At 43.2% G+C, this 171,652-nt stretch carries 168 protein-coding genes and 1 tRNA gene; 135 read left to right on the top strand and 34 right to left on the bottom strand.

Going from position 1 to position 171,652, the window contains the following annotated elements; translation table 11 throughout:
• The 8 genes from ACQRCC_RS06110 to ACQRCC_RS06075 form a co-directional block, all read left to right on the top strand.
• A partial coding sequence (locus tag ACQRCC_RS06110; protein WP_427849924.1) for an IS110 family transposase occupies positions 1 to 620 on the top strand: 620 nt, incomplete at its 5' end.
• 11 nt (positions 621 to 631) lie between these two features.
• Complete coding sequence (locus tag ACQRCC_RS06105) at positions 632 to 1,114, top strand: hypothetical protein (protein WP_427849923.1); 483 nt, start codon at positions 632 to 634, stop codon at positions 1,112 to 1,114.
• Positions 1,092 to 1,220, top strand: coding sequence for a transposase (locus ACQRCC_RS06100; RefSeq protein ID WP_427849922.1), 129 nt, complete (start codon positions 1,092 to 1,094; stop codon positions 1,218 to 1,220). Before ACQRCC_RS06105 ends, ACQRCC_RS06100 begins: the two co-directional genes overlap by 23 nt.
• 375 nt (positions 1,221 to 1,595) lie before the next feature.
• On the top strand, positions 1,596 to 2,768 hold the full coding sequence (clpX, locus tag ACQRCC_RS06095; RefSeq protein ID WP_427849921.1) for an ATP-dependent Clp protease ATP-binding subunit ClpX: 1,173 nt from the start codon (positions 1,596 to 1,598) through the stop codon (positions 2,766 to 2,768).
• 135 nt (positions 2,769 to 2,903) lie between these two features.
• Positions 2,904 to 3,110, top strand: a complete 207-nt coding sequence (locus ACQRCC_RS06090) for an excisionase (protein ID WP_427849920.1) — start codon at positions 2,904 to 2,906, stop codon at positions 3,108 to 3,110.
• 96 nt (positions 3,111 to 3,206) lie between these two features.
• Positions 3,207 to 4,406 (top strand): tyrosine-type recombinase/integrase, encoded by a 1,200-nt coding sequence (locus ACQRCC_RS06085; protein ID WP_427849919.1) that lies wholly within the window; start codon positions 3,207 to 3,209, stop codon positions 4,404 to 4,406.
• A 247-nt stretch (positions 4,407 to 4,653) separates the two neighbouring features.
• Complete coding sequence (locus ACQRCC_RS06080) at positions 4,654 to 5,112, top strand: low molecular weight protein-tyrosine-phosphatase (RefSeq protein WP_427849918.1); 459 nt, start codon at positions 4,654 to 4,656, stop codon at positions 5,110 to 5,112.
• Positions 5,113 to 5,193: 81 nt separating this feature from the next.
• Positions 5,194 to 6,225, top strand: a complete 1,032-nt coding sequence (locus ACQRCC_RS06075) for a 3-deoxy-7-phosphoheptulonate synthase (RefSeq protein WP_427849917.1) — start codon at positions 5,194 to 5,196, stop codon at positions 6,223 to 6,225.
• A 122-nt stretch (positions 6,226 to 6,347) separates the two neighbouring features.
• Here the strand turns inward: ACQRCC_RS06075 and ACQRCC_RS06070 are convergent, their stop codons facing one another.
• The 4 genes from ACQRCC_RS06070 to ACQRCC_RS06055 form a co-directional block, all read right to left on the bottom strand.
• Positions 6,348 to 6,536, bottom strand: coding sequence for a hypothetical protein (locus ACQRCC_RS06070; RefSeq protein WP_427849916.1), 189 nt, complete (start codon positions 6,534 to 6,536; stop codon positions 6,348 to 6,350).
• A gap of 62 nt (positions 6,537 to 6,598) precedes the next feature.
• Positions 6,599 to 7,432, bottom strand: a complete 834-nt coding sequence (locus ACQRCC_RS06065; RefSeq protein WP_427849915.1) for an anti-sigma-I factor RsgI family protein — start codon at positions 7,430 to 7,432, stop codon at positions 6,599 to 6,601.
• On the bottom strand, positions 7,425 to 7,907 hold the full coding sequence (locus tag ACQRCC_RS06060; protein ID WP_427849914.1) for an RNA polymerase sigma factor: 483 nt from the start codon (positions 7,905 to 7,907) through the stop codon (positions 7,425 to 7,427). Before ACQRCC_RS06060 ends, ACQRCC_RS06065 begins: the two co-directional genes overlap by 8 nt.
• 15 nt (positions 7,908 to 7,922) lie before the next feature.
• A complete protein-coding gene (locus ACQRCC_RS06055; protein ID WP_427849913.1) occupies positions 7,923 to 8,327 on the bottom strand; it encodes a hypothetical protein in 405 nt (134 codons plus the stop codon).
• Positions 8,328 to 8,989: 662 nt separating this feature from the next.
• Here ACQRCC_RS06055 and ACQRCC_RS06050 point away from each other — a divergent pair.
• On the top strand, positions 8,990 to 10,330 hold the full coding sequence (locus ACQRCC_RS06050; RefSeq protein ID WP_427849912.1) for a MurT ligase domain-containing protein: 1,341 nt from the start codon (positions 8,990 to 8,992) through the stop codon (positions 10,328 to 10,330).
• Entirely contained in the window at positions 10,330 to 11,058 is a 729-nt protein-coding gene (locus ACQRCC_RS06045) for a type 1 glutamine amidotransferase (protein WP_427849911.1), read from the top strand. The genes ACQRCC_RS06050 and ACQRCC_RS06045 overlap by 1 nt, the downstream gene beginning before the upstream one ends.
• 31 nt (positions 11,059 to 11,089) lie before the next feature.
• Here ACQRCC_RS06045 and ACQRCC_RS06040 read toward each other — a convergent pair whose 3' ends face one another.
• The gene (locus ACQRCC_RS06040) at positions 11,090 to 11,455 is read right to left on the bottom strand and encodes a helix-turn-helix transcriptional regulator (RefSeq protein ID WP_427849910.1); all 366 of its coding nucleotides are present in this window, start codon (positions 11,453 to 11,455) and stop codon (positions 11,090 to 11,092) included.
• 391 nt (positions 11,456 to 11,846) lie between these two features.
• On the opposite strand from ACQRCC_RS06040, the gene ACQRCC_RS06035 reads away from it, so the two are divergent.
• The 5 genes from ACQRCC_RS06035 (at position 11,847) to ACQRCC_RS06015 (ending at position 21,101) form a co-directional block, all read left to right on the top strand.
• Entirely contained in the window at positions 11,847 to 12,308 is a 462-nt protein-coding gene (locus tag ACQRCC_RS06035) for a hypothetical protein (protein ID WP_427849909.1), read from the top strand.
• Positions 12,309 to 12,484: 176 nt separating this feature from the next.
• Positions 12,485 to 13,540 carry a flavodoxin-dependent (E)-4-hydroxy-3-methylbut-2-enyl-diphosphate synthase gene (gene ispG / locus ACQRCC_RS06030; RefSeq protein WP_427849908.1) on the top strand — a complete coding sequence of 352 codons (1,056 nt, stop codon included), beginning with the start codon at positions 12,485 to 12,487 and terminating at the stop codon, positions 13,538 to 13,540.
• Positions 13,533 to 18,104: a PolC-type DNA polymerase III gene (locus ACQRCC_RS06025; RefSeq protein WP_427849907.1), complete on the top strand. Its 4,572-nt coding sequence runs from the start codon at positions 13,533 to 13,535 to the stop codon at positions 18,102 to 18,104. The genes ispG and ACQRCC_RS06025 overlap by 8 nt, the downstream gene beginning before the upstream one ends.
• A gap of 53 nt (positions 18,105 to 18,157) precedes the next feature.
• Entirely contained in the window at positions 18,158 to 19,042 is an 885-nt protein-coding gene (locus ACQRCC_RS06020; RefSeq protein WP_427849906.1) for a DMT family transporter, read from the top strand.
• A 28-nt stretch (positions 19,043 to 19,070) separates the two neighbouring features.
• Entirely contained in the window at positions 19,071 to 21,101 is a 2,031-nt protein-coding gene (locus ACQRCC_RS06015; RefSeq protein WP_427849905.1) for a HelD family protein, read from the top strand.
• 68 nt (positions 21,102 to 21,169) lie between these two features.
• Here ACQRCC_RS06015 and ACQRCC_RS06010 read toward each other — a convergent pair whose 3' ends face one another.
• The gene (locus ACQRCC_RS06010; RefSeq protein WP_427849904.1) at positions 21,170 to 21,844 is read right to left on the bottom strand and encodes a J domain-containing protein; all 675 of its coding nucleotides are present in this window, start codon (positions 21,842 to 21,844) and stop codon (positions 21,170 to 21,172) included.
• A gap of 230 nt (positions 21,845 to 22,074) precedes the next feature.
• Between ACQRCC_RS06010 and ACQRCC_RS06005 the strand changes: the two genes are divergently transcribed.
• From ACQRCC_RS06005 to ACQRCC_RS05975, 7 genes are all read left to right on the top strand, one after another.
• Complete coding sequence (locus ACQRCC_RS06005) at positions 22,075 to 22,656, top strand: Uma2 family endonuclease (RefSeq protein ID WP_427849903.1); 582 nt, start codon at positions 22,075 to 22,077, stop codon at positions 22,654 to 22,656.
• On the top strand, positions 22,656 to 23,219 hold the full coding sequence (locus tag ACQRCC_RS06000; RefSeq protein ID WP_427849930.1) for a tRNA (mnm(5)s(2)U34)-methyltransferase: 564 nt from the start codon (positions 22,656 to 22,658) through the stop codon (positions 23,217 to 23,219). The genes ACQRCC_RS06005 and ACQRCC_RS06000 overlap by 1 nt, the downstream gene beginning before the upstream one ends.
• Before the next feature lie 23 nt (positions 23,220 to 23,242).
• Positions 23,243 to 23,719, top strand: coding sequence for a pyridoxamine 5'-phosphate oxidase family protein (locus tag ACQRCC_RS05995; RefSeq protein WP_427849902.1), 477 nt, complete (start codon positions 23,243 to 23,245; stop codon positions 23,717 to 23,719).
• 170 nt (positions 23,720 to 23,889) lie between these two features.
• Entirely contained in the window at positions 23,890 to 25,638 is a 1,749-nt protein-coding gene (gene iorA / locus ACQRCC_RS05990; protein ID WP_427849901.1) for an indolepyruvate ferredoxin oxidoreductase subunit alpha, read from the top strand.
• Complete coding sequence (locus tag ACQRCC_RS05985) at positions 25,638 to 26,216, top strand: indolepyruvate oxidoreductase subunit beta (RefSeq protein ID WP_427849900.1); 579 nt, start codon at positions 25,638 to 25,640, stop codon at positions 26,214 to 26,216. Before iorA ends, ACQRCC_RS05985 begins: the two co-directional genes overlap by 1 nt.
• Before the next feature lie 38 nt (positions 26,217 to 26,254).
• Positions 26,255 to 27,586 (top strand): phenylacetate--CoA ligase family protein, encoded by a 1,332-nt coding sequence (locus ACQRCC_RS05980; protein ID WP_427849899.1) that lies wholly within the window; start codon positions 26,255 to 26,257, stop codon positions 27,584 to 27,586.
• 12 nt (positions 27,587 to 27,598) lie between these two features.
• Complete coding sequence (locus tag ACQRCC_RS05975; protein ID WP_427849898.1) at positions 27,599 to 28,042, top strand: amino acid-binding protein; 444 nt, start codon at positions 27,599 to 27,601, stop codon at positions 28,040 to 28,042.
• 148 nt (positions 28,043 to 28,190) lie between these two features.
• On the opposite strand, the gene ACQRCC_RS05970 is transcribed toward ACQRCC_RS05975, so the two are convergent.
• Complete coding sequence (locus tag ACQRCC_RS05970; protein WP_427849897.1) at positions 28,191 to 28,391, bottom strand: cold-shock protein; 201 nt, start codon at positions 28,389 to 28,391, stop codon at positions 28,191 to 28,193.
• A 311-nt stretch (positions 28,392 to 28,702) separates the two neighbouring features.
• On the opposite strand from ACQRCC_RS05970, the gene ptsP reads away from it, so the two are divergent.
• From ptsP to ACQRCC_RS05930, 8 genes are all read left to right on the top strand, one after another.
• On the top strand, positions 28,703 to 30,328 hold the full coding sequence (ptsP, locus tag ACQRCC_RS05965) for a phosphoenolpyruvate--protein phosphotransferase (RefSeq protein WP_427849896.1): 1,626 nt from the start codon (positions 28,703 to 28,705) through the stop codon (positions 30,326 to 30,328).
• 71 nt (positions 30,329 to 30,399) lie between these two features.
• Positions 30,400 to 31,716, top strand: a complete 1,317-nt coding sequence (gene dsdA / locus ACQRCC_RS05960; RefSeq protein ID WP_427849895.1) for a D-serine ammonia-lyase — start codon at positions 30,400 to 30,402, stop codon at positions 31,714 to 31,716.
• 19 nt (positions 31,717 to 31,735) lie between these two features.
• On the top strand, positions 31,736 to 32,938 hold the full coding sequence (locus ACQRCC_RS05955; RefSeq protein WP_427849894.1) for a phosphopentomutase: 1,203 nt from the start codon (positions 31,736 to 31,738) through the stop codon (positions 32,936 to 32,938).
• Between the two features lie 46 nt (positions 32,939 to 32,984).
• Entirely contained in the window at positions 32,985 to 33,146 is a 162-nt protein-coding gene (locus tag ACQRCC_RS05950) for a hypothetical protein (protein ID WP_427849893.1), read from the top strand.
• 71 nt (positions 33,147 to 33,217) lie between these two features.
• Positions 33,218 to 33,478, top strand: coding sequence for a DUF1294 domain-containing protein (locus tag ACQRCC_RS05945; RefSeq protein ID WP_427849892.1), 261 nt, complete (start codon positions 33,218 to 33,220; stop codon positions 33,476 to 33,478).
• Positions 33,479 to 34,111 (top strand): 5-formyltetrahydrofolate cyclo-ligase, encoded by a 633-nt coding sequence (locus tag ACQRCC_RS05940; protein ID WP_427849891.1) that lies wholly within the window; start codon positions 33,479 to 33,481, stop codon positions 34,109 to 34,111.
• A gap of 63 nt (positions 34,112 to 34,174) precedes the next feature.
• A complete protein-coding gene (locus tag ACQRCC_RS05935) occupies positions 34,175 to 34,582 on the top strand; it encodes a CidA/LrgA family protein (RefSeq protein ID WP_427849890.1) in 408 nt (135 codons plus the stop codon).
• Complete coding sequence (locus ACQRCC_RS05930) at positions 34,536 to 35,228, top strand: LrgB family protein (RefSeq protein WP_427849889.1); 693 nt, start codon at positions 34,536 to 34,538, stop codon at positions 35,226 to 35,228. Before ACQRCC_RS05935 ends, ACQRCC_RS05930 begins: the two co-directional genes overlap by 47 nt.
• A gap of 112 nt (positions 35,229 to 35,340) precedes the next feature.
• Here ACQRCC_RS05930 and ACQRCC_RS05925 read toward each other — a convergent pair whose 3' ends face one another.
• Positions 35,341 to 35,490, bottom strand: coding sequence for a hypothetical protein (locus ACQRCC_RS05925; RefSeq protein WP_427849888.1), 150 nt, complete (start codon positions 35,488 to 35,490; stop codon positions 35,341 to 35,343).
• 196 nt (positions 35,491 to 35,686) lie between these two features.
• Between ACQRCC_RS05925 and ACQRCC_RS05920 the strand changes: the two genes are divergently transcribed.
• Complete coding sequence (locus ACQRCC_RS05920; RefSeq protein WP_427849887.1) at positions 35,687 to 36,490, top strand: Cof-type HAD-IIB family hydrolase; 804 nt, start codon at positions 35,687 to 35,689, stop codon at positions 36,488 to 36,490.
• Between the two features lie 71 nt (positions 36,491 to 36,561).
• On the opposite strand, the gene ACQRCC_RS05915 is transcribed toward ACQRCC_RS05920, so the two are convergent.
• Positions 36,562 to 38,067 carry a hypothetical protein gene (locus tag ACQRCC_RS05915; RefSeq protein WP_427849886.1) on the bottom strand — a complete coding sequence of 502 codons (1,506 nt, stop codon included), beginning with the start codon at positions 38,065 to 38,067 and terminating at the stop codon, positions 36,562 to 36,564.
• Positions 38,068 to 38,210: 143 nt separating this feature from the next.
• Positions 38,211 to 39,266, bottom strand: coding sequence for an ABC transporter substrate-binding protein (locus ACQRCC_RS05910; RefSeq protein WP_427849885.1), 1,056 nt, complete (start codon positions 39,264 to 39,266; stop codon positions 38,211 to 38,213).
• 187 nt (positions 39,267 to 39,453) lie between these two features.
• Here ACQRCC_RS05910 and ACQRCC_RS05905 point away from each other — a divergent pair, with 187 nt between their 5' ends.
• From ACQRCC_RS05905 to cysK, 3 genes are all read left to right on the top strand, one after another.
• Positions 39,454 to 41,088 (top strand): class I adenylate-forming enzyme family protein, encoded by a 1,635-nt coding sequence (locus ACQRCC_RS05905; RefSeq protein WP_427849884.1) that lies wholly within the window; start codon positions 39,454 to 39,456, stop codon positions 41,086 to 41,088.
• Between the two features lie 4 nt (positions 41,089 to 41,092).
• Positions 41,093 to 43,699 carry an EAL domain-containing protein gene (locus tag ACQRCC_RS05900; RefSeq protein ID WP_427849883.1) on the top strand — a complete coding sequence of 869 codons (2,607 nt, stop codon included), beginning with the start codon at positions 41,093 to 41,095 and terminating at the stop codon, positions 43,697 to 43,699.
• Between the two features lie 67 nt (positions 43,700 to 43,766).
• Positions 43,767 to 44,693 (top strand): cysteine synthase A, encoded by a 927-nt coding sequence (cysK, locus tag ACQRCC_RS05895; RefSeq protein WP_427849882.1) that lies wholly within the window; start codon positions 43,767 to 43,769, stop codon positions 44,691 to 44,693.
• Positions 44,694 to 44,735: 42 nt separating this feature from the next.
• Here the strand turns inward: cysK and ACQRCC_RS05890 are convergent, their stop codons facing one another.
• Both ACQRCC_RS05890 and ACQRCC_RS05885 read right to left on the bottom strand, forming a co-directional pair.
• Positions 44,736 to 45,212 (bottom strand): hypothetical protein, encoded by a 477-nt coding sequence (locus ACQRCC_RS05890; protein WP_427849881.1) that lies wholly within the window; start codon positions 45,210 to 45,212, stop codon positions 44,736 to 44,738.
• Positions 45,213 to 45,269: 57 nt separating this feature from the next.
• A complete protein-coding gene (locus ACQRCC_RS05885) occupies positions 45,270 to 45,485 on the bottom strand; it encodes a hypothetical protein (RefSeq protein ID WP_427849880.1) in 216 nt (71 codons plus the stop codon).
• 149 nt (positions 45,486 to 45,634) lie between these two features.
• Here ACQRCC_RS05885 and ACQRCC_RS05880 point away from each other — a divergent pair, with 149 nt between their 5' ends.
• Together ACQRCC_RS05880 and ACQRCC_RS05875 are read left to right on the top strand one after the other, a co-directional pair.
• On the top strand, positions 45,635 to 46,354 hold the full coding sequence (locus ACQRCC_RS05880) for a phosphatase (protein ID WP_427849929.1): 720 nt from the start codon (positions 45,635 to 45,637) through the stop codon (positions 46,352 to 46,354).
• A gap of 91 nt (positions 46,355 to 46,445) precedes the next feature.
• A complete protein-coding gene (locus ACQRCC_RS05875; RefSeq protein WP_427849879.1) occupies positions 46,446 to 46,736 on the top strand; it encodes a YerC/YecD family TrpR-related protein in 291 nt (96 codons plus the stop codon).
• 23 nt (positions 46,737 to 46,759) lie between these two features.
• Here the strand turns inward: ACQRCC_RS05875 and ACQRCC_RS05870 are convergent, their stop codons facing one another.
• On the bottom strand, positions 46,760 to 47,365 hold the full coding sequence (locus ACQRCC_RS05870; RefSeq protein WP_427849878.1) for a DUF1836 domain-containing protein: 606 nt from the start codon (positions 47,363 to 47,365) through the stop codon (positions 46,760 to 46,762).
• Positions 47,366 to 47,554: 189 nt separating this feature from the next.
• Here ACQRCC_RS05870 and ACQRCC_RS05865 point away from each other — a divergent pair, with 189 nt between their 5' ends.
• Positions 47,555 to 48,211 (top strand): DUF1847 domain-containing protein, encoded by a 657-nt coding sequence (locus ACQRCC_RS05865; RefSeq protein ID WP_427849877.1) that lies wholly within the window; start codon positions 47,555 to 47,557, stop codon positions 48,209 to 48,211.
• Between the two features lie 21 nt (positions 48,212 to 48,232).
• Here ACQRCC_RS05865 and aroB read toward each other — a convergent pair whose 3' ends face one another.
• Genes aroB through ACQRCC_RS05850 form a run of 3 tightly spaced genes read right to left on the bottom strand, consistent with a single transcriptional unit; the run spans position 48,233 to position 51,064 of the window.
• Positions 48,233 to 49,285, bottom strand: coding sequence for a 3-dehydroquinate synthase (gene aroB / locus ACQRCC_RS05860; protein ID WP_427849876.1), 1,053 nt, complete (start codon positions 49,283 to 49,285; stop codon positions 48,233 to 48,235).
• Positions 49,279 to 50,280, bottom strand: a complete 1,002-nt coding sequence (aroF, locus tag ACQRCC_RS05855; protein ID WP_427849875.1) for a 3-deoxy-7-phosphoheptulonate synthase — start codon at positions 50,278 to 50,280, stop codon at positions 49,279 to 49,281. Before aroF ends, aroB begins: the two co-directional genes overlap by 7 nt.
• A 40-nt stretch (positions 50,281 to 50,320) precedes the next feature.
• Positions 50,321 to 51,064: an SDR family NAD(P)-dependent oxidoreductase gene (locus ACQRCC_RS05850; RefSeq protein WP_427849874.1), complete on the bottom strand. Its 744-nt coding sequence runs from the start codon at positions 51,062 to 51,064 to the stop codon at positions 50,321 to 50,323.
• 264 nt (positions 51,065 to 51,328) lie between these two features.
• On the opposite strand from ACQRCC_RS05850, the gene pcrA reads away from it, so the two are divergent.
• From pcrA to ACQRCC_RS05805, 9 genes are all read left to right on the top strand, one after another.
• Complete coding sequence (pcrA, locus tag ACQRCC_RS05845; protein ID WP_427849873.1) at positions 51,329 to 53,563, top strand: DNA helicase PcrA; 2,235 nt, start codon at positions 51,329 to 51,331, stop codon at positions 53,561 to 53,563.
• A gap of 110 nt (positions 53,564 to 53,673) precedes the next feature.
• Positions 53,674 to 53,919, top strand: coding sequence for a DUF4366 domain-containing protein (locus ACQRCC_RS05840; protein ID WP_427849872.1), 246 nt, complete (start codon positions 53,674 to 53,676; stop codon positions 53,917 to 53,919).
• A gap of 171 nt (positions 53,920 to 54,090) precedes the next feature.
• Positions 54,091 to 55,521, top strand: coding sequence for a 23S rRNA (uracil(1939)-C(5))-methyltransferase RlmD (gene rlmD / locus ACQRCC_RS05835; protein ID WP_427849871.1), 1,431 nt, complete (start codon positions 54,091 to 54,093; stop codon positions 55,519 to 55,521).
• Positions 55,522 to 55,956: 435 nt separating this feature from the next.
• Entirely contained in the window at positions 55,957 to 56,595 is a 639-nt protein-coding gene (locus tag ACQRCC_RS05830; RefSeq protein ID WP_427849870.1) for a PBECR4 domain-containing protein, read from the top strand.
• Between the two features lie 77 nt (positions 56,596 to 56,672).
• Positions 56,673 to 56,807, top strand: coding sequence for a hypothetical protein (locus ACQRCC_RS05825; RefSeq protein ID WP_427849869.1), 135 nt, complete (start codon positions 56,673 to 56,675; stop codon positions 56,805 to 56,807).
• 8 nt (positions 56,808 to 56,815) lie between these two features.
• On the top strand, positions 56,816 to 57,481 hold the full coding sequence (locus ACQRCC_RS05820; protein WP_427849868.1) for a KilA-N domain-containing protein: 666 nt from the start codon (positions 56,816 to 56,818) through the stop codon (positions 57,479 to 57,481).
• A 182-nt stretch (positions 57,482 to 57,663) separates the two neighbouring features.
• Positions 57,664 to 57,984 carry a hypothetical protein gene (locus ACQRCC_RS05815; protein WP_427849867.1) on the top strand — a complete coding sequence of 107 codons (321 nt, stop codon included), beginning with the start codon at positions 57,664 to 57,666 and terminating at the stop codon, positions 57,982 to 57,984.
• Between the two features lie 31 nt (positions 57,985 to 58,015).
• Positions 58,016 to 58,177 carry a hypothetical protein gene (locus ACQRCC_RS05810; protein WP_427849866.1) on the top strand — a complete coding sequence of 54 codons (162 nt, stop codon included), beginning with the start codon at positions 58,016 to 58,018 and terminating at the stop codon, positions 58,175 to 58,177.
• 88 nt (positions 58,178 to 58,265) lie between these two features.
• Positions 58,266 to 58,784 carry a DapH/DapD/GlmU-related protein gene (locus ACQRCC_RS05805; protein WP_427849865.1) on the top strand — a complete coding sequence of 173 codons (519 nt, stop codon included), beginning with the start codon at positions 58,266 to 58,268 and terminating at the stop codon, positions 58,782 to 58,784.
• 71 nt (positions 58,785 to 58,855) lie between these two features.
• On the opposite strand, the gene ACQRCC_RS05800 is transcribed toward ACQRCC_RS05805, so the two are convergent.
• Positions 58,856 to 60,982 (bottom strand): CocE/NonD family hydrolase, encoded by a 2,127-nt coding sequence (locus ACQRCC_RS05800; protein WP_427849864.1) that lies wholly within the window; start codon positions 60,980 to 60,982, stop codon positions 58,856 to 58,858.
• 200 nt (positions 60,983 to 61,182) lie between these two features.
• On the opposite strand from ACQRCC_RS05800, the gene ACQRCC_RS05795 reads away from it, so the two are divergent.
• From ACQRCC_RS05795 to ACQRCC_RS05740, 12 genes are all read left to right on the top strand, one after another.
• On the top strand, positions 61,183 to 61,620 hold the full coding sequence (locus ACQRCC_RS05795) for a zinc ribbon domain-containing protein (RefSeq protein ID WP_427849863.1): 438 nt from the start codon (positions 61,183 to 61,185) through the stop codon (positions 61,618 to 61,620).
• Positions 61,621 to 61,739: 119 nt separating this feature from the next.
• A complete protein-coding gene (locus tag ACQRCC_RS05790; RefSeq protein WP_427849862.1) occupies positions 61,740 to 62,093 on the top strand; it encodes a dihydropteridine reductase in 354 nt (117 codons plus the stop codon).
• A 3-nt stretch (positions 62,094 to 62,096) separates the two neighbouring features.
• Entirely contained in the window at positions 62,097 to 62,990 is an 894-nt protein-coding gene (locus ACQRCC_RS05785; protein WP_427849861.1) for a hypothetical protein, read from the top strand.
• Complete coding sequence (locus ACQRCC_RS05780; protein WP_427849860.1) at positions 62,983 to 63,624, top strand: TetR/AcrR family transcriptional regulator; 642 nt, start codon at positions 62,983 to 62,985, stop codon at positions 63,622 to 63,624. The genes ACQRCC_RS05785 and ACQRCC_RS05780 overlap by 8 nt, the downstream gene beginning before the upstream one ends.
• Positions 63,621 to 64,658 carry a zinc-dependent alcohol dehydrogenase gene (locus ACQRCC_RS05775; protein WP_427849859.1) on the top strand — a complete coding sequence of 346 codons (1,038 nt, stop codon included), beginning with the start codon at positions 63,621 to 63,623 and terminating at the stop codon, positions 64,656 to 64,658. The genes ACQRCC_RS05780 and ACQRCC_RS05775 overlap by 4 nt, the downstream gene beginning before the upstream one ends.
• A gap of 90 nt (positions 64,659 to 64,748) precedes the next feature.
• Positions 64,749 to 65,117 carry a YkvA family protein gene (locus tag ACQRCC_RS05770; protein WP_427849858.1) on the top strand — a complete coding sequence of 123 codons (369 nt, stop codon included), beginning with the start codon at positions 64,749 to 64,751 and terminating at the stop codon, positions 65,115 to 65,117.
• 40 nt (positions 65,118 to 65,157) lie between these two features.
• Complete coding sequence (locus ACQRCC_RS05765) at positions 65,158 to 66,027, top strand: methylenetetrahydrofolate reductase (RefSeq protein ID WP_427849857.1); 870 nt, start codon at positions 65,158 to 65,160, stop codon at positions 66,025 to 66,027.
• A 42-nt stretch (positions 66,028 to 66,069) separates the two neighbouring features.
• Positions 66,070 to 68,016, top strand: coding sequence for a thioredoxin domain-containing protein (locus tag ACQRCC_RS05760; RefSeq protein WP_427849856.1), 1,947 nt, complete (start codon positions 66,070 to 66,072; stop codon positions 68,014 to 68,016).
• A gap of 48 nt (positions 68,017 to 68,064) precedes the next feature.
• Positions 68,065 to 69,195: an SLC13 family permease gene (locus ACQRCC_RS05755; protein ID WP_427849855.1), complete on the top strand. Its 1,131-nt coding sequence runs from the start codon at positions 68,065 to 68,067 to the stop codon at positions 69,193 to 69,195.
• 11 nt (positions 69,196 to 69,206) lie between these two features.
• Positions 69,207 to 70,214, top strand: coding sequence for a LacI family DNA-binding transcriptional regulator (locus ACQRCC_RS05750; RefSeq protein ID WP_427849854.1), 1,008 nt, complete (start codon positions 69,207 to 69,209; stop codon positions 70,212 to 70,214).
• A gap of 169 nt (positions 70,215 to 70,383) precedes the next feature.
• A complete protein-coding gene (locus tag ACQRCC_RS05745) occupies positions 70,384 to 71,724 on the top strand; it encodes an MATE family efflux transporter (RefSeq protein ID WP_427849853.1) in 1,341 nt (446 codons plus the stop codon).
• A 96-nt stretch (positions 71,725 to 71,820) separates the two neighbouring features.
• A complete protein-coding gene (locus ACQRCC_RS05740) occupies positions 71,821 to 72,768 on the top strand; it encodes a purine-nucleoside phosphorylase (protein ID WP_427849852.1) in 948 nt (315 codons plus the stop codon).
• A gap of 19 nt (positions 72,769 to 72,787) precedes the next feature.
• Here ACQRCC_RS05740 and ACQRCC_RS05735 read toward each other — a convergent pair whose 3' ends face one another.
• Together ACQRCC_RS05735 and ACQRCC_RS05730 are read right to left on the bottom strand one after the other, a co-directional pair.
• Complete coding sequence (locus tag ACQRCC_RS05735; RefSeq protein WP_427849851.1) at positions 72,788 to 74,053, bottom strand: sensor histidine kinase; 1,266 nt, start codon at positions 74,051 to 74,053, stop codon at positions 72,788 to 72,790.
• A 10-nt stretch (positions 74,054 to 74,063) separates the two neighbouring features.
• Positions 74,064 to 74,861, bottom strand: coding sequence for a LytR/AlgR family response regulator transcription factor (locus ACQRCC_RS05730; protein WP_427849850.1), 798 nt, complete (start codon positions 74,859 to 74,861; stop codon positions 74,064 to 74,066).
• Between the two features lie 182 nt (positions 74,862 to 75,043).
• Here ACQRCC_RS05730 and ACQRCC_RS05725 point away from each other — a divergent pair, with 182 nt between their 5' ends.
• The 10 genes from ACQRCC_RS05725 (at position 75,044) to thiI (ending at position 84,063) form a co-directional block, all read left to right on the top strand.
• Positions 75,044 to 75,604, top strand: a complete 561-nt coding sequence (locus ACQRCC_RS05725) for an HD domain-containing protein (RefSeq protein ID WP_427849849.1) — start codon at positions 75,044 to 75,046, stop codon at positions 75,602 to 75,604.
• Positions 75,605 to 75,648: 44 nt separating this feature from the next.
• Entirely contained in the window at positions 75,649 to 76,632 is a 984-nt protein-coding gene (add, locus tag ACQRCC_RS05720; RefSeq protein WP_427849928.1) for an adenosine deaminase, read from the top strand.
• The gene (locus ACQRCC_RS05715; RefSeq protein WP_427849848.1) at positions 76,626 to 77,465 is read left to right on the top strand and encodes a deoxyribonuclease IV; all 840 of its coding nucleotides are present in this window, start codon (positions 76,626 to 76,628) and stop codon (positions 77,463 to 77,465) included. The genes add and ACQRCC_RS05715 overlap by 7 nt, the downstream gene beginning before the upstream one ends.
• Entirely contained in the window at positions 77,462 to 78,187 is a 726-nt protein-coding gene (gene tsaA, locus ACQRCC_RS05710; protein ID WP_427849847.1) for a tRNA (N6-threonylcarbamoyladenosine(37)-N6)-methyltransferase TrmO, read from the top strand. The genes ACQRCC_RS05715 and tsaA overlap by 4 nt, the downstream gene beginning before the upstream one ends.
• Positions 78,171 to 79,085, top strand: a complete 915-nt coding sequence (locus ACQRCC_RS05705; RefSeq protein ID WP_427849846.1) for a glycoside hydrolase family 25 protein — start codon at positions 78,171 to 78,173, stop codon at positions 79,083 to 79,085. Before tsaA ends, ACQRCC_RS05705 begins: the two co-directional genes overlap by 17 nt.
• 208 nt (positions 79,086 to 79,293) lie before the next feature.
• Positions 79,294 to 79,857: a manganese efflux pump MntP family protein gene (locus tag ACQRCC_RS05700; RefSeq protein ID WP_427849845.1), complete on the top strand. Its 564-nt coding sequence runs from the start codon at positions 79,294 to 79,296 to the stop codon at positions 79,855 to 79,857.
• Between the two features lie 42 nt (positions 79,858 to 79,899).
• The gene (prmA, locus tag ACQRCC_RS05695) at positions 79,900 to 80,853 is read left to right on the top strand and encodes a 50S ribosomal protein L11 methyltransferase (RefSeq protein WP_427849844.1); all 954 of its coding nucleotides are present in this window, start codon (positions 79,900 to 79,902) and stop codon (positions 80,851 to 80,853) included.
• Positions 80,854 to 80,877: 24 nt separating this feature from the next.
• On the top strand, positions 80,878 to 81,624 hold the full coding sequence (locus ACQRCC_RS05690; RefSeq protein WP_427849843.1) for a 16S rRNA (uracil(1498)-N(3))-methyltransferase: 747 nt from the start codon (positions 80,878 to 80,880) through the stop codon (positions 81,622 to 81,624).
• A gap of 33 nt (positions 81,625 to 81,657) precedes the next feature.
• On the top strand, positions 81,658 to 82,815 hold the full coding sequence (locus ACQRCC_RS05685; protein WP_427849842.1) for a cysteine desulfurase family protein: 1,158 nt from the start codon (positions 81,658 to 81,660) through the stop codon (positions 82,813 to 82,815).
• Positions 82,816 to 82,881: 66 nt separating this feature from the next.
• Positions 82,882 to 84,063 carry a tRNA uracil 4-sulfurtransferase ThiI gene (gene thiI / locus ACQRCC_RS05680; RefSeq protein WP_427849841.1) on the top strand — a complete coding sequence of 394 codons (1,182 nt, stop codon included), beginning with the start codon at positions 82,882 to 82,884 and terminating at the stop codon, positions 84,061 to 84,063.
• Positions 84,064 to 84,139: 76 nt separating this feature from the next.
• Here the strand turns inward: thiI and ACQRCC_RS05675 are convergent, their stop codons facing one another.
• Positions 84,140 to 84,370: an HPr family phosphocarrier protein gene (locus ACQRCC_RS05675; RefSeq protein ID WP_427849840.1), complete on the bottom strand. Its 231-nt coding sequence runs from the start codon at positions 84,368 to 84,370 to the stop codon at positions 84,140 to 84,142.
• Between the two features lie 162 nt (positions 84,371 to 84,532).
• Here ACQRCC_RS05675 and mtaB point away from each other — a divergent pair, with 162 nt between their 5' ends.
• The 9 genes from mtaB to ACQRCC_RS05630 all read left to right on the top strand — a co-directional run bounded on the left by mtaB (position 84,533) and on the right by ACQRCC_RS05630 (position 92,446).
• Entirely contained in the window at positions 84,533 to 85,813 is a 1,281-nt protein-coding gene (gene mtaB / locus ACQRCC_RS05670) for a tRNA (N(6)-L-threonylcarbamoyladenosine(37)-C(2))-methylthiotransferase MtaB (protein ID WP_427849839.1), read from the top strand.
• 58 nt (positions 85,814 to 85,871) lie between these two features.
• On the top strand, positions 85,872 to 86,135 hold the full coding sequence (locus ACQRCC_RS05665; RefSeq protein ID WP_427849838.1) for an IreB family regulatory phosphoprotein: 264 nt from the start codon (positions 85,872 to 85,874) through the stop codon (positions 86,133 to 86,135).
• Between the two features lie 6 nt (positions 86,136 to 86,141).
• On the top strand, positions 86,142 to 86,585 hold the full coding sequence (ruvX, locus tag ACQRCC_RS05660; RefSeq protein WP_427849837.1) for a Holliday junction resolvase RuvX: 444 nt from the start codon (positions 86,142 to 86,144) through the stop codon (positions 86,583 to 86,585).
• 45 nt (positions 86,586 to 86,630) lie between these two features.
• Positions 86,631 to 86,891 carry a DUF1292 domain-containing protein gene (locus ACQRCC_RS05655; RefSeq protein WP_427849836.1) on the top strand — a complete coding sequence of 87 codons (261 nt, stop codon included), beginning with the start codon at positions 86,631 to 86,633 and terminating at the stop codon, positions 86,889 to 86,891.
• 5 nt (positions 86,892 to 86,896) lie between these two features.
• Complete coding sequence (locus ACQRCC_RS05650; RefSeq protein ID WP_427849835.1) at positions 86,897 to 87,361, top strand: Fur family transcriptional regulator; 465 nt, start codon at positions 86,897 to 86,899, stop codon at positions 87,359 to 87,361.
• A gap of 17 nt (positions 87,362 to 87,378) precedes the next feature.
• Entirely contained in the window at positions 87,379 to 89,046 is a 1,668-nt protein-coding gene (locus tag ACQRCC_RS05645) for a ribonuclease J (protein WP_427849834.1), read from the top strand.
• A 102-nt stretch (positions 89,047 to 89,148) separates the two neighbouring features.
• Entirely contained in the window at positions 89,149 to 89,805 is a 657-nt protein-coding gene (locus ACQRCC_RS05640; RefSeq protein ID WP_427849927.1) for an O-methyltransferase, read from the top strand.
• A 77-nt stretch (positions 89,806 to 89,882) separates the two neighbouring features.
• Complete coding sequence (locus ACQRCC_RS05635) at positions 89,883 to 91,106, top strand: peptidase U32 family protein (protein ID WP_427849833.1); 1,224 nt, start codon at positions 89,883 to 89,885, stop codon at positions 91,104 to 91,106.
• Positions 91,107 to 91,171: 65 nt separating this feature from the next.
• Complete coding sequence (locus tag ACQRCC_RS05630) at positions 91,172 to 92,446, top strand: hypothetical protein (RefSeq protein ID WP_427849832.1); 1,275 nt, start codon at positions 91,172 to 91,174, stop codon at positions 92,444 to 92,446.
• A 111-nt stretch (positions 92,447 to 92,557) separates the two neighbouring features.
• Here the strand turns inward: ACQRCC_RS05630 and ACQRCC_RS05625 are convergent, their stop codons facing one another.
• The 4 genes from ACQRCC_RS05625 to sigK all read right to left on the bottom strand — a co-directional run bounded on the left by ACQRCC_RS05625 (position 92,558) and on the right by sigK (position 96,649).
• Positions 92,558 to 93,598 (bottom strand): PTS sugar transporter subunit IIC, encoded by a 1,041-nt coding sequence (locus ACQRCC_RS05625; protein WP_427849926.1) that lies wholly within the window; start codon positions 93,596 to 93,598, stop codon positions 92,558 to 92,560.
• 196 nt (positions 93,599 to 93,794) lie between these two features.
• The gene (locus ACQRCC_RS05620; RefSeq protein WP_427849831.1) at positions 93,795 to 94,643 is read right to left on the bottom strand and encodes a response regulator; all 849 of its coding nucleotides are present in this window, start codon (positions 94,641 to 94,643) and stop codon (positions 93,795 to 93,797) included.
• Positions 94,640 to 95,929 (bottom strand): sensor histidine kinase, encoded by a 1,290-nt coding sequence (locus ACQRCC_RS05615; RefSeq protein WP_427849830.1) that lies wholly within the window; start codon positions 95,927 to 95,929, stop codon positions 94,640 to 94,642. The genes ACQRCC_RS05620 and ACQRCC_RS05615 overlap by 4 nt, the downstream gene beginning before the upstream one ends.
• Positions 95,930 to 96,031: 102 nt before the next feature.
• A complete protein-coding gene (sigK, locus tag ACQRCC_RS05610) occupies positions 96,032 to 96,649 on the bottom strand; it encodes an RNA polymerase sporulation sigma factor SigK (RefSeq protein ID WP_427849829.1) in 618 nt (205 codons plus the stop codon).
• 167 nt (positions 96,650 to 96,816) lie between these two features.
• Here sigK and ACQRCC_RS05605 point away from each other — a divergent pair, with 167 nt between their 5' ends.
• The 11 genes from ACQRCC_RS05605 (at position 96,817) to ACQRCC_RS05555 (ending at position 112,632) form a co-directional block, all read left to right on the top strand.
• On the top strand, positions 96,817 to 101,109 hold the full coding sequence (locus ACQRCC_RS05605; protein WP_427849828.1) for a hybrid sensor histidine kinase/response regulator: 4,293 nt from the start codon (positions 96,817 to 96,819) through the stop codon (positions 101,107 to 101,109).
• Between the two features lie 130 nt (positions 101,110 to 101,239).
• A complete protein-coding gene (locus ACQRCC_RS05600; RefSeq protein ID WP_427849827.1) occupies positions 101,240 to 102,802 on the top strand; it encodes a YifB family Mg chelatase-like AAA ATPase in 1,563 nt (520 codons plus the stop codon).
• A 13-nt stretch (positions 102,803 to 102,815) separates the two neighbouring features.
• Positions 102,816 to 103,916, top strand: coding sequence for a DNA-processing protein DprA (gene dprA / locus ACQRCC_RS05595; RefSeq protein ID WP_427849826.1), 1,101 nt, complete (start codon positions 102,816 to 102,818; stop codon positions 103,914 to 103,916).
• Between the two features lie 31 nt (positions 103,917 to 103,947).
• The gene (topA, locus tag ACQRCC_RS05590; RefSeq protein WP_427849825.1) at positions 103,948 to 106,020 is read left to right on the top strand and encodes a type I DNA topoisomerase; all 2,073 of its coding nucleotides are present in this window, start codon (positions 103,948 to 103,950) and stop codon (positions 106,018 to 106,020) included.
• Positions 106,021 to 106,114: 94 nt separating this feature from the next.
• Positions 106,115 to 106,894 carry a GTP-sensing pleiotropic transcriptional regulator CodY gene (codY, locus tag ACQRCC_RS05585; protein WP_427849824.1) on the top strand — a complete coding sequence of 260 codons (780 nt, stop codon included), beginning with the start codon at positions 106,115 to 106,117 and terminating at the stop codon, positions 106,892 to 106,894.
• A 69-nt stretch (positions 106,895 to 106,963) separates the two neighbouring features.
• A complete protein-coding gene (locus ACQRCC_RS05580) occupies positions 106,964 to 107,269 on the top strand; it encodes a hypothetical protein (RefSeq protein ID WP_427849823.1) in 306 nt (101 codons plus the stop codon).
• 114 nt (positions 107,270 to 107,383) lie between these two features.
• On the top strand, positions 107,384 to 107,668 hold the full coding sequence (locus ACQRCC_RS05575; protein ID WP_427849822.1) for a co-chaperone GroES: 285 nt from the start codon (positions 107,384 to 107,386) through the stop codon (positions 107,666 to 107,668).
• 23 nt (positions 107,669 to 107,691) lie between these two features.
• On the top strand, positions 107,692 to 109,314 hold the full coding sequence (groL, locus tag ACQRCC_RS05570; protein WP_427849821.1) for a chaperonin GroEL: 1,623 nt from the start codon (positions 107,692 to 107,694) through the stop codon (positions 109,312 to 109,314).
• A 138-nt stretch (positions 109,315 to 109,452) separates the two neighbouring features.
• Complete coding sequence (locus ACQRCC_RS05565; RefSeq protein ID WP_427849820.1) at positions 109,453 to 109,947, top strand: DUF6106 family protein; 495 nt, start codon at positions 109,453 to 109,455, stop codon at positions 109,945 to 109,947.
• Positions 109,948 to 110,049: 102 nt separating this feature from the next.
• On the top strand, positions 110,050 to 111,504 hold the full coding sequence (guaB, locus tag ACQRCC_RS05560; RefSeq protein ID WP_427849819.1) for an IMP dehydrogenase: 1,455 nt from the start codon (positions 110,050 to 110,052) through the stop codon (positions 111,502 to 111,504).
• Positions 111,505 to 111,606: 102 nt separating this feature from the next.
• Positions 111,607 to 112,632 carry an aldose epimerase family protein gene (locus ACQRCC_RS05555; RefSeq protein WP_427849818.1) on the top strand — a complete coding sequence of 342 codons (1,026 nt, stop codon included), beginning with the start codon at positions 111,607 to 111,609 and terminating at the stop codon, positions 112,630 to 112,632.
• A gap of 35 nt (positions 112,633 to 112,667) precedes the next feature.
• Here ACQRCC_RS05555 and ACQRCC_RS05550 read toward each other — a convergent pair whose 3' ends face one another.
• Entirely contained in the window at positions 112,668 to 113,360 is a 693-nt protein-coding gene (locus ACQRCC_RS05550; RefSeq protein ID WP_427849817.1) for a peptidoglycan recognition protein family protein, read from the bottom strand.
• Positions 113,361 to 113,868: 508 nt separating this feature from the next.
• Between ACQRCC_RS05550 and thrS the strand changes: the two genes are divergently transcribed.
• The 5 genes from thrS (at position 113,869) to ACQRCC_RS05525 (ending at position 118,801) form a co-directional block, all read left to right on the top strand.
• Positions 113,869 to 115,620: a threonine--tRNA ligase gene (gene thrS, locus ACQRCC_RS05545; RefSeq protein WP_427849816.1), complete on the top strand. Its 1,752-nt coding sequence runs from the start codon at positions 113,869 to 113,871 to the stop codon at positions 115,618 to 115,620.
• Positions 115,621 to 115,754: 134 nt separating this feature from the next.
• A complete protein-coding gene (locus ACQRCC_RS05540; protein ID WP_427849815.1) occupies positions 115,755 to 116,540 on the top strand; it encodes a shikimate kinase in 786 nt (261 codons plus the stop codon).
• Positions 116,540 to 117,073 (top strand): YqeG family HAD IIIA-type phosphatase, encoded by a 534-nt coding sequence (locus ACQRCC_RS05535; RefSeq protein ID WP_427849814.1) that lies wholly within the window; start codon positions 116,540 to 116,542, stop codon positions 117,071 to 117,073. Before ACQRCC_RS05540 ends, ACQRCC_RS05535 begins: the two co-directional genes overlap by 1 nt.
• Before the next feature lie 62 nt (positions 117,074 to 117,135).
• Entirely contained in the window at positions 117,136 to 117,699 is a 564-nt protein-coding gene (gene efp, locus ACQRCC_RS05530; RefSeq protein ID WP_427849813.1) for an elongation factor P, read from the top strand.
• Positions 117,700 to 117,910: 211 nt separating this feature from the next.
• Positions 117,911 to 118,801, top strand: a complete 891-nt coding sequence (locus tag ACQRCC_RS05525; protein WP_427849812.1) for a DUF5688 family protein — start codon at positions 117,911 to 117,913, stop codon at positions 118,799 to 118,801.
• A 105-nt stretch (positions 118,802 to 118,906) separates the two neighbouring features.
• Here ACQRCC_RS05525 and ACQRCC_RS05520 read toward each other — a convergent pair.
• Positions 118,907 to 118,978: transfer RNA gene (locus tag ACQRCC_RS05520), tRNA-Arg, on the bottom strand.
• Between the two features lie 122 nt (positions 118,979 to 119,100).
• On the opposite strand from ACQRCC_RS05520, the gene ACQRCC_RS05515 reads away from it, so the two are divergent.
• The 3 genes from ACQRCC_RS05515 to ACQRCC_RS05505 are packed head-to-tail and all read left to right on the top strand — an operon-like array spanning position 119,101 to position 120,856.
• Entirely contained in the window at positions 119,101 to 119,772 is a 672-nt protein-coding gene (locus ACQRCC_RS05515) for a hypothetical protein (protein ID WP_427849811.1), read from the top strand.
• Between the two features lie 53 nt (positions 119,773 to 119,825).
• A complete protein-coding gene (locus ACQRCC_RS05510; RefSeq protein ID WP_427849810.1) occupies positions 119,826 to 120,542 on the top strand; it encodes an AzlC family ABC transporter permease in 717 nt (238 codons plus the stop codon).
• Positions 120,524 to 120,856: a branched-chain amino acid transporter permease gene (locus ACQRCC_RS05505; RefSeq protein WP_427849809.1), complete on the top strand. Its 333-nt coding sequence runs from the start codon at positions 120,524 to 120,526 to the stop codon at positions 120,854 to 120,856. The genes ACQRCC_RS05510 and ACQRCC_RS05505 overlap by 19 nt, the downstream gene beginning before the upstream one ends.
• Here the strand turns inward: ACQRCC_RS05505 and ACQRCC_RS05500 are convergent.
• The 4 genes from ACQRCC_RS05500 to ACQRCC_RS05485 form a co-directional block, all read right to left on the bottom strand.
• Complete coding sequence (locus tag ACQRCC_RS05500) at positions 120,853 to 121,668, bottom strand: hypothetical protein (RefSeq protein ID WP_427849808.1); 816 nt, start codon at positions 121,666 to 121,668, stop codon at positions 120,853 to 120,855. The genes ACQRCC_RS05505 and ACQRCC_RS05500 overlap by 4 nt on opposite strands.
• Complete coding sequence (locus ACQRCC_RS05495) at positions 121,662 to 122,363, bottom strand: ABC transporter ATP-binding protein (RefSeq protein WP_427849807.1); 702 nt, start codon at positions 122,361 to 122,363, stop codon at positions 121,662 to 121,664. The genes ACQRCC_RS05500 and ACQRCC_RS05495 overlap by 7 nt, the downstream gene beginning before the upstream one ends.
• Entirely contained in the window at positions 122,360 to 122,734 is a 375-nt protein-coding gene (locus ACQRCC_RS05490) for a GntR family transcriptional regulator (protein WP_427849806.1), read from the bottom strand. The genes ACQRCC_RS05495 and ACQRCC_RS05490 overlap by 4 nt, the downstream gene beginning before the upstream one ends.
• 141 nt (positions 122,735 to 122,875) lie before the next feature.
• The gene (locus tag ACQRCC_RS05485) at positions 122,876 to 123,523 is read right to left on the bottom strand and encodes a flavin reductase (RefSeq protein ID WP_427849805.1); all 648 of its coding nucleotides are present in this window, start codon (positions 123,521 to 123,523) and stop codon (positions 122,876 to 122,878) included.
• A gap of 135 nt (positions 123,524 to 123,658) precedes the next feature.
• Here ACQRCC_RS05485 and lepB point away from each other — a divergent pair, with 135 nt between their 5' ends.
• The 8 genes from lepB (at position 123,659) to ACQRCC_RS05445 (ending at position 133,740) form a co-directional block, all read left to right on the top strand.
• On the top strand, positions 123,659 to 124,186 hold the full coding sequence (gene lepB, locus ACQRCC_RS05480; RefSeq protein ID WP_427849804.1) for a signal peptidase I: 528 nt from the start codon (positions 123,659 to 123,661) through the stop codon (positions 124,184 to 124,186).
• Positions 124,187 to 124,214: 28 nt separating this feature from the next.
• Positions 124,215 to 127,106 carry a SpaA isopeptide-forming pilin-related protein gene (locus ACQRCC_RS05475; protein ID WP_427849803.1) on the top strand — a complete coding sequence of 964 codons (2,892 nt, stop codon included), beginning with the start codon at positions 124,215 to 124,217 and terminating at the stop codon, positions 127,104 to 127,106.
• Between the two features lie 4 nt (positions 127,107 to 127,110).
• Complete coding sequence (locus ACQRCC_RS05470) at positions 127,111 to 128,571, top strand: SpaH/EbpB family LPXTG-anchored major pilin (RefSeq protein WP_427849802.1); 1,461 nt, start codon at positions 127,111 to 127,113, stop codon at positions 128,569 to 128,571.
• Between the two features lie 14 nt (positions 128,572 to 128,585).
• A complete protein-coding gene (locus ACQRCC_RS05465; RefSeq protein WP_427849801.1) occupies positions 128,586 to 129,443 on the top strand; it encodes a class C sortase in 858 nt (285 codons plus the stop codon).
• Entirely contained in the window at positions 129,430 to 130,131 is a 702-nt protein-coding gene (locus ACQRCC_RS05460) for a pilin N-terminal domain-containing protein (RefSeq protein ID WP_427849800.1), read from the top strand. The genes ACQRCC_RS05465 and ACQRCC_RS05460 overlap by 14 nt, the downstream gene beginning before the upstream one ends.
• A complete protein-coding gene (locus tag ACQRCC_RS05455; protein WP_427849799.1) occupies positions 130,121 to 130,729 on the top strand; it encodes a sortase in 609 nt (202 codons plus the stop codon). Before ACQRCC_RS05460 ends, ACQRCC_RS05455 begins: the two co-directional genes overlap by 11 nt.
• Before the next feature lie 87 nt (positions 130,730 to 130,816).
• Entirely contained in the window at positions 130,817 to 132,583 is a 1,767-nt protein-coding gene (gene argS / locus ACQRCC_RS05450) for an arginine--tRNA ligase (protein ID WP_427849798.1), read from the top strand.
• A 5-nt stretch (positions 132,584 to 132,588) separates the two neighbouring features.
• The gene (locus tag ACQRCC_RS05445) at positions 132,589 to 133,740 is read left to right on the top strand and encodes an alanyl-tRNA editing protein (RefSeq protein WP_427849797.1); all 1,152 of its coding nucleotides are present in this window, start codon (positions 132,589 to 132,591) and stop codon (positions 133,738 to 133,740) included.
• A gap of 54 nt (positions 133,741 to 133,794) precedes the next feature.
• On the opposite strand, the gene ACQRCC_RS05440 is transcribed toward ACQRCC_RS05445, so the two are convergent.
• Together ACQRCC_RS05440 and ACQRCC_RS05435 are read right to left on the bottom strand one after the other, a co-directional pair.
• Positions 133,795 to 134,286 carry a prolyl-tRNA synthetase associated domain-containing protein gene (locus ACQRCC_RS05440; RefSeq protein ID WP_427849796.1) on the bottom strand — a complete coding sequence of 164 codons (492 nt, stop codon included), beginning with the start codon at positions 134,284 to 134,286 and terminating at the stop codon, positions 133,795 to 133,797.
• 17 nt (positions 134,287 to 134,303) lie between these two features.
• Positions 134,304 to 134,858, bottom strand: coding sequence for a helix-turn-helix domain-containing protein (locus ACQRCC_RS05435; protein WP_427849795.1), 555 nt, complete (start codon positions 134,856 to 134,858; stop codon positions 134,304 to 134,306).
• A gap of 200 nt (positions 134,859 to 135,058) precedes the next feature.
• Here ACQRCC_RS05435 and ACQRCC_RS05430 point away from each other — a divergent pair, with 200 nt between their 5' ends.
• The 31 genes from ACQRCC_RS05430 (at position 135,059) to ACQRCC_RS05280 (ending at position 170,804) form a co-directional block, all read left to right on the top strand.
• The gene (locus ACQRCC_RS05430) at positions 135,059 to 136,027 is read left to right on the top strand and encodes a CPBP family intramembrane glutamic endopeptidase (protein ID WP_427849794.1); all 969 of its coding nucleotides are present in this window, start codon (positions 135,059 to 135,061) and stop codon (positions 136,025 to 136,027) included.
• Positions 136,028 to 136,193: 166 nt separating this feature from the next.
• Positions 136,194 to 140,729 (top strand): glutamate synthase large subunit, encoded by a 4,536-nt coding sequence (gene gltB / locus ACQRCC_RS05425; protein ID WP_427849793.1) that lies wholly within the window; start codon positions 136,194 to 136,196, stop codon positions 140,727 to 140,729.
• Between the two features lie 12 nt (positions 140,730 to 140,741).
• Complete coding sequence (locus ACQRCC_RS05420) at positions 140,742 to 142,253, top strand: glutamate synthase subunit beta (RefSeq protein WP_427849792.1); 1,512 nt, start codon at positions 140,742 to 140,744, stop codon at positions 142,251 to 142,253.
• Positions 142,254 to 142,378: 125 nt separating this feature from the next.
• Entirely contained in the window at positions 142,379 to 143,506 is a 1,128-nt protein-coding gene (locus ACQRCC_RS05415; RefSeq protein ID WP_427849791.1) for an NlpC/P60 family protein, read from the top strand.
• A gap of 76 nt (positions 143,507 to 143,582) precedes the next feature.
• On the top strand, positions 143,583 to 144,506 hold the full coding sequence (locus ACQRCC_RS05410; protein WP_427849790.1) for an alpha/beta hydrolase: 924 nt from the start codon (positions 143,583 to 143,585) through the stop codon (positions 144,504 to 144,506).
• A 4-nt stretch (positions 144,507 to 144,510) separates the two neighbouring features.
• Positions 144,511 to 146,331: a DUF6320 domain-containing protein gene (locus ACQRCC_RS05405; RefSeq protein ID WP_427849789.1), complete on the top strand. Its 1,821-nt coding sequence runs from the start codon at positions 144,511 to 144,513 to the stop codon at positions 146,329 to 146,331.
• Between the two features lie 161 nt (positions 146,332 to 146,492).
• On the top strand, positions 146,493 to 147,242 hold the full coding sequence (gene rpsB / locus ACQRCC_RS05400) for a 30S ribosomal protein S2 (protein ID WP_427849788.1): 750 nt from the start codon (positions 146,493 to 146,495) through the stop codon (positions 147,240 to 147,242).
• Between the two features lie 58 nt (positions 147,243 to 147,300).
• On the top strand, positions 147,301 to 148,236 hold the full coding sequence (tsf, locus tag ACQRCC_RS05395) for a translation elongation factor Ts (RefSeq protein ID WP_427849787.1): 936 nt from the start codon (positions 147,301 to 147,303) through the stop codon (positions 148,234 to 148,236).
• Positions 148,237 to 148,631: 395 nt separating this feature from the next.
• A complete protein-coding gene (locus tag ACQRCC_RS05390) occupies positions 148,632 to 149,276 on the top strand; it encodes a type III toxin-antitoxin system ToxN/AbiQ family toxin (protein ID WP_427849786.1) in 645 nt (214 codons plus the stop codon).
• 106 nt (positions 149,277 to 149,382) lie between these two features.
• On the top strand, positions 149,383 to 150,471 hold the full coding sequence (locus ACQRCC_RS05385; RefSeq protein WP_427849785.1) for a response regulator: 1,089 nt from the start codon (positions 149,383 to 149,385) through the stop codon (positions 150,469 to 150,471).
• A gap of 23 nt (positions 150,472 to 150,494) precedes the next feature.
• A complete protein-coding gene (locus ACQRCC_RS05380; protein ID WP_427849784.1) occupies positions 150,495 to 152,387 on the top strand; it encodes a 5'-nucleotidase C-terminal domain-containing protein in 1,893 nt (630 codons plus the stop codon).
• A 45-nt stretch (positions 152,388 to 152,432) separates the two neighbouring features.
• Positions 152,433 to 154,937, top strand: a complete 2,505-nt coding sequence (locus ACQRCC_RS05375; protein WP_427849783.1) for an ATP-binding protein — start codon at positions 152,433 to 152,435, stop codon at positions 154,935 to 154,937.
• 28 nt (positions 154,938 to 154,965) lie between these two features.
• Positions 154,966 to 155,709, top strand: coding sequence for a MerR family transcriptional regulator (locus ACQRCC_RS05370; protein ID WP_427849782.1), 744 nt, complete (start codon positions 154,966 to 154,968; stop codon positions 155,707 to 155,709).
• An 85-nt stretch (positions 155,710 to 155,794) separates the two neighbouring features.
• A complete protein-coding gene (locus tag ACQRCC_RS05365; RefSeq protein ID WP_427849781.1) occupies positions 155,795 to 157,699 on the top strand; it encodes a HelD family protein in 1,905 nt (634 codons plus the stop codon).
• A 106-nt stretch (positions 157,700 to 157,805) separates the two neighbouring features.
• Complete coding sequence (locus ACQRCC_RS05360; protein WP_427849780.1) at positions 157,806 to 158,438, top strand: TetR/AcrR family transcriptional regulator; 633 nt, start codon at positions 157,806 to 157,808, stop codon at positions 158,436 to 158,438.
• 1 nt (position 158,439) lies between these two features.
• Positions 158,440 to 159,501, top strand: coding sequence for a ribosome small subunit-dependent GTPase A (gene rsgA, locus ACQRCC_RS05355; protein ID WP_427849779.1), 1,062 nt, complete (start codon positions 158,440 to 158,442; stop codon positions 159,499 to 159,501).
• A gap of 7 nt (positions 159,502 to 159,508) precedes the next feature.
• Entirely contained in the window at positions 159,509 to 160,147 is a 639-nt protein-coding gene (locus tag ACQRCC_RS05350) for a GNAT family N-acetyltransferase (RefSeq protein ID WP_427849778.1), read from the top strand.
• A gap of 87 nt (positions 160,148 to 160,234) precedes the next feature.
• The gene (locus tag ACQRCC_RS05345; protein WP_427849777.1) at positions 160,235 to 160,846 is read left to right on the top strand and encodes a TetR/AcrR family transcriptional regulator; all 612 of its coding nucleotides are present in this window, start codon (positions 160,235 to 160,237) and stop codon (positions 160,844 to 160,846) included.
• Positions 160,840 to 161,133, top strand: coding sequence for a response regulator (locus ACQRCC_RS05340; RefSeq protein ID WP_427849776.1), 294 nt, complete (start codon positions 160,840 to 160,842; stop codon positions 161,131 to 161,133). Before ACQRCC_RS05345 ends, ACQRCC_RS05340 begins: the two co-directional genes overlap by 7 nt.
• A 41-nt stretch (positions 161,134 to 161,174) precedes the next feature.
• Positions 161,175 to 161,561, top strand: a complete 387-nt coding sequence (locus tag ACQRCC_RS05335) for a LytTR family transcriptional regulator DNA-binding domain-containing protein (protein WP_427849775.1) — start codon at positions 161,175 to 161,177, stop codon at positions 161,559 to 161,561.
• 20 nt (positions 161,562 to 161,581) lie between these two features.
• The gene (locus ACQRCC_RS05330; protein ID WP_427849774.1) at positions 161,582 to 162,733 is read left to right on the top strand and encodes a GHKL domain-containing protein; all 1,152 of its coding nucleotides are present in this window, start codon (positions 161,582 to 161,584) and stop codon (positions 162,731 to 162,733) included.
• A 132-nt stretch (positions 162,734 to 162,865) separates the two neighbouring features.
• Positions 162,866 to 163,069 (top strand): hypothetical protein, encoded by a 204-nt coding sequence (locus ACQRCC_RS05325; protein WP_427849773.1) that lies wholly within the window; start codon positions 162,866 to 162,868, stop codon positions 163,067 to 163,069.
• 84 nt (positions 163,070 to 163,153) lie between these two features.
• A complete protein-coding gene (locus ACQRCC_RS05320; protein ID WP_427849772.1) occupies positions 163,154 to 165,403 on the top strand; it encodes an ATP-binding cassette domain-containing protein in 2,250 nt (749 codons plus the stop codon).
• 175 nt (positions 165,404 to 165,578) lie between these two features.
• Entirely contained in the window at positions 165,579 to 166,004 is a 426-nt protein-coding gene (locus ACQRCC_RS05315; protein WP_427849771.1) for a helix-turn-helix domain-containing protein, read from the top strand.
• 15 nt (positions 166,005 to 166,019) lie between these two features.
• A complete protein-coding gene (locus ACQRCC_RS05310; RefSeq protein WP_427849770.1) occupies positions 166,020 to 166,748 on the top strand; it encodes an ABC transporter ATP-binding protein in 729 nt (242 codons plus the stop codon).
• On the top strand, positions 166,745 to 167,317 hold the full coding sequence (locus tag ACQRCC_RS05305) for an ABC transporter permease (protein WP_427849769.1): 573 nt from the start codon (positions 166,745 to 166,747) through the stop codon (positions 167,315 to 167,317). Before ACQRCC_RS05310 ends, ACQRCC_RS05305 begins: the two co-directional genes overlap by 4 nt.
• Before the next feature lie 591 nt (positions 167,318 to 167,908).
• The gene (locus tag ACQRCC_RS05300; protein WP_427849925.1) at positions 167,909 to 168,277 is read left to right on the top strand and encodes an ACT domain-containing protein; all 369 of its coding nucleotides are present in this window, start codon (positions 167,909 to 167,911) and stop codon (positions 168,275 to 168,277) included.
• Positions 168,278 to 168,355: 78 nt separating this feature from the next.
• Positions 168,356 to 168,538 (top strand): hypothetical protein, encoded by a 183-nt coding sequence (locus ACQRCC_RS05295; protein ID WP_427849768.1) that lies wholly within the window; start codon positions 168,356 to 168,358, stop codon positions 168,536 to 168,538.
• A 43-nt stretch (positions 168,539 to 168,581) separates the two neighbouring features.
• Positions 168,582 to 169,094 (top strand): helix-turn-helix domain-containing protein, encoded by a 513-nt coding sequence (locus tag ACQRCC_RS05290; RefSeq protein ID WP_427849767.1) that lies wholly within the window; start codon positions 168,582 to 168,584, stop codon positions 169,092 to 169,094.
• A gap of 352 nt (positions 169,095 to 169,446) precedes the next feature.
• Positions 169,447 to 170,220, top strand: coding sequence for a CPBP family glutamic-type intramembrane protease (locus ACQRCC_RS05285; RefSeq protein WP_427849766.1), 774 nt, complete (start codon positions 169,447 to 169,449; stop codon positions 170,218 to 170,220).
• A gap of 56 nt (positions 170,221 to 170,276) precedes the next feature.
• Positions 170,277 to 170,804 (top strand): helix-turn-helix domain-containing protein, encoded by a 528-nt coding sequence (locus tag ACQRCC_RS05280; RefSeq protein ID WP_427849765.1) that lies wholly within the window; start codon positions 170,277 to 170,279, stop codon positions 170,802 to 170,804.
• Between the two features lie 149 nt (positions 170,805 to 170,953).
• Here the strand turns inward: ACQRCC_RS05280 and vapC are convergent, their stop codons facing one another.
• Together vapC and vapB are read right to left on the bottom strand one after the other, a co-directional pair.
• Complete coding sequence (vapC, locus tag ACQRCC_RS05275; protein ID WP_427849764.1) at positions 170,954 to 171,355, bottom strand: type II toxin-antitoxin system tRNA(fMet)-specific endonuclease VapC; 402 nt, start codon at positions 171,353 to 171,355, stop codon at positions 170,954 to 170,956.
• Entirely contained in the window at positions 171,352 to 171,582 is a 231-nt protein-coding gene (gene vapB / locus ACQRCC_RS05270) for a type II toxin-antitoxin system antitoxin VapB (protein ID WP_427849763.1), read from the bottom strand. Before vapB ends, vapC begins: the two co-directional genes overlap by 4 nt.
• Between the last annotated feature and the right edge of the window lie 70 nt (positions 171,583 to 171,652).

Below are 171,652 nucleotides of genomic sequence, written 5' to 3'. Positions count from 1 at the left end.
AAACACAAGAGGTATTCAAGATGAATGTTAAATCAAGAAAAGAAAAAAGGCAAGTAAATGTAGAAAATCAGGCAATTAATCTTTTGTCAAAAGAGGAACTGAGCAAGAAAATAGAGGTGGTAGAAAAAGAACTGAGATCCTATACCTGGCGGGAACTGGAAACAAACGGTAAGTTTGCCAAGAACGATAAACTCTCCTTCATTACTGATGACATGCTTATAGTAGGATGCGATATAGGCAGTGAGACTCATTATATCAGGGCAATTGATGTCAGAGGAAGGGAGTTAAGCCGTGGAGCATTTGAATTCAGCAATACTGCAGAAGGCTTTGAAAATGCCAAGGCATGGGTGCTGGCACTTGCGGCAAAAAACGATAAGAAACAGATAGTGCTGGGTCTTGAACCGACAGGTCACTACTGGTTTGCGTTGGCTGCATGGATGATTACAAACGGAATCAGCGTTGTTCAGGTAAATCCATATGCTGTAAAGCAGAGCAAAGAAATCGAAGACAACAGTCAGCTCAAGGATGACAGAAAAGATCCCAAACTGATTGCCAATCTTGTGAAAGATGGCAACTATGGAATGCCATATATCTTCCGGAAAAAGTCTACGCAGATATGAGAAGGCTCTCCGTGTTCAGGGATCAGCTTACCGAAGACAGGATACGAAATATCAATCGTCTCCATAGGGAACTGAAAATCTATTTTCCGGAATACATGGACGCATTTGGGAAAATAGATGGTGCATTCACCCTGGAAGTACTGAAAGTATCAGCCATCCCATCGGATATCGCAGCACTGGGAGAGGAAGGCATAAAAAATATCTGGCATGATGCAAAACTAAGAGGACGCGGCTACATCAGAGCCGGTGAGATTGTGAGTTATGCAAAGAAAAGTGTGGGGCTTAAGGATGGGACTGATGCAGGCAGGGAGGCAGTGAAGTGGTATGCCGAACAGATCCTGAAGCTGAATGAGCAACTTGCAGTGATTGAAAGTGCTTTACACAAGAAATGCAGGGAAATACCCTATACAGAAAACATACTGGCAATCAATGGTGTAGGCGAAAAAAAAACTGGCTGGAATACTGGCAGAAATGGGAGATATCAGCAGGTTTGATGATGTGAAGGAAATCCAGAAGCTAAGTGGGATGGGGCTGGTGGCGTGCAGTTCCGGCAAGCATAAAGGACAGACAAAGATCAGCCACAGAGGACGCAAGAGGTAGATGGGACGAAGGAAGTTGGGACACGATCCCTTTAGACACGGAAGGTTCATCATCATAGTTGTTCAGAGGGAAATAGCCTTTATAAAGCAAAGAAAAGGGATGCTTTATTAGCTATACCTGTTTATTAGCTATTCGGTACATGATACTACGATATCCATCACTCCCGGCTCTGTTTTTGAGGTAAATAAAAATCGTCAAAGCGGCCAGTAAAATCAATAGATTTAGGCTTGACAGAATAGGAAGGATTTATTGGAATTTTATACAATAAAAAATTCTTGTGCAAAAAAAAGAGAATTTGCTGAATGTTGTATAGTGCTCTTGAAAGGAGGAAGCAGGGAAGAAAGTAAAAATAATAACTCCCTGTGAATGATATTTATGGCAAATGAAAAGAGCTGTAGTATTTGCGGATCAACCAATTTGATATTGGAAATTAATGATGTATGTATATGCGTGAACTGTATACTCCATTTGAATCGCAGAGTTGAGGAAGAAGCAACCCAGAAGTATGAACTGAAAGATGTGCTGAATGAATTTTACAGTCATTATCCCCGTACATATGAGCCACCAAAGACAATGCCTGAACACTACTGTATTTATAATCCGGCCGAAATTATGTCTTATTTGAATAGATGTATCATCGGTCAGGAGGAAGCGAAGAAAACATTGGCAGTTGCTGTATACAACCATTATAAGAGGATGGGGCATGAGGATATTGAAAAAAGCAACATTCTGATCAGTGGACCTACGGGTTCTGGAAAAACGCTCCTGGTGAAAACACTGGCGAAAATGCTTGACGTACCTTTCGTCATTGTGGACGCAACCACATTTTCCAAGACAGGATATGCGGGAGCAGATGTTGACAGTATTCTTACGCGTCTATATCAGGATGCAGGAAACAACGTTCAGGCTGCTGAAAGAGGTATCGTGTATATTGATGAGATTGATAAACTTGCCTCTGGCGAGATGATGGGAGAAGGTGTGCAGCAGTCACTTTTAAAACTGATTGAAGGATCCGTTGTGAATGTTCCAATATCTCTTTCTAGGAATCCAATGAACCAAGGCATGGTACAGATGAATACAAAAAATATCTTATTTATATGTAGTGGTTCGTTTGAAGCGTTCAAAGAGAAGACAATAGGATTTGGAAGTTCGGTACCTACCTGTAAAAATGAAGTGAAAGGGATTATTCCTGAACTATTGGGGAGGTTGCCGATACGTGTATCACTGAATGCTCTCACAAAGGATGATATAATCAATATCATGTGCAAACCTGAAAATTCCATCATTAAACAGTATCAGAGATTGATGGCAGATGATGGGGTGAAATTGGAGTTTTCCAGGGGAGCTATCGATGCGATTGCGGAAAAGGTAATGAATGACGGAACCGGCGCCAGGGAAATCCGGACTGTGATTGAAGAATTGATGAGGGATATTATGTTTGAGGTTCCATCTCACCCGGAATATAAAAAAATCTTCATCACCAAGAGGACCATACAATATGGTTATCCTTATATCTGCAAATGTGAAGAGGGTGAGGCTATCAAGTAGATGAACACAACAATTTTATTCTGATAAAAAAGGGAATCAACTCTGTTGGTTCTCTTTTTTTCTTCAGCGGAATTAATCTTTCATATTACTAGTGCAAAGATGAAATTTTGATTACGTGTGAAAGGAGAACGAAAAATGACCAGAACATATCATACACCATTTTCAGAAAAATATACATTAAGTATTGAACAGGCGGCAGATTATTTTGGCATTGGTCAGAAGAAGTTGAGACAAATTGTTGATGATCATAAGGATGCGGATTTTATTTTGCGAAATGGTGCAAAAGTATTAATCAAGCGGAAGAAGTTTGAAGAATTTATCGATAATACAAATTCTATTTGATTGAAGGGAAAATGAGAATTCAAAAAGAGCCGTAACTGTGGTATATTATTTATATACTATAGCAAAGGCTCTCCATGAATTAGGAGGGATTAGAAAGTGAGTATAAAAAGACGGGATAATAAGAAGCGTATTCTGAGAGACCGTGAGAGCCAATGCAAAGATGGGCGTTATAGATATACATATTATGACGCAAATGGAAAACAAAGGTGTATATACAGCTGGAAACTGGAGAGTACGGACAAACTGCCGGCGGGAAAACGGGATTGTATTGCACTACGGGATCAGATTGCTGAATTGAATAGATTTTTGGATAAGGGAGGATCGACACAATCACGTGATATCACGGTTTTGCAACTTGTAGAGCGGTACATTACACTTAAGCAGGGTGTTCGCCCGACGACTAGACAAGGATATCAGACGGTTGTGAATTTTTTGAAAAAAGATCCCTTTGGAAGTAAGAAGATAGATCATATCAGACTTTCCGATGCGAAATTGTGGTTTATTCAGTTACAAGCGCATGGAAAAAGATATAGTTCGATTCACGCAATCCGTGGTGTGCTCCGCCCGGCTTTCCAGATGGCTGTAGATGATGACTTACTGGTGAAAAATCCATTTGACTTCCAACTGGCTACAGTGGTTGCAAATGATTCTGTAACACGCGAAGCAATTAGTAGGAAACAGGAAAAGCAGTTTTTGGATTTTGTAAAAGAAGATTCACATTTCAGCAAGTATTATGAAGCAATTTATATTTTGTTCCATACCGGCTTGAGAATTTCCGAGTTTTGTGGCTTGACTATCTCCGATTTGGATATGGAAGAACGTACGATTAACATTAATCATCAGCTTCTGCGTACAACTAATATGGAATATATGATTCAGGACACAAAGACTTCCTCCGGAACTAGGATCATTCCGATGACGGATGAGGTATATAATTGTTTTGAAAAAATCCTTAAAAATCGTAGAAAACCCAAAGTAGAACCTATGATTGACGGAAAAAGCGGTTTTTTGTATTTGGACAAAAATGATATGCCCATGGTAGCACTCCATTGGGAAAAATATTTCCAGCATATATGTGAAAAATACAACCGCATTTATCGAGTACAGATGCCAAAAGTGACACCTCATGTATGTCGCCATACTTATTGTAGTAACATGGCAAAATCAGGGATGCATCCAAAAACTCTGCAGTACTTAATGGGGCACTCGGAGATTGGAGTAACGTTTAACACATATACACATGTTGGATTTGAGGATGCCAAAAAAGAACTGTTACGAATCCGTTGTGTGGTATAATTGTGTATTTTTTTAATGATAAATTAATGATAAATTATGCCATAGAAAAAAGACAGATGTTTAGCAAGGCACACTGTAATGATAAAAACTTTCCATTTTATCATTAATTTATCATTAATGCCGGGAAAAGTATGGAAAGATATGAGAAGTTTTGCTTATTCAGCCAATGTTTGAAAAAAGCCTTGAAACCCGCATAAAATAAGGCAAAACATGGCATAACGTTACAAAAATTAGAGGACATAAATTTATGATAAAAGTGTTATTTATATGCCACGGCAATATCTGCCGTTCTACCATGGCTCAGTTTGTTTTTCAGGACATGGTCAATAAATCAGGCCGTCAGGCCGACTTTTACATTTCTTCCGCGGCTACCAGCCGGGAGGAGATTGGCAACGGTCCGCATTACGGAACGGTGCGCAAATTAAGACAGGAGGGCGTTCCGGTGCTGGATCATCGCGCGGTTCAGATGACTAAGAAGGACTATGAAAAATATGATTACCTGATTGGCATGGACTCGGCGAATATCCGGAATATGCATCGCATTACAGGTGGTGATCCGGAGGGGAAGATTTACAAACTTCTGGATTTTGCCGGGGAGGCGAGAGATATTGCGGATCCATGGTACACGGGCAATTTTGACTGGACCTATGAGGATGTTGTGCAGGGATGTAAGGCGCTGCTTGCACATTTCGCCGACTACAGATAGTTCCAGGATGCTATTTACATTTGAAGGCGAATGCTGTACCATAATGGGAGGCTGAAATGAAGATGACGGGAGGATGAAGATATGTCGATGGTGATTAATCACGAGTTGCCGTTGCCGGATAAATTAAAAGCAGAATACCCGGTGCCGGAGAGACTGTGTGAAATCAAAAGGAAGAGAGATAGGGAGATTCGTGATATTTTCACAGGAAAATCAGACAAGTTTGTCGTTCTTGTGGGTCCCTGTTCTGCAGATAATGAGGATTCCGTGTGTGAATATGTGAATCGACTGAAGAAAGTTGCGGACAAGGTTTCGGATAAATTGATGATTATTCCACGGGTTTATACGAATAAACCGCGTACGACAGGAGATGGTTATAAGGGAATGCTTCACCAGCCGGATCCGGATAAAGAGCCGGATTTGCTGGCGGGAATTATTGCGATTCGTAAACTGCATATCCGTGTGATGGAGGAGACGGGTCTGACTTCTGCGGATGAGATGCTTTACCCGGAGAACAGAAGTTATCTGGATGATGTGCTGTCTTATGAGGCTGTAGGAGCCCGCTCTGTTGAGAATCAGCAGCATCGTCTGACTGCCAGCGGTATGGATATTCCGGTGGGAATGAAAAATCCTACCAGCGGGGATCTGGCGGTTATGTTGAATTCAGTGACGGCGGCTCAGCATCCGCATCGTTTCATTTACCGCGGATGTGATGTGAAGACCAGTGGAAATGATCTGGCGCACACCATTTTACGCGGAGGCGTGGACAGATATGGTAAGAATATTCCAAATTATCATTATGAGGATCTGGCGCGTCTTGCGGAAATGTATGCGAAAAGAGATTTGCTGAATCCGGCGGTCGTGGTGGATGTGAATCATTCCAACTCTGCAAAGCAGTATAAGGAGCAGATTCGAATCGTCAGCGAAGTCCTTCATAGCAGGAATTATAACCCGGATCTGAAGAAGCTGGTGAAGGGTGTTATGATTGAGAGTTATCTGGTGGAAGGAAGACAGGATATCTGTGAAAATCTCACATATGGCCAGTCTATTACGGATCCGTGTATCGGTTGGGAAGATACAGAACGCCTGATTTATGACATTGCAGAAAAATGTTAAGCAATTCTTGAATTAAAATAAAAAAGAGAAGATATCCTGGAGATTGGACGTCTTCTCTTTTTATTTTCGACAGATATTTATATAACAATCATTATTACTCATGCTATATAGCAGTTTGAAAATTAAATTTCTCCCTGATAACCACAATTGCCACAAATATATCTTGCACAGCAGTCAACATAGTGAAGAACACATTCTGTTCCACAACGTGGACAACGAATTGTTGATGGGCCGCTGCCACCGGCAACTTTCTCTAAATCTTTTTCTGTCATTCCACCGATTGGTTCTTTGTTTAATGTATTATCTGACATAGGACACGCCTCCTTTACTTATATCTAAATATTACCACCTGAGGGTAGAATAAGCAAGAATATTATTGGTTTTTTCCTTTTCTTTTTTGGTGACCGGTTGATTCGGGGTTATGGGTTTCGGCGTTCTGATTTTGATGTTCTCCATGCTGTTTGTTTTGTGAGTTCTGCTCATGATTTCCGTTTTGATTTCCTTCTGTACAGGTGGCATCTGAAGTAACAGGCTCGCCGGATAATTCAGAAATCCTGTCGTAAATCTGGCGCATGGTCAGGTGATGAATCTCTTCTGGTGTGACGTTTGGATCTAAAGCTTTCAGTTTTTCATAGGCCTTATATTTACCAACAGACATTCCCAAATCATGAGCAGACTGGACTTCTTCAGAGTTTGAAGAATCACAGTGTATTTTTTCACCGCAGGCGGCAGTGGCAGATTCTACATTTTCCAGCATTTTTTCATTCTGTTCTTCATCTTCTCCGGCAACGGTGACAGAGATAAGATGCTCCGGTATCAGATAAGGCTTCAGCTCCTCACTGCTCAGGATTTTTTCTATTGCATCCGAATATTTCAGAAAACGTACATTGATCGTGTCGGCCAGTTTCTCCCCGTCTTTATTGTAGCCCTTCATGTTAATGACCCGGTCGAAGCGATTGATATTCAGCTCGACCGAGGGGTTGATGTCAATGCTGATGGCAGAGACAGGGGTGAAATATGAATAACATCCGCTTGCTCCCAGAAAGAGGAGGAGGCAGCATGCCATGGCAACAGCATATTTCCTCATATAAAATGTTTTGCGCGGCTGAAAGCCATTTGTTTTCTGGTAAATAGAATCGAGGGTATGCTGTTTTAAGTCCTCAAGTGCATGGACCTGGTCAAACGCTTCTTTTATTTTGTTATTCATGAAAATCACCTCCCAGCTTATCTTTGAGTAGTTTTTTTGAGCGAGTCAGAAGAGTATAAATGGTATTTGTGTTTTTCTTTAGAATCTGTCCGATCTCCGGTGCAGAATAGCCTTCGTAATAATGAAGGAAAACGACGTCTCTGTATTTTTCGGGAAGGGACAGGACAGCTTCTATAATTTCCATATGATCTGTGGACATCTCTGTAGTCTGACAAAGAACTTCATCTATGGGGACAGTACGGTTCCGAAAGAAGTTCCGGAGCAGATCTTTACAGGCATTGATGGTGACACGGATGAACCAGGCCTTCTCGTGCTCATTACTTTCGAATACAGTTGAGTCGAGGACATATTTTAGAAAAACTGTCTGAAATATGTCCTCGGTGTCTGCGCTATTTTTAAGATGTACCATACAGAGCCGCCGAACGGTATCTGAGTACCGTTCAAGCGCTCTGATTGTCTCCTGCTCGCTTCGCATAATTGATTCCGCCTTTTATCTGTTTCCTCGTCCGTGATGTCCGTTTCCAACCTGCTGTCCCTGTCCATTGCCCTGACCGTACCCGTTACCGTTGCCGGAACCATCACAAATCGCATTTTCTTTGTTGTCACAAACACCGTTGCTGTCAGCGTCCACGAAATTGCCATTACCATTACCGTTATTCTGGCAGATGCCGGTGCCATTACCCTGGCAGACGCTGTTTTCATTGCATTGTCCATTACCATTACCGTTGCCGTAACCGTCACAAACCGTATTTTCCCTGTTGTCGCATATACCATTGTTATCAGCGTCAACAAAGGTCTTTGCTATATTATGAGCCGGTTTAGCTGCAAATGCAATAGTAGTTCCTGCGGTTGTGATCATTGCTGCGGCAAGAATGCCGACGATTAATTTCTTCATAGTTTTGTTCCTCCTGAATCAATCTGTTTTTTTGTTTTTCAATAGTAATACGATTGGTTTTGGAGAATCCATTCAAAAAAAGAAAATTTTTTTAGAAACAGCAATACCCCGGTCGAGAGGATGACCGGGGTAAGCTTTTCAAAAGGATTCTATTGTATGAATAAAAGGATTTTGCGTACCTGAGATGAATTGTTAAATATTTGACTATCTCTGATACGATTGTATTTTAACATGTGGCCTGAAAATAGTAAATGTCAATAAAATACAATCTTTTTTGAAAAATCGCAACTTTTTTGTGAAAAATATAACAAACGTATCGACTAAACGCCTATGGTTGACTTGCACCCGTCAAAACGGTACAATGAATGATAGCGACGAACGCAATTTCGAGCAAGACTTCACCGACTGCTTGCAGTCGAGGGAAGTCTTACTCGAAATTATGTGAGTGCAACGAACAGCGAGGGAGCGAAGCTCACGAGCTGGCGTTCGGAGCGAAGTAAGGAAGAAGAAGCAACGAACAGCGAGGGAGCGGAGCTCACGAGCCGGCGTTCGGAGCGAAGTGAGGAAGAAGAAGCAACGAACAGCGAGGGAGCGGAGCTCACGAGCTGGCGTTCGGAGCGGGAGGATTCTGAATTACAAATACACGAAAAGGATAGTGAACTATGAGATTACGCAGAATGATTGCCATCTGGGCAGCAAAATTTGCAGAGAAGGCCAGTGTCCATATTTTCCACCGACAGGGTGTGACTTGGGCAGGAAAGATTGCGCTGAAGATCTGTCCGACTCTGCTGACGGAGCTTGCAGCTCAGGTGAGAGGAGATATTTTTATTGTATGTGGAACGAATGGAAAGACGACGACCAATAACATGCTTTGTGCAGCTCTGGAAGCGGAAGGTATGAAGGTGGTTTGCAACCATACCGGTTCGAATATGCTGAACGGTGTGGCAGCAGCCTTTGCCCTGGCAGCAGGGATTGGAGGCAATCTGGACGCTGACTGTGCATGTATTGAGATTGACGAGGCATCTACCAGAAGAGTCTTTCCTTATTTTAAACCGGATTATATGGTTCTGACCAATCTTTTCCGGGATCAGCTGGATCGCTATGGGGAGATTGATATCACGATGAATATTTTAAAGGAAGTGATGCAGAGTGCTCCGGATATGAAGGTGATCGTAAATGGAGACGATGCACTGTCGGCATTTCTGGCAATGGATGCAGGCAATCCATATATTACCTACGGAATCAGTGAAAAGGTTATGGATGAGAAGGATTCCCATGAGATCAGGGAAGGACGTTTCTGTAAGAAATGTGGAGAACCGCTTCATTATAATTTTTATCATTACAGTCAGCTTGGGGATTATGCATGTACCAGCTGTGATTTTAAGCGCCCGGAGATTCAGTATGATGCTTCTGATATTCAGGTGGGAGATCAGCTTTCCTTTACAGTGGAAGGACGTCGGATTACGGCTAACTATAAAGGATTCTATAATGTATATAATATTCTGGCAGCCTATACGGCAGCAAGGAGTGGCGGTTTTGCATTAGAGCATTTTAATGATATGCTGGCGAAATTTAATCCGGAAAATGGCCGTATGGAGCAGTTCGTGATCCGTGACACGAAGATTGTGCTGAACCTTGCCAAGAATCCGGCAGGTTTTAACCAGAATATTTCCGCCGTAATGCAGGATGATACATTGAAGGATCTGATTATTGTGATTAATGATAATGATCAGGATGGTACGGATATTTCCTGGCTCTGGGATGTGGATTTTGACCGATTCAAAGGGGCAAATGTGAATTCCATCACGGTAAGCGGCATCCGCTGTCAGGACATGCGTCTCCGGTTAAAATATGTGGATATTCCGTCTATGCTGGAGTCCGATGTGGAGAAAGCGATTTGTGAGCGAGTGGAAAATGGCTGCGGCAACCTGTACGTTCTGGTGAATTATACAGCACTTTTCAGCACCAGAAATGTATTGAAGAGACTGGAGGGAAAGAAATAATGGACAGAAAGATTACGATTGGGCATTTATATCCGGACCTTTTGAATCTCTATGGCGACCGGGGAAATATCGCCTGTCTGATGCAGAGATGTATCTGGCGAGGGATTGAGGCTGAGACCATTGAGTTTGAGCTGAATGATACTATAGATTTTTCGAAACTGGATATCGTTCTTCTGGGCGGGGGCTCTGACAGAGAGCAGATGATCGTCTGTAAGAAATTGAAGGAAATCCAGCAGGATTTTAAGAATTATGTGGAAGATAACGGAGTTGTGATCGCTGTTTGCGGCGGATATCAGCTTCTGGGTAATTATTATAAGACTGAGGAAGGCATGATTGAGGGCCTGGAACTGGTGGATATGTATACAGAGCAGGGAGAAGGGCGCCTCATCGATAATATCGTACTGCAGAGTGATCTTGTAGAAATGCCTGTTGTGGGATTTGAAAATCATGGAGGAAGAACCTTTATTAATGGAAATAAACCTTTTGGGAAAGTGCTCTATGGTTCGGGTAATGATGGACAGAGTGGCTATGAGGGGGTAGTGTATAAGAATGTGATCGGAACCTATCTTCACGGACCGCTGCTTCCGAAGAATCCACAGGTTTGCGACTGGCTGATTGCCCGTGCGCTGGAGCGAAAATATGGGGCTGCCGATCTGGCGCCTTTGGATGACAGTCAGGAAAAAGAGGCAAATCAGTATATTTACCATCGTTTTGTAGAAAATAAATAGAGATGCCGGCTATCAAAAAAGGCACCGGGAGTTATTCCTTCCTGGCCTGTTCTTCTTTTTCGCGAAGTGTGAGCAGGTACAGATACTCCAGAGTGTCTTCTTTTGATTTTGGGGACAAACTCCGATAAAGCTTGAGAACTTTCTGGTCAAGAAGACGTTCCTCCTGCGGGCTCATGACAGCTGCGGAAGAATCGTCGGACTCATTTGCATCAATGAGAAAATCGATAGATACACCGAAGAGGTCTGCCATGGCGGATAGCGTTTCGTGTGACGGCTGACGGTCTTTTGTTTCGTAACCGGTAACCGTTGAACGTGACACATTAATGCGGTCGGCCAGCATTTTCTGGGTCAGGCCGTGTTCTTTTCTCAGGGCTTTGAGCTGTGTGGAAAGTGACATAACAGATCCTCCTTATCACTTGTTACCATATTCTACCAGTTTGGATTTTTTGAAAGTAGAAATGTGTCGAATCTCAACGAAATGTTGCGAAAATGTTGAGAAACGGCACGTGATGTGAAAGTGAATGAGGAATGCGATCTGCCGGAGATATCCCGTTGACACATGGAAATAAACCACATATAATTAATATCAGATGAGAGATGACTCCCGCCTCTGTAGGCGGTGAGCAGCAATTATGTATCAGTGGCGGGTTTCAATCCCCCATCTGATATACGCTCCGCGAGGATGCGCAGGAATTCGGATTAGAAACATGTCTGCTATGCAGACCCGAATTCCGCGCCAAGACTCGCGAGCGAGTCTTGAATAAAAATAGCCGAGAGGATTGAGATAGATGATTATAGCAAAAGATGATGAAGCAATGAGAAGTAAAATATGGAGAATCGTGACGACGGCAGCATCGATTCTGATCATATTGAGTGCGGCATTTTTCCTGGTAAAGCTCTTCATGTCCAACCCGCTTGAGGGAACCTGGGAGAGTGAGGAAGACAGCCTGATTCTGGCGATTAAGAGTAATAATTCACTGGTAGTGCAGGTTCCGGAGGTTCAGGAAGACACTAATGTAAAGGTGAAAATGGAATATACTATCGATAAGGAAGAGAAGACGATTACGATTAAAGAGAATGAAGCGGAGCTTGAGAAGGTTGCGAAAGCATCTGGAGGCAAGTTTACTGCCGAGACTCTGGAAGCTGCGGTAAGTTCTGTGACTACTACCTTTGACTACAGTGTGGATCAGGACCAGCTGACTCTGACAGAACGGGAGTATGGGGAGCAGATTATTTTTGTAAAACAATAAATCAGATGTAAGGGAACACTTACTTCTGGCAAGCAGAGCAAAAGGGCAGCTTTCTGCCCGGTTTTGTCTGGAAATCATTTTATCAGAGTCGAAACCGGGACGGAGGCTGTTCCTTTTGTCTTAAGTGAGTCTTGAAGTTTTGGAAAAGAATGGATTATGAAAAGGAGGTTTTGAGGATGACAAGAGAGAATACGAAAAAGGTAAGGATCGGAGATGTATGGATCGGCGGAGGAAGTCCGGTTGCGATTCAGTCTATGACGAATACGAAGACGGAGGACGTGGAAGCTACGGTGGCACAAATCCTGAAGCTGGAGGCGGCAGGATGTCAGATTATCCGCTGTGCGGTTCCGACTATGGAGGCTGCTAAGGCCCTGGCAGAGATTAAGAAACAGATACACATTCCTCTGGTGGCAGATATTCATTTTGATTATCGTCTTGCCATTGCCGCCATTGAAAATGGCGCAGACAAGATTCGGATTAACCCGGGAAATATCGGTGATAATGCGCGGGTGAAGGAAGTGGTTGATAAGGCGAAGGAATATAATATCCCGATTCGTGTGGGTGTGAACAGTGGTTCTTTGGAGAAGCATCTTGTGGAGAAATATCACGGAGTGACGGCAGAAGGAATTGTGGAAAGTGCCCTGGAGAAAGTGCATCTCATTGAGGGCATGGGATACGATAATCTGGTAGTCAGCATTAAGTCTTCAGATGTGCTCATGTGTGTCAGAGCCCATGAGCTGATCGCAAAGGAGTGCCCGTATCCGCTGCATGTGGGAATTACAGAGTCCGGAACGTTGTTGTCTGGTAATATTAAGTCTTCTGTAGGTCTTGGAATTATCCTGTATCAGGGAATCGGTGATACGATTCGTGTGTCTCTGACCGGTGACCCGGTGGAGGAGATTAAGTCTGCGAAACGGATTTTAAAGACATTGGGACTTCGGAAGGGCGGAATCGAGGTAGTATCCTGCCCGACCTGCGGACGTACCAGAATTGATCTGATCGGTCTTGCAAATCAGGTGGAAAATATGGTGGCAGACATTCCTCTGGACATTAAAGTTGCGGTAATGGGATGTGTGGTGAACGGACCGGGAGAAGCCAAAGAGGCGGATATCGGAATTGCCGGAGGAATTGGAGAAGGCCTTCTGATCAAGAAGGGCGAGATTGTGAAGAAAGTAAAAGAAGAAGAACTTTTAGAGACATTGAGACAGGAGCTGTTACACTGGAATGAGTAAATCATTTTTTGAAGTATTTCCTACATTAAAACTGAATGAAGATATGAAAATGCTGTTTACCGGCGTGGAAGTAAGCAAGGTGGCAACGAATTCCGACAGGGATTATATCCATGTGCATATTTTCAGCAGGCATCTGATTCAGAAGCACAAAGTCTGTGAGATGGAACAGATGATAAAGGAGCAGCTTTTCGGGACAAACCGGATTCAGATCGCGGTGATTGAAGAATATGAACTGTCCAGACAGTATACGCCGGAAAATCTGATGAGGGAATACTTTGACAGTATCCTTTTTGAAGTGGGACAAAGAAGTGTGGTGGAGCGAAATATGCTCCAGACGGCAGACTGGTCTTTTGAAGAGGGAAATATTCTCTGCCTGAAGCTTATGGATACGGTGGTTGCCAAGGGCAGGAAGGATGGTCTGGTGGAGCTGATTCGCCGGATTTTTGAAGATAGATTCCATATACCGATTGAAGTGCGTGTATTGTATAAGAAGATTGAGGACAGTAAGCTGAAATACAATGAGCTGAGACTCCAGCAGGAGGTTGAGGCGATCGTTGAGAAGAATCAGGCAATTCGTAAGGAACGGCTTCAGAGAGAAGAAAAGCAGGAAAATAACAAGGAGAAAGCCGGAAAACAGACTGTGGATGCCGGGCAGAAGGCGGAGAAGGCAGGGGCAGCTTCCGCTGAAAATGGCTCCGGATCTGAGGCAAAGAAGGAAGGCAGTTTCCAGAAGAGAGAGGGAGGTTTCGGCAACAGAGGCGGTGGTTCCTATTACCGCAAGTCGGATGACCCGAATGTGATTTACGGACGTGATTTTGACGATGCCCCAATTGAACTGGAATCTGTTGTGGGTGAGATGGGAGAAATTACTATCCGCGGTAAGGTTATTAGTTTTGATACCAGAGAGATTCGAAATGAAAAGACCATCCTTATGTATGCAGTGACCGATTTTACCGATACTATTATGGTGAAAATGTTTGTGCGCAATGAGAATCTGCCGGAGATGCTGGGCGAGATTAAGATGGGAGCATTTTTGAAAATTAAGGGAGTGACAACCATTGACAAGTTCGACGGAGAGCTAACCATCGGCTCGGTTACAGGAATCCGAAAGATACCGGATTTTACCGTTTCCAGGAAGGACACTTCTCCGGAAAAGCGGGTGGAGCTTCACTGTCATACAAAAATGAGTGATATGGATGGGGTATCGGATGTAAAATCCATCGTAAAACGCGCTCATGACTGGGGGCACAAGGCCATTGCCATTACCGACCACGGAGTGGTGCAGGGATTCACGGATGCCAACCATTACATAGAGACGCTGGATAAGGATGATCCGTTTAAGATTATTTACGGAGTGGAGGCTTATCTGGTGGATGACCTGCAGGATATTGCCATCAACGAGAAGGGGCAGATGCTGGACGGCACCTTCGTGGTATTTGACCTGGAGACTACAGGTTTCAGTCCGATTCAGGATAAGATTATCGAAATTGGAGCTGTGAAGGTGGAGAATGGACGGATTACGGACAAATTCAGTACCTTTGTGAATCCGAAAATTCCGATTCCATTTAAAATTACCCAGCTTACCAGCATTACTGATTCCATGGTGATGGAGGCGCCGGAGATTGAGACGGTACTTCCGCAGTTTTTGGAGTTTATCGGGGATGCGGTACTGGTGGCTCATAATGCCAGCTTTGACGTGGGATTTATTGAACAGAACTGCCGGTATCAGGATATTCAGCCGGACTTTACTTCGGTGGATACGGTTGCCATGGCCAGAATTTTGCTTCCTACTCTTGCGAAGTTTAAGTTAAATATTGTGGCGAAGGCGCTGAATATTTCCCTGGAAAATCATCACCGGGCGGTGGACGATGCAGGAGCCACTGCGGAAATATTTGTAAAGTTTATTCAGATGCTGCATGAAAGAGATATTGATTCGCTTAAGAAACTGAACCAGTTCGGTGCGCATAATGCGGGGGCTATTCGAAAACTGCCTTCTTATCATGCAATCATTCTGGCGAGAAATGATATCGGAAGAACGAATCTGTACACGCTGATATCCAAGTCTCATCTGGACTATTTTGGAAGACAGCCAAGAATTCCCAAGAGTGAGTTTTCCAAATACCGGGAAGGACTGATATTGGGAAGTGCCTGTGAGGCAGGTGAGCTTTATCAGGCCATTCTGAATGATAAGTCTGAGGAGCGGATTGCCAAAATCGTGGATTATTACGATTATCTGGAGATACAGCCTCTTGGCAACAACCGGTTTATGATTGCCAGTGATAAGATTACCAAAGTGAGGGATGAAGAAGATTTAAAGGAGATTAACCGGAAAATTATCCGTTTGGGCGAGAAGTTTGGGAAGCCGGTAGTGGGAACCTGTGATGTGCATTTCCTGGATCCGGAGGATGAGGTATACCGTCGAATTATTATGGCGGGAAAAGGATTCACTGATGCGGACGAACAGGCACCTCTGTATCTTCGGACTACGGAAGAGATGCTGGAGGAATTCGAATATCTGGGATCTGCCAAGGCTCATGAGATTGTAATCGACAATCCCAATATGATCGCGGACTGGGTGGAGAAGATTGCACCGGTGCGGCCGGATAAGTGTCCGCCGGTGATTCCGAATTCGGATCAGATGCTGAGGGATATCTGCTATAACCGTGCCCATGAGATGTATGGACAGGAACTGCCGGAGGTGGTTACGGAGCGTCTGGAGAGGGAGCTGAATTCCATTATCTCCAACGGATTCGCGGTTATGTATATTATTGCACAGAAGCTGGTTTGGAAGTCCAACGAGGACGGTTATCTGGTAGGTTCCCGTGGATCGGTAGGTTCTTCCTTCGTGGCTACTATGGCGGGAATTACGGAGGTTAATCCTCTGAGTCCCCATTATTATTGTAAATCCTGTCATTACAGTGATTTTGATTCCGAGGAAGTGCGTGCATTCGCGGGAGGCTGCGGATGGGATATGCCGGATAAGCTTTGCCCGGTCTGTGGCGAGAAGCTGGTAAAGGATGGATTTGACATTCCTTTTGAGACCTTCCTTGGATTTAAGGGAAATAAGGAGCCGGATATTGACCTGAATTTCTCCGGTGACTACCAGAGTAATGCCCACAAATATACGGAGGTTATTTTTGGTGACGGGCAGACATACCGTGCCGGAACCATCGGTACGCTGGCGGATAAGACGGCATTTGGATTTGTGCGCAATTACTATGAGGAACGCGGCGCGAGAAAGCGTGTCTGCGAAATTGACCGGATCGTGCAGGGATGTACCGGAATCCGAAGAAGTACCGGACAGCATCCGGGAGGAATTATCGTACTTCCCTTGGGGGAGGATATTAATTCCTTTACTCCGGTGCAGCATCCGGCAAATGATACGACAACGGATATTGTGACGACGCACTTTGATTACCATTCCATCGACCATAACCTGCTGAAGCTGGATATTCTGGGACACGATGACCCTACCATGATTAAGACTCTGGAGGAATATATCAGTTCCCCGGCCATGGAAAATGAATATAATGAAACGGACAACAGGTTTGATGCGACGAAGATTCCTCTGGATGATAAGGGCGTAATGTCTTTGTTCCAGAATACGACGGCCCTTGGCATTAAGCCGTCCGACATCAGCGGATGTCCGGTGGGATGTCTGGGAATTCCGGAGTTCGGAACCGATTTCGTTATTCAGATGGTGGTGGACACCAAGCCCCAGTCGCTGTCTGATCTGATACGAATTTCCGGTCTCTCCCACGGGACGGACGTATGGCTGAATAATGCCCAGGAATTGATCCGAAGCGGGAAGGCGACCATTTCCAGCTGTATCTGTACCCGTGATGATATTATGACCTATCTGATTAACAAGGGGCTGGACAGTGAGGAGTCCTTTACCATTATGGAACGTGTCCGTAAGGGTGCGGTGGCAAAGGGAAAATGTAAGGAGTGGCCGGAGTTTAAGAAGGATATGGCAGAGCATGACGTACCGGACTGGTATGTGTGGTCCTGCGAACAGATCAAGTACATGTTCCCGAAGGCACATGCGGCGGCATATGTTATGATGGCGTACCGTATTGCCTACTGTAAGATCAATTATCCGCTGGCATATTATGCGGCGTATTTTGGTATCCGTGCGGATGCATTTTCCTATGAACTGATGTGTCAGGGAAAGGAACAGCTGAATTTCTACATCAGCGATTACCAGAGGCGTTCGGATTCGCTGACTAAGAAGGAGCAGGATACTCTGAAAGATATGAGGATCGTGCAGGAAATGTATGCCCGCGGATTTGAATTTGTGCCCATTGACCTGTATCAGGCCAAGGCATCCAAATTCCAGATTGTGGATGGCAAGCTGATGCCGCCGTTTTCCAGTATTGAAGGAATGGGAGATAAGGCGGCAGAAGCCGTTGAGGCGGCAGCGGCGGACGGACCATATCTGTCGAGGGATGATTTCCGTCAGAGGACGAAGGTTAGTAAAACGGTTATCGATTTAATGAATGACCTGGGACTCTTTGCCGGAATACCGGAGAGCAATCAGCTTTCTTTATTTGAGATGATGTAGAGTATCGGTTGCGCAGGGATCCGGATTTTAACAATAGAAATGGTGAGGTAAGAATGGAAAAGAAAAAGAAGTATCTGGGAATATTATATATTATCTGCTCGGCATTTTGCTTTGCACTTATGAACATGTTCGTGCGGATGTCCGGAGACCTTCCGTCGGTGCAGAAAAGCTTTTTCCGGAATCTGGTAGCCTTCTTTTTTGCGTTTGTGATTATGAAAAAAGAAGGGATTCTATTTTCCTGTCAGAAGAAAAATGTGTCGGCACTGCTGCTTCGCTCTGTGTTCGGAACGCTTGGAATTCTCTGTAATTTCTATGCGGTAGACCATCTGGTGTTGTCGGATGCGTCCATGCTGAATAAAATGTCTCCTTTTTTTGCCGTTTTGTTCAGTTATCTGATCCTGAGAGAGAAAATAACCGTTCCGCAGGCGGTCTTTGTGACGGGAGCTTTTCTTGGAAGCCTTCTGGTGATCAAACCGACATTTTCCAATATGGATTTCCTGCCGTCGGTCATCGGGCTGATGGGAGGACTTGGCGCCGGAATCGCCTATACATTTGTGCGGAAACTGAGCCTTGGCGGGGAGAAGGGACCGATGATCGTCTGTTTCTTTTCCGGGTTTTCCTGTCTGGTTACCCTGCCGTTTTTAATTCTGGATTATCATGCCATGAGCGGGATACAGATTGTGACACTTTTGATGGCAGGACTTGCGGCAGCAGGAGGACAGTTCGGTATCACTGCGGCATACAGTTATGCGCCGGCACGGGAAATTTCTGTATATGATTATTCGCAGATTATTTTCTCGGCGATTTTGGGATTTTTTGTATTTGGACAGTTACCGGATCTTCTGAGCTGGATTGGATATGGAGTGATCTGTACCATGGCAGTTCTGATGTTCCTGTATAATCAGAGGAAAGATGGCTCCCGCCTCGTTAGGCGGTAAGACTTGAAGTGGAAAGGGCAGTATAAATATGAGCAGAGGAACAGAATTTCTGACAATGGTTACCGGAGAATTGAAAGAAAGGATTCGGGAAACAGCCGGAACCATACAGGATGTGGAAAAAGACATTTCCAGAATGAATGAGTACTACTGGGAAAGTTATACGGAGATGGATGAGTATGGATATGAAAATTATGATAATCAGCAGGCGCTGTTAACGCAGGTAAATGCGAATCAGGAAAATAGAAAGCAGCTCAGCAGATGGAAGAAGATGCTGGATTCGCCTTTTTTCGGAAGTGTAGATTTTATTTATGATGGAGAGGAAGAGGCAGAATCCTTTTATATAGGAATCGGCAATTTTGCAAAGAGCAGAGGGCAGATTCCGCTGATTTATGACTGGAGAGCTCCGGTCAGTGCCCTGTTTTACGACTATGACAAGGGTGAGGCTTCCTATGATGCTCCGGCAGGGGTGCTGTCGGGGGAGATTACCTGCAAATGTCAGTACAAGATTCGCGGTGGAAGAATGATATATGAGTTCGAAAGTGATATGAAGATCGATGATGAGATTCTGAAGCAGGAGCTTGGGGCGAATGGCGATATTAAACTTAAGAACATCGTTCGTACAATACAGAAAGAGCAGAATGCGATCATCCGCAATACGAAAGATCGGATTCTGGTGATTCAGGGGGCGGCAGGAAGCGGTAAGACTTCCATTGCACTTCACCGGATTGCCTATCTTTTGTATCACGACCGGAGGCATCTGAAGTCTTCTAATATTTTGATCCTGTCTCCGAACAGCGTGTTTGCAGATTACATTTCCCATATTTTACCGGAGCTTGGCGAGGAAAATATTCAGGAGATGAGCTTTGATCTCTTCGCTTACCGGGAGCTTCAGGCGGTGGCTTCGGATTGTGAAGACCGGTATCATCAGATTGAGAAACAGATCAGTGCCTATGATGAAGATGAGGCAGAGAGGTATCATTTCAAACAGTCCAGGGAATTTGTTCAGGCGGTAGAGGGATTTCTGGTAGAGCTGGAAGATCGACTGGTGGATTTTCGCGACATTTCCTACAAGGGAATGGAGAAAAAGAGCGAAGAGATTTTGAAGATGTTCTATTATAAATTCCAGGATATTCCACTTTTGTCCCGAATGGCAGCAGTCAGAGATTATTTTATTGATGAATATGAGACGCTGAACGGACGAGATCTGCAGGAGGAAGAGCGGGAGATTGTCTGTGAGAAATTTAACCGGATGTATGTTACTACGGACCTTTACGAAATCTATAACTGGTTTCTGGAGGAGAATGATCTGCCTCTTTTACCGGACTGTCCGGTGGAGAAGCGGAGACTGGATTATGAAGATGTATATCCGATCCTGTATTTGAAATACAGACTTTGTTCTTCGGCTGCACATAAAAATATCCGCCATCTGGTGATTGATGAGATGCAGGATTATTCCTATCTGCAGTATGTAATCCTGGAGCGGATGTTCAGCTGCAATATGACGATTCTGGGAGACTGGGCTCAGACCGTGGAAGTGTCCCGTGACAATCCACTTACATTCCTTCCGGAAATTTTCGGAAAGAAGATTCGAAGAATCCAGATGAATAAAAGCTATCGCAATACGACGGAAATTGCGGATTATGCGAAGAAAATCATCGGAATAGAAGGGATTGAATACCTGGAGCGGCACGGAAGAGCGGTAGAGGAGATGGTGTGTGCATCCTGTGAGGAAGCTCTGGAAGAGATCCGGCAGCAGAAAAATCTGGGACCGGAAGGGTATGAGACGGCAGCGGTGCTTACCATGACCGAAAAAGAAGCAAAGTATGCTTACAGATGGCTGAAGGATCAGGGAGAGCCGGTTCATTATATTGACAGAGACAGTACATCATTCCAAAAAGGAATTACGGTGACTACCTATTATCTGGCAAAGGGACTGGAGTTTGACCAGGTGTTTATACTTGGAGGGAAAAAGAAAAGTCCTTTGTTTGATCAGTTCCGGTATATCTGTGCTACACGGGCACTCCATGAATTGTATGTGTATGATGTGGAAGAAAAATAAAAGGGGCGGTGCACGTTGTGTCACCGCCTCAGATTGTAGAAAATGCTATATCAGATGGAAATTAATATCTAAGATATCTGCTGGCATGCCATAATCTTGTCCAGATTGGCAAGAAAGGCAGCACACTGGTTCATGATTTTTTTCTTTTCCAGAGTTGTTTTGTTCTGCTCCAGATAACTGTCGTACATGGCGTACAGCATAATATACGGCAGATCCCGGTTCTGACTCCACTGGAATAAAAGCCAGTTCATGGAGTGGGAATACCAGTATTTCCGCGGAATGTCTCCGGATTCTAGTACCCTGATATGTACTTCCGCCTCCGAAGCCAGCTGGGACAACTCCTCCAGATTCTCTTCCGGAATGTCCTGCTTTCCCCAGCGTTTTGTCTTTAAAAGATCACTTCCCGCTCCAACCAGCTCATTCAACTTATTTGCTGATTCCCAGAAAGGAGCAAAGTTGGGTGATAACGGTGTGTTGTTTGCGGAGCGGTTCATTCGCTCACTGTCCCGGTCTCTGCGGATCGGATTGCGAATGCGCCGGTCATAAATGCGGCGATTCTTCGGATCAATTAGTATCCTGTATGCCTGAAGGACATTCTGAATGTATGGTGTGGTGTCGTAATCCGTGTCAATATTTGCATCCGGATGAAACTTTTTTACCAGAAAATTCTTGGCATTCGTAATCTCTTCATCCGTTGCATCCATCGGTACACCAAGCATATCGTAATAGGTGCAATCTTTCATAATTAAAACTCCCCTTTTAATCTTAACCACAGACAATGTGGTGTGTTTATCATTCTCCCATCCATAATAATACGATAGATTGCATCGGAAATCAATGTTTTCCTTATCCGCTAATTCGTGTCTTCTGGAGTCTCAGAACGTATTAAATTGACTTTTTGACTCAAAAATGATAATATAGACATAAGCGGGACATTTAAAATGAAATTAAGGTGAAATGAAAGGACGATTTTATGAAGAAGCAGGGGGAATACACGCTTGAGGATTATTATGCATTACCGGATGAACGCAGGGTAGAGCTGATCGATGGTGTGATCTATGACATGTCGGCGCCCACGACGATCCATCAGATGATCGGGTCGGAAATTCGCGAACAGTTGAGTAGTTTTATTAAGAGTAAAAAAGGAACTTGCATCCCTTTTGCTGCACCGGTGGATGTTCAGCTGGATTGTGATGACAGGACGATGGTGCAGCCGGATGTTCTGGTGGTGTGTGACAGAGATAAGATTATTAAACGCTGTATATACGGTGCGCCGGATTTTGTGGTCGAAGTTCTTTCTCCGTCTACAAAAAGAAAAGATGGTATTATAAAGCTCAGTAAATACATAAGTGCCGGGGTGAGGGAATACTGGATAGTGGATCCGGATAAAAAACAGGTGGTTGTGTATGATTTTCAGAAAGAAGATTATCCGGTCATCTATGGGTTTGGTGGCGAAATACCGGTAGGAATTTTTGATGGAGAGTGCCGTGTCGATTTTGCGGAGATTTATGAGTACATACGTTTTTTATATGAAAAAGAAGAGGGAGATCTATGATGAAGAATTCACAGATTACACATTGGTGTCATGAGATCATCCGTTCACAGGCAAAAAACAGAGGGATATATATAGATGCAACCATGGGAAAGGGGTATGACACAGCCTTTCTCTGTGAACTTGCGGGAGATGAGGGAAAGGTGTATGCTTTTGATATACAGGAGAAAGCGCTGGAGCTAACGAAAAAGCGGCTGGAAGAGCAGAAGATGGCAGAGAGAGCCAGCCTGATTCTGGATGGGCATGAGCATATGGAGCAGTATGTGGAACCGGAAAGTGTGGATGTCATCTGTTTTAATTTCGGATATCTGCCCGGCGGCGATCACCGTATAGCGACATGCCCGGATACCAGTATTGCTGCCATAGAGCAGGGACTTCGTTTGTTGAAACCGGGGGGAATGATGAGCCTTTGTATTTACAGCGGCGGAGATACCGGATTCGAGGAAAAAGAAAAAATTCTGGATTATTTAAAACAGATTCCTGCAAAAGAATATACGGTGATTTTAAATCAGTATTTTAACAGGCAAAATGATCCGCCTGTACCGGTTTTCATTTTTAAAGGATAGATTTAAGAAAGGGTGAGATGCAGATGAGAAGACAGAACAGACAGGTGACCGATTTTAATGAGATTAAAAAAATAGTTATGGACGGTAAGGTTGCCCGGCTTGGCATGAATGATGAAGGAAAGGTGTATATTGTACCGATGAATTATGGGGCTGAATGTGGGGAAGATGGCAGTATTGCATTTTATTTTCACTGTGCTAAGGTTGGACGGAAAATTGATATACTAAAAAATAATCCGGAGGTTTGCCTTGAACTGGATGGAAGGCATGAACTGGCAGAGGGGGAGACGCCCTGTGATTACAGTTATTATTTTGAAAGTCTGATCGGGAATGGCAGGGTACAGTTCATCGAAGATAAGGAAGAAAAGATAGAGGCGCTGAAGTTGATTATGAAGCATCAGACCGGAAAAGATTTTGCGGAATTTGATGAAAAATGGGTTTGTGCAGTCATGATCTTAAAAGTGAATCTTTCCGAATATGAAGTGAAAAGACACAATCCATAGGGGTGTCTGTTTGTGAAAGAAAAAACTATAGAATTTCATAAATCAATGCTTTAATCTGTGAAAGTATTATGCTATAATATGCAGGTAAGCGTGAGCAGTGCAAACTCAGACTGCACTGTGAGATGCGTTTTTTCGTTATTTCGATAAGATGAGAAAGGATGTAACTGAGAATGTCAAAAAAAGTAATTATGCTTGGTAATGAGGCGATTGCGAGAGGAGCTTACGAAGCGGGCGTGAAGGTGTCTGCAGCTTATCCGGGTACGCCGAGTACTGAGATTAGTGAATATCTGGTACAGTATAAGGATGATCTGTATTGTGAGTGGTCACCGAATGAGAAGGTTGCTACCGAGGTTGCAATCGGAGCATCTGTTGCTGGTGTACGTGCAATGTCCTGTATGAAGCATGTTGGATTTAATGTGGCAGCAGACCCTGCATATACGGTGTCTTATATGGGAGTGAACGGAGGTCTGGTCATCGTCGTGGCAGATGATCCGGGACTTTACAGTTCCCAGAATGAGCAGGATACGAGAATGGTTGCGCGTGCAGCGCAGCTTCCGGTTCTGGAGCCGTCTGACAGCGCAGAAGCGAAAAATTTTATGAAGGCAGCATTTGAACTCAGTGAGCAGTTTGACCGTCCGTTTGTTTTCCGTACAACTACAAGACTGGCTCACTCCCAGGGTGTGGTAGAGCTGGAAGACAGAGCTCAGATTGAGGATAAACCATATGTGAAAGATATTCGCAAGACGGTTATGATGCCGGGAAATGCAAAGCTCCGTCACGTGGAGATCGAGAAGCGCAATCTGGAACTGGCAGAAGCTGCGAATACACTGCCGATTAACCGTGTGGAGATGAATGATACGAAAATCGGTGTGATTACCAGCGGTATTCCTTATCAGTACGTGAAAGAAGCAATGCCGGAGGCATCTGTATTAAAGCTTGGTATGGTCAATCCTCTGCCAAGAAAACTGATCGAAGAATTTGCTTCTAAGGTTGAAAAGTTATATATCGTGGAAGAACTGGATCCGGTGATTGAGGAACAGGTAAAATCATGGGGAATCAAGGCTGTCGGTAAAGAAATCTTTACTGTACAGGGTGAATACAGCGCGAATATGATCCGGGAAGCAATCCTCGGGGAGAAGCTGGATATCGCAGCACCGGCAGCAGCGCCGGGAAGACCGCCGATTCTCTGCCCGGGATGCCCGCACAGAAGTGTTTACTATGTGCTGAATAAACTGAAGCTTCATGCAGCCGGAGATATCGGATGTTATACACTGGGTGCTGTGGCACCGCTCAGTGTGGTAGATACCACTATCTGTATGGGCGCAAGTATTTCCAGCCTTCACGGAATGGAGAAAGCAAAGGGTAAAGATTATATTAAAAACTGGGTAGCAGTTATCGGAGATTCCACATTCTTACATACAGGTGTGAATTCCCTGATGAATATGATGTATAACAAGGCGACCGGAACAGTGATGATTCTGGACAATTCTACGACAGGTATGACCGGACACCAGGATCATGCGGCGACAGGTAAGACTCTTCTCGGAGAGCCTACATATGCCATTGACATTCCGGCACTGTGCCGTGCAATTGGCGTTAAGAATGTAATAGAAGTCAATGCATTTGATATAGCTACATTGGAAAAGGTAGTAAAAGAAGAAGTTGCAAGGGATGAAGTGTCTGTTATTATCACCAAAACACCTTGTGTACTCTTAAGCAAAGAGAAGAAGCCGCTCTATGTTGCACATGAAGATAAATGTAAGAAGTGCGGTATGTGTATGAAACCGGGATGTCCGGCTATGACAAGGAATGCAGACGGAACGATCCATATCGATGATACGATGTGTACCGGATGCGGTCTTTGTGAGACTCTTTGTAAGTTTGATGCAATTGAATTAGTAAAGGCAGGTGACAGATAATGGCAACAAAAAATATTATGATTGTCGGAGTCGGAGGACAGGGAACTCTTCTGACCAGCAGAATTCTGGGAGGCCTTGCCATTGCAGGAGGATATGATGTCAAACTTTCAGAGGTTCATGGAATGGCGCAGAGAGGCGGAAGCGTTGTAACATTTGTGCGCTATGGTGAGAATGTGGCAGAACCGATCGTTGAAGAGGGGCAGGCAGATGTAATCATAGCATTTGAGAGGCTGGAAGCACTTCGCTATGCACATTTTCTTAAAAAAGATGGTGCCCTCATTGTAAATGACTGGAGAATCGATCCGATGCCGGTAGTGATCGGTGCGGCAGAGTATCCGGAAAATATTATTGAAAATCTGAAAAAGGATCATAAAGTATATACAGTAAATGCGACAGAGGAATCCAAAAAGCTTGGCAATCCGAGGGTGTTCAATCTGATTGTTCTCGGTATCGCAGCCCAGCATATGGATTTCACAAAAGAACAGTGGTATGACGTAATTGAACATACAGTACCGCCGAAAACGATTGAGATCAATAAGCAGGCATTTGATGTAGGATACCAGCTTGTCTCAGAGTAGAGGCTGTAAAGAAATTGAATGAGAGGATGGACAGAAGAATGGCAGGAGTAGCATTGGAAAATTGGCAGGAAAAAATCCGCGACCCGAAGATTGAGTGTATGAGCAGGGATGAGATGACAGCGCTTCAGAGTGAACGTCTCGTAAAGCAGGTGAAGAATGTATACGATAATGTAAAGTTTTATCGTGATAAGATGGATGAGATGGGACTGGAACCTGGGGATATTAAAGGGATTGAAGACATTAATAAGCTTCCTTTTACGACAAAAGAGGATCTGAGAAATAATTATCCTTTCGGACTTCTGGCTGTACCGCAGAGTAAGATTGCCAGAGTGCAGGGAACATCAGGAACAACCGGAAAGCTTACCCTTGCATCCTATACACAAAAAGACGTGGATGTTTGGGGAGAATGTGTGGCAAGAGCGCTTACTATGGCTGGTCTTACATATGAAGACAGACTTCATATCTGTTACGGATACGGACTTTTTACCGGAGGTATGGGACTGGATCTCGGAGCACGAGCATTGGGAGCCATGGCAATTCCGATGTCTTCCGGTAATACAAAACGTCAGCTGATGTGTATGGAGGACTTTGGTGCGACAGCTTTTGCATGTACACCTTCCTATGCATTATACCTGGCAGAGGCTGCTCAGGAGGCAGGTATCATCGACCGCCTGCAGATTAAGGCAAGCATCAATGGTGCAGAACCGTGGACAGAGGAGATGCGCAAGAAGATTGAGAGCATCTTCCATATCAACAGCTTTGATATTTACGGACTTTGCGAGATTACCGGTCCTGGTGTGGCAATGGATTGTATCCATCATAAAGGACTTCATGTATATGAAGATTACTTCTATCCGGAAGTACTGAATCCGGCAGATCAGACTGCATGTGCAGACGGAGAGACCGGAGAACTTGTATTTACGACTCTTGCAAAAGAAGGTATGCCGCTTCTTCGTTACAGAACAAAAGACCTGACAAGCATTCAGCATGGCACATGCGAATGTGGAAGAACGCTTCCAAGAATTCAGAAGTTCACAGGACGTACCGATGACATGAAGGTTATCCGTGGTGTCAACGTATTCCCGACACAGGTTGAGACAGCTCTTCTGTCTATGGGCGGCGGCGTAGCTCCTCACTATATGTTGATTGTGGATCGTGAGAATAACCTGGATGTCCTCACTGTAATGGTAGAAGTTGATGAGAAATACTTCTCTGATGAGATCCGTAAGCTGGATGAACTGAAGAACAGGGTGGCCGCAGTATTAAAACAGGCACTTGGGGTATCTGTAAGAGTAAAACTGGTAGAGCCTAAGACTATTCAGAGAAGTGAAGGAAAAGCAAAACGTGTGATTGATAACAGAAATTTATAAGGAGGGGAAATTATGAGTTTGAGCAACACAATTCAGCAGTTATCCGTTTTTTTGGAAAATAGAGAAGGACGTCTGGACGAGGTGCTTTCTGCTCTTGCAGAAGGAGATGTTAATATCGTAGCGCTCAGTCTGGCAGATACTACCGAGTATGGAATGCTCCGTATGATCGTGTCCGATCCGCACAAAGGCCGTATGGTATTAAAAGAAGCCGGAATCACAGCGATGCTTACAGACGTAGTAGCACTGAGAGTTCCGCATGCTACCGGATCTCTCAGCAAAGCAATGCATCAGCTTGTAGAGGGAGAGGTTAATATTGAGTACATGTACGCATTTGCAAATGGTGCGGATGCGGCGGCTGTACTGAAGAGCGATGAGCCGGGACGTGTGATCGATATTCTGAAGGGAAGCGGATTTGACGTATACAGTGCAGATGAAGCATATAATGCTAACAGATAGGAAATGAAATCTGAAAAAAGGTATAAAAAGTGGGATGTCAGATGACATCCCATTTTTTAATCGAATTACATGTATTCTTTTACATATTTAAAATTATATATATTTTATATAAATAAAAGGTACATCTCATTTGATTAAATTGTGGCAATTACAGTTTTACAACATTAACTGCCTGAGGTCCCTTAGCACCTTCAGTTACTTCGAACTCTACAGCCTGACCTTCTTCTAATGATTTAAAACCATCCATTACAAGTCCAGAGTAGTGAACGAATACATCATTTCCAGACTCGTCAGAAATGAAGCCGTAGCCTTTTTGGTTGTTAAACCATTTTACTGTACCTTTGCTCATTTTCATACCTCCATAAAGAATTGATAACCCATAATGATATCCTATAGATTCCTTAACAAATTAACACATTTGGGAGGGAAAGTCAATGGAATATGTGTTAATTTGCACAAGTTGAGAAGAATGATATAAAAATATGTAACTTTTCTTAAATCATATAACCTGTATGAATCAGAGACGGTACATAATACAGAAAAGATACATATTATAATGTAAAGAGAAAGATACAGTAAATACCAGGAATGACTTGACTACCTTGGGTTCAGCGTGTAAAGTAAAAGAAAGAAATATATGCAGCAGAGGACGGATAATATATGATTACGTTGACGGGGAAGAAAGTATCGGAGGGGATTGTAATCGGAAGACTTGCTTTTTATAAGCGGGGAGAAAAGGAAATCCGAAGAATATATGTGGAAGATGTGACAAAAGAGATCCTCCGGTTCCAGAAAGCAAGAGAAAAAGCAGTGCAGGAGATTAAAGAACTGTGTGAGATTTCCGCGAAGGAGACGGGAGAAGCAACAGCTCTGATCTTCGAGATGCAGCAGATGGTGCTGGAAGACAGTGAATTTCTGGACAGTGTTACCAGAATTGTTATGGATCAGAGACTGAATGCAGAATATGCAGTGCAGAAGGCAGCGGAGAATTTTCTTGCAGAATTTGCAACGAAAGATTCCAGCTATGTGCGTGGTCATGAGGCGGATGTAAAAGACGTGGCATCCCGATTGCTCCGTATTCTCGGACGGGGAAGAAAAGAGAAGATGTTCATGGATGAACCTTTCATCATGGCGGCAAGGGATCTCTATCCCAGTGAAGCGGCGCGGCTTGATAAGACAAAGGTCCTGGGGTTCGTGACCATGTATGGTTCTATTAATTCTCATACGGCGACGCTTGCACGTACGAAGGGGATACCGTCAGTAATTGGAATCGGTGAAGCACTGAAAAAAGACTATGACGGCAAGATGGTAATTATTGACGGATTTGAGGGAAAGCTTTATATCGAACCTGATCAGACAACGCTACATCAGATGAGAGAGAAGAAGAAAAAGACCTTATTAAAGGTTGAGACGCTGGAACGACTGAAAGGGAAGGAGAATGTGACCCAGAGTGGTCAGAAGATAGATGTCTGTGCCAATATCGGCAGCCGTGAGGATATAGAAAGTGTGCTCCGCAATGATGCGAATGGAGTAGGGCTTTTCAGAAGTGAATTTCTTTTTATGGAAATGGGCGGAAAGCTCCCGACAGAAGAACAGCAGTTTCAGGCATATAAGCTGACCGCAGAAGTGATGGGTGCAAAAAGGATTGTGATACGTACGGCAGATATCGGCGGTGATAAGCGGGTAGATGCACTTAAGCTTCCGGAGGAGTCCAATCCGATGATGGGCTATCGCGGAATTCGGGTGTTACTGGATAAGGAAGAGATTTTCAAGACACAGCTGCGTGCTATATTACGAGCATCTGCAATTGGGAATATATCCATTTTATTTCCTATGATTACATCCGTGGAGGAAGTTGTTACAGCGAAAAGTATTCTTGAGAAGGTAAAGGCTGAACTGCGTTCAGAAAAGATTGCATATAATGATGCTATTGAAGTGGGAGTTATGATCGAGACTCCGGCGGCAGTTATGATCAGTGGAGAACTGGCAAGAGAAGTGGATTTCTTCAGTATTGGAACGAATGACCTGACTCAGTACACACTCGCTATGGATCGTACGAACAGACGTCTTTCCGGATATTATAACACACATCATCCGGCTCTTTTGAAAATGATTCGGATCGTGGCAAATAATGCTCATCTGGAAGGAAAGAGAATCAGTATCTGTGGTGATCTGGCGGCTGATGAGACGTTGACTGAGACGTTTATCAGAATGGGAATTGATGAATTATCTGTGACACCGGATAAGGTGCTTCCGCTTCGTAAAAATATACGTGAGATAAGATAAAGAGGAAGAGTTTACTATGGAATCACAGCCGTCGGTGGCTGTGATTCTGCTATATAAAAGGAGGTATTTCTATGGTTAAGAGCTATATGGAGGATCCGTTGATTCAGAAGATTGCGGCTGGGGAGGAGATCGGATGGGTGAATCCCGGACTGAAACCTTTTGGAAGTGTCGCCCTTCCGGTTACTTTGGAAGAAATGAAAGATGCCAAAAGACGGCTGGAAAGATTTGCGCCGTTTATTAAGAAGTGTTTTCCTGAAACTGAGGCGCAGAAGGGCCTGATTGAGTCTGGGCTTACGCCGATTCCTGAGATGCGGGATTATCTGGAACATGAATACAGGCAGAAGATCGGTGGAAAACTATTGTTAAAAAAGGATAGTCATCTGGCTGTTGCGGGATCGGTGAAAGCACGAGGCGGCATTTACGAGGTGTTAAAGCATACGGAGGAACTGGCGATAAAGGCAGGGATCTTGAAGCCGGAGGATAATTATGAGAAGCTTGCGTCAGAAGAATGCCGTAAATTCTTCGGCCAGTATACGATACAGGTTGGATCAACGGGGAATCTGGGACTCAGTATCGGGATTGCAAGTGCTGCTGTGGGATATCGGGTAATTGTTCACATGTCTGCTGATGCAAAGCAGTGGAAAAAGGATATGCTTCGTAGCCATGGAGTGAAGGTGGTAGAATATGAATCGGATTACAGCGAAGCGGTAAAAAATGGACGTAAGGAATCGGATGCGGATCCCATGAGCTATTTTGTGGATGATGAAAATTCAAAAAATCTCTTTCTGGGATATGCTGTGGCTGCAGTGCGTCTTCAAAAGCAGCTTGAAGAACAGCAGATAGAAATAGATGAGGAACATCCGTTGTTTGTTTATATCCCCTGCGGGGTAGGCGGTGCACCGGGTGGAGTTACCTTTGGATTGAAACAGATATGGGGAGATCATGTGCACTGTTTCTTTGTGGAACCGACACAGGCACCCTGTATGCTGCTTGGAATGGCGACCGGACTTCACAATCAGATCTGCGTACAGGACGTGGGACTCAGCGGTCAGACTCATGCAGATGGGCTGGCAGTGGGAAGACCGTCCGGATTCGTGGGTAAGGTTATGGAACCGCTTCTTTCCGGAGAATTTACACTGGATGATAAATGGCTGTATGAATATATGCGGGCACTTTGGAACACGGAAGGCATATTTATCGAGCCCAGTTCGTGTGCAGCCTTTGAAGGACCACTGAAACTGATGCAATATGATGAGACCAGACGATATATCGAGGAACATGGACTGTCAGATAAGATGGAAAATGCGGTACACATTGCATGGGCAACCGGAGGCAGGCTGGTTCCGGAGGAGGTCAGAGAAGAATATATGACAACGTATTTAGATTAACGTGATAGGGGTAAACAAAATGGGACGAAGAGTTTTTTTGATGGTACTGGACAGTGTTGGAATCGGAGAAGCCCCGGATGCGGAGCATTTTGATGATGTGGGCTGTGATACTTTTGGAACCTGTGTGAGAAGCGGAAGGATTTGTGTTCCCAATCTGGAAAGACTTGGAATATTCCAGATAGATGGAACGTCTTTTAAAAGCGGGGAAGAGAAAACGGATTCAAATACTAATAAATATGGACAAAAAATCATAGGATGCTATGGAAAAATGCAGGAGCAGTCTGCCGGCAAGGATACAACGATGGGGCATTGGGAAATAGCCGGGATTGTTTCTCCTAAACCGATGCCGACCTATCCGGAAGGATTTCCAAAAGAAATATTGGATGAATTTGAAAAAGTAACAGGCAGGGGAATTCTCTGCAACAAACCCTATTCCGGAACGGCGGTTATCCGGGATTACGGGCAGGAACATGTGGAGACGGGAAAGCTGATCGTATACACATCTGTGGACAGTGTGTTTCAGGTGGCAGCGCATGAGAATATTGTGCCACTAGAGGAACTGTACGAAGACTGCCGAAAGGCGAGAAAGATTCTGCAGGGCGAGCATGGAGTGGGAAGAGTCATTGCCCGTCCCTTTGTGGGAGAATATCCGGATTATGAGCGGACGGTGAACCGACATGATTTTTCTCTGGAGCCTCCAAAGAAAACGGTTCTGGATGCGATAACCGAAAGTGGTTTGGCGACCATCGGAGTAGGCAAGATTTCTGATATTTTTGCCGGAAGAGGAATACAAAAAAGCTATCCCAACAGGGGAAATGACAGGAATATGGAACAGGTTCTTGAGATTATGGATGAAGACTTTGAAGGGCTCTGCTTCATTAATCTGGTGGATTTTGATATGATATACGGACATCGAAATGATGTGGAGGGATATACGGATGCTTTAAATGCCGTGGATGTTCAGATCGGTCAGATGATGAAGAAGATGAGGCCGGGGGATCTGCTGATGATTACTGCAGACCATGGATGTGATCCGGGATTCAAAGGAACCGATCACAGCAGAGAATATACGCCGTGTCTGTGTTATGGCGACATGCTGAGACAGGGTGTGAATCTGGGGACTCGAAAGAGTTTTGCAGATATCGCTCAGACAGTAGCGCAATATCTGGGAGTCGATTACCGGGGAGATGGAGAAAGCTTCTATAGTATTCTTGTAAAATGAAGAATAAATAATAAAAATCCAGGCATACTATACATGAGGTGATGGTATGAAAGAGATTAAGACTGACCTTTTTCCGGCAAATCTGCTAAAATCAAGTGGAAAGACAAAAGGTGAAATTGTAGGAAAAACAGAAGAAACTGTGAACCGGGAAAAGCAGGGAGTGCTTTACGAAGAAAAAACGATGGTTCGTGCGGAATTTAGAAAATAAAAGGAGTATGATCGGGGCTGCGACTGGGTGGAACGCTATGGTCGCAGTCCTGATTTGTGGAGGAAAATATTGTGCAATTACTAATTATATATCTGGCTGTGGTGAATCTTGCAGCATTTCTTACATATGGATGGGACAAGATGAAAGCGAAGCGAAATGAGTGGAGAGTCCCGGAGAAAACATTATTAGGACTTGCGTTTATCGGCGGAAGCGCAGGTGCACTTGCGGGAATGCTGTTTTTTCATCATAAGACAAGAAAGTGGAAGTTTAAAGTTGGTGTTCCGCTGATACTGTTGATTCAGGTGGCGGTAATTTTATGGATGGGAAGATAGATGGACAAAAAACAGCAGCGTATTATTATGAAAGAAAAAAGGAAGAACCTTCAGAGGGAATATTGCAGAATGGCTGATGAAAAAATATGCAGAAATATTCTCACTCTGAAAGAATTCGCGGAAGCAGATACGGTTTTCTGCTTTGTTAGTACAGAAGAAGAGATTGATACCCGCCTTATATTTAAAGAGGCGTGGAAGACGGGAAAGAGAGTCGTTGTTCCGCGGTGTGAAGGAAAAGGTCATATGGAGGCATATGAGATCCATTCATTTTCAGAACTGGCGGAGGGAAGTTACGGAATTCTCGAGCCTGGGAAAAACTGTAAGATGGTCAGACCGGAGGAAATACAGTTTGCTGTCGTGCCCTGTCTTGCCTGCAGTGTTCGAGGATGGAGGCTTGGATATGGAGGAGGTTATTATGACCGGTATTTCAGCAGAGCAGAGAGTATGAACGCAGAGTCGAAGGAAAATGGTTGTGCCGGGAAGAGGATGATAAAGGCAGTAATCTGTCGGGAACAGCTTCTGGAAGAAGATATCTGCCGGGAAGAGCATGATATACGAATGGACATAGTGGTGACGGAGAGAAAAAATATCTTATTGGAGGAGAATCACACGTCTAAAGTGTCGAAAAGTTAAAAATTTATCATGGACTGCTTCGGATAATAGGTCTATAATAGTCCGATGTGGGAGGAAATACAAATGAAATACATGAGACAATTTGGAATCATACTGGGTGTTACCTGTGTGGGAGAGATGATAAAATATTTTGTACCTCTTCCGATACCGGGCAGCATCTACGGACTGGTATTGATGCTGGTTCTGCTGACAACAAAGATAATTAAGATTGAACAGGTCAAAGAAGTGGGTGAATTCCTGATAGAGATCATGCCGCTGATGTTTATTCCGGCGGCGGTGGGTCTTCTGACTTCGTGGAAGCAGCTTCAGAGTATTCTTGTACCGGTTGTGATCATTACGGTGGTGACTACGTTTGTGGTTATGATCGTGACGGGCAAGGTTACGGATAGCCTGTTGCAGTCAGGCGGGAAGGAGGAAATGAAGCATGGATCAGATGGTAGTGAATTCGGCGACGATCGGAATCGTCATTAGCCTGCTGGCATATGAGATCGGAGTTTTACTAAAGAGCAAATTTAAACTGGCAGTGTTTAACCCTCTTTTGATATCCATTGTTCTGGTTATCGGATTTCTGGTGCTGTTTCGCATTGATTATGAGAGCTATAATGCCAGTGCCCATTACCTGGGGTATCTGCTTACACCGGCGACGGTGAGTCTTGCAATTCCGCTGTACTTGCAGCTGGAACTGTTGAAGAAAAATGTGGCGGCCATTGTTGGTGGGATCACTGCGGGAGTGATCGCAAGTATGGGAACCGTACTTGCACTGGCTTACTTATTCGGGTTATCCCATGAAGAATATGTAACGCTTCTTCCGAAATCCATTACAACGGCCATTGGAATGGGCGTGTCAGAAGAATTGGGAGGATATGTAACCATCTCGGTTGCGGTTATCATCATCACAGGTGTCCTTGGAAATATAATCGCTGACTTTGTCTGTCGCATTGTTCGCATAAAAAGTCCCATATCCAGAGGTCTTGCCATTGGGACGGCGGCACACGCCATTGGAACGGCAAGAGCAATGGAGATGGGAGAGGTGGAAGGTGCGATGAGCAGCCTTGCGATTGTGGTTGCCGGGCTCCTTACAGTCATTGGAGCATCATTCTTTGCACCGCTTTTATAAGTTTAAAATATAAAATGAACGCAATCAGGGAAATTCTCGGATATGATATCATGAGTAATGAAAACAGAATGAATATTATGATTTCGCTGTCGATTCTTCGGATGGGAAAAGGCTAAGAAACCTTTTCCCATTTTTCTTTTATCTCTTCGTAAGCTGTTTTTCCTCTTTTCTCTTTGCGGATATCAATGACTGCATTTACAATCAGAATGATTCCGTTTATGCCAATGATAAATGGAGCTAAAATAGTAATCAGGTCAGTCATAATAATGCCTCCTCGTTAGATGTGTTATTTTCTGTTTAGTAGAAATATAGCACAGAAGACGGGGGTTTTATACATACTGAAGGGACAGAATATGAAAGAAAAAATGTGTTTTGGGGACAAATCAAGAAAATAAAGGCTGTTTCTGCACAGAAAATTATGTTATACTCTAGCATATTAAAAACAAAAGAGAACAGGAATGAAAGATATGGAAAAATCGGTATTATATTTTGATATAGACGGAACGCTTATCAGTAATCATACGGACAGAATCCCCCAAAGCACGATAGATGCCCTTTATCAGGCAAAAAAGAACGGCCATCTGATATTTGTCAATACAGGCCGGACGATCTGTGCAGTGCGCCCTGAAGTGCGAAAGATTGATTTTGATGGATTATTGTGTGGATGCGGAACTTATATTATTTATCATGATCAGGTACTGCTCCGCAGCTCCATTGAAGAAAAACGCGGACAGGATATCATTGAGAAAATGTATGCCTGCGGGTTGGAAGGAGTGATGGAAGGTACAGAAGACAACTTCCTTCCGCGCAAAATGTCCAGATTCAGCGGACTCGAAAATCAGCGTAAATATTTTGATAAATATCTTGGAATAGCGAAGAATCGTTATATTGGAGAAGGCAGTTTCGTATATGACAAACTATTCGTCTATGCAGATGAGAAGAGTGACAAACAGACATTTTTCGATTATATATCTGAAGATATGGAAATTGTGGACCGGGGCGGAGATACTTATGAAATCATTCAGAAAGGGTATTCCAAATGGACAGCCTGTGATTTTATAATGAGAAAGCTTGGAATTGACAGGGAGAACTCCTATGCGTTTGGTGACAGTACAAATGATTTGTCTATGTTTGAGTACGCCAGACATACGATTGCTATGGGAGAGCATGCAAAAGAGTTGGAGCCCTATACGGAGTATGTTACAAGGCGGGTGGAAGAAGACGGAGTTGCATATGCTATGAAACATTATGGAATAATATAAGTGATACCAGGGTAAAAGATTTAAGCTACATTAGCTTATAGGTGGGAAAAGACCTTTTACCCTGGTATCTTTTATTGAATATGAAGTTCAATGCTGTCTTCAGCATCAGCCGGATTCCCGTTCGCATCAATACCGGTTACTGTAAGAGTCAGTGTTTTTCCCTTCCAGTCAGGCTTTGTAGTAATGACATTTCGAAACTCAACCAGGGATTTATGCTTCTGGTCATTATCTTCAAAGAGTCGGTCAAGGCCCGTCTCTTTTTCGAATGTCTCGTTGATTCCCTCGCCACTGATCCGATACCGCAGTGTGGTGATCCGGTTATGGATGGTATACTGATTTTTTACGGTGTCAAAATCAAGCTCATCCTTTTTGTTTGGCACGAGGGAGGTAACACCGTATAAAGCAATGGTATCTCCTGATTCAATAGTTACTCCATCTGAAAAATCAGTGTCCAGTTCCAGAATGTCGGGATCTTCTGTGTTGTAGTAATTTTCTTCGGTTTCGGCAGGAACAGTGTCACATCTCAGCAGGGAGAGTCTGCTTTCCTGATTCACCGGAACGATATTTCCGTTCACTGAAATATCGGAATCGTCGTCTGAAATGGAAGGCTCACCTATATCATAACAGAAGTATTTTACTCTGTCAGGCTGATCAGTAATCTGCTGATAAAGCAATTCTCCACACTCAATTTTCCAGCTTGCAGCTGTTTCTTCCAGGTTGTAAAGAATGATTCGATATTCGGTATCATCTGAGGAATATTCTGCAAGATTGACAGAATGCCAGAATGATTCTATTTCGCCGGTTGCAGTTACAGCAGGATTTACCTGTGATGGATCCCAGTATCCCGGGAATAAATCGGAAGCCACATTTATTTTCTCGCGCTGGATATACTCGTCCACTTTTTCGTAGTGTTTGGTCGGGCTGAATCTGGTAATGACTTTCCGCAAAATTCCGCCTATCATAAGAGTGGATTCATCTTTTGCCAGAAGAGTATCCTTAGATTTTAATTCTACTTTTATTTTATATTTGCCTTCCGGCAACGCTTCATATTCATTTCCATCAGCATCCAGAAGTTCAATTCCTCCCCGGTAAAGTGTTTTGCCGTCATGCTCAACTACGCCGTTTGCAATCAGAGCTGCAAAAAAGTTGTCCGAATATGCAGCCTTAATATCTGCATTACAAATGCTTCCGCTTTCATCTGCAATCAGATCCGGCATACAGGATGCAAATAATTTTTCACAGTTTGTATCTGTTTCATCCAGATTATGTAAGGAATCGGTAATCACCGAATCGGGATTATTCTTTTTGGAGGTACTAACTTCTCTGACGATTTCTCCATTTTCATCAATAATATTTACATTCAGAGTTGCATTTTCAGGTACTGTTCCTTCCAGGTTTCCTACCACATAAAAAGGACGATTACTTGCAATTGCATTAATTGGCTGAATAATCGTGATGGCGCACTCAGCAGGAGAGGATTCCTGCAATGCCTGGTAAAAACAGCCGGAAAGTAAAAGAATGATGAATGTTACGCCTGCAAGGACTTGTCGGTTTATTTTGGTCTTAAAATTTTTCATACTGGTAAGCCTCCTACATAAAACGCAATTTGATTCTATTCAATATTGTATCACGGAAAGAAAGTAAATAAAACAGACATTATGCCACAGTAAATTCTGCAGCATAATACCTGCTTCATAAGTTGTTTATAATAAAAATCAGATTATTGTTTGGATTGTTCCACTGCTTTCTCAGCAAAATCTGTAGTTACGAGGTCTTCATAAGGAGCGCGTTTTGACAGTTCGCCGGAGTCTTCCAGAATATCCTGCAGAAGTGTAAAGCTTTCTTCCTCAAAAATCAGATTATCCTTCCAGGTATCCTGATCGTAATAGCGAGTCACGATAGTGGTAATCGTGGACAGGTCTGTTTCCTTGAATTGTGGTTTGATTATTTCCGCAATTTCCTGAGGAGTGTGATTCTGCACGTAATCCATTCCTTTCTGCAGTGCGTTGGTGAATCCCTGGATAATCTCAGGATTCCGGTCGATGTAGCTTTTCTTTGCAGAAAATGCCGTGTAAGGAACGTAACCGCTGTCAGTGCCGAGAGATGCTACTACATATCCCTTTTCTTCTTTTTCAAGAGAAGTTGCCCCCGGTTCGAATTCAACTGTAAAATCACCCTGACCGCCGGAGAATGCAGCGGCTGTGGAGCCGAAATCAATGCTCTGGTCAATGGTCAGGTCTTTGGCAGGATCTATGCCATTCTGGCGGAGGATATATTCAAATACCATCTCCGGCATACCACCCTTTCGACCGCCAAGTACTAATTTGTTTTTTAGATCTTCCCATTTGAAGTCCGGCATTTCTTCCCTGGCAACCAGAAAATTTCCAGCCCTCTGGGTGAGCTGTGCGAAGTTAACAACGTAATCATTTGCGCCCTCATTATAGGTATAAATGGATGCCTCGGATCCCATAAATCCAATGTCTGCTTCGCCGGAGAGAACGGCGGTCATAGTTTTATCGGCGCCAAAACCAGTAATCAATGTGACATCGATACCTTCTTCGACAAAATATCCTTCCTCAATTGCCACATACATCGGGGCGTAGAAGATGGAATGTGCCACTTCGTTAAGCACAACCTTCGATTCTGTTGTTTTCCCATTTGCGGTGGCAGCAGTCTGCCCGTCATCCGTTCCGGTTGTTTCACTGGAAGAACATGCGGCAAGCATGGTCAGAATCATGGAAAAAACCAGTACTGTTGCAATGATTCGCTTTTTCATAAATAACCTCCTTAAATCCTAATGATATATTATATTCGTAATGGGGCGATTCCGTGAGAATTTCCCCTTCTGTCTTGACATTCCTGCGTGGATTCGGTATCATAAACTTTAATGAGTAAAAGTGTTAAAGTGCCGGAGTTTGTGCATTTGTGTACAGATCAGGATCTGGCATAGAAAGGGGATTCCAATGCCTATTACAGATATTTTGGAAAAAAACTGTCGCCTGTATGGCGATGATGTGTGTCTTGTAGAGATTAATCCGGAGATGCCGGAGACGAGACGTGTTACATGGAAGGAGTACGAACTGATTGAACCGGTGCGTGCTTCTTATTACCGTCGTGAGATTACATGGAATGTATTTAATGAAAAAGCAAACCGTTTTGCAAACCTTCTTCTGGAGCGTGGAGTTCAAAAAGGGGACAAGGTTGCGATTCTCCTGATGAACTGTCTGGAGTGGCTGCCGATTTATTTTGGAGTGCTTAAGACAGGAGCACTGGCAGTGCCTCTTAATTTCCGGTATTCTGCAGACGAGATTAAGTATTGTGTGGAACTTGCAGAAGTTGATGTGCTGGTATTTGGACCGGAGTTTATCGGACGTGTGGAAGAAGTAGCTGATGAGATCAGCAAGCACCGTCTGCTGTATTATGTGGGAGACGGATGTCCGGGATTTGCAGAAGATTATACGATACATACTGCAAATTGCTCCAGCCAGTCTCCGAAGATTGATATTACGGATGAAGATTATGCAGCAATTTATTTTTCTTCCGGAACTACGGGATTTCCGAAAGCGATTTTACATACCCATCAGTCCCTGATGCACGCTGCAAAAGTGGAACAGAATCATCATGGACAGACGAAGGATGATGTATTTTTATGTATTCCGCCATTGTATCATACCGGTGCGAAGATGCACTGGTTCGGAAGTTTCCTTGTAGGTGGGAAAGCAGTGCTTTTAAAGGGAACAAATCCGGAATTTATTCTGCGTGCAGTTTCAGAAGAAAAATGCACGATTGTATGGCTTCTGGTTCCGTGGGCACAGGATTTATTGCTTGCCCTTGACAGCGGAAAGATTAAACTGGAACAGTATCAGCTTGACCAGTGGCGTCTGATGCATATTGGTGCACAGCCGGTACCGCCAAGCCTGATCAAGCACTGGAAAGAATATTTCCCGAATCATCAGTATGACACGAATTATGGATTGAGCGAGTCTATCGGACCCGGATGTGTGCATCTGGGCGTAGAGAATATACATAAAGTAGGTGCGATTGGAAAAGCCGGTTACGGTTGGGAGACGAAGATCATTGATGAAAATGGCAATCCGGTGAAACAGGGAGATACCGGAGAGCTGGCTGTAAAAGGTCCCGGTGTTATGGTATGCTATTATAATGATACGAAGGCGACGGAAGAAGTTCTTCATGACGGATGGCTGTATACAGGAGATATGGCTGTGGAAGATGAGGATGGATTCATTTTCCTGGTTGACCGTAAGAAGGATGTCATTATCAGTGGTGGAGAAAATATTTATCCGGTACAGATTGAGGATTTCCTGCGCACAAATGATGCGATTCTGGATGTGGCCGTTATTGGTCTTCCGGATCACCGTCTTGGTGAGATATCAGCGGCTATCATTTCTCTGAAGCCGGGTGTTGCCTGCACAGAAGAAGATATTAATGAATTCTGCAAGAAGCTTCCGAGATATAAACGTCCGCGTAAGATTATTTTTGCAGATGTTCCGAGAAATGCAACCGGTAAAATCGAGAAACCGAAGCTGCGTGAGATGTATGGCGCAGCACATCTGGTTGCGGAACAGAACAGGGCTTAGAAAAATGAGAAATATTAGAAAGAAACAAATCTTAGTCGTAGAAAATAATTTGATCAATCGTGAGTTTTTAAAAGATATTCTGTCTGAGAAATACCAGGTTCTGGAGGCAGAGAATGGTCAGCAGGGACTGGAATGTCTGGAGTTACACACGGGTTCTGTGGATTTGATTCTTCTTGATGTTATGATGCCGGTTATGGACGGTTATACATTTTTAGACACTGTTAAAGCGAATCCTCAGTATGCATCCATTCCGGTCATTGTTATGACGCAGGAGGGAGGAGAGAAGGAGGAGGCGAAGGCGTTGAGCCGCGGGGCATCAGACTTTCTGCCAAAGCCATACCGCCCCGAGATTATTTTGCATATCATTGAAAATATGATCTTTCTCCGTGAGGCTGCTGCTCTGGCTAATGAATATCGTTATGACCGTCTGACAGGACTGTATACGAAGGGATATTTTTGTCAGCAGGTAAAAGAGATTTTAGCTCAGAATCCGGATAAAATGTATGACATTGTATGCTTTAATATTGAGAATTTTAAACTGTACAATGATGTATTTGGGATCAAATCCGGTGATCGCCTTCTTTGCGAGATTGCGGATTATTTCAGAGAGAGATTTGCAAAGCTTCGGGAAAATGAGATTTTCAGCCGCTATAATGCAGATCGGTTTATGTGGCTGAGAGAACGCACTTGTGACATTACAGAAGAAATCTGCCATGAAATGTATCAGCAGATTAATCGCCTTTCAAGTGCGAGAAATCTGGGGATAAAGCTTGGAATCTATCAGATTACGGATCCATCCATTCCTGTTGAACAGATGTGTGACCGTGCAGTGTTAGCCGTTGAGAGCATCAAAGGACAATATTTCAAAAATATCTCTGTTTATGACGGAAAGTTAAGAGAAAAGCTGATGCATGAACAGGCTATTGTGGATGAAATGGAGATGGCTCTGGAGCATGAACAGTTTGAAGTTTATTTTCAGCCCAAATTCAGTCTGTTAGATGGAGGGTTGGCAGGTGCCGAAGCGCTGGTTCGATGGAATCATCCGCAGAGAGGATTGATTTCACCGGCGGATTTCATTCCCTTATTTGAAAAGAATGGGTTTATTGCCCGGATGGACCAGCATATTTGGGAAAAAACCTGTTCCACGTTGAAAAAATGGAGAGAAAAGCAGTATCCGCGTATCTCTGTTTCTGTAAATGTGTCCCGTGCGGATTTTTACTATAATGATCTGGCAGAGATTCTTTCTGACATGGTGAATCGATACGAAATATCACCCAAGGAGCTTCATCTGGAAATCACAGAGAGTGCCTATATGGAAAACAGTCATCTGATTGTTGATATGGTAAGTAAATTAAAAAATATGGGATTTGTCATTGAACTGGATGATTTTGGAAGCGGATATTCTTCATTGAATACTTTAAGCCAGATGGTACTGGACGTTTTGAAGCTTGATATCAATTTTGTTCAGGCGGAAACTGCAAAACCGATTAATGAAAGTATTTTAAAATTCGTATTGAGACTTGCTCATTGGAGAAATTTAAGTGTTGTGGCAGAGGGTGTGGAAACATATGAACAGCTACAGATATTAAAGGATGTGGGATGTGATTATGCCCAGGGATTTTATTTTGCCCGCCCAATGCCGGCAGAAGAATTTGAGAAGCTGCTGATGCAGGAGATGGAAAGAGAAGATAGTGACGACATCAGAAAGAATCTGGATTGGAGCCGCTGTCTTCTGGTAGCAGACGATGAGGAATATTACCGGAACATGGTTCGGGAGGCGTATGAAAATACTTATCACGTTCTGGAAGCGGAGGATGCACCGACGGCTATTCGGTATCTGCAGGAACACAGGACAGAAATGGCAGCGGTGATCGTGGATCTTTCTTTGTCGAATAATGCCGGATTTGAGATACTGGAGTATCTGAACAGTAAAAAAGATATATTAAGGATTCCTGTGCTGGCTACAGGCGTTCATGATGATATGCTGGAAATGAATGCATATAAGAACGGGGCAGATGATTTTGCTGCAAAGCCATTTCAGAGCTATAGTCTTAAGAAGCGTATCCGAAGACTTTTTGGAATATCGATGAATCATGAAAAAGAACGTCAGCTTCAGGAGGCTGCTTTCAGAGATTATCTTACAGGAATGTTAAATCGACGTGGACTTCATGTAGAATTAAATAACATTTCTTCGGAGGATCTCCCGGTGGCGGTTTATTTCTTCGATCTGGATAATCTGAAAGAAGTAAATGACAGTTGTGGCCATGAGGCAGGTGATCAGATGATTCAGCTGTTTGCAAAACTATTGCGCGCAAGTGTAAGAAGTGCAGATATTATGGCCCGCTACGGAGGAGATGAGTTTATTCTAATTCAGAAAAAAATCCCATCCGGATCATATGCACTGAAAAAGGGAGCGGAAATCTGTCGGAAATACCGTAAGGAAATAATAGGTAATGATATTCAGGCGGCATGTTCTGCGGGAGTTGCTGTTTGTAAAGAAAATGAACGCTATATCATGGAGTGTTTCAAAAAGGCAGACCGGGCTCTTTATTATGCAAAAGCAAATTATAAAGGCGGATGTTGCCTTTGGGATAAAACTATGCAGGAATAGGTTCACCGGATTGTACCTAAACTGCATATATCAAATATTAAGGATAGAAATAAGAGGATAAAAGGAAATGGTATATAATAATGTGCTGGAAGCAACCGGTAACACACCGATGATACGGCTGAATCGTATGACCGGACCGGATGACGCAGAGGTTCTTGTGAAATTTGAAGCAGTAAATGTGGGAGGGTCTATTAAGACCAGAACAGCTCTCAATATGATTGAGACAGCAGAAAAACAGGGTCTTATTCACAAAGACACAATAATTGTGGAGCCTACCAGTGGAAATCAGGGAATCGGGCTGGCATTGATCGGTGCAGTCAAAGGATACAAGACAGTGATCATCATGCCGGATTCTGTCAGTGAGGAGAGAAGAAAGCTGGTACAGAATTACGGGGCAGAGGTGAAGCTGATTCACGATGCGGGCAATATCGGAGATTGTATTAAGGAATGTATGGATACGGCGCTTCGTATGGCGAAGGAAAATCCGAATGTATTCGTGCCTCAGCAGTTTGAAAATCCTGCAAACTCAGAAGCTCATCGCAGTCAGACGGGCAGAGAGATTCTGGAGCAGGTAGGTAAGCCGATTCATGGATTCTGTTCCGGATTCGGAACCGGAGGAACCATTACCGGAATCGGAGAGACATTAAAGGCAGAGAATCCGGATATGGAAATCTGGGTGATTGAGCCGGAGTACGCGGCAATCCTTTCCGGAAAAGAAGTAGGGACCCATCTTCAGATGGGAATCGGTGATGGTGTGATCCCGGGTATCATGAATATGGATATTTATGATGAGATCACGATTGTTACTGATGAAGAAGCGTTGGAGACTGCAAAGGACCTTGCAAGAAAAGAAGGCCTGATGTGTGGAATCTCCAGTGGAACCAATGTTGCTGCGGCTCTTCGTATGGCAAAAAAGCTGGGTAAGGGAAAAACGGTGGTGACGGTGCTGCCGGATACGGCGGAGAGATATTTTTCCACACCGTTATTTGAATAAAAACAGAAGGTGTGCTGCAGGAAAACAGCACACCTCTTTTAGTCAACACATTACAATAATACGCCGCGGTGTAGTCTGCGGTGGTATACTTCGGGTTGTATTCGTGTAAAAAACAATGAGAAACTGACCGGCGGGAGAGCAGCTGAAGCGCTGTCCATTTGTGGTTATTACCTCTGCGGAGCGTGACAGATTGAGCTTCAGAGAATTGTCTTCAGCGACCAGATTCTCGTCGAAATAGCCGGCATAGACGGTCTCACCGGGATTGTGTCTGCCTATGATGACCGCCTGGTATTGCGGAGGGAAAATGAGCGGAATCGGAAGGTTTGCGTCGTAGAAAGCGGTGACAGGCATTCCGGCGCGAAGCCTTGTTTCCTGAATGACATAAGTTGCAGGAGAAATGATAAAGTTTGTGATCCCATTGTTATTTCGTATGGATACCATTGTACTGCAACAGTCGTTAATTAGCGGGGTAATATTCTGGACGATTCCGCTCACAGGTACCAGTACAGGATTTGCCATGGAGTCGGACTCCTTTTTCTTTTACTATATGCACGAAAAGAATATGATGACAACAGTCTATTCTTCGGATTTCGGGGGAAGCGTCGGAGGCTCAAATTTGTAAATAGATTCATAAGACTCTAATTCTTCCTTTGAAAGCGGAGCAGACGGAATGAGGCCGGTACAGTCCCAGGGGGAGGCTGCATTTGCCAGATAATCATAGGAATCAATAATCTTTTCATTTTCGGATAAATCCGGTACAGACTTTTCCGGATTCGGCTTCTTTTCATTCATGAACAGGACCTCCTTATTCTACAGCGCCTTAAAAGTCAGGAACGCGATTAATTTTCATGAATAGAATGTGTAGAAAATTCAAATCACATACTGTATAATACTTCCATATATCGGAAATGAAGAAAGAAGGAATGAAAATGTCAGAACAGATTAAAATAGCAGTAGACACTCATACCCATACTCTGGCCAGTGGACATGCCTATAATACCATTCGGGAAATGGCAGCCTGTGCCGCTAAAATGGGGCTGGAAGGGCTTGCAATTACAGAGCATGCACCTGAGATGCCGGGGAGCTGTCATCTGTTTTATTTTCAAAATCTGCGGGTCGTACCACGACAAATGTATGGAATAGAGCTGCTTTTTGGAACGGAGCTTAATATAATGGATGAGAATGGCACACTGGACCTTCCGGGAGATCTGGTAAAAGATCTGGATATTTCCATTGCGAGTATGCATTCTCCCTGTTACGGGAAAAGCAGAGGGCTTGAGAAAAATATGCAGGCATACTGCAGGGCTATGGCATGTGACTATGTAGATATTATCGGTCATCCGGATGATGGACGGTTTGAGCTGGATTATGAAGAACTGGTGGATACTGCAAGGCGGACGGGAACTATTCTGGAACTGAATAATTCATCCCTCAAACCGGGAGGATTTCGTGTCAATACATGGGAAAATGATGTCAAGATGCTGAGAATCTGTAAGAAATGCGGAGTCATGGTTGTGTTGGGCAGTGACGCTCATGTGGATGCGGATATTGCCAATACGTTGTACTCATCAAAGGCTCTGAGGGAAGCGGACTTTCCGGAGCAGTTGATCGCAAATACTTCTCTTCAGAAATTGAAGGCATCACTGAAAAGAAACCGATAAAAATAATTTATTATCCTGATTCTATGGACTTTAAAAATTTAATGTGTTAAAATGTAAACGTAATAAGTTGTATTACGGAGGAGAGAATTAAATGAGTAAGAAAATCAGAACAGAGGCGGTTGACTATCTGTTTAGTGCTATATTAAGTCTGAAAGATAAGGAAGAGTGTTATACTTTTTTTGAAGATATTTGTACAATCAATGAGTTACTTTCACTGTCCCAGAGATTTGAGGTGGCAAAGATGCTCAGAGAAAAGAAGACATATCTGGAGATTGCAGATAAGACAGGAGCTTCTACGGCAACTATCAGTCGTGTGAACCGCTCTCTGAATTATGGCAATGATGGATATGACATGGTATTTGAACGAATCAACAAAAAATAAAAGGCTGCGCGTGAGCGCAGTCTTTATTTCTTCTTATGATCCGGTTCGGGCAGGGTGTCTATCAGTTTTTCAATCAGTTGTTTCTTTACATACACATCAAATGCAAGACTGCATATGAAGGAAAACAGTTTTAAATACTCCTGCTCGTCCTCGGGAGCATCGGCAAAGGATTCGGAGGAAACCTGAAATTTTCGTGCTACATCTTTGGATAGTGAATCAATTCTGGATTTTTGAAGCTGACACACCTCTTCATATATATCAGTGAGGGAAAACTCTTCCCCATTATTAAAATCCTTTTCAGCAATAGGCGCCAGAAGGGTCTCAATATCCTTGATAGACAGAAGATTTTTAAAATAGTAAATGAATATCAGGAGCAGTACGTGTTCCTTGGAATATTTTTTCTTTACCGGAGGCGGAAGAAGATGGTTCTTCGCATAATTATTAATCATCGTCTTGGTCAGAATCTTATCTTCCGGATAACGTTTGGTGGATTCAAGCTGTGATTCCATAAAGGTAGTCACCTGATCCATGTACAATTCTATATTTGGAATGTCTTCTGCTTTTATATAGTCAATACGGGAGATGCTTTCCAAAATGCTGTTCAGCATGTCTTTTTCGTCTACTTTCATAATTATCACCTCAATATATCCATTATATAGTATTAAAAACTAGATGGCAAGATTTATAAAAGAATTTTTTATGGAAAAACCTTCTATAGAAACGTCATATCTATATTGAGTGAGTCAATGGATTCCTGTATAATAATGAAAGAAGATCCGGCGAGCGAGTTTTGAATTGCCGGGACAGGGAGGTTTAAAATGAGCGAAGATAAAGTATTATCCTGTATTGACTGTGGAGTGGTTCACTGTGACAAGGGAAAAGGAGAGTTCCCGGCATTCTGTCCAACCACACAGACAGTGACGGAGGAAGATATTGCAGAGGTTAAGGCTCTGTATCAGGAGGAAGAGAATCAGCGCAGCATGCAGGCGGCAGCAGGTGTGGAATATGACGGATACTGTAATCTGACCCGTGTTCAGGAGATTATGGAGTATGCAAAGCGGATTGGAGCAAAAAAGATCGGAATTGCCACCTGTGTGGGGCTTATCAGAGAATCCAGGATGCTGGCAAAGATTTTCCGTTATCATGGTTTTGAAGTGTACGGTGTAGGCTGTAAGGTGGGATGTATTCCGAAGCATGAGATCGGGCTTCCAAAGGAGCATGAAAAGCTCGGAGCACATACCTGTAATCCAATCATGCAGGCAAAACTTCTGAATGAAGCAGGAACAGATCTGAATGTTGTGGTAGGTCTCTGTGTCGGTCATGACAGTTTGTTTTATAAATATTCCAATGCACTGGTTACAACTGCAGTTACGAAGGACCGTGTGCTGGGTCATAATCCGGTAGCGGCTTTGTATTCGGCAGAATACTATTATAAGAGTAAGCTTTTCCCGGAAAAAGAAGAGAAATCTGAATAAAAAAACTTGAGGAGATTGCGCTTAGTGCGTAATCTCCTCAAGTTTTTCTATTGCTACAGGATAGATTCTGCAGTCTCCAATTTCGAAAGGAAGTATCAGGTCAATGGTATTGCCGCGTCTCTTCTTATCACGTAGCATTATCTGGTAAAGGGTGTCCATTGGATAAGGGCATGTCAGGTCGAAGCCAAGAGTTTGCAGGGCAGCAGTGATTTCTTCGCTGCAGGCTTCCGAGCAAAGCCCTAACTGGCAGGAAACTTTGCCCGCGATGCTCATACCGATCGCAACGGCATGTCCATGGCTGATTTCATAGCTGCTGCAAGCCTCAATCGCATGACCGAAGGTGTGTCCGAGATTCAGAAGCTCTCTGGTTCCCCGGTCGAATTCGTCCTCAGATACGATTTCCCCTTTCATGGCGATGCAGGAAGCAACAATGTTGTTGCAATTATTTTTGAGTCCTCCATGGAGAATATTCTCATACAGCTTCTTATCTCTTAAAATGCCGTATTTAATGCTTTCAGCGACCCCATCCAGAAATATTTTCTCAGAAAGTGTTCCGAACACATCGGTGTCACATAATACGGCACGCGGCTGCCAGAAGGTTCCGGCAAGGTTTTTTCCGGCTTTCAGATCTACAGCAGTTTTGCCTCCGACGGAGGAGTCAACTGCAGCCAGCAGTGTAGTCGGTATCTGCAGAAAAGAAATCCCACGCAGATAAATAGATGCGGCAAAACCGGTAAGATCGCCGACAACACCGCCTCCAAGGGCGATCAGGTAATCGCTTCTTGTAATTTCAAGTCCAGCGAGATATTCCAGAACTTCCCCCAGGAGAGTCCAGTTCTTTGAAGTTTCTCCGGCAGGAATCTCATAAGTATATACGCGGCATCCGGTATCCTGAAAGGAATTCTTTACCGTCTCACAATAGAGGGGCATGACATTGGAGTCACTGATAATAACTACAGACTTCCCGGAAAGGTCCGGAAGTGCTTCAGTAAAAATACTTCCGACCTGCGGGAGAAGTCCGTTGCCGATATAAACAGAATAAGGTTTTCCGGTTTGAATTTTCTGTACTAACATAATGCTGCCGCCACCTTATCTAAGGATTGTTTTAATTCTGCAAATGCTGCCGGGGTCAGAGACTGCTGGCCGTCACACAATGCCATTTCAGGGTTATTGTGCACTTCGATAATCAGACCATCGGCTCCTGCAGCAATAGCTGCCCGTGACATCGGTGCTACCAGATTGGCCTTTCCTGTTGCATGGCTTGGGTCTACGATAACCGGAAGATGTGACAGTGATTTCAGAACCGGAACAGCAGACAGATCTAGGGTATTTCGTGTGGCGCGCTCAAAGGTACGGATACCACGCTCGCAGAGAATCACCTGTTCATTGCCGCCGCTCATAATGTATTCTGCACTCATCAGAAGTTCTTCCAGTGTACTGGAAAGTCCACGTTTGAGAAGAATCGGTTTGTTAATCTTTCCAAGCTCCTTAAGAAGTTCAAAATTCTGCATATTTCTTGCTCCGACCTGAATCATATCTATGTCGTCAAAGAGTGATAGCTGTGAGATATCCATGATCTCTGTGACGATTGGAAGACCGGTTTCTTTCTTGGCTTCCAGAAGAAGAGTAATCCCGTCTTTTCTGAGCCCCTGGAATGCGTAAGGGGAAGTACGCGGCTTGAAGGCGCCTCCGCGAAGAATCTGTGCACCAGCTTTTTTTACCTCTTTTGCAATATTGCAGATCTGCTCTTCGGATTCAACCGAACATGGACCGGCAATGATCACAGGTTTGCCGCTGCCGATCTGTACGTCTCCAACCGTTATAACAGTGTCTTCCGGATGGAAGGAGCGGTTCGCCTTTTTATATGGTGCCTGGATTCGTTTAACGGCATCTACAATTTCCATGGCTTCCAGCTGTTCGATATCGATATGTGAAGTATCTCCGATAAATCCAAGCAGGGTATCTACGTTACCGATAACTGTGCATACGGATACGCCCTGATTCTCCGCCCAATTTACCAGTTGCTGTTTTTGTGATTCAGTAGTTGAATTTTTTAATTTAATAATCATGATATATACTCCTTAAAAAAATTAATATTCTGGTAACTGTTTATATGGCAGTCCAGATATCAATCACCTGACCTGTCATAATATCTGGTGTGTCACAGAGCAGGTACAGTGCGGCTTTTCCCATACAGTCTACGTTTCCCATGGTGCATCCGTCCTGTCCGACAGAGTGATTGTACACGCGCTGTCCCGGCGTGTCCAGAATTCCGGGAGCGATGGCATTACACTGAATTCCGTATTCCTGAGCCTGAAGGGCGGTGGTTTTGGTCAGGGTAATGATTGCGGATTTGGCACATGCATAGGCACCCATCTGGGATGAAATGCGTCCCATTCTGGATGAAATGTTGACAATCTTTCCTTTATGCTGTTTTATCATGACAGGAATGACCTTATTGGTACAGAGAAATGGAATTTTCAGATTGGTTTTTATAATCTGATCCCATTGTTCTTCGGTCCAGTCCCAGATCTTAATTGCCTGGTGTTCAATATTGTTGTAAATCTCTCTTGGATAACCTCCGGCGTTATTAACAAGTATATCAATTTTTCCGTATTTTTCAACGACAGTATCTACCATGGACTGCACCTGGGCCGAATCGGTCAGATCCCTGGAAAGAGCGATGGCAGTGCCGCCGGCTTCTTCAATTTCTTTTACTGTCTGATCAAGATCGGACTGGGTACGTGCTACAGCAATAACAGTAGCACCTTCTTTTCCTATAGAAAGAGCAATTTCTTTTCCGATACCCTTTCCGGCACCGGTTACAATTGCAACTTCTCCCTGTAATCTCATAAAAAACCTCCCAAATATAAAAACTCGCTCGCGGAGCGTAAATTGTGTATTACAAATCTTAACGTATTCAAACTTTAACGCGCTGAATTGTGAATGCATTAAAAATATAACTCATAAAAAAGATTTTGTCCATAGATTTTACACATTTTTTTAAAATAATTCTGTAAGGAAAAAGAAATCTGTGATATGATGGAACAGGAGAAAACGTGGTGTACATAATGAAAGATACACGCGTGATAAGAATGTGTAATATGGGAGTGAATTATGAGTATATATGAAACATTAAATGATATGCAGCAGCAGGCAGTCTACCATACAGACGGACCGCTTTTGATTCTGGCAGGTGCCGGTTCCGGAAAGACCAGGGTGCTGACACACCGGATCGCATATCTAATAGAAGAAAAGGGAATCAATCCCTGGAATATTCTTGCCATTACATTTACCAATAAAGCGGCAGGAGAGATGAGGGAGAGAGTGGACAATATCGTAGGATACGGGTCTGAAAGTATCTGGGTCAGCACCTTCCACTCTACCTGTGTCAGGATACTGAGACGATATATTGACCGTCTTGGATACGATACGAATTTTACGATTTACGATACAGACGACCAGAAGACGCTAATGAAGGATGTCTGCAAGCATCTTCAGATTGATACCAAAATATATAAAGAACGTTCTCTTTTGTCAGCCATTTCCTCGGCAAAAAATGAGATGATTACTGCATCGGAATATCGCCTCCAGGCGGAAGGGGATTATGGAAGACAGAAGATTGCCCAGGTGTATGAAGAGTATGAAAAACAGCTTCGCGCAAATAATGCTTTGGATTTTGACGACCTGTTGGTAAAAGCGGTACAGCTTTTTCAGACTCAGCCGGATGTTCTGGAGTACTATCAGGAGAGATTCCGTTATATTATGGTAGACGAGTATCAGGATACTAACACCGTACAGTTTAAGCTGATTCAGATTCTGGCATCCAAATACAGGAACCTGTGTGTGGTGGGAGATGATGACCAGTCTATTTACAAATTCCGTGGAGCAAATATCAGAAATATCCTGAATTTCGAGCAGGTATTTGAAGATGCCAGAGTGATTAAACTGGAGCAGAACTACCGGTCTACCGGAAATATTCTGAATGCGGCAAATGCTGTGATACGACATAACAGAGGGCGGAAGGATAAGACGCTCTGGACAGCAAATGGAGAGGGAGAGAAGTTAACGTTCCGGGAGTTTGATTCTGCCTATGACGAGGCAGAGTACATAGTGGGAGATATTAAGAGCCATGTGAATGCAGGAGACCTTGCCTATTCTGATAATGCGATTCTGTATCGAACCAATGCCCAGTCCCGTCTCTTTGAAGAAAAATTTGTGACTGCCAATATTCCATATAAAATAGTAGGCGGCATCAATTTCTATGCACGTAAGGAAATCAAGGATCTGCTGGCTTACCTGAAAACCATCGACAATGGGCGGGATGATCTGGCTGTGCGACGGATTATTAATGTTCCAAAACGTGGAATCGGCCTTACCAGTATTAATAGAGTCCAGGAATATGCGGCGTCCCGGGAAATCGGTTTCTACGAAGCACTGCGGGGAGTAGACCTGATCCCCAACATAGGAAGGGGAGCTGCAAGGATGGAGTCCTTTGTGGCTTTAATGGAGCATTTTAAAGCAGAAGCAGAGAATCTCAGCATTTCTGAGCTGATGGATTTAATAATAGAAGAAACAGGATATGAGGAAGAATTGAAGTCAGAGGGTGAGATAGAGGCTGAGACCCGTCTGGAAAATATCGACGAGCTTCGCAGCAAGATCGTGGCTTATGAAGAATTGTGCGAGGAGCAGCAGACGCCGGTAACCTTAAGCGGATTTCTGGAAGAAGTGGCTCTGGTAGCAGACATTGACAGCCTGGATGAAAATGGAGATTATGTTGTGTTGATGACACTGCATAGTGCCAAAGGTCTGGAGTTCCCTCAGGTATATCTGGCAGGAATGGAGGAAGGCATTTTCCCAAGTTACATTTCTATTCAGGCAGATAATCCGGAGGAGGAAATCGAGGAAGAGCGGCGATTATGCTACGTAGGAATCACCAGAGCAAAGAAAAATCTCACACTCACATGTGCAAGGCGCAGGATGATTCGCGGAGAAACTCAGTATCACACCATGTCACGGTTCATGAAAGAAATTCCGGTAGAATTTTTATCTTCCGGAGAGATATTTGAGAAAATGAAAAAGGCTGAGCCGCTTAAGCAGACTGCTTATCAGCAGGCGAAACAGAGCTTTCATTCGAAGCCATTTGTCATGAAACCGGTGCAACAGTTTAAAGTAACCGGCGGTAAAGGACCGGGATATGATGTGGGAGACAGAGTCCGCCATGTGAAGTTCGGAGAAGGTCTTGTGACAGCCATCACTGAGGGCGGAAGAGATTATGAAGTAACGGTGGATTTCGATTCGGCAGGAACGAAAAAAATGTTTGCTGCCTTTGCAAAGCTTCAGAAAATATAGGATAAAATTATGTTTTTTCACATAAAATTGTAGTAATCTTCATAGGTTAGTGTTATAATGAATCTAATGAATTTTACTTGCGTGACAAGCAAAAGAAAGGACGTGGGACCATGAGTAAAGTAGAAGATATTATTGCTGCATCAAAGTTGAACGATCTCATTCACAAAAAAGAAGAAGAGGATAAATGCTGTAAAACAGTTCTCTGGATCTTGGCAATTGTAGGAGCAATCGCAGCAGTTGCAGCTATTGCATATGCAGTATATTGTTTCTTTACCCCGGATTATCTGGAAGATTTCGAAGAAGATTTTGAAGATGATTTCGATGATGACTTCTTCAATGATGATGATCAGGTATAAGGCAAAAATCCACAGAGGGCAGGACGCAAGGTTCTGTCCTCTTTTTCGGTTGCCATGCATACGCCAAAAAGGTCCAGTGGACCTTTTTTAGTTCGCAGGCTCGAATCCCGCGCCAGGACTCGTGAGCGAGTATTGAATTGAGAATAGAAATGGAAGGATGGATATAAAGTAATGAAAAAAGGACAAATTTTAGAGGGAGTGATAGAAAGAGTAGATTTTCCCAATCATGGCATTGTGCGTATAGAAGGGGAAGACCAGCCTGTGATGGTAAAAAATGGTGTCCCCGGACAAAAGATAGAATTGTCGGTTAATAAGATACGTAAGGGAAAAGCGGAAGGAAGACTTCTTAATGTGGTGGAGCCTTCGCCTCTTGAAATCCCTTCCCCATGTCCGCATTTCGGAGAATGTGGAGGATGTACTTATCAGAATCTTCCATATGAAGAACAGATCAGAATGAAGGAAGAACAGATTCACGCCATGATGGATAAGGCAGTGCAAGGAGAATACCTTTGGGAAGGAGTGCTGGAAAGCCCGGTAAAAAATGCCTACCGAAATAAAATGGAATTCTCCTTCGGTGATGAATATAAGGATGGCCCGCTGGCTCTTGGAATGCATAAGAGAGGCAGCTTTCATGACATTGTTAATGTATCAGAGTGTCAGATCGTAGATGAAGATTACCGGAAGATTCTTGCATGCACGCTGGAGTATGCGAAAGAGACCGGTCTTCCTTATTATCATAAAATGCGCCACACAGGATATTTTCGCCATCTGCTGGTGAGAAAGGCAGTGAAGACGGGAGAGATTCTCATTGATATGATAACAGCCAGTGCAAATGCAGATGGAAGAGTTGCCGATCTTCATGAGTGGGTGCAGCGTCTCACAGCTCTTCAGATGGATGGGAAAATTGCCGGAATCCTTCATACCCGGAATGACAGCCTGGCAGATGCAGTGAAAGATGAAGGAACGGAAACCTTATATGGACAGAGTTATTTCTACGAAGAACTTCTGGGATTAAAGTTCAAGATCACGCCATTTTCTTTCTTTCAGACCAACTCACTGGGAGCGGAGGTTCTGTACGAAAAAGCAAGAGAGTATATCGGTGAGACAAAGGACAAGGTTATTTTCGACCTGTACAGCGGAACCGGAACCATTGCCCAGATACTAGCCCCTGTAGCTAAGAAAGTAGTAGGTGTTGAAATCGTAGAAGAAGCCGTAGAGGCAGCAAAAGAAAATGCAAAGCTCAATGGTCTTTCTAACTGCACCTTCTGGGCGGGAGACGTGCTGAAAGTCATCGATGAGCTGGGAGAAAAGCCAGACCTGATCGTGCTTGATCCGCCGCGCGACGGTGTGCATCCGAAGGCACTGGAGAAGATCACAAATTTCGGCGTGGAGAAGATGGTGTATATCGCCTGCAAACCAACCAGCCTTGCGCGGGATCTGGAGATGCTGCAGGGAAGGGGATATCAGGTGGAGCGGATCGCATGCGTGGACTTATTCCCGGGGACTTATCATATAGAAACTGTGTGTCTCTTGAGCAACCGAAAACCGGATACGAAAATAAGGATCGATGAAGATTTGGAAGAAGAAACTGGCAATCAATGACAATCACAGAAACGGAGGAAATCATAATGGCAAAGAAAAGAAGCATTAAGGTTTATGTGCAGAGCGGCTATAAGTACCGGGAGACGCCGACGATCATGTAAGTGAAATATATGGAAAGTATGGATTTATGTTGATTTTTTCGCTGAACTGAGTATAATATAAGTAGGAACAGAAATGTTCTCGATGTAAGAGCATCGTTAAAAGTTGGGCTGCAGATGGAGCAGGATAATTTTCCATCTCATTAGATGTCTTAACTGGGCATCGAGCCTGGCAGCTTGGAGAAAGCTGTAGTCCACGTGGGGGACTTAATGATTTCCATGTCGTTATGGGTATCTTAACTGGATACCGAGGCTGACAACCAGCAGAAAACTCTTTTTTAAGAAATTCTGAGGAGTGTGGTTTCGCATCACACTCCTCTTTACGTATGAGGTATAGATGGCAACTAAAACGGATAAGAAAAATGCAATACGACAAGGAATTATAGATTCAGCTGTGATATATAGCCAAGATTTAGCAGGTAAAGCTTTTCTGTATGTATATGGAGATGAATATTTCGAAGTATCTTTTCCTGTAGATCACTTTCTTCATTTAACAGGAGTGGAGACAAAGCTTTCTTCAAAGGATTTTTATAAGAATGCTAAAAAGGCGAAACTTACAAATAACCAGTTTTATTTTAATGCAAGACACCCATATGCGAATGCAAAAAAGAAACTGCCATGTTTGAAGAGATTACCAGAGTTAACAAATGATATGGTCTGTATTCTTAAGGATATGCAGACTGTTACAATTATATACAAACTCAGTGTTACCAATTTAGAGTTTACATTAGGTCTAACAGAGAATACGGATAATAAAGGAAAGAAGGTAAATGACTTCTTTCTGCCTATGTCGTTACGGGTTGAGGATTCGTCTGTTGAGAAAAGTAATGATGGTGAAATTGTTGACTTTATTTTCTCGAAAGATGCGAGTACGGCAAAGTACGATACGTTACTGGTAGAAGATAAACATAAATCTATACCAGAGAGTATCAAACACTTGATAAGCGAAGAATTCTATAATATAAAGATTGATTAAGTACATATGGATACATTAGAGCATCGGGAAACTGGTGCTTTTTTTGTGCCCCAAATTTGAAGGAATGAGGGATTCCGATGGCTGGAAGAAAACCAAAGCCTACTGCGGTTAAGAAGCTGGAAAGTAATCCGGGAAAAAGAAAACTGAATACAAAAGAGCCGGTTCCGGAAAAGGAAATGCCTGCCTGTCCTGACTGGTTAATGCCTGGTTAAAGAGGAGGATGGCAACGGTGAAGATAATTAAAGATACAATTCATGCAAATGGGATAGATATTAGTGTTTATTCTGAGGATTTACAAAATGACTATATTTCGTTGACAGATATTGCAAAGAAAAGAGAAGGTGAATATCCAGGCTATGTCATTCAGAACTGGTTACGTAATAAAAGTACTGTGGCATTTGTCGGATTGTGGGAATTAATTCATAATCCTAATTTTAATTGTGTCGAATTCGAGGCAATTAAAAATGAGTCTGGGTTAAATAGATTTGCATCATGGATTTCTCCGGAATTCAAGTTGTATATAATTGAAGATTATCAACGATTGAAAGAAGGAGAAAATGCCAGACTATCTTTAAACTGGAATTTAAATAGAGAAATCTCTAAGCTAAACTACAGGATACATACAGATGGAATTAAAGAGAACTTGCTTCCGCCGGAATTAACACCAGCTCAGATTTCCTTTACATATGCGAACGAAGCAGACATGCTGAATGTTGTTCTTTTGTCCCGACGGAAAGCGGATGATTGTGTTGAGGTTGAACTTGAGTTGGATGAGCTTGATGTGACGAGTGCGGAGAGCCAGGCGACTTATGTGGAGAATAAAGATTATGCAGGCCGTGGAGAGGCAAGGGTAATGCCTGTATCCAAATATTTCATTAGCGGGTAGACAGTCCAGAGTGATGGCTGTCTATTTTTTTGTTGAAATAAGGTGGAACAGGTGTATAATCTTGATATGATTATTTCTCTTGGATATAGAGCAAAATCTAAAATTGATACAAATAAAAATATTCACAGTGTGCGTAGAAAAAGTAAGAATTAACTACAAAGTACGGAAAAGGAGTAAGAAATATGGAGGTTTCAAAAAGAGATTGGAAACTGTATAGAGAAAAGCTTCCTGAATGGCAGGAATCATATATGGAGAGACTTGTGGCAACATATGTTGATTATTTGACGAGTGATGAATCTGCGTCCACAAAGTTTTGGGAAATGGAGAAGCGCATTAAGAGAGACAAGAAAAATCCAGGGGTATTGATTGAATTAAGTAAACAGGATGTGCCATTTGATCTGATTCGCCTTTTACGTGAGGGTGTAATAACTGTCGGTGATTTAGATGATTTTTCTGATGAACTAAAAGAGACTGTAGAATTTTTGAAAGACAGGTTGGGATAAACAGAATCTTGATGAGAATGCGAAATTGCCTATGAAGGATGAAAATAATTTCCGCTTTCTAACATACGATGAAATTGCTCATAAAGACCTTATGAGATTTTATGTGAAAGAATGTGTGGATGATAAGGAAATAAGCAATTATAGGGGGGACGGTTCTCTGTCCTCATATATTAAAAAAACAGGAGGAAAGTAAAAATGACAGAACAAGAAAAGATGAAGAACGGTTTTTTATGGGGCGATGATGAGGAAAATATGGAATTGCAAGCACGTGCAAAAAGTTTGTGCAGCAGTTTAATGCGCTGCCGCCGGAAGATATGGACGGACGGGCTGCACTTCTTCCGGAAATATTCGGAGAGGTAGGAGAGAATGTGTGGATCGTACCTCCTCTTTCAGCAGCGGTTGGGAAATATGTCTCCATCGGAGAAGGCACTTATGCAAATATGAATCTGACTTTGATTGATGACTGGAAAATAACAATCGGAAAAAATGTCCTGATAGGTCCTAATGTAACATTGAGTACCACAGGACATCCGATTCATCCGGCTCACCGCGCAGATGGAATGTATTCATTCCCGGTTACTATTGGTGATAATGTGTGGATTGGGGCGAATGTGATCGTTTTACCGGGAGTGACAATTGGTGAAAATTCTGTAATCGGTGCAGGTTCCGTTGTGACGAAATATATACCGGCAAATGTGGTTGCATTTGGCGTTCCATGTAAGGTATACAGGGAAATCAATGAGCATGATAAGGAATACTATTTCAGGGACAGACGATTTGATGAACAGCCAGCAGATTAACAAAAATAAGAGTGAAGATATCTTAATGCGAAATGATCTTCACTCTTTTTTTGAATCCAGGTTTTGTTATTCTACTTTGTGTATAAGGTTCGGTCTTTGGAATCTGCTGTCACCGGAACATCTGCACGGACAGAAGCATTATCGATTTCGATCGAATATGTTTTGTGAATCAGACAGTTTACCGGGTCTTCGGTAGCGATTACGACAGCGAGGCTGTGCCCCGGTTCTACCGTATATCTTGTTGCGTTGAAATATACGTGGTAATCATGATATTCGCCCTTCTTCAGCTCAATGCTGTTCGCTGCGGTTTCCGGCTCATAACCAGCCTCCGGATTACAGAGATCTGCAAATGCACGCGTGATTACACGATATTTTTTATGTACGGTACAGAATTCCGCCTCGTCAAATGCCGGAAGATCTCCACCATTTATGATTCCGTTTTCTTTAACGGTAACCGTAGGAATAATATTTCGTTCCGGATCGACTGTCTGGATACTGTCAAATTCTTTGTCACACACATCACAGAGAAGAACAGCAATTTCCACATCGTCCATCTTGCCGGAAACTTTCGAAGAACCAAGCTGCATCGTCAGGGTATCCACGTCGTTCCTGTTTTCGGGATGGAAATCATGTTCGGCATCACCATCTTTTAAGGCAGCCCTTAAGTTCAGACATACGGTTCCCTGTATCGTTACCGCCTCGTCAAATGGTGCTGTAACATAGCGCTGAGCCATATTTGTAGATTTCTGACCCATCACATCATCGAAGTTTTCTGCGCTCACACCGGCGGTTTCCCAATCTGTATCGATGACTGAGACACCCGAATCTGCGCTTTCCAGCTTCATGCGATATTCTGTATCCCAGGAATCGAAAGTTTCCCATTTCCTCTGATCATAATTTGTCTGTACCAGAACCTCAGGCATGGCTTCCGCATTGTTTTCAACCCCATACAAATAGTGAGAAATCCATTCATTTACGATATCATCATAGAATTTTCCATCGATCAGGATACCGTAATTTTTATTTGGCATGGTCGGTGTGATATGTGGTCCCTGATGAAGAATTGTTTTGACCGTTGTACCTGCCTTTTGGAAGGATTTAAACATCATTTCAAACTGCTTCGCAGATACGTTTTCGTCATTTAATCCCTGAACAATTAACGCACTGCATCGGATCTTGTCTGCATTTAAGCGATAGTTTCCACTTCCCCAGAAGTCCGCGTCATAATCAAAACCACATTTCAACTGTTGAAGGCTCAGCTCGTGATGAAATGCTGCAATGTCATCCAGCTGTTTTTCTGATAATGTTTCATCGTTGTAACGGCTGGAACAATAGTATGCAAGGTAGCTGTTTAACATCTCTTTTGGCCAGTATCGCTGCGCACCCTGCATATTCTGCTGGCTGTACCAGTCGGAAATTCCGGCTACAGGAACGATTGTTTTCAATCCCTCCACACCTGTTGTTGCAACTGCAAATGGCATAGTTCCTGCATAGGAGCGGCCTGTCATTGCAACATTTCCGTTTGACCAGTCTGCTTTTGTCTCAATGGTACCTTCGCGATCTGCATAGGCAATACGGTCGCCATGTAGCCATTCAACAACAGATTTGAAAGCATCTCTTTCAAAATCAGATCCCACATAATTGAAGCCATCAGAGCCAAGTGCACCGAAACCGGCACTTATGATAACAGCAAATCCACGCACAAGATAGTAATTAAAGTTTTCCAGGTTCTCATAAACCATGTTGTTATGATTTCCTTTGTCCGGATAGTACCAGTCTGAAGGGTCAGACTTTAATGCAAGCTCCATGGCACTGATAGAACCGGTAGGAACACGGGGAGCCACTTCTTTGTAAAGGTCAGCAAAGTCAAATTTGGAATATTTTCTGCTTTCCACTTCTTTCATATGTTTATATCCATCTTCCTGAACACCGGCACAGTATGGACGGGCTTCAAATAAAGAAGCAGCCTTGTAATTTCCTTCTACTGCACTGCGCGGAACCTGAACGAGAACTTTTACGAGATCCCGCTTACCGTCTCCGTCCATATCATAATCCGATTCCACATACACACAGTAGCGAACAATGTCTGATGTGGCCGGGGCATAATGTTCTCCGGTTTTTCCATCCGTAAAAGGGAAAACCGGTTGCGCCAGTCCATTTTCAAATACTGGTACTTTGCTGTAACTTTTGTCTTTCATTGTAAACCTCCAATTTCAAAACCAAAATATAATAAGAGTCTTAATTCCCTCTACTGATAGTATAGAATTAATTCGTGATTGCGTCAATAAGGGACGGTTCTCCGTCCGATTCAGTGATTTGAAAGAAGAGCAACTGCAGGTTGCTTTGATAAACAGATATGATGTGTTACCATATATAGTAGTAGGAGGTGAAATGAAGTATGGAAACAAATAATGTTATCTTTGAACTTCGGAAGAAAAGTGGTTTATCCCAGGATGAACTCGCTGAAAAAGTAATGGTAACGAGACAAGCTGTATCGCGTTGGGAAAATGGTGAAACAGTGCCTAATACAGAGACTCTAAAGTTGTTGTCTAAGGTATTTGATGTTTCAATCAATACATTATTAGGCTCTCCGAGACAGCTGATATGTCAATGCTGCGGCATGCCATTGGAGGATTCCACCATCAGTAAGGAGACAAATGGTGATTTTAACGAGGATTATTGTAAATGGTGCTATTCTGGCGGTGAACTCAAATATACAAGCAAAGAACAATTAATTGATTTTTGCGTTAAACACATGGCAACTGAAGAGTGGCCGGCGGAACAAGTCAGAGTACATATGGAAGCTGTGGTTCCAAAATTGAAACACTGGAAATAATTCTTTGGGACATTGGAACTGTCCCTGATCCTGAATACAACACTTAATGCCGTTTGTGTTGTTTAATTTGTTTTTCTTCTTCGTTACAATTGAACTATCAAATGAAGGAGGAAATAAAAATGAACACAGATAAAATTTACGCAGAACAACTTGCAAACGAGTACGCACCGAAGGACACTTCGAAAGTAGTTGCCCTTCGCAAACTGGACACCAAAGCAAAGCTCCCGGCTACGGTTTTTACCTATTCTTTCGGTATCATCGCTGCACTGGTGACAGGTGTTGGTATGTGCCTTTCAATGAAAGTGATCGGAAGCGGAACTGCTGTCATGTTCGTCTTCGGAGTTATTATTGGTATTGTCGGGCTTTTCGGTATGGGTATCAATTATCCTGTCTATAAGAAAATGCTGAAAAAAGGAAAGCAGAAGTATGCTTTTGAGATTATGGAGCTGGCAAAGGAAATCAGCGAGAATTAAGTTATGAATTACGCAAGGATGATTTTGAAAAAAATGTTTTATCCGCCGAAATGGGTACGGATTATCATCCCAATGATGTCATTTACTGCACTTATTTTCATCTTTGCCATGGGAGAAAAGGAGAGTATGCTGGCATATACAATCTATGGTATGTCGGCATACTCTCTCAGCATATTGCTGATTTGCGTTCCTGCACTGACAGTAAGAATAAGGTCAGCGGTATTAAATAGTAAGATTATGCGAAAGGTTGCCGATTCAGGACTCGGTGGGAAATACTTGAATGATCTTGCTTTTCGGGGTGGCATCAGCATTTATCAGGGTATGACGGTCAACTTTTTTTATGTGGTATTCCGCGTTGCTGCGAGTATCCGCTATCATTCGGTTTGGTTTATCTCCCTGGCAGTTTATTATCTGATACTGGGTGGACTGAGAGCTTATTTGGTTTTTAACTACCGGCATCACGATAAAGAGAATGAAATTTGCTGCTATCGACGTACTGCCTGGCTGCTTTTTTTGCTGAATATTCCGATGGGTGGTATAATCATATTGATGGTACAGACGAATTCCGGGTTTTCATATCCGGGATATGTTATTTACTTGTCGGCTCTTTATACCTTTTATGCGATGATTATGTCCATTGTCAACATTGTAAAATTTCGTAAGTTGGGAAGCCCGGTTCTGTCTGTTGCGAAGGTGTTGAACTTTGTGTCGGCGATGATGTCGATTCTCGGCTTGCAGACAGCCATGATCTCAAGGTTTTCTGCAAATGGTGAGAATTATCGCAAGATGATGAATGCCATTACCGGTGGATTTGTATGGGGTGGTGTCATACTGATTGCCGTTTATATGCTACAGCAAAGCAGAAAAGTAAGAAAGAAGGTGGAACACTTTGAATAAATCTGAAAGTAAATATTTTAATACCGCCGTTTGTATGGATGAAGCATTCCTTGCTCTATTGGAAAAGAAGGATTTTCCTTATATTACAGTTAAGGAAATTTGTGAAAAAGCCGGGGTAAATCGCTCCACTTTCTACCTGCATTACGATACACTAAATGATCTTTTGTGTGAGAGTATTCAGTATTTATACGATCAGTTCCTTACCCACATGAAAGAAAACTCCATCGAAACAGAAGTGGTGAATCGGCTGAGAGAGTGCCCGGTTTCTGAACTGTATCTTGTGACACCGGAATATCTGATGCCTTATCTCAGTTATATCAAAGAGCACAAGCGTCTGTTCCGAACGGCAGTGGAAAATGCGGCGATACTCCAGTTGGAAGAAACCTATGGCAAAATGTTTCGCCATGTATTTACACCTATTTTAGAACGCCATCAAATTCCGGAGCAGGATAGACTTTACATCATGGCGTTTTATATCAGGGGACTAATGGCAATTATCACAGAATGGCTAACAAACGATTGTGCTGACTCTATTGACCATATAATTGCCGTGATACATCAATGTGTCTGGGGAAAGGGGCGGTTCTCTGTCCGTTCCTGTACGCAGCATCAGGAGGACAAAAAAGATAAATGAAAGCTGCAATATATTTAGGTAAAGAGAATATTGAAATCCGGGAATTGCCTTTGCCGGAGGTTGGAGACAACGATGTATTGATACAGAATTTGTACTCCAGTATTTGCGGCACAGATATGGCAGTATTTGCCCATGGCCCGGGTACCGGGCATAAAATTACAGTGGGAGGAGAGTTCGGGCATGAAATAGTCTCACGTATTGTAAAAATCGGAAAGAATATTACGGATTTTACAATTGGTGAACGGGTTTATCCCTATCCCCGGTATGCGAAAGACGATACGAAACGAGCCGGAACGATCGGTGGATTTTCGGAGTATATCCTTATTCCGAACGCCAGGAGAAATCATTCGCTTTATCCTGTGGATGAGGGTATTTCTGATAAACTTGCAAGTCTGATCGAGCCATTTACAGTAGGATGTCGGGCGGCGCGGAGAGGAATGCTTCCCTGCGGTGATGGAAATCGGTATGTTGCCGGTCAGAATGCTGTTGTGTTTGGATGTGGAACAATTGGCATTGCAGCAGCAGTTGCCTTCAAATATTTTGGCATGGACAAAGTCATGATTTGTGATCGTTCCGTATTTCGCTTGAAGCTGGCGGAAAATCTGGGTTTTGAAACTTGTAATCCATTTTCCGGGAATTTTGAAGAAAAAGCCCGGGCATTCTTCGGTACAGCGCCTTCTCTTGGAGGTATAACTGCGAATATTGACTGCTGGCTGGATGCTGCCGGTGCAGAAAGTATTCTGGATGACTTCTTGCGCCTTGGAAAGATCGAAAGCCGTTTTGTTTCCGTTGCCGTCAACAATGCACCTCGCACTATTGATCTATTACATATGACCTATGCTCAACAAAGCATTATAGGATCCGGAGGCTATATGCCGGAGGATGTATGGGATGTGCAAAAGATTATGGCCTGCGGTAAGTGGGATCTTGAAAGCATTATTACCCATGAGTTCCCGTTGGGGAACCTGGAAGATGCAATACGCACTGCGAGTAATGTAGAATCCGCAGGCAATGTAGTTATCAGGATGAGGTAGGTCTCTTATTCTTCTTGACGAGTACTCCTGGCAGAGCTATACTATAACTGACAATAAAACTTGGCGATGATGACGGAGAAGATTTTCAATATGAACAGGGAAGATTACAATCTTATAAAAATTAAAATACCGGCAATATTCCTGTCACTAAAAGATCCTGAGACACCACTATTGGCAAAGATACTGGCAGCAGTTACAGTGGGATATGCACTGTCTCCAATTGATTTGATTCCTGATTTTATTCCGGTTCTGGGTTACTTTGATGACGTTATCCTACTTCCGGCATTGATTGCATTGACAATCAGGTTTATTCCGAAAGATGTCTGGATGAAACATCAGGAACAGGCGAAAAACATGTGGAGTGAGGGGAGACCTAAAAAGTGGTATTACGGAATCCCTGTCGTGATTATATGGATATTGATTTTCTATTTGATTGTAACGCGGATCATATTTCACTAAATTACATAGTTTTATCGAAATAGTAAGAGGGAGGATAAGTATGTTTATTTCAGATATTTATAAGAAGGATAAAAGGAGTCTCTCATTCGAAGTGTTTCCGCCATATGGAGAAACAGAATGGAAGAAAATGGACGACACGTTGGCTGATTTATGTGAGTTGAATCCGGATTTTATTAGCATAGTGTTTATTCCGGGAGGAAGTTCGAAGGGAAACAGAACGATAGAGCTTGCGAAGAAAATTAAGTATGAATACCATGTGGAGCCGGTGGTACATTTACCTTCCCTTTTCTATGACAGGGAAGAAATTGACGCATTTGCGAAAACATTGACGGAGGCAGGAATCCAGAATGTTCTTGCGCTCCGTGGGGACAGGAATCCTGAAATTCCGGAAAAAGATGATTTTCAACATGCTTCTGACTTGATTTCTTATTTGAAGCCAAAGAGTGAGTTTTGTTTTATGGGCGCATGCTATCCGGAATGCCATCAGGAATCAGAAGACAGGGTAAGCGAGATGCTCAATCTGAGGAAAAAGGTGGATGCCGGAGCAGAAGTACTGTTATCTCAGTTCTTTTTTGAAAATGAGCCTTTTTTCAGGTTTCAGGAAGACTGCAAAATAGCAGGAATGCAGGCACCTGTCATTCCCGGAATCCTGCCGGTGGTAGATGCTGCCCAGAGCAGAAAGATGGTATCCATGTGTGGCGCAGCATTTTCACAGCGTTTTGAAAGAATGATAAGTAAGTATGAATATAATAAAGAAGCAATGTTTGATGCGGGAGTATCCTACGCAATCAGTCAATGCATAGATCTTCTGACCAGTGACATCAGAGGAATTCACATATATACCATGAATAATGCGGTTGTAACCAGAAAAATCTGCGAAGGTATAGGGACGGTTCTCTGTCCCGCATAAATCTTTTCCTTTTGCACAAACTATAGCAGGAGGAAAATGAATATGAGTAATCGTTTGAAATATGAAAGCAGTCCTTATCTTTTGCAGCATGCGGAAAATCCGGTGGACTGGTATCCCTGGGGAGAGGAAGCATTTGACAGGGCAAAGAGGGAAGATAAGCCGATTTTTCTGAGTATAGGATACAGCACCTGCCACTGGTGTCATGTGATGGCTCATGAGAGCTTTGAGAGTGGAGAGATTGCGGATATTCTGAATCATTATTTTGTATCCATTAAGGTAGACAGAGAGGAGCGGCCTGATATCGACAGTGTATACATGGCGGTATGCCAGGCATTTACAGGGAGCGGCGGATGGCCCATGAGTATCTTTATGACTCCGGAGCAAAAGCCGTTCTATGCGGGTACCTATTTTCCATCCACATCCCGATATGGAATGTACAGTTTTGGAGAGTTGCTCCTTGCCATTGCAGAAAAATGGCAGACGGACAGGGCTGGTCTTCTGGAATCAGCGGAGAATATTATTGCACATCTTACGTCGGATACGCAGGAAAACAGCAAGAGCCGGGGAATGGATCCGCAGCTTCCGGGAAAAGCCGCAGAACTTTTCTCCAGAAGTTTTGATAAAAGATATGGCGGTTTTGGGAGTGCGCCCAAATTTCCAACGCCGCACAATCTGATTTTTCTCACGCTGTATGCCCACATTCATCAGGAGAAATCGGCTTTTCAACAGGTAAAGCTGACGCTGGAAAATATGCGAAGAGGCGGGATTTTTGATCAGATTGGCTACGGATTTTCCAGATATTCCACAGACGAGCGATTTTTAGTACCTCATTTTGAAAAAATGCTTTACGACAATGCGCTTTTGATTCTGGCATATGCGGCTGCATATAAGGAATCGGGAGAGAAGATGTTTCTTGATACGGCAGAACAGACGGCGGAATATGTACTGCGGGAAATGACGGGACCATCAGGAGAATTTTACTCTGCCCAGGATGCGGACAGCGAAGGGGAAGAAGGAAGATTCTATGTTTGGGATTATGATGAAATATGTAGAATTCTCGGGGATGAAGCAGGAGGAATGTTCTGCAGGCATTTCGGAATTACAGAGCAGGGAAATTTTGAAGGAAAAAACATTCCCAATCTGCTGAATGGTAATACGGTTTCCTGTGAATTTGAAACGGAGAGAAAGGTATTGTATGAATATCGCAAATCCCGCGCAAGTCTTCATCTGGATGATAAGGTTCTTACTGCCTGGAATGCGCTTATGATCTGTGCATTTGCAGTTTTGTACCGGGTAACGGGTAATTACCGGTATCTTTCAGTGGCAGAGAAGAATCATCAGTTTATCGAGGAATATCTTGCAGAAGGTAATCTTCTGTATGTAAGCTGCCGTAACAGGATTCATTCCGTTAGGGGATTTCTGGACGACTATGCATATTACGGTGCGGCTCTCCTCTGTCTGTATGATGTCACCGCAAAGCCGGACTATCTGAAAAAGGCAGAGCAGATTTTGCGTGAGGCAAAGAGACAATTTGAGGATTGGGACGGAGGAGGATATTTTCTATATGGAGCTGAGAATGCTACTCTCATCACAAGACCGAAGGAAACTTATGACGGTGCACTGCCTAGTGGAAATTCAGTCATGGCTTACTGTCTGGTGCGACTTTCACTGCTTGGTGCAGGAGAGGGATATGAAGAACAGACCGAGCGGCAGCTTGCGTTCCTGTCCGGGGAAGCACAGGGATATCCTGCGGGATATGGATTATTTCAAACTGCGCTGCTGATGTATCTGTATCCGCCGGAGAAGATAACCGTCGTTCTCTCAGGTGAGAAACCTGGAGAGGTACTGGCCCGGCTTCCGTTGTATGCAGATGTCCGGATCCTTCCGGAGTTAACAGATGACTATCGTTTATTAAATGGCAGAACCACTTATTATGTATGTAAAAATCATACCTGTCTGCCGCCGTCCAATGAATTTTCGGGAAAATAAATAGGGCTGTTTTGTAGGAGTAGTAATTTGTGAAAGGAAATTTTATTTATGCAATTAAAACGTTTCATTCAGCAGGAGACAGTACTTTCGGTTGCGATTGTACTGGCAGTGTTGTCCTCTTTTTTTGTTTATCCTGATAGACAATATATTGATTATATAGATTTCCGTACGCTTGGAATTTTATTTTCGTTGATGACTGTCATGGCCGGATTGGGGCGGCAAGGCATGTTCGACCGGATGGGACAGGCATTGCTCTCCCGTACAGGAGGGATACTCCAGCTTGTTCTTGTGCTGGTTGGATTGTGCTTTTTCGGGAGTATGTTCATTACAAATGATGTTGCACTGATGACTTTTGTACCGTTTACCTTTGCGGTGCTGAGTAATCTGGGGAGACAGATACGCCACAGGATTGCACTGCCAGTTGTGTGTATGCAGACCATTGCAGCGAATCTTGGCAGTATGCTGACTCCGATTGGTAATCCGCAGAATCTTTACCTTTATAGCAAAAGCAGCATGAGCATAGTACAGTTTGTTGAATTGATGCTTCCTTATACAATTGTTTCATTGGTGCTGCTTGCAGTCTGGGCGGTTTTGCTTTGTTATGGACAAAAAGAAAAGCTATATGCTCTGAATATCACAAAACAGAAATATATATCAAGTGATAATAAAATCGTAGTACTTTATGTGATTTTATTTGTGGTCTGTCTGTTTGCCGTTATACATATTCTTCCATATGGCATTGTATTTGCAATTGTGCTGATCTGTACGTTCTTTGTGGATCGAATCACGCTGCGCCGGGTGGATTATTCTCTTCTCTTAACTTTTGTGGCATTTTTTATCTTCATTGGTAATCTGGGTCGTGTTCCGGCATTTTCTGCATGGATTCAGGAAATAATTTCCGGACGTGAGGTCCCGGTTGCTGTGCTGGCTTCGCAAATTACCAGCAATGTTCCGGCAGCGTTGTTGCTCTCTGGTTTTACACATAATATCGAAGCTTTGGTCATCGGAACGAACATCGGCGGTTTGGGTACGTTGATTGCTTCCATGGCAAGCCTGATTTCGTATCGGCAGATTGCACGGGAGATGCCACACGGCAAAGGTAAATATTTTGTGATGTTCACCATATCCAATATCATTTTCCTTGTGATTCTGCTGGTAGAGTGGGTTGGATTAGGATAGGAGATTATAATATGGGGCAGGAACGTGTGAGAATAAGTGACATTGCAGAGGAACTGGGACTCAGCACCGCAACTGTTTCGAATGTCATACATGGAAAAACGAAGAAAATATCGGATGAAACGGTTAAGCGTGTGCAGGCATTGCTGGAAGAACGCCAGTATATTCCCAGTATGGCAGGCATTCTTCTGGCACAGAATTCCTCGAAAATTATAGGAGTTTTCGTAAATGATCACGAGAAGTATGAAGGTCATACACTGGATGATGTTTTCATTTCATCCTCACTTAATTATTTATCTACGGAGATCGAAGCTCACGGACAATTTATGATGGTAAAAAAGGCAAAGAATCCGAAAGAAATCCTGAAGTTTGCTTCTATGTGGAATATGGATGGACTTGTGATGATTGGTTTCTGTGACCAGGATTATATGTATCTCAGAAATCACATGAGAATTCCATTTGTTGTGTACGATGGTTTTTGTGAAAATCCGGAGCGTATTGTGAATATTACCATTGATAATTTTGATGGAGGTTTTCAGATCGGAAACTATTTCAAACGAACCGGGCATGAGCGGGCCATCTGTATTTCAGACAATGAAACCGGTGTTGATAAGGAACGACTGGACGGATTTAAAAAAGGATTTGGAGCGGACCGTAGTGATGTTATGGTGATTCCCATGCATAAAAAAGAACGCTGGGAGTATTATCAGAGAGAGATTGAGAAATTCCACTGTGTGTCGGCGGTTTTTGCGGTTTCGGATTATTATGCGATTGATCTGATGCATTTTCTGATGGAAAATGGATTTGCTGTACCAGATGACATATCTATTGCCGGTTTTGATGATATTCCCATGTGTGAGATGATCTGGCCGACGCTGACAACCGTGAAACAGGATGGTGCTCTGAGGGCAAAGATTGCGATTGAGAAGCTTCATGAACTGAAAGAGAAGAAGAACGACGAGGTTACAATTATGCTGCCCGTGACGCTGGTAGAGCGCGCGAGTACATTAGATGTGAGGTGACTCTCACTTCAAGCGCGCAGAATGCTATAAAGAAATATTTTATAATTCAGGCTGTGAATTTTGCACAAACACAGCCTTCCTTTTTTGGTTTGGGTTATGCGTTTAACCTTTGAGTTTCTGAGCATCCGCATATACAATAAAAGTGAAAATTATTTTCGGAGGAATTCTTATGAAACATAAACAAACTTTTTTTATAGCGGTATGCCATCTGGCAGTCCCGGTTGCACTGCAATCTATGCTGCAGGCATCTTTCAGTATTGTAGACCAGATTATGATCGGACAGCTTGGCAGTATCAGTGTGGCAGGTGTAGGACTGGCCGGAAAATTCTCTTCCATTTTTTCAGTTATAGTCTCTGCGATTGGGGCAGTAGCGGGAATTATGATTTCTCAATATCTGGGGCAGAAGAATAGACAGGAGGTTCAGAGAAGCTTTTATCTAAATCTTATACTTGCGCTTGGAATGGCGGCATTATTTTGTGACGTATGCATCTTTTTCCCAAAACAGATTATGAGTCTGTATACGAAAGATCAGAAAACGATATTGGCAGCGGCCGATTATCTCAGAATTATTTCGGGAACCTTTGTGCCAATGGCTGGGGCGACCCTTTTGTCAACTGTCTTTCGATGTATGGAAAAGGCACAGCTACCGCTGTATGCAAGTATCGCTTCCGCAATTTTAAATACTGGTTTAAACTATGTTCTCATATTTGGAAAATGTGGTTTTTCTCCCAGAGGTGCAGAAGGGGCGGCAATTGCGACGCTGATTTCGCAATGTGTGAATTTTCTGGTCATGCTGTTCATGATATGTAAATACGGAGAATTGCTTCAAAAACCAAAGGATTGTTATACAATGAATATAAGATTCAACTGGAAGCAATATGCGGCAATGCTGTTACCAATCCTTGTCTGTGAATTTGTCTGGAGTCTGGGAGAAAATGTCTATGCCGCAATTTATGGGCATATGGGGACAGAGTCCTGTGCGGCCATGACATTAATTAATCCTGTCCAGGGACTGATGATCGGAGCTCTGTGCGGCCTGTCCCAGGCTGCAAGTGTCATTATCGGGAAGAAGCTGGGAAATAAGGAATATGACGAGGCTTATGAGGCGGCAAAAAAACTGATTCTCTATGGTTTAGCAGGCTCTGTCATTTTGTCTGCACTGGTGATCGTGACGAGTACATTTTACGTGAAAATATATCAGGTTGACGAAACGGTGAAGCTGCTGACAAGGCAGATTTTGATTGCATATGCGGTTGTTGCTCCATTTAAGGTATTGAATATGATTGTGGGAGGCGGTATTATTCGGAGTGGGGGAAAAACAAAATATGTCATGATCATCGACATGATCGGAACCTGGGGGTTCGGCGTTCCATTGGGTCTGCTTTCGGCATTTGTTTTGAAGTTCTCCATTCCATATGTATATTTTATCTTGTCACTGGAGGAATGCGTGAGATTCGGAATATCTATGGTTGTATTCCGAAGAAAAAAATGGATGAACAGCCTGGAATAGGGACGGTTCTCTGTCCTGTTCCCTATTCTATTCTTGAAAGTTATTAACAGTAAGTGTTACAATTGAAACAGATAATAAGAAAGGGAAGAAAATATCATGAAAAAAGTGAAATGGCTAACAGGGGTGATGATAGCAATCATATTTGTCTTAGTAACAGGCTGTTCCGGGAAACAGGATAATCCCGCGGATGAAAATATTTCAGAAGGGGATGCCTATTATGAACGCCTGCAGGGATATGTAACTCAGATACGTGAAGTGACCGACTTTGAGCCGGATATAGCAATCGTTCTGGGAAGCGGGCTTGGAGATTTTGCAGATAAGATAAATATTGAGGCCACTGTAGATTATTCTGAACTGGATGGATTCCCAACCTGCAGTGCCGAGGGCCATAAGGGAAGATATGTTTTTGGAACGATAGAAGATAAAAAAGTAGTAATTATGCAGGGACGTGTGCATTACTACGAAGGTTATGAGATGAGTGAAGTGGTTCTTCCTCTCCGTGTGATGAAACTTCTGGGAGCAGATACTGTCATTTTGACAAATGCTGCTGGAAGTATGAAAGAAGAGATAAGACCAGGTAATTTTGTGGTATTTACGGATCAGATTGCATGTCTGGTGCCGTCTCCGCTTATTGGTGATAAAGACTCGAAGCTTGGAGAAACATTTCCGGATACAACAAATATGTACAGTGAAGAATTGCGTGAACTGGTTCTGAAAGACGCTAATGAGCTTGGAATTACAGTTAAGGAAGGCGTTTATATTCAGGCTTCCGGTCCACAGTATGAGACTCCGGCTGAGATGAAAGCATTTGTAGCCATGGGAGCAGATATTGTGGGTATGAGTACGGCTGTTGAGGCGATTGCAGCTAATCAAATGGGTATGCAGATATGTGGTATTAGCTTTATTACAAATATGGAATCAGGTGTGGAGGGAAATAATCAGCCATTGACGCATGAAGAAGTATTGAATATGACGAATCAGGGTGCAGCAGATTTTGAAAAACTGATGCGTAAAGTGATTGAAGAATTTGATATCAATAAATAAAACCAGACAGAAACGTCCCCTATTTTGGCAGGAGTATCTCTACGGCCGTTCCTTCTCCGGGGATACTCCGAACATACATGGTTCCACCAAGCATATTTTCAATTCTTTTTTTGACATTCCGGATTCCAATATGCTTTTCGGAAATGTTTCTATTCTGATGTGTGCTATCGAATCCTACACCATTATCTTCAACGAGAACAATATAATAGTCTTTCTCTTTTGATGTAGAAATGCGAATTGTACCGCCTTCTATTTTCTTTGTGATTCCATGTTTTACGGCATTTTCCACGATAGGCTGCAGTGTTAGAGGGGGAATCCAAAAGTCAACGGTCTCAATATCATATTCAACATGAATTCTTTTGCCGAATCTTTTTTGTTCTATTGAGAGATAGCTTTTTACATGCTCTAGCTCCTGTTCGAATGGGATACACTTTTTTTCTGAAAGAGCAGATAAATTTCCTCTTACATATTTTGCAAATTCATCAATTGTCTCTGCAGCAAGTTCAGGGTCCTTTTTGCATAAATGTTTGATCGTTGTCAGAGAATTATATATAAAATGAGGTTTGATCTGGGAAATCATAATATCAATTTTCAATTCATAGTTTGTCCTTCCCTGATCAATCATTGCCGTAATGAACAAAAAAATCATGGAAATATTAATAGCAATGTTAATGAAAGATACTCCATAATAAAAAATTTGAACCCACATAGCTATGCAGGGAAGGATAATGTAGGAAATCATGGAAATAAACATTTCTTTTTTTAGTTTTTTCCGATATTTAACCAGAAAGAACAAATCGATGATTATCTGGATAATTGCAGGAATCATGGACAGAGGAAACATCCAGTTTCTGTGATAGATGTTTGCGTGATCAAAATAATAATAAAAGTTAAAAAACTGGGATAGAATTACAAGAATGATACCTGTGATTCCGGCTGCATAAACCAGTCTTGCACAGGCTGGCAAATCCTTTCTCTGCCTGTCATCAAAGACATAGCTGCACACATAATCATGAAATAAAAGTAAAATGACATCACTTAAAAGAAATACCAGAAAATTACTGATACGCACCATATAAAATCCGATATCACCGGGATATCCGCGAAATCCCCATGCACAGGCATCCATACACAGCAGAAATGCTGTGCTGAGTTGTAACAGCAAGATAAGGATACGCCGTCTTTTTTTTATGCTTCTGCTGTAGAAAATGCAGATTGATGCAATCAGGCAAAAGATTGCTCCCCATAGTTCCAGTGATATGTGGATGGATTTTATTGTAAACATAATGGCACCTCTACCAGTTCCTTTGTATTTCTTCCAGTTTTTTGATGGAATATTCAGCCCAGCTGTACTGCTTCATGTATTCTCCCAGATAATTGTTCATTACCGATGGATCTCTGGCCAGAAATCGATAATAATCACAATCAATTTTATCAGGGTTAACTGAAAATTGATTTCTGCCGGATAAAAATATATCTTCGGCGTGATACGTACGAAGTGTCTTTCGGATATCAGAAATAAGGTTTCTGACATAGTGGGAATTTTTCTTAGGGTCTCCAGTTTCTTCAAACAGTATTCTGCATAATTCTTCTGTGTTTGCCGATTTACCATTTAAATCAATCAAATAGGCAAATAATTCTTTTGCTCTTGTCCGGGAAAAATGAATTGGTTTTCCATCACAGAATACTTCAAAATTTCCAAAGCACTGTACTTTTACTTTTTTATCTGAGGAATCTATAGGAAATCTCAGATGAGCAAAAGCATTTGCCATGGCATCTGCAGAAATAGGTTTTAAAAGGTAACCGCTGGCATGTATAGAGAAGGCATTCAGTGCATATTCATCATAAGCAGTAATGAAGATAATATTCACTCTGGGATTGCTTTCTTTCAGGGTTTGCGCAAGTGTCAGACCGTTCATGCCGGGCAGATCAATATCTAGAAGTGCAATATCACATCCGGTTGGTTCTACTACCGAAAGAGCTTCCATATAATTTTCCGCACATATAATTTCATCGCCCTGCCTTATCTTTTCAACGGTTTCTTTCGTTTCCTCGAGAGACATGGGCTCGTCGTCAACAATCAGTATTTTCATAGGGTCCCTCCTGTTTCAAATAAGATTATATTCCCTAATCAGCATTATTTCCAGTATAATTATAGAAACTGTAACAGATTTTTACTATAATGCTGGTAATCGGCGTGGCTGTACATTGTTTGCAGCACAGGAGGGTGTCAAAGTATCATAATTAATATACATAAAAAGGGGGGAGAGGAACAATGACTCCGGAAAAATTATTGGAAATATTATCTAAGGCAGCAGAACTTAAGATTGCGACAAGGCATTGTTATACATCAGAAAATCGCAGGGAAAGTGTTGCAGATCACAGCTGGCGTATGGCGTTAATGGCAATGCTTCTTTCAGGAGAAGCAGAGTTTCAGAAAGTAGATATGGACAGGGTGATTCGTATGAGTCTGATTCATGATCTGGGTGAGGCTTTTACAGGAGATATTCCTACATTTGAGAAAACGCAGGAAGATGCGGAGAAAGAAGAAACATTGCTGCAGGAGTGGATCGGCAGTTTCCCTTCTCCACAGAAAGAAGAATGGGTCAATCTGTTGCGGGAAATGGAAGAGATGAATACGCTGGAGGCGAAGACGTACAAGGCACTGGATAAACTGGAGGCAGTTATTTCTCATAATGAATCGGATATTGCTACGTGGCTCCCTCTGGAGTATGAATTGCAGTTTACTTATGGAAAAGAAAATGTTGAGTTTTCAGAGTATCTGAAAGAATTAAGTAAATGTATAGACAAATGGACGAAAGAGAAGATATCATAGAGTTAATGAATGAAATAAGGAAAGACGGGAGAAATACGAATATGATAGAATATGAAGCGTTAAAAAAACTTCCCAAACTGGATCTCCACTGTCACCTGGATGGTTCGCTGTCTCTGGAATATGTTCGGAAGCAGTTGGGAAAAGAGGTACTGCTTTCAGATTTGCAGGTGTCGGAGGATTGTAAAAATCTGGCAGAATATCTGGAGAAATTCGAGATTCCGCTTAAATGCCTGCAAAGTGAAGAGAGTTTGCGGATGGCAGGATATGATTTTATCCGGTCAGTGGCGCAGGAGAACATCCGGTATGTAGAAGTGAGGTTTGCTCCCATGCTTTCCGTCCACCATGGGATGACGGCGGAGCGTGTGATACAGTCGGTTCTGGAAGGACTGGAGATGGGAAAACGGGAATATAATGTGGATTATAATGTGATTGTATGTGCCATGCGCCATCACCCGGAGAAGCAGAATCTGGAGATGCTTAAGTCTGCCCGTCTGTTTTTGGGTGATGGTGTGTGTGCAGCTGATCTTGCAGGAAATGAAGCGGCATTTCCCATGTCAGGGTTTATGAATCTGTTTGCAGAAGTGAAAAAAATGGACATGCCTTTTACCCTTCATGCCGGAGAGTGTGGAAGTGCGCAGAATATTATAGATTCCATTGAGGTCGGTGCCGCAAGAATCGGTCATGGGATTGCCATGAGACAAAGGCCGGATGTACAAAAGCTCTGCTTGGATAAACGAGTGGGGATAGAGATGTGTCCGATCAGTAATCTTCAGACGAGGGCGGTGCGATGCCCGGATGAATATCCGCTTCGTGAATTTCTGGATGCCGGGCTCTTCGTTACAGTGAATACGGACAACCGGACGGTCAGCGGTACTTCTATTACGAAGGAATTAGAATTCATTCAAAAAACATATAATATCCGAGATGATGAGGTGGAGCGGCTGCTGAAAAATGCAGTAGATATATCTTTTGCAGACGATTCAGTAAAGCATCGGCTTCTGACAGAGATAGGAGGAAAAGTATGCTGACCATAGGAACACATATGTCAATTGCCGGAGGCCTGGCAAAGACTGCAGAAAATGTAGTAAAGATGCAGGCAAATACCATGCAGATTTTCAGCAGGAATCCCAGGGGTTCTAATTTTAAGACTTATGAGGAAAAGGAAATTGAAAAATTTCAGAATATACGACGGGAACATGGATTTGGGCCTCTCCTGGCTCATGCTCCTTACACTATGAATCTGGCAAGTAATCAGGAAAAAGTATATGAATTTGCCTGTACGGTTATCCGTGAGGATGTAGCCAGAATGGACGACCTTGGGATGGAACTTCTGGTCTTTCATCCGGGCAGTCACACGGGGATCGGTGAGGAAGAGGGAATCAGAAATATCATTCGCGGTTTGGATCAGGCACTGACGGGGCAGGAACATATTACCGTATTATTGGAAACCATGAGCGGAAAAGGAACGGAAATCGGATATCGGTTTGAACAACTGAAGAAAATCCGGGATGGAGCAGCACATCCGGAGCAGATTGGCATTTGTCTCGATACCTGCCATGTGTTTGCAGCAGGGTATGACATTGTGGGAAATCTGGATGGTGTGCTGGATGAATTTGACCGGATTCTGGGCTTTGAGCTTTTGAAAGCTATTCATTTAAATGACAGCATGATGCCCTTCGGCTCCAGAAAAGACCGGCATGCGGCCTTTGGAGAGGGAGAGATTGGTTCGGAGGCGCTGATCCGTGTACTTACTCATCCGAAGCTTTGCAATCTGCCCTTCTATCTGGAAACGCCATGGGATGATGCGGGACATAAAAGAGAGATTGCCATGATCCGTCAGATGCTGGGAGAGAAGGCATGAGAAAAGGCATGAAAAAAGAACAAAAGTGGACATTGGAGACAATTGCGCGTATTCACACGGATTTTCCGACGAAATTCGGAGTTCCAAGACAGAGCGGTCTTGTGGATACGAAGGCAGAAATCATTTTTGAGCCGGAATATCGCAGCGAAGAAGCAGTGCGGGAACTGGACATGTATTCCCATCTGTGGCTGATCTGGGAATTCTCGGAAGCGGTGAGAGATACATGGAGCCCTACGGTTCGTCCGCCCAGACTGGGAGGAAATAAACGAGTGGGAGTATTTGCCACCCGTTCTCCCTTTCGTCCCAATCCTCTGGGATTGTCCTGTGTCCGATTAGAAAGCATAGAATACAGAACCTCAGAGGGACCGGTACTGCATGTGGTGGGAGCGGATATGATGGACGGTACACCGATTTATGATATCAAACCGTATCTGCCCTATGTGGATGCCCATCCGGAAGCTAAGGGCGGGTTTGCAGAAGAAGTGAAAGATTACCGTCTTGAGGTAGAATTTCCGGAAGAATGGCTGAAACTGATCCCGGAAGAGAAAAGGGCAGTATTATTAGAAATCCTTGCGCAGGATGTGCGCCCTTCTTATCAGAAGGATGAGGAGAGGATTTACGGAATGGAATATGCAGGATTTGATATCCGGTTCCGTGTGTGTGAAGGAGTGCTTAGAGTATGTCAGGTGTGTGAAGGAGTTTCATATGAGAAAGAAGAATAAAAAATTGTCAGTTATGCTGATGGGAATTCTTTCAGTCGTGCTTTTGATGACCGGCTGCGGGCAGGTGGAAACAGTCGAAGCTGACAGTAAGAAAAGTCAGGAAATGACACAGAATGAAGAAAAAAAAGAAAAAGAAAAAGAGAAAAAGATCTACACATTTGTCGATGTGTTGGGGGAAGAATATGAGGCAGAACTTCTGGAGGAGGTCCCCACGAATACTTATGACCTGTCCCGAATTGTGGAGGAGAATGGCTACAAGTATTATATGAGCGAAAATGGAGAAAAGGAATCGAGGCTGGGTATAGATGTGTCAGAGTATCAGCCCCAGGTAGACTGGCAGCAGGTTCGGAATGCAGGGATTGATTTTGTCATGATAAGACTTGGTTATCGGGGATATGGTGAAAAGGGAACTCTTGTAGAAGATTCCATGTTCCGTCAGCATGTGGAAAATGCCCTGACCGCAGGTCTTGATGTGGGAGTTTTTTTTTTCTCCCAGGCAATTACCGATGAAGAGGTAGAGGAAGAGGCGGATTTTGTATTGGAACGAATCAAAGACTATCAGATAAACTGCCCGGTTGTATTTGATACTGAGGAAATAAAGTTCGATACAGCAAGAACAGACAACCTTTCAGGGGAACAGTTTACAAAGAACTGCCGGATTTTCTGTGACAGGATTCAGAATGCCGGATATGATACGATGATTTATGCCAATATGAAATGGATGGCATTTACCCTGAATCTGGAGGAACTTACTGAATATGAAAAATGGTATGCGGATTATGAACCAAAGCCTCAGTGTCCATATGAATTCTCCATGTGGCAGTATACGGAAACGGGAAGCGTGCCGGGGATTGAAGGAAACGTGGATTTGAACGTCTGGTTTCCGAAATCTTCTTGACAGGTGTAGCCGGAATCCTTATAATAGCACATAACGGTAAGGGAGTAGTTGGCGCATATACAGCGTAGTTTTGTCAACATACTGATGCAGAGCATCTGGCATTACTTTAAATGATGAGACTTATCCGTGGGAGTACCACGGGTAGGTCTATTTTTATGTCATGGAAAATGTGCAATAATCTATTATGAGATGAAAAGGAGAAAAAAATATGGGATTGGTTGAGTTGTTCTTAATTGCGGTTGGTTTGTCTATGGATGCATTCGCAGTGTCGGTCTGTAAAGGGCTTGCGATGAAAAAATGTACCTGGACCAAGGCGGGGATAGTAGGCCTCTATTTTGGAGTTTTTCAGGCAGGAATGCCGGTAATCGGATATTTACTTGGGGTACAGTTTAAAGATATCATTACCTCGATCGATCACTGGATCGCGTTTATTTTGCTTGGAATCATAGGCGCAAATATGTTAAAAGAAGCTTTTGAAGAGGAAGATGAAAACGAGTGTGATGAAGCTCTGGATGTGCATACTATGGTAGGGCTTGCTGTGGCTACCAGTATAGATGCTCTGGCAGTAGGTGTGACCTTTGCATTTTTGCAGGTGAAAATCATACCGGCAGTTTGTTTCATCGGAGCAACAACCTTCCTTATATCAGTGGCGGGTGTAAAAATCGGTAACGTATTCGGTTCCCGGTACAAGAAGAGAGCAGAGATCGCAGGAGGAGTCATTCTTATCCTTTTGGGTGTAAAAATCTTAATTGAGCATTTAGGTATATTATGATATGATAGATACAACGAACGCGAATTTCAGAGGTGAAACTATATGAAGTGGAATAAATTTAGAATCAAGACAACAACCGAAGCAGAGGATATTGTCAGCAGCAGTCTGATGGAGCTTGGTATCCAGGGAGTAGAGATGGAGGACCGACTCCCGCTTACTCAGTCGGATAAGGAGCAGATGTTTGTGGATATTATGCCGGAGATTGCTGTGGATGACGGCGTGGCATACATCAGCTTTTATCTGGAGGAAGAGGAAGATAAAGATGCGATTCTGGCTGCGGTAAGGGAAGAGCTTGCGGATATTGGTACCTATGTGAATATAGGAGAGGCTTCGATTGAGGAATCGCAGACAGAGGATGTGGACTGGGTAAATAACTGGAAAAAGTATTTCCATCAGTTTACAATTGACGATGTGCTGATTATTCCATCCTGGGAGGATGTTCAGCCGGAGGATGAAGATAAGATGATTATTCATATTGATCCGGGCACGGCATTTGGTACAGGTATGCATGAGACGACGCAGCTTTGTATTCGTCAGATCAAGAAATATGTGACACCGGATACGGTGATTTTAGATGTGGGATGCGGAAGCGGTATTCTGGGAATGCTGGCTCTGAAATTCGGGGCAAAGTATTCTGTTGGAACCGATCTTGATCCCTGCGCAATTGATGCGACTCATGAAAATATGGAAGTAAATGGTATTTCCAGAGAACAGTATGAAGTGATGATTGGAAATATCATTGACGACAAAGCAGTTCAGGATAAAGTGGGCTATGAGAAATATGATATTGTAGCAGCGAATATTCTGGCTGATGTGCTGGTACCTCTTACACCGGTGATTCTTTCTCAGCTTAAGCCGGGCGGAATCTACATTACCAGCGGAATCATTGATGATAAAGAACAGACGGTGGTAGATGCCGTGAAGGCGGCAGGTCTTGAAGTACTGGAAGTAAATCATCAGGGAGAATGGGTTTCTGTTACAGCAAGAAAGAACTAGAAGCACAGGTAGGGAATATAGAAGATGCAGCATTTTTTTGTGACACCGGAACAGGTGCGTGAACGGAAAATTTATATAGAAGGTTCAGACGTGAATCATATGAAAAATGTGCTTCGCATGCGAATCGGAGAGGTGCTGGAGGTCAGTGACGGCAATAATCATAAGTACTGCTGTCATATTGAAGCATTTGAGCAGGGGCTGGTAGTTCTGGAGATTGATGAGGAACAGAGTACGGATACGGAGCTTCCATCCAGAATCTGTTTATTTCAGGGACTTCCGAAAGGTGATAAAATGGAACTGATCATCCAGAAGGCAGTAGAACTGGGGGCTTCGGAAGTGATTCCGGTTTCTACCAGGCGTTCTATTGTTAAACTGGATGCGAAGAAGGCGGCAAAGAAGGTGGAACGCTGGCAGGAGATTGCGCGCAGTGCGGCAAAACAGTCCGGGAGAGGTGTGATACCGGAGGTGTCAGAGGTTCTGGGCTTTAAAGAAGCACTGGAATATGCGAAAACACTGGATGTTGTGTTGATTCCATATGAACTGGCAGAGGGAATGAAGACGACCCGAACCGTGATCGAATCTATTCGGCCGGGACAATCGGTAGGTATTTTTATTGGACCGGAAGGCGGTTTTGAAAAAGAAGAAGTGGAACAGGCAATAGCAGTCGGTGCGAAGGAAATTACGCTGGGACGGCGGATACTTCGAACGGAAACTGCCGGAATGACTACGCTGTCCATTCTGATGTATCACCTGGAAAATGAAAACGCATAAATTATAGTAAAAGAGAAAGAATAGGAGTTTATCATGGAAGTTTATTTGGATAATTCTGCGACTACCAGAGCCTATGAAAAAGTAGGCGATGTGGTGCGGCATGTAATGTGTGAGGATTATGGCAATCCTTCCTCGATGCATTTCAAGGGTGTAGAAGCAGAACGCTATATAAAAGAAGCCAGGGAAGCTTTTGCGAAGATCCTTAAGGTTCAGGAAAAGGAGATATTCTTTACCTCCGGAGGAACGGAGAGCGATAATCTGGCACTGATAGGGGCTGCGAGGGCTAATCATCGAGCCGGTAAGCACCTGATTACTTCATCCATTGAGCATCCGGCAATTTTGAATACCATGCGGTATCTGGAAGAGGAAGAAGGATTCCGGGTGACGTATCTCCCGGTAGACCGTTATGGAAGAGTGAGGCTGGACGCTTTGAAGGAAGCGCTTTGCGAGGATACCATACTTGTTTCTATTATGTATGTCAATAACGAGGTGGGGTCTGTTCAGCCTATAACAGAAGCGGCCAGCATTGTAAAAGCATATAATAAAAACATTCTGTTCCATGTGGATGCTGTTCAGGGTTTTGGAAAATATCACATTTATCCGAAAAAGATGAAGATTGATATGCTTTCCGTGAGTGGTCATAAGATTCACGGTCCAAAGGGAACAGGAATTTTGTATATTGGCGATCATGTAAAAATTAAGCCCATTGTATTTGGTGGTGAACAGCAGAAAAATATTCGGTCCGGTACGGAAAATGTTCCGGGAATAGCAGGCCTGGCGGCGGCAGCGAAGGAGATTTATAAAGACCTGGATGCCAAGGTGGCAGGGATGAGAGAGCTTAAGAAGCATTTTATTGAAGAAGTGACAAAGATTGAGAGCACAACCGTTCACGGGCTCTATGATGAGACCAGTGCACCACATATTATCAGTGTGGGATTTGCCGGAATTCGTAGTGAGGTTCTCCTGCATGCACTGGAGGACAAGGGCATCTGTGTTTCTTCCGGTTCAGCCTGCGCTTCCAATCATCCGGCCATCAGCGGGGTGTTAAAAGGAATCGGGGCAAAGAAGGAATATCTGGATGCAACCCTTCGGTTCAGTATGTCAGAATTTACTACACTGGAAGAGATAGACTATACACTGGAAACATTGAACAGTCTGGTGCCGATGCTCCGCAGATATACCAGACACTAGAAAGATGACGGGTTGACGGATGCGGGGTACGCATCCGCCACTAGATGAAAAAGAGAGGAAAGAAAAATGACATTTCAGACATTTTTAATAAAGTATGGAGAAATTGGAATCAAGGGTAAGAACCGCTATCTGTTTGAAGATGCGCTGGTGCGTCAGGTGCGTTATGCGCTGAAGGATTTGGATGGAAATTTTGAAGTTCACAAATCTCAGGCCCGAATTTATGTGGATTGTGAAGGCGACTATGACTGTGATGAAGTTGTGGAAAGCCTAAAGAGAGTATTTGGAATCGTGGGTATTTGTCCGGTAGTCCGCAAAGAGGATCAGGGATTTGAACAACTGAAAAAAGATGTAGTTGCTTACATGGATGAGATGTATCCGGATAAGAATATTACATTTAAGGTAGAGGCAAGAAGAAGCAGGAAAACCTATCCGCTGAATTCTATGGAAATCAATTATTCTGTAGGGGAAGCGGTATTGGATGCATTTCCGGAGATTCGTGTGGATGTGCACAAGCCGGATGTCATGCTTCATATTGAAGTGAGAGAACAGATTTATATCTATTCTCAGATCATTCCGGGACCGGGAGGAATGCCGGTAGGAACCAACGGAAAGGCAATGCTTCTGCTGTCCGGTGGTATCGACAGTCCGGTGGCAGGATATATGATCGCAAAGCGGGGTGTTGGTCTTGAGGCTACTTATTTCCATGCACCGCCGTACACCAGTGAACGAGCAAAACAGAAGGTTGTGGATCTGGCTAAAATCGTTTCCAGATATTCCGGACCGATTAAGCTGAATGTGGTGAACTTTACGGAGATCCAGCTTTATATTTATGATCAGTGTCCGCATGATGAACTTACGATTATCATGCGTCGTTATATGATGAAGATTGCAGAACATTTTGCAAAAGAACACGGATGTCTGGGAATGATCACCGGTGAGAGTATCGGCCAGGTGGCAAGTCAGACCATGCAGAGTCTCGCAGCAACTAATGAGGTTTGTACGCTTCCGGTTTACCGTCCGCTTATCGGATTTGATAAACAGGAAATTGTCGAGGTCTCTGAAAAAATTGGTACTTACGAGACATCCATTCAGCCCTTTGAGGACTGCTGTACAATTTTTGTGGCAAAGCATCCAGTAACAAAACCAAATATCAATATTATCAAAAAGTCAGAAGAGAATCTGGCAGAGAAGATTGATGAGCTGGTTCAGACAGCAATCGATACGGTAGAGGTTATAGAAGTAAAATAGGTAAAAAAAGATACGTCGGAATGTGAATACATTTCGACGTATCTGTGTTGTTTTTAGAACGATGATTCTGAAATAATTATACCAGGTATGGTTTTAAAACTTCAAGAACTGCATCAGCGTTGTCATCAGCGTGGATGTTCAGATCAATCGGTTTGGAAAGATCCAGGCTGAAGATACCCATGATAGATTTTGCATCGATTACGTATCTGCCGGATACAAGATCGAAATCATAATCAAACTTGGTAATATCATTAACGAAAGATTTGACTTTGTCAATTGAGTTTAAAGAAATTTGTACTGTTTTCATCGGAAAATCCTCCTTGTTTTTTATTTCATCCTTTATAAAATATCTTAAGAGTTGAAAGTGCAAAAGTCAAGGAATAAAATGCCAAAGAATTCAGATACAACGGATTGATCTTATAACAAATTGTATAAGACATTATGAAACAGGTAGAGGAGAAACAGAAAAATGAAAAAAGCAGCATTACACAATCTGGGCTGTAAAGTAAATGCATATGAGACAGAGGCAATGCAGCAGATGCTGGAGGAAAATGGTTACGAAATTGTTCCGTTTAAAGAAGGAGCGGATGTCTATATTATCAATACATGTACGGTGACGAATATGGCAGACAGAAAATCCAGGCAGATGATTCATCGGGCAAGGAAGATGAATCCTGATGCGGTTATCGTGGCGGCAGGATGTTATGTGCAGGCACAGGGCGAACAGGTTGATGAATGTATCGATATTGTAATAGGAAATAACAGGAAGAAGGATCTGATAGAGATTCTGGATGCATTTTGGGAGAAAAAATCTGTCAGGGAAACAGTTATTGACATTAATCACACTTCTGAGTATGAAGAACTTCATCTGTCCAGGACAGCAGAGCATACGAGGGCATATATTAAGGTGCAGGACGGCTGCAATCAGTTCTGCTCTTACTGTATTATTCCTTTTGCAAGGGGAAGAGTCAGAAGCAGAGAGCGTATGGACGTTGTTTCGGAAGTGGAAAAACTGGCACAGGCAGGATATCAGGAAGTAGTGCTTACGGGAATTCACCTGAGCTCCTACGGAGTGGATACCGAGGACAGTCTCCTGAATCTGATACTTTCTGTTCATGAGGTGGAAGGAATCAGTAGAATTCGCCTTGGATCATTGGAGCCCCGGATCATTACAGAAGAATTCGTAAAAACGATTGCATCTCTGCCAAAGATGTGTCCACATTTTCATCTTTCACTGCAGAGTGGATGTGATGCGACACTGAAGCGGATGAACCGGCGGTATACGGCGGATGAATATTTTGAAAAATGTGAGCTTCTGCGGAAATATTTTGATCATCCGGCTTTGACGACGGATGTTATTGTAGGATTTCCGGGAGAGACGGAAGAAGAATTTGAGCAGTCAAAGGCTTTTGTGGATAAAGTGAATTTTTATGAAACTCATATTTTTAAATATTCCAGAAGACAAGGAACAAAAGCGGCTGAAATGGATAATCAGGTGCCGCATGAGATTAAGACAAAGAGAAGTAATGAGATGATTGCTCTCGGTGAAGAAAAGCGAAAGGCATACGAAGAAAGACTGGTGGGAACCACCGTGGAGGTTCTGATGGAGGAACCGGTAACGGTTGACGGAGAAGTTTATCAGGCAGGGCATACCAGAGAATATGTCAAGATTGGATTAAAAACAGAAGAGAATATGTCAAACCGGCTGGTGAATGTAGAAATTGAGAACCATTTACAAATATTACGTTGAATTTTCAATTGGATTCATGTAGAATAGTATAGAAGTATTTGGGAAGGACGTGAGCAGGATGAAGGATTTATCAAATACCCAATTTTTTCAGGTAGAGACGGGGCCGCAGATCAGTGCAAAGGATATACTGGAAATTGTATACAAGGCTCTGAGCGAGAAGGGATATAACCCTGTGAATCAGATCGTAGGGTACATTATGTCGGGTGATCCCACATATATTACCAGTCATAATGGAGCCAGAAGTCTGATTATGAAGATGGAACGGGACGAGCTGGTAGAAGAGATGCTGAAGACGTATATCGAACATAACAATTGGGAATAATTGATTATGAGAATTATGGGATTAGATTATGGCTCTAAGACCGTAGGGGTCGCAATCAGCGATCCGCTGGGTCTTACAGCCCAGGGAATTGAGACGATTTGGCGGAAAGAGGAAAATAAGCTGCGAAGGACATGTGCGCGTATTGAGGAATTAATTTCTGAATATGGTGTGGAAAAGATCGTACTTGGACTTCCCAAGCATATGAATAATGATATTGGAGACAGAGCGGAAAAATCTTTGGAATTTGGTGAGATGCTGAAACGGCGCACAGGGCTGGAAGTGGTGATGTGGGACGAGCGTCTTACTACGGCGCAGGCAGAACGGACTTTGATGGAAGGTAAAGTGAGAAGAGAGGACCGCAAGCAGTATATCGATAAGATTGCCGCTGTTTTTATTTTACAGGGTTATCTGGATTCAATCTATCAGAAGGAGTCTTCCTCTTTAATTTAAAAATGTACCTCATGATATATGAGAGGATAATCTGAGGAGTATAGAATGGAAAAGATTAAATTCATGTCTGATGATACAGGCAGAGAAGAGGAGTTCTTTGTACTGGAACAGACAAAAGTCAACGGAACATCCTACATTCTGGTTACTGATTCTGAGGAAGATGACGCAGAATGTTTGATTTTAAAAGATACATCTAAAGCAGAAGATACAGAAAGTGTGTATGAGATCGTGGAGGATGACGTGGAGCTTGGAGCGCTTCTCAAGGTGTTCGAGGAGCTCCTGGAGGATGTGGATATCGAAAGGTAATTGCTATGTCTATTAGTCAGGAAAAATTCAAGGAAATGCTGAAAGAAAAGGGGCTTAAAGTGACCAATCAGCGGTTACTTGTATTAGAAGTACTTGCGGACCATCGTGACAGACACATGACCGCGGAGGACATTTATGAGCTGGTAAAAGAAGACTATCCGGATATCGGACTGGCTACCATTTACCGTACCGTGCAGCTGCTTCTGGAAATGCAACTGGTGGATCGTATCAATCTTGATGACGGATGCGTGCGTTATGAGATCGGGGAGATGCCCGGTAATGAGGCAAAGCACCACCATCATCATCTGATATGCAAAACATGTGGAAAGATACTCCCGTTTAAGGATGATCTTCTGGATGAACTGGAGGGACATATTGAGATGGCAACGGGATTTCATGTGTTGGATCATGAGTTGAAGTTCTATGGACAGTGCAGGGAATGTCTGCTAAAAGAAGACGGAACAAAATAACACATGGAGGTGTAAATTTGAAGAAAGGAAACAATGGAAAACTGCGTATCATTCCACTTGGCGGACTTGAGAAGATTGGAATGAACATTACTGCCTTCGAGTACGATGACAGTATTATTGTTGTGGATTGCGGTTTGGCCTTCCCGGAGGATGATATGCTGGGAATTGACCTTGTAATCCCGGATATCACTTATCTGAAGGATAATATTCAGAAGGTGAAAGGATTTGTGATTACTCATGGACATGAGGATCATATTGGAGCTTTGTCCTATGTGCTCAGGGAGATCAATCTTCCGATATATACGACGAAGCTTACAATGGGTATTATTGAAAAGAAACTTTCAGAGCATAATCTGCTTCGCAATACCAGAAGAAAAGTTGTAAAGCACGGACAGTCTATAAATCTGGGACAGTTCCGAATTGAATTTATTAAGACAAATCACAGTATTCAGGATGCATCCGCTCTTGCAATCTATTCACCGGCAGGTATCGTGGTGCATACGGGAGATTTTAAAGTAGATTATACACCGGTATTTGGTGATGCCATTGATCTGCAGAGGTTTGGTGAGATCGGTAAGAAGGGTGTACTGGCATTGATGTCGGACAGTACCAATGCTGAGCGCCCGGGATTCACTCAGTCAGAGAGGACAGTTGGACATACGTTTGATCATTTATTTGCGGAACACCGTAATTCCAGAATTATTATCGCTACATTCGCTTCTAATGTAGACCGTGTGCAGCAGATTATTAATTCAGCGTATAAGTATGAACGGAAGGTAGTTGTAGAGGGTCGAAGCATGGTCAATATTATTTCTACAGCTCAGGAACTGGGATATTTGAATGTACCGGATAAGACACTGGTAGAGATTGACCAGCTTAAGAACTACCCACCGGAGAAGACGGTGCTTATTACTACGGGAAGTCAGGGCGAGTCCATGGCGGCTCTTTCCAGAATGGCTGCGGATATTCATAAAAAAGTATCTATTATGCCGAATGATACGGTTATTTTCAGTTCTAATCCGATTCCGGGTAATGAAAAATCCGTGTCTAGGGTTATTAATGAGCTGTCCGAAAGAGGAGCGCACGTTATTTTCCAGGATGCTCACGTATCAGGACATGCCTGTCAGGAAGAACTGAAACTGATATATTCACTGGTAAAACCGAAATATGCCATTCCGATTCACGGTGAATACCGTCATCGGAAGGCAAATGCGGGCCTGGCTCAGGCTCTTGGTATTCCGAAGGATCATATATTTATGCTGCAATCCGGAGATGTGCTGGAGCTCAGCGATCAGGAGGCAAAGGTTGTAGATAAAGTGCATACCGGCGAGGTTCTGGTAGACGGACTTGGTGTAGGAGATGTTGGAAATATCGTTCTGCGTGACCGTCAGCATCTGGCTGAGGATGGCATCCTTATTGTTGTTATGACATTGGAGAAGGGAACGAACCGGCTGCTTGCAGGTCCGGATATTGTTTCCAGAGGATTTGTCTATGTACGGGAGTCCGAGGGACTGATGGAGGATGCAAGGCGCGTATTGGAGGATGCGGTGGACAGATGTCTGAGAAATCAGCGCGGCGCGGACTGGAGTAAGATTAAACTGGTTGTCCGTGATACGATGAATGAATTTATCTGGAAACGTACCAAGAGAAGACCGATGATCCTGCCGATAATTATGGATGTGTAAAATTGGGGACGTAGTAAAATGCATTTTACTACGTCCTAAATTGTCAAATGGGGTGTACCTTTTTGCATTTTGTGGTGTACCCAAATGAAAGGTTTGAAAGAAATGATAGTTGATGAACGTATGGTAACTTACATTCATTCTCTGGAAATGCCGGATTCTAAACTATTGGAAACCATTGAGCAGGAGGCGCTTGCAGATCATGTGCCGATTATAAGGAAGGAGACCCAGAGCTTTTTAAAGGTGCTTCTTCAGATTCAAAAGCCTATGCGAATTCTGGAGGTTGGAACTGCGGTGGGTTTTTCTGCTCTTTTGATGAATGCTTATGCGCCGGAGGGAAATCGAATTACGACTATAGAAAAATACGAAAAGAGAATTCCGATTGCCAGAGAGAATTTCAGAAGAGCGGGAAAGGAAGAGGAGATTACCCTGATTGAGGGAGATGCCCTGGAGGTTTTAAAAAATCTTGGGGGAACCTATGATCTGATTTTCATGGATGCGGCGAAGGGACAGTATATACATTACCTGCCGGAAGCAATCCGTCTGCTGGAGCCGGGAGGGCTTCTGGTGTCGGATAATGTGCTGCAGGACGGAGATGTGATCGAATCGAGATTTGCGGTGGAGAGGCGGAATCGTACGATTCACAGTCGAATGAGGGAGTATCTCTATGAGTTAAAGCATAATGAGAATCTGCTGACATCGATCGTACCCCTGGGAGACGGACTTGCTCTCAGCGTAAAACAGGGCGAGAAGAATGTATAGCAGAATGTACAGGAAAATAACTGAGAAAATAAGAAATATCAGAAACGTCAGGAATATCAGAGAGGAGTAACGGTAAGATGATAAGACGCCCTGAATTATTAATTCCGGCCAGCAGTCTGGAAGTGTTGAAAACAGCAGTCATCTTTGGCGCAGATGCAGTGTATATCGGCGGCGAAGCATTTGGTCTGCGGGCAAAGGCTAAGAATTTCTCCATGGAGGATATGCGGGAGGGAATCACGTTTGCTCATCAGCACGGAGTCAAGGTGTATGTGACTGCAAATATTCTGGCACATAACAGTGATCTGGCAGGAGTGAGAACATATTTTGAAGAGTTGAAGGAAATTAGACCGGATGCATTGATTATTGCAGACCCAGCTGTATTTGAGATTGCAAAGGAAGTGTGCCCGGAGATTGAACGGCATATCAGCACTCAGGCAAATAATACCAATTACGGGACCTATAATTTCTGGTGGAAGCTGGGGGCAAAGAGAGTGGTGTCGGCCAGAGAGCTTTCTATCGAAGAAATTAAGGAAATACGTGCAAATATCCCGGAAGAAATGGAGATTGAGAGTTTCATTCATGGGGCGATGTGTATTTCCTATTCCGGCAGATGCCTGCTGAGCAACTATTTTACCGGAAGAGATGCCAATCAGGGGGCATGTACCCATCCGTGCCGCTGGAAATATGCGGTGATGGAAGAAACACGGCCGGGAGAATATATGCCGGTTTATGAAAATGAGAGAGGAACCTTTATTTTCAACTCTAAAGACCTGTGCATGATTGAGCATATTCCGGAGCTGATCGATGCTGGGATCGACAGTTTGAAAATTGAAGGAAGAATGAAGACAGCCCTGTATGTGGCAACTGTGGCCAGAACCTATCGGAAGGCTATTGACGATTATCTGGAGGATCCGGAAAAATATAAGGCTAATATGCCATGGTATCTGGATCAGATATCCAACTGTACTTATCGACAGTTCACTACGGGATTCTATTTTGGAAAGCCGGATGAAAATACACAGATCTATGACAGTAATACGTATGTAAAGGAATATACCTATCTGGGAATCATCGGGGAGGAAAAGGATGGTATGTACCGCATCGAGCAGAGAAATAAATTTTCTGTCGGGGAACAGATTGAAATAATGAAGCCAAATGGTGATAATATAGAAGTGACAGTCCAAAGAATCGTGAATGAGGACGGACAGGAGCAGGAGAGTGCACCACATCCGAAACAGGTACTGTACGTGGATTTGGGATGTGAGGCACAGAGATATGATATACTGAGAAGGCGTGATTAAAGCCTTTCTCAGGAAATTCTGTGAATGAGGAATAAAGGGAGTAACAAAAGGGGAGAGATTTATTAATGAGGGATAAATTCATTCTGGGTCTATTATGTCTGGTCTGCTTATCCGGGCTGTGGAAACTGGAATGTCATGCAGAGATTGCGGGAGACGATGCATTTTCTAATCTGACGTGGGAACAGGTCTATGAAGAAAACATTCAGGGAGAGTACGGAGTAGTGCAGTCTATCTGTTCAACGGAGGATTATATAATCTGTATTGAAAATACATCAGATGGCGAGGATGTTCCGGATATTGTCTCGGCATATTATAAAAATGATATGGATAAAGATGGAAATCCGGTAGAGAAGTATTCACTGGCTAATCGTGCGAGTGATACCAACTGGGAGCATGGAAATGGAATGGCTTATAATCCCAATACCCATGAAATTTATGTGGCATTGTATACCAATATGCACCCGGAAAACAGAGGATGTCTCTATGTGATGGATCCGGATACTCTGGCGTACAAAAGGACGATTAAAGTCAGTGATGATTACAATGTGCTGGGAATTGATTATGATGAAAATGAAAACCGGTATATCATTCAGACAAATGTAGACGGTGGATACAGTTTTAAAATTCTGGATGAAAATTTTCAGGAAATCGAGGACCTGGGAAGCTATGCGGATACGGCTAAGGGGAATAATTTTCAGGACCTTGTGCTGGTGGGAGATTATATTATGAATTTTCCATTGACTTTGAATCTGGGAATTGGCGATTATCTTCATGTGTATTCCATCTCAAGAAGAGCCTTGGTTGCGGATCCGCAGATTGATTTTAAATTTGAAAATATTGTATCGGATGAGCCGGAATCCCTATGTGAGATTGAAGAGGGAGTCTATCTGTCGGTGGTAAATGTGACGGATGGGAATGGAACGAGGATGTTCCGATTCTATCAGGTAGAGATACCCTATTATTTCCAGATGAATACTGAGGCGGAAAACGGAAAAGTAAGCGAGAGTACGAAAGTACTGGGTGGAGAGGATTATAAAGTGTCTTATAAACCGGATGACGGGTACCGGATTTCCGAACTTACGGTGGATGGAAAAGAGAAGAACATTGAAAAATATGAGACGGGGTATGTGTTAAAGAACATCCGGACAGATCATAATCTGAAGGTGAGTTTCAAGAAAAAATTTGTAATTCCGATTTTCGTATATATTCTTGTAATTTTATTTGCCGGAGCAGGATTATTTGCTTATTCAGTTCATGTGAAAATGGTTCGAAGAAGAAAGTATCTGAGAACACAGAGAAAGAGAAGAAGGCTTGCAAGAGAATATGGGTCAGGAATATAAAAAAAGCCGTGCGCTTCAATCGAAAAAAGATTGGGCGCAGCGGCTTTTTGTGCGCCGATTGGCGCACTCCACTAAAGGAGAAGAGAAATTAAATTTCATAGTATGATTGCCTTATGATTCCATTTCCAGTTCCGGAACAGGTTCTGCTTTCGGAAGAGAAATGGATTTTATTTTTTTCTGGAAGATCATGGATCCAACCAGACCAGCCACACATCCGCCTAATATTGCAAAGGCAAGAGCTCCCAAAACATGGAGCGGCGGATTAAATGCAAATGGTGCCAGAAGACCAGGTATCGGTGATGCGGTTCCCGGTGCATTGTTAATGATATGGAATGCCGCTGCCGAAATTCCGGCAAAACCGCCGCCAAAGAAGTTGGAGCAGTAAATCGGGATTGGATGCGCAGTGATGATGTCAGCCTGAGTCAGAGGCTCCAGCATAACAGCGATGACATTACTCTTGTCACCAAGTTTCAGACGGGCAAAAATCAGTCCGTTTGTGAAGGAACCTCCTACACATGCAATGGCAGCAATTCCCATAGCCAGACCATCCAGACCCAGCATAGCAGTAAGAGCCATGGAACTCAGAGGTGAAGTACAGATCATCTTGATAATACCACCTAACAGGAATCCCATCAGGATTGGTGACTGTTCTGCAGCAGCGGAAATCGTACCGCCAATCTGAGCCAGTGTTGCATTTACCACAGGGTTCACTAAAATAACAATTGCTCTTGCAATCGGTGCAATCAGAAGAGATCCAACGATAATGTTTAATCCCTCAGGAAGTTTCTTTTCGATAATTGGTGCAATGAGACCGATTATGTATCCGGCAATGAAACCTGGAAGAATACCATATCCGCCGACTGCGACGCCGGCAACTACGGCAAATACCGGATTGGCACCCATCGCAATGGGAACTGTGATAGCTGCAGCTACTCCTCCTAGGCTTCCGGAAGTTTCACCCAGAGTCTTGAAGAAAGAAAAGCCCAGCAGATCACCGGTAATGTACTTATGTACTGCTTCTACCAGAAAAGTAGCAATCGCAGCATTAGCCATACCGGACATGGCAAGCTGACCTTTGGGCATTTTCAGACTAAAGAGAGAAAATCCCGCCAGAGTTAACAGTAACAACCCAATTCCTGAAATAATTGTCATCATAAATCTTTCACCTCGTAATTTGTTATTGATTGAATTTATTAGTCCGTTCGTTTATTGATGAAATCAATATAGAATAAAGGTTTCAAAAAGTTTCAGAAAGTATCATGATGAACATTAAAAAATAGAAAAGCACTCATATTTTGTGCAAATTTACCAAAGACAAAATGGAGTGTTTTATATATTAAGCCTAACATCAGTGTTTGCAGGTGACTAAAAGGGCATTTATGAAATTTTTTATTTTCACATTACCGTGTTTGTCGGATTTTCCCCGGATAAAATCCATTTCTTTTCGAACCTGCTCAAAGTTGTAAAGTGAGTTGGAATACTCTGTAAATATCTCATTACCGTAGTCCTCCAGTCCCAGATGAGCCAGGTTCACCATGCCGGTGTTTGCAGCCCGGCGGATACGCTGTTCCATAGATTTGGGAGCATCAGTAAAATGACTGCAAAGTTCGTTGAGCGTAATGTCTTCCAGCGCCTGTCCGCTTTTTATCAGATAATCAATGATCATAATAATGTCTTTACATCCGGTGTCACCTACGATTCCAAGCTGCTGAAGGATACGCTGCAGGCGGGGCAGGTAGTCAGTTTCGGTCGGGGAGGCAGAAGAACTCTGACTGCTGTTTGTCATACTGTCCTGGAAAATAGACTGCATTTTTTGCATGGTACGCTGCATGGACAGACTCTGGCACACATTTTTGATTACAGTTTCTACCTCAATACTGTTGATCGGCTTTTGAATGTAGAATTCTATACCTGCTTCATAAGCAGAGGCAATCATGTCTTTGGAAGACACCTGCGAAAGCATGATAAAAGCGGTCTGAGGCAGGAGCGTCTTTGCCCTTTTTACAAATGTAATACCATCCATTTCCGGCATGAGAAGATCTGCAATTATAATATCAGGATTGATGTAGCGGATATCCTCCAGTGCCTCAGGGGCGTGATTACAGGTACCGCAGATTTCCCCCAGTCCGCGGGTCTGTATGATGATTTTTAAAATATTGGTAATCGTTTTATCGTCGTCAAGCAGAAATATTTTCATGGCAGTCTGACCTCCAGTTTGTCTTTTGGTATATGAATCAGGAAAGTAGTCTTTCCGGGAACGGAGGAAAGAGAAATTTCCCCGTTCAGTTCCTGTTCTACAATATCCTTTACAATATTAAGTCCCAGTCCCCGGTTAATCGTTCCGGTATCAAAATTAATCTTTGTAGAGAAGCCGGGTTCAAACACCTGACTTTGAAAATCCGGCTGGATGCCGGGACCGTCGTCCGTGATGGAAAAGATATAATCCTTATCATCTTCCGTCTGCGTAAGCTGGATGGATGGATTGGGTTTTTTTGATGCTTCCAGTGCGTTTGCAAAAAGATTATGAAAAACAGACAGCAGGAGATAAGGTTTGGCCGTATACAGGCTGCTGTTACATTTTATGAGTATTTCAGGTTCCTTGTCCAGTTCTCTTGCCTCTGTCAGAAGTGCACTTTGAAGAATGGAACAAATGTCAGAGATCAGCATTCCTTCTTCGCTGGATTCTGTCTGCAGTGCTTCGGATAATCCTCTCATAATCAGAAGATATTCTTTTTTGATTTCATGAATGTCTCTGGCAACTGTCAGTGCGTCGCGGGAGAGGGTGGAATCTTCCGACATTTCCGTAAGCCGCTGATAAAGCTGGTAAGAAGTATTCATGGTAGATTCAATCAGGGAGGTGTTTTTCTGCATCCAGATGACCTCTCCATTTAACCTGGAAATCAACACCATAAGCCGCTGATATCGTTCGGCGTGCTCCCTGTTCATCAGAGTAAGGCGATACCGGTCGAAGATGGTGAGTATCATCCATAAAAGTAAAGTTCTTGCCAGAGCTACCAGAAGAATACTGAATTGTGTGCGTGGCTCGAAAGCCTGCATGTGGATGCGGAGCAGCAACTCGCTCAAATTGGAAAGATAGTCCATAAAAAACAGCGGAAACAGATAACTGACAGTAAAAGCAGAGTTTTGTTTCCTGCGGGTATATATGTATAATAGCATTCCATATACAAGGTAAAATATCATCTCAGGGAAGCTTGAAAGGGCAGCCTGACTGAGATAACCATGCTGTACCCAGTAAAGGAGGATGCGTGAAAGAAATACGCCCAAAGCCGAAATCAGTGTGACGGGAAGAAGGGCAAAATCATCAAGTAAAAATAAAAAAGCAGGAAGACAGATAATAGCAACGGATATTTTGAAATTGTCGATAAACAGATTCAGGTTGATCTGCGCAGCAAAAATAATCATAAGACTCAGAAATAAAGTTTGATAATATCTGAACTTCTGTAAAGATTTTATTTTATTCATAATGCAATTCCCCATTTAATAAACATTCTCTCAAACATGACAAACAAGTTTAGGATAATGGTATCACAAATTTTTATGATTTCAAATAGAAAAGCGGGCTTTTTAGAAAAATGCCCGCAATTTTTCAATAGCACTTTTTTCGATTCTTGATACATAGGAACGGGAAATACCAAGCCGTTTTGCAATTTCGCGCTGGGTATATTCTTCTTCATTATATAAACCGTAGCGCATTTTCAGAACCAGGCGTTCTCTGGGAGAAAGGGCAGATTCAACTTTAGAATAAAGCAGGCGCACATCCTGTTTTAAAACAGCATTTTGATGGGCATCATCTGTGTCTGTCTCGATAATATCAAAAAGCTGTATTTCGTTTCCTTCCCGGTCTGTTCCGATGGGTTCATAGAGGGAAACCTCTTTGGAAGTTTTTTTGCGGGAGCGAAAATACATAAGGATTTCATTTTCGATACACCTGGCGGCGTAGGTACCGAGACGGACGCTTTTTTCAGGGTCGAAGGTTACTACAGCTTTGATCAGTCCGATCGTACCGATGGAGAGAAAATCTTCGGCATCCTCTTCTGTTGTCTGATATTTCTTTATAATATGAGCAACAAGACGCAGATTCCGTTCAATCAGAATGTGCTTTGCTTCAAGGTCGCCTTCCGTATATTTCTGGAGATAGTACTGTTCTTCCGCGGTAGTGAGAGGTTGGGGAAAGGAGTTCAAGCGAAGCACCTCATGATGTTGTTAATTATATTTTATGAAAATAGAAGAAAAATTGTGCTTTTCCATACTGCCCGGAACGCATGTAATATCATGGACAAGAGGGTGTTTTTTTGGTAAAATTATACTATATCAGTTTTGGTGATGCAGCAGTTTTTTGGAGGTTGGGAATGAATGAGCTAGTACAGAAAAATATAAATCAGGAGTGGGCGATTAAGCATTTTCTGCGCGATTACCTGGACAAACCGAAGGACGATCAGACGCTTCAAAGTATCCTGGAAGATATCGGGGAGTATTATGATGCGGATCGTTCTTATATCTTTGAACTGAATGCGGAACGTACACATACCAGTAATACGTTCGAGTGGTGCCGTGACGGAGTTTCTGCGGAGATTCATAACCTTCAGGATATTCCGCTGGCAGGGGTAGAATGCTGGTTTCAGGAATTCGAAGAGAAGGGTGAGTTCTTTATTACCTCACTGGCGGATGATTATGGTCCCGAATCAAAGACCTATCAGATTCTGGAACCGCAGGGGATCGAGAGTCTGATGGCGGCTCCTATAGTGGCAAATGAAGAAGTTGTGGGATTCCTGGGGGTGGATAATCCGCGACGCCATACGGAAGATCTTTTGCTGCTGTCAGTAGTCGCCTCTACCTGTTACAGCGAGATATCCACCAGACGTATGGTGAATAAAAGACTTGAAAAGACCGGAAAAGAATTAATGAACCGGATGAAGATCATTCAATCCTTAAGTGAGATTTATGAATCGGTATATTATATTGATCTTTCGACCAACCATTTTACGGAGCTTTCATCTATGACAGATGTGCATTCACATATAGGAGCATCCGGTGATGCACAGGAAAGGCTGAATTATTTCTGCCGCCACATGGTAACCCATGAATTTACAGAAGAATTACTCGCTTTCGTAGAATTGTCTACTTTGGATGAACGGTTAAAGCAAACCCGGATTATATCAAAGCAGTACTGCAGCACTATTTTTTCTTCCGCGGATACTCCAAACGGAGGAAGCTGGGGACAGTGTTCTTTCATTGAAGGTGACCGGGATTCGGATGGCAGGCTGGCTCACGTTATTTTTGCCACACAGTCTATTCATGACTCGAAAGTTAAGGAACTGCAGGCACAGAGAAAATTGCAGGAGACCAATGAGGAACTTACCGAGCTTCTTGCTGTCGAGAAGCAGCATACATCTATTATTGGTTCGTTAAGCAGTATTTTCTATGCTTTGTATTATATTGATCTTGAAAAAAATACCTTTCAGGAACTCATTTCTATTGATGGTATACACCACCTTTATGGGGAAAAGGGGGATGCCAGGGTTGCATTAAAACAAATGGCGGACACACTGGCTGCCGGAGAGTACAGGTCGATTCTGCGCTATTTTACAGATTTTGACACAATCGATGAGCGTCTGGGGGAGAAGTCTCTCCTTATTCAGGAATTTCCTGCCAGGGATGGCGGCTGGACCAGGTGTAGTCTTATCCCGGTTGAGAAAAACGAAGCCGGTAACAATATCAGGGTTATCTGTGGTCTTCGCCAGATTACTGCTGAAAGAGAGGCAATGGAATCCCAGGATAACCTGATACAGGCTCTTGCTATACCGTACGAAAATGTCTATGCGGTCAATGCAGATACCGGAGAAGCGGTCTGCTATCGTATGGGACAGGCCATGAGTGAGCGTTACGGTCAGAAATTTGCAGCAGGCAATTATGAGAAGAATATTGCTTCTTATATTGAAAATGATGTGCTGGAAGAGGACAGACATCTTTTTGATATGCTGCGTTCAGTTACTGGTTTGAATATGTTTTTGTCAAATAAAATGACTTATTACTTTAATTACCGGATATTCCGTAATGGGCTGATGCAATATTATCAGTGTCAGCTTGTAAAGCCGAAACGCGAAAGAAATGAGTTCGTTATTGCGTTTAAAAATGTGGATGAGGAGAAAAAGCAGGAGCTTGCACAACAGCGAAAAGTAGAGGAGGCACTTGTTGCGGTAGAGAAGCTCAATGCAACTCTTCAGGAAGAGATGGTGATCTCGGAAGCCCTGAGTAAGGAATATCACAGCCTGTTTAAAATAGACGTAAAGACCGGGAAAATGTCTCTTTACAGGACGGATGGAATAGCCATGGATTCCGGTCAGCTCCGACAGTTGATGGAAAGTGGCGATTATGAGGCAATTATTTCTAAATACATTGATACTTATATTGTTCCGGAAGACCGGGAACGGATCAGAGAGGCAACCGGCCTGGATGTTCTTTTGAAAGAGGTTCCGGAGGTTGGTCTGTATAAATTGATATTCAGAAGAAATATGAATGGTGTGAGTGCATATTTCGAGATGGATGTTGTGAAAACTGTGGACGAAAACGGGGAAATTACATTTATTCTGGGAATACGTGATGTCAATGATGAAATGCAGCGCCGTTTGAAACAGGCAAAAGAGATCGAAGAACAGAGTGAAATTATTGAAGGTCTGGGCTCGGAATACTATTCGGTACTTCTTGTTGACCCTGAAACGGACAGGGTTACCACTTACCGTGCAGAGGATGAAGATGGCCGTGCGATTTCAGAACATTTCCGCAAACATAATTATTGCTGGTCAAAGGGGATTCGCAGTTATTCAGAAGAGTTGATTTCAGAGAAAAGCCGTGATGAATTTTTGGATAAACTGTCTCTTGAACATATCCGGGGGGATGGAAAGGATTATTCTCTGACTTATGAAAAGCTAACAGATGATGGAATCATGTATCTTCAGGCAAGGGTTTCCTTTGTCAGGGAAAAAGATGGCGGATTTGTTGCTGTGGTCGGAACCAGAAATGTTGATGATCTGATTAAGAAGGAACGTCAGCAGGAAATGGCGCTCCAGGCAGCGTATGATGTGGCAGAAGCAGCAAACAAGGCCAAGACAGACTTCCTTTCCAATATGTCTCATGATATCCGTACTCCGATGAATGGTATTATTGGAATGACAGCCATTGCTGCGGCTCATATTGACGATAAAGAACGTGTGCAGGACAGTCTGCAGAAAATTACTCAGGCAAGCAAGCATCTGCTCAGCCTGATTAATGAAGTTCTGGATATGAGTAAAATTGAATCCGGAAAGGTAGAGCTTGTCGAAGAGGAATTTAATCTTTCGGATTTAATTGATAATCTGCTTACAATGACGAATTCGCAGATAGAGGAGCATCATCATGAGCTTTGTGTAAATATTTCCGGTGTGACCCATGAAGCGGTAATAGGTGACAGTCTTCGTATACAGAAAGTGTTTACAAATCTGATGGGAAATGCAGTGAAATTTACACCGGATGGAGGAAAAATACAGCTCTCCATATCTGAAAGACCTTCGAATCAGGCAAAGGTTGGATGTTATGAATTTATCTTTGAAGATAATGGGATTGGTATGAGTGAAGAATTCCTGGATCAGGTATTTGAACCGTTTGCCAGAGCGGCGGACGGCCGGGTGAATCAGATTCAGGGAACCGGACTTGGTATGCCCATCAGTCGAAACATCGTACGTATGATGGGTGGGGATATCAAGGTGGAGAGTAAACATGGTGTCGGTTCACGTTTTACTGTTACGATGTATCTGAAGCTTCAGGATAAGGTGAAATTAGAGTATGATAAGTTCATTGACCTGGATGTGCTTGTGGCGGATGATGATCCGTTAAGCCTTGAGTCCTGCTGCGGTATGTTGAATGATCTGGGAATGAATGCGGAAGGTGTTTCTTCGGGTACAGAGGCTGTGGAACGTGTTGTGCTTCATCATGAACAGAACCGGGATTATTTTGCCTGCATCATTGACTGGAAGATGCCTGACATGGATGGAATCGCATGTACAAGAGCGATACGCAGGACTGTTGGGAAAGAAGTACCTATTATTATCATTTCTGCCTATGACTGGTCGGATATCGAACAGGAGGCCAGAGCAGCAGGTGCGAATGCCTTTATCAGCAAGCCTTTATTCCGTTCCAGACTTGAAAAGACTTTCAATACTCTTGTGGGGGATACAGAAGGAAAAGAACAGGAAGATCCGCTCGTTGAATTAGAGAGGATGGATCTTTCCGGTTGTCGTGCCCTTCTTGTAGAGGATAACGATCTGAATGCAGAGATCGCTGCAGAGATTTTGGAAACGACAGGCATGGCTGTAGAACGTGCTACTGATGGTACAGAGGCGGTAGATATGGTATTCGAGAGTGAGGACGGATATTATGATATTGTCTTTATGGATATCCAGATGCCAAAGATGAACGGGTATGACGCTACAAGGGCAATTCGGGCTATGAAGCGGGATTACTGTAATCAGATACCAATTGTTGCCATGACGGCAAATGCATTTGCCGAGGATGTTATGGCGGCGAAAACGGTTGGAATGAATGAGCATATTGCAAAACCACTTGATTTCAGGAAGCTTGCAAAAACACTGGACAAATGGCTAAAATAGGGACGGTTCTCTGTCCGCTTTTTATGGCTGTTCCCGGTAAAACGGGGACAGCTATTTTTAACGCTTGACAAGTTTACGTAATTAAAATATAATAATGAAAAATGTAAACTAAATAGAGAGGAGGATGACTATGAGTTACAGCAGAATTGTGTCTGCTGTTATCCAGGGACTGGAAGTGAAATTCATTCAGGTGGAAGCAGATCTCAGCAATGGGCTTCCTGTCTTCCATATGGTTGGATATCTTTCGGCAGAAGTGAAAGAAGCGGGAGAACGGGTACGAACCGCTATCCGTAATTGTGGGATGATCCTTCCGGCCAAGAGGATGGTGATTAATCTATCACCGGCAAATATCCGAAAAAGAGGAGGTTCCTTTGATCTTCCCATTGCACTTGCGATTCTGGTGTCTCTGGGAGAAATCAGGGGAGACACTCTTGCAGAAACACTTGTGATAGGAGAACTGGGACTGAATGGTCAGGTCAGAAGTGTTCATGGAATTCTGCCTATTGTGGCAGAGGCAAAGAAGGCCGGGTACAGACGTTGTATTGTCCCGGCGGAAAACGAAAGAGAAGCATTACTTGTAGATGGTGTGGAGATTCTGTGTGCAGATTCATTGAAACAGGTGTGTGATTTTTTGAATCATGATGGAGAAAGTGAATGGAATAACGGTAAAAGTGCAAAGTTTCAGGTGAAAGCACTGAAGAAAATCCGCAGCAGCAATAGAGGTGAAGATGTAGATTTTAGTGATATTCTGGGGCAGGAGGCTGCAAAACGTGCAGCGGAGATTGCAGTTGCGGGGCGGCACAATTTTCTGCTGATCGGACCGCCGGGAAGCGGAAAATCTATGATTGCCCGGAGAATTCCTACAATCCTTCCGGAACTGACTCTGGAGGAAAGCATTGAGATTACGAAAGTATACAGTGTGATGGGAATGCTGGATCCTGAGAATCCACTGATGACCTGCCGCCCATTTCGTGAGGTGCACCATACGGTTACAAAAAGTGCCCTGATCGGGGGAGGAACATACCCGAGACCGGGAGAAATCAGTCTGGCAAGTAAGGGTGTATTGTTTTTGGACGAGTTGGCAGAGTTTCAGAAAGCTGTTCTGGAGGTGCTGCGTCAGCCGCTGGAAGACCGGGAAGTACGGATTGTCAGAAATCAGGGAGCTTATTGTTTCCCGGCTGATATCATGCTGGTTGCGGCGATGAATCCCTGCCCCTGTGGATATTATCCTGATTATGCCCGATGCAGCTGTACGAGTCATCAGATACAGCAGTATCTGGGAAAGGTCAGCCAGCCCTTTTTAAGCAGAATGGATATCTGTATTGAAGTTCCGGGAATTCTCTTTGATTCTCTGAAGGCAGAAAAGGGAGAGACATCCGGAGAAATCCGCAGAAGGATACAGAAGGCCCGGGAGATTCAGAAAAAAAGGTTTAGTGGGAGAACTCATTATTTTAATGCGGGAATGAGCGCGGAGGAAGTGAGAAAATATTGTGCTCTTGGAATTCAGGAAGAGAAGATGATACAGAAGGCATTTGACTGCCTGGGATTGACTGCGAGAACTTATCATAAGATTTTGAAGGTGGCACGTACTATAGCAGATCTGGCAGGCGAGGAGAGAATCGCTCTCAGCCATCTCCAGGAAGCAATTGGGTATCGTGTGGTGGATAAAAAATACTGGGGAGGAAATGAATAAAGGAGAGTTGTGAATGAAGGAGATGTATGAATGGTGGTTTGCAGGGATTCGTTCTCTTTCGGCCAGGAAGAAGTATCTGCTCAGGAAAGAGATGGGGGATGCTGAAGCAATATTTAATATAGAAGAAATAAAGTTGGAACAGTTTTCCTTTTTGACAAAAAAGGATTGTAAAATTTTGCTTGATGCAGTCAGAGATAAAGAATGGATAGAAGAATACAGGGGATTTCAGGAAAAAGAAATCTGTTTTGTCCCGTACTTTGATGTACGGTATCCCGAACGGCTGAAAAAAATATCATCACCGCCCTATGCACTGTATGTAAAAGGAAATTTGCCAGAAGAAGATGTTATGTCTGTTGCGATTGTGGGAGCAAGACAGTGTACGGCTTATGGGGAGGAAATGGCACGATTTTTCGGAGAAGAGCTTTCCAGGGCAGGAATTCAGATTATCAGCGGGATGGCGAAGGGAATTGACGGAGCAGGACAAAGAGGTGCATTAAATGCGGGGGGAGTGTCATATGCTGTATTGGGATGCGGTGTTGACATCTGCTATCCGGCAGATCACAGGGGTCTCTATACAGATCTGCAGACAAAGGGAGGAGTTTTGTCTGAACAGCCGACAGGAATGCCCCCGCTCCGGGAATTCTTTCCTGCCAGGAATCGCATCATCAGTGGATTGTCTGATGTTGTGCTTGTTATGGAGGCAAGAGAGCGCAGTGGTTCTCTGATTACTGCCGATATGGCGTTAGAGCAGGGAAAGGATGTATATGCTCTTCCGGGCCCGGTCACAAGTCCGCTCAGTAAAGGTTGCAACTGGCTGATCAAACAGGGGGCAGGCATACTTATTTCTCCGGAGGAACTGCTGGAAGATCTGAAAATGGAATATGAAAGCAGAGATGTAAATATTCTGGCAAACACAGTTGAAAATGAAAAAGTGCTTGAAAGTACAGAAAAATTGTTGTATAGTAAGCTCGATTTGTTTCCGAAGAGCTTAAGTTGTCTGCTGTCAGAAACGGGGCTTTCCCCGGAGGTTGCGATGCAGCAGCTTGTTTCACTTATTATGAAAGGGTTAGTGAAAGAGGTTTCGAGAAATTACTATATCAAAGCCAAAGTATAGGAATGGCATTTTGAATGGAGGAATATAGACAATGGCGCATTATCTTGTAATTGTAGAGTCTCCCGCAAAAGTTAAAACAATAAAGAAATTTCTGGGAAGTAATTATACGGTAACAGCATCTAACGGCCATGTGCGTGACCTGCCGAAGAGTCAGCTTGGAATAGATGTTGAACATGACTTTGAACCAAAGTATATTACCATTCGCGGAAAAGGTGAGATTCTCGCAAATCTGAGAAAGGAAGTAAAAAAGGCAGATAAAGTATATCTCGCTACCGACCCAGACCGTGAGGGAGAAGCTATTTCCTGGCATTTGGAAAAGGCTTTGAAATTAGACGAGAAGAAGACTTATCGTATCAGCTTCAATGAGATTACGAAAAATGCTGTAAAGGCTTCTATAAAAAATGCGCGTGAGATAGATATGGATCTGGTCGATGCCCAGCAGGCGCGCCGGGCTCTGGACAGAATTGTGGGATATGAGATCAGCCCGCTTCTCTGGACGAAGGTGAAGAGAGGTCTGAGTGCCGGACGTGTTCAGTCAGTCGCTCTGAGAATCATTGCTGACCGGGAAGAGGAAATCAATGCTTTTATTCCGGAGGAATACTGGACTCTGGATGCATATCTGAATATCGAAGGTGAGAAAAAGCCGCTTGTGGCAAAATTTTATGGAACAGAGAAAGAGAAAATCGTCATTCATTCTGAACAGCAATTGCAGGAGATTCTGAAGGATCTGGAGGGAGCATCTTATCAGGTTGCGGATATTAAAAGAGGAGAGAGACTGAAAAAGGCACCGGTGCCTTTTACTACCAGTACCCTGCAGCAGGAAGCTTCTAAAGTATTGAACTTTGCTACACAGAAGACGATGAGAATTGCACAGCAGCTATATGAAGGAATTGATATAAAAGGTAATGGAACAGTAGGTCTGATCTCTTATTTGCGTACGGATTCTACCCGTGTATCCGAAGAGGCTGATGCGAACGTTAAAGCATATATCAGAGAAAATTTCGGAGAGAATTTTGTGGTTTCCGGTGAATCTAAGAAGGAAGATGGAAAGAAGATCCAGGATGCTCATGAGGCGATTCGCCCAACAGATGTGACCAGAACACCGGCACTTATGAAGGATTCCCTCACCAGAGATCAGTTTCGTCTTTACCAGCTTATCTGGAAACGATTTGTGGCAAGCAGAATGAAACCGGCGAAATACGAGACTACATCTGTAAAGATAGACGCAGGAAAATACCGTTTTACTGTGGCAGCATCCAAGATTGTATTTGAAGGATTCCGCTCTGTATATACGGAAGCGGACGAGGAAAAAGTTGACAGCAATGTGCTGGTGAAGAGTCTGGATCGGGATTCAAGGCTGTCCTGCAATCATTTTGAACAGAAGCAGCATTTTACACAGCCGCCGGCTCATTATACGGAAGCGGCATTGGTTAAGACCATGGAGGAGCTGGGAATCGGTCGTCCGAGTACCTACGCTCCGACAATTTCAACAATTATCGCCCGGAGATATGTTGCAAAAGAGAATAAGAATCTCTATCTGACAGAAATCGGTGAAGTGGTAAATAACATTATGAAACAGTCTTTCCCGGCAATTGTGGATGTGAACTTTACAGCAAACATGGAAGGACTTCTTGACAAAGTGGCGGAAGGAAAGGTTGAGTGGAAATCTGTTATTGAGAATTTCTATCCGGATCTGGAAGAAGCGGTAAAAAAAGCGGAAGAAGAACAGGAGAGTGTGAAGATCGAGGACGAGGTAACCGATGTTATCTGTGAAGAATGTGGCCGCAACATGGTCATCAAATACGGTCCGCACGGAAGATTTCTTGCCTGTCCGGGATTCCCGGAATGCAGAAACACCAAGCCATATCTGGAAAAAATCGGAGTTGCATGTCCGAAATGCGGTAAAGAGATAGTTCTTCGTAAGACGAAGAAGGGAAGAAAGTATTACGGTTGTGAAGATAACCCGAACTGTGACTTTATGTCCTGGCAGAAACCTTCAGAGAAAAAGTGCCCGAAGTGCGGATCTTATATGGTGGAAAAGGGAAATAAACTGGTTTGCGGCGATCAGAAATGTGGATATATTGAAAATAATAAAAATAATTAGAAATTTTATGAAATAATCAATAAAAAAACACGGTGATTTGTTGAAATTGCATGAATTGTATGATAATATAACACTCAAAGGATGGAGGTTGCATATGAGCGTACAATTGTTAGATAAAACAAGAAAAATTAACAAATTACTGCACAACAATAGTTCGAGTAAGGTCGTATTTAATGACATCTGTGCTGTGCTGACTGAAATTCTGGATTCGAATGTGCTGGTAATCAGTAAAAAAGGAAAAGTTCTTGGTGTGAGCAAGTGTACCGGAACAGGTGTGATTACTGAATTACTGAAAGGCGAGGTGGGCGGTCATATAGACGATATGTTGAATGAACGTCTGCTCAGTATTCTTTCGACAAAGGAAAATGTGAATCTTGAAACTCTTGGTTTTTCCCATGATGTGGTAGATGGCTATCAGGCAATTATCACACCGATTGATATTGCGGGAGAACGGCTTGGAACACTTTTTATTTACAAGTCTAAGAAGGGATATGAGATTGACGACATCATTTTAAGTGAGTATGGTACAACTGTGGTTGGATTGGAGATGCTCCGCTCTGTAAATGAAGAAAGTGCGGAAGAAACAAGAAAAGAGCACATTGTTCAATCTGCTATCAGCACACTTTCTTTTTCAGAACTGGAAGCTATTATTCATATCTTCGACGAACTGGATGGAATGGAAGGAATTCTGGTTGCAAGTAAAATAGCTGACCGTGTAGGTATCACCAGATCCGTAATCGTGAATGCTCTTCGTAAATTTGAAAGCGCCGGAGTGATTGAATCCAGATCGTCCGGTATGAAGGGCACTTACATTAAGGTGGTAAATGATTATGTATTTACCGAATTAGACCGGATTAAGGCTGAAAAAAAGTAAATAGACAGAAATGAAGAAACGAAGGGTATCGGGAAACTGATGCCCTTCTTTTGAAAGGAGAGTATAAAGATGTATGAGGGATGTCCTGTAGAACTTCAGATGATTAAGATGATCCGTGAAGGGGTAGAGGAAGATAAGCAGACCTATTTTTGCGAGATATTGGAGCATGATCCGGAGAAAGAATATCTGTATTTACTGCTTATGGAAGCTTCATTGGATATGATTTCTCTGGATGGAGTATATGAGTGCAGAATCCTGGATGATGAAAATAAAGTTTCCTGTCATGGTATGGTCAAGGAGCGGTTTCGGGATAAGCGGGGAAATCTTCTCGTTTTTCAGATAGAAAATGGATTTTATAAAAATAATCTAAACTGAATAAAGTGTGTTGACAAAACAAAATGAGAGTGCTATTTTATTACTAGAATCTTTTAGCACTCTCTTTTTGTGAGTGCTAACAAGTGGTAAAGAGTATTAAAGGAGGAATATAATATGAAATTAGTACCATTAGGAGACAGAGTCGTTTTGAAACAGTTGATTGCTGAAGAGACTACAAAATCCGGAATTGTATTACCAGGACAGACAAAAGAGAAACCACAGCAGGCAGAAGTTATCGCAGTGGGACCTGGCGGAGTAGTTGACGGAAAAGAAATCGAGATGCATGTCACTGTAGGACAGAAGGTTATTTATTCCAAATATGCAGGAACAGAAGTTGAATTAGATGATGAGACATATATCATTGTAAAACAGAATGATATTCTGGCAATTGTTGAGTAATAGAATCTGGGAGGTAATGAATCATGGCAAAAGAGATTAAATATGGAGATGAAGCCAGAGCTGCTTTAGAGGCAGGTGTAAATCAGCTGGCAAATACAGTAAGAGTAACACTTGGACCGAAAGGACGCAATGTTGTACTTGACAAATCTTTCGGTGCACCGCTGATCACAAATGATGGTGTTACAATTGCAAAAGAAATTGAGCTGGAAGATGCATTTGAGAATATGGGTGCACAGCTTATCCGTGAAGTTGCATCCAAGACAAATGATGTTGCCGGTGACGGAACTACAACAGCTACTGTTCTTGCACAGGCAATGGTTAATGAGGGAATGAAGAACCTGGCAGCAGGAGCTAACCCAATCGTTCTCCGTAAAGGTATGAAGAAAGCAACAGATGTGACAGTAGAGGCAATTAAAAAAATGTCCAGCAAGGTTACAGATAAGCAGCAGATCGCAAGAGTTGCAGCAGTATCCTCCAGTGATGATGCAGTGGGCGATATGGTAGCAGACGCTATGGAGAAGGTTTCCAACGATGGCGTTATTACAATTGAAGAGTCCAAGACCATGCAGACAGAGCTTGATCTGGTAGAAGGTATGCAGTTTGACCGCGGATATCTTTCCGCATATATGGCAACAGATATGGATAAGATGGAGGCAAATCTGGAAAATCCATATATCCTGATTACAGACAAGAAGATTTCCAACATTCAGGAAATCCTTCCACTGTTAGAGCAGATCGTTCAGGCAGGAGCAAGACTTCTTATTATTGCAGAGGATGTAGAGGGAGAGGCACTGACTACTTTGATCGTAAATAAACTCCGTGGAACATTTAACGTGGTAGCAGTAAAAGCTCCGGGATATGGTGACAGAAGAAAAGAAATGCTTCAGGACATCGCTATCCTGACAGGCGGGCAGGTAATCTCAGAAGAGTTGGGACTGGATCTGAGAGAGGCTACTATGGATCAGCTCGGACGTGCAAAATCTATCAAGGTTCAGAAAGAAAACACAGTTATCGTTGATGGCATGGGCGATAAAGCAGCAATTGAGGCACGTGTTGCTCAGATTAAGAAACAGATTGAAGAGACAACATCTGATTTTGACAGAGAGAAATTACAGGAGAGACTTGCAAAACTGGCAGGCGGAGTTGCAGTTATTCGCGTAGGCGCAGCAACAGAGACTGAGATGAAAGAAGCGAAGCTTCGTATGGAAGATGCGCTTGCAGCTACAAGAGCTGCTGTAGAAGAGGGAATTATCGCAGGAGGCGGTTCTGCATATATTCATGCATCCAAGGAAGTTGAAAAACTGGCAGAGACTCTGGAAGGTGATGAGAAGACAGGAGCTAAGATCATTTTGAAGGCTCTGGAAGCACCTTTGTTCCACATTGCTGCAAATGCAGGCCTTGAAGGTGCAGTTATTATCAATAAAGTAAAAGAGCAGGAGCCGGGAATTGGTTTTGATGCTTATAACGAAGAATATGTGGATATGGTAAAGGCAGGAATTCTTGATCCGGCTAAGGTTACCAGAAGTGCTCTGCAGAATGCAACAAGTGTAGCTTCCACACTTCTGACAACAGAGTCTGTTGTTGCAAATATTAAAGAGGATGTTCCTCCGATGCCGGCAGGCGGAGCAGGAATGGGAATGATGTAATTTCCTGGATGAAAAATTAAAAAATTTACAATAATTATGAAAAAAAAGAAAACTCCCCGTGCAGGAGTTTTCTTTTTATACAAAAATGTGTTACAATAGTAACATCGAATTTGAGTACAATATTGGAGGAAGACAAGAATGGGCGATTTTTATGCAGAGCAGCTTGTAAAGAAAAAAACAGATACGAAGGATATCCTGATAAAAGTACTTCTTCTGGTGCTTACAGTAGTATCCGTTCTGGCGGTATTTATGTTTCCTTTTGGGATCTTATTGCCGGTAATTTTCATTGTTCTGGATGTTTTTGCATTCAGATGGTTGGATGTTGAATATGAGTATCTGTTTATGAATGGAGATCTGGATGTGGACAAGGTTATGCACAAGGAGAGAAGAAAACATATTTTTTCCATGAATATTAATGATATGGAAGTTCTGGCTCCTTCTGGTTCGGCTGAGCTGGCTCCACACAAAAATGCGAAGGTATGTGATTTTTCCAGTAAAACACAGGGTGCACAGACTTATGAGATGGTTATTGTGGCAAATGGTGCTAAGACAAGAGTGGTGTTTGAGCCGAATGATGCGATTCTGGAAGGCATGTGGATGATGGCTCCAAGAAAAGTAATCCGTAAAAAATAAGAGAAAGCAGTTGACAAGCTGGAGGTTTATTTTGTATTATAGCATTTAAATCAGTAGTAACCCTAATGGTAAAACGAAGGAAGAAAGAGAGGTCAATAGGTCATGGGCAAGATTATTGGAGAAGGAATTACATTTGACGATGTGTTACTGATACCGGCATATTCAGAGGTGATTCCAAATCAGGTAGATTTATCCACTTATCTTACAAAGAAAATTAAATTAAACATTCCGATGATGAGTGCCGGTATGGATACGGTTACAGAACATCGTATGGCCATTGCAATGGCACGTCAGGGTGGTATCGGAATCATTCATAAAAATATGACTATCGAACAGCAGGCAGAGGAAGTTGATAAGGTAAAGCGTTCTGAAAATGGTGTTATTACAGATCCGTTTTTCCTTTCACCGGAGAATACACTTGCTGATGCTAATGAATTGATGGGCAAATTCCGAATTTCAGGTGTTCCGATCACAGAGGGAAGAAAGCTGGTAGGAATTATCACAAACCGTGATCTGAAGTTTGAAGAAGATTTCACAAAGAAGATTAAAGAATCCATGACCTCAGAGGGCCTGGTAACTGCACAGGAAGGAATTACTCTGGAAGAGGCAAAACGTATTCTTGCAAAGGCCAGAAAAGAGAAACTTCCGATCGTAGACAAGGACTTCAATTTAAAAGGACTTATCACTATTAAAGATATTGAAAAACAGATCAAATATCCATTATCAGCAAAAGATTCTCAGGGACGTCTGCTTTGCGGAGCTGCAATTGGTATTACTGCAAACTGTCTGGAGAGAGCGCAGGCTCTGGTAGATGCCAAGGTTGATGTGGTAGTAATGGATTCCGCACATGGTCATTCTGCAAATGTAATCCGTACTGTAGATATGGTAAAATCCAAATTCCCGGATCTGCAGGTAATTGCAGGTAATGTGGCTACAGGAGCGGCAGCTGAAGCATTGATTAAGGCTGGTGCAGATGCGGTTAAGGTTGGTATCGGACCAGGTTCTATCTGTACTACACGTGTGGTTGCAGGTATCGGTGTTCCGCAGATAACTGCAGTTATGGATTGTTATGAAGCTGCAGACAAATACGGTATTCCGATTATTGCAGACGGTGGTATCAAGTATTCCGGAGATATGACAAAGGCAATCGCTGCAGGTGCGAATGTATGTATGATGGGAAGTATCTTTGCAGGATGTGATGAGAGCCCGGGAACATTCGAGCTTTATCAGGGAAGAAAGTACAAAGTATATCGTGGTATGGGCTCCATATCCGCAATGGAAAATGGAAGTAAGGATCGCTATTTCCAGACTGATGCGAAGAAACTGGTACCGGAAGGTGTTGAAGGACGTGTAGCTTACAAGGGAAGTGTAGAAGATACAGTATTCCAGCTTATGGGAGGTCTTCGTTCCGGTATGGGTTACTGCGGAACTCCTACAATTGAGGAACTGAAACAGCGTGGACAGTTTGTAAAGATTTCTGCTGCATCACTGAAGGAGAGTCATCCGCATGATATTCATATCACAAAAGAGGCTCCGAACTACAGCGTAGACGAATAAGAGGCAGTACTGCCATCTGTAAACGACAGGAATGTTGCTGCAGATGGCATTTTTGATTTATAAGAAGAACGGCGACAGAAATTTTTGAAAAGGAGAACAGGTATGAAAAGAGATTTTGGAACGACATCAAAAGGGGAAAAGACAACCCTGTATATTATGAAGAATGGGAACGGTATGGAAGCACATGTGACGGATTATGGTGCAACTCTTGTGTCTGTTCTGGTGCCTGATAAGAATGGAAAACCGGTAAATGTAACATTGGGATATGATGATGCAGCTGGCTATGAGGCAGGAACATGCTTCTTTGGCGCTTCTGTGGGAAGAATAGCAAACCGTATCGGCGGTGCTAAGTTTACACTGAACGGAAAGACCTATGAGCTTGCAAAGAATGATAATGATAACAATCTGCACAGTGGTCTTGATTTCTGGACGAAGAGGATGTGGCAGGTGAAAGAAGCAGATGATGCTCATGTTATATTTGTTCTTAACAGTCCGGATATGGATCAGGGGTATCCGGGAGCACTTACTGTGGAAATAACCTATACTCTGACAGAGGATAATGAGCTGAAGATTCATTATTATGGTGTGCCGGAGGAAGATACGATTATCAATATGACTAATCACAGCTATTTCAATCTGAATGGACATGATTCCGGCGATATGTTCGCGCAGGAAGTATGGGTGGATGCTGATGCTATTACGGAAGCAGATGCACAGTCTATCCCGACAGGCAGATTTCTGGATGTTACGGGAACACCAATGGATTTCCGTGTTAAAAAACCGGTAGGCCGAGATGCAGGGGCAGATTATGACCAGCTGAAGTTCGGCAGCGGATACGATCATAACTGGGTGCTGAATGGCAGCGGATACCGCAAGGTGGCAGAAATGAGCGCTAACGAGAGTGGAATTACCATGGAAGTATATACAGACCTTCCGGGAATGCAGATATATGCTTCTAACTTTGTAGATAATGAAAAGGGAAGAGACGGGGCTGTATATAACCAGCATCATGGCATCTGCTTTGAAACTCAGTTTTTCCCGGACGCAGTGAATAAAGAAATGTTCGAAGGGCCTGTGGTTAAAGCGGGAGAAGAATATAATACTACTACAACTTATAAATTCTGCTAAGAATCAAAAAAACACGCTGGATCATGACGGCAATGTTATGACGGCGTGTTTTTTATTGCATTCCTGATATCTTCCCGGAACTGGGTGAAGGCTTCTTCGTTTTCTACGAAATACTTTGGACAGTTCTTTCCGGTTACATCATAGTGTCGGATGACATCATTTTCATCCAGATCAAATTTCAGACATAGCCAGGCGCAAAGCTGCACCATGGAACGGTAGGTTGCATCTGTGAATTTACCGCTTTCGTCAGGATGGCAGCACTCGATGGAGACGGTATCATTATTGCGGGAATTGGATGCATAGGCAACCTCCCAGGTAGGAACACACTGTACAATTTCTCCTTCAAGACCGATTACAAAATTACTGCTCACCTTTGTCTCGTGAGTATCTTTCAGGCTTTCAAAATAATTTCGATTATCCATAGCGGTGGACCCCGGATTGGCTGTATAGTGAACCACGATTCCTGTGATTCTGTCGGTTTCTGTGCCTGGCCGTGAGTAGGGATTGACCGTCAGAAGCTGGACGTTAATGTCCGGTTCGGAAGCATCCACCTGTTGGTTACTGATTTCTGTATATTTTCTGCTTATCCATCCCGGATTCAGGAGCTTTAAGCCGATGCAGGTGACTGCCAGGATAATGAGAATCAGGATTCCGATTTTCGTATATTTTCGAGTTCTTATCTGTCTCTGACGGGGAGACAGTTTTTTTCTTCTGTGAGAGTGGTTCATAGATGAGTTCTCCTTGAATACATTGGTTTCATATATTCTTAATTCTATCACAATTTCCAAATAAAATTTTGAAAAAAGTATGAAGACTTTCTTATGATTTTAGAGGTTGACATTTTCGGGGGAAGCGGTATAATTAGAAATAGCTGAAAAGGCAGGAATGAAAGAAAAGCAGAGACGGAAACGAGTAGTCAGGAGTAGCTATCCAGAGAGAAGGGCGGATGCTGAGAGCCCTTTATAGCAGAGACCGGATGAACACCATTCCCGAGCTGTGTTGCTGAACAGAAGCGGCTGATTAGTATTGAAGAGGATCCGACCGTACTCTTAATAAGCAATGCCGATGCTCCCGCGTTAAGGGATAGGATTTGTGAGAATCTGAAGTGAAAAGTTAAGGTGGAACCGTGCAAAGTGAGATGCACCCTTAGACAGACGGCAGGGACCGTATGTTTAAAGGTGTTTTTTTGTGCGATGATGCGCAAAGAAATGCGTAAAATGAAAGGAGAAAATGACAATGAAAGTAAGCATGAAAGATGGTTCTGTACAGGATCTGACATTTGAAAACGAACTGGGACAGGAGGCATTTCATCATACAACCTCCCATATTCTGGCACAGGCTGTAAAGCGTTTGTATCCGGATACCAAATGTGCGATCGGACCGGCAATTAAGGATGGTTTTTATTATGATTTTGAGTTCAGCTTTCCGTTTACAACTGAAAATCTTGCAGAGGTTGAGAAGGAGATGCGCAAGATCGTGAAGGAAGCCCTTCCGCTTGAGCGTTACACTATGAACCGCGAAGAGGCAATTGCCCTGATGAAAGAGAAAAATGAGCCATATAAGGTTGAACTGATCGAGGATCTGCCGGAGGATGCAGAACTCAGCTTCTACAGACAGGGAGAATACGTGGATCTGTGCGCAGGCCCTCACGTATCCAATACCAGCGTTGTGAAGGCATTCAAACTGCAGAGTGTTGCCGGTGCATACTGGAGAGGTGATGAGCACAATCAGATGCTTACCAGAATATACGGAACATCCTTCCCGAAGGCTGCTGATCTGGAAGCATACTTAAAGAGAATGGAAGAGGCAAGACTGCGTGACCATAGAAAATTAGGTAAGGAACTGGGATTATTTGCAATCATGGACGAGGGTCCCGGATTCCCGTTCTTCCTTCCAAAGGGAATGGTTCTTAAGAACATTCTGATTGACTATTGGAGAAAGCTGCATCAGAGAGAGGGCTATGTAGAAATTTCTACACCAATTATCTTAAGCAGACATCTGTGGGAGAATTCCGGACACTGGGATCATTACAAAGACAATATGTATACAACAGTAATTGACGATGAGGATTACGCTGTTAAGCCAATGAACTGCCCGGGTGGAATGCTGGTATACAAGGTTGAGCCACGTTCTTACAAGGATCTTCCGATGCGCGTGGGTGAGCTTGGTCTGGTACACCGTCATGAGAAATCCGGCCAGCTTCACGGATTGATGCGTGTGCGCTGCTTCACACAGGATGATGCACACATCTTCATGACAGAAGATCAGATCCGCGACGAGATCAAGGGAGTTGCAAGACTGATCGATGAGGTATATTCCAAGTTTGGATTCAAATATCATGTGGAACTGTCTACAAGACCGGAAGACAGCATGGGAAGTGACGAAGACTGGGAGATGGCAACAGAAGGCTTAAGAGCTGCACTGGACGAACTCGGTCTGGATTATGTTGTCAATGAGGGCGATGGTGCATTCTATGGACCGAAGATCGACTTCCATCTGGAAGATTCCATCGGAAGAACATGGCAGTGCGGTACTATTCAGCTTGACTTCCAGATGCCTCAGAGATTCGAATTGGAGTACACAGGAGCAGATGGAGAGAAGCATCGTCCGATCATGATCCATCGTGTGGCATTCGGTTCTATTGAGCGCTTTATCGGAATCCTGATTGAGCATTATGCAGGAAAATTCCCGACATGGCTTGCACCTGTTCAGGTTAAGGTTATGGCAGTATCCGAGAAATTTGCAGATTATGCACAGAAGATTCAGGATGAGCTGGTAGCTGCAGGAGTAAGAAGCGAGATTGATTTAAGAAATGAAAAGCTTGGTTATAAGATCCGTGAGGCACAGATGCAGAAAGTTCCTTACATGGTAATCGTTGGTGAGAAGGAAGTAGAAGAAGGAAGCATTTCTGTAAGAAAACGTGATGAGGGAGATATCGGAAGCATGAAGGCAGCAGACCTGATTGCAAAAATTGCAGAAGAGGTATAAAATAGCAGACCGATCCATAGAGCCGTTGCACCAGATGCACGGCTCTTTAAAATGTTTTCTATCTCTTGCGGAGGAAAGCAAAAGTTGATATAATACAGACATTGATTGCAGAAGTAATAAGGAGATACGTGACGATGAACGATTTGGAGATGTACAGAGAGCAGTTGGCACTATGCGATGACAAGATTATTGATGCTCTTGTAGAACGTAATGCTATTGTAGAGAAGATTATGGCATATAAAGAGAAATATGGTATGGCCATTCTTCAGCCTCAGCAGGAAAAGAAGCAGAATGCAAGGCTCAAAGAAAAACTGGATGACAACAAATATAAAGAAGAGATCTATGATGTTTTTCGTCGCATTAACCGTAACAGTAAGCGGATTCAGGCAAGAAAGCTCTTTGATTATAACATTGTGCTGATCGGGTTTATGGGAGCAGGAAAATCCACGATTTCCGATTACCTGAGCACTATGTTTGCGATGGAGATTGTGGAGATGGATCAGGTGATCGCAGACCGTGAGGAGATGAGCATCCCGGATATCTTTGCAACTTACGGCGAGGAGTATTTCCGAAAACTGGAGACGGAGCTTCTGATTGAGCTGCAGTCGAAGCGCAATACCATCATCTCCTGTGGAGGCGGGGCTGCCATGAGGGAGCGTAATGTCGAGGAGATGAAAAAGAATGGAAGAGTGGTTCTCCTGACAGCAAGCCCGGAGGTTATCTATGAGCGCGTGAAGGACAGTGATGACAGACCGGTACTCAACGGACGTAAGAATGTAGAGGATATTTCTGACCTGATGGAACAGCGTCGGGAGAAATATGAGGCGGCAGCGGATATTGTTGTAAATACAGATCATAAGTCAGTGCTTGAGATATGTGAGGAGTTAATTCGCAAGCTGACGGAAATGGAAGAGAGATAATGTTTGATGTATTTTTTCCGGATCGATATGTGGCTTCCACATATGTGATTGATTTTGAAGAATTATATGAAAAGGGTTTTCGTGGACTGATATTTGATATTGATAATACTCTGGTGCCCCATGGAGAGCCGGCAGATGAGAGGGCGATTGCACTGTTCGAGCGTCTGAAAAAGATTGGCTTCCACTGCTGTCTGATTTCCAATAATCAGGAACCCAGGGTAAAAATGTTCAATGAATCCATACAGGTGGATTATGTGTATAATGCGCACAAACCTTCTACGAAAAATTATAAAAAAGCAATGGAAATCATGGGGACTGATGTTCATAACACGGTTTTTATCGGCGATCAGCTCTTTACCGATGTGTGGGGGGCGAAGAGAACCGGGATTCCGAGTATTTTGGTGAAACCGATTCATCCAAAAGAGGAAATACAGATTGTTTTGAAGCGTTATTTGGAAAAAATTGTTCTTTATTTCTATAAGAGAAGTCTGAAACAGCAAAAAAAGGTTGAAAAAAGGCATCATCTATTATAGAATGGTAAAAGGATTAGAGAGAATTTAAGCGCGAAAAAGCGCAGTTTAAGGAGGATAATGTAATGGCAAAAGTATCAGCAGGTGATATTCGTAATGGTATGACAATCGAAGTGAATGGCAAAGTGTGTCAGGTTATCGATTTCATGCACGTTAAGCCGGGTAAAGGTGCAGCTTTCGTTCGTGTAAAGATGAAAGATATTATTAATGGCGGTGTAGTTGAGACAACTTTCCGTCCGACAGAGACATTTGAGCAGGCACATATTGAGAGAAAGAAAATGCAGTATCTTTACAATGATGGTGAGTTCTATAACTATATGGACAATGAGACATTTGAGCAGATCATGATCAGTGCAGAAGATGCAGCAGATTCCATGAAATTTGTAAAAGAGAATGAAGAAGTTACAGTAAGCTTTTATCTTGGAAACCCATTTTCCATTGAGCCGCCGATTACTGTTGAACTGGTAATCACAGAGTCTGAACCGGGAGTAAAGGGTAACACAGCTACAGGTGCTACAAAACCTGCTATCGTTGAGACAGGTGCACAGGTTATGGTACCACTGTTCGTAGAGCAGGGAGAGACCATTAAGATTGATACACGTACAGGTGAATATCTGTCACGTGCATAACAGATGGATGAATGAATAGATTGCGTGAAAGCGCAATCTATTTTTTTTTGATTTCAAAATAATTTACATAAATCAAAAAAATAACTTGATTTTTCGGGTGCGCAGATATATAATATGGTTACCATAATATTTATCTTAAATTCAGGATGTTTCGCGGGTGTTGTTTCACACCACAGTTCCAGAAAATGCAGTGTTGATAGAAAGGAGTACTATGTTATATGAACAGTTTGTGCAGGAAATAGAAATGAGGGTGCAGATGCGTCTGCGTGAGAATCAGAAGGTTTATACCCATACGGCAACAAAAAATAATGGCAGGAAGAGAAAAGGACTGACTTTTGTGGAGACGGGAATTAATATTTCACCGACCGTTTACCTGGAAGAATATTTTGAGCGGTACCAGCGCGGATATACCATGGAGGAAATTGTGAAACAGCTTCTTGAGCTTTATGAGCGGATCCGGTTTCAGCATTCCTGGGAAGGTGATTTCATTCAGAAATATGAAAATGTCAGGGGAAGGATCATTTATCAGCTCATCAACAGGGAGGCTAATAAAGAGCTCCTGCAGAATGTTCCCCATATTCCTTACCTGGATCTGGCTATTGTATTTTATGTGTTGATTGAGCTTGACAAGGAGAAGGATCGAATGGCAACAATGCTGATTAAGAATGAACATCTGGGCTGGTGGGATGTAACGGTTCAGGATATCCACAGGATGGCCGATGAAAATACGGAGCGCATCCTGCCTTATGAGTTTTCAAACATGCTGGCAGTAATAGAAAATATGCTGGATGACTGGGAAAAGAGGGAAGCAGAAAAAGAAGAAGAGATGTATGTACTGTCAAATGCAGTACGCAATTACGGAGCGGCAGCAATTTTGTATCCGAATCGATTGGAGTCTATTGCAGATTATCTGGGCGAGAGTTTCTACGTGCTCCCGAGCAGTGTGCATGAAGTGATTATTATTCCGAAAAGTAAAGCCCCGTCAAAACGTTATCTGAGCAGAATCGTGAGGGAAATAAACGGGACACAGGTAAAAGATGAGGAAGTATTGTCGAACTGCGCTTATTATTATGAAAAAGAAAGTGGCAGATTGTTGATTTAATGTGGGTTTAGACCGTTTAACCCTGGTATCATAAAAAAAGAGAAAAATGAGGAAAACCACAAAATCCCTTATGAATCAGGTGGGTTCCGCATCTTTCTCTTTTTACGTCTCTAACCAGAGTCGAACTGGCGCACCCGCCTCCGGAGGGCGGTGCTCTATCCACTGAGCTATAGAGACAAATAGTATAATAGCATAAAATGAAGAAAAAAGCAATGGTAGATTTGCTTGACTTTTAAAATATTTCCGAGTATTATTTTTAGTGCACAACTGAATATAGAATCATCAAACGGAGGTAGTCTATGAAGGCGAAGAGAGATGGCCGAAGCCATGAGAGTATCTGGTGCAGGGGACGGATGCGTACAATATGCGGTCTGATGATACTGATACTGATTCTGGCGGCGGCAGGATGCAGCCTTACGAAAGAAAAGACAAATGCCGGTGCTTCCGGTAATATAGAAGCACAGGACAAAGAACCGGAGATGGAGCAGAATGAGGGATGCATGGAGATGGAAACGAACCCACTTATTTTGGGAGAGCCTCCGGAGATTGCAGATGCAGTCTGTGACTACTATACAGGTTTGAAAGATAAGACAGATTTTGTGGAAGGATATCATAATATTCAGGTTTACACAAAAAATGGAAAGTACAAAGATTCTTATATTGCATTTGTCCGGTATGATATGAAGATCCGGGATATTTATACGGAAGTTCCCGGCCTTGGGACGCTGTATGTGGCGAAAGGCGAAGATGGAGTATTCCGGGTAGAATCAAAGACGGATGATGCAGAAATTCAGGATTATGTGAAGACAATAGCGGCTCATGATGATGTACAGGCACTGATGGAGCAGATTCGGACGGATTATGCCAATGCAGTGGCTTCTGATGCTATTTTGCAGGAGGCACTTGAAGATTTGAAGAATGCCTATGAAGATTCTTCCGCCGGTCAGAGGCAGGTGGAAAAAGCTGAATAAAGAATGTGGGAAGCAGATCGTCATGAACGGATATACAGAAAAGAGGAAGACAAATGTCTGGTTACAGGAAAGCGTTCAAAAAAGCATTTCCTTATACGATACCGGTGCTTACCGGTTATCTTTTTATCGGAATTGCTTTTGGGGTAATGTTTGCGGAAAAAGGATATTCCTGTTGGTGGGCAATGTTAATGAGCCTGCTTGTTTATGCGGGATCTGGACAATATCTGGCAGTAAATTTTTTTGTGCCGGGTATTTCTTTTGTCCAGGTTATTTTCATGACACTGATGGTGAATATCAGACATATTTTTTATGGAATATCCCTGCTTGAGAAATTTAATAATATGGGAAAAAAGAGATGGTATATGATTTTCGGATTGACCGATGAGACATATTCGCTTCTCTGTACAACAAAGGTTCCTGCTGATGTGGATGAAGAAAAATTTTTATTTGCAATCTCTATTATGGATCAGTCATACTGGGTGATCGGTTCTGTGATCGGAGCTCTTGCAGGAACATTGATTCCTTTCAATTCGGAGGGGATTGACTTTGCCATGACCGCGTTATTTGTGGTGATTTTCATGGAACAGTGGATGGATGCGAAAAACAGGATTCCCGAAATTGTCGGTGTGGCGGCAGCGATCGTCTGTCTGTATATATTCGGGGCGGACAAGTTCGTATTGCCATCTATGATTTTGATTATTTTTGTTCTTTTTGTAGGAAGAACGAGACTGGAAGGGCGGGTGAATGACAGATGCCAGTTGGAGCAGTAACTTCACTTCTAATTATACTGGTGGTGGCAGCGACGACTTTTGCCACCCGTCTGGTTCCGTTTCTGCTTTTTCCAAAAGGAAAAGAGATACCGGGAATCATTCAGTATCTGGGTAAGGTACTGACACCGGCTGTTATCGGAATGCTGGTTATTTACTGCCTGAAGTCGGTTTCACTTATCAGTGCTCCCCATGGAATCCCGGAGTTGATCGCAGTAGCGGTAACGGCGGGACTCCATGTGTGGAAACGCAATAACTTACTGAGCATAGGTGTTGGAACCGTACTCTATATGTTTCTGATACAGGCAGTATTTTAATTCAGATTCAGCTTTTTTCGCAGGATAGCCTGTGATACAACATAAAGTACCAGGGATGTTGCGAGAACCAGGATCAGAGATAATCTCATCATGCTGCAATAATAACTGTAGGGATGAAAATTCTCTTCAATTTGAGTGGTGAAAAGAGATATTCTCAAAAGTCCGGTTACCCGCATGGCAATCATGGTAATCAGTGATATCAGAAGACTGAGACTGAAATATGCCACAATGGCGCCCAGAATCCGGTGATTGCTCATTAACTGTCCGATGATGATGGAAAAATGGATTGCTATTATGGTGTGAATGCTGCCAACCAGAGAGACAAGCAGGGTCAAACCTGCTATTTTCCAGATAGCATTCATGTTCGGGGCACCAAATTCTGTCATTATTTCTGTTTTGCTTTCAAGAAGGTTTTTTATTACATATGGCGTTGCAAACAGGATCGCCCAGGACAGGTAGATCGCCATACTGTCAATGATAGCCCAGATGCTTCCGGCAATTGTCTTTGACAGAAGAAGATTGTTTGTTGAGACCGGAAGTGTGTGGGTCAGATAACCTTCATCGGAGAACATATTGCGGTAAAAACGGACTGCAGCTACGATTGCTGTCGTATAGGTAGCTCCGGCCAGGAGTAAAAAGCTAAGGATAAAACCGAGGACGAGGACGGTAGTATTCCATTCTGCTGATCCGTTGCCTGCCCGGCTGGTGATGAATATGCGTCCCAGTATGGCGGCAAGGATTAAAAAAGCGTGAACAATAATCAGAAAGCGGTTCAGTGCTTTCAGGTCATATTTTATTAATTTTCTTAACATCTGAACACCTCCCGGAATAAAGCATCAATTGATTTTCCCTGTGACATACGGATTTCATCTACGGTTGCATTTAGGACGATTCTGCCGTTTTGTAGAAAAATAGCACGGTCCAATATGTTCTCTATGTCTGTGATCAGATGTGTGGAGAGTAAAATGGTTGCATTTTCGTTATAATTTGACAGGATCGTCTGCAATATATAATCTCTTGCAGCGGGATCTACTCCGCCTATGGGTTCGTCCAGAATGTAAAGTTCGGCGTCGCGGCTCATGGTAAGAGCAAGCAGTACCTTCTCCTGTGTTCCTTTGGAAAGAGTCCGTAGTCTGGAATCAGGATTGATGTTCAGATCGGACAACATACGGGAGGCGCGATTGCAATTAAAATTATTATAAAAATCTGCAAAAAAGTGGAGCATTTCGCTGATTTTCAAATTCTTATCAATGTGTGGACGTTCCGGCAAATAAGATACAATTTTTTTAGATTCTATTCCGGGTTCCAATCCGGCAATAAAGACCTTTCCTTCTGTGGGTCTCAGAATACCGTTCAAAAGTTTGATGAGTGTTGTCTTGCCGCTCCCGTTTGGACCTAACAGCCCGATAATCTGCCCTCGTTCCAGAATCAGGTTCAGATTGGAGAGGGCACAGGTGTCTTTTGTGTATTTCTTAGAAAGTCCCTGACATTCTAAAATAGGGTTCATGATTTTGGGTCCTCCTTTATGATTTTCTGGGTGAGGGACAGAGTTTCATCATCAGAAAACCCCAGTTGCCTCATTTTTTCCATAAATTCTATAATATGAGAATATGCCTGTTCTTTCTTCAGTTTTTCAAGCAGGTCAGCGTCTTCGGTAATATAACGGCCGCTGGTTCTCAATGAATATACAAGTCCGCTCCGTTCCAGTTCAGATAAAGCTTTCTGCATCGTGTTGGGATTTACAGCAGCCTCAACAGCCAGGTCTCGTACAGAAGGGAGGCGGTCTCCGGGATGGTACTCACCGGAAATAATGCTTCTCTGTATGCGTTCCATAAGCTGCAGATAAATCGGACGGTCATTATCCAGATCCCATGGCATAATCGTCACCTCGTTTCATTGGGGTAAAATGTGATATTGTACTATCTATATAATACAATAAGAGATGGAAAGAAAAAAGTCAAGAAAAAGGTTAACGTCAGTATACGGACGCAGACAAAAATCCGTACACTGACGTTACTTTTATTTTTTATTAAATTTGTCTTTGCTCTGCTTGCAGATCGGGCAGACATAAGAATCTGGCAGCTCTTCGAAAGGAACTTCTCCGTCATATACATATCCGCAGATGCCGCATACCCATTTTTCATTGCTCTGGGGTGCCGGTGCTGCTTCTTCTGCAATATAGGTTGGTGCATTTTTCGGACTCTTTCCTTTTACAACATTGTGATAGTATGCATAGCTCATAGCCGGTGCACTTTCAAATACGTCTCCGTCGATGATTTCTCCCAGGAATACGGTGTGGGAGGACGTCTCCATCCGGTCAATGATCTTACATACAACGTATCCGCAGGAATCAGCAATTACAGGCATGCCGGATTTCATCTCGTGGGCAACGTCATCAAATTTATTTACATCACGGCCGGATTGGAAACCAAATTGACCGATGATGGAAGGATCGGACTCCTCGCTTAAAATAGACACAGCAAAAGTTCCGGTTTTGTCCATACATGAGTTTGTATAATTGTCATGATTCATGCTGACAGCAATGGTTGCGGGAGAAGATGTAATCTGCATAATGCTGTTGGCGATGCAGCCGGTTTTACGATCTCCGTCCAAAGTAGAAACTACATAAACTCCATAGGACAGACTGCGGAGTATTTTTTTATTCATAGTGTACCTCCTGAATTAATAATGATAATTGTTACTATTAATATAGCATAAACTGGTATTAGTTTCAAGAAAATTTTCCATTTATCAGGAATATATCAATTTTTAACTGAATAAGGTATAACGTGGGGGTATCTTATGACAGAAACAGAATTAAAGAAGAAATGGAAAAGGGAATTTTACATTCTGGCAGCAGCGGCATTAGCTGTAGTTCTCATAGCCGCAATCAGGATGTCTGTGCTGAAGATTTATGGTTCTTCCATGACTCCGACACTTAAAGAAGGGGATATTGTTCTTTCTGTGAAGGAATCAAATCCTGAGGCAGGGGATCTGACAGCATTTTATCTGGGAAATAAAATTCTGGTGAAGCGCTGCATTGCCGGTCCCGGTCAGTGGGTAGATATTGATCAAAATGGGAATGTATATGTGGATGGTAAACTTCTGGATGAACCATATCTGGATGAGAAGGATTTGGGCGAATGTGATATTGAGCTGCCTTATCAGGTGCCGGAGAATCGCTATTTTTGTATGGGCGACCAACGTTCTGTTTCCATGGATTCCCGCCATACCAATGTGGGATGTGTATCCGGAGAACAGATCATAGGGAAAGTTGTGTTTCGGATCTGGCCATTGTCAAGAATTGGAAGTATCGGAGGGCGTTCCTGAATAAAACAGAGAAAAGGGGGATTGGTATATGAAACCAGATGTTCGGAAGGATGAAGAAAAATATACGGGAGCCCGCCGGCATGGCATCTGGCGGTACAGGAGGATTATCTGTCTGGTGGTTGTGGCTATTTTCTGTACTGTTTGTGCGCTGATACGTCCGGCTTCCACACTGGAGATAAATCCGGAGGATAGTGAAGAACAGGTCCGGGATGAGGAAACAAATGATTATCTGGTGCTGGAAGATGACGGTGCTTTTCTTAGTGAATTGAATGTGGGAGAAGGTACTGTTATTTCCGAATCTGAAGAACCCCGGGTCAACACCGTTACAGTCAAAAACAGTGAGAAGATTGCGTACAGCCTTTCTGTGAAATTGAGTTCCTATACGGATGAGATTTATGGAGAGGGACGTGTGAAACTGGAATTTGTACTTCCCTTGCCGGAAAATCAGGCATCATTTGAACTTTCAACTATGTCATGGCTGGACAATACTACAGGATATGAACCGGAAGTAACTGTTGATAATCGTATCATGGATGAAAATGAAACCTCCTGCCAGGTGCTGACAGGGTATATGCTGCTTGAGGCTCAGGAGGGAAGCGGTGGTATCGTCCTCGGGGAATTTACACAGACAGTGGTCATTGATGTAAAAGATGTGCCGTCGGGAAATCATGTCGGAATGCAGGTGAATGCTGCTATGGAGCACAATACATGGGAAGGTGTCTGTGAAAACCATCAGAGACAGGAGAAGCTTACCGTAACAACAGAAAACTTAACTGTAGTATCTGAGCCTCAGGAAGAAGAGAAGGAGCAGGAAACTCCGGAAGAAAGCATGTCTGACGGGGAAAATCCAGCTTCCGTTGCAGAGACAGCAGAAGGAAGTAACTGGATGAAGCTGAGGGACAGCGGATGGTTTGAAGAGTACAGTGACTGTACCGGAAATGAGGAAGAGACATTGCAGACGTATGCGGTAAAATCCAGAGCTGTTGCAATGAATTCGGCTGCAGGTGGCAGCAAACAAGCGTCCATGCCTTCGGATGTTCAGATTGAGAACCGGGGCGGAGAGAACACATCGGATGATGGGGTAACGGTAAGTAAGACCATATCCGGTACAGAGCTTGAGAATGTATTTGATATCAGGCTTCAGGTCCAGACTTCTAATCAAATATCCGAGGTGATCCGGGAACCGGATATGGCAGTGGTGATCGTAATGGATATCTCCAATACGATGAAGAGTGATTTCGGAGATACTACAAGATATGAGGCGGCCATGGGGGCAGCGGAAGGATTCCTGGACCGGTTTGCCGAGAATAATGCGCTGGGAGTCAGCAAGGTGGGATATGTAGCGTTCAATACAGATGCTCATCAGATATTTGGACTTCAGGAGTGTACCGGACAGAGTCAGGCTAATGCGCTGAAGAATATTATGAGAACACAGACCGGTAAAATTATCAATGCTTCGGATTATGAAACCTCCCACTCACGTTTTACCAATATTGAGGCAGGGCTTAAGAAAGCTTCGGATATGCTGAAGGAAGTTACGAATCAGAATAAATTTATCATTTTTTTAAGTGATGGTTTTCCGACCACATATATTCAGAATCAGTATTCCGGTTACGACCCCTATGATTCAACCGGAGATATTTTCTATGATAATGTATTAAAGAAAAAATGTCTGTATGGAACCAGCTACAGTAATGAAGCGGCAATTCGTGCCAGCAGTGAGGCCGGAACTATCAAAAAATCGGGTGTAACCATATTTTCCGTCGGTGTGGATGTAGGAGGACAAACAATCCAGACATATATCACACAAAGCGAAAAGGCAGATGGATTTTCTGTGGTCGATCGAAAAAATACTACCTATGTAATCGGGGGAGCCAGCGACAGCGAAGCTTACAAAAACTGGCTGGGCAGCAGTATCGGATCTGATTACTACTATGACAGTACAGACAGTTCCGGTCTTCTGGAGGCCTATGAGAATATTTTTGAAGAAATAAAAATAAAGGTGGAGGAGGGTTCCCAGGCAGACTGGGTGACAGAAGACCCCATGCCCTCCATGGTAGGATCAGAAAAAGATGTAGAGTTTATCAGCTTCTATGACAGTGCGTCCAGGTTGATTGATGAAGATTCATCCGGAGAATATAAACTGAATGGTGAGCATATTCTGAATGGTGAGAATACGGCCGCATTTGATAAAAATGACAGCACAATCCACTGGGATCTAAAGAAATCAGGATATCAGGAATCAGGCAGCGGAACCGTCACTCTTTATACGTATCAGCTGAACTATCGTGTGCGGCTGAAAAATGAAGCGGCTCATTTTGCGGAAGATACCATATATCCAACCAATGATCCTACCAGACTTCAGTACCGACTGGTTCAGGGAACGGGTGGAGAACTGACTATTTCTGATCCAAAGACGGTTGATTTTCCGATTCCGTCGGTATGCGGATACCTTGGCGAACTTCAATTCCAAAAGGAAGACAGCGAGGGAAAGGCGCTGGCAGGAGCGGAATTTACCTTAAAACATGATACGGCGAAATGCAGTATTTGCCGTGGAGATGGTAAAAACAGTGTTGTCATTAGAGATATGACTGCAGTTTCCGGAAAAGACGGCAGGGTGTCTTTCGATGGGATACCTTCCGGTCATCAATATTTGCTTACCGAAACCAGGGTGCCGGATGGATATATATCAGATGGAGATATCTATTGTGTGGATGTGGCGTATGATGAAGTAAAGGTAACGGTAAAAACATTAGCCGGAGATACAAAGGAATGGTGCGATAAGATCATCAATCGCTTTTATACGGAGCTGCCCGATACCGGTGGGGCAGGCATGATCTGGTATATGATAGGCGGGCTTTTGCTGACAGGAACAGCAGGAACTTTCCTATTATATAAATATAAAAAAGAAAGGAAATGAAAGTATGAAGTATGTGAAGAAACTTATCAGCTTCCTGCTGACAGTAGTCATGGCTCTGGGTATGACTACAACCGTATTTGCCGCTCAGGAGGGATCACTCACCGGAGGTTCGATCACGATTAAGAATGCTGTTCCGGGGCAGACTTACAATGCTTACCAGCTTCTGTATCTGGAAAGTTACAATTCCCAAACGGGTGCGTATTCCTACAAGGCTAACAGCCAGTGGGAGACATGGCTTAGAACACAGACGTCTTATTTGAGTTTTGACGGGCAGGGATATGTAAGATGGGTGGAAGGAGCGGATACCGCTGCATTTGCGAAGCTTGCACAGGCGCAGATTGGCAGCAGGACAGCAGATGCTTCCGCAACAGCACCTGAAGCGGCTGAAGGTGAAAAGTATTCTACTATTACACTTTCCGGTCTGAAGCTTGGTTATTATCTGATTGACACGACTCTGGGTACCTTATGTTCTCTGGATACCACAAATCCCTCTGTGGAAATGTACGAGAAGAATGAGGTGCCGGATATTAAAAAAGAAGTAAAAGAAGATTCAACCGGAAAATTCGGAGAGAGCAACACGGCTCAGATCGGAGATACGGTAGAGTTCAGGACGACTGTTCAGGCGAAAAAGGGCGCACAGGGATATATCCTGCATGATGAAATGTCGGAGGGACTGACACTCAACAAAAATTCCATTCGGGTTCAGGTAAAAGGCGTGGATCTGAATAGCGCTAATTATACGATTATTACAGAAAATCTGGCAGATGGCTGTGATTTTGAAATTCATTTTGTCCAGTCCTATCTGGATACCATTACTGCCGATACAGATATTGTTGTGACTTATAACGCAGTTTTGAATGGCAAGGCTGTTATTTACAGGGATGCCAACACCAATACTACGAAGCTGGATTACGGCGAGGACAGCCAGTTTGAAACAGAGAAGAAGCAGACAAAAACCTATACATTTATGTTTGATATCATCAAGACAGACAGTGATAAGAAGCTTTTAAATGGCGCAAAATTCGAACTGTATGATGCACAGATCAGAGGAAATAAGATTCCGCTGGTAAAGGAAGGCAGTGGTCTTTACCGTGTGGCTACAAAGGAAGAGGCAAGTGCGGAAGGATTTGTTTCTGCTGTAATTGAAGCCGGAATAGCTACGGTAAAAGGACTGGATGCAGATACTACATACTGGCTGGAAGAAATTGAGGCTCCTGCCGGTTACAACAAGCTTGCGGGACGTGTAGAGGTCGACATAGAGCATGAGAATATAAGTACTTCAATGAACGGTGATACCTGGACAGAAAATAATGGAGGTATTCAGATTATAAATAGGACCGGTATCGAACTTCCTTCTACCGGTGGCGTGGGTACGACGCTCTTCTATATTATTGGTTCTGTTCTGCTCCTGGCTGCAGTTGTACTTCTGATTATCAGAAGATGTATGAACAGGAAAGAGTATTAAAATACAGAAACTGAATGAGGAGGAAAAAAAGGAAATTCATAACAGTACTGTTCGTTCTGGTTTTTCTTGCAGGATTGTCCCTGATTCTGTATCCTTCTGTCAGCAATTACTGGAATTCTTTTCATCAGAGCCAGGCGGTTGCCAGATATGCGAAGGAGGTGGCTGAACTGGATCAGAAGGAATATGATGAGATATGGGAGGAAGCAAAAGCTTATAACCAATCTCTGGCAGAGCAAAAGAATGCGTATGTGTTGACAGAAGAACAGAAACAGGAATACGAAAAGATGCTTGATGTGTCGGGATTGGGGGTTATGGGATGTGTAGAGATACCGAAAATTGGATGTACACTTCCCATCTACCACGGCGCAGGGGCATCTGTACTGCAGGCTGGCGCCGGTCATCTGGAATGGTCCAGTCTGCCGGTTGGTGGTGCAGATACCCATTGTGTCCTGTCCGGCCATCGGGGTCTTCCCAGTGCAAAGCTGTTCACAGATCTGGATAAGCTCACAGAGGGAGATGTATTTATGCTCCGGGTACTGGATGAGGAACTCACCTATGAGGTTGATAAGATTCTGATTGTGAAGCCTCAGGAAATGTCGTCTCTTGGTATCGTGGAGGGCGAGGATTACTGTACGCTGGTAACGTGTACTCCTTACGGTATCAATACGCATCGTCTGTTGGTGCGGGGACATCGGGTCAATCCTGCTGAAGACTTGAAAAGTATCCGTGTGACAGCGGATGCTGTACGGATTGAACCACTTCTGGTGGTATCTGTTGCAGTGGTTCCGATATTATTACTGATCCTGATTCCGGTACTGCTGATGAAGAAGAATAGAAGGAAAAATGGAGGTGATGCGGGTGAAGATATATAAATGGATAGTAGCCGGGGCGTTTGTCCTGCTGTTGTATTTTTTGCCAATGACAGTAGAGGCAGCGGGAAGCATTGATCCGGAACGGGAGGTAAGTCTTACCATTTCATATCAGCAGGATGAAACACCGCTGACCGGAGCACAGTTTGACATTTATCTGGTTGCAGTGATGGATGAATGCGGAGAATTGACACCAACCGATGATTTTGCACAATTTAACATTCAGATACGGGGGGAAAATGATGAGGAATGGAAAGCATTAGCCTCCAGCCTTGAAGATTATATTCTCAGGGAAAAACTTCTGCCTGCAGACAGTGGAAAGACGGATTCCCGGGGTTTACTGACATTTCCGGTAAGGCAGCAGAAGCTTCAGCACGGACTCTATCTGGTTCTTGGACATCGCCATTCGCAGGGAGGATATCAATACGAGGCCTCGTCTTTCCCGGTGCTTTTGCCAGAATCTGATAAGGAGGCTAATGACTGGATTTACAATGTGACAGCATATCCCAAGTATCATTACACTAAAGAAGGAATTGAAGAGAAACCTGACAGACCGGTGCCTTTGCTTCCATCCGGAAAACTTCCACAGACCGGACAGCTCTGGTGGCCGGTGCCGATACTGTTTGCTGCCGGAATACTTATTATTATTTCAGGATTGATTTGCCAGAGGAAGAGAAGTTATGAAGGGTAAGAAAAATAAGATGATGATATGGACGGGGCTTCTGCTGATTGCAGCGGCCCTTTTGCTTGTACTCTATAATATGTATGAAGGATTCCGTGCAGGCCGGCTGGCGTCACAAATGACAGAGAAGCTGGAAGAATCCATTTTTACAGGTGAGAAAGCCAAAGAAGGAACTGAAGTGCCGGAATATATGTGGAATCCGGATATGGAAATGCCGGTTAAGATCATAGATGGAACGGAATATGTTGGTGTTTTGTGCATCCCGTCTCTGGATCTGGTATTGCCGGTAATCAGCAAATGGAGTGATTCCAATTTAAAAATTGCTCCATGCCGGTACGAAGGCTCTGCTTATAAAGATAATCTCATTATTGCCGGTCATAATTATGCGGCCCATTTCGGAAGACTGGGGAATATACGAGAAGGAGATACGGTCATATTTACAGATATGGACGGCAATGTGTTTACTTATAAGATGGCAGAATGGGAAATCCTTAAGCCTGCAGATATTGAAGGGATGGAAAGGGGAGACTGGGATCTGACCTTATTTACCTGTACGCTGGGCGGGAAAAGCCGTATCACAATCCGGTTTAAAAGGGAGAAATTGTAAACTGGTTATTGAGAGGAAAAGTAAATTGTGCTAAACTATTAGATAATTATGTGGTCATGTTTGTTGGCTGTGAATGGAGGAGAAGAGATGAAACAGATATTAGACCTCATTACTGAGGAACTGGAGACTGCATTTGAGCAGGCGGGTTATGATAAGAGCTACGCAAGAGTGACGCTTTCTAACCGACCGGATCTGTGTGAATATCAGTGTAATGGTGCAATGGCAGGAGCGAAGACATACAGAAAAGCTCCGATTATGATCGCTGGTGATGTCGTAGCGAATCTGAAGGACAGCAGGATCATCGCTGAGGTAGAGGCTGTGAATCCGGGCTTTATTAATATGAAACTGAACAATGAATTTGTGGCTGATTATCTGAATCAGATGGCAGCAGATGAAGCTCTTGGTCTGGAGAAGGCAAAGAAGCCACAGACGATCATGGTGGATTATGGCGGACCGAACGTGGCAAAACCGCTCCATGTGGGACATTTGCGCTCTGCGATCATTGGTGAGAGTGTAAAGAGAATCTCCCGTGCCATGGGTCATGAGGTGATCAGTGATATTCATCTGGGGGACTGGGGCTATCAGATGGGTCTTATTATTACAGAGCTTAAGAAACGTCAGCCGGAGCTTCCGTATTTTGATGACAGCTTCGAGGGTGAGTATCCGCAGGAAGCGCCGTTTACGATTGGTGAACTGGAAGAGATTTACCCTACAGCCAGTGCATTTGCCAAGGAAAATGAAGAATACCGTGAGGAGGCACTTCACGCTACCTACCTGCTTCAGAATGGACACAGGGGATATCGTGCAATCTGGGATCACATCATGAATGTATCTGTGACAGACCTTAAGAAGAATTACGCGAACCTGAATGTGGATTTCGACCTCTGGAAGGGAGAATCCGATGCACAGGAATATATACCGGATATGATCGAGCGCCTGAAAGCAGAGGGCTTTGCTCATATTGATGAGGGTGCACTTGTTATTGATGTAAAAGAAGAGAGCGATACGAAGGAGATTCCTCCGTGTATGATTCAGAAATCAGATGGTGCTTCTCTGTATGGAACTACCGATCTGGCTACACTGGTGCAAAGAGAGCAGGATTATCATCCGGATAAGGTCATTTATATAGTGGACAAGCGTCAGGAGCTTCACTTTATCCAGGTGTTCCGTGCAGCAAAGAAGACGGGAATCGTACCGGAAAGCACAGAGCTCAAATTCCTGGGATTCGGAACCATGAATGGAAAAGATGGTAAACCGTTTAAGACCAGGGAAGGTGGTGTCATGCGTCTGGAGAATCTGATCGCGGAGATCCGTGAAGAGATGTACAAAAAAATCACGGATAACCGCACAGTAGAGGAAGCGGAAGCTCAGGAGACAGCACAGATCGTAGGTATGTCTGCTATTAAATACGGAGATTTATCCAATCAGGCCAGCAAAGACTATATCTTTGATGTGGATCGTTTTACTTCCTTCGAGGGAAATACAGGACCGTATATTCTGTACACAATCGTAAGAATTAAGTCTATTCTGAAAAAATATCAGGAAAATGGAAAGAGCCTCGATAACCTGGCAATAAACGGTGCGTCTTCTGAGAGTGAAAAGGCACTCATGCTGGAAGTGACCAAGTATAATGCAGTTATGAAAGCAGCCTTTGAAGAAACGGCACCTCATAAGATCTGTGCATACATTTATGATCTGGCAAATGCTTTCAACCGGTTCTACCATGAGACGAAGATTCTGGCAGAAGAGGATGAGAAGAAACAGAAAGGATATATTGCATTGCTGGTGCTGACAAAAGAAGTGCTGGAGGCATGTATCGATGTGCTTGGTTTTGAAGCACCGGAAAGGATGTAATTAAGATGACAGAGACAGTAAAATTATTCTATGAAGACAGTCATATGCATGAGTTTGATGCGACTGTCCTGTCCTGTCAGCCGGATGGTGATACTTACAGGGTAGTTCTTGACAGAACTGCCTTTTTTCCTGAGGGCGGCGGGCAGTATGGAGATATCGGAACACTGAATGGTATAAAGGTGGTAGATACCAGAGAAAAGGATGGTATCGTGTATCACCGGACGGAAGCCCCGATTGAGGAGGGCAGCACTGTTCACGGAAGCCTGGACTGGGAAGTGCGCTTTGAACGTATGCAGCAGCACAGCGGAGAGCATATTATCTCCGGAATCGTGCATCGGAGATTTGGTTATGAGAACGTGGGATTCCATCTTGGAGAAGATTACTGCACCATGGATTTTAACGGGCCGATCACAAGAGAACAGTTGAAGGAGATTGAAATCGAGGCAAATGAAGCAATTTTCCGTGACATTGATATTCTGACCACGACTCCAACAAAGGAAGAACTGAAAAACATGGAGTACCGCAGTAAGATAGAAATTGAGGGACAGGTGCGTATTATTACCATTCCGGGCTATGACGTGTGCGCCTGCTGTGCTCCTCATCTGACAAAGACCGGCGAGATCGGGCTGATCAAGCTGGTGGACATGACCAATTATAAAGGAGGAGAGCGTATCAACATGCTGAGTGGCCGCCGGGCACTTAAGGATTATGCGGCGAAGCAGGAGAATGCAAAGACAATCGGAACACTTCTGTGTGAAAAGGAAAATGAGATTGCAGGTGCAGTGGAGCATTTGAAGGAAGAACAGATATCTTTGAAGAGTAAGGTGGCAGATCTGCAGCAGCAGCTTCTTCGCTATAAGGCGCAGGAGGTGGATGTGACTGCTGATGTAGTGACCGTATTTGACGAGTCGCTGAGCGGCAATGGTCCCCGGGAGATGATGAATCTTCTTCTGGAGCGCGGTGCAAATGTGTGCGCTGTATTTGCCGGAAATGATGCGGACGGATACCGCTACGTGGTGGGAAGTAAAAATGTGGATGTGCGTCCGTACAGCAAGCTTCTGAACAGCCGGTTCAATGGACGGGGCGGCGGAAAGCCGGAGATGGTTCAGGGAAGTCTTAAGGGGCTGAAGGAAGAAATCAGCAAAGCGCTGAAATAAAAACGGGGACAGGTTCCGCGACTCTAACTGAGTCGCGGAACCTGTCCCCCGTTTTTACAGCGCAACCTTCATAACATCCACATCCAGGCTCCACAGGAATTTGTCCAGATCCTTGTAGGAGAGGAATACGGTTGCGGTATTCTCTAGCGGGTGGATACCCAGACTCTTGCAGCGGCCTAAGTCTTTATCTATAAAGAATTCTACGGCATGGTCTGTATCGTTCATTAATCCGAATGGAGATACACTTCCCTGCTTTAATCCCAGGTACTGTTCCAGACGCTCTTCGGAAGCGAAGCTTAAGTTGCCGCCGCCGATTTTTCTTCCCAGTGCCTTCAGGTCCACTTTCTTATTCTCGTCGCAGGTTACAAGAAAATGGCGTTTTCCTTTGGAATCACGCAGGAACAGATTCTTGCAGAGAGTTCCTTTTGCCGGAAGTCCAAGTCGGTCCATGTCTTCCATGGTGTGCACGGGTTCGTGCTCTACGACCTCATATTTAATTCCAAGTTTGTCCAATGCGTCATATACGCGCTGTTTCTGATCTTCCATAATACAATACTCCTTCCTTAATTCGGATAATGGACGACGATATTTGCAGTCACCATCCCTTTTCCGGTGTTCTTATAAGTGTATTTATCAAAAGCATTGTAGGATGCATGATCCCCTGCTTTCAAAACATATTCGCGGTCATCGAAGACCAGTGTCAGTTCTCCGCTGTAGAGAGTGATAAATTCTCTGGTTCCCTGAATCTGCTGATTACCGGCCATTTCGCCGCCTTCATCAAACTCCAGATCAAAAATCTCAAAATCCTGGTCTGTGCGGAAACTGAAAATAGGATAGAGGCGGTAACGGCCATTATCTCCGGTCAGGGGAGCTACTTCTTTTTTAGAAGAGCTTGAAAATGGTTCCGGTTTATCAGCAGTAAATGCAGTGACGGGAGCTTTCAGACCAAGTGCCAGCTTATAAACGGTACTGATCGTCGGATTTACCTCGCCGCGTTCCAATTGACTCAGCATACTTTTGCTGATGCCGGTGAGTGCTGATGTCTGTTCCAGGTTCAACCCTTTGTGTTTGCGGATCTCTTTTAAATTTGCTGCAATAATCTGATTTAAATTTTCCAAAGCCGGTACCCTCCAAAAATCCTGTATATAGAATTTTTTTCTATTATATTGCAAAAAAATAAGAAAGTAAAGAAAATCCTTCAAAAAACAGAAGGAGCAGAAGAGTTTATAATTTTTTTATTGAAAGTTATGCTCAACAGAAGTAGAATGGATAGAGTTAGTGCCGTACAAATCCGGACGGCGTGACAGACGGGAGGCATATGATGGAAAATCAAAATGAAAATCCATATAAGAATTATATAAATAACAATAGTAATCAGAATAACGGTAAGAAACAGCATCCCTCGCAGTATAGTTACGGAAAGCGCATGTGGTATCTCTGGGGACCGCTGGTGATCAAATGGGCAATCGGTATTGCGGTGACAATTGCGGCGGAGATGGCCTATTTGCTGGTTTATGCATATTCTCATATGGAACAGTTTATTGAAATGTATAGTAATCAGGAGGAGCTGACTGCTTTTATGGAGCAGATGACAGAGGATCTGCTGCAATATACAACACCGATTGAGGGAGCGGCGGCTCTCATAACCATTCCGGTTCTGCTGATTTGGTTTCATATGGATCGCAGAAAAGATAAACAGTGGGGGATAGTTCCGAACAGGAAGGCTTCTCTGTGGAAATATGCCGGTGTCATTTTGATTGCGGTGGGTATGAGTCTGGGTGTCAATAATCTGATGATACTTTCCAATCTGCAGGAATTGAGTGAAGAATATCAGGAAGTGACGACAGCATTTTATGCGGCAGACTTTGGAATGGAGATTCTCTGTCTGGGAATTCTGATACCGACGGCAGAAGAGCTGGTGTTCAGAGGAATGATGTTCAAGCGGCTCAGGGGATTAGCCGGTTTTATGCAGGCGGCACTATATTCTTCGGTAGTGTTTGCCATCTTCCATGGCAATCTGATACAGATGCTCTATGGATTTGCGGCAGGTATGCTCTTTTCCTGGCTTTATGAGAAATACGGATCTGTTAAAGCGCCGATACTGGCTCACATTGCAATGAACCTTACATCGGTAATTGCTACGGAATATCAGCTTTTTGAATGGATGATGGAAAATGTGGTCCGCGTATGCGGTATCACAGCATTATGCGCGGCAGCTGCATCTACGATGTATGTATTGATTCAAAGAATTGATGAAAAACCAGAACAGACAATAAGCAACAACTAATATAAATCATGTGGTAAATCTGGCAGTTTTTGAAATTGCCAGATTTTTTATCTGCAAAATGCTGAAATGACAAATAATCTGACAAATGAAGAAAAATTATCTCTTTACAAGCGGGGAAAAGTGTTGTATATTAGGAAAAAATAAATTTAAGAAGGGACTGGGTTGTTTGAAAGAAAGAATAGAAAAGCAGCCGCATGGTCTGTACCGGGAGCAGTTTGAACATGATAACTGTGGTATAGGTGCGATTGTAAATATTAAAGGACAAAAAAGTCACAGTACGGTAGCGGATGCACTGAAGATTGTAGAAAATTTAGAACATAGAGCGGGCAAGGATGCCGAAGGTAAGACAGGAGATGGAGTTGGAATCTTGTTACAGATATCTCATAGATTCTTCTCTAAAGTCTGTCAGCCTCTCGGCATCTTTTTACGTTCTGAGAGAGATTACGGTGTGGGAATGTTTTTCTTTCCGCAGGACGAATTGAAGAGAAATCAGGCGAAAAATATTTTCAAGGTCATTGTCGAAAAAGAAGGAATGAAATTCCTGGGTTGGAGAGAAGTGCCGGTTCATCCGGAAGTTCTGGGAAGCCGTGCACTGGAGTGTATGCCATGCATCATGCAGGGATTTATCGAACGTCCGGCAGGAGTGAACCAGGGAATTGATTTTGACAGACGCCTGTATGTAGTGCGCCGTATCTTTGAACAGAGCAGCGACGACACCTATGTGGCATCCTTATCCAGCAGGACTATTGCATATAAGGGTATGTTTCTGGTAGGACAGCTCAGATCATTTTTCAGGGATTTGCAGGATGAGGATTATGAATCTGCAATTGCACTGGTACATTCCAGATTCAGCACGAATACGAACCCAAGCTGGGAGAGAGCACATCCGAACCGTTTTATTGTACATAACGGTGAGATTAATACTATACGTGGAAATGCGGATAAAATGCGTGCCAGAGAAGAGAACATGGAGTCTGAACACCTGAAGGGAGAACTCCATAAGGTACTGCCTGCTATCAACAGCTCAGGATCCGACTCTGCCATGCTGGATAACGCGATTGAATTTATGGTCATGAGCGGTATGGAACTTCCACTGGCAGTTATGATAGCGATTCCGGAGCCATGGGATAACAACAGAAGCCTGTCTCAGAAAAAGAAAGATTTCTATCAATATTATGCAACGATGATGGAGCCATGGGACGGACCGGCATCTATCCTGTTCTCTGACGGAGACTGCATGGGAGCAATTCTGGACCGCAACGGTCTGAGACCATCCCGTTATTACATCACAGAGGATGATACACTGATCCTTTCCTCAGAGGTAGGTGTTCTGGATATTGACCCTGCAAAGATTGTGGTAAAAGAGCGTCTTCACCCCGGAAAAATACTCCTGGTAGATACAGTGCAGGGAAAAGTCATCGATGATGATGAATTAAAGGAAATGTATGCAGGAAGGGAGCCTTACGGTGAGTGGCTGGACAGCAACCTGGTAGAGCTTCATGACCTGAAGATTCCAAATGAGAAGGTTCCGACCTATGAGGAAGAGGAGCGCAAGCGTCTGCAGAAGGCATTTGGATATACCTATGAGGAAGTAAAAGGATCCATTTTAAATATGGCAAAAAATGCTTCCGAAGGAACAGCTGCTATGGGAGTGGATGCACCGATTGCGGTTCTTTCTGAAAAACATCAGAACCTGTTCGCGTATTTTAAACAGTTATTTGCCCAGGTAACCAATCCTCCGATTGATGCCATCCGTGAAGAGGTAGTAACGTCTACCACGGTATATATTGGTAAAGATGGAAACCTGCTGGAAGAAAAGGCAGAAAACTGTAAAGTGCTGAAAGTGCATAATCCGATCCTTACGAATACAGACCTTTTGAAGATTCAGTGTATGAAGGAAGACGGATTCAAAGTTGCCCGCATTCCGATTATTTATTATAAAAATTCCAGCCTTGAGAAAGCAATGGAATATCTCTATATCGAAGCAGACCGTGCAATCCGGGAGGGGGCAAATATCCTGATTCTTTCCGACCGGGGAGTGGATGAATATCATATTGCAATTCCATCCCTGCTTGCGGTTTCCGGACTTCAGCAGCATCTGGTACGTACGAAAAAGCGTACTTCTGTGGCAATGATCCTGGAAAGCGGAGAGCCGAGAGAGGTGCATCATTTCGCAACGCTTCTGGGTTACGGTGCATGTGCAATTAATCCTTATCTGGCACATGAGACGATTAAACAGCTGATTGACACAAATATGCTGGAAAAGGACTATTATGCGGCAGTGAACGATTATAATGATGCGGTTCTCCACGGAATCGTAAAAATTGCATCCAAGATGGGTATTTCCACCATTCAGTCTTACCAGGGGGCAAAGATTTTTGAGGCACTGGGACTGAAGGAAAAATTCATTGAACGTTATTTTACAGATACCGTAAGCCGGGTGGGCGGAATTGGAATCGAGGAGATCGCAGAGGATTATAAGGCACGTCATTCACAGGCATTTGACCCGCTTGGACTGGATGTAGACCTGACACTGGACAGTGTGGGACAGCACAAATCCAAGAGTGAGGGAGAAGAGCATCTGTATAATCCGTGCACCATCCATATGCTTCAGCAGTCTACCAGACGCGGAGATTATGAGATGTTTAAGAAATATACGGAAATGGTAGATGCGGAAGGTGAGAAGATTAACCTGAGAGGACAGTTAGAGTTTAACTTCCCGGAGAAGGGAATCCCGATAGATGAAGTGGAGAGTGTAGATTCTATTGTGACCAGGTTCAAGACAGGAGCCATGTCTTACGGATCCATTTCCAAGGAGGCTCATGAGACTCTGGCCATTGCCATGAATCAGCTTCATGGTAAATCCAACAGCGGTGAAGGTGGAGAAGAAATCGAACGTCTGGATACCAGTCGCTGCTCAGCAATCAAACAGGTGGCGTCGGGACGGTTTGGTGTGACATCCAGATATCTGGTCAGCGCTCAGGAAATTCAGATTAAGATGGCACAGGGAGCAAAACCGGGAGAAGGCGGTCACCTTCCAGGTGGAAAGGTATATCCGTGGATTGCAAAAACGAGACACTCTACACCTGGCGTAAGCCTGATCTCACCGCCGCCGCACCATGATATTTACTCCATTGAAGACCTGGCACAGCTGATCTACGATTGTAAAAATGCTAATAAGAATGCAAGAATTTCCGTAAAACTGGTGTCCGAGGCCGGAGTGGGAACGGTTGCTGCCGGTGTGGCAAAAGCCGGAGCCGGCGTCATTCTGATCTCCGGTTATGACGGAGGCACCGGTGCGGCTCCGAAGAGTTCTATTCATAATGCAGGGCTTCCGTGGGAGCTTGGACTGGCAGAGACCCATCAGACCCTGATCCAGAACGGTCTCCGGGAGAGAGTGCGGATCGAGACAGACGGAAAACTGATGAGCGGACGGGATGTGGCCATTGCGGCAATCCTGGGTGCGGAGGAGTTCGGATTTGCAACGGCTCCACTGGTAACACTGGGATGCGTCATGATGCGTGTCTGCAATCTGGATACCTGCCCGGTAGGAGTAGCAACACAGAATCCGAAGCTTCGTCAGCGATTTACGGGCAAACCGGAATATGTGGTAAACTTTATGAGATTTATCGCACAGAATCTCAGAGAATATATGGCAAAACTTGGTGTGCGTACTGTGGATGAACTGGTAGGAAGAACGGAATTCCTCCGTGTAAAAGATGCACCGAAATCCGGCAGGGCTTCTACATTAGACCTGACACAGATTCTCTATAATCCTTATGAAGGTACCGGGAAATCAGTCATTTTCGATCCGAAGAAGGTTTATGATTTTGAACTGGAGAAAACTCTGGATGAAAAAATGCTTACCGCGCGTCTGCTTCCTGCTCTGAATAAAGGTCAGAAGAAGAGTATTGAGGTGGATGTAAGTAATGTAAACCGGACATTTGGAACCATATTCGGTTCAGAGATTACCAGAAGGTATCCGGAAGGGCTGGAAGAGGATTCCTATGTGGTAAAATGTAAAGGTGCCGGAGGTCAGTCCTTTGGAGCTTTCATTCCAAGAGGACTGACACTGGAGCTTGTGGGAGACAGCAACGATTATTTTGGAAAAGGACTTTCCGGCGGTAAACTGATTGTGTATCCTCCGCAGGGAATCAAATACAAACCGAACGAAAATATCATTATCGGTAATGTGGCACTTTACGGAGCTACCAGCGGAAAGGCATTCATAAACGGTGTTGCCGGTGAACGCTTTGCAGTGCGTAACTCAGGTGCTACGGCGGTTGTGGAAGGTGTCGGTGACCATGGCTGCGAATATATGACAGGAGGACGTGTGGCTGTCCTTGGAAGAACGGGTAAGAACTTTGCCGCAGGAATGAGCGGCGGTATCGCTTATGTTCTTGACATGGATAATGATTTATATATGAAGGTAAATAAACAGCTTGTCAATATTGAGCATGTAACTTCTAAGACAGATGTAAATGAATTAAAAGAAATGATCCGGGAGCATGTTGCAAATACCAATTCAGAAACCGGTAAGGAAATTTTGAATCATTTTACCGAATATCTGCCGAAGTTCAAGAAGATTATACCGGTTGACTATGAACGTATGATGACAGCAATTCTCCAGTATGAAGAAATGGGAATGGGAAGCGAAGAGGCAAAGATTGAGGCGTTCTATGCCAGCAAAGGCGGAAGATAGGAGGAAGGAAAAGTGGGAAAAGCGACAGGATTTTTAGAATATGGCCGGCAGGATAAACCGGCACAGGACCCAATAGAACGAATCGGGCACTATAATGAATTCCATGTTCCGCTTTCTTATGAGGAACAGAAAAAACAGGGTGCAAGGTGTATGGCCTGTGGAGTCCCTTTCTGTCAGGCGGGACAGATGATCATGGGGATGGTGAGCGGATGCCCTCTCCATAATCTGGTGCCGGAGTGGAATGATCTTTTGTATCATGGTAACCTTCAGGAGGCGTATTTCCGTTTGAAAAAGACCAATAATTTCCCGGAATTTACATCCAGAGTATGCCCTGCTCTCTGTGAGGCTGCCTGTACCTGTAATTTAAATGATGATCCGGTATCATCAAAAGCGAATGAGTATGCCATTATAGAAAATGCTTACGAGAAAGGCTATGCCGATGCAAATCCTCCGAAGGTACGTACCGGCAAAAAGGTGGCAGTTGTGGGAAGCGGTCCCAGCGGTCTTGCGGCCGCTGACCTTCTGAACCGGAGAGGTCATCTGGTAACTGTGTTTGAGAGAGAAGATAAACCGGGTGGACTTCTTAGATACGGAATTCCAAATATGAAGCTGGAAAAACAGATTATTGACCGGAAGATCCGTATCATGGAAGAAGAAGGAATTACCTTTGTGACCGGATGCAATATCGGAAAAGATAAGAAGGCGTCAACATTGCTAAAAGAATTTGACAGGATTATTCTTGCCTGCGGCGCTTCAAATCCAAGAGATATCAAAGCAAAAGGAAGGGAAGCCGGCGGAATCTATTTTGCAGTGGATTTCCTGAAATCTACCACAAAGGCACTGTGGAACAATGTGCCGGAGGGCGCTGAAAGAGCCGGACAGCCAAAGGAAGGAACTTATATCTCAGCCAAAGGAAAGCATGTACTGGTAATCGGCGGCGGTGATACGGGAAATGACTGTGTGGGAACGTCCATGCGACATGGGGCAAAGAGTGTTCTTCAGCTGGAAATGATGCCACAACCGCCAAAGGAGCGCGCACCTGAGAACCCGTGGCCGGAGTGGCCGAAAGTCTGTAAGACAGATTATGGTCAGCAGGAGGCTGCAGCTGTCTTCGGAAATGATCCGCGTGTATATCAGACGACAGTAAAAGAATTTGTGAAAGATAAAGCGGGAAATGTCTGTAAGGCAGTGCTTGTGAAGCTGGAACCCCAAAAAGATGAGAAGACAGGTCGCATGATGATGACAGAGGTGCCGGGAAGTGAATATACGGTAGATGCCGAGCTTGTATTGATTGCTGCAGGCTTTCTGGGAAGCGAGAGCTACGTGACAAAGGCATTTGGTGTGGATGTAAACGGACGCACGAACGTAGCGACTGCCCCGGGACAGTATGCGACAAGCGCAGAAAGAATATTCACGGCAGGCGATATGCACAGAGGACAGTCTCTGGTAGTATGGGCAATCCGGGAAGGAAGAGAAGCTGCAAAGGCAGTAGATGAGAGCCTGATGGGATATTCGAATTTGTAGAAATCTAACAAAAAAGTGTGGAGCCTGGCAAAAATATACGGCTTGAATTTCTGATAAAAATGTTGTATTCTTAATATAAGTATGTAGATATATGTTGGAAGTATAAAAGAACAGGGGAAATATATATGAAAAAAAGAATAGTCCAGGCATTTGTTGCAGCAGTTCTTGTCAGTGCGTTGGTGGTAACACCGGTTTTTGCGACTCCATCAGTGGATGATATGAAGCAGGATAAGGAGGCCACGCAAAGTGAGGTGGATTCTCTCCAGGAACAGCTCAGCAGTACACTTAATAAGATTTCAGAACTGGAAGAAAATATGTCTAGAAAGCAGACTGAGATTGACAAGGCAAATATTGATCTGGAAGAATCTATTGTTAAGCAGAACGAACAGTATGAGGCAATGAAGCTTCGTATTAAGTATATGTACGAGGAAGGAACGGGTTCATTTCTTGAGACGCTGCTTTCTGCAAAAAGCTTTTCGGATCTGGTAAATAAAGCAGAGTACATACAGGAAGTACATACCTATGACCGAGAAAAACTGGATGAGTATGTGGAGACTACCAGGAAGGTTGAAAATCTGATGGTCAGTCTGAAGGAAGAAGCTACTGAGCTTCAGGAGATGCAGGTGAGTCTCGAAACAGAGAAAGCAAATCTGAACAGTACGATAGAGAGTAAACAGACAGAGATTGCCCAGCTTGATCAGAAGATTCAGGATGCAATTGCTGCTCAGCAGGAGGCGGAGCGTAAAGCAAGAGAAGAAAGGGAAGCCCAGCTGGCGGCAGCACAACAGGCAGCACAGCAGGCAGCGTCCAACAATACAGGAAATAACGCTAATAATAGCAATAACAGTGGAAATAGCGGAAATAATGGCAACAGCGGAGGTTCTTCAAACTATGTTCCGCCGCAGGGAACCGATGGATGGGCTGTAGTTGCCTATGCAAGACAGTTCCTTGGTAATCCATATGTATATGGTGGAAACAGTCTGACCGATGGTATTGACTGTTCAGGATTTACCCAACAGATTTATGCTGCATTTGGCGTTTCACTGGGACGTGTGGATTCAGATCAGGCTTATGCCGGAGTAGAAGTTCCATTATCTCAGGCGCAGGCAGGAGATCTGCTCTGTTATTATGGACATGTGGGAATCTATAATGGTACAGGAGGAATCATTCACGCATCTTCACCGGAAGTTGGAATTGTTGAATGGGCGGATTGCCAGTACAGACCGTTGAAATGTGTGAGACGTGTCTTATAATCCTAAAATAAAAGATTTGTAAATGACCAAAGCCGGAGGCAGATACCTCTGGCTTTTTTCAGATAAAGGAGAAGGTATGGCAATTAACAGAACAATGCTAAAGGTATTAAAGGCGCTGTCTTTTGATGGAATCGAAGTGGAAGCAGCCAGACATTTGACCGATCTAAAGGCAATTGATCCATTAAAAATATTTCGTCGCAAAGTAGATTATCAGGTATATAATGGCACTTACCCCATCCCTCTTCGGTTTTACCTTCCTGGAGAATCACAGGAAGAAGAGGAAATTCCTCCGATTATGCTGTTTTTTCATGGCGGCGGATGGGTAACGGAACATATAGAAAATTATGACCGGGTATGCGCCCGGCTGGCAAAAGCTACGGGTCATCTGGTGGTCGCTGTGGAGTACCGCCTGGCACCGGAATACAAGTTTCCTACGGGGCTTATGGACTGTTATGCTGTGGCAGATGCGCTCTACAGCGGCATATTGATTCCCAAGGCAGATCCGGAGAAGATTACACTGATAGGGGATAGTGCGGGAGGAAATCTGGCAGCGGCAGTCAGTCTCATGGCCAGAGATAAGGGAGATTTCCTGCCCAGACGCCAGATACTGATCTATCCGGCTACTAACAGCGACTATTCGGATAATTCACCATTTGCATCCGTTCGGGAAAATGGAACTGACTATTTGTTAACAGCAGGAAAGATGAGAGATTATGTGGATTATTATGCCAGAAATGAAGAAGATAAGAAGAATCCATATTTTGCTCCTGTTCTTGCAGAGGATTTGACAAGACAACCGGATACACTGATATTGACGGCGGAATTTGATCCGCTCCGGGATGAGGGGGAAGCATATGGCGAGAAGCTTGCTCAGGCAGGAAACCGGGTGAAAATATGTCGTATAAAGGATGCACTGCATGGATTTTTTTCTCTGGGAATCAAATTTTACCATGTGCAGGAAAGTTTTGATAAGATTATAGAATTTTTAGAGGAGACATAGAGAGGTGTTTGAGACTAAAAGAGCTTATTGGCGTAAATTGGATAATGTGGCCAAGCTGTACTCCGCGACCAGCAATGAGAAGGATACGCGTGTTTTTCGATTTTTCTGTGAATTAAAGGAAGAAATAGATCCGGTTATTCTTCAGGAGGCAACGGACAGGACGGTTCGGAAATATCCGGTTTTTCTGTCGGTCATGCGTACAGGACTTTTCTGGCACTATCTGGAAAAGAGCAGCTTGAGGCCGGTGGTCCGTGAGGAAGATAAAGAACCCTGCAGTAATATTTATATTAGAAATAAGAAAAAGCTTCTGTTCGATGTTACCTTCTATAAGAACCGGATTAATTTTGAAGTATACCATGCTCTGACGGATGGAACGGGAGCTATGGAGTTTGTGCGGGAACTGGTTAAGAATTATATTTATCTGGCTCATAAGGATGAAGGAATTGTTGATGAGGAGATTCACGACAGTCAGGTGACGGTAGAAGATCAGGAGGATAATGCATTTACGAAATACTATTCTTCCAGGCGCCGTGGAAAGCGGGAGAAGAAGCCAAAAGCGTTTCAGATTCGAAAACCCAGAAAAGAAAGAGGCCGACTTCAGATTACGGAGGCAGTTCTCTCAGTGAAAGAGGTACTGAAAAAAGCGCGGGAAAAGGGCGTTTCCATGACTGTTTACCTGACAGCAGTATTTTTGTGTGCAATTCACGGAGAAATGACAAAGATGCAGGAGAAACGGCCGGTAATCCTGATGGTGCCTGTAAATCTCAGAAATTATTTCCCGTCGGCATCCATGCTGAATTTCTTTGGATGGATTGAGCCGGGATATCATTTCGGGGAAAATGACGGTTCATTTGATCAGGTGCTGGAATACACGAAACAGTCCTTTGAGCGGGAACTGCAAAAGGAACGGATCGAAAAAAGAATGGACAATCTGATTGCGCTGGAGTTAAATCCAATTATAAAATTTGTGCCCATCAGTCTTAAAAATCTGGGAATTCATGCGGGAGCCCGGATAGCAGAAAGAGATGTTACAGCCATATTTTCTAATATGAGTATTGTAAAGATGCCGGAAGCATACATGCCATATATTTACAGATTCGGAGTATTTACCAGTACACCGAAAGTAGAACTGTGTATGTGTTCCTTCGCAGATGTCATTTCACTCGGGTTTACTTCCCGGTTTGACAGTACGAATATTAAGAGAAATTTCTTCCGGATACTGAAGGAGCAGGGGATCAGTTGTGAGATTCTGAAGCCGGAGTATCCTGAGGCGAAAGATGAAGGGTATCGGGGACAGCAGGTATTCAAGGCATTCTCATTTGTATGTCTGGTAATCGCAGTTCTATGCGGGATGCTTAACAGTATGCTGACACCGGAAAGCCATTGGAGTTTTTATGCAATAGGCGGTGCTGCCAGCGTCTGGCTTGCACTATTTACAGGGTATCGTAAGCGTCACAATCTTATGAAAGTTGCCGCCTGGATGCTTCTGATCGTGACGATCGGAAGTATAATCTGGGACAAGGCGGTCGGATGGCTGGGATGGTCTGTGAATTATGTGCTGCCTATTGCCTGCATGTTTGTAGAAGTATCTATGCTGGTGATGTCCAGAATACAGAAACATTCGGCGCGGGAGTATATGATCTATTATTTTATTGCGGCAAGCTACGGAGCAGTTCTGCCCTTTCTGCTCCTCATTACCGGGATTGTGAGTTTTAAATATTTTACAATCGTCTGTGTGGGTGTGAGTTTTCTTTTTCTTGCAGCACTGCCCATTTTTAAGGGCAGGGAATTCAAGGAGGAAATGCATAAAAAATTCCATATTTAGTGGGAAAAACCTTGCAATCGCAGGGTTTTTATGCTATTATTTGAAGGTCGCAAAAAAACACGCACAAGGATGTCTGCGGGGGTGCCAAAGCCTGAGAACAGGACGGTCCTGCAGGAATATGAGAGGTGCGGAAGAATCAAAACCAAATGGAGGAAAGAAACATGAGCGTTATTTCAATGAAACAGCTTTTAGAAGCAGGTGTACATTTTGGACACCAGACCAGAAGATGGAACCCTAAGATGGCTCCTTACATTTACACAGAGAGAAATGGTATCTACATCATCGACTTACAGAAATCTGTAGGTAAGGTTGATGAGGCATATCAGGCAATCGCTGATATCGCAGCAGAAGGCGGTACAATCCTCTTCGTAGGAACAAAGAAACAGGCTCAGGATGCTATCAAGACAGAAGCAGAGCGTTGCGGAATGTTCTATGTAAATGAGAGATGGTTAGGTGGTATGCTCACAAACTTCAAGACAATCAAGAGCAGAATCGCTCGTCTGAAAGAGATCGAGAAGATGGCTGAAGACGGAACATTCGATGTTCTGCCAAAGAAAGAAGTTATCCAGCTTAAGAAAGAGTGGGAGAAACTTGAGAAGAACCTTGGTGGCATCAAAGAAATGAAGAAAGTACCGGATGCAATCTTTATCGTAGACCCGAAGAAAGAAAGAATCTGTGTACAGGAAGCTCACACACTCGGAATTCCGCTTATCGGTATTGCTGATACAAACTGTGATCCGGAAGAACTGGACTATGTAATCCCAGGAAATGACGATGCAATCCGTGCAGTAAAATTAATCGTTTCCAAGATGGCAGACGCTGTTATCGAGGCTAATCAGGGAGAAGCCGGCTACGATGAGTACGTAGAAGAGGCTGCTGAGGAAGCTTACGAGGAAGCAGTAGAAGAGTAGGATTTTGATCGGGGTATCTTCGGATGCCCCGAATGAAAAAAGTTTGGAGGATAAGAAGATGGCAGTAACAGCTAGTATGGTAAAAGAATTAAGAGAAATGACAGGCGCAGGCATGATGGACTGCAAGAAAGCTCTGAATGAAACAAACGGAGATATGGATGCAGCTGTTGAATTCCTGAGAAAGAACGGACAGGCTAAAGCTGAGAAGAAGGCTGGACGTATCGCAGCAGAAGGTATCGTAATGGCTGATGTTCAGGGTGACAACGTTGCAGCAATCGTTGAAGTTAACTCTGAGACAGACTTCGTTGCTAAGAACGCAGATTTCCAGGCATTTGTAAAAGGTGTTGTTAATCAGGCACTTGCTACAGAGAATACAGAGATGGATGCATTCATGGCTGAAGCTTGGAATGAAGATGCAAGCAAGACTGTAAATGATGCACTGACAGAGAAGATTTCCGTAATCGGAGAGAAACTCAGCATCAGAAGATTTGAGAAGGTTGTAGTTGATAACGGTGCAGTAGTATCCTACATTCACGGCGGCGGAAGAATTGGTGTATTAGTAGTTGCTGAGACAGCAGTTGTAAACGACGCAGTAAAAGAAGCACTTAAGAACATTGCAATGCAGGTTGCAGCATTGAATGCTAAATATGTAAGCCAGGCAGATATTGATGACGAGTACATCGCACACGAGAAAGAGATTCTGCTTGCTCAGATCATGAACGATCCGAAAGAATCCCAGAAACCGGAGAAGGTTATCCAGGGAATGATCAACGGACGTATCAACAAAGAAATGAAAGAGATCTGTCTGTTAGATCAGGTATATGTAAAGGCAGAAGACGGAAAACAGTCTGTTGCTAAATACCTTGAAGCAGTTGGAAAAGAAAACGGAACAGAGATCAAACTTCAGAAGTTCGTTCGTTTCGAGACAGGAGAAGGTCTTGAGAAGAAGAACGAGGACTTCGCAGCAGAAGTTGCAGCTCAGATGGGAAAGTAAATTCCTAGAACAAAATGATTATAAAACCCCTGAAGATCCCGGGAAATGGGCATTTTCAGGGGTTTTTTGCGTTCGAAATGGAATATCATAACTTATCACAAATTATCGTGATATGAGCATATAATAAACAAAACAAGAAAAAATATATTACAGACACTTTAGAATATCAGTGAATGGAGAAAAGTAGCCTGTTGAGGTGAAATCTTGACACTGGCATGAAAAAGTGTATAATATAATTAAAGTGTGGTGATTCTCCACCAAAGGCGTTGAAGAGAGAGACGATAAAGATTGGCGATTCCCTGCCGAAGATTATAACCTTATGGTTATGAAATGGGAAACGATAAAGCCTATAAGGGAAGCGTAATGCTTCCCTTATATTTTTAGGAGAAATACTTATGAAGTTTAAAGATTTTAAAATAGTTTGTGTAGATTTAGAGTACTTAAAAGCATTACATGAAGTTGATAGTGAGGTCATGTATAGGAAAAGTGCGGAATATGCAAAGAAACCTTTTCTTGGAATCTTAGTAACAAATGCCGATAAAAAGTATGTTATTCCGTTCACATCAGCGAAAGAAAAGCACAAGACATGGGCAGATGTGAATCAGTCATATTACAGAATATATGAAATTATCAATATGAAAACAGCGGTTTATGATGAAGATGATATTATTGTTGACATCACGAATGAATCTGTTTTGAGTGAGAAAGGTATTCCAAAAGAGGAATATGCGGATTATAAAAAGAGAATTCTCTCCATATTGGAGATAAAAAAGATGATTCCGGTTATCGAAGGAGTGTATTCGTATGTTGACTTGACATTGGATTCCGATTTGCCAAAGGATGAATATAGTTGGAGAGTATTAACATATAAAGAATACGTATTTTGCAAAAAGATTAGGGATGGAATTGAACAAAAAGCAAAGAAAATATATGATAAACAGATGAAATCTGGGAAAGTACTTAAGTTCCATTGCAATTATAAAAGTCTGGAGGCAGTTGCTGCTTCGTATAAATTGCCAAAGGCTGAGGCAAACAAATAAAATAATTGATGATACTGTACATAGCCAGTTGATTTTCAAAGACGAGAATCGACTGGCTATTTTTATGCCATATATTACACCAGAAGTTGTACAGAAAGTAAAGAGAATGGATCTGCTAACATATCTGAGAAATTACGAACCATGTGAATTGGTTCATTTTTCCGGTAATACCTACACCACCAGAACTCATGACAGTTTAAAGATTTCCAATGGGAAATGGATGTGGTGGAAAGCGTTAATCCGTCTTGTAGAAATATGTCAAATATGTTATACTAACAATAATGTAATACGCCATAAGGATAGGATTGGTAATATGAATACGGCAGAAATAATCAATAACGTTTGTAATGAGCTTGGAGTTACAAAAGCAGATCTTGCAAAAAGGATGGGAATGCTCCCGTCTTCTCTGTATAGAAAGCTTTCCCAGGACACCATGACATTCAAAGAACTTCAGAAATGCCTGGATGTGTTGGGGGTTACGATTGCTTTTGACCTTCAATATCCGGACGGTAATACCCAAAGTTCACAGGCGAATCATGAGTTGCTGCTCGAAAAAATGGAGCTGCAGGAAAAAGAATTGGAAGTAGAGAGAAAAGCAGCGGAATTCCGCCGAAAATCTTTAAGGGATCTGCGGGCCGAACTGAGCAGTGCGATTGGATATGTTGAGATGGGTGAGAGATATGGTTCCAAAGCAGAGCAATATCTTAATAAGATACAGTCTGTTCTCTACAGTATGGAATTAATTATAGCTTATGCCCTGGGTGAAGAGCCGAATGATGGGACGCCTGTAAACGAACCGGAAGACATTGAGATGCTGGCAGGAAAAAGAGTTCTCATTGTGGATGACAACGAACTAAATCGTGAAGTTTTGAAAGAAATTCTCATGGATCGGGGCCTCATAGTTGAGGAAGCCGGTAACGGAAATGAAGCTGTTGCATACGTGCAGGCAAAGGAGCCCGGTTACTATCATTTCATTTTAATGGATATTGAAATGCCAATGATGGATGGATATGAGGCAACCGTGAAGATCCGAAAACTTCCGAATAGAATTCGGGCAAATATCCCCATTATTGCTCTTACAGCAAATGCCGTGCCTGAAAACCGGGCGAGAGCAACCGTTGTGGGAATGGATGATTTCCTTGTAAAGCCCGTAAATTCAGCACGTTTGCTGAGAAGTATGGCAAGATTTAATTAATTGTTATTCAAAGGAGAAAAGAGATGAAAAAGAAGAGACTGATTAGTCTGCTGCTCGTTGGAGTAATGCTGTTGAGCTTGTTTGCAGGCTGTTCAAGCCAGAAAGAAAACACCGAAGATGATGGGAGGATTTCTATCAGTATGTATATGTGGGATCGTTCCATGTTCAAGGAGCTGACGCCATGGCTGGAGCAGAAGTTCCCGGATATTAATTTTACATTTGTACAGAGTTTTAATACTATGGATTACTATAAGGATCTGCTTGCACGGGGAGAGGAGATGCCGGACATCATTACCTGCCGCCGGTTCTCTTTGAATGATGCTGCGGCTCTGTCAGAGCATCTGATGGATTTGAGTACATCAGAGGTGGCTGGCACCTTCTATAGCAGTTACCTGGATGTGAACCGTGAAAACAGTGGTGCGATCCGCTGGCTTCCTATGTGTGCCGAAGTGGACTGTATTATGGCAAATAAAGATCTGTTTGACCAGTACAATATTCCTCTGCCTACCAATTATTCTGAGTTTGTGGCAACTATTGATGCCTTCGAGGCATTGGGAATCAAGGGGTTTCAGACAGACTGGTACTATGATTACAGTTGTCTGGAAACTATGCAGGGATGTGCTATTCCGGAACTGATGAGTCTCGAGGGTACACAGTGGCGTATGGACTACGAAAGTGAGACCGAAGATTCTCAGGTGGGTCTGGATGATACGGTGTGGCCAAAAGTTTTTGAAAAATATGAGCAATTTTTAAAAGATGTTCGCGTCCAGCCCGGAGATGAGGAGCTACAGTTCACTCCTGTGACCGAGGCTTACCGTGCAGGGAAGACTGCCATGGTTCGTAATACGGCGGCTCTGGCAGATAGCATTACAAAAGAAGACGGTTTAAACAGTATTATGCTGCCCTATTTTGGAGAAACATCCGAGGATAATTGGCTTTTGACTTATCCGATGTGTCAGCTGGCTGTTTCCAAAAAGGTAGAAGAGGACGAGGCTAAGAAGGAAGCTGTAATGAAGGTTCTGATGGCCGTTTTCAGCGAGGAAGGCCAGAAGCATGTTGCTGCCGGTACTTCCGTCCTGTCTTATAATAAGGAAGTAAAGATCGATTCCTCTGATGCGCTTCAGTATGTACAGAATTGTATTGACAGCAATCACCTGTATATGCGCCTGGCATCCACGGAGGTGTTTGCTGTCTCTCAGGATGTAGGACACAAGATGATAAAGGGTGAGTATGGTGCCCGGGAGGCATACGAGGATTTTAATAACCAGATTACAGACTACAGTAACCCGGAAGCCGAAGAAGTAATATTTACACAAAAAACGGCTTATTCAAATGACTTTGGCGTACACGGAAGTCAGGCAGCGTCCTCTCTGATAAACACTCTTCGGACGGTAAATGAAGAGGATATCGTGATTGGTTATGCCAGTGTTGCAAGTTCTCCTATTTTTGAGGGAGATTACACTATGCAGCAGGTGAAGTGGATTATGACCTTCCGTAACGCCCTGTATCGTGGTGAGTACACCGGAGCAGAAGTACGTCGTATCATGGAATGGCTGGTGAATGTGAAGGAGGACGGCTCCAACCCTATCCGTCACCGAAACCAGATGCCGGTTACCGGTGGTCTGGAATACACCGTTACGGAGAAGGAGTATGGTAAGTTTACTTTGGATGATATTACGATAAATGGTAAGCCACTGGATGATGATGCCGTATATATGGTGATGCTGGTGGGTGCAGATACTTATCTGGAACATCCAACCTTCTGCAATTGCCCGATGCCTGAGGATCTGAAGGCTAAGAGAGAAGATTATATTGTAAATGATTTCACGAGTCAGGAATATATTCAGGAAGCTCTGGAAAAAACGAAACAGTTTCTGGAGCCGACAGAGTATGTGACGATTAAACAGAGTAAATAAGAATCAGAAAAAGCCGAAAGGAGGTCGGATGTCACGAAAAAGCGATTGATTGTATTATTACTTACACTTGTATTGGCAGTAGGGGTGATTAGTTCCGGCTTTACTTTCTTTGGTTTTGTATCAAAGACGATTTATGAAGAAAGCACTGCTCACCTTGTGGAGATATTTCATCAGGCAAATCAGGCGTTATACAATCTGGTTTCCGTAAACTGGAGTCGTATGCGAATGTGGGAACCCTATCTGGAAACTGCGGAAAATGAAGAAGATATTGCGGCCTATGTGAAGCAGGCGAGGGAAGAGAGCAATTTTACAGATTTTTATTTTATTTCCCGGGACGGTGAATATCTCTCAATGGAGGGACAGAGGGGTTATCTGGATTTGGGCAGAAAGCTTTCGGATTTGATTCTGGATGATCAGCCGGTGGTGGCGAATTCCGTTGTCCCGGATAAGCCTGAGATCATGGTATTTGCCATTCCCATTGAACAGGGCTCTTACCAGGATTTTGTATATGAGGCGATTGCCATTACCTTTAACAATTCTGATATGGTGGAAGCGTTGAAGATTTCTGCTTTCGATGGACAGGCCAGCACTTTTGCGGTTCTGCCGGATGGCAGGATTGTTGTAGATAACGGCAGCGAGGACATGAAAAACACACGGAATATCCTGGCTATGCTGAGGCAATCAGCCCATCTTACTGATGAGGAGATTGCTGCTCTGGAAACAGAATTTCTGGAGGGGAATTCCGGTGACCTGGTATTTGAGGTAAATGACAGAAAGTATTATCTGATTTATGAGTCTGCAAATTTTCAGGACTGGATGGTTCTGGGAATTGTACCTGCTGATGTGGTGAATGCCAGCATGAATAAGCTTCAATCCACTACCATGTTTGTGGTGGGTGGAATTGCCGCTGTTCTGGCGCTTTTGGTTCTTTTGTTTGTAATCCAGCAGAACCGACAGAAACTAAGGCGAAAAGATAACGAACTTCTTGCCCGTGATGAACTGTTCTCAAAGCTGTCTATCAATGTGGACGATGTTTTCCTGATGGTGGATGCAAAAAAATTCTGTGTGGAATATGTAAGTCCTAATATTGAGAAACTGGTAGGCATTTCCCAGGAAAAGGTTCTTGAGGATATTTATGAACTTGAGTATCTGATAAAGAAGGATGAGAAGATTCATGTACTGGATCAGATGTCAACGGTTCAGCCCGGAGAGCAATGTGAGTGGGATCGGGAATATATTCATCAGAAGACCGGTGAGGTTCGATGGTTCCGTGTGGTAGTATTTTGCACGGACATCCAGGGTGAGAAAAAATATGTTTTGGATTTGTCTGACCGTACCGGGGACAAGATTATCAATCAGAAGCTGGAGGACGCAGTCCATACCGCAGAAAATGCCAGCCGTGCAAAGACAGCCTTCCTGAACAATATGTCTCACGATATCCGTACACCTATGAATGCTATCATTGGTTTTACCAACATCGCGATGAAACATCATCCAAAGCCGGAAGTAAAAGGTTGTCTGGAAAAGATTGGAGAAAGCTCCGAGCATCTGCTGACGCTCATAAATGATGTACTGGATATCAGCCGTATTGAAAGTGGTAAAATCAAATTCGTTCCCACTCCTGTTGATATCACGACAGTTGCAGATACGGTAATCGGTATTATGTATGGATTCCTGTCTAATCGTAATATTACATTCCGTACAAACCTGGCAGAACCGGCAACGCCTTATGTACTGGCCGATGCCGTGCGTATCCGGGAGGTACTGGTGAATATCCTTGGAAATGCAGTGAAATTCACGGAGGATGGAGGCAGCATAATCTTTGAAGCCAGCTATCATCCCGGTGAAGATGAACAACATATGGTGGTGTGCTACCGTATCGCAGATACCGGCGTGGGCATGAGTGAAGAGTTTGTAAATCACATTTTTGATGAGTTTTCTCAGGAGGAAAATGGTGCGCGTACACAGTACAAGGGAACCGGTCTGGGTATGGCAATTACAAAGCGCTATGTAGACTTGATGGGCGGCAAGATATTTGTGGAGAGTAAAAAGGGTGAGGGATCAACCTTCACGGTGGAGATTCCTATGGAACTGATCGATGAAAGCAGGGTTCAGAAACAGGATTATTCCGATGCAAATGCAGATTTGATTGGTGTAAAAATTCTGCTGGCGGAGGATAATGACCTGAATGCGGAGATTGCGATGGTTCAGATGGAGGATTTGGGAATCCGGGTTACCAGAGTATCTGATGGTACTGAAGCTGTGAGAACATTTTCAGAAAACCCGCCGAATACCTTCGACCTGATCTTCATGGATATTATGATGCCGGAAATGAACGGTTATGAAGCTACCGAAGCCATCCGTACTATCAAGGGGCGTCCGGATGCCCGACAGATTCCTATCATAGCTATGACAGCCAACGCTTTTGCCGAGGATGTTCAGGCATCCCTGGATGCCGGCATGAATGGGCATTTGTCAAAACCAATTATCATGGAAGAGGTTGTAAAAGCAATTGCGTGCAATCTGGACAGGTTTGGACGAATTCAATAACAGGAAAAGTAACCGGAGAGGAGATTAGTTGAAAAAATACAGAACATCCGAAGTTGCACAGATGATGGGAATACATCCCAATACAGTGCGTTTTTATGAGAAATGGGGATTAATTACAAAACCAGTCCGGGAAGAAAACGGGTATCGTGTATTCACCGATCTACACCTCTATCAAATACAGGTAGCGCGTCTTGGGTTTGAAATTGAGATACTGCAAAATGGCCTGAGAAAGCAAATAGTCGATATGATCAAAACCTGTGCAAAATGTGATTTTGACGGAGCCATCAGGCAGACAGAAGAATATCTGATTCAGCTTAAGAAAGAACGTGCGAGTGCGGAAGAAGCGATAGAAATTGTACAGGATATGCTGCACGGGGAAGTACATGAAAATCACCTGTTCCTGAAGAGAAGAGAAGTATCCCGGTATCTGGATATTTCGGTAGATGCGCTTCGCAATTGGGAAATGAACGGTCTTATGACGATTAAAAGAAGGCAAAATGGGTATCGAATATACACCGATGAGGATATCAGACAATTAAAGATTATTCGAGTATTACGGTGTGCAAATTATTCTCTTGAAGCAATCAGGCGGATGATGCAAAAGCTCTCGGAAAATCCGGAAGCAGATATTCGGGAAATACTTGATACACCCGGACAAAATGATGATATTATTTCAGCCTGTGACAGACTCCTCTTATCACTATCAAAAGCAGAAATGAATGCAGGAAAAATCATGGCTTTGTTAAAAGAAATGAAAAAATTATACTCATAAACCCTACAGTATGCCACCAACCTTTGTGTTGGTGGTATTCTTTTTCGGATAAAATGAAAAAGTATGCAGGAAAGTGAGGAATCATATGAAAAATCAAGAAAAAATACTATTTCCGGACGAACTTAAGCATCTTAACTATACTCTGAAAATCATTGACACTGCATTGAAGGAAGCAAGGGAAGATGTCCTGCGGTTAGATCAGGAGTATCGGGATGCAAAGAGATATATGGCAGAATATCGTAATGAGATGGACAGCCATGAAAAACTTCAAAATGAGCGGTTGTTGGATCAGACAGATCGAACGGGTGTATTTGCCGTGGAAGTGTGTGAAAAGCTGGAAAAGCTAAAAGACTCACCCTTTGGATGGATAGAAGGAGAACTTACACGCAAGCGGCAGTTTAAAATACAGAATGGAATTATGGAATATGCCATTGAGAGTTCGACAAATGTACAGGATGAGGTTCTGCAAAAAGAGCTGGCCCATACTTCGGATGAAAAGATGAAATCTATTATATCCACGATCCAGCGGGAGCAGAATGTGATTATCCGTAACGAGAAAGCCAATACTCTCATTATACAGGGGGTTGCAGGTTCCGGGAAAACATCCATTGCACTTCATCGTATCGCATTTTTGCTGTATCGCTTCAAAAATCAGATTACCGCAGAGGATGTAACGATTTTATCACCTAACAAGGTGTTTGCAGATTATATTTCGGGTGTCATACCGGAGTTAGGAGAAGAACCAATTTGTGAACTGAGTTTACAGGATATTGTAGCTAATGCTTTGGAAGAGATCATAGCTTTTGAACCGGAAAAAAATCCACTGGAGCATGAAGATGAAGCATGGGCGAAGCGGGCAAGATTTAAATCCAATCTGGCATTTGTCGGGTTATTGGATCAATATATTTGCAATATGCCGGAACGGGTTTTTTCGGCGAAGGATTATACTTGTCAGGGGCATGTTGTTCAGGCAGAGTGGATTAACGAGAGATTTAAGGCATATGCAAAAATACCTGTTAAAAAACGTCTGACTTCTGTGGCAGGAGATATTAGAGAGCAGCTGCGCTCTATGATGGGCATGTGGGCGGAAGTGCCAAAGGCAAATGTCATAATGAAAAGCCTGGATAAAATGCTCATGATAAAAGACACGTTTGCCCTGTATAAGGATTTCTATCAATATATTGATGCGCAGGATATGTTTGAATTACCTGAAAAGAAAACATTGGAGTGGGAAGATGTATTTCCATTTCTCTATCTGATGGCTGCATTCGAGGGTATAGAAGAAAACAGATCAGTGAAGCATCTGGTAATTGATGAAATGCAGGATTACACACCGATACAATTTGCTGTCTTAAATATGATGTATCCCTGTCAGAAAACAATTCTTGGAGATTTTGGTCAGGTCTTAAATCCCTGTCACCTTCATTCACTGGATGAAATTAAAAGATTATACAAGGATGCAGAGTTTGTTGCTTTAAATAAAAGCTATCGTTCCACTTATGAGATTATGGAATTTGCAAAAGCAATCTGTAATCAGCCATCCCTTGAAGTGGTGGAACGCCATGGGGAACAGCCGAAATCCATATATTGTGAAAATATGGATAGTGAGATTGCTTCTATGGCTGCTCTGATTAAAAAAATTGAAGAGGGAGGAAATGCATCATTGGGAATTGTAGTAAAGACGGGCGCAGATGCAAAGAGATTTTATGACTTGCTTTCCGGAAAGCATTCGGTTCATTTACTTTCCCAGGACAGTACCAGGTTCACAAATGGTGTATCCATTACGTCAATTCGGATGGCGAAGGGTCTGGAATTTGATGAAGTCATTGTACCTGATGCAGATAACAGAAATTATGCTTCGGATTATGACAGGAATCTGCTCTATATTGCCTGTACAAGAGCTATGCATAAACTGACACTTTTTTATACAGGAAGTCCGTCCCCATTCCTGCCAAAGCAGGATACTATTAAAAAATCCAGATTAGTGTAGGCTATTATGCTTGACAAATAAACGGTCGTTTACTAAAATGAATGTAAACGACCGTTTACTCAAAGAGAGAAGGAAATTCAATTACTATATTGCGGAGGGATATAATATGGCTGATACGAGGGAAAAGATATTAATGACAGCATTGCAGTTATTTGCAAAAGATGGTTATGAGGCTGTTTCTGTTAGAACCATTGCAGAGGAACTTGGCATGACGAAAGGTGCCCTGTACAGGCATTATAAAAACAAGCGTGATATCTTTGACTGTATCGTAGAAAGAATGATACAGATTGATGCCCAGAGAGCGAGGGAATACCATATGCCGGATGAGGGATATGATACGAAGCCGGATGCCTATGAAAATACTTCTTTGCAGAGTATTCAAAAGTATACTATTGAACAATTCAGGTTCTGGACAGAAGATGAGTTTGCATGCCGTTTTCGTAAGATGTTAACTTTGGAACAATACCGGAATGAAGAAATGGCGGAGCTTTACAGTCAGTGTATTGTTGCAGGCCCGGTTAGATATATGGAAGATTTGTTTCGTGAACTGATTCAGAAAGGTGTATTGAAAGAGGAAAATCCCAGACAGCTTGCTGTAGAATATTATGCGCCGCTTTTTCTTCTTATTAATGTGTTTGACAAAACAGGAGAAGATGAGGGGTATACTGAAATTCTCAGCAATCATACGAAACAATTTATGCAGAGTCACGTTAAGGTTTCAGGAGAGGAAGAAGAGTAATATGGGAAACGAGATTACTATGAGACAGCATGGTCTGTCTGAAGCAATAGAAAGATCGGCCGAGCATTTTACAGAATTGACTGTATCGCGAGTTATTTCACAGGAGAAAGGAATATATCGGCTGGTTTCTTCACAGGGAGAAAAATGGGGAGAAATATCGGGCAGATTCCATTATGATATACAGACAAAATCAGAATATCCGGCAGTAGGTGATTTCGTTATGGTTGACTGGAACAAAAGCGGCGGCAACGCAGTGATCCAACATGTTCTTCCGCGAAAAAGCTGCTTTATCCGAAAAGCCGCCGGTGTAAAAAACGAGGAGCAGGTCGTTGCAGCAAATATTGATACAGTATTTTTGTGTATGTCCCTGAATAACGATTTTAATTTGCGGCGGTTGGAGCGCTATGTTTCGATTGCCTGGAACAGCGGGGCAGTGCCCGTTATTGTCCTGACAAAATCGGACTTGTGCGAGGATCTGGACAGTAAACTGATAGAAGTATCATCTGTTGCAGCGGGTGTGGATATTTTAGTGACAAATGCTATGGATCACAATGGATATGAAGAGATTTATCCCTATCTGGGTGAGGGAAAGACAATCGCGTTTATCGGTTCATCCGGTGTGGGAAAATCCACCCTGATTAATTGTCTGATGGGTGAAAAACGGCTGGATACCAATGGATTGAGAAACGATGACAAAGGACGGCACACGACAACCCATCGTGAACTGATTCTATTGCCATCCGGCGGCATGGTGATCGATACACCTGGGATGCGTGAACTGGGGATGTGGGATGCCGGAGACGGAATCGATCAGACTTTTGCGGATATTGAGATGCTGGCACAAAGGTGTCGTTTTCGTGATTGCACTCATTCCGGCAGCGAACCAGGGTGTGCAGTACAGGAGGCAGTAGATCGTGGTGAATTGTCGATAGACCGGCTACGTTCTTATCAGAAGCTGATGAGTGAGAATCGTTATGTGGAAGATACACAAGGCTATCTGGCTGAGAAAAGGCAAAAATTCAAGAACATTGCAAAAATCAATAAAAGGAATCGGAAAGGATAAAAAAATAATGAATACAAGCAATATTGTTATACGTTTAGAGAAAAAAGAAGAATATCGAGAAGTGGAAAATATGGTAAGAGAAAGCTTTTGGAATGTATATCGTCCGGGATGCCTGGAGCATTATGTACTGAATCAGCTTCGGAACGATCCGGCATTTGTTCCGGAACTTGATTTTGTTATGTGCCTTAGTACGCAGGAGAATGAAAGGCTGATTGGCCAGAACATGTTTATGAGAGCAAATATCAAAGCGGACGATGGCAGAGATATACCAATCATGACGATGGGACCGATCTGCATTACCCCTGAACTGAAAAGAAAGGGGTATGGAAAAATTTTATTAGACTACTCCCTGGAAAAAGCAAAGGAACTTGGGTGTGGTGCTGTTTGTTTTGAAGGAAACATTGACTTTTACGGTAAGAGTGGTTTTACTTATGCCAGTAATTTTGGCATTCGTTATCATGGTTTGCCGGAAGGCGAAGATGCATCATTCTTTTTGTGCAAGGAATTGATTCCGGGATATTTAGATGGTATTACAGGTGAGTATGCAACACCACAGGGATACTTTGTGGATGAAGCAGAGGTAGAAAGATTCGATAAGGAGTTTCCGGTGAAAGAGAAATTGAAACTTCCGGGTCAAATATTTTAGGGGGGTCATTGGAGAAAGTTTATATTGACAACGAGAACGACCGTTAGCTATAATATAGAAAACGGTCGTTCGCATTTGGAGGGGTAGATGATGAAGGGTATATCAACGAAAGAAAGAATACTTTATGCAGCACTCGATCTTTTTTCAGAGAAGGGTTATGACGGAGTAGGTGTAGATTTGATAGCAGAGAATGCCGGACTAAAAGGACCTTCTCTTTATAGACACTACAAAGGAAAAGAGGACATATTTAATTCGCTGATAGATTTGGTTGAATCTCATTATGCCGCGGGGATTGATTTGAAAAATGAGTGTGGAAAATCTCCGGCAGGTATGGATGAGTTAATTGAGAACGCGATGGGAAGAATCCAGTTTACAATGCACGATGATGTTATTCGCAAAACCCGGAGAATCCTGGCAATGGAGCAGTTTCGCAGTGAGCGGATGGCGGGGTTGACAACCCGTTATCATTTGGAAAATCTGCAGGAAATGTATGCAGATATCTTTGCGGAAATGATGGACAAAGAACTATTGAAGCAGGATGATCCGGAATACCTTGCATTGGAATTTGTTGCACCGGTCTCCCTGTTGATTCATATGTATGACAGACAACCGGAGAGAGAGGCAGAGGTACTGGAAAAGATCAGAAATCATTTTGAGCACTTTGCGAAGGTGTATGGGAAGGAGAAATCGGCTTGCTAAAGATTGCAATCTGTGATGACAGAAAAGAAGACAGAGACAGAATGAATCAGTATGTACAGAAGTTTTGTCAGGAAAGGATGCTGCAGGCTGAAATAAAAGCTTTTGATCATCCTGATGTTCTGATTTGTGAGTGTGAGAAATTAAGACCTCATATTTATATTCTTGACATTGTGATGCCTATGGTAAACGGAATACAGGCGGCAAGAGAACTAAGGTGGAACCAGCCGGATGCACAGATTATTTTGCTACATCCGAAGAATCCTTTGCCCTGGAGTCCTTTGATGTGAATCCTGTTAATTATATACTAAAACCCATAAAAAGGGAAAAGATGTTTGAAACACTGGATCTGGCAATAAAGCGAATCCAGCTGGAGGAAGAAAATGCAGTTACCATTAAAGTAAAAGGTGGATATCGTACCCTCCATCTGAGTGACATTATGTATTTAGATTACCGAAATCATGTGGTGAGTTATCATCTGTTATCCGGAGAAACGATTTCTACCAGTACGCTTCGTATCGGATTTGCAGAGTATTTGATGCAAAATCATGAGGAAGATGATATTGTATTATGCCATGAGTCTGTTGCCGTTAATATTAAGTCGATCGATAAACTGACCAAAACAGATATTATGGTGAGAAACCGTGAGATTCTTCCGGTGGCAAAAAGCCGGTATGCACAGGTTTCTGAAAAATATATGAACTATAGATTCCGTTAAATTCGGAGGGAGAGAGAAAAATGCCGATACATATATCAGCAACAGAACTGTTGTTGGGAGTGGGAGATTTCCTGACTATCTATCTTTTTGGATATATGCACAGAACTTTCTGTGAAAAAAGAAACTGGATAAAAGACAACCCCTTGTTGGTAGCAGTTATATATCTGTTTGACTGGTGCATGCTTTTTGTGGCAAATCTGCAGGAAGTCCCGCCGCTGAATCTCCTGGCAATGATTGCAGCATATCTGATTCCGCTGTTTCTTATTTATCAAGTGAAGAGCTTCCGGGAATTGACCAATTTCTGGTTCTATATGGTAGGAACCATGGTTTTCTTGCTTATGGCAATGCCGTTGATTTCCGTGGTATTGATTGTTGTGGATATGTTTCTGCTTGGTATGGGGCAGTACCAGAACTTTAATTCAGGACAGTTCCTTCAAACTGCAGTTTTACTGGTCATTGTGAACATAGCGGTTTTTATCGTCCTCGAAAAATATACGGGATTAATGCACCGTGAAATGGAGCTGGCACAGGAAAAGAGCAGACTGAAATCCGATGCGGATATTATGCAGCTGGCAACAAAATCCATGAAAGAACGGCTTCAGTCAGCAGAAACTGTTATGCAGAAAGACAGGATGATGCGTCATGACAGAAGACATTTTGAAGCTCTGCTGTATCAACTGCTGGAGGATGGAAAGACGGAGGAGGCAAAAAAATATCTGGAAGAACGGCTTGCCATGGAGCCCAAAGGGATGCAGAAATATTGTGAAAATACCACCGTAAATGCTGCCATAAGCCACTATCTGTCCTGGGCGAAAAAGGAAGGAATTCAGACGACTGTTTCTGCAAATATTCCAGTCAGTCTTCCGGTAGATGAAATGGAATTAGCCATCACCATCAGTAATCTTCTGGAAAATGCAGTATATGGCTGCCTGAAACTTTCGGAAGCAGAGCGGTATTTGAAGCTGACGGCAAAATATAAAAACCAGCTATTGCTGGAAATAGAGAATTCCTGTGAAGGTACGGTGCCGCTGAATAAAGAAGGTCATCCGTTTTCAAACGAGAACAATCACGGAATCGGTACAAGAAGTGTGTTAGCTTTTGTGAACAAAACAAACAGTGAGATTCAATATCTTGCGGAGAAAAAAAGATTTAGGGTGCGAATGATCGTATGAGAGATAATCCCGTGTAAAACAGGCCGGAATCCGTGTGGTTCTGGTCTTTCTTTATGGAATATGTTATCTTCTGAATATGAGAAAAACACTTTTACCGAAAAATAAGTTAGTATGGAATAAAGGGTGGGAGATATGACAGGAAACAGAGAGTATTTCGAAGTGCCGAATAAAAATGAAAATGTGTGGCCGGAGGATCTGTGTCCGGCATATACACCCAGGGAAGAAGCAATAGAAAGCCTGAAAGGATGCTGGTATTGCAGATATGCGGATTTTCATTTAAAAGAAGAGAGAGCTCTGGAGGTAGGGATATGTAAATGGCCGCATAAAGTTTTATAAAAAATATCTCTTGACTCGTTCCTTACGGGAGGTTATAGAATAGCCGCATAACGAAAATGAGAAATGTATTGAAAGGAGTTTGTTATGATTTCTCAAGATCATATTATCATCCGCGGTCTTCGTCAGAATAATCTGAAAAATGTATCGCTGGATATTCCAAAAGGAAAAATTGTGGTTTTCACCGGAGTATCAGGTTCCGGGAAATCCAGTATTGTATTTGACACGATCGCTGCCGAGAGCCAGCGACAGATGAACGAAACTTATACTGCTTTTATGCGTGGAAGATTGCCAAAATATGAAAAGCCAAAGGTGGAGAGAATCGACAATCTTTCCGCCTCGGTCATTGTGGATCAGTCCCGTCTGGGAGGCAATGCCCGTTCTACTGTGGGTACCATCAGTGATATGTATGCTGCATTGAGACTTCTTTATTCCCGCATCGGCCAGCCTTATGCAGGAACTGCGTCCTATTTTTCCTTTAATGATCCAAATGGTATGTGTCCCGAATGCTCCGGCATTGGTAAAGTGATGACCGTGGATATTGAAAGCCGTATAGACCCGGAAAAGACCTGGAACGAAGGGATGGCAGACCTTCCGGCATTCCATGTGGGCAACTGGTACTGGAAGCAGTACGCCGAGTCCGGTCTGTTTCCACTTGATAAAAAGTGGAAGGATTTTACGGAACAGGAGAGAAATCATCTGCTCTACGGTGCGGATACCCCGGATGGTAAACGGCTGAACAAGAAGGTAGATGGCGTGTCTCACTATCTTCACAGGATGCTGATCCATCGGGACACCTCCACGTTGAAGGAAGCTTCGGTGAAACGGCTGATGTATCTGGTGGAAGAGAAACCCTGCCCGCTGTGCCACGGGCGACGCCTGAATGCCAAATCTCTTGCCTGCAAGGTGGCAGGATACAGCATTGATGAAATGTGTGCTATGGAATTTACCGAGCTGGTCAGGGTTCTGCGCACAATTACCGATCCCAAAGTCCAAACCATTGTGGATGCTCTGACGGCGTCCCTTGAGCGTATGATCGATATTGGTCTGCCCTATCTTTGTATGGATCGGGAATCCTCTACCTTGTCCGGCGGAGAAGCGCAACGGTTAAAGCTGGTACGTTATATGGGCAGTGCCCTTACCGGCATGACCTACATTTTCGATGAACCAAGCACCGGAATGCATCCCAGAGATGTGTACCGTATGACAAGACTTTTGCAGAGCCTGCGTGACAGAGGGAATACAGTGCTGGTGGTGGAGCATGACAGGGATGTGATCTCTATTGCTGATGAAATCATAGATGTAGGACCTTTGGCGGGAAAAAATGGTGGTCAGATTTTGTTTCAGGGAAGTTATGAGGTTTTGCTCATCTCCGGAACCAGGACTGGCAATGCCATGAAGCATATCGAGCCGCTGAAGGACAAGCCCCGAATACCAAAAGAATTTCTCCCGGTACGAAATGCCAGCGTCCATAACCTGAAAAACGTATCAGTGGATATTCCTCTTCATGTACTGACTGTGGTTACCGGTGTAGCCGGTTCCGGAAAAAGTTCTCTTATCCGGGATGTATTTGCAAAGCAGTATGCCGATCGTGTGGTTTTGGTGGATCAGTCTCCGGTGACTGCCACAGGACGTTCTACTCCGGCTACATTTTTGGGCTTTTTTGATGAGATACGAAAAGTGATAGCGAAAGAAAATGGGGTGGATGCCGGACTGTTTTCATTTAACAGCAAGGGAGCCTGCCCTGTCTGCAGTGGACGGGGACAGATTGTCACAGAGCTGGTATTTATGGATCCGGTCACCACGGTATGTGAAGCCTGCGAAGGAAAACGATACAGCCAGGAGGCTATGTCTTATCAATATAAGGGCAAAAACATTGTGGAGATTCTTGATATGTCTGCCGGGGATGCTTACGAGTTTTTCAAGGAAAACAGGAAACTGAAAAAGGCTTTGGGAGCCATGCTGGAAGTGGGACTTCCATATCTGTCCCTGGGTCAGCCGCTTAGTACCCTGTCCGGAGGCGAGCGTCAGCGGGTGAAGCTGGCAAAGGATTTGTACAAAAAAGGGAATATCTATGTGTTAGATGAGCCTACCACCGGACTTCATGCCTCTGATGTAAAGACGGTAATGGAACTGTTGAATGGTTTGGTAGACCGGGAAAATACCGTAATTGTAATTGAACACAATCTGGATGTAATGAAGATGGCAGACTGGCTGATCGATGTCGGACCGGATGGCGGTACAGCCGGCGGTCAGATCGTCTTTACAGGAACACCAAAGGAAATGGTCGAACAGGCGCATACCATCACAGCGGAATATCTGAAAAAATCGTTATAATTACGCCATTTTTTTTAACAAGAATCAGGCAGAATTGTTTACTTTCGTTGGTAGAATTACTGCCCAGTTCATGCTACCATGATGTTAGAAATAATAGCAAAGGTGGTACAAATATGAGAAAAACTTACATTGACAACATCAGATGGTGCGTCTGCTGAATTGGAGGTGGAAAATAATGTTTGCGGATAATTTGATGGAGTTGAGAAAATATCATGCGCTGTCTCAGGAGGAACTGGCCGAGAAAATCGGCGTTTCCAGACAGACCCTCTCCAAATATGAAACGGGCGAATCTCTGCCGGATATTGAAAAATGTAAGGCGCTGGCTGATGTATTTGGCATTACGGTGGATGATCTGATCTGCTATGAAAAATCAACCGGAATGGGACTTGGGATACCGCCCAAGGGCAAACATATCTTTGGAATGGTCAAGGTGGGCGAAAAAGGGCAAGTAGTGATTCCGGCCAAGGCAAGAAAGATATTCCATATCAAGCCGGGAGATAATCTTGTCGTTTTAGGGGATGAAGACCAGGGGATTGCTTTGATAAAAGAAGAAAACCTGCTGGAATTGCTCCATATTGCCGGGAGTGAAAAATATGAATAAGGAAGAGGAAAATACATGAATGCTATTCAGACCATACACTTAACAAAAAAATATAAAGATCTGACGGCGGTAGACAGGCTTGATTTGGAGATACAGAAGAGGGATTTATTTTCCTTTCTTGGTGTTAATGGTGCAGGAAAAACCACTACCATTAAGATGCTGACTTGCCTGACGAAGCCTTCAGATGGAGATGCGATAATACTCGGAAACAGCATTACAAAGGATGCGGCAAAGGTCAAAAAAATCATTGGGGTATCTCCGCAGGAAACGGCAGTTGCCCCGAATCTTACCGTAAAGGAAAATTTGGAGCTTATGTGCGGTGTGTATGGGTTCCCAAAAGAAAAGAAAAGGACAAAGGTATCTGAGCTGTCCGAACAGTTTGAACTGACGCAGATGCTTCACAAAAAAACAGGAAAGCTCTCAGGCGGCTGGCAGAGACGGCTGAGTATTGCTATGGCTTTGATCAGTGAACCGAAAATTCTGTTTTTGGACGAGCCGACTTTGGGACTGGATGTGATTGCCAGAAGTGAATTGTGGGACACGATCCGCTCACTCAAGGGGAAAATCACAATAATCCTGACAACGTATTACATGGAAGAAGCGGAGGAGCTTTCCGACCACATCGGTATCATGAAAGCAGGACGGCTTCTTGCCATTGGAACAGCGGAGGAACTGAAAAAGAAGGCAGGCACCGATAAATTTGAAGATGCCTTCGTAAAAATTGTAAAGGAGAAAGTAAAATGAGATTATTGACTTTTTCAGGGAGAACGGCAAAGGAAATCCTGCGGGATCCGTTAAATTTGGGATTTGGTCTGGGTTTCCCTCTTGTTCTTTTGCTGCTGCTTTCTGCAATACAGGCAAACATACCTGTCAGTTTGTTTGAAATTGAAAGCCTTACTCCCGGAATTACGGTATTTGGACTTTCATTTATGACGCTGTTTTCTGCAACTTTAATAGCAAAAGACAGGGAAAGCGCCCTTTTACAGCGGCTTTATACCACTCCGCTGACAGCGGCAGATTTTATCTTCGGATATGTCCTGCCTGTCCTGCCGATTTCGCTGGTGCAGGGCGTGATTTGCTATCTTTCGGCAATGATACTGGGGCTTCCTATGCAGCTCAAAGATATTCAGAAATATTCTGAACTGCGGTACTGTGGAAAAAGTACAATACCGGAGCGGATGAAAATATTGGACGTATATAGAAAGTATGTGTTAGAACAGCAACAGAAATGGAATGAGTATTTACAGAATCTGGACGATAAAATTGAGTATTACAGACAAGCCATAAATGAACAGCCAGAAGATAACGATTGATTTCTATTTTTCTGACACGATAACAGCAATGTATGCAATATTGTTCGGAATTTAATATAATGCTTCTGGCTATGTATGAAATAAGTGAAAAACAGAATATTGATTGGAGAATATCAGATGGCAAATAAAGGGAAATTGAATAAAGAAGAACGTAAACGCCGCCGCCTTCAAAAAGGGCAACAGTGGCTGCTTACCTATCAGGGCACACCGAAGCACATGGTAAAACATTACAGGGAAAGATTCCATGTGGATTCTATGACAGCAGTAAAGGATTTGCAGGAACTGGGTGTTAATTATACGCAGGAACAATTGGATAATATAAAACGGGCAGAGGAAGAACGATTAAAACAAAAGCGATTACAGAAAGAAAAAAAGAAACGTGAAAAGTATGAAACTATGTATGAGGATTGTGATGATCGGTTTGCATTTATTGCCGGGTATACGTCTGGAGGAACGCCTTATGGTACTACATGGGAAGAAATAGGAATAGATCCGGTACTCCCATTTGAAGAAAAGGTTGAGCGTTTGGCTGAGGGAAATTATTCTATAACAGAAGAGGAAGAAACTAACTGGGATGAAGAGATGCCGGAAATGCTGGTACTTCCGGGTTTATTTAGTGTCTGTCAGATGGAGGACTATTCGCAAGTCAATCTGGACGCTGATTACTGTTTTATAGGAAAAACAGATGAGGAAAAATCTCTGGTATGCCATACGGAAGAGGTACCGGATAATACGATACAGAGAAGTGACGGCTGGAGAGCGTTTCGCATAAAGGGAGTATTGGATTTTTCTCTGATTGGTATTTTAGCGGAGATATCTGGCGCATTGGCCAGACATGAGGTCGGACTATTTGCAATTTCAACATTTAATACGGATTATATTTTGGTAAAGGATAAAGATTATAAACGTGCTGTAAAAGCATTAATTTTAGAGGCATATCGGATTATTGAAATGGAATAAAGAAGGAATATAAATTTCCTATAGAATTGACACAACCATTTGAATTATCTTACTATTATTGGTGGAGATGGATTTATTTTGGAGTTATGTATCCTTGCAATCGGAATCGTAATTGCCTGTGTCATTGACCTGGATGCAGGAGCCTTTGAATGTCCGGAATGTAAAACCCGATTTATTCCAATTATGAAGGATTATGTTATGGGACATTTGTTGTCTACAGAGGAAAGTTCTGTATTGCTCGCTTTATGTCCTGTTGCTTAGTCAGCTATTTTGTTAACATTGTCTCGAAAGGAGGAACTGATACATGGATCAGCAAAAAATTGGTGGATTTCTGAAAGACCTTCGTCTTGAAAAGCGGATGACGCAGGAACAGCTTGCCGAACAGATGGGAGTATCCAGAAGAACTGTTTCAAGATGGGAAACGGGAAATAATCTTCCGGATTTATCTGTGATAGTTGAACTTGCTGATTTTTATGACGTTGATCTAAATGAAATTTTTCGTGGAGAAAGGATAATGGAGACAATGGATACAGAGTTAAAGGATACCTTGTTGCAAGCAGCAGAATATTCAGAAGGTATAAGAAAAAAAATCATCAAAAGAATGAATTTGCTATTTATTTGCGGCTGCATAGCATTTGTTTTTTACTTGACTGTTCTATTCTTAGAACCAGAACAAACATCTGACCTGTTTGATTTTATAAAGGGAGTGTCTCTGGGCATTTCTTTTGGAATGGTTGTGGTAGGAACCATTATGACCAGCAAATATGCGGATAGAATTGTCGAGTGGAAAGTAAAACACAAAATCATATCTGAATAAAAGCCATAAAAAGCCCCTCAAATCAAAGAAGGGTTTTTTAATGTCTTTATTGAAATGTTTTCCACAAAACGTTCAACGGATGTATACTGTGTATGTATTGACCGATTGGTCAAAAGGGGGATTGTCATGAATGAAAAGTTTTTTGCGCTTCCATATGAACAATGATGCATGGAATCGAGTGAAACGCGAAATTGAAGAATAACCAATACAGTAAATAGTCGGGCGGTTCAATGTTTATAGAAAAATGATAATCCTCTTGACATATCTCAAAATTGAGATTAGTATGAATATATAACTAATCTCAATATTGAGAATAGATGAAACGATAGCGCTTATAAGGAAGGTAACAATCATGAAACAATACGTTGGATCAATATTAAAAAATGCATTACGAACATATCTGGTAATTATACCGTTTGCAGTTATTGGTGGTATTACTGTTGGAATGTACACTTTTGAGCATTCGACTCCTGAGGTTATTGAAGCGGCCATTGGGCAGCTTGGAAGTTATCAGGCGCTGATCGCAGTAACTATGATTCAAACTTTGGTCTATTCGCTGTTTGGGTGGGTTGCCGGTTACTTCATTGTGGAACGTCTGGGGCTGATGAAGCCCTTCCGGTTTGAGAAAAAAATTCTTGCAAAGGTATGTCCTGTCATCGTTGTTCTTGGGCTCGCATTTGCCGCGGATTACTTTGTGATGGGGCGTCTGATTCCGGAAGTGGCAGCAGATTATGAAAAAGGAATCAGCGTGGCATATTTTATCAGTTCATTAACCTACGGAGGTGTGATTGAGGAGATATTGCTTCGATGGTTTTTCATGGGACTCATCGCACTGATCCTGGTGATGATTTTTGCGAGAAAAAAAGATAAAAAAGAAATACCGGTCTGGATTTTTATTACAGCCAATGTAATCGCTGCACTTGTATTTTCCGCAGGGCATCTGCCTGCAACACAGATGTTTTTTGGAAGAATCACCGGATTGATTCTGTTTCGCTGTTTTATGCTGAATGGTTCATTTGCCCTGTTCTTTGGAAGATGGTTCCGTAAGTATGGTATTCAGTATGCGATGTTAGGGCATTTCGGAATTCATTTTATATCTAAAATAATACTGATTTGTGTGTTATAATTATGAACAGGTTGTACCACCGTCCGAAGGCGGAATAAAAACAATGGAGAGCAGATATGAAAAAGGATTATATGGAAGCCTGTATGAATGCCACGCGTCAGCGGATTATGCAGGTCATCATGATAAAAAAAGAGGCAACATCTGCAGAAATAGGAGAGGAATTGCCGGATATTCCGAGAGCCAGCCTTTATCGCCATATAAAAGTGCTTCTGGATGCCGAAATCATCACTGTGGTAAAGGAAGAATTCAAACGCGGTTCCATGGAAAAGACCTATGCAATTGCACCGCAGAGACCTTATGACGATACGAATGAGGAATACAACAGTCTGATCCAGTCGGCACTGATGGGGCTGCAGGGAGAATTCCACCGTTATTTCAATGGAGAAAATCCGGATCCACAAAGGGATCTTCTTACTTTAGGATCTGCTTCGCTTATGATGAGTGATGAGGAAATGATGGAATTTATCAAAGCCTACGGCGAACTGATTCAGAGATATATGCCAAACAAACCGGGTGAGGGCAGGAAGGTAAGAAAGGTCACGATTGTCATCTCACCGAATGTGTTAGTATATGACAAAGGATAGAGAAAAAAATCAGATTTTTGAGGAAATCGTATATGATGCTGATTTCTATAGGATTCGGACAAGGACTGACAGTACTTGTCTGTTTTCCTATACAATAAGCACAAGATTAGAAAAGTGCGACAAGCCGCACTTTTCTAATTACATCCGCCTCATTCAGTCCAATTTTCAAGTTTTAACCCTTTTACTCTCTCAAATTCTTTTGTATTATTTGTAACAACCGTATAGCCTAAGGACTTCGCATGACCCGCAATCATCATATCTAAAGGTCCAATTGGAATTCCCTTTTTCTCTAAATCTGCACGGACTTTTCCATAACTTTCCGCTGCCAAAGAATCAAAGTTCATAATCTCAATATTTGACAATAACAAAGCCAATGCCACTCTATTCTTTTCTATCGCTTTGCTCTTTTCAACGCCATGTACTAATTCTGCATACGTAACAGAAGAAATACAAATTTCTGATGGATCGTGTTCTTGCAAACGCATAAAGACTTGTTCTGGTTTATGCTTAATTGCGTAGATACATATATTGGTATCTAACATATATCTCATAATTCTTCACGCTCCTGTTTCAGACCATCATTGTGTTCTTCTTCCATAAAATCATCAGAAAACATATCTATTGCCTGCATAAATGAACTCCATTTATTTGTTTTTGGCATAAGTAATACAATATCACCAATTTTATTGACAGCCACTTCATCCGTGTCAAATCTACATTCTTTTGGAAGTCTTACAGCCTGACTTCTTCCATTTTCAAATACTTTTGCAGTCATCATAATAATCAACTCCTTCCATATATCATTAGTATATATCAAGATATATATCTTAGTCAATAAAATGTAAATT

It is taken from the genome of Sporofaciens sp. SGI.106 (genome assembly GCF_050314255.1).
Taxonomy (GTDB): domain Bacteria; phylum Bacillota; class Clostridia; order Lachnospirales; family Lachnospiraceae; genus Claveliimonas.
The sequence above is the reverse complement of the archived record's forward strand: the minus strand, read 5'-3'. Positions and strand labels throughout refer to the sequence as shown.

Coding starts and splice junctions, on each gene's coding strand:
- ACQRCC_RS06100 (WP_427849922.1), top strand. CDS start 1,092: ATGGGAGATATCAGCAGGTTTGATGATGTGAAGGAAATCCAGAAGCTA.
- clpX (WP_427849921.1), top strand. CDS start 1,596: ATGGCAAATGAAAAGAGCTGTAGTATTTGCGGATCAACCAATTTGATA.
- ACQRCC_RS06090 (WP_427849920.1), top strand. CDS start 2,904: ATGACCAGAACATATCATACACCATTTTCAGAAAAATATACATTAAGT.
- ACQRCC_RS06080 (WP_427849918.1), top strand. CDS start 4,654: ATGATAAAAGTGTTATTTATATGCCACGGCAATATCTGCCGTTCTACC.
- ACQRCC_RS06075 (WP_427849917.1), top strand. CDS start 5,194: ATGTCGATGGTGATTAATCACGAGTTGCCGTTGCCGGATAAATTAAAA.
- ACQRCC_RS06070 (WP_427849916.1), bottom strand. CDS start 6,536: ATGTCAGATAATACATTAAACAAAGAACCAATCGGTGGAATGACAGAA.
- ACQRCC_RS06065 (WP_427849915.1), bottom strand. CDS start 7,432: ATGAATAACAAAATAAAAGAAGCGTTTGACCAGGTCCATGCACTTGAG.
- ACQRCC_RS06060 (WP_427849914.1), bottom strand. CDS start 7,907: ATGCGAAGCGAGCAGGAGACAATCAGAGCGCTTGAACGGTACTCAGAT.
- ACQRCC_RS06055 (WP_427849913.1), bottom strand. CDS start 8,327: ATGAAGAAATTAATCGTCGGCATTCTTGCCGCAGCAATGATCACAACC.
- ACQRCC_RS06050 (WP_427849912.1), top strand. CDS start 8,990: ATGAGATTACGCAGAATGATTGCCATCTGGGCAGCAAAATTTGCAGAG.
- ACQRCC_RS06045 (WP_427849911.1), top strand. CDS start 10,330: ATGGACAGAAAGATTACGATTGGGCATTTATATCCGGACCTTTTGAAT.
- ACQRCC_RS06040 (WP_427849910.1), bottom strand. CDS start 11,455: ATGTCACTTTCCACACAGCTCAAAGCCCTGAGAAAAGAACACGGCCTG.
- ACQRCC_RS06035 (WP_427849909.1), top strand. CDS start 11,847: ATGATTATAGCAAAAGATGATGAAGCAATGAGAAGTAAAATATGGAGA.
- ispG (WP_427849908.1), top strand. CDS start 12,485: ATGACAAGAGAGAATACGAAAAAGGTAAGGATCGGAGATGTATGGATC.
- ACQRCC_RS06025 (WP_427849907.1), top strand. CDS start 13,533: ATGAGTAAATCATTTTTTGAAGTATTTCCTACATTAAAACTGAATGAA.
- ACQRCC_RS06020 (WP_427849906.1), top strand. CDS start 18,158: ATGGAAAAGAAAAAGAAGTATCTGGGAATATTATATATTATCTGCTCG.
- ACQRCC_RS06015 (WP_427849905.1), top strand. CDS start 19,071: ATGAGCAGAGGAACAGAATTTCTGACAATGGTTACCGGAGAATTGAAA.
- ACQRCC_RS06010 (WP_427849904.1), bottom strand. CDS start 21,844: ATGAAAGATTGCACCTATTACGATATGCTTGGTGTACCGATGGATGCA.
- ACQRCC_RS06005 (WP_427849903.1), top strand. CDS start 22,075: ATGAAGAAGCAGGGGGAATACACGCTTGAGGATTATTATGCATTACCG.
- ACQRCC_RS06000 (WP_427849930.1), top strand. CDS start 22,656: ATGAAGAATTCACAGATTACACATTGGTGTCATGAGATCATCCGTTCA.
- ACQRCC_RS05995 (WP_427849902.1), top strand. CDS start 23,243: ATGAGAAGACAGAACAGACAGGTGACCGATTTTAATGAGATTAAAAAA.
- iorA (WP_427849901.1), top strand. CDS start 23,890: ATGTCAAAAAAAGTAATTATGCTTGGTAATGAGGCGATTGCGAGAGGA.
- ACQRCC_RS05985 (WP_427849900.1), top strand. CDS start 25,638: ATGGCAACAAAAAATATTATGATTGTCGGAGTCGGAGGACAGGGAACT.
- ACQRCC_RS05980 (WP_427849899.1), top strand. CDS start 26,255: ATGGCAGGAGTAGCATTGGAAAATTGGCAGGAAAAAATCCGCGACCCG.
- ACQRCC_RS05975 (WP_427849898.1), top strand. CDS start 27,599: ATGAGTTTGAGCAACACAATTCAGCAGTTATCCGTTTTTTTGGAAAAT.
- ACQRCC_RS05970 (WP_427849897.1), bottom strand. CDS start 28,391: ATGAGCAAAGGTACAGTAAAATGGTTTAACAACCAAAAAGGCTACGGC.
- ptsP (WP_427849896.1), top strand. CDS start 28,703: ATGATTACGTTGACGGGGAAGAAAGTATCGGAGGGGATTGTAATCGGA.
- dsdA (WP_427849895.1), top strand. CDS start 30,400: ATGGTTAAGAGCTATATGGAGGATCCGTTGATTCAGAAGATTGCGGCT.
- ACQRCC_RS05955 (WP_427849894.1), top strand. CDS start 31,736: ATGGGACGAAGAGTTTTTTTGATGGTACTGGACAGTGTTGGAATCGGA.
- ACQRCC_RS05950 (WP_427849893.1), top strand. CDS start 32,985: ATGAAAGAGATTAAGACTGACCTTTTTCCGGCAAATCTGCTAAAATCA.
- ACQRCC_RS05940 (WP_427849891.1), top strand. CDS start 33,479: ATGGACAAAAAACAGCAGCGTATTATTATGAAAGAAAAAAGGAAGAAC.
- ACQRCC_RS05935 (WP_427849890.1), top strand. CDS start 34,175: ATGAAATACATGAGACAATTTGGAATCATACTGGGTGTTACCTGTGTG.
- ACQRCC_RS05930 (WP_427849889.1), top strand. CDS start 34,536: ATGGATCAGATGGTAGTGAATTCGGCGACGATCGGAATCGTCATTAGC.
- ACQRCC_RS05925 (WP_427849888.1), bottom strand. CDS start 35,490: ATGACTGACCTGATTACTATTTTAGCTCCATTTATCATTGGCATAAAC.
- ACQRCC_RS05920 (WP_427849887.1), top strand. CDS start 35,687: ATGAAAGATATGGAAAAATCGGTATTATATTTTGATATAGACGGAACG.
- ACQRCC_RS05915 (WP_427849886.1), bottom strand. CDS start 38,067: ATGAAAAATTTTAAGACCAAAATAAACCGACAAGTCCTTGCAGGCGTA.
- ACQRCC_RS05910 (WP_427849885.1), bottom strand. CDS start 39,266: ATGAAAAAGCGAATCATTGCAACAGTACTGGTTTTTTCCATGATTCTG.
- ACQRCC_RS05905 (WP_427849884.1), top strand. CDS start 39,454: ATGCCTATTACAGATATTTTGGAAAAAAACTGTCGCCTGTATGGCGAT.
- ACQRCC_RS05900 (WP_427849883.1), top strand. CDS start 41,093: ATGAGAAATATTAGAAAGAAACAAATCTTAGTCGTAGAAAATAATTTG.
- cysK (WP_427849882.1), top strand. CDS start 43,767: ATGGTATATAATAATGTGCTGGAAGCAACCGGTAACACACCGATGATA.
- ACQRCC_RS05890 (WP_427849881.1), bottom strand. CDS start 45,212: ATGGCAAATCCTGTACTGGTACCTGTGAGCGGAATCGTCCAGAATATT.
- ACQRCC_RS05885 (WP_427849880.1), bottom strand. CDS start 45,485: ATGAATGAAAAGAAGCCGAATCCGGAAAAGTCTGTACCGGATTTATCC.
- ACQRCC_RS05875 (WP_427849879.1), top strand. CDS start 46,446: ATGAGTAAGAAAATCAGAACAGAGGCGGTTGACTATCTGTTTAGTGCT.
- ACQRCC_RS05870 (WP_427849878.1), bottom strand. CDS start 47,365: ATGAAAGTAGACGAAAAAGACATGCTGAACAGCATTTTGGAAAGCATC.
- ACQRCC_RS05865 (WP_427849877.1), top strand. CDS start 47,555: ATGAGCGAAGATAAAGTATTATCCTGTATTGACTGTGGAGTGGTTCAC.
- aroB (WP_427849876.1), bottom strand. CDS start 49,285: ATGTTAGTACAGAAAATTCAAACCGGAAAACCTTATTCTGTTTATATC.
- aroF (WP_427849875.1), bottom strand. CDS start 50,280: ATGATTATTAAATTAAAAAATTCAACTACTGAATCACAAAAACAGCAA.
- ACQRCC_RS05850 (WP_427849874.1), bottom strand. CDS start 51,064: ATGAGATTACAGGGAGAAGTTGCAATTGTAACCGGTGCCGGAAAGGGT.
- pcrA (WP_427849873.1), top strand. CDS start 51,329: ATGAGTATATATGAAACATTAAATGATATGCAGCAGCAGGCAGTCTAC.
- ACQRCC_RS05840 (WP_427849872.1), top strand. CDS start 53,674: ATGAGTAAAGTAGAAGATATTATTGCTGCATCAAAGTTGAACGATCTC.
- rlmD (WP_427849871.1), top strand. CDS start 54,091: ATGAAAAAAGGACAAATTTTAGAGGGAGTGATAGAAAGAGTAGATTTT.
- ACQRCC_RS05830 (WP_427849870.1), top strand. CDS start 55,957: ATGGCAACTAAAACGGATAAGAAAAATGCAATACGACAAGGAATTATA.
- ACQRCC_RS05825 (WP_427849869.1), top strand. CDS start 56,673: ATGGCTGGAAGAAAACCAAAGCCTACTGCGGTTAAGAAGCTGGAAAGT.
- ACQRCC_RS05820 (WP_427849868.1), top strand. CDS start 56,816: ATGGCAACGGTGAAGATAATTAAAGATACAATTCATGCAAATGGGATA.
- ACQRCC_RS05815 (WP_427849867.1), top strand. CDS start 57,664: ATGGAGGTTTCAAAAAGAGATTGGAAACTGTATAGAGAAAAGCTTCCT.
- ACQRCC_RS05810 (WP_427849866.1), top strand. CDS start 58,016: ATGAAGGATGAAAATAATTTCCGCTTTCTAACATACGATGAAATTGCT.
- ACQRCC_RS05800 (WP_427849864.1), bottom strand. CDS start 60,982: ATGAAAGACAAAAGTTACAGCAAAGTACCAGTATTTGAAAATGGACTG.
- ACQRCC_RS05795 (WP_427849863.1), top strand. CDS start 61,183: ATGGAAACAAATAATGTTATCTTTGAACTTCGGAAGAAAAGTGGTTTA.
- ACQRCC_RS05790 (WP_427849862.1), top strand. CDS start 61,740: ATGAACACAGATAAAATTTACGCAGAACAACTTGCAAACGAGTACGCA.
- ACQRCC_RS05785 (WP_427849861.1), top strand. CDS start 62,097: ATGAATTACGCAAGGATGATTTTGAAAAAAATGTTTTATCCGCCGAAA.
- ACQRCC_RS05775 (WP_427849859.1), top strand. CDS start 63,621: ATGAAAGCTGCAATATATTTAGGTAAAGAGAATATTGAAATCCGGGAA.
- ACQRCC_RS05770 (WP_427849858.1), top strand. CDS start 64,749: ATGAACAGGGAAGATTACAATCTTATAAAAATTAAAATACCGGCAATA.
- ACQRCC_RS05765 (WP_427849857.1), top strand. CDS start 65,158: ATGTTTATTTCAGATATTTATAAGAAGGATAAAAGGAGTCTCTCATTC.
- ACQRCC_RS05760 (WP_427849856.1), top strand. CDS start 66,070: ATGAGTAATCGTTTGAAATATGAAAGCAGTCCTTATCTTTTGCAGCAT.
- ACQRCC_RS05755 (WP_427849855.1), top strand. CDS start 68,065: ATGCAATTAAAACGTTTCATTCAGCAGGAGACAGTACTTTCGGTTGCG.
- ACQRCC_RS05750 (WP_427849854.1), top strand. CDS start 69,207: ATGGGGCAGGAACGTGTGAGAATAAGTGACATTGCAGAGGAACTGGGA.
- ACQRCC_RS05745 (WP_427849853.1), top strand. CDS start 70,384: ATGAAACATAAACAAACTTTTTTTATAGCGGTATGCCATCTGGCAGTC.
- ACQRCC_RS05740 (WP_427849852.1), top strand. CDS start 71,821: ATGAAAAAAGTGAAATGGCTAACAGGGGTGATGATAGCAATCATATTT.
- ACQRCC_RS05735 (WP_427849851.1), bottom strand. CDS start 74,053: ATGTTTACAATAAAATCCATCCACATATCACTGGAACTATGGGGAGCA.
- ACQRCC_RS05730 (WP_427849850.1), bottom strand. CDS start 74,861: ATGAAAATACTGATTGTTGACGACGAGCCCATGTCTCTCGAGGAAACG.
- ACQRCC_RS05725 (WP_427849849.1), top strand. CDS start 75,044: ATGACTCCGGAAAAATTATTGGAAATATTATCTAAGGCAGCAGAACTT.
- ACQRCC_RS05715 (WP_427849848.1), top strand. CDS start 76,626: ATGCTGACCATAGGAACACATATGTCAATTGCCGGAGGCCTGGCAAAG.
- tsaA (WP_427849847.1), top strand. CDS start 77,462: ATGAGAAAAGGCATGAAAAAAGAACAAAAGTGGACATTGGAGACAATT.
- ACQRCC_RS05705 (WP_427849846.1), top strand. CDS start 78,171: ATGAGAAAGAAGAATAAAAAATTGTCAGTTATGCTGATGGGAATTCTT.
- ACQRCC_RS05700 (WP_427849845.1), top strand. CDS start 79,294: ATGGGATTGGTTGAGTTGTTCTTAATTGCGGTTGGTTTGTCTATGGAT.
- prmA (WP_427849844.1), top strand. CDS start 79,900: ATGAAGTGGAATAAATTTAGAATCAAGACAACAACCGAAGCAGAGGAT.
- ACQRCC_RS05690 (WP_427849843.1), top strand. CDS start 80,878: ATGCAGCATTTTTTTGTGACACCGGAACAGGTGCGTGAACGGAAAATT.
- ACQRCC_RS05685 (WP_427849842.1), top strand. CDS start 81,658: ATGGAAGTTTATTTGGATAATTCTGCGACTACCAGAGCCTATGAAAAA.
- thiI (WP_427849841.1), top strand. CDS start 82,882: ATGACATTTCAGACATTTTTAATAAAGTATGGAGAAATTGGAATCAAG.
- ACQRCC_RS05675 (WP_427849840.1), bottom strand. CDS start 84,370: ATGAAAACAGTACAAATTTCTTTAAACTCAATTGACAAAGTCAAATCT.
- mtaB (WP_427849839.1), top strand. CDS start 84,533: ATGAAAAAAGCAGCATTACACAATCTGGGCTGTAAAGTAAATGCATAT.
- ACQRCC_RS05665 (WP_427849838.1), top strand. CDS start 85,872: ATGAAGGATTTATCAAATACCCAATTTTTTCAGGTAGAGACGGGGCCG.
- ruvX (WP_427849837.1), top strand. CDS start 86,142: ATGAGAATTATGGGATTAGATTATGGCTCTAAGACCGTAGGGGTCGCA.
- ACQRCC_RS05655 (WP_427849836.1), top strand. CDS start 86,631: ATGGAAAAGATTAAATTCATGTCTGATGATACAGGCAGAGAAGAGGAG.
- ACQRCC_RS05650 (WP_427849835.1), top strand. CDS start 86,897: ATGTCTATTAGTCAGGAAAAATTCAAGGAAATGCTGAAAGAAAAGGGG.
- ACQRCC_RS05640 (WP_427849927.1), top strand. CDS start 89,149: ATGATAGTTGATGAACGTATGGTAACTTACATTCATTCTCTGGAAATG.
- ACQRCC_RS05635 (WP_427849833.1), top strand. CDS start 89,883: ATGATAAGACGCCCTGAATTATTAATTCCGGCCAGCAGTCTGGAAGTG.
- ACQRCC_RS05630 (WP_427849832.1), top strand. CDS start 91,172: ATGAGGGATAAATTCATTCTGGGTCTATTATGTCTGGTCTGCTTATCC.
- ACQRCC_RS05625 (WP_427849926.1), bottom strand. CDS start 93,598: ATGACAATTATTTCAGGAATTGGGTTGTTACTGTTAACTCTGGCGGGA.
- ACQRCC_RS05620 (WP_427849831.1), bottom strand. CDS start 94,643: ATGAAAATATTTCTGCTTGACGACGATAAAACGATTACCAATATTTTA.
- ACQRCC_RS05615 (WP_427849830.1), bottom strand. CDS start 95,929: ATGAATAAAATAAAATCTTTACAGAAGTTCAGATATTATCAAACTTTA.
- ACQRCC_RS05605 (WP_427849828.1), top strand. CDS start 96,817: ATGAATGAGCTAGTACAGAAAAATATAAATCAGGAGTGGGCGATTAAG.
- ACQRCC_RS05600 (WP_427849827.1), top strand. CDS start 101,240: ATGAGTTACAGCAGAATTGTGTCTGCTGTTATCCAGGGACTGGAAGTG.
- dprA (WP_427849826.1), top strand. CDS start 102,816: ATGAAGGAGATGTATGAATGGTGGTTTGCAGGGATTCGTTCTCTTTCG.
- topA (WP_427849825.1), top strand. CDS start 103,948: ATGGCGCATTATCTTGTAATTGTAGAGTCTCCCGCAAAAGTTAAAACA.
- codY (WP_427849824.1), top strand. CDS start 106,115: ATGAGCGTACAATTGTTAGATAAAACAAGAAAAATTAACAAATTACTG.
- ACQRCC_RS05580 (WP_427849823.1), top strand. CDS start 106,964: ATGTATGAGGGATGTCCTGTAGAACTTCAGATGATTAAGATGATCCGT.
- ACQRCC_RS05575 (WP_427849822.1), top strand. CDS start 107,384: ATGAAATTAGTACCATTAGGAGACAGAGTCGTTTTGAAACAGTTGATT.
- groL (WP_427849821.1), top strand. CDS start 107,692: ATGGCAAAAGAGATTAAATATGGAGATGAAGCCAGAGCTGCTTTAGAG.
- ACQRCC_RS05565 (WP_427849820.1), top strand. CDS start 109,453: ATGGGCGATTTTTATGCAGAGCAGCTTGTAAAGAAAAAAACAGATACG.
- guaB (WP_427849819.1), top strand. CDS start 110,050: ATGGGCAAGATTATTGGAGAAGGAATTACATTTGACGATGTGTTACTG.
- ACQRCC_RS05555 (WP_427849818.1), top strand. CDS start 111,607: ATGAAAAGAGATTTTGGAACGACATCAAAAGGGGAAAAGACAACCCTG.
- ACQRCC_RS05550 (WP_427849817.1), bottom strand. CDS start 113,360: ATGAACCACTCTCACAGAAGAAAAAAACTGTCTCCCCGTCAGAGACAG.
- thrS (WP_427849816.1), top strand. CDS start 113,869: ATGAAAGTAAGCATGAAAGATGGTTCTGTACAGGATCTGACATTTGAA.
- ACQRCC_RS05540 (WP_427849815.1), top strand. CDS start 115,755: ATGAACGATTTGGAGATGTACAGAGAGCAGTTGGCACTATGCGATGAC.
- ACQRCC_RS05535 (WP_427849814.1), top strand. CDS start 116,540: ATGTTTGATGTATTTTTTCCGGATCGATATGTGGCTTCCACATATGTG.
- efp (WP_427849813.1), top strand. CDS start 117,136: ATGGCAAAAGTATCAGCAGGTGATATTCGTAATGGTATGACAATCGAA.
- ACQRCC_RS05525 (WP_427849812.1), top strand. CDS start 117,911: ATGTTATATGAACAGTTTGTGCAGGAAATAGAAATGAGGGTGCAGATG.
- ACQRCC_RS05515 (WP_427849811.1), top strand. CDS start 119,101: ATGAAGGCGAAGAGAGATGGCCGAAGCCATGAGAGTATCTGGTGCAGG.
- ACQRCC_RS05510 (WP_427849810.1), top strand. CDS start 119,826: ATGTCTGGTTACAGGAAAGCGTTCAAAAAAGCATTTCCTTATACGATA.
- ACQRCC_RS05505 (WP_427849809.1), top strand. CDS start 120,524: ATGCCAGTTGGAGCAGTAACTTCACTTCTAATTATACTGGTGGTGGCA.
- ACQRCC_RS05500 (WP_427849808.1), bottom strand. CDS start 121,668: ATGTTAAGAAAATTAATAAAATATGACCTGAAAGCACTGAACCGCTTT.
- ACQRCC_RS05495 (WP_427849807.1), bottom strand. CDS start 122,363: ATGAACCCTATTTTAGAATGTCAGGGACTTTCTAAGAAATACACAAAA.
- ACQRCC_RS05490 (WP_427849806.1), bottom strand. CDS start 122,734: ATGCCATGGGATCTGGATAATGACCGTCCGATTTATCTGCAGCTTATG.
- ACQRCC_RS05485 (WP_427849805.1), bottom strand. CDS start 123,523: ATGAATAAAAAAATACTCCGCAGTCTGTCCTATGGAGTTTATGTAGTT.
- lepB (WP_427849804.1), top strand. CDS start 123,659: ATGACAGAAACAGAATTAAAGAAGAAATGGAAAAGGGAATTTTACATT.
- ACQRCC_RS05475 (WP_427849803.1), top strand. CDS start 124,215: ATGAAACCAGATGTTCGGAAGGATGAAGAAAAATATACGGGAGCCCGC.
- ACQRCC_RS05470 (WP_427849802.1), top strand. CDS start 127,111: ATGAAGTATGTGAAGAAACTTATCAGCTTCCTGCTGACAGTAGTCATG.
- ACQRCC_RS05465 (WP_427849801.1), top strand. CDS start 128,586: ATGAGGAGGAAAAAAAGGAAATTCATAACAGTACTGTTCGTTCTGGTT.
- ACQRCC_RS05455 (WP_427849799.1), top strand. CDS start 130,121: ATGAAGGGTAAGAAAAATAAGATGATGATATGGACGGGGCTTCTGCTG.
- argS (WP_427849798.1), top strand. CDS start 130,817: ATGAAACAGATATTAGACCTCATTACTGAGGAACTGGAGACTGCATTT.
- ACQRCC_RS05445 (WP_427849797.1), top strand. CDS start 132,589: ATGACAGAGACAGTAAAATTATTCTATGAAGACAGTCATATGCATGAG.
- ACQRCC_RS05440 (WP_427849796.1), bottom strand. CDS start 134,286: ATGGAAGATCAGAAACAGCGCGTATATGACGCATTGGACAAACTTGGA.
- ACQRCC_RS05430 (WP_427849794.1), top strand. CDS start 135,059: ATGATGGAAAATCAAAATGAAAATCCATATAAGAATTATATAAATAAC.
- ACQRCC_RS05415 (WP_427849791.1), top strand. CDS start 142,379: ATGAAAAAAAGAATAGTCCAGGCATTTGTTGCAGCAGTTCTTGTCAGT.
- ACQRCC_RS05410 (WP_427849790.1), top strand. CDS start 143,583: ATGGCAATTAACAGAACAATGCTAAAGGTATTAAAGGCGCTGTCTTTT.
- rpsB (WP_427849788.1), top strand. CDS start 146,493: ATGAGCGTTATTTCAATGAAACAGCTTTTAGAAGCAGGTGTACATTTT.
- tsf (WP_427849787.1), top strand. CDS start 147,301: ATGGCAGTAACAGCTAGTATGGTAAAAGAATTAAGAGAAATGACAGGC.
- ACQRCC_RS05390 (WP_427849786.1), top strand. CDS start 148,632: ATGAAGTTTAAAGATTTTAAAATAGTTTGTGTAGATTTAGAGTACTTA.
- ACQRCC_RS05385 (WP_427849785.1), top strand. CDS start 149,383: ATGGATCTGCTAACATATCTGAGAAATTACGAACCATGTGAATTGGTT.
- ACQRCC_RS05380 (WP_427849784.1), top strand. CDS start 150,495: ATGAAAAAGAAGAGACTGATTAGTCTGCTGCTCGTTGGAGTAATGCTG.
- ACQRCC_RS05365 (WP_427849781.1), top strand. CDS start 155,795: ATGAAAAATCAAGAAAAAATACTATTTCCGGACGAACTTAAGCATCTT.
- ACQRCC_RS05360 (WP_427849780.1), top strand. CDS start 157,806: ATGGCTGATACGAGGGAAAAGATATTAATGACAGCATTGCAGTTATTT.
- rsgA (WP_427849779.1), top strand. CDS start 158,440: ATGGGAAACGAGATTACTATGAGACAGCATGGTCTGTCTGAAGCAATA.
- ACQRCC_RS05350 (WP_427849778.1), top strand. CDS start 159,509: ATGAATACAAGCAATATTGTTATACGTTTAGAGAAAAAAGAAGAATAT.
- ACQRCC_RS05345 (WP_427849777.1), top strand. CDS start 160,235: ATGATGAAGGGTATATCAACGAAAGAAAGAATACTTTATGCAGCACTC.
- ACQRCC_RS05335 (WP_427849775.1), top strand. CDS start 161,175: ATGTTTGAAACACTGGATCTGGCAATAAAGCGAATCCAGCTGGAGGAA.
- ACQRCC_RS05330 (WP_427849774.1), top strand. CDS start 161,582: ATGCCGATACATATATCAGCAACAGAACTGTTGTTGGGAGTGGGAGAT.
- ACQRCC_RS05325 (WP_427849773.1), top strand. CDS start 162,866: ATGACAGGAAACAGAGAGTATTTCGAAGTGCCGAATAAAAATGAAAAT.
- ACQRCC_RS05320 (WP_427849772.1), top strand. CDS start 163,154: ATGATTTCTCAAGATCATATTATCATCCGCGGTCTTCGTCAGAATAAT.
- ACQRCC_RS05315 (WP_427849771.1), top strand. CDS start 165,579: ATGTTTGCGGATAATTTGATGGAGTTGAGAAAATATCATGCGCTGTCT.
- ACQRCC_RS05310 (WP_427849770.1), top strand. CDS start 166,020: ATGAATGCTATTCAGACCATACACTTAACAAAAAAATATAAAGATCTG.
- ACQRCC_RS05305 (WP_427849769.1), top strand. CDS start 166,745: ATGAGATTATTGACTTTTTCAGGGAGAACGGCAAAGGAAATCCTGCGG.
- ACQRCC_RS05300 (WP_427849925.1), top strand. CDS start 167,909: ATGCTGGTACTTCCGGGTTTATTTAGTGTCTGTCAGATGGAGGACTAT.
- ACQRCC_RS05290 (WP_427849767.1), top strand. CDS start 168,582: ATGGATCAGCAAAAAATTGGTGGATTTCTGAAAGACCTTCGTCTTGAA.
- ACQRCC_RS05285 (WP_427849766.1), top strand. CDS start 169,447: ATGAAACAATACGTTGGATCAATATTAAAAAATGCATTACGAACATAT.
- ACQRCC_RS05280 (WP_427849765.1), top strand. CDS start 170,277: ATGAAAAAGGATTATATGGAAGCCTGTATGAATGCCACGCGTCAGCGG.
- vapC (WP_427849764.1), bottom strand. CDS start 171,355: ATGAGATATATGTTAGATACCAATATATGTATCTACGCAATTAAGCAT.
- vapB (WP_427849763.1), bottom strand. CDS start 171,582: ATGATGACTGCAAAAGTATTTGAAAATGGAAGAAGTCAGGCTGTAAGA.